The 230,686-nt window shown below is 47.3% G+C and carries 165 protein-coding genes, 2 tRNA genes, 1 pseudogene and 1 riboswitch (2 of these 169 running past the window's edge); of the genes and pseudogenes, 106 read left to right on the forward strand and 62 right to left on the reverse strand.

Annotation, left to right across the window (positions count from 1 at the left end; all coding sequences use genetic code 11):
- Nucleotides 1-749, reverse strand: the 5' portion of a protein-coding gene (locus tag ACZMIG_RS00735) for a DNA polymerase III subunit (protein ID WP_125105551.1). 391 nt of this gene lie to the left of the window's left edge; the window shows 749 of its 1,140 coding nt (coding positions 1-749); it begins with the start codon at nt 747-749; its stop codon lies beyond the left edge, outside the window.
- A 303-nt stretch (nt 750-1,052) separates the two neighbouring features.
- Here ACZMIG_RS00735 and xylE point away from each other — a divergent pair, with 303 nt between their 5' ends.
- Nucleotides 1,053-2,528 (forward strand): D-xylose transporter XylE, encoded by a 1,476-nt coding sequence (gene xylE / locus ACZMIG_RS00740; RefSeq protein ID WP_021855251.1) that lies wholly within the window; start codon nt 1,053-1,055, stop codon nt 2,526-2,528.
- Nucleotides 2,529-2,716: 188 nt separating this feature from the next.
- Here xylE and ACZMIG_RS00745 read toward each other — a convergent pair whose 3' ends face one another.
- From ACZMIG_RS00745 to ACZMIG_RS00760, 4 genes are all read right to left on the reverse strand, one after another.
- Complete coding sequence (locus ACZMIG_RS00745) at nt 2,717-3,868, reverse strand: AAA family ATPase (protein ID WP_487888832.1); 1,152 nt, start codon at nt 3,866-3,868, stop codon at nt 2,717-2,719.
- A 591-nt stretch (nt 3,869-4,459) separates the two neighbouring features.
- The gene (locus tag ACZMIG_RS00750; protein WP_487888833.1) at nt 4,460-5,797 is read right to left on the reverse strand and encodes an MATE family efflux transporter; all 1,338 of its coding nucleotides are present in this window, start codon (nt 5,795-5,797) and stop codon (nt 4,460-4,462) included.
- Nucleotides 5,798-6,183: 386 nt separating this feature from the next.
- Entirely contained in the window at nt 6,184-6,375 is a 192-nt protein-coding gene (locus tag ACZMIG_RS00755; protein ID WP_021855253.1) for a hypothetical protein, read from the reverse strand.
- A gap of 119 nt (nt 6,376-6,494) precedes the next feature.
- Nucleotides 6,495-7,676, reverse strand: coding sequence for a phosphoribosylaminoimidazolecarboxamide formyltransferase (locus ACZMIG_RS00760; protein ID WP_053397321.1), 1,182 nt, complete (start codon nt 7,674-7,676; stop codon nt 6,495-6,497).
- A gap of 505 nt (nt 7,677-8,181) precedes the next feature.
- Here ACZMIG_RS00760 and ACZMIG_RS00765 point away from each other — a divergent pair.
- Nucleotides 8,182-8,736, forward strand: a complete 555-nt coding sequence (locus ACZMIG_RS00765; protein ID WP_021855256.1) for a C40 family peptidase — start codon at nt 8,182-8,184, stop codon at nt 8,734-8,736.
- A 1-nt stretch (nt 8,737) separates the two neighbouring features.
- Complete coding sequence (locus tag ACZMIG_RS00770; protein WP_487888834.1) at nt 8,738-9,862, forward strand: CapA family protein; 1,125 nt, start codon at nt 8,738-8,740, stop codon at nt 9,860-9,862.
- 552 nt (nt 9,863-10,414) lie between these two features.
- On the opposite strand, the gene rplS is transcribed toward ACZMIG_RS00770, so the two are convergent.
- A complete protein-coding gene (rplS, locus tag ACZMIG_RS00775) occupies nt 10,415-10,780 on the reverse strand; it encodes a 50S ribosomal protein L19 (RefSeq protein ID WP_021855258.1) in 366 nt (121 codons plus the stop codon).
- A 202-nt stretch (nt 10,781-10,982) separates the two neighbouring features.
- On the opposite strand from rplS, the gene ACZMIG_RS00780 reads away from it, so the two are divergent.
- The 41 genes from ACZMIG_RS00780 to ACZMIG_RS00980 all read left to right on the forward strand — a co-directional run bounded on the left by ACZMIG_RS00780 (nt 10,983) and on the right by ACZMIG_RS00980 (nt 60,176).
- Nucleotides 10,983-11,753, forward strand: a complete 771-nt coding sequence (locus ACZMIG_RS00780; RefSeq protein ID WP_487888835.1) for a 5'-nucleotidase C-terminal domain-containing protein — start codon at nt 10,983-10,985, stop codon at nt 11,751-11,753.
- Entirely contained in the window at nt 11,750-12,592 is an 843-nt protein-coding gene (locus ACZMIG_RS00785) for a bifunctional metallophosphatase/5'-nucleotidase (protein ID WP_053397324.1), read from the forward strand. Before ACZMIG_RS00780 ends, ACZMIG_RS00785 begins: the two co-directional genes overlap by 4 nt.
- A 113-nt stretch (nt 12,593-12,705) precedes the next feature.
- Nucleotides 12,706-13,449, forward strand: coding sequence for a type IX secretion/gliding motility protein PorT/SprT (gene porT, locus ACZMIG_RS00790; RefSeq protein WP_021855261.1), 744 nt, complete (start codon nt 12,706-12,708; stop codon nt 13,447-13,449).
- A 129-nt stretch (nt 13,450-13,578) separates the two neighbouring features.
- Nucleotides 13,579-13,746, forward strand: coding sequence for a 4Fe-4S ferredoxin (gene fdxA, locus ACZMIG_RS00795; protein WP_021855262.1), 168 nt, complete (start codon nt 13,579-13,581; stop codon nt 13,744-13,746).
- A gap of 477 nt (nt 13,747-14,223) precedes the next feature.
- Complete coding sequence (locus ACZMIG_RS00800; RefSeq protein WP_487888836.1) at nt 14,224-15,876, forward strand: hypothetical protein; 1,653 nt, start codon at nt 14,224-14,226, stop codon at nt 15,874-15,876.
- 152 nt (nt 15,877-16,028) lie between these two features.
- The gene (locus tag ACZMIG_RS00805) at nt 16,029-16,817 is read left to right on the forward strand and encodes a hypothetical protein (RefSeq protein WP_487888837.1); all 789 of its coding nucleotides are present in this window, start codon (nt 16,029-16,031) and stop codon (nt 16,815-16,817) included.
- A gap of 18 nt (nt 16,818-16,835) precedes the next feature.
- The gene (locus ACZMIG_RS00810; RefSeq protein ID WP_487888838.1) at nt 16,836-18,923 is read left to right on the forward strand and encodes an outer membrane beta-barrel protein; all 2,088 of its coding nucleotides are present in this window, start codon (nt 16,836-16,838) and stop codon (nt 18,921-18,923) included.
- A gap of 412 nt (nt 18,924-19,335) precedes the next feature.
- A complete protein-coding gene (locus ACZMIG_RS00815) occupies nt 19,336-20,124 on the forward strand; it encodes a UDP-2,3-diacylglucosamine diphosphatase (protein ID WP_487888839.1) in 789 nt (262 codons plus the stop codon).
- A 370-nt stretch (nt 20,125-20,494) separates the two neighbouring features.
- Nucleotides 20,495-21,097, forward strand: a complete 603-nt coding sequence (locus ACZMIG_RS00820; protein ID WP_021855265.1) for a hypothetical protein — start codon at nt 20,495-20,497, stop codon at nt 21,095-21,097.
- 25 nt (nt 21,098-21,122) lie between these two features.
- The gene (locus ACZMIG_RS00825) at nt 21,123-21,689 is read left to right on the forward strand and encodes an RNA polymerase sigma-70 factor (protein ID WP_241210034.1); all 567 of its coding nucleotides are present in this window, start codon (nt 21,123-21,125) and stop codon (nt 21,687-21,689) included.
- A 2-nt stretch (nt 21,690-21,691) separates the two neighbouring features.
- Nucleotides 21,692-22,663 (forward strand): FecR family protein, encoded by a 972-nt coding sequence (locus ACZMIG_RS00830; RefSeq protein WP_487888840.1) that lies wholly within the window; start codon nt 21,692-21,694, stop codon nt 22,661-22,663.
- A complete protein-coding gene (locus ACZMIG_RS00835; RefSeq protein ID WP_487888841.1) occupies nt 22,660-25,089 on the forward strand; it encodes a TonB-dependent receptor in 2,430 nt (809 codons plus the stop codon). Before ACZMIG_RS00830 ends, ACZMIG_RS00835 begins: the two co-directional genes overlap by 4 nt.
- Before the next feature lie 183 nt (nt 25,090-25,272).
- Nucleotides 25,273-25,431 (forward strand): hypothetical protein, encoded by a 159-nt coding sequence (locus ACZMIG_RS00840; RefSeq protein WP_487888842.1) that lies wholly within the window; start codon nt 25,273-25,275, stop codon nt 25,429-25,431.
- A gap of 907 nt (nt 25,432-26,338) precedes the next feature.
- Nucleotides 26,339-27,820: an AmmeMemoRadiSam system protein B gene (amrB, locus tag ACZMIG_RS00845; protein WP_487888843.1), complete on the forward strand. Its 1,482-nt coding sequence runs from the start codon at nt 26,339-26,341 to the stop codon at nt 27,818-27,820.
- Nucleotides 27,821-27,831: 11 nt separating this feature from the next.
- Nucleotides 27,832-28,890 carry an AmmeMemoRadiSam system radical SAM enzyme gene (gene amrS / locus ACZMIG_RS00850; RefSeq protein WP_487888844.1) on the forward strand — a complete coding sequence of 353 codons (1,059 nt, stop codon included), beginning with the start codon at nt 27,832-27,834 and terminating at the stop codon, nt 28,888-28,890.
- A 130-nt stretch (nt 28,891-29,020) separates the two neighbouring features.
- Nucleotides 29,021-30,229: a tyrosine-type recombinase/integrase gene (locus ACZMIG_RS00855; RefSeq protein WP_487888845.1), complete on the forward strand. Its 1,209-nt coding sequence runs from the start codon at nt 29,021-29,023 to the stop codon at nt 30,227-30,229.
- 458 nt (nt 30,230-30,687) lie between these two features.
- Nucleotides 30,688-31,251: a UpxY family transcription antiterminator gene (locus tag ACZMIG_RS00860; protein ID WP_302352205.1), complete on the forward strand. Its 564-nt coding sequence runs from the start codon at nt 30,688-30,690 to the stop codon at nt 31,249-31,251.
- Nucleotides 31,252-31,585: 334 nt separating this feature from the next.
- Nucleotides 31,586-33,142 (forward strand): MATE family efflux transporter, encoded by a 1,557-nt coding sequence (locus ACZMIG_RS00865; RefSeq protein WP_487888846.1) that lies wholly within the window; start codon nt 31,586-31,588, stop codon nt 33,140-33,142.
- 57 nt (nt 33,143-33,199) lie between these two features.
- The gene (locus tag ACZMIG_RS00870) at nt 33,200-34,210 is read left to right on the forward strand and encodes a glycosyltransferase family 2 protein (RefSeq protein ID WP_487888847.1); all 1,011 of its coding nucleotides are present in this window, start codon (nt 33,200-33,202) and stop codon (nt 34,208-34,210) included.
- A gap of 12 nt (nt 34,211-34,222) precedes the next feature.
- Complete coding sequence (locus tag ACZMIG_RS00875) at nt 34,223-35,197, forward strand: glycosyltransferase family 2 protein (RefSeq protein ID WP_487888848.1); 975 nt, start codon at nt 34,223-34,225, stop codon at nt 35,195-35,197.
- Between the two features lie 133 nt (nt 35,198-35,330).
- Nucleotides 35,331-36,290, forward strand: a complete 960-nt coding sequence (locus tag ACZMIG_RS00880) for a polysaccharide pyruvyl transferase family protein (protein WP_487888849.1) — start codon at nt 35,331-35,333, stop codon at nt 36,288-36,290.
- A 208-nt stretch (nt 36,291-36,498) separates the two neighbouring features.
- Nucleotides 36,499-37,473 (forward strand): glycosyltransferase family A protein, encoded by a 975-nt coding sequence (locus ACZMIG_RS00885; protein ID WP_487888850.1) that lies wholly within the window; start codon nt 36,499-36,501, stop codon nt 37,471-37,473.
- A gap of 1 nt (nt 37,474) precedes the next feature.
- Complete coding sequence (locus tag ACZMIG_RS00890; protein ID WP_487888851.1) at nt 37,475-38,413, forward strand: glycosyltransferase family 8 protein; 939 nt, start codon at nt 37,475-37,477, stop codon at nt 38,411-38,413.
- Nucleotides 38,394-39,377, forward strand: coding sequence for an acyltransferase family protein (locus ACZMIG_RS00895; RefSeq protein WP_487888852.1), 984 nt, complete (start codon nt 38,394-38,396; stop codon nt 39,375-39,377). The genes ACZMIG_RS00890 and ACZMIG_RS00895 overlap by 20 nt, the downstream gene beginning before the upstream one ends.
- A gap of 6 nt (nt 39,378-39,383) precedes the next feature.
- Nucleotides 39,384-40,256 carry an alpha-1,2-fucosyltransferase gene (locus ACZMIG_RS00900; RefSeq protein WP_487888853.1) on the forward strand — a complete coding sequence of 291 codons (873 nt, stop codon included), beginning with the start codon at nt 39,384-39,386 and terminating at the stop codon, nt 40,254-40,256.
- Between the two features lie 12 nt (nt 40,257-40,268).
- Entirely contained in the window at nt 40,269-41,252 is a 984-nt protein-coding gene (locus ACZMIG_RS00905; protein WP_487888854.1) for a glycosyltransferase family 2 protein, read from the forward strand.
- 1 nt (nt 41,253) lies between these two features.
- On the forward strand, nt 41,254-42,546 hold the full coding sequence (locus ACZMIG_RS00910; RefSeq protein WP_487888855.1) for a hypothetical protein: 1,293 nt from the start codon (nt 41,254-41,256) through the stop codon (nt 42,544-42,546).
- Complete coding sequence (locus tag ACZMIG_RS00915) at nt 42,543-43,682, forward strand: glycosyltransferase family 4 protein (RefSeq protein WP_487888856.1); 1,140 nt, start codon at nt 42,543-42,545, stop codon at nt 43,680-43,682. The genes ACZMIG_RS00910 and ACZMIG_RS00915 overlap by 4 nt, the downstream gene beginning before the upstream one ends.
- Nucleotides 43,679-44,911 carry a glycosyltransferase gene (locus ACZMIG_RS00920; protein WP_487888857.1) on the forward strand — a complete coding sequence of 411 codons (1,233 nt, stop codon included), beginning with the start codon at nt 43,679-43,681 and terminating at the stop codon, nt 44,909-44,911. The genes ACZMIG_RS00915 and ACZMIG_RS00920 overlap by 4 nt, the downstream gene beginning before the upstream one ends.
- 199 nt (nt 44,912-45,110) lie before the next feature.
- Entirely contained in the window at nt 45,111-46,403 is a 1,293-nt protein-coding gene (locus tag ACZMIG_RS00925; RefSeq protein WP_287603912.1) for an RNA polymerase sigma factor sigma-70 region 4 domain-containing protein, read from the forward strand.
- A gap of 88 nt (nt 46,404-46,491) precedes the next feature.
- Nucleotides 46,492-47,631, forward strand: a complete 1,140-nt coding sequence (locus tag ACZMIG_RS00930; RefSeq protein WP_302352185.1) for a glycosyltransferase — start codon at nt 46,492-46,494, stop codon at nt 47,629-47,631.
- A 50-nt stretch (nt 47,632-47,681) separates the two neighbouring features.
- Nucleotides 47,682-48,275: a sugar transferase gene (locus ACZMIG_RS00935; RefSeq protein WP_125105579.1), complete on the forward strand. Its 594-nt coding sequence runs from the start codon at nt 47,682-47,684 to the stop codon at nt 48,273-48,275.
- 13 nt (nt 48,276-48,288) lie between these two features.
- Nucleotides 48,289-48,570: a PqqD family protein gene (locus ACZMIG_RS00940; protein WP_021855290.1), complete on the forward strand. Its 282-nt coding sequence runs from the start codon at nt 48,289-48,291 to the stop codon at nt 48,568-48,570.
- A gap of 13 nt (nt 48,571-48,583) precedes the next feature.
- Nucleotides 48,584-49,696, forward strand: a complete 1,113-nt coding sequence (locus ACZMIG_RS00945; protein ID WP_487888858.1) for a nucleotidyltransferase domain-containing protein — start codon at nt 48,584-48,586, stop codon at nt 49,694-49,696.
- A complete protein-coding gene (locus ACZMIG_RS00950) occupies nt 49,693-50,577 on the forward strand; it encodes a phosphoenolpyruvate carboxykinase (protein ID WP_487888859.1) in 885 nt (294 codons plus the stop codon). The genes ACZMIG_RS00945 and ACZMIG_RS00950 overlap by 4 nt, the downstream gene beginning before the upstream one ends.
- 23 nt (nt 50,578-50,600) lie before the next feature.
- Entirely contained in the window at nt 50,601-51,392 is a 792-nt protein-coding gene (locus ACZMIG_RS00955; protein WP_021855293.1) for a polysaccharide biosynthesis/export family protein, read from the forward strand.
- 24 nt (nt 51,393-51,416) lie between these two features.
- Nucleotides 51,417-53,735 (forward strand): GumC family protein, encoded by a 2,319-nt coding sequence (locus ACZMIG_RS00960; RefSeq protein WP_487888860.1) that lies wholly within the window; start codon nt 51,417-51,419, stop codon nt 53,733-53,735.
- A 41-nt stretch (nt 53,736-53,776) separates the two neighbouring features.
- On the forward strand, nt 53,777-53,974 hold the full coding sequence (locus ACZMIG_RS00965; protein WP_487888861.1) for a hypothetical protein: 198 nt from the start codon (nt 53,777-53,779) through the stop codon (nt 53,972-53,974).
- An 18-nt stretch (nt 53,975-53,992) separates the two neighbouring features.
- On the forward strand, nt 53,993-56,305 hold the full coding sequence (locus tag ACZMIG_RS00970) for a PI-PLC domain-containing protein (protein WP_487888862.1): 2,313 nt from the start codon (nt 53,993-53,995) through the stop codon (nt 56,303-56,305).
- A 75-nt stretch (nt 56,306-56,380) separates the two neighbouring features.
- A complete protein-coding gene (locus tag ACZMIG_RS00975) occupies nt 56,381-58,939 on the forward strand; it encodes a CotH kinase family protein (RefSeq protein WP_487888863.1) in 2,559 nt (852 codons plus the stop codon).
- Between the two features lie 31 nt (nt 58,940-58,970).
- Nucleotides 58,971-60,176: an OmpA family protein gene (locus ACZMIG_RS00980; protein ID WP_443732794.1), complete on the forward strand. Its 1,206-nt coding sequence runs from the start codon at nt 58,971-58,973 to the stop codon at nt 60,174-60,176.
- A 776-nt stretch (nt 60,177-60,952) separates the two neighbouring features.
- On the opposite strand, the gene ACZMIG_RS00985 is transcribed toward ACZMIG_RS00980, so the two are convergent.
- The 3 genes from ACZMIG_RS00985 to ACZMIG_RS00995 all read right to left on the reverse strand — a co-directional run bounded on the left by ACZMIG_RS00985 (nt 60,953) and on the right by ACZMIG_RS00995 (nt 62,811).
- Nucleotides 60,953-61,025 (reverse strand) — tRNA-Lys (locus tag ACZMIG_RS00985).
- Nucleotides 61,026-61,087: 62 nt separating this feature from the next.
- Nucleotides 61,088-62,200 (reverse strand): AI-2E family transporter, encoded by a 1,113-nt coding sequence (locus tag ACZMIG_RS00990; RefSeq protein ID WP_021855146.1) that lies wholly within the window; start codon nt 62,198-62,200, stop codon nt 61,088-61,090.
- A gap of 11 nt (nt 62,201-62,211) precedes the next feature.
- Nucleotides 62,212-62,811: a thymidine kinase gene (locus ACZMIG_RS00995; protein ID WP_021855145.1), complete on the reverse strand. Its 600-nt coding sequence runs from the start codon at nt 62,809-62,811 to the stop codon at nt 62,212-62,214.
- Nucleotides 62,812-62,906: 95 nt separating this feature from the next.
- Between ACZMIG_RS00995 and rsmI the strand changes: the two genes are divergently transcribed.
- The 3 genes from rsmI (at nt 62,907) to ACZMIG_RS01010 (ending at nt 67,879) form a co-directional block, all read left to right on the forward strand.
- Nucleotides 62,907-63,602, forward strand: a complete 696-nt coding sequence (gene rsmI, locus ACZMIG_RS01000; RefSeq protein ID WP_021855144.1) for a 16S rRNA (cytidine(1402)-2'-O)-methyltransferase — start codon at nt 62,907-62,909, stop codon at nt 63,600-63,602.
- Nucleotides 63,603-63,609: 7 nt separating this feature from the next.
- Nucleotides 63,610-64,458, forward strand: coding sequence for a Cbp1 family collagen-binding glycoprotein adhesin (locus tag ACZMIG_RS01005; protein ID WP_021855143.1), 849 nt, complete (start codon nt 63,610-63,612; stop codon nt 64,456-64,458).
- Between the two features lie 1,093 nt (nt 64,459-65,551).
- On the forward strand, nt 65,552-67,879 hold the full coding sequence (locus ACZMIG_RS01010; RefSeq protein WP_487888864.1) for an outer membrane beta-barrel protein: 2,328 nt from the start codon (nt 65,552-65,554) through the stop codon (nt 67,877-67,879).
- A 188-nt stretch (nt 67,880-68,067) separates the two neighbouring features.
- On the opposite strand, the gene ACZMIG_RS01015 is transcribed toward ACZMIG_RS01010, so the two are convergent.
- Nucleotides 68,068-68,553, reverse strand: a complete 486-nt coding sequence (locus tag ACZMIG_RS01015) for a nucleoside deaminase (protein ID WP_418874726.1) — start codon at nt 68,551-68,553, stop codon at nt 68,068-68,070.
- Between the two features lie 153 nt (nt 68,554-68,706).
- Here ACZMIG_RS01015 and ACZMIG_RS01020 point away from each other — a divergent pair, with 153 nt between their 5' ends.
- The 3 genes from ACZMIG_RS01020 (at nt 68,707) to pyrH (ending at nt 70,779) form a co-directional block, all read left to right on the forward strand.
- Complete coding sequence (locus tag ACZMIG_RS01020; RefSeq protein ID WP_418874734.1) at nt 68,707-69,075, forward strand: YraN family protein; 369 nt, start codon at nt 68,707-68,709, stop codon at nt 69,073-69,075.
- A gap of 3 nt (nt 69,076-69,078) precedes the next feature.
- A complete protein-coding gene (locus tag ACZMIG_RS01025) occupies nt 69,079-69,813 on the forward strand; it encodes a biotin--[acetyl-CoA-carboxylase] ligase (protein WP_487888865.1) in 735 nt (244 codons plus the stop codon).
- Nucleotides 69,814-70,068: 255 nt separating this feature from the next.
- Nucleotides 70,069-70,779, forward strand: coding sequence for a UMP kinase (gene pyrH / locus ACZMIG_RS01030; protein ID WP_021855137.1), 711 nt, complete (start codon nt 70,069-70,071; stop codon nt 70,777-70,779).
- Nucleotides 70,780-70,988: 209 nt separating this feature from the next.
- On the opposite strand, the gene ACZMIG_RS01035 is transcribed toward pyrH, so the two are convergent.
- From ACZMIG_RS01035 to ACZMIG_RS01050, 4 genes are all read right to left on the reverse strand, one after another.
- On the reverse strand, nt 70,989-72,563 hold the full coding sequence (locus ACZMIG_RS01035; RefSeq protein ID WP_053397375.1) for a glycoside hydrolase family 28 protein: 1,575 nt from the start codon (nt 72,561-72,563) through the stop codon (nt 70,989-70,991).
- A gap of 65 nt (nt 72,564-72,628) precedes the next feature.
- On the reverse strand, nt 72,629-72,931 hold the full coding sequence (locus tag ACZMIG_RS01040; protein WP_302352161.1) for a DUF4834 family protein: 303 nt from the start codon (nt 72,929-72,931) through the stop codon (nt 72,629-72,631).
- On the reverse strand, nt 72,931-73,641 hold the full coding sequence (gene pssA, locus ACZMIG_RS01045; protein ID WP_487888866.1) for a CDP-diacylglycerol--serine O-phosphatidyltransferase: 711 nt from the start codon (nt 73,639-73,641) through the stop codon (nt 72,931-72,933). Before pssA ends, ACZMIG_RS01040 begins: the two co-directional genes overlap by 1 nt.
- Nucleotides 73,642-73,698: 57 nt before the next feature.
- Nucleotides 73,699-74,388, reverse strand: coding sequence for a phosphatidylserine decarboxylase family protein (locus ACZMIG_RS01050; RefSeq protein ID WP_021855133.1), 690 nt, complete (start codon nt 74,386-74,388; stop codon nt 73,699-73,701).
- 905 nt (nt 74,389-75,293) lie between these two features.
- On the opposite strand from ACZMIG_RS01050, the gene dnaE reads away from it, so the two are divergent.
- The 4 genes from dnaE (at nt 75,294) to ACZMIG_RS01070 (ending at nt 83,018) form a co-directional block, all read left to right on the forward strand.
- Nucleotides 75,294-79,001, forward strand: a complete 3,708-nt coding sequence (dnaE, locus tag ACZMIG_RS01055) for a DNA polymerase III subunit alpha (protein ID WP_487888867.1) — start codon at nt 75,294-75,296, stop codon at nt 78,999-79,001.
- 134 nt (nt 79,002-79,135) lie between these two features.
- Nucleotides 79,136-79,447 (forward strand): thioredoxin, encoded by a 312-nt coding sequence (gene trxA / locus ACZMIG_RS01060; RefSeq protein WP_021855129.1) that lies wholly within the window; start codon nt 79,136-79,138, stop codon nt 79,445-79,447.
- A 221-nt stretch (nt 79,448-79,668) separates the two neighbouring features.
- Nucleotides 79,669-81,333, forward strand: coding sequence for a sigma-70 family RNA polymerase sigma factor (locus tag ACZMIG_RS01065; protein ID WP_487888868.1), 1,665 nt, complete (start codon nt 79,669-79,671; stop codon nt 81,331-81,333).
- A 908-nt stretch (nt 81,334-82,241) separates the two neighbouring features.
- Nucleotides 82,242-83,018 carry a class I SAM-dependent methyltransferase gene (locus ACZMIG_RS01070; protein ID WP_487888869.1) on the forward strand — a complete coding sequence of 259 codons (777 nt, stop codon included), beginning with the start codon at nt 82,242-82,244 and terminating at the stop codon, nt 83,016-83,018.
- Between the two features lie 26 nt (nt 83,019-83,044).
- Here the strand turns inward: ACZMIG_RS01070 and ACZMIG_RS01075 are convergent, their stop codons facing one another.
- On the reverse strand, nt 83,045-83,602 hold the full coding sequence (locus ACZMIG_RS01075; RefSeq protein ID WP_021855126.1) for a DUF4251 domain-containing protein: 558 nt from the start codon (nt 83,600-83,602) through the stop codon (nt 83,045-83,047).
- Nucleotides 83,603-83,913: 311 nt separating this feature from the next.
- On the opposite strand from ACZMIG_RS01075, the gene ACZMIG_RS01080 reads away from it, so the two are divergent.
- Both ACZMIG_RS01080 and ACZMIG_RS01085 read left to right on the forward strand, forming a co-directional pair.
- Nucleotides 83,914-84,393 carry an RNA polymerase sigma factor gene (locus ACZMIG_RS01080; protein WP_021855125.1) on the forward strand — a complete coding sequence of 160 codons (480 nt, stop codon included), beginning with the start codon at nt 83,914-83,916 and terminating at the stop codon, nt 84,391-84,393.
- A 15-nt stretch (nt 84,394-84,408) separates the two neighbouring features.
- On the forward strand, nt 84,409-85,002 hold the full coding sequence (locus ACZMIG_RS01085) for a hypothetical protein (protein ID WP_021855124.1): 594 nt from the start codon (nt 84,409-84,411) through the stop codon (nt 85,000-85,002).
- A 112-nt stretch (nt 85,003-85,114) separates the two neighbouring features.
- Here the strand turns inward: ACZMIG_RS01085 and tsaE are convergent, their stop codons facing one another.
- The 5 genes from tsaE to ACZMIG_RS01110 all read right to left on the reverse strand — a co-directional run bounded on the left by tsaE (nt 85,115) and on the right by ACZMIG_RS01110 (nt 92,595).
- On the reverse strand, nt 85,115-85,528 hold the full coding sequence (gene tsaE / locus ACZMIG_RS01090; RefSeq protein WP_021855123.1) for a tRNA (adenosine(37)-N6)-threonylcarbamoyltransferase complex ATPase subunit type 1 TsaE: 414 nt from the start codon (nt 85,526-85,528) through the stop codon (nt 85,115-85,117).
- Between the two features lie 78 nt (nt 85,529-85,606).
- On the reverse strand, nt 85,607-87,241 hold the full coding sequence (gene porX / locus ACZMIG_RS01095; RefSeq protein ID WP_487888870.1) for a T9SS response regulator signal transducer PorX: 1,635 nt from the start codon (nt 87,239-87,241) through the stop codon (nt 85,607-85,609).
- A gap of 103 nt (nt 87,242-87,344) precedes the next feature.
- Nucleotides 87,345-90,863: a type IX secretion system periplasmic lipoprotein PorW/SprE gene (gene porW / locus ACZMIG_RS01100; protein WP_302023427.1), complete on the reverse strand. Its 3,519-nt coding sequence runs from the start codon at nt 90,861-90,863 to the stop codon at nt 87,345-87,347.
- A gap of 78 nt (nt 90,864-90,941) precedes the next feature.
- Entirely contained in the window at nt 90,942-91,334 is a 393-nt protein-coding gene (locus ACZMIG_RS01105) for a hypothetical protein (RefSeq protein WP_487888871.1), read from the reverse strand.
- 1 nt (nt 91,335) lies between these two features.
- Complete coding sequence (locus ACZMIG_RS01110; protein ID WP_021855119.1) at nt 91,336-92,595, reverse strand: 3-phosphoshikimate 1-carboxyvinyltransferase; 1,260 nt, start codon at nt 92,593-92,595, stop codon at nt 91,336-91,338.
- A gap of 495 nt (nt 92,596-93,090) precedes the next feature.
- On the opposite strand from ACZMIG_RS01110, the gene ACZMIG_RS01115 reads away from it, so the two are divergent.
- Both ACZMIG_RS01115 and ACZMIG_RS01120 read left to right on the forward strand, forming a co-directional pair.
- On the forward strand, nt 93,091-93,285 hold the full coding sequence (locus ACZMIG_RS01115) for a hypothetical protein (RefSeq protein WP_487888872.1): 195 nt from the start codon (nt 93,091-93,093) through the stop codon (nt 93,283-93,285).
- Between the two features lie 236 nt (nt 93,286-93,521).
- Nucleotides 93,522-93,595: transfer RNA gene (locus ACZMIG_RS01120), tRNA-Pro, on the forward strand.
- 181 nt (nt 93,596-93,776) lie between these two features.
- Here the strand turns inward: ACZMIG_RS01120 and ACZMIG_RS01125 are convergent.
- From ACZMIG_RS01125 to ACZMIG_RS01170, 10 genes and pseudogenes are all read right to left on the reverse strand, one after another.
- Complete coding sequence (locus ACZMIG_RS01125) at nt 93,777-95,144, reverse strand: alpha/beta hydrolase family protein (RefSeq protein WP_487888873.1); 1,368 nt, start codon at nt 95,142-95,144, stop codon at nt 93,777-93,779.
- Between the two features lie 245 nt (nt 95,145-95,389).
- Entirely contained in the window at nt 95,390-96,061 is a 672-nt protein-coding gene (locus ACZMIG_RS01130; RefSeq protein WP_021855115.1) for a DUF4840 domain-containing protein, read from the reverse strand.
- 128 nt (nt 96,062-96,189) lie between these two features.
- Nucleotides 96,190-96,783 carry a GTP cyclohydrolase I FolE gene (gene folE, locus ACZMIG_RS01135; RefSeq protein ID WP_021855114.1) on the reverse strand — a complete coding sequence of 198 codons (594 nt, stop codon included), beginning with the start codon at nt 96,781-96,783 and terminating at the stop codon, nt 96,190-96,192.
- Between the two features lie 116 nt (nt 96,784-96,899).
- Nucleotides 96,900-97,532 carry an SPOR domain-containing protein gene (locus ACZMIG_RS01140; RefSeq protein WP_418874714.1) on the reverse strand — a complete coding sequence of 211 codons (633 nt, stop codon included), beginning with the start codon at nt 97,530-97,532 and terminating at the stop codon, nt 96,900-96,902.
- Nucleotides 97,533-97,637: 105 nt separating this feature from the next.
- Nucleotides 97,638-99,717, reverse strand: a pseudogene (locus ACZMIG_RS01145) (BT_3928 family protein).
- Between the two features lie 9 nt (nt 99,718-99,726).
- Nucleotides 99,727-100,272: a DUF1599 domain-containing protein gene (locus tag ACZMIG_RS01150; protein WP_298453698.1), complete on the reverse strand. Its 546-nt coding sequence runs from the start codon at nt 100,270-100,272 to the stop codon at nt 99,727-99,729.
- Nucleotides 100,273-100,364: 92 nt separating this feature from the next.
- The gene (locus tag ACZMIG_RS01155; RefSeq protein ID WP_302330648.1) at nt 100,365-100,832 is read right to left on the reverse strand and encodes a hypothetical protein; all 468 of its coding nucleotides are present in this window, start codon (nt 100,830-100,832) and stop codon (nt 100,365-100,367) included.
- 1,181 nt (nt 100,833-102,013) lie between these two features.
- Nucleotides 102,014-104,638 (reverse strand): hypothetical protein, encoded by a 2,625-nt coding sequence (locus ACZMIG_RS01160; protein ID WP_487888874.1) that lies wholly within the window; start codon nt 104,636-104,638, stop codon nt 102,014-102,016.
- A 37-nt stretch (nt 104,639-104,675) separates the two neighbouring features.
- Nucleotides 104,676-105,365 (reverse strand): GLPGLI family protein, encoded by a 690-nt coding sequence (locus tag ACZMIG_RS01165; RefSeq protein WP_487888875.1) that lies wholly within the window; start codon nt 105,363-105,365, stop codon nt 104,676-104,678.
- A 168-nt stretch (nt 105,366-105,533) separates the two neighbouring features.
- On the reverse strand, nt 105,534-106,223 hold the full coding sequence (locus tag ACZMIG_RS01170) for a GLPGLI family protein (protein WP_487888876.1): 690 nt from the start codon (nt 106,221-106,223) through the stop codon (nt 105,534-105,536).
- Between the two features lie 451 nt (nt 106,224-106,674).
- Between ACZMIG_RS01170 and ACZMIG_RS01175 the strand changes: the two genes are divergently transcribed.
- From ACZMIG_RS01175 to lpxA, 5 genes are all read left to right on the forward strand, one after another.
- Nucleotides 106,675-108,111, forward strand: a complete 1,437-nt coding sequence (locus tag ACZMIG_RS01175) for a CCA tRNA nucleotidyltransferase (RefSeq protein ID WP_487888877.1) — start codon at nt 106,675-106,677, stop codon at nt 108,109-108,111.
- An 835-nt stretch (nt 108,112-108,946) separates the two neighbouring features.
- The gene (locus ACZMIG_RS01180) at nt 108,947-110,143 is read left to right on the forward strand and encodes an efflux RND transporter periplasmic adaptor subunit (protein ID WP_288949071.1); all 1,197 of its coding nucleotides are present in this window, start codon (nt 108,947-108,949) and stop codon (nt 110,141-110,143) included.
- A gap of 107 nt (nt 110,144-110,250) precedes the next feature.
- Nucleotides 110,251-113,493: an efflux RND transporter permease subunit gene (locus ACZMIG_RS01185; protein ID WP_487888878.1), complete on the forward strand. Its 3,243-nt coding sequence runs from the start codon at nt 110,251-110,253 to the stop codon at nt 113,491-113,493.
- Nucleotides 113,480-114,865 (forward strand): efflux transporter outer membrane subunit, encoded by a 1,386-nt coding sequence (locus ACZMIG_RS01190; RefSeq protein ID WP_021855104.1) that lies wholly within the window; start codon nt 113,480-113,482, stop codon nt 114,863-114,865. Before ACZMIG_RS01185 ends, ACZMIG_RS01190 begins: the two co-directional genes overlap by 14 nt.
- 87 nt (nt 114,866-114,952) lie before the next feature.
- Nucleotides 114,953-115,735, forward strand: a complete 783-nt coding sequence (gene lpxA / locus ACZMIG_RS01195; RefSeq protein ID WP_125105524.1) for an acyl-ACP--UDP-N-acetylglucosamine O-acyltransferase — start codon at nt 114,953-114,955, stop codon at nt 115,733-115,735.
- 924 nt (nt 115,736-116,659) lie between these two features.
- Here the strand turns inward: lpxA and ACZMIG_RS01200 are convergent.
- On the reverse strand, nt 116,660-117,784 hold the full coding sequence (locus ACZMIG_RS01200; RefSeq protein WP_487888879.1) for a S1 family peptidase: 1,125 nt from the start codon (nt 117,782-117,784) through the stop codon (nt 116,660-116,662).
- 246 nt (nt 117,785-118,030) lie between these two features.
- Nucleotides 118,031-118,618: a hypothetical protein gene (locus tag ACZMIG_RS01205; RefSeq protein WP_021855101.1), complete on the reverse strand. Its 588-nt coding sequence runs from the start codon at nt 118,616-118,618 to the stop codon at nt 118,031-118,033.
- Nucleotides 118,619-118,756: 138 nt separating this feature from the next.
- Between ACZMIG_RS01205 and ftsZ the strand changes: the two genes are divergently transcribed.
- The gene (ftsZ, locus tag ACZMIG_RS01210) at nt 118,757-120,208 is read left to right on the forward strand and encodes a cell division protein FtsZ (RefSeq protein ID WP_418874706.1); all 1,452 of its coding nucleotides are present in this window, start codon (nt 118,757-118,759) and stop codon (nt 120,206-120,208) included.
- A 216-nt stretch (nt 120,209-120,424) separates the two neighbouring features.
- Here ftsZ and ACZMIG_RS01215 read toward each other — a convergent pair whose 3' ends face one another.
- The 4 genes from ACZMIG_RS01215 to ACZMIG_RS01230 form a co-directional block, all read right to left on the reverse strand.
- Nucleotides 120,425-121,774 carry an MATE family efflux transporter gene (locus tag ACZMIG_RS01215; protein ID WP_053397395.1) on the reverse strand — a complete coding sequence of 450 codons (1,350 nt, stop codon included), beginning with the start codon at nt 121,772-121,774 and terminating at the stop codon, nt 120,425-120,427.
- A 283-nt stretch (nt 121,775-122,057) separates the two neighbouring features.
- Nucleotides 122,058-122,342 (reverse strand): DUF2442 domain-containing protein, encoded by a 285-nt coding sequence (locus tag ACZMIG_RS01220; RefSeq protein ID WP_021855098.1) that lies wholly within the window; start codon nt 122,340-122,342, stop codon nt 122,058-122,060.
- Nucleotides 122,343-122,424: 82 nt separating this feature from the next.
- Nucleotides 122,425-122,535 carry a DUF4160 domain-containing protein gene (locus ACZMIG_RS01225; RefSeq protein WP_418874705.1) on the reverse strand — a complete coding sequence of 37 codons (111 nt, stop codon included), beginning with the start codon at nt 122,533-122,535 and terminating at the stop codon, nt 122,425-122,427.
- Nucleotides 122,536-122,683: 148 nt separating this feature from the next.
- A complete protein-coding gene (locus ACZMIG_RS01230) occupies nt 122,684-123,463 on the reverse strand; it encodes a radical SAM protein (RefSeq protein WP_418874704.1) in 780 nt (259 codons plus the stop codon).
- A gap of 833 nt (nt 123,464-124,296) precedes the next feature.
- Here ACZMIG_RS01230 and ACZMIG_RS01235 point away from each other — a divergent pair.
- The 6 genes from ACZMIG_RS01235 to folK all read left to right on the forward strand — a co-directional run bounded on the left by ACZMIG_RS01235 (nt 124,297) and on the right by folK (nt 128,755).
- The gene (locus ACZMIG_RS01235; protein WP_021855094.1) at nt 124,297-125,175 is read left to right on the forward strand and encodes a cell division protein FtsX; all 879 of its coding nucleotides are present in this window, start codon (nt 124,297-124,299) and stop codon (nt 125,173-125,175) included.
- A gap of 84 nt (nt 125,176-125,259) precedes the next feature.
- Nucleotides 125,260-125,532, forward strand: a complete 273-nt coding sequence (locus ACZMIG_RS01240; RefSeq protein WP_021855093.1) for a DUF3098 domain-containing protein — start codon at nt 125,260-125,262, stop codon at nt 125,530-125,532.
- Nucleotides 125,533-125,535: 3 nt separating this feature from the next.
- Nucleotides 125,536-126,375 carry an undecaprenyl-diphosphate phosphatase gene (locus ACZMIG_RS01245; protein ID WP_021855092.1) on the forward strand — a complete coding sequence of 280 codons (840 nt, stop codon included), beginning with the start codon at nt 125,536-125,538 and terminating at the stop codon, nt 126,373-126,375.
- 7 nt (nt 126,376-126,382) lie between these two features.
- Entirely contained in the window at nt 126,383-127,102 is a 720-nt protein-coding gene (gene truB / locus ACZMIG_RS01250) for a tRNA pseudouridine(55) synthase TruB (RefSeq protein ID WP_021855091.1), read from the forward strand.
- A gap of 3 nt (nt 127,103-127,105) precedes the next feature.
- Nucleotides 127,106-128,224, forward strand: coding sequence for a tRNA preQ1(34) S-adenosylmethionine ribosyltransferase-isomerase QueA (gene queA / locus ACZMIG_RS01255; RefSeq protein WP_021855090.1), 1,119 nt, complete (start codon nt 127,106-127,108; stop codon nt 128,222-128,224).
- 123 nt (nt 128,225-128,347) lie between these two features.
- Nucleotides 128,348-128,755, forward strand: a complete 408-nt coding sequence (gene folK / locus ACZMIG_RS01260) for a 2-amino-4-hydroxy-6-hydroxymethyldihydropteridine diphosphokinase (RefSeq protein ID WP_487888880.1) — start codon at nt 128,348-128,350, stop codon at nt 128,753-128,755.
- A gap of 284 nt (nt 128,756-129,039) precedes the next feature.
- Here folK and rpsO read toward each other — a convergent pair whose 3' ends face one another.
- Nucleotides 129,040-129,309 (reverse strand): 30S ribosomal protein S15, encoded by a 270-nt coding sequence (gene rpsO / locus ACZMIG_RS01265; protein ID WP_021855088.1) that lies wholly within the window; start codon nt 129,307-129,309, stop codon nt 129,040-129,042.
- 287 nt (nt 129,310-129,596) lie between these two features.
- Here rpsO and ACZMIG_RS01270 point away from each other — a divergent pair, with 287 nt between their 5' ends.
- The 5 genes from ACZMIG_RS01270 to ACZMIG_RS01290 all read left to right on the forward strand — a co-directional run bounded on the left by ACZMIG_RS01270 (nt 129,597) and on the right by ACZMIG_RS01290 (nt 136,356).
- On the forward strand, nt 129,597-130,469 hold the full coding sequence (locus ACZMIG_RS01270; RefSeq protein WP_418874703.1) for an FKBP-type peptidyl-prolyl cis-trans isomerase: 873 nt from the start codon (nt 129,597-129,599) through the stop codon (nt 130,467-130,469).
- Between the two features lie 191 nt (nt 130,470-130,660).
- On the forward strand, nt 130,661-132,463 hold the full coding sequence (typA, locus tag ACZMIG_RS01275; protein WP_021855086.1) for a translational GTPase TypA: 1,803 nt from the start codon (nt 130,661-130,663) through the stop codon (nt 132,461-132,463).
- Between the two features lie 116 nt (nt 132,464-132,579).
- Complete coding sequence (locus ACZMIG_RS01280) at nt 132,580-133,638, forward strand: hypothetical protein (RefSeq protein WP_418874702.1); 1,059 nt, start codon at nt 132,580-132,582, stop codon at nt 133,636-133,638.
- Between the two features lie 907 nt (nt 133,639-134,545).
- Nucleotides 134,546-135,031, forward strand: coding sequence for a T9SS type A sorting domain-containing protein (locus tag ACZMIG_RS01285; RefSeq protein WP_125105531.1), 486 nt, complete (start codon nt 134,546-134,548; stop codon nt 135,029-135,031).
- Nucleotides 135,028-136,356 (forward strand): hypothetical protein, encoded by a 1,329-nt coding sequence (locus tag ACZMIG_RS01290; protein ID WP_053397403.1) that lies wholly within the window; start codon nt 135,028-135,030, stop codon nt 136,354-136,356. The genes ACZMIG_RS01285 and ACZMIG_RS01290 overlap by 4 nt, the downstream gene beginning before the upstream one ends.
- A 355-nt stretch (nt 136,357-136,711) precedes the next feature.
- On the opposite strand, the gene ACZMIG_RS01295 is transcribed toward ACZMIG_RS01290, so the two are convergent.
- Nucleotides 136,712-139,237, reverse strand: coding sequence for a TonB-dependent receptor domain-containing protein (locus tag ACZMIG_RS01295; RefSeq protein ID WP_487888881.1), 2,526 nt, complete (start codon nt 139,235-139,237; stop codon nt 136,712-136,714).
- Between the two features lie 356 nt (nt 139,238-139,593).
- On the reverse strand, nt 139,594-139,791 hold the full coding sequence (locus tag ACZMIG_RS01300) for a hypothetical protein (protein ID WP_021855081.1): 198 nt from the start codon (nt 139,789-139,791) through the stop codon (nt 139,594-139,596).
- Nucleotides 139,792-139,913: 122 nt separating this feature from the next.
- Here ACZMIG_RS01300 and ACZMIG_RS01305 point away from each other — a divergent pair, with 122 nt between their 5' ends.
- Nucleotides 139,914-140,054 carry a hypothetical protein gene (locus tag ACZMIG_RS01305; RefSeq protein ID WP_487888882.1) on the forward strand — a complete coding sequence of 47 codons (141 nt, stop codon included), beginning with the start codon at nt 139,914-139,916 and terminating at the stop codon, nt 140,052-140,054.
- Nucleotides 140,055-140,131: 77 nt separating this feature from the next.
- Here the strand turns inward: ACZMIG_RS01305 and ACZMIG_RS01310 are convergent, their stop codons facing one another.
- Both ACZMIG_RS01310 and ACZMIG_RS01315 read right to left on the reverse strand, forming a co-directional pair.
- On the reverse strand, nt 140,132-142,108 hold the full coding sequence (locus ACZMIG_RS01310; protein ID WP_487888883.1) for an alpha-L-arabinofuranosidase C-terminal domain-containing protein: 1,977 nt from the start codon (nt 142,106-142,108) through the stop codon (nt 140,132-140,134).
- A gap of 186 nt (nt 142,109-142,294) precedes the next feature.
- Nucleotides 142,295-143,674 carry an MATE family efflux transporter gene (locus ACZMIG_RS01315; RefSeq protein ID WP_482682444.1) on the reverse strand — a complete coding sequence of 460 codons (1,380 nt, stop codon included), beginning with the start codon at nt 143,672-143,674 and terminating at the stop codon, nt 142,295-142,297.
- 708 nt (nt 143,675-144,382) lie between these two features.
- Between ACZMIG_RS01315 and ACZMIG_RS01320 the strand changes: the two genes are divergently transcribed.
- From ACZMIG_RS01320 to ACZMIG_RS01335, 4 genes are all read left to right on the forward strand, one after another.
- Complete coding sequence (locus tag ACZMIG_RS01320) at nt 144,383-146,968, forward strand: outer membrane beta-barrel family protein (protein WP_487888884.1); 2,586 nt, start codon at nt 144,383-144,385, stop codon at nt 146,966-146,968.
- A gap of 105 nt (nt 146,969-147,073) precedes the next feature.
- Entirely contained in the window at nt 147,074-147,586 is a 513-nt protein-coding gene (locus ACZMIG_RS01325; protein ID WP_487888885.1) for a sigma-70 family RNA polymerase sigma factor, read from the forward strand.
- Nucleotides 147,583-148,569: a FecR family protein gene (locus ACZMIG_RS01330; RefSeq protein ID WP_482682450.1), complete on the forward strand. Its 987-nt coding sequence runs from the start codon at nt 147,583-147,585 to the stop codon at nt 148,567-148,569. The genes ACZMIG_RS01325 and ACZMIG_RS01330 overlap by 4 nt, the downstream gene beginning before the upstream one ends.
- Before the next feature lie 142 nt (nt 148,570-148,711).
- A complete protein-coding gene (locus ACZMIG_RS01335; RefSeq protein ID WP_487888886.1) occupies nt 148,712-150,019 on the forward strand; it encodes an MATE family efflux transporter in 1,308 nt (435 codons plus the stop codon).
- Nucleotides 150,020-150,195: 176 nt separating this feature from the next.
- Here the strand turns inward: ACZMIG_RS01335 and ACZMIG_RS01340 are convergent, their stop codons facing one another.
- From ACZMIG_RS01340 to ACZMIG_RS01360, 5 genes are all read right to left on the reverse strand, one after another.
- On the reverse strand, nt 150,196-150,681 hold the full coding sequence (locus ACZMIG_RS01340; protein WP_487888887.1) for an immunity 51 family protein: 486 nt from the start codon (nt 150,679-150,681) through the stop codon (nt 150,196-150,198).
- Nucleotides 150,668-152,791 (reverse strand): TonB-dependent receptor, encoded by a 2,124-nt coding sequence (locus tag ACZMIG_RS01345; RefSeq protein ID WP_487888888.1) that lies wholly within the window; start codon nt 152,789-152,791, stop codon nt 150,668-150,670. The genes ACZMIG_RS01340 and ACZMIG_RS01345 overlap by 14 nt, the downstream gene beginning before the upstream one ends.
- A gap of 93 nt (nt 152,792-152,884) precedes the next feature.
- Entirely contained in the window at nt 152,885-153,364 is a 480-nt protein-coding gene (locus tag ACZMIG_RS01350; RefSeq protein WP_287603024.1) for an S-ribosylhomocysteine lyase, read from the reverse strand.
- A 129-nt stretch (nt 153,365-153,493) separates the two neighbouring features.
- Nucleotides 153,494-154,177, reverse strand: coding sequence for a 5'-methylthioadenosine/adenosylhomocysteine nucleosidase (locus ACZMIG_RS01355; RefSeq protein WP_021855071.1), 684 nt, complete (start codon nt 154,175-154,177; stop codon nt 153,494-153,496).
- Nucleotides 154,178-154,288: 111 nt separating this feature from the next.
- Nucleotides 154,289-155,356 (reverse strand): hypothetical protein, encoded by a 1,068-nt coding sequence (locus ACZMIG_RS01360; protein WP_443983458.1) that lies wholly within the window; start codon nt 155,354-155,356, stop codon nt 154,289-154,291.
- 256 nt (nt 155,357-155,612) lie between these two features.
- Between ACZMIG_RS01360 and ACZMIG_RS01365 the strand changes: the two genes are divergently transcribed.
- The 3 genes from ACZMIG_RS01365 to ACZMIG_RS01375 all read left to right on the forward strand — a co-directional run bounded on the left by ACZMIG_RS01365 (nt 155,613) and on the right by ACZMIG_RS01375 (nt 162,524).
- Nucleotides 155,613-157,058, forward strand: a complete 1,446-nt coding sequence (locus ACZMIG_RS01365; RefSeq protein ID WP_487888889.1) for a sialate O-acetylesterase — start codon at nt 155,613-155,615, stop codon at nt 157,056-157,058.
- Nucleotides 157,059-157,188: 130 nt separating this feature from the next.
- Entirely contained in the window at nt 157,189-159,687 is a 2,499-nt protein-coding gene (locus ACZMIG_RS01370) for a YfhO family protein (RefSeq protein WP_287603032.1), read from the forward strand.
- Nucleotides 159,684-162,524 carry a bifunctional fucokinase/fucose-1-phosphate guanylyltransferase gene (locus ACZMIG_RS01375; protein WP_487888890.1) on the forward strand — a complete coding sequence of 947 codons (2,841 nt, stop codon included), beginning with the start codon at nt 159,684-159,686 and terminating at the stop codon, nt 162,522-162,524. The genes ACZMIG_RS01370 and ACZMIG_RS01375 overlap by 4 nt, the downstream gene beginning before the upstream one ends.
- A gap of 222 nt (nt 162,525-162,746) precedes the next feature.
- Here the strand turns inward: ACZMIG_RS01375 and ACZMIG_RS01380 are convergent, their stop codons facing one another.
- Nucleotides 162,747-163,085: a hypothetical protein gene (locus tag ACZMIG_RS01380; RefSeq protein ID WP_487888891.1), complete on the reverse strand. Its 339-nt coding sequence runs from the start codon at nt 163,083-163,085 to the stop codon at nt 162,747-162,749.
- Between the two features lie 223 nt (nt 163,086-163,308).
- Here ACZMIG_RS01380 and ACZMIG_RS01385 point away from each other — a divergent pair, with 223 nt between their 5' ends.
- From ACZMIG_RS01385 to dnaA, 13 genes are all read left to right on the forward strand, one after another.
- Nucleotides 163,309-164,112 carry a GSCFA domain-containing protein gene (locus ACZMIG_RS01385; RefSeq protein ID WP_487888892.1) on the forward strand — a complete coding sequence of 268 codons (804 nt, stop codon included), beginning with the start codon at nt 163,309-163,311 and terminating at the stop codon, nt 164,110-164,112.
- 227 nt (nt 164,113-164,339) lie between these two features.
- The gene (locus tag ACZMIG_RS01390; RefSeq protein ID WP_487888893.1) at nt 164,340-166,814 is read left to right on the forward strand and encodes a bifunctional UDP-N-acetylmuramoyl-tripeptide:D-alanyl-D-alanine ligase/alanine racemase; all 2,475 of its coding nucleotides are present in this window, start codon (nt 164,340-164,342) and stop codon (nt 166,812-166,814) included.
- A 133-nt stretch (nt 166,815-166,947) separates the two neighbouring features.
- Nucleotides 166,948-168,396 (forward strand): MFS transporter, encoded by a 1,449-nt coding sequence (locus ACZMIG_RS01395; protein ID WP_021855063.1) that lies wholly within the window; start codon nt 166,948-166,950, stop codon nt 168,394-168,396.
- Between the two features lie 205 nt (nt 168,397-168,601).
- Nucleotides 168,602-169,264 carry a porin family protein gene (locus tag ACZMIG_RS01400; protein WP_487888894.1) on the forward strand — a complete coding sequence of 221 codons (663 nt, stop codon included), beginning with the start codon at nt 168,602-168,604 and terminating at the stop codon, nt 169,262-169,264.
- Nucleotides 169,265-169,680: 416 nt separating this feature from the next.
- A complete protein-coding gene (locus ACZMIG_RS01405; RefSeq protein WP_302697878.1) occupies nt 169,681-171,750 on the forward strand; it encodes a TonB-dependent receptor plug domain-containing protein in 2,070 nt (689 codons plus the stop codon).
- Between the two features lie 506 nt (nt 171,751-172,256).
- Nucleotides 172,257-173,939 carry a hypothetical protein gene (locus tag ACZMIG_RS01410; RefSeq protein ID WP_487888895.1) on the forward strand — a complete coding sequence of 561 codons (1,683 nt, stop codon included), beginning with the start codon at nt 172,257-172,259 and terminating at the stop codon, nt 173,937-173,939.
- 728 nt (nt 173,940-174,667) lie between these two features.
- Complete coding sequence (locus ACZMIG_RS01415; RefSeq protein WP_487888896.1) at nt 174,668-176,971, forward strand: TonB-dependent receptor; 2,304 nt, start codon at nt 174,668-174,670, stop codon at nt 176,969-176,971.
- Nucleotides 176,972-177,319: 348 nt separating this feature from the next.
- Nucleotides 177,320-178,516 carry a nucleoside hydrolase-like domain-containing protein gene (locus ACZMIG_RS01420; RefSeq protein ID WP_487888897.1) on the forward strand — a complete coding sequence of 399 codons (1,197 nt, stop codon included), beginning with the start codon at nt 177,320-177,322 and terminating at the stop codon, nt 178,514-178,516.
- A gap of 254 nt (nt 178,517-178,770) precedes the next feature.
- A complete protein-coding gene (locus tag ACZMIG_RS01425) occupies nt 178,771-181,332 on the forward strand; it encodes an adenosylcobalamin-dependent ribonucleoside-diphosphate reductase (protein ID WP_487888898.1) in 2,562 nt (853 codons plus the stop codon).
- A 14-nt stretch (nt 181,333-181,346) separates the two neighbouring features.
- Nucleotides 181,347-181,727, forward strand: coding sequence for a dihydroneopterin aldolase (folB, locus tag ACZMIG_RS01430; protein ID WP_021855056.1), 381 nt, complete (start codon nt 181,347-181,349; stop codon nt 181,725-181,727).
- 56 nt (nt 181,728-181,783) lie between these two features.
- Nucleotides 181,784-183,031, forward strand: a complete 1,248-nt coding sequence (locus tag ACZMIG_RS01435; RefSeq protein WP_302352093.1) for an N-acetylmuramoyl-L-alanine amidase family protein — start codon at nt 181,784-181,786, stop codon at nt 183,029-183,031.
- A gap of 15 nt (nt 183,032-183,046) precedes the next feature.
- On the forward strand, nt 183,047-183,949 hold the full coding sequence (locus ACZMIG_RS01440; protein ID WP_021855054.1) for an MlaD family protein: 903 nt from the start codon (nt 183,047-183,049) through the stop codon (nt 183,947-183,949).
- A 430-nt stretch (nt 183,950-184,379) separates the two neighbouring features.
- Nucleotides 184,380-185,792: a chromosomal replication initiator protein DnaA gene (gene dnaA / locus ACZMIG_RS01445; protein WP_021855053.1), complete on the forward strand. Its 1,413-nt coding sequence runs from the start codon at nt 184,380-184,382 to the stop codon at nt 185,790-185,792.
- A gap of 253 nt (nt 185,793-186,045) precedes the next feature.
- Here the strand turns inward: dnaA and ACZMIG_RS01450 are convergent, their stop codons facing one another.
- Genes ACZMIG_RS01450 through ACZMIG_RS01460 form a run of 3 tightly spaced genes read right to left on the reverse strand, consistent with a single transcriptional unit; the run spans nt 186,046 to nt 188,074 of the window.
- A complete protein-coding gene (locus ACZMIG_RS01450; protein WP_487888899.1) occupies nt 186,046-187,350 on the reverse strand; it encodes a gluzincin family metallopeptidase in 1,305 nt (434 codons plus the stop codon).
- Between the two features lie 60 nt (nt 187,351-187,410).
- Nucleotides 187,411-187,611, reverse strand: coding sequence for a helix-turn-helix transcriptional regulator (locus ACZMIG_RS01455; RefSeq protein ID WP_021855051.1), 201 nt, complete (start codon nt 187,609-187,611; stop codon nt 187,411-187,413).
- Nucleotides 187,612-187,624: 13 nt separating this feature from the next.
- Nucleotides 187,625-188,074: a hypothetical protein gene (locus tag ACZMIG_RS01460; RefSeq protein ID WP_487888900.1), complete on the reverse strand. Its 450-nt coding sequence runs from the start codon at nt 188,072-188,074 to the stop codon at nt 187,625-187,627.
- A gap of 356 nt (nt 188,075-188,430) precedes the next feature.
- Between ACZMIG_RS01460 and ACZMIG_RS01465 the strand changes: the two genes are divergently transcribed.
- The 4 genes from ACZMIG_RS01465 (at nt 188,431) to ACZMIG_RS01480 (ending at nt 195,918) form a co-directional block, all read left to right on the forward strand.
- The gene (locus tag ACZMIG_RS01465) at nt 188,431-189,171 is read left to right on the forward strand and encodes a nitroreductase family protein (RefSeq protein ID WP_487888901.1); all 741 of its coding nucleotides are present in this window, start codon (nt 188,431-188,433) and stop codon (nt 189,169-189,171) included.
- 1,019 nt (nt 189,172-190,190) lie between these two features.
- Nucleotides 190,191-191,387, forward strand: a complete 1,197-nt coding sequence (locus tag ACZMIG_RS01470) for an efflux RND transporter periplasmic adaptor subunit (protein ID WP_193391567.1) — start codon at nt 190,191-190,193, stop codon at nt 191,385-191,387.
- A 19-nt stretch (nt 191,388-191,406) separates the two neighbouring features.
- Nucleotides 191,407-194,547 carry an efflux RND transporter permease subunit gene (locus ACZMIG_RS01475; protein WP_053397428.1) on the forward strand — a complete coding sequence of 1,047 codons (3,141 nt, stop codon included), beginning with the start codon at nt 191,407-191,409 and terminating at the stop codon, nt 194,545-194,547.
- A gap of 3 nt (nt 194,548-194,550) precedes the next feature.
- Nucleotides 194,551-195,918, forward strand: coding sequence for an efflux transporter outer membrane subunit (locus ACZMIG_RS01480; protein ID WP_302330657.1), 1,368 nt, complete (start codon nt 194,551-194,553; stop codon nt 195,916-195,918).
- Nucleotides 195,919-196,078: 160 nt separating this feature from the next.
- Here the strand turns inward: ACZMIG_RS01480 and ACZMIG_RS01485 are convergent, their stop codons facing one another.
- The 3 genes from ACZMIG_RS01485 to ACZMIG_RS01495 all read right to left on the reverse strand — a co-directional run bounded on the left by ACZMIG_RS01485 (nt 196,079) and on the right by ACZMIG_RS01495 (nt 199,704).
- The gene (locus tag ACZMIG_RS01485) at nt 196,079-196,729 is read right to left on the reverse strand and encodes a thiamine diphosphokinase (RefSeq protein WP_418874680.1); all 651 of its coding nucleotides are present in this window, start codon (nt 196,727-196,729) and stop codon (nt 196,079-196,081) included.
- A 79-nt stretch (nt 196,730-196,808) separates the two neighbouring features.
- On the reverse strand, nt 196,809-197,417 hold the full coding sequence (gene pnuC / locus ACZMIG_RS01490; protein ID WP_418874679.1) for a nicotinamide riboside transporter PnuC: 609 nt from the start codon (nt 197,415-197,417) through the stop codon (nt 196,809-196,811).
- A gap of 16 nt (nt 197,418-197,433) precedes the next feature.
- Nucleotides 197,434-199,704, reverse strand: a complete 2,271-nt coding sequence (locus tag ACZMIG_RS01495) for a TonB-dependent receptor (protein ID WP_484449937.1) — start codon at nt 199,702-199,704, stop codon at nt 197,434-197,436.
- Between the two features lie 73 nt (nt 199,705-199,777).
- Nucleotides 199,778-199,874: riboswitch (TPP riboswitch) on the reverse strand.
- An 875-nt stretch (nt 199,875-200,749) separates the two neighbouring features.
- On the opposite strand from ACZMIG_RS01495, the gene ACZMIG_RS01500 reads away from it, so the two are divergent.
- The gene (locus tag ACZMIG_RS01500) at nt 200,750-202,525 is read left to right on the forward strand and encodes a hypothetical protein (protein ID WP_487888902.1); all 1,776 of its coding nucleotides are present in this window, start codon (nt 200,750-200,752) and stop codon (nt 202,523-202,525) included.
- A gap of 20 nt (nt 202,526-202,545) precedes the next feature.
- Nucleotides 202,546-203,955, forward strand: a complete 1,410-nt coding sequence (locus ACZMIG_RS01505; protein ID WP_487888903.1) for a DUF5723 family protein — start codon at nt 202,546-202,548, stop codon at nt 203,953-203,955.
- Nucleotides 203,956-204,385: 430 nt separating this feature from the next.
- Here the strand turns inward: ACZMIG_RS01505 and ACZMIG_RS01510 are convergent, their stop codons facing one another.
- Together ACZMIG_RS01510 and ACZMIG_RS01515 are read right to left on the reverse strand one after the other, a co-directional pair.
- Nucleotides 204,386-206,032, reverse strand: a complete 1,647-nt coding sequence (locus ACZMIG_RS01510; RefSeq protein WP_487888904.1) for a fumarate hydratase — start codon at nt 206,030-206,032, stop codon at nt 204,386-204,388.
- Between the two features lie 916 nt (nt 206,033-206,948).
- Nucleotides 206,949-208,274, reverse strand: a complete 1,326-nt coding sequence (locus tag ACZMIG_RS01515) for a retropepsin-like aspartic protease (protein WP_487888905.1) — start codon at nt 208,272-208,274, stop codon at nt 206,949-206,951.
- Nucleotides 208,275-208,684: 410 nt separating this feature from the next.
- On the opposite strand from ACZMIG_RS01515, the gene nhaA reads away from it, so the two are divergent.
- Complete coding sequence (gene nhaA, locus ACZMIG_RS01520) at nt 208,685-210,013, forward strand: Na+/H+ antiporter NhaA (RefSeq protein WP_487888906.1); 1,329 nt, start codon at nt 208,685-208,687, stop codon at nt 210,011-210,013.
- A 250-nt stretch (nt 210,014-210,263) separates the two neighbouring features.
- Here the strand turns inward: nhaA and ACZMIG_RS01525 are convergent, their stop codons facing one another.
- The 3 genes from ACZMIG_RS01525 to hflX form a co-directional block, all read right to left on the reverse strand.
- Complete coding sequence (locus ACZMIG_RS01525) at nt 210,264-213,170, reverse strand: M16 family metallopeptidase (protein ID WP_487888907.1); 2,907 nt, start codon at nt 213,168-213,170, stop codon at nt 210,264-210,266.
- 68 nt (nt 213,171-213,238) lie between these two features.
- A complete protein-coding gene (locus ACZMIG_RS01530; RefSeq protein ID WP_487888908.1) occupies nt 213,239-215,065 on the reverse strand; it encodes a DUF4954 family protein in 1,827 nt (608 codons plus the stop codon).
- A gap of 12 nt (nt 215,066-215,077) precedes the next feature.
- On the reverse strand, nt 215,078-216,322 hold the full coding sequence (hflX, locus tag ACZMIG_RS01535; protein WP_125103811.1) for a GTPase HflX: 1,245 nt from the start codon (nt 216,320-216,322) through the stop codon (nt 215,078-215,080).
- A 1,206-nt stretch (nt 216,323-217,528) separates the two neighbouring features.
- On the opposite strand from hflX, the gene ACZMIG_RS01540 reads away from it, so the two are divergent.
- From ACZMIG_RS01540 to fucO, 3 genes are all read left to right on the forward strand, one after another.
- On the forward strand, nt 217,529-219,493 hold the full coding sequence (locus ACZMIG_RS01540) for a glycoside hydrolase family 97 protein (protein ID WP_487888909.1): 1,965 nt from the start codon (nt 217,529-217,531) through the stop codon (nt 219,491-219,493).
- Nucleotides 219,494-219,719: 226 nt separating this feature from the next.
- On the forward strand, nt 219,720-220,538 hold the full coding sequence (locus ACZMIG_RS01545) for a KilA-N domain-containing protein (RefSeq protein WP_418874754.1): 819 nt from the start codon (nt 219,720-219,722) through the stop codon (nt 220,536-220,538).
- 345 nt (nt 220,539-220,883) lie between these two features.
- Complete coding sequence (fucO, locus tag ACZMIG_RS01550) at nt 220,884-222,038, forward strand: lactaldehyde reductase (RefSeq protein WP_287604438.1); 1,155 nt, start codon at nt 220,884-220,886, stop codon at nt 222,036-222,038.
- Between the two features lie 90 nt (nt 222,039-222,128).
- Here the strand turns inward: fucO and ACZMIG_RS01555 are convergent, their stop codons facing one another.
- The 4 genes from ACZMIG_RS01555 to ACZMIG_RS01570 all read right to left on the reverse strand — a co-directional run.
- Nucleotides 222,129-223,397 (reverse strand): aminoacetone oxidase family FAD-binding enzyme, encoded by a 1,269-nt coding sequence (locus ACZMIG_RS01555; RefSeq protein WP_487888910.1) that lies wholly within the window; start codon nt 223,395-223,397, stop codon nt 222,129-222,131.
- Nucleotides 223,398-223,411: 14 nt separating this feature from the next.
- A complete protein-coding gene (locus ACZMIG_RS01560; protein ID WP_487888911.1) occupies nt 223,412-224,983 on the reverse strand; it encodes a glycoside hydrolase family 43 protein in 1,572 nt (523 codons plus the stop codon).
- A gap of 452 nt (nt 224,984-225,435) precedes the next feature.
- Nucleotides 225,436-228,024: an ATP-dependent chaperone ClpB gene (gene clpB / locus ACZMIG_RS01565; RefSeq protein ID WP_484446552.1), complete on the reverse strand. Its 2,589-nt coding sequence runs from the start codon at nt 228,022-228,024 to the stop codon at nt 225,436-225,438.
- A gap of 772 nt (nt 228,025-228,796) precedes the next feature.
- Nucleotides 228,797-230,686: the 3' portion of a TonB-dependent receptor gene (locus tag ACZMIG_RS01570; protein ID WP_487888912.1), read on the reverse strand. It continues 510 nt past the right edge of the window; only the last 1,890 of its 2,400 coding nucleotides appear in the window; the start codon falls outside the window, past its right edge; it ends in the stop codon at nt 228,797-228,799.

A 230,686-nucleotide genomic window follows, 5' to 3' on the forward strand; every position in this document is an offset into this window, starting at 1 on the left:
AGAGCCTCAAGGGCGTTAAGCCAGCTTCCGTTTGCGGCTCGTGCTATGCGGCGTGCTGCGTCTGCATCTATGCCCCTGCGGTCAATGAGAGCAGTCTCGATGCTTTCTGTCTCAATGCGCTTAATGTCTATGCGCTGAGCGCGACTCCTTATGGTGTCCAGCAGCTTTTCGGGCTCTTCGCACACCATTATGAACACTGTCTTGTGTGGAGGTTCCTCTATAATTTTCAGCATCTTGTTGGCGCATTCGGCGTTCATGCGTTCAGGCAGCCATATTATGCACACCTTATATCCGCCCTGACTCGACTTCAGACTAAGCGCACGCATCACCACATCGCTCTCGCCCACACCCATCTGAGCCTGTTGGTTGGCCGCACCCATGGCCGCAAGCCATTGGTCCATTGTGAAGTATGGCCCCTGAGACAGCAGATGGCGCCACTCGCCCGTAAAGTCCTCACTCGACATCTTGTGTTCAGAGCCGGTGCCCGATGGGCGTATGACGGGGTAGGAGAAATGAAGGTCTGGATGAGCCAGCTTATCTGTCATGACGCACTGTCGGCAAGATCCGCAGCAGTCGTCGCCCGAATTGTTCTCGCACAACAGATATGAAGCAAAGGCAAGGGCCAGAGCCATCTTGCCGCAGCCTTGCGGGCCGCACAGCATAATGGCATGGGGCACACGGTTTTCTGCAACCATCTGCCGAAGACGCTCTTTGGCGTCGTCCTGTCCGATAACTTCGCTGAACTTCATGTCTACAAAATATGCAATTTGGTGCAAAAATACAGAAAACCGCCGTAATAAACGAAAAAAATAAATTAATAATGAATAATTATGACAACCGGTAGCGCTAAATTTATTACCTTTACAGGCAGAATAAACACAAGTGGTACGCCCTTCTCCTTGCAATACATCGTCTGCCGATAATCGGCAAGATGTTGTGTCAAATACAAAAATGCATCGAAACACACAATAAAATATAGGGATTAGGGTTTTATAAACGTAATAAAACGGAATAATATTTATCTTTAACTATAATTAAAATCTAATCAAACAATGAATCAAGACAAAGGCGGTAGCAAGGCCTACCTATTTTCAATTGTGCTTGTGGCTGTATTGGGAGGACTCCTCTTCGGATATGACACGGCTGTAATTTCAGGAGCCGAAAAAGGACTTCAGGCATTTTTCTTAGGAGCAACTGACTTCAGATATACAGATGCCATACATGGCTTTACATGTGCCAGCGCTCTTATTGGCTGTATCATCGGAAGTGGAATATCAGGCTATCTGGCATCAAACTGGGGACGAAAAAAGTCGCTCATCTTTGCCGGAATAATGTTTTTCATTTCTGCGTTAGGCTCAATGGAGCCCGAGTTTCTGATTTATGAGCATGGCGTACCGACATACTCACTTCTCGTTACATTCAACATCTATCGTGTCATCGGCGGCGTGGGCGTTGGTCTGGCTTCAGCCATCTGCCCTATGTATATAGCCGAGGTTGCTCCGTCTAACATCCGCGGAACGCTCGTTTCATGGAACCAGTTTGCCATTATTTTCGGCCAGCTGGTGGTATATATGGTCAACTTCTGCATCCTTGGCGACCATACCAACCCCGTAATTGAGTCTATCGGACAAGGTTTCAACGCCGTTGCTCCGGGAAGCGATCCCTGGACAATCTCTACAGGCTGGCGTTATATGTTCGGAAGCGAGGCTGTGCCGGCAGGACTTTTTGCCATATTGATATGCTTCGTACCCGAGACTCCGCGCTATCTCGTTATGGCAGGACGCGACAGCAAGGCTCTGTCTGTACTGCAGAAAATCAATGGTGTGGCTGAAGGACAGAAAATTCTCAATGAGATAAAGAATACTATTACAGAAAAGACCGAAAAGGTGTTCACCTATGGTGTGCTGGTTATCTTTGTCGGCATCATGCTCAGCGTGTTCCAGCAGGCTGTCGGCATCAACGCCGTGCTCTATTACGCACCGCGAATATTCGGCGACATGGGTATGGAGAATCCTATGGTGCAGACCGTCATCATGGGCGTTGTGAACATCCTGTTTACGCTTGTTGCCGTGTTCACTGTTGAGAAGTGGGGCCGCAAGCCGCTGCTTATCACCGGTTCAATAGGCATGGCCATTGGCGCTTTCGGTGTTGCCCTCACATTCGGCAACATGGACATGGCCGTCGTAACAATGGTCAGCATCATGATCTACAGCGCATCGTTCATGATGTCGTGGGGACCTATTTGCTGGGTGCTCATTGCTGAGATATTCCCCAACACCATCCGCGGCGCAGCCGTAGCCATAGCCGTTGCATTCCAGTGGATTTTCAACTGGATTGTCAGCGCTTCGTTTGTGCCCATGTTCAACATGCAGCTTGAGAGCGACGCCAACTTCGGCCACTGGTTTACTTATGGCCTTTACGGAACAATCTGCGTTCTCGCTGCTCTGTTCGTATGGCGACTTGTGCCTGAGACAAAAGGCAAGACGCTGGAAGATATGTCAAAACTCTGGAAGAAGGAAGACAAATAAGCCAGAATCAGTTGTTTGTATTTGAAGCTGATAGTTTAGATATATGGGTTGCTTAATCATTTTAAGCAACCCTATTTTTTTATTCAGCAGGACTATAGTGAACATCATGTCTAGTTGGATGCGTTATAGGCAAGTTTGACAATAATGAACGGCTTTGTTTCATGCCTTTCCGTCCATAACCAGCTTTATTACAGCATTGTCGTGTTGCCATATAATTTATTTATCCACATGGCAAAAAGTTTGTCATTTAAAGAATAAACTTTGTTTCTCTCTGTTATAATATCCTTTTCAAGCAATTTTTTTGTAGCCGACTGCACTGAGCTGGCTGACGTCAGTCTGTGGCGCTTTATGAATTCTGCCGATGTTATCTGTTCTGCCTTTCCGTCTTTCGCAATGGCATAGAGCAGTTCTTTCTGCTTTTCAGGGATATTCGACAATATCTCCCTGAAGATAGTGTCGTTTGACGCTATGATGTTATTAATGGCCGTGCGTATTGTGTCAAGTGTGCAAACTTCACCCTCACGGGTGTCTGCAAACGATTCGTTAAACGTTTTTTGGATGTAAAAGGTGTGCCCGTTAAACAAATCGTAAACTCTTTTTACATCAGATGCGTCGATGTGCCTGTTGGTTGCTTCAAAATGTCCGACAACAAATGGGACATACTTTTCTGCATCAATAGCATTCAGTTCAAGCACGTCGGCGCTGTGATAAAACGGCCGGGCAGCCGACATGAACATTTCCTGCATCATGTGGCGCTCACTTCCCGCAAATATGAAGTTGCTGTTATCGAGTTTCTGTATGTGTGTCCTGAGCAATGCCTCTATGTTATGCTCCGGATATTTTGCTATCTGTTGAAACTCGTCTATGGCCACAATGCAGGGCTTGTCAGCATGGCTCAGATAGCTGAAAATCTCGTCGAGCGTATATTCGGGCTGTTCGATGTCGCCCAGTTCGATGTTGAACGTAGGCAAGTTGTTTGCCGGGTCAAATCCAAATTTACCGCTTATCGACTTTATCGTCTGAATAAACAGCTTTATCATTTTACGGCCTCTTGGCAGCAGTGTTTCATAGATCTGTCTGCCGAGCAGATAGGTAAACTCCCGCAAGCTAGATGTGTGAAGTATGTCGATGAAGAATGTATAATATTCCTCACGTATTTCAGGCTTGTCGTAACAAAACTGTATCAGTCCGGTCTTTCCCATACGGCGTGGTGAAATAATCACGAGATTATTGCCGTTGGTAACCGATTTTATCAGCCGTGCCGATTCTTCTACGCGGTCGCAAAAATATTCTGGTGCAATCTTGCCTGTAACTACAAACGGGTTTCTTATTCTTGCCATATCTTGTTTTTATGCAAAAATAATTATTTAAATAGAATTATGCAAATAAAATAATCGTATATTTTCCTTGCATTAAGCCCTTCGTGATTGTTTGGGGTGTATGTGTTCTCTATGCTGAAGGCTGATGCCTGCTTTTATTCGTCTATATGTTTTCTGTTATCGTCTTGCCGTCTGATTTTTCTTGATATACCGGTAGAAGCCGTACAAAGTTTTTCGTTTATCGTCTTGTTTCATCCCGGCTTGCACGGCAAGCCTGCGTCAGACATAAAATAAACCTATGGTTTGCGTGTAGAAAACAAGCCACTTTCACATAAAAAGTGGCCGAGTTTTTGGTCGTAACTCGGCCACTAACAGTTTGAAAGTAAATGGGTGTGATTGCCTTGATAGATTGCTGTTAAATGCTGTGCAGACTTTCAGTATAAAACATATTAAGGCAGATAAGTTACGGTTTTCAGAGCCTTTTGGCATTCGTTGGTCATGATGCCATATGAAACAGGCTGATTTCGCCTTGTAGGGCAATGGATTATTATGGCCGGCTTTGCCGTGGGGATGGCTCTAGGTTATTTATATATTTGCGCCTTACCGCATTTCTCAGTCATCACGTAAAGCCTTAAATCCGCTCATGGCTATCGGCACTGCAAGGCCGAAAGACAATACGTCGGCCCATGCCTGGCACATCTCTACGCCAAGAAGACCGAAGAAATGGGGCAGGATGATTATCAGCGGAATGAAGAACAGGCCGCTGCGGGCAGATGCGAGCACATTGGCCTGCCATGGCTTGCGGATGGTCTGCATCATCATGTTGGTGTACATGACGATGGCACCCAACGGAAGCGTGGCCAGCTGCCAGCGCAAGGCAATAGTGCCGATAGAAACAACGTCGGGGTCGCGGCGGAACACGTCGATGCATTCCTCGCTGAAGAAGAAACCGAGCACAGCGCATACGGCCATAAACAGAAAGCCTACACGCACTATGAACCAATAGCCTTCGCGCACACGTGCGTATAATTTTGCGCCATAACAGAAGCCGCACATAGGCTGAAATCCCTGTCCGAGGCCAATCATGGCGGCAAATATCACGAAGGCTATGCGGTTGACGATAGACATGGCCGCTATGGCGGCATCACCGTAAGCTCCGGCAGCCACGTTGAGCAGTGCAACGCTGATGCTGGCCATTCCCTGACGTGTTAACGATGGGGTGCCTCCGGCAAATATCTCTTTCAGCATAGCCACGTTTGGCGTAAAGTTGCGGTGGCTGATATGTATGTTGCGCTTCATGCGGCTCATCCACAGCAGCACAAGCATGCTGCACGACTCACCAGTAAACGTGGATATGCCGGCACCGGTTATGCCCATGTCGAACACAAATATAAGGATAGGGGCCAGCACGACATTGATGCATGCTCCCGTAAGTATGCCGAACATTGAATAAGCTGCGTTGCCCTGAAAGCGCATCTGGTTGTTCAGGCATAAGGCGCCGCACATGAACGGTGCAGCCATAAGTACAAACGACAGATAGGTTTCGGCATAGGGCAATATTGTCGGCGTTGAGCCTAGGAGCAGCGCGAGCGGACGCAGAAATATCAGTCCGATAAGGGCAATGACAAATCCTGTCCCAACGGCAAGAAAGAAGCCCGTGGAGGCCATGCGGCATGCGTTGTCGTGTCGCTGCGCGCCAAGTTCGCGCGATATGTAGTTGCCCGAGCCCTGCCCGAAGGTGAAGCCTATGGCCTGTATGATGGCCATAACCGAGAAGGCTATGCCCACGGCGGCAGTGGCCTGTGTGCTGATGCGGCCAACGTAGAATGTGGTTACGATGTTGTAGATACTGGTAACGAGCATACTGATAATGGTCGGAACAGCCATTACTAGCACTACATGATGAACAGGTGCAGAAGTTAGAAACGTAAAATTATCCCTGTCTTTCATAAAACTTGCAGCATTCAAATAGACAAGAGCGCACGCAGCCCAAATAGAGAATATGTATCAAGGACATGCGCTTTGACACTGCAAAATTAAGAAAAACAAAGTTATCTGCAAAATTTTACTGACAATTACCTTCCCTGATGCAGGGTTAAGTTGAGTTAAAAAACCTTTGCAAGATATATGTCAAGCAGTTGTAATTGTCTGTAAAACAGTCAGTTATTTAAGTTATGCACAATAGGGACACAACAGTGGATAAACCACGTTACAGAAAAGAACATAACTCAAAAAACAAGAAAAATGGCGCATAGGAACAACCAGCATAAGCAATGCCGGTCTTATGCCACATAAACATAAACGGCAAACACAAACCGGCCGCGCCCAGGCAGCCGTTATTTGTGTTTGCGGTTGGCGCGTGCTTCGCGGTATTTGGCTTTCTGTCGTGCCGAGCCGCTGCCATGAGCGCCGGTGATATATTTCTTCTTCTTGGCCTTGGTCTTCACCTTGCCGTCATTGCCGTTGTCTGTCTTTGCCTTTCGGAACACTATTCCGCCACCGGCAATTATGTCGTCGATATCGCTCATAAAATGTAAAAACTAATTATGCTTAATGAGAAAAGAGCCGGGAGACAGACTCTTGATACGGGGCAAGCCTTGTGCCGCCCTTGAGAATGATGACTCCCGGCGCTGAAAAAAACAGTTTATCAATGATGGAACAGACGAACGCCGGTGAAGGCCATTGCTATTCCGTATTTGTCGCAGGTCTCGATGACATTGTCGTCGCGTACAGAGCCTCCGGCCTGAGCTATATACTCAACGCCGCTCTTGTGTGCACGCTCAATGTTGTCGCCGAACGGGAAGAATGCGTCGCTGCCCAGAGCCACCTTGGTGTTCTTGGCTATCCATTCTTTCTTCTCCTCCATGGTCAGCACTTCGGGTTTCTCCTTGAAGAGCCTCTGCCATGTTCCTTCAGCCAGCACGTCGTCGTGCTCGTCGCTGATATACACGTCGATGGTGTTGTCGCGGTCAGCGCGGCGTATGCCGTCAACGAAAGGCAGGTTCATCACTTTCGGATGCTGGCGCAGCCACCATATGTCGGCCTTGTTGCCTGCCAGGCGTGTGCAGTGTATGCGGCTCTGCTGTCCGGCGCCGATGCCTATGGCCTGTCCGTCCTTCACGTAGCATACAGAGTTGCTCTGAGTATATTTCAGCGTGATAAGACTTATTATAAGGTCGCGCTTAGCCTCTTCGGTGAATGTCTTGTTCTGTGTGGGTATATTCTCAAAGAGTGACGGGTCGTCGAGCTTAATCTCGTTGCGTCCCTGCTCGAATGTTATGCCGAACACCTGCTTGTGCTCAACCGGAGCCGGAACATATTCGGGATCAATCTTTATTACGTTGTATGTGCCCTTGCGCTTGTCTTTCAGTATCTCGAGGGCTTCGGGTGTGTAGCCCGGCGCAATCACGCCGTCGCTCACCTCACGCTTGATCAGCGTTGCGGTAGCCTCGTCGCATACGTCGCTCAGAGCCACAAAGTCGCCGTAGCTGCTCATGCGGTCGGCGCCGCGTGCGCGTGCATAGGCACATGCCAGGGGCGAAAGCTCAATCTTTACGTCGTCTACAAAATAAATCTTCTTCAAAGTGTCGCTGAGCGGCAGACCCACTGCGGCTCCTGCGGGCGAAACATGCTTGAAGCTGGCTGCTGCAGGCAGTCCTGTTGCGGCTTTAAGCTCCTTTACAAGTTGCCAACTGTTAAGTGCATCGAGGAAGTTGATGTAGCCCGGACGGCCATTCAGCACCTCAATAGGCAGTTCACCTTCTTCCATGTATATGCGCGAAGGTTTCTGATTCGGATTGCATCCGTACTTTAATGCTAATTCTTTCATGCTCGATAAAATTTCTTCTTCGACTGCAAAGATAGTGCAAATTGGGCGCAATACAAAATAAATGTTGATTAAACCCCTGCCGGTGGCCGGCTTTTTGCCGTTTCTAGCCTTGCCGGATGTGAATAAAAGAACATACGGCACATGTGCCCGGCGGCAGTCAGGCGTGCGGATATATCAATAAATCAGGCATATAGCATCTGTCTGCCAGGCATGGCAGATATGCGCCGAGGCGACAAAAAGAACAGAAAATGCGCCAAAGTAGTTAAATAATGAAAGACTTATTTCTTAAAGAATGTAAAGAAAAATGGTTGAACCTTTTTTGCAGTTATTTTGGTCTAAATTACACTATAACAACACTTAACGGCTTGCGGAGCTTTGCCGTGGCATGCTTTTTGCTTATCCCAAAAGATGTAAACAAACTTTGATTTCCGGCATTTTTTCGTTAACTTCGCAATCGTAAAATCAAGAAAACCCCTTCATTATACTATTACAGAAAACATCGAACATGAAGAACCTGAAAATATTTGCCGTTGCCATGATGCTGTTGACCGCAGGAACGCCTGTGATGGCCGACAACGAGAAGGACGGCGACAATAAGGAACAGCAATGCGAAGAAATAGATAACTACGATTTTCTTTATAACAACGAGAATTATGACGAGGACTTCGAGTTTGAGCCTATAAACGACGTGCTCGACGAGGCCTTCTCGCACATGGGCGCACGCTACCGCTCAGGTCAGGCCGGTCCTAACGCCTTCGACTGCTCAGGATTCACAAGCTATGTGTTCAAGAACATGGGCATAGACCTCAACCGCTCGTCGCGCGCGCAGTTTAATCAGGGCGACCCTGTTGACAAGGACAAGCTGCAGATAGGCGACCTGGTGTTCTTCACCAGTCCGCGTTCGGGCCGCTCAATAGGCCATGTAGGCATCGTGGTCGACGTTGATCCGATAAGCGGAAGCTTCAACTTCATACATGCAAGCACCAAGGGCGTAAAGGTAAGCAACTCTAACGAAAGATATTATTCACGCAGATACGTAGGAGCACGCCGCGTAATGTAACATGAAACCACATATTTTTATTATATCTTTGCTTATATGCGGGTCGGCTGTGGCCTGCACTACAACGGGTACCGGCAAAAAGCTGCCGGTGCCCGTTGTCGATATTGACAGCGCAGAGCAGAAAGCTGAGGACAGCATACTGAGCCATATTCAGGACACGTTCACGATAGCCATGGCCGGCGACATCATGATGGGCACCACTTACCCCAAGCCTGCGCTGCCGGCAGACGAGGGCAGGATGCTGTTCAGAGACGTAAGGCACATCCTGCACAGGGCCGACATCGCCGTGGGAAACCTTGAGGGAACGCTGTGCGACAGTGCCGAGAACAAGAAGGAGAAGTCGGTTTACAACTATTCGTTCCGCACGCCGCTGAGCTTTGCGCCACGCCTGAAGGAGGCCGGGTTCGACTTTCTGAGCATGGCCAACAACCATGCCTTCGACTTCGGCATAGAGGGAGTCAGGTCAACGGAGCGCGCCTTAAGGGATATAGGCATAAAATATGCCGGACTGAGGGGCAGGACAGACGCCGCCATAATAGAGCGCAACGGCATAAGATACGGCATGTGTGCGTTCGGCCACAACTCTTACACGCTGAAGCACAAGGAACTGTGGACGGTGAAGGGCATACTTGACAGCCTGCGGGCCAATGCCGACGTGGTGATAGTGTCGTTCCACGGCGGAGCCGAAGGCAAGCAGTACAGCCATCTGCCATACGGCAAGGAAGAGTATCTTGAGGAAGACCGCGGCTCGCTGCGCGACTTTGCCCACTTCTGCGTAGACAACGGCGCCGACATAGTTTATGGCCACGGCCCGCATGTGGTAAGATGTGTCGAGGTGTATAAGGGCAAGTTTATAGCCTACAGCCTGGGCAACTTCTGCACGCCTTACGGAATAAGCATAACAGGAATATCGGGCTATGCGCCGGTGATAGAGGCAAAGGTGAACCGCAGGGGCGACTTCATTGAAGGCAAGATCCACTCGTTCATACAGCGTCGCGGCCTCGGTCCGCGCAAGGACACGGCAAACGCCGTGGCCCAGCAGATAAAGCGGCTCACACAGAGCGACATAAAGGACAGCAAGATAACCATTAGTTCTGACGGAACGATAAGGCTGAAAAGAAATTGATAACTGAGAAATGAAGTTCGGCTCAGTCCGTTTGTGGCTTGCCTTGCCGTCAGGGCTTTGCTGTTGATTGAGCCAATGTACGGAAAAAGATTTTGTTAAAAAACTCGTCACTCGTCACATCGCATTATAATGTTTTGTAAATCAGATAGTTACGGTGTGACGAGTTGCCGTTTCAACTCGTCACACCGTAATGTGTTGTCTGTCATGTGCTTATGCCCGAATGTGACGAGTGATGAGTTTATAAGAAAAACTTTTTATGCTTATTGTCACCCTGTTTTCCTTATTTCGGTTGACTTCAAACATACATTTTCCTGGTTAAGGTTTACTCTGCTTAGGCTTATGCCTGCTGTAAGCCTGCTTTTATGTTCTTGCGATACATGCCCTTTCATGCTGCGAAAGGCCATCTTTCAGCGTGCAAAAGCATACCTTTCGCGATGTAATTAGCCATGTTTTACAAAAGCTCAATATTATGTATTGTTACAAATAACAAAGAAGCAGACCTGACGCAAGGACAAGTCTGCTTCTTTATTTCTTAAAGATAAGATTTCAGAATTAGTTTTTCTTCTCTGTGATAACCTTCTTCTCGGCGATACGAGCTTTCTTACCTGTAAGTTTACGGAGGTAATAAAGTTTAGCGCGTCTTACCTTACCGTGCTTGTTAACCTCAATGCTGTCGATGTTCGGAGACTCGATAGGGAAGATACGCTCTACACCTACTGTACCTGACATCTTGCGCACTGTGAAACGCTTCTTGTCACCATGACCAGAAATGCGGATTACTACACCACGATAGAGCTGGATACGCTCTTTTGAACCCTCAACGATTTTGTAAGCGACAGTGATAGTGTCACCTGACTTGAACTCAGGGAACTTCTTGCCGGTTGCAAATGCTTCTTCAGCAACTTTAATTAAATCCATTATTATTTGATAATTAAATTTGTTTATCGTTCCGGCGTAACATAACTAGGCTACTCTTCTTCCTGTCAGCGATTACGCGGAAAGCGGTGCAAAGTTACTACTTTTTCGTTTCTCTTCCAAATATGCGAGGTTTTTTTTATCTTTTTCTTTGACTTAATAGCGTTTTTAACTAACTTTGCATCACTTTTCTAAGATTATCCTTATGTATAAGAAGTTGATTTTATGCGAATTGGCATCACTTGCGATGCTTCTTGCATCATGCTCATCACACTATCAGCTCACTGGCGTGAGCCGTTCGAGAATACTCATTGACAGCACTTACGACAGCAGGCCCGACGACAGGGCATGGAGCTTCATCGCTCCTTACAAGCAGAAGGTGGACAGCATAATGAGCCCCGTGGTGGGCAGGGCTGCCTCATATCTGAATGCCGAAAGGCCCGAGAGCAAGCTCTCCAACCTGCTTGCCGACATACTCGTATGGTGCGGCGGCAGCTACGGCGAGAAGCCCGACTTTGCCGTCTACAACATCGGCGGCATGCGCTCGGCATTTGCCAAGGGCGACATAACATACGGCGATGTGCTCGACGTGGCGCCGTTTGAAAACAAGATATGCTTCGTAACGCTAAAGGGCAGCAAGGTGATTGAGCTGTTCGGCCAGATAGCATCAGTGGGCGGCGAGGCCGTGAGCCACGGCGTCAATTTGGTTATCAGCAAAGACGGCAGGCTGCTGTCGGCCAAGCTTAACGGAAAGGACATCGACCCCGAGGCCGACTATAGGGTGGCTACGATAGACTATGTTGCGCAGGGCAACGACAAGCTTGAGGCCTTTAAAAGCGCCACCGGGATGAAATCGCCCTCTGGTGCCGATGACAACGTGCGCCAGGTAATAGTGAAATACATGAAGGCTAAGATGGCTCAGGGCGAGGATATCGACTCAAAGATTGAAGGACGAATAATAATAGCAGACAAATGAAACGCATACTTACAATACTGACAATAGCCGTGGCCGTAACCCTTACGGCGGCTGCAAAGGGCAGACAGCTGCTCATTCTGCACACCAACGACACTCATAGCTGCGTGCTTCCGCTCAACCCCAACCTTGCCGACACCATGCTCGCCGGCCGTGGCGGCTTCTTGCGCCGTGCAGCCATGATTGACCAGATGCGCAAAGAGGACAAGGACCTGCTGCTGCTCGACAGCGGCGACTTCTCGCAGGGCTCGCCATATTACACCATGTTCAAAGGCGACGTTGAGACAGAGCTGATGAACATCATGGGATACGATGCGGCAACGATAGGCAACCACGAGTTCGACTTCGGTCTCGAAAACATGGCAAGAATATTCAGAAAGGCAAAGTTCCCCATCGTCTGCGCCAACTACGACTTTACGGGCACCGTGGTAGAAGGCCTTGTTAAGCCCTACGTCATAATAAAGCGCAAAGGAGTGAGGATAGGCATCTTCGGACTTTCGCCAAAGCTCGACGGTCTGGTCATGGCAAGCACATGCGCCGGAGTCAGATACAGCGACCCGATAAAGACGGCAAACGCAGTGGCCGACAAGCTGAAGAACGAGGAGAAGTGCGACGTGGTGATATGTCTGTCTCACCTCGGATGGGACGAGGCCGGACTCAACGACATGGAGATGATGGCAAAGACACGAAACATCGACCTCGTGCTGGGCGGCCACTCTCACTCTTATTTTAAGATGCTCAACCATGTGCGCAACCTCGACGGCAAGGACGTTCCTAACGACCAGAACGGCAAGCACGGCATATTTGTGGGCAAGATAACGCTCAGCCTCGAGAAGAGATAACCCCCGCCGGTGCACTTACGTCATGGCTTATGACATGTGCCGGGATGTCATTTTTATGCCTTTTTCACACAGCCGGATGTAATATCGGCGTCAATAAATCGTTATATTATCAAATGAAAAGACTGTTCACCATAATAACCGTCCTGACAGCTGCACTATGCGCCATGGCACAGGGCAAGACCGTTCAAAACAGACCTTACACCGACCTGAGGCCGTTTCACTTCGGAGTGGTGGTAGGCATGCACCTTCAGGACATCGAGTTTATGAACGTCGGTCCGCAGATTATTACAGGCGCCGACGGGACAACGGCCGAAAAAGTCATCACCTGCGACCAGGACAGATGGGACCCGGGATTCACCGTGGGCGTGCTTGGCGAGTTCCGCCTGAGCAATAATTTCGCGTTCCGCATAGCTCCCGCCATGTATTTCGGCAACAGACACATCACCCTGACAAACCTCACTGACAAGCTTGAGAACGGTGAATATGTCACGCAGAGACAGGATCTTAAGACGGTGTATATATCATCGGCGCTCAATCTGCTGTTCAGCGCCCCCAGACTCAACAACACGCGTCCGTATCTCATGGCCGGAATAAACCCCATGATAAACCTTTCGGGCAAGGACAACGACTACATAAAGCTGAAGCGTTACGACGTGTTCCTCGAATTTGGTCTGGGCTGCGACTTCTATCTGCCTTATTTCAAGCTGCGCCCCGAACTGAAGTTCTGCTATGGACTTATCAACAGTCTCGACACCAGCCATCCCGACAAGTTGAAAGACCAGAACATGATCATGTATGCCAAGTCGGTAAAGGAGGCACGCAGCAAGATGATAGTATTGTCGTTCTATTTTGAATAGACAGACTGCAATCGTTAAATAAATTAAAAACAGATACCTAAAATTAGGTATTTAAAATAAAAGCACTACCTTTGCAATGTACGAAAATAGGTACAAAAACATTATTAATTAAATAAAAACAAGATTATCATGGCTTACGTAATTGGTGACGATTGTATCGCTTGCGGTACATGTATCGACGAATGTCCGGCAGGAGCTATTTCTGAAGGCGAAAAATATTCTATCAATCCTGACATGTGCACAGAGTGTGGCACTTGCGCAGATGTTTGTCCTTCAGAGGCTATCAGCCTTCCTTAAGGAATTGCTCCAGGAAATTCTATTAAGGCGGTCCGTTTATTACGGCCGCCTTATTTTATTTAATGCAACATTTCGGCCGACACCATTTAAATTACGGACATAGAATTATTCGTCTTTTAGCACAAATCATCGTGACTGCATGCTGATTGTGCCGATACAAATATCTGACAATCAGCCACATATAATTTTGTAGACTTTTGTAGACAAACAATATTATAAAAGTTTCGCAACAAAGTCGAAACTTGTTATATTTGCACAATGGAATAAGAGACAGAGATGTTTAGCAAACAACACATTACATAATAAAAAAGGCACAAGCAAAAATACATTGGTATTTTTTACTTTACGTATTACTTTTTTGTTTAATAATTTATCCTTTTAAATTCTTACTTTTGTAACATGAAGAGTTTGTTTTACATCATTGCAACCTTATTCCTTCTCTTGTTTTCGTGTACCGACAACAACCGACAAACAGCCATGCTTGTACAGGCCGACAGCATTGCCGACAAGAACCCTGACTCTGCACTGATTATGCTAAAAAGCATAAAACCGCTGATAGATAACTCGCCTGCCCCTGTGCGCTATCGTTACTTAATGATTGAAGCAAAGGCAATGAACAAGGCATACGTGCCGTTCACGTCCGACAGCACAATGAAAAAAGTTGTAAGATATTACGACAAACATGGTTCTGACAACGAACGCATGCTTGCACATTATCTGCTGGGATGTGTATATCGCGACTTAGACAGCATTCCGCTAGCATTACAATGCTACGAAGACGCTGCCGAAATGGCCGATACCACAGATGAAGACTGCGACTATGCAACGTTAAGTCGTATTTACGGACAAAGTTCTGAACTATTTAGCAAAGAATGGATGTCGCAAAATATCCTAACGTCATCAAGAATGTGTTATAAATATGCTATGAAAGTAAAAGATACATTAACAGCATTGATAGCATATCATTCAAGCGCAGAAGCTTACAACTTACTTGAAGAATCCAATAAACAAATTGAGATATGCGAAACTGTATCAAAATTATATTTCATGTACGGCTATAAAAACTATGCAGCAATGGCTTTAGGAGCTCTCGTCCTGACTTACTCAAAAAATAAAGATTTTAAGAATGCATTAAGATGCATAAAACGCTACGAATGTGAATCAGGATATTTCGATGAAAAGGGAAATATAGAGAACGGTAGAGAGATTTATTATTACTATAAAAGTATATATTTCCTTGGTATTAATAGAACTGATTCTGCAATAATATATTTAAAGAAATTACAACATGCAGATAAGCAGACACTAAACACAAAGATTGCTATTGCTCATGGCTTATCACTATATTATAAAAAGTTAGGTAAATCAGACTCTACCGCAAAATATGCATTACTCAGCTATGAACTTGACGACAGCCTATGCACCCATCTCATGAGGTCAAGTTGTTCAACCATACAAGCACAATATGATCATAATAAACTTCAAAACGAAATAAATAAGAAAGAGATAAAAGCCCAAAGGGCTACCAATACAGCATTAGTAATCGCTATAATATTGATAATCGTTGTGTTTTCATCATTTCTGATTATCAGAAGAAAGCGTGAATTAGCCTTAAAACAAAAACAACAGTTAGAAAGAGACAACGAAACATTATTGCAGGCACAAATGTCACTACAGGCCATGCTCGCACAAACACAGGAAGAGCGAAACACAATAGCTGAAGAATATAAAAAGACTATCAGTGAACTGACCTTAAGACAGAAAAAAGTTGACACTGCCACTGTGGAAGAAAGACTGCACAATTCTGAGATAGCAAAAAAATTCAAACAAATTGCAGACACCCCAAATCTTTCACCAGATAAAAACGAATGGCATGAGTTGCGATCAATGTTTAACAGAGAAATTCCACAATTTTATTCTACTGTAAACAGTCGACATACATTAAGACCTGACGAATACGACCTGTGCATGCTAGTGAGACTTAACTTTAAGACTCTTGAAATGAGCAATCTTATGCATTGTTCAAAACAGAACATTTCTGCCATGAGACGGCGAATGCTGCAAAAGATGCTCGGACACGACGGCTCACCAAAAGAATTTGATGAATTTATTATGGGCATAATAGAATGAATCCTAGCATATAATAATTTGATAATCAATAAGATATAAATTTGTAGACTTTTGTAGACTGAGAAAAGTTAAATTGTTTAGCGGCAAAGCATAAAAATATTATCTTTGCATAAATCTTCAGTACAGATAAACACAAAAAGACAAGAAGTCGGATGAATACGTTGCGTACCATAATATTTTTATGGCTCCTGTGTGTAAACGGTACGGCTGTTCTTTTGGCACAAAATGACACGGATACGAAAAGAATAAGCATAAAGACGGAAAACACACTGCACGAGAGCCTTAGCAGAAGCATTACAGAGATGCCGAAGGCTAATCATGCCCTAAGCATTGACAGCTCTGTCATACGCGGCAAGGCCGACATACCAGCCATACAGATGCTAAACACGAATGAAAATAACGAGCTTCACGGAAACTATGATATTTATGGGTATATGCCTCTTTGGGCATGGAAGAACATAAACATCGACGTGAGTGGAGAACAGCAACACTATATAGGACTTGCAAACATCAGCAGCGGTACAATGGCCGTAGACCTTAGTTTACCCAATCTTTATATCCGGCTGTACAGCAAGGCAAACAAATTCTCTTACTATCACGGACTGCAAACCGTATGGGGTATGGGCGGAATAATAAACTATCAGATCAGCAGACGGCTGTCGCTTTGCGCCTTCGGCGAGTTTTATACAAGAAATCCGTACATAGGTCATGCAGCCATGCCGTATCTTCCTTATAACTGTTACGGAGGATATCTGAGGGTGGAAACATCAGGACCGGTAAATATGGACGTTGGCGTGCAAAGCCGCTACAACGCTTATGACAGATCATGGGAGACGTTGCCGATTGTCAGACCATACCTGAACACTAAATCGAAAGTTAAGTTGGGAATAGACTTCGGTTCACCAATTAAAAACATTCTTATGAGTATTTTTGGAAAATAACAATAACAGCAAACAGATATGAAAATAAAAGTATTGTGCGGCATATTCAGCCTTTCTGCACTTACATGTGCGGCACAGACTGCAACACCCGGCGATTCGCTGCGGATGGACAGCATCATACACAATCTGCCGGAAGTGATGGTGAGCGGCGAACGCCCCATGGTGAAGGTAAAAGGCAGCGCACTGGTGTATGACATAAAACGAATAACCGAAAAGAAGCCTGTAGACAACGCATACGATGCGCTGAAGGAACTGCCGGGCGTGGTGGAAATGAACGGACAACTGACGCTTGGCGGACAGGGCGCCACGGTGATATTAGACGGACAGGTGACAAACCTTACTCAGGAACAGCTCACGCAGGTGCTGAAGAGCGTGCCCAAAGACAGACTTGCAGATGTGGAGATAATGTATAACGCACCGGCTAAGTATAACGTAAGAGGTGCGTGCATAAACATAAACTTCCTGCATGAGACGGCGCAGGAACAGAAACTGACGGGTGAGGTGTTCGGCGTTTACGACCAAAGTCACGACGCTGCGTTTCAGGAACGTGCCAGTCTGGTGTACGCCGGCAAGAAGATGAGCATCGACTTCATGTACTCGCACGACCACGGAAATTCGTACAAGACAACTGAAACCGACTCGCACCATAGTCTTAACGACGGCAACGTGTATGACATCTCGACATTTCAACGCAGCCGTACACGAGGACACAACCACCAGATGCGCCTGTCGATGGGATATAACTTTGCCGAAAACCATAATCTAAACGTTACTTACTACGGCTCTTACGCCCCTGGACATACAAAACAGGAGACTACGGGATCAATAAATTCAAAATACGGCATCGACTCTGATCCGTGGACTCATGACATTGCCGCCGACTACAAGATGCCGTTCGGCACTAACATCGGCGCTGAATATACGTTCTATAAGGCTCCGCAGACGCAGACACAAAGCAGCGTATTGACTGACGGCTCGCTCGACTATGTGTCTGACAGCCGGCAGAAGCTGAACATCTGGAAGGTGTATGTAAAGCAAGACCATACGCTGAAGAACGGATGGGGACTGAACTACGGCGCGACTTATTCAACAAGTTCGGACAACAGTTATCAGAATTACCTTAGTACGGTAAACAGGCCTCAGGACCTGCCTGACAACATTAGCGCAAGCAAGCGCGAGAACATCGTGAACATATACGCCGGATTCAACAAAAACTTCAACAATAAGCTGATAATAGACGCGTCGCTGGCTGCCGAATATTATAACAATCCTTCATGGAACGAATGGAACTGGCTGCCTACCGTCAACGCAACATGGATTCCGTCGCAGGGACACATCCTTCAGTTCGGCTTCAGCAGCTACAGCACTTATCCCGAATATTGGGCAGTGCAGAACTTCACGAGCTACAACAACGGCGGATATGGCGTGATTGTGGGCAACCCGGACCTTAAGCCCATGCGCGAATATTCGGCACAGCTCACTTATGTGCAGAAAAACAAATATGTGTTCAGAGGATGGTTTACGCACACTGACGACCTGTTCATGCAGACTCTTTATCAGCAACCTGACGAACTGAGGGAAACATTCAAAGTTATGAACTTCGACTTCCAGCAGCAGGCAGGACTCATGGCGGCTGTTCCGCTGAAACTTGGCAAATGGTATAGTGCCAACCTTACAGCCTTAGGTGTATGGCTCAGACAGAAAGACTCCGACTTCTACGACATTCCGTTCGACCGCGACATCGTGTACGGAATGTTCACGTTGCGCAACGACTTCCACATTTCGTCGCAGCCAGAAATAACGCTTTCTGTAAACGGCATGGTGCGAACCAAGGCACTTCAGGCCGACTATGACCTGCCGGCATCGGGCAACGTGGACGCAGCCCTGCAGATAAAGTTCCTGAAGAACAAGCGTGCAACGCTGAAACTCTACTGTGCTGATATATTCGAGACGGCGCAGATTAATCCCTACATCAACTTCAAGGAGCAGCGTCTCGACATGGACATGTCGAGCTATCGCTATTTCGGCGTGTCGTTCAGCTATGCTTTCGGCAATTATAAAGAAAAAGAACACAAGAAAGTTGACACATCGAGATTCCTGAAATAGCATCTTTGCCAAGTCGCCCATGCTTCAGTTATGCTGACGGCACGCGCAGCTGATGCGGTCATATAGATAATATTTACAGAATCATCACGCAACAGGCATCCTGCTTCACCGTCAGTTGGATGCCTGTTTTTGTTTTACACAAACCATAATAAAGCATATGCCGTATTGCCGTTTTATCCAAAATCAGGCATCAGGATACAGTCTGTATTTTGCTTTATATCGAGCTTATTGCCGTTCGCTTTAACGTCCGTCGCAATATGTGCCAACACAATTTTACCTAAATGTAATTTGTTCAACATATCATTGACACATCTATTTTGCAACTTTGCGGCAGAAACATTTAGAACGTAACGAAGCGGCTGTTGCCGTCTGCGGCAGCCGGTATTCGCTCGGAAATATACTTTATGACATTATGCGTCTGCGTAAATTTTATTCAACGATAGTGCTGTCCGACATACATCTTGGCACGACACACTCAAAGACAACAGAAGTTACTGATTTTCTGAAGTCGGTCAACTGCCGCCGCCTCATTCTTGACGGCGACATAATAGACGGCTGGGCACTGCGCAAGGGCGGTACGCGCAAATGGCAGCCCAAACACACTGACTTCTTCAAGGTGATAATGAAGATGATGGAGAAACAGGGCACCGAAATAATATACGTCAGGGGCAACCACGACGACTTTATCGACAGCATGGTGCCGTTCACGTTCTACAATATACGCTTCGTCAAGGACTTTATACATGAGAGCCACGGTCGTCGCTATTATGTTACCCACGGCGACATCTTCGACACCGTCACCACCAACATGAAGTGGCTTGCCATGCTCGGCGACGTGGGCTATACGTTTCTGTTGTGGCTTAACAAGATATACAACAACTACCGCACCGCCCACGGCAAGCCTTACTATTCGCTGTCGCAGGCCATCAAGCAGAAGGTGAAGTCGGCTGTGTCTTACATATCCGACTTTGAGCAGGAGCTAGTAAGGCTCGCGAGGGCACGCCGCTGCGACGGAGTTATTTGCGGACACATACACCATCCGGCCGACACATATTATGGCGACATCCACTATCTCAACTCTGGCGACTGGGTTGAAACGATGTCGGCACTTGCCGAAGACGAAAACGGCAACTGGTCGGTGATAAGATACGGCGATATGCTTGCCGGCAACCGCATGTCTGAAAGGCAGATTGCATCGTGACGGCTGCGCGGCTGTCCGTGCGCAGAAGATGCTGCGCGATAAGCAATATTCAGAATCTTTTCCTCCCGGCTGTGACAGTCGGATTATCACTATACTGTTTTTTATTGGTACAAGACTTGTGGCTGATTGCATGTTCTTGTTATGACAGACGGCCGTGCTCCGCAGGATTTTTCCTCGGGGCACGCCTTTTTCTTGTTTTTCTGTAACGGCTTTTCCCTCTGTTTTTCCCTTTTATACAAGGCTTTCCACGGTCTGCAAACATTTTTCTGAAAAAAATGCGGAAACAGGATAGGGGTATTTTGCTGAGGCTGCGTTATAGGGGCAAAGAGAGACAAAAGTAAATAATATTAACAATAAAAAATCGAGCATTATGAAATTTAAAGTATTTGTATTATCTTTGTGCATTTTCGCAGGTGTCAACATGGCTAACGCCCAGGACAACAGACATGAGATACGTGTTTCGGTGAGTGACGGACTGACACAGAGCGCAGTCGATGTGCTTGGACTCGGACTTGCAGATGCCGTTACCGGCAGCAAGCGCACAGACGAGAAAGCCTCGATAGTTTACGGACTCGGCTACCGCTATGCCGTCGGACGCTTCCGCGTAGGTGCCGACCTCGGCTTCGCCCACACAACAAGCAAGCTGACGCTCTCGGGCGACAAGATGCCTTCGATAAAAGAACGCGAGCTCAACTTCATGATACTGCCCACGGCAGAGTTTGTTTATCTTAAAAGCAGACTTGTTGAGCTTTACGGAAATGCGTCGGCCGGAGTGAGCCTGAAGCGCCACACCGAGACCGGACTGACAGAAGCCGGAAAGGCTGCTGCCGCCAAAGCCGACCTTAACACGTCGTTTGCATATCAGGTTAATCCTATAGCGCTGCGTGTTGGCAACGAGACGATAGGTGCGTTCGTTGAGGCCGGACTCGGTCACAAAGGCTTCGTTACAGCCGGCTTGAGCTTCAGATTTTAGTTATTTGTAATTATATGCGTACGCAATGATGAAAGTCAGTAGAAAAGAGCTTTTTAAATCGAGATTTCTGAAACATTATCCGAGGCTATGCTGCATAGCCTACGGATATGTTTCCGACAGGGCCGACTCTGAAGACATTGTTCAGGAGCTGTTCGTAAGCGTGTGGGACAAGAATCTCGACGACATGCCTGAAAATGAGTTTGCCGCATACATAACCACAGCCGTGCGAAACCGCTGCATTTCGTTCTTGCGTAAGCGTACATGCGACATTGTGCCGATTGACGGCCGGCAGGTAAGCGCCGAGACAATGGCTGCCGACGAAGGCCATTGCAGCGATGAGCCTACTATGGAGGAGAGGCTCGAGGCGGCCTTGGCTACGCTGCCCACGCGGTGCAGGGACATCTTCATGATGGCCAAGCTGCACGGAATGAAGTACCGCGAGATAGCCTCGAGCCTTAACCTGTCGGAAAAGACTGTTGAAAACCAGATGACAAAGGCTCTGAAGCTGCTGCGTCAGTATGCCGCCGCCAACAGTTTTGTAGTGACGGTTCTTGTAACAATCATTTTATCAATTATTTTAAATCGGGAATAAAGATGAACAGCAATGAAGATATCAACGGGTTGCTTGCGAGGCATTTTGCCCATGAAGGGCTTACGCCGCGGCAGCAGAGCGTGCTCGACAGCTGGATAAAGGCTAATGAAGGAGAGTATGAAAAGCTGAAGAAGCTTATGGGTGCGCCTGTTGCCACGCCCGACCCGGCCACATTCGATGCCGGTGCTGCATGGCGCAAGGTTGAGCCGCGGCTCAGCGGCAGCCGTTTATGGCACGGTCTGCACCGCAGGGCTATGCTTATTGTGTCGGTGGCGGCTGCGCTGCTGCTCATGGTTGTCCTTGCGCTGCCGTATCTTTCGGGCAGCCGCGGCTCGGACGTTATGCAGTATGCCAACAACGGAACCGTGGAGCAGCACATCATCCTGCCCGACAGTTCGGAGGTGCTGCTCTATCCTGAAGCCACGCTGGCCTACAGCGACAAGGGTGTCGACAGGGTGCGCACAGCCCGCCTGAGCGGCAAGGCCTTCTTCAAGGTCAAGAAGCTGCACGGCGCAAGCTTTAAGGTAGAGACCGGCATGATGAACGTTACGGTGATGGGCACCTCGTTTCTTGTAGACGCCACTCATGGCGGCCACGCCGGAGTGTATGTCAAGACCGGAAAGGTGAAGGTTGCCACAGATCGCGCAAGCGTTGTCATAGAGGCAAACGAGAAGGCCGAACTCATAGACGGAGAGCTGCGCACCGGAGTGATAGGCTCGCCCGCCACGCGTTTCGGCAGCGACGATGCCGACGTGTCGATGGTGTTCAGCAACGAGCCTCTGCCAAAGGTGGTGAGCGAGATAGAGAGCAACACCGGCATACGCATTGACCTCGGTGCTGGCCTTGACGACAACTTCATAACAACCCGCATCGACGGTGCCGACGGCGACGAGATAGTGAAGGAACTGGCATTTGTCTGCGGATGCAAGTATAAGACGGTGGTGGCCGGTAAACATTACATGCTATATAAATGAACATACGAAGAATACTGTGGGTATTAGTCCCTATTCTGTTTCGGATAACTCTGGCGCACGCGCAGGCAACGGACAATGCGCGTGCGCTTACCGAAGAGACTTTGCGCGTTGAAGCCTCTTCTGCCACCGTGCAGCAGTGGCTGTCAAGGATAGAGACCGGCCTCGGTATTGTCATTTCATATAACCCCGCACAGATCGACGTCGATAAGGTCAGGCGCATCGACCGTCCGGGCGTCTACACCGTGGGGACTCTGCTCTCTAAGGTGCTCGACGGATATAAGGTGCGCACGGCCTTTGTGCCTCCGCGCAAGCTGCTGATTCAGGCAGAGAAGATAGAGAACGTATGCCTTGGCGGAACGGTGCTCGAGGAGGAGAGCGGCGAGCGCCTTTACGGTGCCGTCGTAAGTATCGACAACGGCGGGGGCAGGCGCACGGCTGCCATTACCGACGCCAACGGCGTTTACCGCCTTTACGTTCCGCCGGGCACTTATGTGCTCAATGTTTCTTATATGGGATATGCCCCTTCGAGCCGCCGCATAAGTGTGAGCGGCAATTGTCATATTGTTACGCATCTTGAGCCTTTGCCGTTTGAGATAGAAGAGATAACCGTAGAGACATCCAGGCGCGACGGCGAACTGGGCGAGACAACGCCCTCAAGCATGCTCTCGTTCAGCCGCAACGACCTCTTTTCGCAGATATGGATTCTGCCCGGAGTTATATCGTCGATGGCAGGTAGCAACCTGCAGGTGGACGGCGGCAGCAACGACGAAAACCTGTTTCTGCTCGACGGCGTGCCCGTGTTCCATCCGGGACATCTCAACTCGCTGCTGCCCATATTCAACGGCGACGCCGTAAAGAATGTGGTGTTCCATAAGGGCTTCTTTTCCACTCGCTTTGAAGGGAGGCTCTCGTCGGTTACTGAGGTTAATCTTAAAGACGGCAACAAAAACGAATTTGTCAACACCCTCTCGCTCGACATGCCCGCCGCATCGGTAACACTTGAAGGACCGATCGTGAAGGACAAACTTTCATATATGGTGGGCGCACGGAGAAGCTGGCTCGACTTCTTCGACAACATGCGGTCGGAAGACGACCGCCTTAACCATTCAGCTTACGACTACAATGCCAAGCTGTCTTATTCAATATCGCCGCAGACATCGCTCAGCGCCATGGCCTACGGCGCGCGCGACGACTATCACATGCCGCTGTACGACGGCGAGACCGGCACAGTGCTCAGATGGAGCAACGACATCTGCCAGCTTTCGTTCAACACGCAGGCGGGAAAGCTGGGCAACACCACGTCGCTCTTTTACTCCGGACACACCAACCGCGCGCGCATAGACATGCTCGGAGTCGACTCTACGGGCTACGTCAGAAGCGGCATACGCTCGTTTAACGCCTCTACAGAGTTCAGCTACACCCTCGACAACGTTTACAGTGCGCGCTGGGGCGCCAAGTATTCTTACGACACCTACCGCATTGCGGCTTTCGGCAGCGACGTCCGCACCCGGCGCGAGCTTATCAGTCAGGCGTCAGTGTTCTATGACAATCACATACGTGTGTCGCAGCGGCTCTCGGTTCAGGTGGGTGTCCACGGCGTAGGCTATTTTCCTCACGGCAGCAAAGACTATTACAGCATACAGCCACGTCTGTCTGTCAGATATTTCCCTACAGACAGCGACCTGCTCTATCTGCATTTCTCAAAGATGGAGCAGTTTTATCATTGCCTGCGGCTTTACAACTGGGACCTGCCTACCGACTTCCGCATGCCCAGCATAGACGGCTACAAGCCGCGTTCGTCTGAGCATTATGAGGTGGGGTGGAAGCATTTCCTTACCGGCGGTCTGTTTGAACTGTCGGCTTTCTATAAGACACGCCGCAACGTAGTGGCCATGCGCCCCGATGTTTTTGTTGACGATGGCGGCTGGGATCAGTATGTCATGGTGGGCAGCGGCGACAGCTATGGCCTCCGCCTTTATCTCAACAAGAGCTGGAGGCGCTGGATGCTTCAGTTCTCGTATGCCTTTTCGCGCAGCCGCGAGTGGTTTGACGACATGCCCGACCGCGGCCGCATGCCGTCGCTCTATGACGTTCCCCATCAGTTGGCTGCAGCCTTGTCGTATAAGCTCAATGCCCATTCGCTCGTTTCCGTCGGCGGCATGATGCGCTCCGGCAAGGTGCTTGAGTTTGGCGATGATTTCAACACACCGCCCGAGGAGCAGTTCCGCACCATGCGCGAGCCGCTGGTTTATCGTGTCGACGTGGGCTATTCGTTCGAGAAAGCCTTCGGCCGCAAGCTCCTTGCCCTGCGCTGCGGTCTGTATAATGTGGTGGGCCGTCCGTCCGACGAGGATGTCCTCAGCTTTTATTCTGCCACATGGCACGGCAACTGTCTGCCTTATGCGAGCATCAGCTTTAAGTTTTGAGCTTTGTTATGTACTTATTCCGTTATGTTAAAATGTAAAATAAACGGATTGTTTCCGACCGTTTGACGCTCTCAGAATGCCATTTTTCCTCACGATTCAGTCTTTTCATCTTAAAAATGTCATAATTTTCATGTTTTAGTTAAGCTGTTGATTTACAGCTGATTATGTCGTTTTAAGAAGAAAATGGCAACAGTTAAAAAATATTACTCTGCCGTTTACGGTGCAAAAGTGGCCCGTTTACGTTCTGAAACAGCCCCTTTTGTTAGTCAAAATCCATTGATTTGGCCAACAAAATCATACTTTTTATGGCAAAATAACGGCATAAACGTAAATGTATGTTAATGGAATGTCGCTATAAGTATGCACATATTAATATCCGTTATATATTTATTTTCTATTTCCCAAAAATCTTTTGTCCTGATTTTTCCGTTAAAATTTTTATTCAAAAGAGTAATGTTTTGTTTGATTTATATCGAACATTAATTATTTCAATCCGCTTATCTTCCTATGTAATATGCATTTCGGATCACAGATCCTTATACTTAATTCCGGCAGATTGCAAATCAGCCGGCACATTAGCCTTGTTGCGAAACAATTTCTTATAGCTGTAATTATCCAACATAGCATTTGACTTTAACTCCTTTAACTCCTAATAATAAAAGCATTTGTCTTAACTCCTAAATAATAAAAATTCCCTTTCTTTTCTCAATTATTTTTCTAGTAGCATGTAATATTAGGCTCTGTTGTTTAGAATCCGCAAAGCAAATGTTCTGCCGGATATGTTATCCGGCAACATAAAATATAAGGATTTTCAATCCGCTTAACTTCCTTTTTATAAATAAATTGTATTAATTTCGGATCACAGATTCTGATATTCAATTCCGGCAGATTAATTTTATTGATTGTCGGCTGCGCTCGGCATAACCAAATGAGATTTGCTTCTGCTCTCGCTTGCACGACAATTGCAAATCAGCCGGCACATTAAAGTGAAAAACTAAGAGTGAAAAGTGAAAAATCCAAATGCTGAACTGGTTTATAGCAACAAAACATTTGACTTTAACTCCTAGCCAACTTGTTGGCGATAACTACTCTAACTCCTTTAACTCCTAATAATAAAAGCATTTGTCTTAACTCCTAAATAATAAAAAAATTCCCTTTCCTTTCTCAGTTATTTTTCTTATTTTTGCGATATAAGAATAATTTATTCACAACACCCTTGAAAGCAAAACTGTTAATTATACTGATTATTATGGCAACACACATTTCTCAGTCATGCTCACGCAGTGCAGACGATATACGTAAGCCGGCCGTTGCCGGGCAGTTTTATTCAGCCTCGGCAGACACGCTTGCCAATGATGTCGACGGTTTTCTGAAGTCAGCCGGAGTAAGTCATGCCGACGACGTGCGCGCCGTCATCGTGCCCCATGCAGGCTATGTTTTTTCGGGAGCTATGGCGGCAAAGGCATATATGCGCATTAATCCGGCAAGAGAATATAAGCGGGTGTTCCTGTTGGGACCGAGCCATAAGGCAGCCTTCGACGGTGCTTCGGTCGACAACCTGTTCGGTGCTTACGCCACGCCGCTTGGCAACGTGGAGATAGACCTCGACGTGTGCAATGACCTGTTGCGTGCTGACAGCGTGTTCTGCTGTCTGCCCAAGGCACACGACGGCGAGCACTGCCTTGAGGTGCAGTTGCCTTTCCTGCAGCGCCATCTGGACAAGATGCCGCCCATAGTGCCCATAATAATAGGTACGCAGGATCTTGACAAACTGCAGCGCGTGGCCAAGGCCCTGCAGCCATACTTCACCGCCGACAATCTGTTTGTCATAAGCAGCGACTTCTCTCATTATCCACGTTATGACGACGCCGTTGAGGTGGACGGCATCACGGGGCGAGCCATAGAGAAGGCCTCGCTTACAGAGTTTGTAGGCGCGATTAACGACAACGCCTCGCGCCACATTTCCAACCTCTACACAAGCGCATGCGGACAGTCGCCCATAGCCGTGCTGCTCATGATGATGAGTGATGGCGGAGGCCTGACCATGGAGCATCTGGGATATTGCAACTCGGGCGACTCACCCTACGGCGACCACGACGGCGTGGTGGGCTATCATGCCTTTGCCGTTACGGGCGGAAAAGCCGAAGGCGGCGGAGCAGAAAAGGATGCGGCGTTCGGTCTTACGGCAGACGAGATGCGCACCCTGCTCGGCATTGCGCGCCGGACAATAGAGAATACGCTTAACGGAAACGGCGGACAGCCGTGCGACACAACCAAACTTAGCGAAACGCTGAAGGCACGCTGCGGAGCCTTCGTAACGCTGACGTCAGGCGGCCGTCTGCGCGGATGCATAGGCAATCTTGTAGGTTACAGGCCGCTGTATGCCACGGTTGAAGAGATGGCTAAGTCGGCAGCTTTTGAAGATCCGCGCTTTTATCCCGTGCGCAAGGATGAGCTTAATGACATTAAGATAGAGATATCAGTGCTTTCGCCGCTGCGCCGCATATCGTCGATAGACGAGTTTCAGCTCGGCCGCCACGGGCTGTATATTGTCAAGGGTGCCAGCTCGGGCACGTTCCTGCCGCAGGTGGCAGATGAGACTGACTGGACTAAGGAAGAGTTCTTCGGCCACTGCTCGCGCGACAAGGCCGGACTTGGCTGGGACGGATGGCGCGATGCCGAGCTGTATGTTTATGAGGCCGAAGTGTTCGGCGAGGCCGACGGCGAATAAATATTAAGGATATGGAGCACGAAGCAGAATTTTATGAAGCCGCTGAAGGCGGCAGGGTGGTGTGCCGCCTGTGCCCTCACGGTTGCCGTCTGGCAGAGGGCGAGCGCGGAAAGTGCCGCAGCAGGGTATGCCGCGGCGGGCGTCTCGTGGCAGAAAACTACGGTCGTGTGTGCGCATTGCAGATAGACCCGGTGGAGAAGAAGCCGTTGCTGCATTTTCATCCCGGCGACAGCTGTCTGTCTCTGGCTGCGGCGGGCTGCAACCTTTCGTGCCTTAACTGCCAGAACTGGGACATATCGCAGGCGTCGGCGGCCGACGTGCCTTACAGACAGCTTGGTGCTGCCGACGTGGCGCGGCTGGCTGAAACGAACGGATGCCGTATGGTGGCATATACTTACACCGAGCCGCTGACATGGCTGGAGTACACGCGCGACTGCGCCGTGGCGTGCCGTGAGCGCGGACTGAAGAACATACTGGTTACGGCAGGCTATGTCAACGCCCGTCCGCTGGCAGGTCTGCTGCCGTATATCGACGCCGCCAACGTAGACCTCAAGTCGTTCTCCGACGACATCTACCGCTCTGTCAGCGGTGTGCGGCTTGCCCCTGTCCTGCATACGCTCAAAAGTATGCTCGATGCCGGCGTGTGGATAGAGATAACCAACCTCTTGATACCCGGCGTAAACGACGACATGGACATGATAGCCCGCATGTGCCGCTGGCTTGTCGACAACGGCTTTGCCGACTGTCCGCTCCATTTCAGCCGTTTCTTCCCGCAGTATAAGATGCAGGGCCCCATGTCGGTGCTTGCCGTTACGCCCATGGGCGTTAAGGATGCCGGTGCTAGCTTTGTGCCGACGCCCCTGCCGCTACTCGTTGAGGCACGCCGTGTGGCCATAAGTCAGGGCATGCGCCATGTCTATCTCGGCAATGTCTCGCTTCCCGGAGCCGAAGACACCCTTTGCCCCCGTTGCGGCTCTGTCCTCATACGCCGCACAGGCTACGACGTGGACCTTGGCAACTTCAGCGGCGTCTGCCCTAAGTGCGGCAGCAAGATTGCCGGTGTGTGGTGATGCATCAGCATTAGTTTGCGTAAAGGGCGGAATAAGAGTTAAAAGAAATAAAACAAGATGCATAGGTGTATGAAAACAATATAGGAAAAAAGAAAAAATATGATATTTATATTGAATTAAAAATATAAATATGATATCTGTTAAACTTAAATTCAGACCTTCTGTAAACATTGACAAAGAAGGTTCATTGGTGTTTCAGCTTATTCACGGACGTTTAGTCCGCAGAATAACCAGCAAGTACAAGATTTTCAGCAGCGAATGGGACGAGCACAACGGTTGCATCATTCTCCCCATGAAGTCATCGCCGCGCTATGAGCAGCTAAGTCTTATCCGCTTTAATGTGGAATGGGAACTGCGGCGGATAAACAGCATTATCCGGGACATTGTCGTTGACGGCAGTCAGTTGTGCGTTGACGATGTCATCAGCCGGTTTTTGCTTTGTGACGATGTAAGGCAAAGCGTGTTTAACTTTATCCGTACTCAGATTATGCTTAAACAGAAGCTGGGCAAGATACGTTCAAGCGAGACCTATAAGTCGACGTTAAACAGCTTCATGCACTTCAGGAAAGGTGTCGACCTGCCTTTTAACATGATTGATTCAGAGCTGCTTGAACTTTATGAGGCGCAGATGAGATACCGCGGCTTGTCGCGCAACACGACATCGTTCTACATGAGAATTCTGCGCACCAACTATAAGATGGCGGTAGAGAAAGGCCTGACTAAAGACTGCCACCCGTTCAGGCATGTCTATTGCGGCATGGACAAGACCATAAAGCGGAGCATATCCTTTGTTGAGATTAAGAGAATAAAGGACCTCGATCTGTCGAGAAAACCCATTTGGGACTATGCCCGCGACATGTTCATCTTCAGCTTCTGCACCAGAGGCATGTCTTTTGTAGACATGGCATATCTGAAGAAGAAAGACCTGCGCAACGGTTACCTTACTTACCGTCGTAAGAAGACGGGACAGCTGCTCATAATAGAGTGGACACGCCAGATGCAGGATATCCTTGATAAGTATGAGCCTAACAAGACAAAATATCTGCTGCCGATAATAATGCGTGAAGACGGAAAAGAGCGGCAGCAATACCTTAATCAGATGATGAGAATAAACAGACATCTGAAGGAGATTGCCGGCTTGGCCAATTTGTCAGTGCCATTGTCTTTATATTACAGCCGTCACAGCTGGGCAACCATAGCACGCGGCAAGGACATCCCCCTGGCTGTGATAAGCGAAGGGCTGGGGCACGAGTCGGAAACTACCACCCAGATATATTTAGATTCGATTAAATCTTATGAGGTGGATGAGGCAAACAGGAAAATATTAAACGGTCTCTAAAACTTATTAAACATTGTGGAGGGACATTGGTGTATGTCCGTGCTGTTTGTGCTGAAGGCAAAAGCAGCATCGCCTAATAAGCATCATTGTCCGAAAATAAAGTTAATTCTTCGATTTATAAACCTCACCATATTTTACGCTTTTCAGTAAAGTAACAGACGCAAATACTATTCTTAAAGTCATTCGTTTTTTTGAATGATGTAATCCAAAAAAGACTTGATTCGTTTCACGAAAAAGACCATCTCTTATTAGGAGATAAGCAAAAATAACTAGGTGATAAATAAGCTTTACACTGATAAAGTCATTTAAAAAAGCGTTTTAATAATGCTTGACGAGAATGAGAGAAGTCTAGATACAAAAACTCGTAACTGCTTGTTATACTGCAATTTACGTTAACTCGCAGGACTAGAAGGTATGCCTTTAAGGTATTAATATTAGTAACCAACACATTGCTGACTATGACTAAAGAAGAGCAGATTATAGCTTTTTCTAGGAGTGACGCGCCCCAATGGTTCGTTATGCGCGACCTGAAGCGAAACAATGCCAAGCTTCCTGCGTATAAGATGTTGAGCGAGATGAAAATCGAGATATTCACTCCTATGAAGTGGAAAATTGTGACCAAAGAGAAAAAACGCATCCCCCAGAAAGTTCCTTTTATGCAAGACTTGCTGTTCGTGCATGTCACCAGAAAAGTTCTTGATCCTATCGTCGAGAGAACCAGTACACTGCAATACCGCTACTTGCGCGACGGATTTAGAACTCCCATGACGGTAAGGGACACGGATATGGAGCGTTTTATACATGCTGTTGAAGCTGCTGACAATCCGCAGTTTTATGCTCCAAAGGATATCCTTCCTAGTATGATAGGCAAAACTGTGCGCATCATCGGCGGTCCTCTGAACGACTATGTAGGAAAACTCCAGAAGATGCAAGGCTCAAAAGTGAAGCGCATCTTTATTGAATTGTCTAACCTCTTGACTGCATCTATTGAAGTGCAGCCTGAATATATACAGATATTATAAGAAATAACGAATCTTTATCTTATGCCATTTTGTTGTTTCTGCTGGCGCCAACAGGCAGAAATTGTTATGATGAAACTACTTTCGTAAATCCCATAAAACGAAAATATATAAATACAAAACCCGAGCCGGGCGTTATGGTTCAGCCGGTATCTTCGCTTTATATTGAACAGACTTTCGTTCGCTCTTTCGCAACATAGCGTGCTATGTCAAGAAGAAACATACGGAACTCAATAGTAAACAAAAAGACGGCTGAAAGCAGAAATACACAAAAGAGATAAAACGATATGCAGACCAACGGTCGGTTTGTGCTAAATTATTGATGTAAATAAATTAAATGACCACGCAACAGGAAAATACAAAACGGATTGCAAAGAATACATTGATGCTATATGTCCGCATGCTTTTTGGCATGTTGATATCATTATACACTTCGCGTGTGGTTTTGCAGGCCTTGGGCGTTGAAGACTATGGTATCTATAATGTCGTAGGCGGTGTGGTTGCGATGTTTTCGATGGTTTCCAGTTCTTTGTCTTCATCTGTCAGCAGATTCCTGACTTTTGAGTTGGGAAAAGGAGACATGGAAGGTCTCAAAAAAGTTTTTTCCACATCATTAAGTATTCAGCTTGTTTTGTCAGGCATAATAATAATCCTTGCAGAAACAATAGGCCTTTGGTTCCTGAATACTCACATGACAATTCCCGATAACAGGTTGTATGCTGCCAATTGGGTGTTTCATGCGTCAGTGCTTACATTTGTGATAAACCTTTTGAGTGTTCCGTTCAGTGCATCAATCGTATCTCACGAACGTATGAGTGCGTTTGCCTATATAGGTATACTTGACATCATCCTGCGTCTGCTGATTGTGTTGTTTATAGCTTATTCCGGGTTAACTTTCGATCGTCTGATTGTATATGCATTGCTTTTAGTGGGAGTGGTTTGCATCATGCAGGCAATTTATTGGAGTTATTGCACTCGTAATTTTGATGAATGTAAATTAAAATTGAGCTTTGATGTCAGCTATTGGAAAGAGATGAGCTCTTTTGCAGGCTGGAATTTCATTGGTAGTACAGCAGGATTGTTAAAAGATCAGGGTGTGAATATTTTATTGAATATATTTATGGGACCTGTTATTAATGCAGCTCGTGGAATAGCCAATACAGTTAATAATGTTTTGGTTTCATTTTCTAATAATTTCATGACAGCTCTTAATCCGCAAATTACGAAATCGTATGCGGCTGGTAACTATGATTATATGTTTTCATTGGTAGATAGAGGTTCAAGATTCTCTTATTATATATTATTGTTGTTTGCCTTGCCAATGTTATTTGAAGTTGATTTTGTATTGACTATGTGGTTAGGACATTATCCGAATCACACGGTTAATTTCGTGAGGCTTATTTTAATCGTGACTATGTGTGACATATTATCTAATACCTTGATTAAGGTTAAACAAGCAACGGGAAAGGTTCGCAATTATCAGTTGGCTGTTGGAGGGATGTTATTGATGAATTTTCCATTGTCGTATGTTTTTCTAAGATATGGCTTCCCACCTGAATATACATTGGTAGTGGCATTATTTGTTTCAATATTGTGCTTATTTCTAAGATTATTATTTATTCGTAAAATAACTGGTTTCTCAATGAAAGAATATTTGTATAAGGTTTGTGGTAATATATTGCTTGTTACTTGTATGTCCTTAATAATACCTTTCATCATATATATACAAATGGAAAATAATATTACTCGTTTTTTTGTAATATGTATATTAACAACATTTTGCTCTTTAATGTCAATTTATTTTGTTGGTTGTAGGAATATAGAAAAACAGTTTATTAGGGATAAACTTATTTATTTGGAGCAGATGTTTGTATCTAAGTTAAAACGAAAATAATTTATTAAAAAATTATTTTTGTTTGTATGTAGTTTGACCTTCAAAAAAATAAATAATATGACTTTGATTTCTGTAATTATTCCAGTTTATAACGTAGAAACATATTTAAGAAAATGTGTGGATAGTGTATTAAGTCAAAGCTATAATTGTTTTGAAATATTATTAATAGATGATGGAAGCACAGATTCGTCAGGTAAACTATGTGATGAATTGGTCAAAATGGATGGTAGAATAAAAGCTTTTCATAAATTAAATGGAGGTTTGTCTTCAGCACGTAACTATGGAGTTGAGAAAGCAAGGGGCGAGTATATTATTTTTTTAGATTCTGACGATTATTGGCTTGATATTAATATATTGTCTTTATTTATTGATAAAGCTAAGAATTTTGATTTGGATATAGTTCGAGCCGAATATATTAGTATTAATATGGCAAGGAATAAAGTGTATACACCTAATGTGGACGATAATAAAATGAAATTTAAAGATGTGATTTTTACTTCTTATGAAATGATGGAATTTGTTATTGCGGGGCAATATTTTTCATGGCTTTTTTTTATTAAAAAGACATCTTTAGGGGATTTACGCTTTGATGAAAATCGAAAATTTCAAGAAGATATTGATTTTGCAGCAAGGTTATTTACTCGCAAACTATTATGTGGCTATTTACCAATTCATTTTTATGCTTATTGTCATCGACAAAATTCAATTATCACGACTCCTAGATTGGTAAATATTTTAGATTCTTTTTCTTTGTGTGATGTCTTTTATAACTGTTCGATTGTAATAGAAAATGAAAAATTGAAACATTATTATATCAAGACAGCTGTTATGATGTATTATTGGACACTAAAAACAGTTGCGAGTGATGCTTTTATAAAAAGGAAAAAAGAAGTAAGAAAAGCCGTACATATAGAAAAAATAAGAAAAAAAGTTTATAGATGGTCAAAACAGACAAAAGAAATTAAATATCCTTTTATTTTATACATCCCGTCTTTATGGAGTATTTATGTATTTCGTATACGTTGGGCAATAGGAAAAATCCTTCGAAATTTATATTTGATAAAATAAAATGTTTTTATTATGCCATTGGTTTCTATAATTGTTCCCATATACAATGTCGCTAAATATATAGAAAAATGTACACGTTCTTTATTTGAGCAGACGTTTGACGATATTGAATATATATTTGTAAATGATTGCACTCCCGATGATAGTATGGATATACTTTTACAAATAATTAATGAATACCCTGATAAAAGAGATAAATGTAAAATCATAAATCATGATAAAAATAAAGGATTAACCTTTGCACGAAATTCTGGTTTGTCAGTTGCTAGTGGTAAGTACATTATTCATTGTGATAGTGATGATTGGATGGAAAAAGATATGATAAGTAGCATGTACGAATTAGCTGAAGCGGAAAATGCAGATATAGTTACATGTGATTTCCGTATGATATATCAAGATTCTACTGTCGATTCTTATTCTATTGACTGGGGAAAAAATAAGATTCTGTCGTTGCAAAAGTACATAGCAAATACTTGGACTGTATTATGGAACTTGTTGGTTAAACGTGATATTTATTTGAAGTATAATATACGTTCATTAGCTGTTGCAGCTAATTTTTGTGAGGATTTTAATTTATCTGTCAAATTATTACTTCATGCGAATAAGGTTGTACATCTTAAAAAGGTTTTATATAATTATAATCGATTAAATTTAAGTTCTATATTACATAATAACAAGAAAATAATGCATGATGAACAAATAATGTATTTAGATGTTCTTCGCTATATGAAAAAAATGGGTGAATACCAATATTATGAAAAACAAATATGTTGGAGAATTTTAAGAAGTAAACAAGAATGGGTGCTAAATAAATCTACGTATAAAGATTTTCTTAATTTATATCCTGAATCTCATAAATATATTTTATCATGCCCTTTTCTTAATATAAAACTGAAAATTATGATGTGGTGTTTGGTACATCATATATCTTTTATTTCTCAATTAATGTTATTCATAAGGTATTTAAAACATAAAGTAATTTTTTGATTTGTAATTATATGACTCTATTTGTTGTATAAATCTATATAACTAATTTGAGTAATAACAGAGAATTTAGTTAAATTCTGATGTGTCGATTATGAAATTAATATAATTATTTAGTGTTAGAAATAGAAAAAATATGAATATAATAGAGAAAAAACAACAATTAAAGAAGATAATCAAGCGGGAATTAATATCCTATATCAATAATGATTATGTCTATTTCGATTTGCCATATTATAATAATTTAGGTGATACTCTAATATGGGAAGGAACAAAATGTTTTTTAAAAACATTACCTTATAGATGTTTATATAGTACAGACATGCATTTTTATGTAAAACGTAAGTTGTCGACAGATACTATTATAATATTACAAGGGGGAGGAAATTTTGGTGATTTATATCGTGAACATACTGTTTTTAGAAAAAAAATAATTGAAACTTATCCAGAAAATAGAATAATAGTTCTTCCTCAAAGTGTATATTATGATAATAATGAATTAATACAAAAAGATGCAGCTTTTTATTCCTTACATAAAAATGTTATAATTTGTGCAAGAGATAAGTATTCTTATAATTTTTTGAAGGAGAATTTTAAAAATAAAATATTACTTGTGCCTGATATGGCTTTTTTTATTGATTTTAATAAATATAGAATACCTGAATCAGAAGGAAAAATATTATTTTTAAGAAGATTGGATAAAGAATTTTATAAAGAAAATAAATATAATGAAATACCTAAATCGGCAGAAATACATGATTGGCCTACTATAGAAAATAATATGTTTAGGTATAAATTAGTTGACCGAATTTTTTATCCTGTGAAGTTCTTTTTTAGAATGTTTGGATATCGATATAAAAAACAAGTAGAAGATTTTAAAAGAGATAAATTCTATCGTAAATCTTATGTTCAGATAGGAATAAACTTTATTGGCCGTTATTCAATAATATATACGACTAGACTACATGCTATGATTTTATCTATACTTTTAAATAAGACAGTTATTTTATTAGAAAATTCAACGGGAAAACTCGGTAACTTCTATTCAACTTGGTTGACAGACTTAGATAATATTCATAATGTAAATAATGATTAGGCATTACTAATACTGTTATGGAGGATGATTTTATTCCTGTAATAAATGAAATATTTTAGTAGCTTCATAGATTGATCTTTATTTTATTTGCTGTATTATTTTGTCTATAGTAATTGTGATGACTATTATTGAATATTTTAATAATATATAGAAATTATATTTCTATTTCTAGCAAAATACAACTTTCTAATATTCTAATAATCTAACGATGAAAGGAAAATTTATTTATACGGCCGTAATAAGGACATTAGGTAGAGCTGGACAGAAATACTTGGATTTATTAAATTCATTGCAAAAACAAACCATTCAACCCCAAAACATATTAATTTATATTGCTGAAGGTTATGCTATTCCGAAAGAAACTATAGGGGTAGAAAAATATATTTATGTAAAAAAAGGTATGATAGCACAGCGTGCATTACCTTATAATGAAGTAGATACAGAATTTATTCTATTTTTGGATGATGATGTATATTTGCCTGAAACTGCAGTAGAACAGCTGCATCGGTATTTAACCGATTGTAATGCTGATATTATTGCGCCAGATGTATTTCCTAATGCACAGCGTTCATTTTATGGCAAATGTATGATGATGTTATCTGGTAGAATGTTACCAAGAAAGGATGATGGAAAGTGGGGATATAAAGTGATGCGTAATTCTGGCTACTCATATAATAACTATCCGAAGCCTGGGATATATTGGTCGCAGACAAATGCCGGTCCTTGTTTTTTCTGTAAAAAGACAGATTTCCTCAAAATTCATTTTGAAGAAGAATTGTGGATGGATCGTTTGAAATATGCGCAAGGTGATGATCAGGTAATGTTTTATAAGATGTATTTGTTTGGCTTAAAACAATTGACATGGTTTGGAAGTGGAATCAAACATCTTGATGCTGGAACAGCAATGATGAATGAGGAAAAAGAAAAAAGGTTAATTTATTCTGATTTTCGTTTTAAAACAATATTTTGGCATCGTTTCATCTATGAACCGGACAAGAATTATTTTAGCAGGGTTTGGAGCACGATTTGCGTTGGATATACATTAGGTTTTACATTGTTAATTTCATTGCTAAAATTCAAATTTACTATTTTTTCACTTAAATGTAAGGCAATAAAAGATGCAATTGACTTTATCCGAAGTGAAGAATATCGAAATATACCTTTAATAAAGAAAATGATATAATATGAATACTGTACCCATTGCTTTTGCTTTTGACAATAATCTGATTTTGCCGGCATGTGTCTGTATATCTTCCTTAATGATGAACGCCAAGAAAGATACCTTTTATGATATCTTCATACTACATTCTGCCCATGTGTCATTAAAAAAAGAAGAACTGGATAAACTGCCTAAATATTATAAAAATTGTCGTATCCAATATCGTCAGGTTGACAATACATTTGATTCTGCATTTGAGATTCGGGGTATTACATCTGCTACATACTATCGATTGTTGATTCCAGAATTGATACCTGAATATGATAAAATCATTTATGCAGATGTAGATATTATATTTAGAATGGATTTATCATCTTTGTATAATTCCGATCTTGGAGATAATTATATTGCAGCAACTCTTGAATTAGGCATGAATCTTACTGAAGATGGGAAAAGGTATATTAACTCTATGAAAGAGTTAAGCTTGGGGAAATATATACAAGCTGGTTTTATAATATTAAATTCCAAGGTACTTAAAGATGAGAATATAGTTTCTGAATTAAAAAAATGGAGTAATAAAAAATTAAAATTTCAAGACCAAGATATACTAAATATTGTATGTAGTGGGCGAATTCATTATCTATCATTGGAATACAACATGACTGATTATTCTTATTATTTTGCAATAAGAAAACCTGAATTGATAAGTGACCAATTTTCTAATGATACCATAGATTTTGCGGTGAATCATGGAAATATACATTTTAATGGGCACAAGCCATGGAAAAAGTATAGTGTGAATTTTGATATATGGTGGGAATATTATCGTAAGTCTCCATTATTTAACCAGAAGTTCTATTTCGAATTCTTTTATAAAAGGTTAAACGAATTGGATCAGCTATCTTTGTGGAAAAGAATGAAAATACTGATTCGCTATTTTGTCTATGGGAAGAGAGAGATTTGATTATATCGATATTGTTAAGGGTATTGGTATTATTTTGGTCGTATGTAGTCATTCTATGTGTAGTGATTTGATGTATGTAGCAAGTAGCTGTTTTATTCCTTTATTTTATGTTGCTTCTGGATATGTAACGTTTAAAGTAAATTTAAAGAAAAAAGCAAGAAAATTGTTGAAACCATATATATATTTTAATATAGCTATATTGCTTTTAATGTTTTTGTCTGGTTTAAAGAATATTACATTTAATCATTTATTTGGTATCTTATATTCAAGATATGCATTATACAGACTTGATTATTCGGATAATCAAATATTTATGAATATAGGCAACTCACCCTTGTGGTTTTTGACTTCAATGTTTCTTGCTTTTATATGGTTTAGCCTATTATTAAGAATAAAGCGAAATAAATATCGACTAATTTTATTATTCGTATATATTGTTATCACAATTCTTTTAGGTAAACTCCCTATACTCCTTCCATGGAGTATAGATACATCTTTTTTGATGTCAATTTTTATTTATTGTGGGTATATTATTAGGAATAAAGGATATGAAGTCAATTGGTTGTCAAATAAAATGGTATGTGGTGCAGTCCTATTGTATTCTTTATGCCTGTGTATAAATGGATATACAAATTTGTCTATAGGAAATTTTGGCAAATCAGTATGGCTAACTATAATTGCTGGATTTACAGGTAGTTTGGCTTTGATAAAAATTGCTATATGGTTGGAAAAATTTTGGTGTAAAAGTCTTTTAGTTGAGATAGGAAAAAATTCCTTAATTATTTTTTGTATTCAAATGCCATTGTTGTTTTGCACGGAAAAAATATATCTTAAAATAGTGGGAGAAAATTTAAGTGGATGTGAATTAGTCATAGGGGCATTATTTCAAATATTTATTTCCATTATGCTGGGATATATTATATCTAAGATATTAGTAAAATTTATACCTTGGGTATTTAATTGAATCTGTATGAATGTTATTATTAATATGGCGTGTGGCCTAGCAAATCGGATGTTTCAGTATAGCTATTACCTTTTTCTGAAGCATAAAGGTTACAATGTAAAAGTTGATTTTTATAATTCAGCGAAATTGGCTCATGAAAAGGTTTCATGGAATGATATTTTTCCAAAAGCAAAAATCGAGCAGGCATCATTTTTAGATGTATTAAAGTCAGGGGGCGGGTCTGATTTGTTCTCAAAAGTTCGTAGGAAATATTTACCGATTCTTTCAAGTGTCGTTAATATGCCTACTGCATTTGACGCAAATTTGCCAGATGAGAATAAAAAGCTACAATATATAATAGGTGTATTTCAAAATGCCAATATGGTTGAGGCTGTGGAAGATGATGTGAAACGTTGTTTTGCATTTCAGCCTTTTACAGATGAGAGAAACATAAATTTGCAAAAAGAAATGCAATCGTGTGAGTCTGTTGCCATACACGTCCGTAAAGGAAAGGACTATGCACAGCGTATTTGGTATCAGAACACATGTCCGATAGAATATTATCAGAAGGCAATCCGACTGATTTCAGAAAAGGTGAATAACCCTAAGTTATATGTCTTTACGGATAATCCTGAATGGGTGAAAGAACATTTTAAGGATTTTCCTTACACATTGGTAGAAGGAAATCCTGCTAGCGGTTGGGGAAGTCATTTTGATATGCAGCTGATGAGCGTATGTAAACATAATGTTATATCAAACAGCACATACAGTTGGTGGAGCGCATTTCTGAATGAGCATAATGGAAAAATAGTTATAGGACCTAAGGTGTGGTTTAATCCTGACAGCTGTTCTGAATTTACATCTGAAAGAATCTTGTGTAAAGACTGGCTGTCTGTATAAAATTAAATTAGAATGGAGTATAGTGTTTCTGTGATAATACCTGTCTATAATGTCGGGAAGTTTATCGAGCGTTGTGTGCGGTCACTTATGGAGCAGACAATGGATAATGTAGAATATATCTTTGTTGATGATGCTTCACCTGATAACAGTATACAGATATTGCAAAAAGTTATTGCTGATTATCCTAAACGCCGTGACAATGTGAGGATACTGACTCATGCTGAGAATAAAGGCTTGCCGGCAGCTCGCAATACAGGTCTGGCTGTAGCAACGGGAGAATATATTTTCCATTGCGATAGTGATGACTTTGTGGAACCTGATATGCTTGAACAGCTTTATGGCAACGCTATAAAATGTGATGCGGATATTGTATGGTGTGATTGGTATTTAACTTTTGAGAATTCAGAACGTTATATGAAGCAACCTGCTTATGACACGCCTTTAGAAGCCTTGAAGGCGATGTTGAGTGGTGTGATGAAGTATAATGTGTGGAACAAACTGGTACGAAGATCTATTTATGTAGAAAATAAAATAGAGTTTCCTGCTGGGTATGGTATGGGGGAAGACATGACGATAATGCTATTGTTTGCTTATGCCGAAAGAATATCTTATCTGCCTAATGCTTTTTATCACTATGTAAAATTGAATACAAATGCATTTAGTCAAATCTACTCAAAGCGACATCTTCAGGAACTTCAGCATAATGTAGCAACAATAACAGATAAATTAGAAACTTTATTTGGAAATACGTTAGAGCAAGAAATATCGTTTTTGAAATTAGAAGCAAAATTTCCTTTTTTATTTTCCAATGATCGCAAGAAAAGAAAATTATGGCAAGAATGGTATCCTGAAGCCAATCGCTTCATATTACAAAATCATAATATATCTATGCGTAGCCGTCTTATACAATGGTGTGCTTGGAAAAATTTGAATTTTATTGTGAGTATATATAGATGGCTTTTGAATAGAATTGTTTACGGAATAATATATAATTAAGATGATTAAAATAATAGGAATATTATTAACTCTGATAGCTGCAGATTTCTATCTTTTCCCTTTTGAACCATCGGTGTTACCATCGGGTATAAATGTAAAGATGATTCTGGCAGGATTGGCATTGCCATGTATCGCTTTTCATTTAGCGTCTCAAAGGAAAGCTCTTGTCAGCAAAGATTTTATTATCATTTGTTTGTTTACGATTCCAATTTCACTGTTTAGTTTATTATCGAATGTCTATAATAATACAAGTGATTTTTCTTTTAATTTTTATTTCGTATCAGTATTTGTCTGGATGGCAGCAGGCTTTACTGTTACAAGTATGATTAGGTTCGTTCACAAAAAGTTAAGTGTTCAATTATTAGCTGATTATTTGATTGGAGTTTGTTGCCTTCAGTGTATTCTTGCATTAAGTATGGAATACATTCCGTCATTAAAAGTTTTTATTGATGGATTAATGGCAGGTTCTGATGCTTTTATGGGAGATGCCGGCGGTCGTATGCATGGATTGGGATGTGCATTAGATGTTGCAGGAGGACGTTTTGCTGCATTGTTGACAATTGTGGCTTTTCTTCTGACAAAAGCACAATCTAAAATAAAAATGTGGTTTTATATAATCTCATTTTTTATAATCCTTGTTATCGGCGATATGATTGGACGAACGACAATGGTTGGTGGTGCTTTGGCTATTCTTTATTGGATTTATGATATATTAAAAGGTAATGAGTCAAGAAATGGATTTCATAAATATCTATTAATGGCTTTATGTGTAACAATACCTTTAATTGTTGTTTTATATTTTACAAATCCAGTGTTTTATCAACAAATTCGTTTTGGATTTGAAGGCTTTTTTGCCTGGATAGAAACTGGTAGGTGGGAGACAAATTCAAATGATATATTATTGAAGCATATGTTGGTCTTTCCTGATAATATGAAGACGTGGTTTATTGGAGATGGATATGGAGCAAATCCGACAGAAAATGACCCTTATTATACAGGGAAGGCATATCATGGCTTTTATATGGGAACGGATATAGGCTATTTGCGTTTTATATTCTTTTTTGGAATATTTGGAATGGCTAGTATGGTTGCCTTATTTGTTTGCTTTTGGAGAATTTTCCGTAACCGTTTTAATAATTTAAAGCATTTGGTTACACTGCTTTTATTTATTAATCTGATAATTTGGTTTAAAGCAACATCTGATTTACTTCCGATTTTCGCGATACTTTTCTGTGTAAGTAAAGCTGATCAGGATTTATATGAGTCTCAGTTTCAAAAAGGAGAACTCCAATGAAAATCATATATTGCACCCATTCAACATACAACCCCGGCGGAATGGAGCGTGTGCTGCTGAACAAGGTAACGTATCTCTCACAGGTTTGCGGATGGGATGTTTCCATTGTTACTACAGACCAGCATCAGCGGCCGCCGTTCTATCCGTTTCCTGATAATGTTAGGATGACAGATCTGGACATAAATTATTCGGATGACAACGACAGGGGAGCATGGAGAAAGATAGTAGGATATCTGCGCAAAAGAAAGGAACATAAACGTAAGCTGGCGGAGCTGCTGAAAAGGGAGAAGGCAGACATCGTGGTGTCGCTATATCCGTCGGAATCGTCGTTTATCCCCGACATAAAGGACGGCAGCAAGAAGGTGCTTGAGCTGCATTACTGCAAGTTCTTCCGTCTGCAATACGGACGAAAGGGACTGTTGGGATGGATAGACAAATGGCGCACACGGCAGGATGAACGTATTGTAAGAAGGTTTGACAAGTTTGTTGTACTGACGAACGAAGACCGCGGTTATTGGGGTTGTCTGCCGAACATAGAGGTGATACCTAACGCGGCAATGCATGTGAGCGACCGCTATTCGGATGTAACAGCGAAGCGGATAATTGCCGTAGGCCGACTTGACTATCAGAAAGGCTTTGACAGACTGATACGTGCGTGGGAGATAGTTCGGCACAACTTTTATTTTGCTGACTGGCATCTCGACATCTTCGGTCAGGGAGAATGGCAGGAGATGCTGCAGCAGATGATAGACGAAAGAAATCTGCAGGACACAATTAGGATAAACCGTCCGACAAAACAGATTGGCGATGAATATGTGCGGAGCTCGATGCTTGTGATGAGCTCCAACTATGAGGGCTTTCCGATGGTGATGATAGAGGCTATGGCCTGTGGGCTTCCTGTAGTCTCATTTGATTATAAGTGTGGTCCAAAGGACATCATCAAGGATGGTGAAAACGGTTTGCTGGTCAGAAACGGAGACATTCAGGCACTGGCAGATGCCATGATGAAGGTTATGGTTGACCAGGATTATAGAAAGAGACTATCGAAAAACGCTCTAAATGTTGTTTCCACTTATTCAGAAGAAACGGTAATGAATAAATGGATAAGCATGTTTACTTCTTTGACTGAGAGATGAAAAAGCTACTTCAGATAAATCCTGTGTTACGTGTCTCTACCTCAACGGGACGCATAATGCAGGAAATAGGCGAACTGGCCCTGCAGAACGGGTGGGAGAGTTATATCGCTTACGGCAAGGGACGCGACGGAATAAAACCCTGCAAATCGGAGATTATTCCTGTTGGCGGTATATGCAGCACTCTATGGCATGGCGTTCAGACGCGTTTGTTTGACAGGCATGGTCTGGCTTCAACGCACGCAACTCATGAGTTTGTCAGACAGATAGACCAGATAAATCCAGACATAATACATATACACAACATTCATGGCTACTTCCTGAATTATCGTGTCTTGTTCGATTACCTGTCGCAGTGCGGCAAGCCTGTTGTGTGGACCGTTCACGACTGTTGGCTTTACACAGGGCATTGTTATTATTACTCTTATGCCGGATGCGACAAGTGGCAGACTGGATGCGGAAATTGTCCACAACGGAAGGATTTTCCTGCAAGTCTTGTATTTGACAGAAGTAAGCGAAACTTTGAGGATAAAAAGGCAGCTTTCACATCAATGCCCAGGGACAAGTTTGTCATAGTGCCTGTTTCCGACTGGATAAGGACAGAGATGTCAAAGTCGTTTTTGAGTGAATATCGTTTCCGTGTGATTCATAACGGCATAAATACCGATATCTTTAATGTCTGTCCCGACAAAGAGGTTATTGAGAAATATGGACTGAAAGGAAAACGCATATTCTTAGGTGTGGCAAGTATATGGAGCAGAGAGAAGGGGCTGGATGATTTTATGCAATTGAGCAAACTGCTGAATGATGATGAGGTTATTGTGCTCGTAGGAATGAAAGAAGAGGAAAAGAAGAAACTTCCACGGAACATAATCGGAATAAGCAGGACCGAAAATATTCATCAGCTTGCTCAGTTGTATTCGGTTGCCGATGCCTTTGTCAATCCCACGTGGCAGGATAATTATCCTACGGTGAACTTAGAGGCTATATCATGCGGCACGCCCGTGGTGACTTATCGTACTGGAGGCAGCGTTGAGGCCATAACAGACTCTACGGGACTTATAGTTGAACAGGGGGATGTGAAAGGACTGCTTGAGGCTGTGCGTACCATCTGTCAGCGTGGAAAAGACTTTTATCAAAAATCATGCAGGCAATATGCCCTTCAGAATTTCAAGAAGGAAGAACGCTATGCCGATTATTTTTGTTTATACGAGGAATTGATGAATACTTAAAAACCAGATCGGTTTAAAGAGTTTAAGTATACCGTTTTTTCAGATTATTCAGATATTTATTTTTTCCGTTTTATTTCCTTTTGGTGTCTGTATTGCATGTCTTGCTGCACCTTGGATAAAACGGACAGAAGTTTATTTTGCGTAAACTGATGAAACGACTGAACTCTTTTCTTGAGTGACCGGTGAAAAATAATTTACTATGAATACACTGAAAAACTGTCAAGAAGACCTGGTGTCATTGACAAAGAGAGAAAAGTCGGTTGTCCAACGCCGGCAGGCTTTACATAAGAAATATGAGGAGGCAGTGAAGCTATATGCCGAAACGGACAAACCTTTGAAAGAAATAGCAGAAATCTGTAATGTTTCTGTAGGTGGATTAGGCAGTTATCTGCGGCGTTACTGGCGTGAACTGGTCTTTAGACACCACGGAATATCTGTGAATAACAGCAGTTTGCAGAATGTGAAAATAATAGAGACGGGAAAGCAGAACATTAATGCCCACATGAAGTATAAGGATGCTGTAGCTGCATGTGATTCATTGACATTTATTGATCTGAACATTTCTCAAATTGCACGCAAATATGGTCTGGATGCAACAGCTATGGCCAATTTTATGCGTATACATTATCATGACACATTAGTGTGGCGCGAAAAAGTACGCAAGCAGCTTGGAATAAATGACAATACGGCTCATGGCGCCCGTAAGAAATGTATCAAGCAATACGCAGAGGCCGTGAGAATGTATAAAGAGACAGACATGACAATGTCGGAGATTGCCGAGGCGTGCAAGGTTTCGCTCAGCGGCTTCAGTCAGCATATGAGATTTTATCATAGCGACATCCTCAAGCAGAAACGGCAGCGGCGTAAAGTGGCAGAGGCAACCAAGACTTTTGGCAAACTGACAGGCAACGGAAGAATGTATAAGCCTGCTCCTGCAACGGAAAAGAAATATGCTGAGGCTTTAGACTTATATAAAAACACGACGATGACCATGAAAGACATTGCGAAGCATGCCGGCGTTTCGTCAGAAGGCTTCCGGTCTTATTTGCATAAATGGCATAAGAACTTGGTTCTTGAACGTTTGGGCGTTGCAGGCGATGTAGATGAAAATATCGATTTGCGTAAGGCGAAAAGACGTTTAAAGACCGTGGCTGTGAAATATGAAGGCGCAATAGAGAGCCTCAGGCAAAATCCTCGTCCGATAGCTAAGGTTGCCGTTGAATTTGGCTTCCGGCCGGATGTCTTCAGAGAATATTTGAATAAGCATGAGCCGGAGCTGGCAGCCAGACAGGGTATGACGTGTTCTGCATCAGGAAAGAAAATATCCCGAAGGAGTGAGGAAAAATATTTCGTCGCGATGAAGCTGTATGAAACAACGCCGGAGAGTCTGAAATCTATTTCCAGACGGCTGGGCTTGACATATAATAGTCTTGGAGGCTATATCCGGCGTAATTATCCGGAAGTGATTAGTCGTCATCGTGATTTACTTTGATGTATGTTTGTTACCAATCAAATTAACTGAACTTAAATTAAGCAGATGCTGATTCTGCTTTTCGGCAAATGTCGAAAGAGAAACTTATATGATTAACAATAATTTTAGAGTATTACAGTTGGGTAAGTTTTACCCGATATGTGGTGGTGTTGAAAAAGTCGCATACGACCTGATGTCTGGATTGTCGGAGCAGAATGTGTATTGTGATATGATGTGTGCCGCCACAAGTGGTGAAAGTAGAACTATTTCTGTGAATGAGCATGCAAAAGTCATCTGTTGCCATACGTTGGCGAAGGTTGCTGCCACGATGATTTCTCCTGCAATGATTTTTGCGTTAAAGAAAGTACAAGACCAATATGATATTATACATGTGCACCATCCAGACCCGATGGCCTGCCTGGCTTTGCTGTTGTCTGGATATAAAGGTAAGGTCGTGCTGCATTGGCACAGCGATATTCAGAAACAAAGGATATTGCTGAGATTATATTCTCCGTTACAAAAATGGCTGATAAGAAGGGCTGATAAGATTGTCGGCACGTCACCGGTATATTTGTCTGAATCTCCGTTCTTACGGAAAGTGCAGCACAAGACAGTGTGTCTGCCCATAGGCGTTGACCCTATGTGTCCGGATGCTGCCGGTGTAAGGAAGATAAAAGACAGATATAAAGGAAAGAAGATTATTTTTTCTTTAGGACGTCTGGTAACCTATAAGGGTTACGAATTCCTTATTGCGGCAACAAAATATCTTAAAGACAATTACATGATACTTATCGGCGGTACGGGTGCTTTACGCGAGAAGTTGCAGGAAGAGATAAACTCAATGCATTTGCGTGGAAAAGTCAAGCTGCTAGGACACGTAAGCGACGAGGAACTGCCTTCATATTATGGAGCCTGCGATGTGTTTTGCTTGAGCAGCGTGCAGAAGACAGAAGCTTTCGGCATAGTTCAGATTGAGGCGATGTCATGTGGAAAGCCTGTTGTTGCTACAAAAATTCCTCATTCGGGAGTGTCTTGGGTAAATGCACACGAAGAGTCTGGCATCAATGTCGTTCCCGGTGATGCCTATGCCTTGGCAAAGGCTATTGAGGCCATAGCCGAGAATGGTGCCGCTTATGACAGATACTCAGAAGGAGCCTTAAACAGATACCAAAAGCTATTTACTAAAGAGAAAATGATAGCTAAATGCAAAGAACTTTACGACGGATTAATGAAAGAAACTAAACAATAACTGAAAAACTAATAACCATGAATGATAAAAATAATTGTCAGCACAAGAAAATGTCACTTGGGGCATGTATGTTAAAACGTATTTTTGATGTAATATGCAGTCTTGGAGGCTTGATAGTTACATCGCCTGCTTTTTTGATAATATATTTCTTTATAAAACGTGAAGATGGCGGTCCGGCTATTTTTAAACAGGAGCGTGTCGGATATGGAGGTTTGCCGTTCACGTTGTATAAGTTTCGCTCAATGAACGTCATGTCTGAGGCAGACGGAAAGCCTGCCTTATGCCAGAAAAACGACATGAGACTTACGAAGGTCGGCAACTTCTTGCGTGTACATCATTTAGACGAACTCCCCCAGTTGTGGAATGTCCTAAAAGGAGACATGAGTTTTGTGGGGCCGCGTCCGGAGCGTAAATACTTTGTCGACCAGATAAGGGCTATCAACCCTGACTACGAACTGCTCTATCAGCTAAGGCCGGGACTTTTCTCTCCGGCTACATTATACAACGGATATACAGATACGATGGAAAAGATGCTTGAGCGTCTCAGAATGGATCTTAAGTATCTGCGTGAACGTTCATTATGGCTGGATTTAAAGATAATCATACTTACAGTGTCATCGATAATATCTGGAAAGAAATTCTAAATATATTAATGTAATGAATAAAATGGTATTGAACCCTAAAGCAGGGGTTAAACTTAGGAAAGTTGGCAATCAGTATATGATTGTTGAGGCTAATGAAGAAAATGCAAACATGAGCGATGTCTACAGCTTGAACCATACGGCTGCGCTTTTGTGGCAGCAAGTGGAGAAAGGCGGCACCACTCCGGATATGTTGGCTGATTATTTATGCGAGAATTTTGAGATAGACAAAGAAGTGGCAATTAATGACATAGAACGGCAGATGGCCGAGTGGAAGTCTTTTGGCCTGTTGCTTTGAATTTTATATTTGAATGGAGATAAAACATGACGGCGCCCGACAAGAAAAGCTGCGAAACGTGCTGCTCTTGCTTGTTAGACTGGGGCTGTGGGGTGACCGGGAGGAACACAATACAAGGTTAAATCTTACAGAAGAAGATTGGAACGATGTGTTTCGCCTTGCCATGCAGCACACTGTAACTGGACTTGCATTTCAGGGAGTTTCGCATTTGCCGGACAGTCAAATTCCGCCGCAGTCTCTTCTTGTGAGATGGATGGCAGAGACTGATGCCGTTGAGCGCCGAAATAGGAAAATGAATGGCGTACTTGGCCAGCTTTATAACATATTTCATGAGAAAGGCCTTAATCCTATATTGCAAAAAGGACAAGGCGTGGCCAATTATTACGAGAGTCCGCTGTTGAGGGTATGTGGTGATATCGACCTGTATTTTAATAATAAGAAGGCATGGGACGATGCCTTGGACTTCTTGCGAAAAAACAATATAACGTTTGTGAAACAGGCAGATGAGGGCATATCATACAGATGGCAAGGTGTTGACATAGAGCATCATAGCCGCTTGTTTGATTTATATAATCCTTTTCTGCAAGGTTTTGTTGGCAAGTTAGAAGGTCAAAAAGGATACCGGCATACTGCATTGTCAACATATCCGTCGGTCATAGTAACAACGCCGTCTCCATTTTTGGATATATTGTTGCAAAGCCTGCATATCTTGAAGCATTCTGTAAGCCGCGGTATCGGGCTCCGGCAGATGTGCGACATGGCTCGCTCATGCTATAAGCTGCATGGAGAAATAGATTCAGAAGAGATGAAGGCAGTATGCAAGAAAATAGGACTCCACAGATGGTGTCCGTTGTTGCATACTTTCCTTATAGATTATCTTGGCCTTCCTAAAGACTGTCTACCTTATAAAGACACAGCACCGTCGGCAGCTCCTCTTGCTGAGATCGTATGGCGTGGAGGTAATTTTGGCCAGTATGACAGTATGCTTGGTTCCGAATCTGTTGCTTACAGACGCAAATTAAATACAATACGTTCATTCATGCGTAATATGCATTTTGCTTCATACTATGCACCAAAGGAAACTTTTTGGTATTTCGTTCAACTGTTGAAGGGACAATTTAAATGACAGCTACTTATTATTTCCGGGTGGCAGACTTTCCTTTTTCCGTCTCCTTGCCAGGGGCGCGTGATATTGAAGAGCTGCTCCCGTCATTCCTTCCTTTTTATGAGACAAGTATTGGTGCTGAAGAGCCTTTGTTCCGGTTCTTTGCCGTGCCATTGAGCCAGCTGCCTTGTTCAGAGACAAAGGAGCTGATAGACGAGACCGACAATGACATGGGGCACCTTGTTTTATACGCCTTGTCAGACGGCTATTATATAGAAATCATCAATAACGGTCATTTGCACAGAATGTTTGCCAAGTCTGATTTTTCATCAGTAGAGGCACACATACAGTGGGATGACGTTAATGCCGGAAACGCTCTCTCGTCTCTTATCCGTGTGGCATACGCTCAGGCTATATTGCGCCACGATGCCGTTTCGATACATGCCTCGGCTGTTTCCTGTAACGGACAGGCATATTTGTTCTTGGGAAAAAGCGGAACAGGCAAGAGCACACATTCGGCTCTTTGGATTGAGAACATACCTGGCACGGAACTGTTGAACGACGACAATCCTACTATAAGGATTCTGAACGGTAAGGCGTATGCCTACGGCTCTCCGTGGAGCGGCAAGACGGCGTGCTATAAAAATGTTTCTTTCCCCGTGGGCGGCATGGTACGCTTGAATCAGGCATCAGAAAATTCGTTTCAGCTGCAGGAGGGAGCCGATGCCTTTGTCGCGCTTTATCCCGGCTGCTCTTTTATTGCCAGAGACGAGCACCTACGCAACAGCCTGTATGACACGTTGACCGTATTGGCCGGAAACGTAACGGTTGGTACTCTTGACTGTCTTCCTGACAAAGATGCAGCACTAATGTGTAATAGAGAACTTACAAGAAAACAATAAAAACAGATAAATCAAATAAAAAAATGAGCAAAAACTTTTTATGGGCAAGTTTGCTTGCCGTATTGATTCTTACGTCTTGTGCGTCACGAAAAAGTTTCGTTTACCTGCAAGACATGCAGATGGGTACAAAATATCCCATTGAGACAAAGTATGAAGCCGTTATCCATGATGATGACAGGCTTAGTATAACAGTCAGCAGTAAAAATCCTGAGTTGGCAATTCCTTTCAACATCAACGGCGGAGCTGTTCAGGTGGGAACAGACGGTAATGTTTCTGCCGCAGCTTCAGGCGGAGCCAAGCAGATGGGCTATCGTGTGGATGTCGACGGCAACATTGATTTCCCCATCCTTGGCAAGATACATGTATCCGGCATGACGGTCAATGCAGCCAAGCAGCTGATAAGAGACAAAATTATTGCCGGAAATTACATCAGTGATCCTATCGTGTCAATAGAGTTTCTCAATTTCAAGTACACGGTATTGGGTGCCGTAGGACACAACGGCACATTCACAGCCAACGGCGACCGTGTTACGCTTATTGAGGCCATAGCTAATGCCGGCGACCTTACCGCCAAGGCGCAGACCAATCGCGTGGCTGTCATCAGAGAAGTCAACGGCGACAGGCAGATGTTCATGCACGACCTTACAAGCAAGGACATCTTTGAGTCACCCTGTTTTTATCTTCAGCAGAATGATATCGTATATGTAGAGCCTAAGTACCGCAAGAAGGACACTGAAGACCGCGGCTGGCAGATCGGTACAACCATACTTTCTGCAATTACGGCAGTTTGTTCAATCTTATGGGCTATTAAGTAAAAAAACATCATCTAATTAAGTTTTATGCAAACTAATAATTCTCCCAAGAACGAGCAGAGCGTCAATTTGGTTGACCTGTTCGTTTACTTAGCCTCAAAATGGAAATGGTTCTTGGTTTCCATTGTTGTATGCGTCGGGATTGCATGGTATAAGTATGCCCGTGCGCCTTTTGTATATTTCCGTTCGGCTACAATTATTATCAAAGACCCTTCAAACAAGACAGCAACGTCAGGATTGGACCGCTTTGATAATATCATCAACAAGACCAACGTGGCCAATGAGATTCTTCAGTTCCGCTCCAAGCGGCTGATGCAGGAGGTGGTAAAGCGTGTGCATGCTGATGTCAGCTATCAGATTGACGACGGGCTCCGTACCAACGAGCTCTACACGCAGTCGCCTATGCTTGTGCGTTTCCTTGATGTCATGCCGGAGCATAGCATCAGTCTTGTGATGACGCCAAAGGACAGAAACACCGTCGTGCTGTCTGATATATCCGGATTTGACGCCAAGCCGAGCTACACCCTTCACATGAACGACACTGTGACGCTGGCAAAGGGCGTTCGCGTAGTGGCAACCCGCACCAACTATTATAATGCTTCGTGGATAGACCAGCCAATCCATGTGCACAAGCGTCCGCTCAACTCTGTCGTAAACTATTACAGGTCTGTGTTCGGCATTCAGCAGGAAGATGAAGAATCGTCTATACTCACACTCTCGCTGAAGGACAATTCGGCCACACGTGCAGAGGATGTGCTGAACATGCTTATCACGGTTTACAATGAAGAGGCAATCAAGGACAAAAACCAGGTGGCTGTAAACACCGCCAACGTTATCAGTGAGCGTCTGATCATCATCGAGAACGAACTCGGCAACGTTGAGTCAAGCCTCGAGTCGTACAAGCAGCGCAACCAGGTTGTTGACATCTCGTCTTCGGCAAATATGTATATGAACGAGTCGCAGAAATACAATGCCGATGCTCTGGAACTTGAAACGCAGTTGCGTCTTGCTCACTTTATCAAGGACTATCTGACCAATCCTACCAAGGAAACCGACCTTATCCCGGCTAACACCGGTATTGGAGACATGAATATCGAAAATCAGATAAGCTTATATAATAACACTAAACTTAAGCGCGACAGGCTTATAGACGACAGCAGCGAGAACAACCCGGTGGTGCAGGAGCTGAACAACTCGTTGCGTGCGATGAAGCAGAACATCATACGTGCCGTTGACAATATGATTGTAAGCTTGAACGTGAAACGCAACGATGCCCAAAACCGCGAGATGAGGGCACAGAACCGCGTAACGTCTATTCCGCGTAAGGAACGTCAGATTCTTTCTATCGAGCGTCAGCAGAAAATCAAGGAAGCCCTGTATCTGTTCTTGCTGAACAAGCGCGAGGAGAACGCTCTCTCTCAGGCTATGGCCGACAACAATGCGCGCGTCATCGACAGCGCCGACGGCAGCGGCGCGCCTATAGCTCCGCAGCGCAACCGCATCATCCTGCTTGGACTGCTCGTCGGTATAGCTCTTCCCGGCGTAGGCTGCCTGCTCGTGCTCTTTATGGACACACGCGTTCACGGACGTAAGGATGTTGAAAAGGTTATTAGCGTGCCTTTCCTCGGTGAAATACCGATGGACAAGGAGACAGACCGCAGTCAGCACGGCTATCAGCTGATAAAGCCCGATGACGACAGTGTCGTGTCAGAAGCTTTCCGCATTTTGCGTACCAACATGTCGTTCATGTCGAAGAAAGACCACCCTACTCAGGTCATCACCTTTACCTCGTTTAACGAAGGTGCCGGCAAGACGTTCATTTCTTGTAACCTTGCCATGAGTTTTGTCTTTGCAAAGAAAAAGGTGGTGATGGTCGACCTCGATATACGTAAGGCCACGCTGAGCTGCCATTTTGGCGACCATCGTAATGGCGTTACCAATTATCTGGCTGACCCGACAGTGGCGTTGGACGACATCATACGCCATCAAGACTCTTTCGACCTTATTCCTTCAGGCGAAATTGCTCCAAACCCTGCCGAGCTGCTTATGGACGAGCGTCTCGACCAGATGATGGCAGAGCTGCGTAAGCGTTATGACATAATCATTGCCGACAACGTGCCTATGGGCATCATTGCCGACGCAAGCATCGTCAACCGTATAGCCGACCTGACAATCTTTGTTGTGCGTGCCGGCAAACTCGACCGCAGACAGCTTCCTGACATCGAGGCTCTCTATGAGGACAAGAAGCTCAAGAACATGGCCTTGGTGCTCAACGGCGTAGATCCTGACCGTCGCGGTTATGGCTACGGTTATGGTTACGGCAAGCATGGAAAAAAGAAAAAATGAGATCTTAAAACTATAGTTTAATTATTAAAAATTTTATTGCAATGAAAAAAGAACAGAAAGAAAAGTATGAGTCTCCGTCAACCCGGAAGACTCAGGTAAACCTGGAAAACGGGTTTATGTCGGCTTCTGTGTTTGAAGATGGAACCGAAAACGCTAAGGGCGTTACCATTGAGGAACACGGATTTGCTAACCCGGATAGCCCATGGGAAGGTGATTATTCAGGAAGTACTTGGGATTAATAATTAAAAATTTAAATTATGAAGAAGAACATATTTTTAATAGCAGGCATAGCACTTACGGCTATGCTTAGCGGTTGTGCAGATGAAAATCTGGACAATACCGTTAAAAATCCCGTTAAGTCGGGTGAGGAGATTATGTTCGGGTCTAAATTATCTGGTGATGCAGATGTGATTGAGTCAAAGCCTGGAACCCGAACTGTTTATGGAGATCGTACTACTACCGGAGTCCCCGTATATTGGGAGGCTAATGGCACCGATGAGATTGCTATATTCTGTGATCAGGCATCGCAGCCAGCAAGTCATCTTGTACATTACAAGATAACGCCCGACGAAACAGACCATGCAACAGCTGCAACTGTTGCAAAAGTAAACACAAGTGAAGCCGGTCTGCAATGGGGAGATCTTGATACAGAGCACAGATTTTATGCTTTCTATCCGGCAAGTGCGGTAAAAGGTTCTGCTGAAGAGGATCAGACGGGAAAGATTACAGCCAATATTCCTGTTACGCAGCAAGTGCAGGAATGGAGAATTGTTGAGAAAGGAGCCAATGGTGCTATTGATGGCAAGAAAACTTATTTCGGACTTCCGAATATGGACTATGCCTATATGTATGCTTATAATGCCGTAACACCTTCGGATGTAAAGGAAGGTCAATTCATTGACTTGCAATTCCATAATTTGGTGACAGTGCTTGATATCACTGTACAGGGTCCATCGTCTGGTACTGCTACAATTACCAATATTAATGTGGACGCGATTGACGGTACAACGCCTATTCTTACGGGTGATTTTACATGTAATATCCGAAATGCAAGTACCGGAGAAGGTGCAGTAGCCACTTGTGAGCCGGTTGGTGACTTTAATGAGGAGCGCGGACGTATATCTATTCCTTGCTATGATAAGAAAAACGGCCAGTTCATTCAGCTTGGTCCAGATGAGCTTCTTAACGTAAAGGCTTATATCATTCCACAAGACTTGGAGAATACTGTAAAGCAGCGTACTCTTCGTGTTACTGTGTCTTTGTTGAATGGTGCTCCTTGCAGGAAGACTTTGCAGACAGCGGATGTTACTCCGCATAAAATCAACCGTGTTATTCTTCCTCCATTGACAATCGGAGGCACAAACTATTGGATGAGTTCACTTGACCCAGATATCTATGTGTCAGAGCTTTCTATACCTGGAAGTAAGTTCTCTGTTTTGACAAGTGATAATGGTGCAGATAGGGTTTATCAAAATAGTGATATTGATAAGCAGTTTGAGGATGGTGTTCGTGCGTTTATATTCCAGACTGCTGTTGATGGAACAAATTCTCATCCTATTAATTTGGCAAATAATGAATTTACATATGATATAAATGTTGTTGCAGAAGATCAGTCTCATCAGGTCATGAGTTTGTCTAATGCTGTTAAAAAGATTGCTTCATATCTAGACCAGTGTCAAAAAGCTGGAAAAGAAAATGAATTTGCTTTCTTGATGTTGACTTATACTACAGGAGACCAAGATCTTGGTAAAGGTCATTTGACTTGGGGTGGTATGGAATGGGATAGACCTGCGCTTTCTGCAGAGCAAACATGGATTCAAGGATTACGTGATAAAGTCAATGAGATTGCGGCAGACCCAAACAATCGTATTTATACTGGTGAAATTACTCCAAATACAACAATTGATGATGTCAAAGGTAAGATTATTTTAAAAGCTAATTATAATTCGGAAGACATGATTTCTGGATATACGGGATCTGCTCCAATTATGTTTACTTATTGGGAGTCTGCTACTGGTCCTGATGGCTATCAGGAGAAAAATGGCGGTATGCCTATGGATTGGGGAACTCCTATGTGGTACACAAATTCAACTGCTGATTTGAGATGGTATTATCAGGAGGTAACGAGTGTTGGAGATGGTCAGGAAGCTACAACTCAGGAGAAGAAAGATGGTATTCAGAATTTGTTCCGTAAGAGTGTTGATTTGTATCATAATGACACATCTCATAAGACATGGTTTATGAATGACCTCGGAGGATACTATTCTGACAATGTAGATATAAATGGCAGAGGTACTGGTATTCAGGCTTTGGCTATTGATATGAACCAGATGGGAGTTGATGAGTTGCAAAACCGTGAAGAAAATGCCGGACTTGGTCTTATCTTCATGAACTTTGCTGACAAGCAGGAAGGATCAGGTGTTGATTACAAGAGCGACTGGCTGATTCAGACAATTATCGACAACAACTTTAAGTTTGCGTTGCGTAAGAAAGGCTCAAGCACGACGCCTTCATCAAAATACAATGCCACTTATTCAAATGGCGGAAATGCCGTTGGTTGGGATAAGTAATCACTATTGACAATGAAACTTTCGCTGAGTTTTTCAGCGAAAGTTCATTGTTGAAGAATGTATCATATAAGATAAATGAGTTATCCTATACGAAAATACGCGGCATTAGTAATTGCGTTAGCCTGCTTTGCTTCATGCCAGGACGAGTCTTTGCTCGGCGGCGACGCTGCCGGCAACGTGAAGATTCTTGCACGCATGAGCGGCTCAACACCTACGCGTACTTGTGTTGACGGAGTTACGACAGACGGTTCGGTGGGCATATTGTGGTCGCCGGGCGACCGTATCGGTGTGTATGGAAGCGCCGGAACGGCAAACGCCTTGTTCGTATCTTCAAATACGAGTGCCGCGCCTGAAGCCGTCTTCGCAGGCAATCTGAAGCAGGGCGAATCTCCCTCTTACGCCTACTATCCCTATGACGAAGGCAACTCTTCGTCGGATGTATCGGCTATTAAAGGAAACCTGAAGCTTGTTCAGGCATACAACATGGCCGACGGAACGTTAGAGGCCGACTATAAAGTAGGCAAGCCAACGTTCTCATCAGCTGATGGCGGACAATATGAGTTCTCGTTCGAGCATCTGTTTTCCCTTATCAGGTTCAGCATCAACGCCACGGGTACTCTTCTCGAAGGCGATAATCTTGAAAGCATCATCCTGACTTTGCCCGACGGGCGCAGGCTCGGCGGCGAGTTTACGTTCGACGCAGCTTCGAAGGCTGTGACATGGACAGGTGCTGCCGACGGGGTGAACCAGCTGACCATGAAATGGAGCGATGCTCCGGCGCTTACGAGCGGACAGGAGCTGACGGGATATATGACCTGTGCCCCTGACATACATCAGAACGACGATATAAAAATCACCATTCTGACACATCAGTACAAGGCAGAGTTCACCCGCCGTTCGCTTGCAGACTTCGCTGCTAACACATGCTACACGTTCCCGCTGACGCTTGCCAACTATTCTGATATGGTTGTAACCAAGCGTCCTGTGTTCAAGAGTTTCTCATTCGATGTAAGTGCCAACGAAGGCAAAATTCTTGGCACCAAACTGGTGTATGAGAACGGAAAGACACAGCCTGTGGCTAATACGGCAGAGGTGATGACGGTAGGTACTGACAGCGTTACCGGCTGCATACCTTATCTGTTTGACTTCAAGCTGAAGCCCACGTTCACCATACCTGAAGGCATGACCGTAACAGTGGACGGAAAAGCACAGACGAGCGGAGCCGACGAGCAGGACTTCAGCAAGCCGGTGACATATGTCGTGTCTAACGGCGAGGAAGACCGCGCCTATGTTGTTGAGGTTACAAACACCGGGCTGCCGGTGGCAGTGCTTGAGCAGGAAGGCGGCAACGTCTATTGGGATGAGGCCGGCATAAATGTGCGCGGCAAGGAGGAAGACTGGGGCGGAAACGACCATTTTACGCTATACAATGCAGATGGAACGGTAGATGTGGAAACTGCTTTATGCGGTTCGCGCCTTCGCGGCAACTCCACGCAGAACTTCCCGAAACTTCCCTTTGCGCTTAAATTCGACAAGAAAGTAGGTATACAAGGACTGCCTACCGACAAGCGCTGGGAGCTGCTTGCCAACTGGATGGACCGCACTTCGCTGCGCAATGCAGTTGCTCTCGACATAGCTCATCGCACGGCCGGTGCACATACAGACGGCCTGGGATGGAGTCCTAATGGTGTGAATGTGGAACTGGTTATCAACGGACGTCATGTGGGAAACTATTTCCTGTGTGAGAAAGTGAAGATTGATGCCGACCGCGTGAACATCAAGGACTGCTATGAGGACGTTGTGGACGGTGGCAACCCCAATCCTTCTGTTGCCGACTGCGGTTATCTGCTTGAGTTCGACGACGCGATGGATGAGGTCAACTGTTTCCGTACAGACCGCGGACTGCCTGTCATGTTTAAGGATGAAGTGCCGGAAAACGGAACGCTGTTTAATGCCATAAAAGATAAGATTGAGACAATTGAGCAGAATCTGGAAAACGGCAACTACTCTGAAGCCTACAAGCAGCTGGACATCAACTCCGTCATTGACTATTTCTTTGTGCAGGAACTTACGTTCAACGATGAATACAAGCATCCTAAGAGCGTATATATGTACATCGACGGCGAGGATAAACTGACAGCGGGCCCGGTGTGGGACTTCGACTGGCAGACGTTTATCATTCCGGATCAGGTGCGTGCCTACGGCGGAACTTACGACTGCCGTAACACGGACGAGTGGCTGTATGGAGCTTCGGCGCTGGCCGAAAAACAGTGGCCATGGGGAAATCCTGATTATGTCAACGACAAGCCCTATATGTGGTATCCGCTTCTGTTTAAAAACCCGACGTTCAGAAGTAGCTTACAGGCGCGCTGGACGGCTGTTTATGCAGCCTTGCAGGCTGTAGTGGCAGAGATAGACCGGCTGGCACTTCAGAATCGTCTTTCAGATAAGTTCAACTCGGTAATGTGGCCTACCACACGCACTCTGAAAAACGAGTGTGGCGCTGCGTTCAACGGTGATGAGGATATGACCTTCGACCAGGCAATACAGTCGATGAAGAAGGCATATACAGACCGTCTGAACTGGATGAACGCGCAGATAATAAGTGGAAGTTTCGTGACAGACGCAGACTAATGAAAATATCTAACGAATAAAAATTCATAATATGATTAAAAGAACAATCGCGGCAGCCATTGTAGTATTGGCTGCAGGTTCAGCCTTTGCCCAGGCTGAACAAAAGACCAGTTCCACAGAATATGTGGAATACAGCTCAAGTAAATATAAAGTGGAGACAAACGGCTTCTGGAGCAACTGGTTTGTCAGTGTTGGCGCTGGTGGCCAGGTCTACTTTGGCGACCATGACCGTCAGGCTTCGTTTGGCGACAGAATTTCGCCGGCTCTCGATGTAGCCGTTGGCAAGTGGTTCTCGCCGAGCATAGGCGTAAGGCTTATGTATAGCGGCCTTTCGGTTAAGGGTGCCACACAGAAGGGATCTTTGGCTCACAGCACTGGTGAGGATGTGCCCGGAAAGGGAGGTAACGGCTATTGGCTGGAGAAGCAGAAGTTTAATTACTTCAACTTCCATGCTGATGTGCTGTTCAATCTCTCTAACATGATATGTGGCTACAATGAGAAACGCCTGTATAACCTCAGCGCTTACGGAGGTCTCGGCGTGATGCACGTGTCAGAAGAGCCGTCTGCCACAGACATATCAGCACACTTCGGTCTTCTTAACACCTTCCGTCTGTGTTCAGCTCTGGACCTCAATCTTGACCTGCGCGGAACGCTGGTTAACGATGAGTTCGACGGCGAGGGCGGAGGCCGCGGCGGCGAAGGTATGTTCACCGTTGCAGTTGGTCTTACCTATAAGTTTAAGCCGCGCGGCTGGGAGCGCAGCAAGGTCGTTACACGCACTGTGTATAACAACGACGAAATCAACGCCATGCGCGAGCAGCTCAACCGCATGAGCGAGGAGAACGCACGTCTGCAGGAAGCTCTCAACCAGAACGACAAGGAGAAGGCTGAGACCATAGTTAAGCAGATAACATCTGCCAACCTCATCGTGTTCCCGATAGGCAAGAGCACCTTGTCTAATCAGGCTCGCGTAAACCTCGGCATGCTTGCAGAGGTAATCAAGCAGGGCGATCCTTCAACGGTTTACACCATCACCGGATATGCTGATGCCGGAACCGGAACAAAGGCCGGCAACGAGCGTCTGAGCAAGAAGCGTGCTGAGGCTGTATATAACTGCCTGGTAAAAGAGTTTGGTGTTGACAAGTCACAGCTCCAGATTGACTATAAGGGCGGTGTGGACAATATGTTCTATGACGACCCGCGCATGAGCCGTGCCGTAATCACCAAGACAAAGTAAATATATCTGTCTGACTTGTTGCGATGCGTACCTGCGTCAGCAACGCAGTGGCGCGAGGGTGTGGCAAGGAGTCAGGGCTGGTTAGCTCATTTTATTGCAGTCGGATTTGCTCTGCTGTCTGAATGTGTTTTCGGGCATACAGCGTCAAGTCTGGTATGAGTTTGTCTGTTTCTATAGCCCCTCTTCGTACACATCCTCGTTTTCTAATTGAAAGTTTTGTGTTCAATCCCATTTGCTGTCTTTTTGGCAGTGAATGGGATTTTTTGTTTTCGGGAGTTTCATCTGTCCGCCATGATTCTGATGAGGCATGCCGAGAAAATGATCAAACGGCAATGTAAACAAGACGACGGGCTGAAAGCATGGACGCACAAAACATATAACGCTATCTGCTGGCTGATGGCAGATTCGCGTTTAAGGGCCTGCATAAGGCTTATGTTACAGATATGCCGTTGCCTGACGGAAAAGCCGTCAGAAGGCGCAGAAATGCTTCGTGTGGGCATGCAGCATGGGGGAGCCTGTGCCGGCCATGCGTGGTGAGGTTATGTCATTGGGACATATCCATGCCGCGTCAGAGCTGCTCATGCTGATAAAGTTGCCGGTTGAACGGCATTATGCTTAATGATTTTTGAGACGTGCCTTGAAGGTATGCCGGCGCCCTGTGTAAAAAAGTCAGTTGCTTTTCTGTTGTTTTGGCTTAGCTGCATCGTAGGTTTTTCTGCACGATTAGACGGTGGAGTATATGCAATAAAAAAGGAGTACCGTTTGGTACTCCTCTGTGATCCGTTTGGGGCTCGAACCCAAGACCCCAACATTAAAAGTGTTGTGCTCTACCAGCTGAGCTAACGGATCATCTTATCCATTCGTTTTGTAAAGCGAGTGCAAAGGTACGGCTTTTTTCTTAAACTACCAAATTATTTTTCAACTTTTTTTAGTTTTTCTTCGTTTTGCACCTTTTCATGGCCTTCTTTGGTGATGTATCGCTGATAATAGGCTATGAGGATGGTGGTGAGGGGCAGGGCGATGATGAGGCCGATGAAGCCCAGCAGGGTGCCCCATACGGAGAGCGACAGCAGCAGTATGGCAGGGTTGAGGCCCATGGCCTTGCCCATGATTTTTGGCGTTACCACCATGTCGCTTATTATCTGTACGATGCAGAACACTGCCACGGCTCCTGCCAGTATTATCCAGAAGTTCTGGCCTGTGTCGGCAGCCTTGAGCAGGGCAAGGAACACCGTGGGGATGAGCGCGAAGGTGTGCAGATAGGGCACAAGGTTCATTATGCCTATCATTATGCCGAGGCCTATGGCCATGGGAAAGTCTATTATGGTGAAGCCTATGCAGAACATGATGCCCATGCAGAGCGACACGAGCGACTGGCCGCGTATGTAGTTGTTGAGCTCGCGCTCCACGTCGCCCATCAGCTCCTGCCAGAACGGGCGCACCTTCTGCGGGAATATCTTTATCCATTTGGTGGTGAGCGCCTCATAGTCGAGCAGGATGAAGAACATGTACATGAGCGTTATGAGCGATGCCACCACGCTTATGATGATGTTGGCCGTCTGTCCGAGTACGCTGAATAGCTTTGGCATGGCGCTCCTGATGGCCTCTGTTACATCTTTCTGCTTGAAGAACTGGTGTATCTCGTGGCGGTTGTCCTCAATCCATTGACGTATGGTGCTGGGAAAGTTGTTTATGTGCGTAGTCTTGTGCAGATAGCGCGAGAGCACATCGCCCAGCTTGTCGAACTGTTCTATCATCGGCGGAACTATGAGATAGAATATCCCCCCTATGACGGCAATGACGAAAATCAGCGCGACGATGATGGACAGCGCCCTTGTGGGCACGTGCATCTTGTACTGGACAAACTTTACGATGGGGTAGAGCAGATAGGCCAGCAGCCATGCCACGAAGAACGGCAGCAGCACGTTGCTCAGATAGTTGGTTATGAACAGCACGGCGCCGACAAGCAGGGCTATGAGCATCCAGCGTATGAATTTGTCGAAAGTGATTTTCTCTTCAAGCATATTTTATCGTGTCAATGTGTTTTGTCCTTGTTTTTGTCTTCTTCAAGCGCCTTGCGGTAACATTCGCGACAGAGCGGTTCATATTCGGCCTGCTCGCCGAGCATCACGCGCTTCTCGTTGTTCACGAGACGGTGGCTGACGTAGGCCAGTGCGCCGCATCTTACGCAGATGGCATGCACCTTAGTCACTTCGTCGGCAATGGCGCACAGGGCCGGTATGGGGCCGAAGGGCACGCCCTTGAAGTCCATGTCGAGCCCCGCAACGATGACGCGTATGCCCTTGTTGGCAAGTTCGTTGCATACGGCCACGAGTCCGTCGTCGAAAAACTGCGCCTCGTCGATGCCCACCACGTCGATGTCTGACGACAGCAGCAATATCGACGACGACGAGTCGACCGGCGTGCTCATTATGGAGTTGCGGTCGTGGCTGACCACCTCAATCTCAGAATATCGCGTGTCGAGGGCGGGCTTGAAAATCTCCACTCTCTGCTTTGCAAACTCGGCGCGTTTAAGCCTTCTTATAAGTTCTTCGGTCTTGCCCGAGAACATCGATCCGCACACAACTTCTATTCTTCCAGGGCGGTGTGCCTCGCCTGCCAGATTGTTGTTCATTATGGCGCAAAATTACAAAGACGTTTTAAAAATTGCAAAGAAATATAGCGTTTTTTTGCACTCGTGAATTATTTAACTTATATTTGTGGCGAATTATGGGCTTGTTATATATAGTACCCACACCGGTGGGAAATATGGAAGATATGACGCTCAGGGCCATACGCATCTTGAAGGAGGCCGACCTGGTTTTGGCTGAGGACACCCGCACGTCGGGCATACTTCTCAAGCATTTTGAGATAAAGAACCAGCTCTATGCCCACCACAAGTTTAATGAGCACGGCACGTCGGCGTCGATAGTGGAGCGGCTTAAGGCCGGAGCCACGGTGGCTCTGATAAGCGATGCCGGCACTCCCGGCATAAGCGATCCAGGATTCTTCCTGGTGAGAGAGGCTGTCAGTGCAGGTGTAACGGTGCAGTGTCTTCCCGGCGCCACGGCTTTTGTGCCGGCTCTGGTGTCATCGGGACTGCCTTGCGACAGATTCTGTTTCGAAGGCTTCCTGCCTCAGAAGAAGGGGCGTGCAACCAGGCTTGACAGTCTGCGCGAAGAGACCCGCACGATGATATTCTATGAGTCGCCCTACAGAGTGCTGAAGACTCTCGAGCAGTTTGCCGAATATTTTGGCGAAGACCGCAGGGCAAGCGCCTGCCGCGAGATATCCAAGATACACGAAGAGAGCGTGCGCGGCACACTGGCTGAGCTTATAGCCCATTTCAAGGAAACCGAGCCGCGCGGCGAGTTTGTCATCGTGGTGGCCGGCAAGAACGTTAAAGAAAGGAAACCTAATAATTAATAGCATTATGAAAAAGGTATTATTTTTCGCGGCATGTTTTATGGCTTTGGTCGCATGTAACAACGAGAAAACAGGTTCTAATCTGCCTCAGGTAAGCCAAACAGACTCTTTACAGAAGATTATAGAGCAGAAGGACAATGAGATAAACGACATGATGGGAATCCTGAACGATATTGATGAGGGCTTCCGTCTGATTAACGAGGCTGAAAACAGGGTGAGCGTGGCCAAGGACGGCGAGGGTGCCGACAAGAAGCAGCGCATACGCGAGAACATCCAGTTCATACAGCAGCGCCTGGCACAGAACCGCGAGCTGATAGAGAAGCTGCGCAAGCAGGTCAGCGAGAGCTCTGTTAAGGGTGAGGAAATGAAGCGCACAATAGAGAATCTGGTTAAGCAACTTGAGGACAAAGACCACCAGCTGAAAGATCTCCGCGCACAGCTCGAGGCAAAGGACATACATATCGAGGAGCTCGACATGACTATCAACTCGCTCAACAAGGATGTAAGCAACCTGAAGGGTGAGAGCGAGCAGAAGTCGCAGACAATAAGCAATCAGGACAAGCAGCTCAACACGGCATGGTATGTGTTCGGAACAAAGAAGGAGCTGAAGGAACAGCAGATCCTGGTTAACGGCAAGGTGCTGCAGGGCAACTTCAACAAGAGCTACTTCACAAAGATAGACATCAGAAACTTCAAGGAGCTGAAGCTGTATTCTAAATCTGCAAAACTCCTTACGATGCACCCGTCAAGCAGTTACAAGCTTGAGCGCGACTCTAAAGACCAGTATGTGCTGCGCATAACAAATCCGCAGATATTCTGGAGCACAAGCAAGTATCTCGTGGTGCAGGTTAGATAAATATTGGCAGAATAATTCAGAGAACACATTTTTCTGACTTCTGCGTCAGCATTGTTGGCGGGCAGTATCCGGCACGGGTATTGCCCGCCAATTTTTTGTGCCATACGTTTTGGGTAATCCCAAATCTGGTTGTTAGTATTCGGTCTGGATTTTTGTAAGATTTTTCGCAGGCATAGCGGGCTATGTCAAGAAAAATCTTACAAAAAGACGCCAATAGAAACAAGAAGACATACTGAAAGCATGATGCACAAATTTGATAAAGTTATGTGCGGTCTAATGGCAGATTTTGGTTGAAGCTATGTGCTGAATTAGCAGCTCCGCATACCCGTTTCATGCCGCTCCGTGCATGGCTTTATTTCGGCACGGTAAGGCATGAAACGGGGCGAACGGCGTTTTAGCTGTTATAAGTCATTCGTTTGCGATAAAAAACTCGGCCACTTTTGCATCAAAAGTGGCCCATTTACGGGTCGTAAACGATAGGTTAATGATTTGAAACATATATGCATCGTTTTGCTTAACATCCGTGTTGAATTAATTGGAAATTGTGCAGGATGTTAAGCAAAATAGCCCATTCCCCTTTCAGATTTTTGCCTTTTTAAAAGTCAAAGCCTTTTTGACCTCCACGGATTCTGATTTTTATTTATATTATATTATGTTTATGCACCTCGTCATGGTGCCGCAGATAATGCCGTTGTTTATACTTTTGCGCGTGTTTTATATTTATTGTCAAAAAACGGGTTTCTGTATCAAAAATTAAAGTTTATCGTTGGCGGCTTTAGAAAAAATGCTTATCTTTGTAAAAAGCTACTTGGCTTAAATGTAATAAAATGAAAAACCGGCATATATGACAAAATGTGGCCAACACCGGATCAGCCTACCAGTGATGTTCATCGTTTTGTAGAGGTGATAACCATAAGCCTCTGTGCAGAAAGCACCACATTAAGCAGCATTGGCTTTGTTGCCTGATGCAGGTGCTGTGGAATACAAAAACTTAAAAAGATAGCAATATGGGATAAGAAAGTGTTTTTGAGTAATGCGAAACAGTAATTATGGCGTCGATGTATAAAAGTTTATCAGTTAAAACTTATCGACCATGAAAGGCAATATTTTTATCAGTAAGCTGCTGTTGGCGGTGCTTGTTTCCATGCAGGCTTTCGGCTGCATTTATGCACAGGACAGCGGATTTAAATTGAAAGGCCGTATATGCGAGAAAGACGGCAAATCGGGCATTGGATATGCCACAGTGAAAGTATATAATGACACCGACAGCGCGTCGGTGTATCGTGGAGTGGCCGACGAGGCCGGAGCGTTCAGCATAGGCAGCGTGGCCGCCGGCAGCTATCGTGTGGCTGTTACATGTGTAGGCTATGAGGGTTATGCCGCACGCGTAAATGTAGGTGCTGACACCGACATGGGCACGATAACGTTAAGCGAAGACAAGAACATGCTTGACGGAGTGACGGTTATGGCCGACTACTCGAAAGTGAAACCTACGGGCGACGTTGTCGTCAAGGTGAAAGGCAATCCTATGGCCAAGGGCAAGACCCTGATCAACTTTATGCGCTATCTGCGCGACCTGGACGTTACAAACAACAGCATAAGTGTGCGCGGCAGAGAAAACACCCTTATATATGTAGACGACCGTAAAGTGAGCTTCGAGCAGCTCAAGTCTATCCCACCGTCAATGATCGACCGCATAGAGATAATACCTCATGCCGACGCGTCTTACGGAGTGAATGCCACGGGAGGCGTAGTGAAGGTGTATCTGCGCAGCGAAGGCGGACTGCTCGGTTCGGTGTCGCTGTATGGCGAGGCCGATTATTATTCGCCGGTAAGGTTTTCTCCGGGATTTAATTTTCTTTACTCTAAAGGAAAGATAAGCATCGGAAACTTCTTTAACTCGCGCCCTTATGAGCGTTACAGGCCGGAATATTCAGAGACAAGCATATATGAAGGCGTGAAGGACGAAACACATATAAAGGGCGTCAACTACGGCAGGTCGCTTGATGAGAATCTTTCGTTCAGATACTCGTTCAACAAGTTCGACCGCATCGACGTTTACGGCGGAGTGGGCGTCGGCAGCGGCGACAGCCGTCAGACCAGCATCGGCAGCGATTCGGAAACGAAGATGAACACCGACAACAATCATAGAGACTATAACGCCGGACTGCAGTTTCAGAAAGGTCTGTCGGCCGACGGGCGAAGCTATTTCATGCTGAAGACCGAATATAACAAGAGTTTCGAAAATACAGACAACCGCTATGTGGTAGACATCACGTCTGACAAGGCACACAGCAAGTATAACCTCGACGGCGTTTCGGTTGAGCCTTATGTTTCGGTCGGTCTGACAAAGAGGTCGACGCTTTCGGCCGGATTTAATTATTATTATCTTATAGACCGGCATCAGAACAGGGGCACAGAGACTCTGGGCTATGTTTCAGACATGCACTTTGTCAATAAGGGACATGACTGCGCTGCGTGGGCAAGCTATGGCATCACTATAGGCAAGCTGTTCATGAGGGCTGCGCTGAACTATATATGGGGCGAGCAGATATATAAAGACTATCTTGCTCCTGAAAACAATGTCAGCAATATAGAGAGAGGCCTGTTTCCGACTTTTGTCCTGCAGTGGGACATAAATCGGGAGAAAAGGCGCTTCCTCAATATAGGCTATTTCCGCTATTACTCTTATCCCAACTATAATTACCGTTCGCCGGAGGTGGTATGGCAGAACAGCAAACTTTACAGCGTGGGTAATCCGTCGCTGAAGATGCAGACGTACAACCAGCTGCAGGTATATTTCTCGCTGAACAGGTCGTGGTCGGCAGATTATCTTATGAATTTCGGCAACGACTTGGTTAAGGTGCTGATGCAGCCTGACGGAAGCCGCCCGGGCGTATATTTTACGCGCCCTGAGAATGCTGGCGACAGGATGTATCACAAGCTAAGGCTTACATATTCGGGCCGTCTTTTCGGCTTCTGGTACAGCCGCAACACTCTCGGGGCAGTGTATATGCAGGAGAAGATGCCGGGACGGAAGGTGTGCAACGCCAACATCTCGTTCAGTACAGACAATGATTTCACTCTGTACAAGGGAATAGGCCTTACCATGGCAATGAGTGCTACGAGCAAGACCGAAACGCTGAGCTATGAGAACAACGCGACATATACGATAGACTTCGGTGCCTATGCTTCGCTGCTGAAAGACAAGCTGTCGCTTAACTTTGTATGGGGCAACGTGTTCTACAACAAGAATAAGATGAAAATGTATGGTGACGGATGGGAGGTTACGCGCCTGACGCTGCACTCGAGAACGCGCCTTATGCTTACGGCAACATGGAATTTCAGTCTTGGCGCTAAGATAAAGAAGACCAGTCTGCCTACTTCTGACGGCATGCACAGGCAGACGCCTACGTTGTGATTCCGCCGGGTTTAAGCCATACAAGGCTTATAATAAACAGCAACCTTACAGTCTTGATATAAACACAGAGAATGTGCCGGCATAAGTTTGCCGACACATTCTTTGCGTTTATTGTATGAGATGTTTTTATCTTATTTATGGCAAGGAAGGATGAGACTTGATATGGCCTGATGATGACGGACTTACGTTTATCTCTTTCCCTTGAAAAACTCCTGCATGAGGGTTCTGCATTCCTCCTCAAGCACACCGGTAGTAACTTCGGCTTTAGGGTGAAGAGCCTTTGGAGCGTAGATGTGAAATCCGCGCTTGTCGTCGCTTGCACCGTAAACCACTCGCTTTATCTGTGCCCAGCCGATGGCTCCGGCGCACATGGGGCACGGCTCAACGGTTACGTAGAGCGTGCAGTCGGTGAGATACTTGCCGCCCATGAAGTTCTCGGCAGCCGTTATGGCCTGCATTTCGGCGTGTGCAGTTACGTCGCACAGCGTTTCTGTAAGGTTGTGGGCACGCGAAACTATGCGGTCGTTACACACGATGACGGCTCCTATAGGTATTTCGCCGGCCTCTCCTGCCGCCTCGGCTTCGGCCAGAGCCTTGCGCATAAACTGTTCGTCCTTCTTCTGTTGTGTCTCCTGCTTGTTGTCTTCGTGGTTGTTAAAGCCGTTGTTTGTCATATCTTTGTTTTTGTGCAAAAATACAACATTTCGCAATAACAGCCTTTGATGTATAGCAGAAAAGTTGTATTTTTGCATTACAGCCGCGGCATTGCAGTTGCTGAAGACGTTGCTGCACGGCGGCTCAACATTTCAAAACAACATGAAAAACTCATGGCAGAGCATAACAATATAGGCCGTTGGGGCGAGCAGAAGGCAGCCGAGTATCTTGAGCAGCACGGCTTCAGGATAATATGGCGCGACTGGCGCGACGGCCACCGTGACATTGACATTGTGGCAATCGACGCTGACTGTCTGGTGGTTGTTGAGGTGAAGACCAGGCGCAATGCCGACTTTATGGTGCCCGAACAGGCTGTCGACGCCCGAAAGATACGCAACCTGAGTCTGGCTGCGGCAAAGTTTGTCAGGGCCAACAACATCGAGATGCCCGTGCGCTTCGACATCGTGTCGGTTACGGGCGTGCCCGGAGGGCCGTGCGAGATTAACCATATTGAGGATGCTTTCTTACCCCTGTCTTATTGAAAAATGGAAGATATAAAGATAATAAAGGTTGACGAAACCAGCTCGACAAATGTTCTTATGCGCGAATACTCCGGCGAAGAAGGCCGGCTTATGACCGTGGGCGTTGCCTCCTTTCAGTCGGCAGGGCGCGGTCAGGGCGAAAACAAGTGGGAGAGTGAGCGCGGCAAGAACCTTACGTTCAGCATAAAGGTTTATCCCGTGGCGTTGCCGGTTATGCGCCAGTATGTCATGCTCGAGACCGAGTCGTTGGCCATACGTGACGCTCTTGCCGGATATGTCGACGACATCACGATAAAATGGCCGAACGACATTTACTGGCGCGACAAGAAAATCAGCGGAACGCTCTCTGAATGTACTATCAGCGGAAGCCACGTAGGCAGCTGTATTCTCGGCACAGGCATCAATCTCAATCAGCGTGAGTTTGTGAGCGATGCGCCAAATCCGGTATCGTTGTCTCAGATATTGGGCCGCGACATTGACGCCGATGAGGTGCTCGGTGTGCTTCTCCGCCGTTTCGAGGTTTATCTCGGCATGGTCAATGAGGGCCGTTATGACGAGGTGGCGTCGCTTTATTCTGCCGCTCTCTATCGCCGCAGCGGCCGTCATGCCTATAAGGATGCCGGCGGCGACTTCATGGCGGAGCTTGAATGTATCGAGCCTGACGGTCATCTTGTTCTTCGGCGCGACGACGGCAGCCTGAGCAGATATGCGTTTAAGGAGGTGAAGTATGTTTTATAATGAAGTAGTTAAAGTAGTTAGAAGTAGTTAAAGGAGTTAAAGTCATATGCATTGTAGATAAAAACATTACTGGTAAGACAGTAAATATTATTTTTAACGCAGCATCAATTTTTAATTATACAAATATTGCTGACTGCACAGAATAAAGATATTGTCACAAAGCACATACAGCAACAAAGCATATGACTTTAACTCCTTTAACTACTTCTAACTCCTTTAACTCCTAAACGATAAATAATTAATGACTAAATAATTATGGCAAAGTACAAAAGAATTTTATTGAAACTTAGTGGCGAAAGCCTGATGGGAAAACAGAACTTCGGCATCGACCCGGAGCGTCTCGGCGACTATGCGCGCCAGATAAAGGAAGTGCACGAGATGGGCGTGCAGATTGGTATCGTTATCGGAGGCGGCAACATCTTCCGCGGACTCAGCGGTGCCGGCAAGGGCTTCGACCGCGTTAAGGGCGACCAGATGGGTATGTGCGCAACGGTTATCAACTCGCTCGCACTCAGCTCTGCTCTCGGTGCTGTAGGCGTAAAGACAAAGGTGATGACGGCTATACGCATGGAGCCGATAGGTGAGTTCTACAGCAAGTGGAAGGCCATTGAGGCTATGGAGGCAGGCTATGTGTGCATATTCTCTGCCGGAACAGGTTCTCCTTACTTTACAACAGACACAGGCTCGTCGCTCCGCGGTATTGAGATTGAGGCCGACGTTATGCTCAAGGGCACACGCGTTGACGGCATCTACACTGCTGACCCGGAGAAGGATCCTACTGCAGTGAAGTTTAAGGACATCACTTATGACGAGATTTATACACGCGGACTGAAGGTGATGGACCTTACAGCCACAACAATGTGCAAGGAAAACAACCTGCCTATCTATGTGTTCAACATGGACGTTGTGGGCAACCTGAAGAAGGTTATGGACGGCGAGGAGATTGGTACGCTGGTTCACAACTGATAGCATTATAAATGCACAAGCCGCTTACGCTGCTGTCTTATTTGCATCTTTTTTATGCTTGAACGGCAGGCAGCACTATCGTAGGCGGGCACATCCGTTGAAATCGAGGATGTATCTTCATTAATATAAAAAAGAAGCCGTTGCCTCTTTGCGCATAAATGTCTGTGCTTGAGGCAACGGCTTTTTCTTTTTTTTATGTCTTAAATGGCTTACATGTCGAGAGTAATGCCCTTGTTGTCAATCTTCTTATATTCTTTTCCGTTCACTGTTACGTTTGCAGAGTTACGTGCGCTGAAGGTCTTTCCCTTCGACTTGACGTTGATGTCCTGCAGCTTAACGCCGTCAGTGTTGTTGATTACGATACCCTCTTTGGCGTTGTTTACCTCGAGGTCGGTTATCGTTATGTTCTTCACCGGCATCTCGGGTAGTCCGTTGAAGTAGGCTGCACGGCGTGCTGTGCGGCATATTACATGGTTGATGTTGATGTCGCGGAAGCAAGGTGTTGTCTCGTCTACCTTTATCTTCTTCACGTTCTGCTGCTTTGCCTCGTCGCCGTCGGCAAGAGCCTCTACGGCCGACTTGCCTCCGTAGTAGAGGTCGAAGGTTATTGCGTCGGTCTGAATGTCGAACATTGAGATGTTGTTGATGTAGATGTTCTCAACCACGCCGCCGCGTCCGCGTGTGCTCTTGAAGCGCAGACCCACGTCAGTGCCGAGGAACTGGCAGTCGGAAACATAAATGTTCTTCACGCCGCCGCTCATCTCGCTGCCTACAACAAAGCCGCCATGGCCCTTGAACACGGTACATCCGTTAATCAGCACGTTCTCGCAGGGTATTCCGCGCTTGCGTCCGTCGGCGTCCTTACCGCTCTTGATGCAGATGCCGTCGTCGCCAACGTCAAATGTAGAGTTCACAACCAGCGCATTCTTGCACGATTCAAGGTCGAGTCCGTCGCCGTTCTGTGCAAATGCCGGGTTTCTTACCTGCACATCCTCTATCAGCACATTCTCACACATCAGCGGATGAATGTTCCATGAAGGAGAGTTCTGGAAGATTACGCCGTTGAGCCATACGTTCTTGCAACTTACGAGGTTTACCATCACGGGGCGCAGGAAGTGTCTGATGCTATGCCATTCGGCGTCGCTCAGATTACCCTTGGGCACGTTCATGTTGCTCATTGAGTCGCCTTTAAGCGCACCTTCAGAAGGGAACCAGAACTTAGGGTTCTTGAATGCTCCGCCGCGTGAAGTAAACTCTTTCCATTGCTTGTCGGTAACCTTCTCGCGTTTCACCGGGCGCCAGTATTCGCCGTTGCCGTCTATCACTCCGGCTCCGGTTATCGCCACGTTTACAAGGTTGTGGCCCGATATGGGCGACTGGCAGCGGCGTGTGTTCAGTCCTTCGAACGACGCATCTATAAGCGGATAGAGGTCGATGTCAGGCGAGAACAATATCACTGCACCCTTGTTGAGGTGAAGGTTGATGTTGCTCTTGAGAGTTATCGGACCGGTGAACCACACACCCTGCGGCACAACGAGCTTGCCGCCGCCCTTTTTCTCAAGTGCCTCAATGGCCTTGGCAAAAGCATCGGTACAGAGCGAAGATCCGTCGCCTTTAGCTCCGAAGTCTTTCAGGTTAACCTCGTTGTCGGGAAACACGGGGGCTGTAACCTGTTCCATCTTGAAGGGCAGATTCTCATACAGACAGCTGTATTTGTCTGTGCCGGTGGCGCTTGCACCAAGTGTAAGCAGGCATGCGCACACCAAAAAGAAGATTTTTCTCATTTATTTTTATTGGTTTAAGTTAGTAGATTCATGTAGTTTTATTATTTCCGGGACGGCCGCAGGAGCTATTTCTCCTCTTCATAGTCGACATATTCTCCTTCGTTTTTCGAGAATATCTTGCGGTTCATCTCGTCGGGCGTGCGCCGGTCGATAATTATTTCGTCGTCGCCTGATGTCTGTCGGTACTGCTGCCGGCCTTGTCCGTACTGCTGCCGGTCCTGTCCGTTGCCGTTGTCCTGGCCCCTGAAGCCCTTAAACTGTTTCTTCACACTGTGGAAAGTGCGGTATATCTTGTAGGCAACCACGCCTACGACGATGAATATTCCGAGCAGTATTATGAATAAGAAGTTTAATAAAGCAGCAATCATTATTTGTTCTTTGAATTAAGATAAACCGATAATATTACATACCATGCGATTATTATGGCGAAGGCCGAGATGCCGAAGATGATGAGCAGCGGCACGCAGGTTATAAGGAAAATGTATTTAACCTCATTGCCTTTCCATCCACATTGCTTAAACTTAAGGGCAAACATCGGTATCTCGCTCACCAGCACATAGCTGCAAAGGAAAATAAGCAATATTACGGCCGGCACCATCCACGGCGACGACTCGAGCACGTCGGCAGCTCCCACGATGAGCGAGCCCCAGAACAGGGCGTTGGCCGGCGTGGGCATGCCTATGAACGATGTGGTCTGACGCTCGTCAAGATTAAACTTGGCAAGGCGCAGCGCCGAGAACGCAGCCATGACGAAAGCCACGAAGGGCAGCACCGGGCGCAGCGGCTCGAGAAACGACGGATAGTCCATCACGCCGAGCTGATAGAACACCATCGTGGCCGGCGCCATGCCGAACGTGATGTCGTCGGCAAGCGAGTCGAGCTCCTTTCCGATGGGAGACGACACCTTTAGCAGGCGTGCGCTCATGCCGTCGAAGAAGTCGAACACGGCACCCAGGATGATGAACGTCAGCGCCATCTTGGGCTGTCCGCCGAAGGCGTAAGCCGTAGCTATGCAGCCCGAGATAAGGTTGCAGCACGTGATAGTGTTCGGAATATTTCTTACTATGATGTTTGCCATAACGTAGCGTAGTTATCGGCCGTGTACTTTCATTCGCAGAAAGGGCGGCTGTTATGTTTATTTAAGCCGTGCAATAATCGTGCGGTTGCCTGTTGTAGCCTGTCCCATCTTCACGCAAACCTCAGTTCCGAGTGGCAGATACACGTCAACGCGCGAACCGAACTTGATAAATCCGAGATGCTCGTCGATGTAGCAGTCTTCTTCAGGCTTGGCGTAGGTTACGATGCGTCGTGCCACCGCACCTGCTATCTGGCGGCACAGCACTTCGGTGCCTTCGGGAGTCTCGAGCATCACATCGGCGTGCTCGTTCTCCTCGCTGGCCTTTGGCAGCCATGCCTTGTGGTAGTTGCCGTTCTGATGATGAACGAATTTCACTTTGCCGTCAACCGGGAACCAGTTGGCGTGAACGTTGAACAAGCTCATAAAGATGCTTATCATGAGACGTTTGTCGTGAAAGTACTCATCTTCAAAAACCTCCTCGATAACCACCACTTTTCCGTCTGCCGGAGCCACTACCACCTTCTCGGTCTCGCCGTCGAAGTAGCGCTTGGGGCATCTGAAGAAGTTTACCACTATGGAATAGATTACGCCGAAGACGACGACAAAGCTCCAGAACGGAATTTTGTTGTCGACATAGAACCACAGAATCAAGGCTATGGCCACAAACGCAGTCAGTCCGTAGACCAGCGTGTCAGTGCCCTCTCGATGAAGTCTTACATTCTTAAGTTTCTTTATTCTTTTTCCCATAGTAAAGTTTGAAGTGGAAAATTATTTGCAAAGGTACGCCTTTTTTGTGTAATTGGCAAATTTTTTGCATTATTCTTTAATAAATACACATTGTCCGGCAGCTGCGGCTTAATCGGCTGATAGTTCGATTTTTATTGTTTGCTCCGCTGTCCTGTTGCGGTTTTCGTTCTCGTTTGCTCCTTCTTCGGGTGTCCGGCTGAAGCGGCCGGGGCATGTCCTTGTTTCAGCTTTCGTGTGTCATGCATTTTATGTTTGATGTCAGGTGTCGCCGGTGTGAAATGTGATGCTGTGCGGATTCACATTGTCGCGATATTAGCCATGTCGCCTTACATTCTGATTTTGCCTGACGCTCTCATTCTGAAGTATTTGAAAATAAAAATAATTCGGACGGAAATATGGGCTGAAATCGTGTGCAAACATAAATGTGTTGATGTCAGAGTGTTGCATGGCTATGGCGGTTTGTGTGCATAAAATTTAGCCTTAAAACGGCTGAAATGCCATGAAATTCGGGCAAAAACGGCTACAAACCATAATGCCGGACGAGGCTTTTCAACTTATAAAAGGTGCCCTTTCGCTGTGTAAGAGCATGCCTTTCGATGAATTGTCTGCCGCTTTACGGTCTTTCAGGCATGTTTTTACGCCACGGCGTTTCTATTTCGTCTGAAAATCCAGACATAATCATGATGACACAATGCAATGATAATGGCCGGTTTGCCTGTCAAAGTAACATCTCCGTCAACGCTCATGGCTGCTGCCGTGCGTGTGTCCGTGCGGTTGTCAGGGCGTGTGCGTGCATGTCGTATAAATATAAAAAACAATCTGCATAAGATAATTTTCACATTATTATTTTGGCTGTTTCAGTTTTTCAGAATAACTTTGACGCTCTAAAAGCGCAAATGTAGTTTATGCAAGATTTCATCCATTTACACGTACATACTTATTACTCCATTCTTGACGGACAGTCGAGCGTGCAGAAACTTGTAGACAAGGCTGTGGCCGACGGCATGAAGGGCATGGCCATAACCGACCACGGCAACATGTTCGGCATAAAGGAGTTTTACAACTACTGCAAGAAAGTCAACGGCAAGCTGAAGGCCGAGGGCAAGGAGCCTTTCAAGCCCATCTTCGGCTGCGAGATGTATGTGGCGCGCCGTACAAAGGACGACAAGGAGAAAGAGAAGGGCGACATGGGCGGATACCACCTCATTGTGCTTGCAAAAAACTACAACGGATACAAGAACCTTATTAAGTTGGTTTCGCGCGCGTGGGTAGACGGCTATTACATGCGTCCGCGTACCGACCGCGCCGATCTTGAGAAGTATCACGAAGACCTCATCGTCTGTTCGGCATGTATAGCCGGCGAGGTGCCTGCAAAGATTCTCAAGGGCGACATGGAGGGGGCACGCGAGGCCATAGAGTGGTATCACCGCGTGTTCGGCGACGACTATTATCTCGAGCTTCAGCGCCACAGAGTCACCAATCCGCATCAGCGCGCCAACCGCGAGACTTATCCGCTGCAGGTGCGCGCCAACAAGGCTCTGATGGAGCTGGCGGAGGAGTATGGCATAAAGACCGTATGCACAAACGACGCCCACTTCGTTGACGAAGAGAACGCCGAGGCTCACGACCATCTGCTCTGTCTGTCTACGGGCAAGGACCTCGACGACCCTAACCGTATGCTCTATTCAAAGCAGGAGTGGTTTAAGACGCGCGAGGAGATGAACGCCGTGTTCAGCGATGTGCCCGAGGCACTTAGCAACACGCTCGAGATACTCGACAAGGTTGAGACCTACAGCATTGACCATGCACCTATCATGCCGTTCTTCCCCATACCTGAAGAGTTTGGTACGGAGGAGGACGTGCGCCGAAAATATTCAGAGAAACAGCTCTACGATGAGTTCACTACCGACGAGAACGGCGAAAATCCGCTGCCGCCCGAAGAAGGCGAACAGAAGATAAAGCGCCTCGGCGGCTACGAAAAGCTGTACCGCATAAAGTTTGAGGCCGACTATCTGGCCAAGCTTGCCTACGACGGAGCAAAGCGCCTGTATGGCGACCCGCTGCCCGAGGAGGTGGCAGAGCGAGTGAAGTTTGAGCTGCACATCATGAAGACGATGGGTTTCCCCGGCTACTTCCTTATCGTGCAGGACTTCATCAACTCGGCGCGCGATGAACTCGGAGTGATGGTTGGCCCGGGACGTGGCTCGGCTGCCGGTTCGGTTGTGGCCTATTGTCTGGGTATTACGAAGATAGACCCTATTAAATACGACCTTCTGTTTGAGCGTTTCCTCAACCCCGACCGTATATCGTTGCCCGATATCGATACCGACTTCGATGACGACGGACGCGGAAAGGTGCTCGAATGGGTGGAAGACAAATACGGACACGACAAGGTGGCGCACATCATCACCTACGGCACCATGGCCACAAAGAACTCTATTAAGGACGTGGCGCGTGTGGAGAAGCTGCCGCTCGACGTGTCTAACCACTTGTGCAAGGCCATCCCCGACCGTCTGCCCGACGGCCTGAAGATGAACCTGCCCAACGCCATTAAGTGCGTGCCCGAGCTGCGCGAGGCTGAGGCAAGTCCCGACCCGCAGCTCAGCAATACGATAAAATATGCAAAGATGCTTGAGGGCACCGTGCGCGGAACGGGTATACACGCCTGCGGAACCATCATCTGCCGCGACGCCATCAGCGACTGGGTGCCCGTCAGCACGGCCGAAGACAAGTCGGACCCGGGCCACAAGCTCCTTGCCACACAATACGACGGACACGTCATCGAGGAGACCGGACTGATAAAGATGGACTTCCTCGGACTCAGCACATTGTCCATACTTAAGGAGGCTGTAGAGAACATACGCTTCACGCAGGGCATAGAGGTAGACCTCGACAACATACCTATCGACGACGAGCTTACCTATAAGCTCTATCAGGAAGGCCGCACCGTGGGCACATTCCAGTTTGAGTCGGCCGGCATGCAGAAGTATCTGCGCGAGCTTAAGCCTACCGTATTTGAGGACCTCATAGCCATGAACGCCCTCTATCGCCCCGGACCTATGGACTACATCCCCTCGTTCATTGCCCGAAAGAACGGCAAGGAGGAGATAAAGTATGATATTCCCTGCATGGAGAAATATCTGAAGGACACTTACGGCATCACGGTGTATCAGGAGCAGGTCATGCTTCTGTCGCGTCAGCTTGCCAATTTCACCCGAGGCGAGAGCGACGCCCTGCGTAAGGCCATGGGTAAGAAGAAGAAGGACATAGTCGACGCCATGAAGCCTAAGTTTATCGAGGGCGGAAAGAAAAACGGACACGACCCGAAGGTGCTCGAGAAGATATGGGCCGACTGGGAGAAGTTTGCTTCTTACGCCTTCAACAAGAGTCACGCCACGTGCTATTCGTGGGTGGCTTATCAGACGGCCTATCTCAAGGCCCACTATCCGGCAGAATTCATGGCAGGCAACATGAGCCGATGCCTTAACGACATAACGAAGATAACCAAACTGATGAACGAATGTCAGGCCATGGGCATAGCCTGCATGGGTCCTGACGTTAACGAGAGCCGCCAGAAATTCAGCGCCAACAAGAAAGGCGAGGTGCGCTTCGGCCTCGGAGCCATCAAGGGCATGGGCGACGCCGCTGCTCAGGCCATCATCGACGAGCGCGAGAAGAACGGACTGTATAAAGACATATTCGACTTTGTGCAGCGCGTCAATCTCTCGGCCGTTAACAGTAAGGCGCTCGAGAGCCTTGTGCTCAGCGGAGCGTTCGACGGCTTCAAGATTAAGCGCGAGAGCTTCTTTGCGCGCAATCCTGACGGCCGCACGTTCCTCGAAACCCTTATGCGCTACGGACAGGTGTATCAGCAGGAGAAAAACGAGTCGCGTCAGTCTCTGTTCGGAGCGATGGAAGAAGTGGAGATAGCCACGCCCGCCATACCTCAGGCTGAGTCGTGGAGCGCCATAGAGAAGCTTAACCGCGAGCGCGACCTCGTGGGCATATACCTCTCGGCACATCCGCTCGACGAGTTTGAGTTTATCCTCAAGAACCTTTGCAACACCCAGTGTCAGGAGCTCAACGACCGCATCGAGCTGTCAAAGAAGCAGGAGGTGGTGCTGGGCGGCATAGTCACGGCCGTTAGAAGCAAATACACCAAGACAGGCAAGCCCTGCGGCTTTGTCACCATTGAAGACTTCGACGGCTCGGGCGAACTTGCCCTGTTCGGCGAGGAGTGGGGCAAGTGGCGCGGAATGCTTATCGAAGGCTGCACGGTCATGGTCAAGGCACAGTTTGTGCAGCGCTTCCGCAACAGCGACATGATGGAGATGCGAATAACCGACATACAGTATCTGCAGACCGTAAAGGACACACAGATAGAGAAGATAACCATATCGCTCGAGGCTGACAAGCTGGACGACACCACCGTGTCTGACCTTGTTACGATAATAAAAGACGCGCCGGGCACCACGCAGCTGTTCTTCCAGGTGCGCGAGACGAGCAACAGCAAGCCCTTTGTGCTGCGCAGCCGCAAGGAGAAGATAGACATCAGCAAGGAACTGATATCCTTTATTAAAGGATGCGAGGCGCTCGACTATAAAATAAACTGACAAATATAATTGCCCGCCACGATGTGTGACAATTGGCCGCAAAGGCTCTGTCAGAGAAAATATGGCATAATGTTTGTTGGCAAAACAGTAGAAGACAAAACCTAATTATTAACATAATAAATTACAAAAGAAAGATGGAAAAAATTACAACAGAGAACTTTGAGAGTCTGAAGAATGGCGCACTGCCTTTAGTAGTTGATTTCTGGGCTACATGGTGTGGTCCTTGCCGTGCCATCGCACCTATCGTTGAGGAGCTGGCTAACGAGTACGAAGGCAAGATCGTTGTTGGTAAATGCGACGTAGAGGAGAACGACGACATCGCCATGGAGTTTGGCATCCGCAACATTCCTACAATACTGTTCATCAAGAACGGTGAGGTTGTAGACAAGTTTGTAGGTGCAACAACAAAGGCAAAATTGCAGGAGAAGTTTGAGTCTCTGCTGTAATAACACGCCTGAAGATATTTTTTAAGTGCGGAGCGGCTTTAATGTTATTAATGCCGTTCCGCATTTTTTGTATGTCATAGCATGGCTGCGTGCATGGCACGGGCAGGGGGCGGCGCTTTGTGATTTTGTGTTTTTCTGAAAAAAAAGCAACTGTGGCATGCAGTATTTTAGTCCTTTTTATATCATATATAAAGGGCACCTGCGGCGCCCGGCACGTAGATATGGAAACAGAAGAACTTGTCAGAAGATGTAAGGATGGTGACAGAGGCGCCTTGGCGCTTCTGTATCAGACCTATTCCGGCAGGTTGTTCAGGCTTTGTGCAGATATCGTTAAAGATAAAGACGCTGCCCAGGACCTGCTCCACGACGGCTTTATCATAATATTCTCGTCGATAGGCTCGCTGCGCAGTCCTGCCCGCCTTGAAGCATGGATGAGCAGGGTGATGACCAATCTTGCCGTGAAACATCTCAACGACAGAAAGAACCGGCCTGTGGCCGGAGCTGTGGCAGACGTGCCGGTTGAGACTGAAGAAGGGCAGGGCGGGTGCGACATTCCGTTTGATGAGCTTATGCACATGATCGACATGCTGCCCGAGGGCTACCGCAACGTGTTCCGCCTGTCGGTGCTCGAAGGCCTGTCGCACGACGAGATAGCCCGTATGCTAGGCGTCAGGCCGCGCACGTCGTCATCACAGTTGCTCAGGGCACGTGTCAGTTTGCAGAAGATGATAACGGCCTACAGAGCCCGCCTCGTTCTGCTTTTGGCCGCAGTGGCCGTTTCGGTAGTGACGTTATTGCTCCGGCAGCCGTTCAGACGGACAACCGGAGTTGACGTGGCGTCTGTCGGCACAACCCGTCATGCAGCCGGTGGCAGCTGCGCAGGCCCCGTGGCAGATATGCATGCCGCCCCGTCGGCAGACGGAAATGTCGTGCAGAGTCTCCATGCCGAAGACTCTCTTGGCGCAGGGCTTTGTCTGGCTTGTCCTGCCGACACCTTGCGTGCTGATGCCCTTGCCGAAAGTGTTGACGCCCTGTGCCGCATTGCCGGCAGCGGATCGGCCGTAGCCGTTGAGCCGTCGCCAGTCATGGCAGATGTGGCTCCAGCCGACACTTCATGTATTAATGTCACAACAGAGAGCAATGACGGCTGGCTGCTCGGATTCAGTTCGATGATGGAAAGGGCATCGGACGTGATAATGCCGCGCATAATCGAGGTTATAGAACATGCTGTAGGCTCGGGCACGAGGGTGGAGATTGAAACCTGGGAGCAGCTCGTACATTATCTCACTTATGATGTCGGCGAGAGTCTTGACCCGATAGAGCGCGACGTTCTTCTGCGCATAGCGCTTATGAACAGCGGCAAGATTGTTACGCACAAGAACTATGAAAAGCCGCTGCAGCTGGGGCTCAACTTCAACCGGCGTCTGTCTGACAGATGGAGCCTTGACATGGGACTGCGCGTTACACGGCACACCACCAACATGCTTACAGGCAGTTCTGACACTACAAACATCAGCGAGCGTCAGCGCATATTCTATGTCGGCATACCCGTAAATGCCACTTACACGTTTATGAGGCGCGGCCGTATGTCTGCCTATCTGACTGCCGGCATGGCTATTGACGTTCCGTTCAGTGCAAAGTCAGACAAGCTTTACAACATCGACGGAAAGACTGAGTTCTGCAGGTCTGTTAGCCTTGGCTTCACCGGACTGCAGTGGTCTGTGGGTGCTGGCGTCGGCATGGCTTATGAGATAGCGCCGCATCTCGAACTGTTCTTCAGTCCGCGTATAACGTGGTATATCCCTAGCGGCAGCAAGGCAGAAACCCAGTGGACCGGCAAGCCTCTGCAGATATCCCTGCCTTTCGGTATCCGCATCAGTTACTAAGCGCTGTCGGCTTTGAATAAAAAGTTTTTTTTAAAAAACTCGTCACTCATCACATTCCGGTATAACACGCTGACAAACAATGCATTATGGTGTGACGAGTTGAATTTTCAACTCGTCACATCCGTCACATATAGCCATATGAATATGTCGTTGTCCTGATTCCGGTTGACTTCAGACAGGCAATTTCCTGATTAAAGTTGCCTCTGATAAGACTTATTACTGCCGTCTGTTGATTTAAATACCCAAGTTTACATCATATACAGTCCTGTAGGGACACACCCCAGGTGTGTCCAACTCACGCATTACATAAAAATCCTCCGCACGACACAACAAAACATAATCATCTGTTATATAGATAGTTACATTAAAACTTAAATGAATCCTTGGGACAGCGATGAATCCACATTATTCATCAAAATGATATTGCCGGCTATAAAATTTACATGTAATCGGGCTGTGGACGCACCTGGGGTACGTCCCTACGTTTACAACCAACAAAGCTAATGACTTTAACTCCTAAAAAATACCCCCAAAAAGCCCCATGTGACGAGTTGAAATCTCAACTCGTCACACCGTAAAGCCTTGATTTTCATGGGTTTATGCGACATTGTGACGAGTGACGAGTTTTTATTAAAAACTTTTTCCGTTATGCGGTGGGCGATGTAGACGGTATATTCAGGTGTGCTCTTTTAATGTAAAAGCATACCTTTCGCATTGTCGTTTGCCGCATATTGGAGCCTGAAAGGTGCCCTTTTGCATTGCGAAAGGCCGTCTTTTGCAGTGCTTTTAAATCCAAACTTGTTATTATGATTCGGCCTGATTGCCGTTTGTCTTTATAAAATCGGGAAATGCGTGCAGTATTTTCTGCCGGCAGCACTCATTATGATTAGAACAAAAAGACAGAAAATATGCAGGCAAGACATTTGGACAGGCGCCGCTACTTCATGGAAGAGGCGGCAACGACAGAAAAATATTTTATACCATATCTCAGCCGTTTTATAGCTACGAGTGGGGTTAGAGTGCTTGAGGTGGGATGCGGCGAGGGAGGCAATCTGCTGCCGTTTGCGCGCAGGGCGTGCCGTGTTACGGGTGTGGATATGTCGGAACTGAGAATCAGACAGGCGCAGACTTACTTCAGGGAAGAAGGTGCCGCGGCTGAGCTGGTGTGCTGCGACATACTTGACTACGACTGCCGTGGCCGCAGCTTCGACCTTATCATAATGCACGACGTGGTGGAGCATGTGCCCGACAAGGCCGCACTGCTGTCAAAGCTCAGCTGCATGCTGGCTCCGCATGGTGTAGTGTTTGTAGCCTTTCCGCCGTGGCAGATGCCTTTTGGCGGCCATCAGCAGATAGCCCGCAGCCGGTTGCTGTCGCGCATGCCGTTTGTCCATCTCCTGCCTCGTGCCGTTTATGGGCAAGTGCTCAGGTTCTTTGGCGAAGACGACTTCACCGTAGGCGAACTGATGTCAATAAGGCAGACGCACTGCACGGTAGAGACTTTCAGCCGTATTGCGGCGCGGGCGGGGTATGCCGTGGCCGACATGCGGCTGTGGATGATAAATCCTCACTATGAAACCAAGTTTGGCCTCAGGCCGCTGGTGCTGCCCTCGCTGCTGCGCATGCTGCCGTATGTCAGAAACTTTCTTTCCTCGTCGTGCTTCTATGTGCTGCGCCGCAGCTGACGCCGCTTCCGGCGTTAGGGGCAGGTTCAGAACGTGGTGCCCTTAAAGATATTGCTCCGCTCAGGCTTCCACAACATTCCGCTCAGCGTCAGTTTGTTAGAGTTGAAGTTGGGCTGTATGCTGACGGTAGCCTTGTTGGCATCCTTCCATAGCGAAATGAACAGCTGCGCCGATATGCCTTTGCCCGATACGTTCAGCCTTACGTAGGTGTTGCCCTTCTTGTCGGAGCTTACCTTATAGCCCGTAACGATGCCCTCGAGCGTTATTCCGCCCAGGCCGTTGAAGCCCGACACCGGCACGTTGAACGCCACCTGCACGATGGCATTGCTGCCACTGACTGCCACAAAGTTGGTGCTTGCGGTTACGTGTGCCGTATATCCGCGCTTAAACTCCACTTTGTCGGCCTCTATCGTAAACGCTGTGTCGTTTATTGCCTGCACGGCTTCGGCGTTCAGGGCGCTGTCTATGCGTGCCTCCATCAGTTTTCTCTCCTTCTTGCTGAGCTTCCTGTCCTGTGTCCCGTTTTGTGCCATGGCTGCATACGCTGCTGCCACGAACATTATGAATGTTATTATTGTTCTCATGACGTATAAGTTTTTTTAGTTTGTCTTTTATTATAATAATCCGTAAAACCACGAAAACGTGCATTGCGGCAGGTGAAAAATAGCTAATAATGACGAACGGATATTATCCGGCTGTATGTTTGTCTGTTACCGTCGTTTCTTTGTGTCACAGTCAGTATTTCTTTCTGTTTCCATGCCGTAAATGCAGGCTGTAGCTTTTATTGTTTTCCAAATATACAGAATTATTTCAGAATAAAATGTTAGTTTTGTGTAGTTTTTTGGCCGTAGCTGCGTCTAACGGTTAAAAGTAACTTAATTATTCGGATAAGATAATGGAAACAACGGAGAAACAATTTGCGCAGATTGTGCGGGAAAACCGCAGCACGATATACACAGTGTGCTATATGTTCTCGAAGGATGCCGACGAGGTGAGCGACCTGTTTCAGGAGGTGCTCATCAACCTATGGAAGGGTTTTGCGGCTTTTGAGGGCAAGAGCGACATAAGGACATGGATCTATCGCGTGAGCCTTAACACGTGTATTTCGGTCGACCGTAAGAAGAAAAGGCACAAGACCGTGCCGCTGTCGATGAGCATCAACCTGTTTGAAGACAACGATGCCGACACGCGCCAGGTGCAGTTGCTGTATAAAAGAATCAACCGCCTCGGACCTTTCGACAAGGCTCTGGTGCTGCTTTGGCTCGAAAACCTGAGCTACGACGAGATTGGGGCGGTGATGGGTATATCGGCAAAGAATGTTTCGGTTAAGCTCGTAAGGATAAGAGAGTTGCTCAAAAAAATGTCAAACGATTAAAGAAAGGATTCTGTTATGGAGAATATTATAGACAACAACGGACTTGAGGAAATGAAGGCGCAGATGGCCATCCTGAAAAACAAGATAGAAGGGCAGACCATGCTTAACGAGCGCCTGATGAGGCGGGCGATGAACGACCGCATGTCGCTGGTAAGGCGTATGGTGGTTTTGGATGTGGTTATGGTGATAGTGTGCATTGCTGCTATGTATGCTTTCATGGAACTGTTTGGCTTGTCGCTGCTGTTCTTTGTGGTGAGCGTTGTGCTGTTTAGCTGGTGTCTGGTGTCCTCTGCCTATATCAACAGGATAAAGGAGAGCGAACTGCTTGAGGGCGACTTGCTGAAAACAGGCGAAAAGCTGGTAAGGATGAAGCGTCAGCGTGTGCGTCTGATGATGATTAACCTTCCGCTTGGTTTGGCATGGGCTGCATGGTACGGCTATGAGATGATTAGTTTAGAGACAGCAAGGGGCGGCAGTCCGCGGAGCATGATTGTAGGTCTGTGTGTAGGCTTTGTCGTAGGAATAATCCTCGGACTGATGATGCTCCGCAAGATGCAGCAGGCTAACGACATCGTGATACGGCAGATTAAGGAGATGAAGGATTTATAGAAAATATTTTTGTGTGGTTGATAATATAACAGAATCCGGTGAAAGGCATTAATGATGTTTGCCTTTCACCGGATTTCGTTATGTTGCGAAATGCTTTATTCTGGTTGTTTTTTCAGAACTTAACCACGCGGCTTCCGTCTTCCTGTTCCTCGATAGTTACCTTTGTGGCGTTTTCGGGCAGCAGATCTTCTATCAGTTCGGGCCATTCTATGAAGCAGATGCTGTTGTTGTAGAAGTATTCTTCATATCCCATGTCATACACCTCTTCAATTTTCTTTATTCGGTAGAAGTCGAAGTGATAGATTGTGTCGCCGGTTGTCTCTGACGTGTATTCGTTGACGATGGCGAAGGTGGGCGACGTTATGACGTCTTCAACCCCCATACACTCGCATACGGCCTTGATGAATGTTGTCTTGCCGGCGCCCATCTTGCCGTAGAAGGCAAAAACGTTGCTGCGTCCCATGTTGTCGACAAACTGTTTTGCCGCATGCTTGATGTTTTCAATGTTTTCAATTCTTATCTCCATATTGTTGGTGTTTTTACGTTTCGTTATATTGTCTTTTCACCTTGTTCCCTTGCTTGCCTTCCTGTCCGGTTGCCTGGTTTAGCGCTTGCGCGCCTTCAGGGTTATCAGTGGCACAATCATCTCTTCGAGGGAGATGCCGCCATGCTGGAACGTGTCTTTATAGTAAGACACGTAGTAGTTGTAGTTGTTGGGGTAGGCAAAGAACGAGTTGCCCGTGGCAAACACGTATGATGTGCTAAGGTTGGGGGCGGGCAGCTGTGCCTTGTGCGGCTCCTTTATCACGAACACTTCCTTTGCGTTGTAGTTGAGATTCTTGCCCAACTTGTATCTCAGGTTGGTGTTTGTGTTGCGGTCGCCTATGATTTTCACCGGCTTAGATGCCCTTATGCTGCCGTGGTCGGTGGTTATCACTACGGTATAGTTGCTCTGCGACAGCAACTTGAACAGGTCTGCCAATACCGAATGGCGAAACCAGCTTAGCGTTATGCTGCGGTAGGCCGACTCGTCGTTGGCAAGCTCGCGCACCATTTTCGACTCTGTGCGGGCATGGCTCAGCATGTCGATGAAGTTGATTACCACCACGTTGAGGTCGTTGGCCTCAAGCTGGTTGAACTTCTGTAGAAACTTGTCGGCGCCAGCCGAGTCGTTAATCTTATGGTAAGAGAACGTGTCGCGGCGGCGGAACCTTTCTATCTGTGTTCTTATCAGCGGCTCTTCGTTGAGGTTCTTGCCTTCTTCCTCGTCTTCGTCAACCCACAGCTCGGGAAACATCTGCGCTATCTGCACGGGCATCAGTCCGCTGAATATCGCGTTGCGGGCATATTGTGTCGCGGTTGGCAGAATGCTCATGTAGGTCTGTTCGTCTATGTCGAACATGTCGCCTATCTCCTGCGAGAGCATGCGCCACTGGTCGAGGCGGAAGTTGTCGATGACAATCATGAACACCTTCTCGCCGTTGTCGAGCATGGGGAATATCTTTTTCTTAAATATGTCCATGCTCATCAGCGGTCTGTCTTCGTTGTCGGCCTGAGTGTTCTTTGGCGCCTGCCTCATCTGGCTTAGCCTTAGCGTGCCGCGGCTTGCTGAAGATGCGCCTGTCTGTTGTGGCGCAACCCAGTCCATATAGTTTGCCTTTATATATTTTGCGAAGCCGTTGTTGGCCTCTTCCTTCTGCATGTTAAGCATTTCGGTCATGCTGCTGTCGGTGCTGCTGAGCTCCAGTTCCCAGTGGACAAGGCGCTTATAGACGTTCATCCAGTCGTTGTATGTCTTGCAGTCGCTTATCTGCAGGGCTATGTCCTGGAAGCTTTGCTGATAGCCGCTCTGTGTTATTTCGGTTACAATCTCCTTGCGGTGAATGTTCTTTTTGAGCGTAAGGAGTATCTGGCTCGGGTTGACCGGCTTTATCAGATAGTCGGCAATCTTTGAGCCTATGGCCTGGTCCATGATGTTTTCCTCCTCGCTCTTGGTTACCATAACCACCGGCGTGGCGGGCGATATTTCTTTGATGCTCTGCAGGGTCTCCAGTCCGCTCAGGCCGGGCATCATCTCGTCGAGCAGAATAAGGTCGAAGGTCTTCTGCCGGCACTGGTCTATGGCGTCGGTGCCGTTGGTGACTGTAACCACTTCGTAACCTTTCTTCTCGAGAAAAATGATATGCGCGCGTAGCAGTTCTATCTCGTCGTCAACCCAAAGTAATAATCCGTTGCTCATGTTACTCCTTTCTTTTTGTTATGCTGCCCTTGTCAGGCAGACGGTTGCAGTGTCCTTTTCATGACAGATGTCGCAGCAGTGTTGCGGCAGTTCGGGTATTGCATCAGAAGCCGTCGAGGTCGTAATATTCGTCCTCAAGGTCGTATCCGTTCTGCTTGTTGTTGCTGTCGTTGCCGTTATTGTTGTTAGTGCTGCTGTTAGCATTGCTGTTTCCGGTGCCGGTGTCGTCGCCAAAGTCGAATATCAGCTCGTCGGTATCGTTGGCTGCCGGCTCCTCTTTCTGCGGAACGGCAGGCACAGGCTGCTTAGTCTGTTGCGGCTGTTCGGGCTGCTTTTGCGGCTCGACGGCGTCTGTCATAACGTCTGTCTGTGCGTTGCCTTGCTGTGTCTGGCTTCCGGCAGCGTTGCCGTTGGCATTCGTGTCGTAGACATCTGTGCTTATTTCAAATCCCTGTGAGTCTTGCGTAGCGGGCTGATCAGTCTGCGGCTCAGGCTCAATCATGAAGCTGTTGTTGTCGGTCTGGGTAGTGCCCTGCTGCGCATTGCCGTTGTTTGTGGCATTGTTCTGCTGCATGTCTGGTATCACTATGCCGCCGTCGTCAGCGTTGCCGCCGGCTTTTTCTTCCTCAACAGGTATAGCTATCGTGTTGTCGTCCTGAGTGCCTGTTGCAGGCGTGTTCTCAGGTTCAACGGGGATGGATATTCCGCTGTCGGCCTCTCCTGTTGCAGGCTGATCATCGTTGATGTATAGACCTTCTTCTATTACGCCGCCGTTATACAGTCCGTCGGTCTCTCCGCCTTCGCCGTTGTCCGGCTTTTCAAACTCTATGGTAGAAGGCTCCGTGAGCAGTCTGACGGTGCTTATGCGCAGCGGAACGAAGTGCTGCTCGTAGAACTTGTCGTAGTCGTTGTAGCTGTATTGCGTTCCGAGCAGTTCGATGTTGCTGTCGCTGATGATTATGGCGCGCCCTTTCTGTGCAAGCTTCATCACCTGCTGGTTTTTGTAGAGCTGGCGTGCATACTGCAGAGCCTCGTCGTAGTTTCTGAATCCGCTCACCATCATGCGGTGCATGCCGTTGAGTTCGTCGATGACGATATCGAAGTTGCGCACGATGAAGTTGGAGAAGTTGAAGCGCGCAAGCTCGAAGAGCAGTTTGTTCTCGTTGAGCGAGTCGGGCGAATAGACCATCATGAACGTGAAGTCGGTGTTGCGCTCGGCTATAAACTTACGCGCGGCGATGGAGTCGCTGTCGCTCAGCACCACCGAGCGGTGTTCCCACACGTCGCCGATGTCGAACTTTCCGCCACGCAGCTGTCGTCCGGCCTTCACTCCGTTGATAATCATTCCGGCCATGGGGCTTACGTCGCTCTGCGGATACTTGCTAACCACCTCCTGCATGTCTGTGAGGCAGCCGTTGCTGTCGCCGCTGTTGAGCTTGCTCAGTCCGCCGATGAATATAAACTTATCGCGGTTGGCTCCGAGCGGGAATCGCTTTGCCGACAGCGACGTGTTGGCGCTTACTTCCTCGTATTTGCCAGCCTTGAAGGCGTTGTATGTGGCAGCATAGAGCGAGTCTTCTATATGTTCGCCGAACTTGGCGTTCTCTTCAAAATAGGGGTCAGACAGCAGAATGGTCCACTGGCTCTTGGGGTAGCTCCGCTTCAGCTTGTCGAGGAATATGTTTGCCTGCGTCTTGTCCTGCCGTCGCGAGTAGAGCAGATAGAGATGATAGAAAGCCTCGTCCATGTTCTCAAAGTCGGGATAACTGTCGGTAAGGCGCCGCAGGGTCTTCTCGCTCAGCGTCAGATTGTCTAGCTTGTCCTTGAATATTATGCCGGCATGGAATAGTCCGTCTTCAATGATCTTGTTGCTTTCGGCCACCTGCTCCTCCGTGAACGGTATCTGCTTGAGATAATATTCGCGCTTGTGCGGATTGTTCTGCGCGCTGTCCATCACGTTTTCGAGCGAGTCGGCAGCAGCCTCTGCCGCCGCGATGGAGTCTCTCATCTCGTCGGTCATTTCGGCAGGATTGTTGTCGAGCGACACGACAGTCTTGTTGACACGCTGCCAGTCGTCCACATTCTCACGCCGTCCCCACATCTTCTGGAACGTAGCCTTACCTTGGCTGACGGCCGTTGGGTTATAGAAGTACCATTTGCCTGACTTGTCAGTGGCGTTGTTGGTCATGTTGTTGGTGTTGTTCATGTTGCCCATTCCGCCCTGCTGCGCCATCTGCTGCTGCGCGTCAAGCTCAGCCTGTGCGTCGCGTTCTTCCTTCTCTTTCTTCTTCAGAGCCTCTATCACGCGGTCGATGGCCTCGTTTCTTTCTTTCTCAGGCATCTTTGCCAGAGCCTGGAGCGAGTCTTGCAGGTGTACGGCATCGGTGTATGGCACTAGTTCGTCCAGCACCTTAGAGCGTTCCGACAGCTGTTCGTAGTCGTCGCGCTCCTTGTCGAGCAGTCCTATTGCCTCGCCATAGCATCTGCCAGCGTTGCTGTAGTCCTCCTTGTCCCAGTAAATGTCGCCGAGAGTAAGCAGCAGCACGCCTTTCTCAATGCCGTTGCGTGTCGACTTGGTGTTGCCCTTCTCGTAGGCGGCAATGGCGTTGGCGGTGTCTTTCTGCAGCATGTATATGTTGCCGATGGCATAATAAACCTGATCGAGATAGTCTTTGTTGTTGTCTGATGCCGCCATGCGCTTCAGGCGCCGTATCATCTTTTTCGACTGTGTGCCGGCCATAACCTCGCTCATTGCGATGCGGGCGTTGAACTCAAGCTCGTAAGGCGGGTTGAGCCTTATCACGCGCTTAAAAGCCTTGTAGGCGTTTTCCTTATGCCCAAGCTCAGCCTCGAGCTGTCCCATCAGATACCACTGACGGGCGCGCTGCTTGCGCCTCATCTCGTGCTTTATCACCTTGCGCAGGTAGGGTATTGCCTCGGCATACCGTCCGGTGTGTATATAATAGTCGGCATAGGTGTAGTCCCATTCCTTCACGGCGCGCCAGTGGAGCGAGTCGCGCTTGATTTTTGTTATCACGTCTTCGGCATCATAAATCCAGCCTTCCTCGATATAGCATTTTGCGAGCCATGCCCTTGCTCGGCCGTAGATGGCGGGCTGGGTGGAGTAGAGGCGGCTCATGTAGGCAAATGTAGACGCAGCCTCGTCGAACGAGCCTTTCATAAACTGAGAGCGTCCCATCAGCATCCACGCCTTCCACAAGAAGGGGTTATACTCCTTGCGGTTAAGCCACTCGATGTCTTTCTCCGTCTTCTTGCGGCTTTTGGTCCATTGAGGCCTTTTCTTTATGCTGTGCAGCTTTATTGCCTTCTGGCTTTTCTCTATAGCACGGTCGAAGTTGCTCTTGCCCAGCTCGCGGCTGTCCTTGTTGCCGACGGTGTAGAGCGGTATCATCTCGGTGAAGTTGTCCTTGTTGCCGTTCTCTTTCTCGAGCGAGCCGTCGATATATGCCAGCGTGCCGTTGTAGTAGGTGTTGTAGCGCGCGTTGAACGAATGCCACCAGCGGCTCTGCGCAGTGTTCTTCTCCGTAGAGCATCCGGCCGTAATGAGCAGTGCTATCAAGGCGGCTAAGGGGATTATATGTCTTGTCTTAATTGTCTTCATAACGTGGCGGCACAAGTGAGCATGCCATGTTTATATAACTTATCGGGAGCGATTTTATTGTCTGCCGCGGCAAAAGAGTCAGCCCTCCATCAGCATTATTGCCTCATCTTTTATCTGGTCGGGCATGCTGATGCCTCTCAGGGTGAGACTTGCCGTCCAGTCTTTTACCTCGGAGGGGCGCATGGTGTAGAGCACTTCGGCAAACTGTGCCGCCTCTTCGTCGGTGTAGGAGTCTGACTTCCTGCCCTTGTAGGCGTCGAGTTCTTCGTCGTCGAAATATTCTATTTCCTTCACGGCCTGCTCCATCACGCAGTCGTGCATGCACGACGCACCTGCCTGTGCGCACGCTGACTCGTTTGCGCATGCAGTGCCGCCTTCAGGCTGTTCGGCTTTTGGCAGACAGCGGCGCACAGCCTTGAGCAGGATGAAGAGCAGCGCCATGGCTGCCAGGCAGATAACGAGCAGGCCCATATTAGGCTCCGGCCTCCTCGCCGATGGCGAATCCGGCCCTCGTAAGGTCGAGCCAGAAGTTAGGGTAAGACTTGCTGACCACCTGCGGGTCGTTTATTCTAAGTCCGGGGATTTTTATTGCGGCAGGCGCAAACGCCATTGCCATGCGGTGGTCTTCGTATGTATTGATGGCTGCGCCGGGTTCGGGCTCGCATCGCGTGCCGTCCCATCTCAGCTCGCCAGGACTGGTTTCCTCAATGACATATCCCAGCTTGCGCATCTCTGTCTTCAGCGCCTCTATGCGGTCGGTCTCCTTTATGCGGAGCGACGAAAGCCCCGTGAAGCAGAACGGCCTGTTCATCATGCAGCAGCACACAACGAACGTCTGCACCATGTCGGGCTGGTTGATGAAGTCGTAGTCGAGCCTGTCTGAAGCCATGCTTATGCGTTTCAGCGTAACCGTGGTGGGCACTCCGGGCTCGCGTGTCTCAAAAATAGTCTTTATGCCGAGCATGCTGAAGAGATATTTTACGGCAGAGTCGCCTTGGCGCGAGCCGTCTGTAAGTCCGGTGAGCTTAATCTCTGACTCCTCGTTGCCGTTGATGGCGAGCATCTCATACCAGTAAGACGCTGCGCTCCAGTCGTTTTCTATGAAGTAGGGGCGTGGGCTGTAGGGCTTCGGCTCCACCTTTATCGTGTCGCTGCCCAGCCATTCTGCCTCTGCGCCGAAGTCGATCATGGTGCACAGTGTAAGGTCTATGTACGGACGGGAGATAATGTCGCCGGTAAGCTTCAGCTCAAGTCCTTTTTCCATTACCGGTGCAACCATCAGCAGCGCCGATATATATTGAGAGCTTACGTCGCCCGGAATTTCTATGCTTCCGCCCTCAAGCTTTTTGCCATTGATGCGCAGCGGAGGATATCCCTCGTTGCCTTCGTAGCTGATGTCGGCACCGAGATATCTCAGCGCCTCCACCAGCACCTTTATCGGCCGCTGCTTCATGCGCTCCGTGCCGGTCAGCAGGTGTGTGCCCGGTGTTACGGCCAGATATGCCGTCATGAAGCGCATGGCTGTTCCGGCAGCCTTTATGTCTATGGTGTCGGGCATGTCGCGCAGTGCGTCTAATATAACTTCGGTGTCGTCACAGTCCGACAGGTTGTCGGGCATTATGCCGTTTCCGGCCAGCGCGTTTATTATGAGTGCGCGGTTGCTTATGCTCTTCGAGGCCGGCAGGTCTATTGTGGCGTTGATTGTTTCAGGTGCGTTAAGAATATATTGCATTGTCAGAAAAATCTGTAATTTGTTGTTTTCTTGTTGCGTCATGGCAGAATTGGCATAGCCATGTCCGCCCTTGCGTCCACACGGACGTAAGGATATCAATGCAAAGGTAATGTATGTTGCACACAATACAAAATAAAAAGGAATAAAAAATCTTATTTTATATGCCGTTTCGCAGCAGTATTTGTGCCGTTTATGTTAAGGGTTATTCAAAGTTGAATTTGTGTTAAATGTCGGGCTTTATTGTTAAATCTTTACTTCATGAAATGCCGGTTTTTCATTTCTGATTGCCATTTGACCGGATTTTATGTAAAAAGTATGTGTTTTATGCAAATGTCTGTAAATAAGATATTTATCTCTTTTGTGCGGCTATTGGCTGTCTGAACCACTGCGTTTTGTGGCCTTTCGTTGTGCAAAAGGCCATGTTTTGCAGGCTGAAAGACCGTGTTTTATACTGCAAAAGGGCGTGTTCTGCTGTGCGGATGATTGAGTTATGTCATGAAAATCAATGAAAAACGGCTGGTCGTTGCCGCAATATGGCATGTTTTCTTGCTGTTTTATGCCGTTTCGTGGCGTGTTTTCGGTTATGTATTTTGTAGAATGTCTGTTGAAGGTGTGTTAATGCAAGAGACTCAATCGTTAAACTTTGTTTCTTCTGAAGGCTTTCCGTCTCTGTTTTGGCATATTGCTTAGTGACTGATGCCTGACAGCGTCTGTTGCTTAAAAGCATCGGCTTTTATCATTGGCTGAGATTATTTCATTATGTTGCTTGTTAGTGTATGTTGCCAGTGCATTCAGCTGTCCGATGATGCCTTCGGGCGCTTCAAAATGTGTGTATTTAATAAATATTTGCGTTGAAGGTGCAAAAAAACGCCTAAAAGTTTGCAGATGTCATAATAAGTGTGTACTTTTGCACCCGCAAATAAGGACGGGATGTAGCGCAGTTGGTTAGCGCACGCGTCTGGGGGGCGTGAGGTCGCTGGTTCGAGTCCAGTCATCCCGACATAAATTGGGCTAATATGTTGTCAAGGCAGCATGTTAGCCCAAATTTGTTTTATGCGGCAATGCATGGCCGGAGCGGCATGCGGGCATGCGCCTTTGCCGTCCGGTACGCCGGAAGAAACGCAAAAGAGCGACATGCCGATAAGGCTGTCGCTCTTTTGAAACTTATTTATGATTCCGTGTTATTTCACCGAATTAATCCATGTCGCAATGTCATTGAGCACCTCGGGCGATATGGTTTCTTCTATGTTTGCATATTCGTTCACGCTTCCCGTCGTGCAGTGCTGAAACAGATGATTGAGTCCGTTGTATGTCTTCACCATGTTCTTCTTGTTCTTCGGCAGCAGTTTCTCTATGCTCCCGATGTTTGTCGATGCAATAACCTGCGTGTCGCTGTTGCCGTTGACGGCCATCACGGGGCATTTCGCCTTGGCTATCGACGGGCGAGGGTCGAAGGCTATGAAGTAGTTAAGCCACGGATTATTCATTTCTATAATCTTTGCCATGTTGTCTTTGGCAGGTTCGGGCATACTTATTCCTGCCTTGCCGACAATCTCGTCCACCGTAGCCTTGGCGTCGCCTGTTGTCTTTTTGCTGATGATGAAGTCGTATACGCCTCTCAGTGCCTTTGCATAGTCGCTGCACATTTTGTCGGTATATCCGCTCATCTTCAGCAGCACGAGATTCTGTTCCATCAGTATGCTGTCGCCCCTTACGCCCGTTCCGGCCATGCTCACTATGAAGTCGGCCTTGCCTTCGGCAGCTGCCATGAAGGCTATGCAGCCTCCTTCGCTGTGGCCGAGCACTCCCGTCTTGCCGAAATTCTTTGTTCCGCGTACATATTCGATGGCTGCCAGTGCGTCTTTCATGAAGTTTTCGGTTGTTGCGTTAGCCGCGTCGCCCTTCGACTTGCCCATGCCGCGGTCGTCATATCGCAGCGATGCTATGCCGTTGCGTGCCAGAAAGTCGGCTATGACGAGGAATGGCTTGTGCTCAAATATTTCCTCATTGCGGTCTTGCAGTCCGCTTCCGGTAACCATTACCACAACAGGCACCGTGCCTTTCTTCATCTTCTCGTAACCCGTGGGGTAGGTCAGCGTGCCGCTGAGCGTGGTGTTGTCTTCCGTGTTGCTGAATGTCACTTCCTCAGTCTTATACGGATAAGGCTCCTTTGGCGTCTGCGGCCTGTTGCGCTCCACCTTTCCTTGCTTCATTTCCAGCGGAAACGACATGCCGCTCTGGCTGAACGTGCCTTTCAGCATACCGTCTTTCTCTTCGCCTTCAAAGGCGGCCATTATTGCCGGTATGCTTATATTCACCTTTGCTCCTTCGCTTACGGCTATTTCGGCCGGTATGCCTTTCACGTTCTGGTCAGGACTGTCCATCGTGCACGACAGCTTGTTGTCCTTGTCTTTTTCTATGTTGAACACGATGTTCAGCGTGGCCTGTCCCACGTTCAGCTTGCCGGTCCAGCTGCCGTCAAGTTTCTGTGCTGCGGCGCTCAGCGTTGTCAGCAGCGCGACGATAAGGGTAAATATGGTCTTCATCATTTCTGTAATTTGTTGATTATAAGATTTTTCGTTATGTGTTTTTCCGTCCGTTCACGGTGCATGGATGCCTTCGTTGTGCAATGTCAGGCGCAACGGGCTTCGCAAAGTTAGCAAATTTTTGGTTAAAGTCAAAGTTTAGAAATATAAAATGCGTGCAGATAAAATAAAAATCCACGGCATTTTTTATCTCTGCCGTGGATTCCCTTAAATAGAAATTGAACCAAGTATTATGTCTTTTTGCTTTTTTATCGTGTTACGATAGCCTGAAGTATGGCCTTTCTCATTTGCTCCTCGTTGTTCGGGCTGTCGCAAATGGTGTAAGTCAGTTTGTCGTCTACGTAAACTCCCATCAGATAAAGGTCGATCATGTGCAGTTCTGATGCCTGGCTGTACTGATATCCTCCGAATGACGGACCGTAGAACTTGAGTGTTACCTTGTGAGTCTCACCGTTGTACTGGAGTGCCGGATATGTTATGTCATACGGATAAGTGAGATAATAAGCCACGTTGCCGCTTACGTTAGACAGGATGAACTTAGCCTTGAGAGACTGCATGTTAGCGTTTTCAATGGCCTGCTTCAGGGCGTCGTTTTCCTTAATCTCCTTAGCAAGTATTCTTCCGGGGATGCCGTTGATAACCAGAGTAGAGTCGCCTTTGTAGAAACTTGCGGTGATGCCGGTTATAGAGTCAACCTTGTTTTCGTTGTTCTTGTCTGTTATAGTATCGTTGAAGAAGTAGATTTTGTTCTGAGTCTGCCATGTCGAGCCGCCGTAATAGTTGCCGCTCATCTGTTGCAGCCATGTCTTGTATGTCTCGGGATCGATGCCTCCGTCGTCGTCAGTGCCAAGACATGATGTAAGTGAAACTGCCATTGTGCAGCACATAAGTAATGCGAACAATCTTGATAAATTTTTCATTTCAGTTAATTTTTGTTTTTTAATATTTATGATTTTTTACTTCATAAATAACACAGCGATGCAAACCTTGCATCGCCTGTTGTTAAAAAAGTTTAAGATAATGCTCTCTGCGATTATTTCTTGGCTATTTATATATGTTTTCCCTCGCTATGCAGGAGATTCATAAATTCCTCTCTTGTCTTGGCCTGGTTGAATGCGCCTGAGAAGTCGCTTGTGGTAGTTATGGCGTTCTGCTTCTCAACGCCTCTCATCTGCATGCACATGTGCTTAGCCTCTACAACCACCATCACGCCCAGCGGCTTCAGCGTTTCCTGTATGCAGTCTTTTATCTGCAGCGTCATTCTCTCCTGCACCTGCAGCCTGTGGCTGAATATGTCTACCACACGGGCTATCTTGCTCAGGCCGGTGATGTATCCGTTGGGGATGTATGCCACGTGCACTTTGCCGTAGAACGGCAGCATGTGGTGCTCACAGAGCGAGAAGAAGTCGATGTCTTTCACGATAACCATCTGGTTGTATTTCTCTTCAAACAGGGCGTCGAGCAGCACCTTGTGGGCATCTTGCGTATAGCCTCTGGTGAGTATCTGCATGGCCTTTGCCACGCGCATGGGTGTTTTCAGCAGACCTTCGCGCGAAGGATCTTCGCCAAGAAGCTCTAGAATACTTTTGTAATGTGATGCCAGGTCGTCGAGACCTTCACGGAATTCTGTTTCAGGATTCATTATCTTATATGTGTTTTTTTATAATAAATGGTTTGCCGGCATAATCTGTTTTCATGCCGTGCTGATTATGTTGCCTTTCAGTTATGCCGCATATCTGATGTCGGCGTGGCCCGGTGTCAATATCCTACAGTGATTTTTCCTTTCACTATGCATGCCTGTCTGTAGCCCATGCTTTTTATCTCTTTCAGCACGCTGTTTGCCTCGTCGTAGGTCCTGAAGTTGCCTACGCGGCATATCCATCGCGGAGAATAGAAGTGGACGTAAACCGGAAGGTCCGGAAATCTCATCTTTATTGCACTTCCGATGCTCTCAGCCTTCTGGCGGTCGGCCCTTGAGTTGCCTCCCGAATAAGCCTGAACGCGGTAGCCTGTGATTCTTCTGCTGTTGCGCATCACTTTCTTGGCCGTGTTCACTGCAGGTGCGTCTGTCGACGGGCTGGTGCTTCCTGATGCATAGTGCTGTTCCTTTAGTGGTTCTTCAACGGTATCTCTCTTTTCCTGAGCCTTATGTTGCGATTGTTTGTGCTCTGTAGCGGCTGTCGCGTTGTTGCTTTTTTCGTTGGTGGCCGTTGTCGGAGCCGACTTAATCAGCTTGGCGTTGTTTACCAATTCGTCGATGTCTTTGCTCTGACTCACGGTCACGGTTCCCTGTCCGGCCTTGTCTGTTCTTAGGTCATTGAGGAATGATTGCGCCTCAGAGTTGAGGCTGAAGCCCAATGTCAGTGATAATAAAACGGCGAATTGTTTCATTCTTTTTTCGGATTATGAGTTTTATAAGGTTAAATAAGTAAACGGGATTTGGCCGCGTCAGGTCGTTAATGCCTTGCCCTTGGCCATCCCGTTTAATGTTTCAGATTATTTCCATGCGTCGATGATACCCATGAAGTCAGCAGCCTTCAGTGAGGCGCCGCCGATGAGTCCGCCGTCGATGTCAGGTTTAGCGAACAGCTCAGGAGCGTTGCTTGCCTTGCAGCTTCCGCCGTAGAGGATAGATGTTTCTTCAGCAACTTCGTTACCATACTTCTCTGCTACGATGCTGCGGATGTAAGCGTGGATCTCTTCAGCCTGCTCAGCTGTGGCTGTCTTGCCTGTGCCGATAGCCCAGATTGGCTCGTATGCTATAACGATGTTCTTGAACTCTTCAGCTGTGAGGTTGAATACGCTGCCTTCGAGCTCAGCCTTAACAACTTCGTTCTGCTTGCCTGCTTCTCTCTCCTCGAGGCTCTCGCCGATGCAGAAGATTACTTTCAGGCCGTTCTTCAGTGCGAGCAGCACCTTCTCTTTCAGTATTTCAGGAGTTTCTCCGTAGTATCCGCGGCGCTCTGAGTGGCCGAGAATAACATACTGAGCACCGGTGCTCTTTACCATTTCAGCAGAAACTTCGCCTGTGTAAGCGCCCTTCTCTTTGTCTGCGCAGTTTTCAGCGCCGAGAGCTATCACGTCCTGATTGAGGAACTGTGCTATGCTTGCCAGGTGGATGAACGGTGTGCAGATGATTACGCCGCAGTTTGGCTTGTTGCTGTTAAGAGTCTCGTTAAGTTCTTTTGCCAGGGCGATACCGTCCTGCAAGTTCATGTTCATTTTCCAGTTACCTGCTACAATTTTCTTTCTCATTTTTCTTTCTTTTAAAAAGTTGATATATTCTGTTTGAATGTTCTTTCTCTTTTAGCCACTGCGTGAACTTCCATGTGCGGTCGGCAAAGGTAAGCAACAGCAGCGGAAGTATGTACCACAGCAATATTTTTGATATCTTGCCCGTCACGGAGTCTTCGGGCAGGTGTCCGTATTCTGTCGTCTCCAGCTTGCCCGTCTGATAGCTTAGCTGCGGCAGGTCGTTGTGGCTCCATTTGCCTATCACCACTCCGTCTTTCAGCAGCAGCAGTCCGGGGTTGCTTCTTATCACGGTCTTCAGCGTGGTCTCGTCGGTGAGATAGAACGGATATTCGGCTCCCGTGATGTCGCGCCAGTGCTGTATGCCCTCGTCGGTGCTTGCCGTCAGTCCGTAGAACGGATAGCCGTGGCTCTGGCAGTATTCGTATATCTGGTCGATCTCGCCGAAGTTAGAGTCGTCGGCATATTCGAGATGTGGCGATATCAGCAGGAATGTGTAGCCGCGGCGGCTGAGCACGCTGTCGGTAAGGTCTTCGCTTCCGTCGGTGGTCTGTATGAAGAAGTCGTGTATCGGCGGCACATATCCCTCGGATATCTGCACGGTCTTGCTGTCGATGAATGTCCATGTAGAGTCGGGATAGTTCTCGAGCGTAAACTCCTTGCGCTGTCCGTTCTTCTCAAGTATGAACGTTGTCTCAAACTCCGGACCCTTTGCCCCCTCGGGTATCTCCATGCCCTTCTTTATGTCGGCGCCTATGTGATAGGGGCGGAAGTCGAACTGCGGCAGGGTGTAGAGGCTCCTGGTGCTCGAGAACAGGATGAAGATAATGGTGTAGGTTATCACTATCCACTGGTTGGTGCGGCTGATGAAGCGGGGCATCATCAGCGGCTTTACGCACAGCACGATGGCTGCCGCCAGCAGAACAACGTTCTTATAGAAAGTCTCCCAGTTGGTAAGGATTATGGCGTCGCCGAAACATCCGCAGTCTTTTATCGGGTTGGCAACGGCGAGCCACAGCGTCAGCGGAGTCATTATGGCCATGAACAGCAGCAGCACGAGCCTCGACATGAGGCGGCGGTGTATGGCAAAAAGAATGAACACGCCAAGGCAGAACTCAAGTCCGCCAAGCAGCACCGATGCGCCAAGCGTGAGATAGTCGGGCACATACTGGCTCAGCTGCACCACGTTGAGATAGTCCTGCAGCTTGTATTGTGTGCCTAATGGGTCTATAGCCTTGACATATCCCGAAAAGATAAACGTCAGCGATATTACAAGGCGGCAGACGTTGACCAATATTCCCGTTATGGCTTTTCTTGCGTGCATCGTCAATGTTTAAGAAAGTTTTATCAGCCCGAACACGGCATAGTTGATTATGTCCATGTAGTTGGCGTCTATTCCTTCAGACACCAGGGTGGCCCCGTGTATGTCTTCTATTTCCTTTACGCGTTGTATCTTTGTAAGTATGAAGTCGGTATAGCTGCTCACTCTCATCGAGCGCCACGCCTCGTCGTAATCGTGATTTTTCCTTATCATCAGCTGCAGTGCCTCGTCGGCCTTCTTGTCGTATATGGCCAGTGCTTCGTCGGCAGATATGTCGGGCGTGTCGGCAAAGCCCATCTCAAGCTGTATCAGGCCCACAATGCCATAGTTGATGAGCGCTATGAATTCGGGGCGTATGCCTTCGCCCACGAGCGACTCTTTCTTTATCTCCAGGCTGCGTATGCGCTTGGCCTTGATAAACAGCTGGTCGGTGAGCGACGAGGGGCGCAGTATGCGCCACGACGGGCCGTAGTCGTGAAGTTTCTTGGCAAACAGTGCGCGGCATTCTGCCATGGCGCTCCTGAATTGTTCTTCTGTTTTCTGATTGTCTTTTGACATATTTTCTGAATAATCGGGTGCAAAGTTACTAATTTTACACGATATACGGCCAATATAAAATATTAATTAATAAAAAAGGTGAGCCGGCGGCGTCATTCTTTCATCCTTTTGTTTATGTATTTTATCTTGGCGCATTCCACGTCGAATACCGTTTTCAGCGAGTCGCGCTTAACCCTTGTCAGCGTCAGGTTTCTCAGCTGTTCTGCCGTGGCCATGCCCTTGCTCTTCAGGTCTTCCACGGTTTTCTTCATCTGCTCATACTCGCTTTCTATCTTCTGCAGCGCCCTGTCCGTGTTCTCCACGTTCAGCTGTGCGCGCTTAAGCTCTATCTCCTGATACAGGCGCAGTGCGGCTTTGCGCTCGTCTATCGCCTCGGGGCATTTCTTTCGCAGCGAGTCGATCGTGGCGAGAGCCTCCTTATACTGTCCCTTGCCGAATTGCTCGCGTGCGTTGTCAAGCAGCCCTTCGGCCTCTTTCTTCATGTCGTTGCCTGTGCATCCTGCCATTGCCGTCATCATGGCTATGGCTGCGCAGAGCGTTGTTATCTTGTTTGTTTTCATTTTCTGTTTTGTATTATCGGGTGCAAATATAGTGCAAGTCGGGCGAAATGCAAAATAAATGCCCGTTAAACGGCTTATTATTTGATGTTTACGTGCTATGGCCGGGGCATAGTGCTGTATGATATATTTATTTTCTTATGCCTGTTGCCTGCCGGACTTCTTGTGATGTTTGTGTATTGCTTTTTATAGTAGGAGATAAAAGTAAAAAAGTTTTTTATAAAAACTCGTCACTCGTCACAATGCCGTTTAATAGGCTGACTGACAGACGGTTAAAGTGTGACGAGTTGGAATTTCAACTCGTCACATGGGGCTTTTTGGTGTTTTTTTTAGGAGTTAAAGCAGATTCTTTTTGGGAGTTGGAGTAGTTAAAGTAGTTATCGCTCTCTGGGGTGAATAAGGAGTTAAAGTCATTAGTCTTGTTGATAGTAAACGTAGGGACGTACCCCAGGTGCGTCCGCAGCCCGATTACGTGTAAATTTTATAGTCTGTAACATCATCTTGATGAATAATGTGGATATGTTGCTGTCCCAAGGATTCGTAGGCATATTGATGTAATTGTTTGTATAACAGATATTTATTCTTGATTATATGTCGCGGAGGATTTTTTCGATAATGCGTGATTTGGACACACCTAGGGTGTGTCCCTACAGGGCTGTATATGATGAAAACATGCGTATTTACGTCAATCGACGACAGTAATAAGATGAGCCGAAGTCAATCTAAATCATGAAATTGGCTGTTTGAAGTCAACCAGAATCAGGAAACATCAACATTTTTTTGTTGCAGATGACGGATGTGATGAGTTGAAAATTCAACTCGTCACACCATAACATGTTGCCTGTCAGTAGGTTAAACCCAAATGTGATGAGTGACGAGTTTTTTTTAAAACTTTTTGCGTTGATGACAACAGACTGCGACTTTACAACAACCATATCCTTTTTATAATGTCAGATGATACATATTGTATTGTAAAAGCATACCTTTTACGTTGCGAAAGGCCACCTTTTGCGTCCTGATATGCCACCTTTCGTGTTGCAAAAAGGCATCTTTCGTGTTGCCGTATGCGGTCTTTTGCATGATGATATGCGTCTTTTTTGTTTGCCGGATGTCGTGCAGTGTATGCCTGGCAAGTCGTGTTGTTTGCTTTGGTCGGTATCTCCGGCCGTGAAGTCAGGGCGGCGTCAGTAGGTCCATTTCAGTCCGGCCATCAGGCAGCCGGGCATTCTGTTGTATCTTTCTATTGCCGAATAATATGGAGTAACAAGCGTGTTTATCCAGCTGTTGCTGTCGAGGTTCAGCACATTCTCTGCGCTCAGCTTCAGCGTAAGGCGCCTGATTTTGTATTCGGCGCTGAGTCCGAGGTCGTAAATGTCATATCTGTATGTGTCTGTCTTGCTGTGGCTGTAGGCCATGCTTGCCGTAAACTTCAGACGGCCTGTCTTTACATACAGCTTGCCTCCGGCCTCAATGCCGCTTATGTCAGTCTTTGTGCGTGATGATGCAATGTCGCTGATGCGGCGTGAGTAGCCCAGCGATACTTCGCCGTTGAACATCGAGCGGAAGTTTGACGCCACCACGGCTTTGGCCTTCAGCGACTTCAGCGTTGAGGTGTTGTCTATGCCGTTGAGCACCGACGGCGACTCCACGTAGTTTGCCGTCAGGTTGATCTTTATGCTGAGAGGTATTGCCGACAGTCTCTTCTCAAGGTTTGCCATTGCGTATATGTTGTCGGCATGGCTGCCGTAGGCATACGCCACGGTGCTTGTTGTGCCCTCCTGACTCACCACGGGCGTCAGCGCATGGTCTTGCCGCTGCATGTTGGCATACACGGTGAGGTAGGTCTGGCTTGCGGTGTTGTAGTTGTTATAGTTGAGCGACAGGCTTGTGCCGGTCTGAAACGGCGTGTCTATGGCCGATGCCGCCGTCATTTCGTTGTACGAGTCGATCAGCGTCAGCGCTGACATCTTGGCGGTTTCGGTGCGGTTTTTGGTTCTCGACAGACTGAGCGACAGGCTGTGGGCGTTGCTGAAGTCGTAGCTAAGGCTCAGCGACGGGTACACCTTTATCCTGTTTTCGCTTTGCCTGCCGGTTATGCTGCTGCGCTCCACAGTCACCGATGCGCCGGCGTTTACCTTCAGCGCGCCCTTGGTGTTGCGTGCAAATATGTTGGCCGAATATTCGTCGGTCTGTATCTTGTCCTCGCCTCCGGATGTCTGTTCCGATGTCAGCCTCAGTGTGTTCTGCTCATGCTGCTGCGACACCGATGCGTTGAGGCTGACACACTGCATCAGGTTGAGGCTGTAGCCCGCCTCAGAGCCTATGCTCAGCCGGCGTGTCGTGCGGTGCTGGCTTATGTAGAAGTCGTTGCCGCCGTTATTTGCCGTGCCGTAGTCAACGGGCAGAAGCCGTCGGTTGGTTGTCAGCATGCTGCGGCCTTTGTCGTCGTTCCATGCAAAGTTGCCGTTGACAAACAGCAGTCCTTTGCCTGCCGACACGTTGAGCGAGACATTGCTCTCTATGTCGCGCCCGTTGTTTTTTGCCGTATTGTCATACTTGGTTCCGCTTGTTCCGCTGTTGGTGGCTGCTGTGCCGAGGCTGATGTCGGTCATGCCGGCCTTTATGTTCCAGCGCAGTTGTGCCTTGTCCGTGGGGCGCCAGTCGGCCGCCAGTTTCGCCGTCAGAAAGTTTCCGCGGTTGTCGGTCGTAGATGCGCTCCTCACCAGCGTGTCGGCCGACAGGTAAGTTTCGTCTCTTTCCGTCCGGCTGTGGGTGTCAGAGTGGTTGAAGAGCAGACTGCCGTTTATCTCTAACCGGTCTGACGCCTTGTATTTCGCGTTGAGCGTGGCCATGTTGTTCATGTCCTTGCACAGGTTGTCGGGCCTGTACAGCAGCGATGTCTCCGCGCCGGATATCTTTATGCTGGTCTGTCCCGATGCCGTTACGTTGCCGCCGCTCATCATGTGGCTCAGGTAGTCGTTGAGCGAGAATACGGGTGTGCCGGTGTTGTTGCCCGACAGAATGGCCGTCAGCGAGAGCCTGTTGCCGGCGCCGAGCGTAAACGACTTTGCGTTGTATTTGTCCTTGTAGCCGCCGCTTGCGTCGGCATATCCCGACAGCCGGCCCAGACCCTTGGTCTTGATGTTCAGCGCGGTGTTGTCCCTGCTCCCGTAGTTGCTGCCCGGCGTGCCGTCTTTATAGTTCTTAATTATCTCCGCTCCGGCAACAACGTCGGCGGGCATGTTCTTTATCACGAGGCCGTCAGACTCGCGCGTAAACAGGTCGCGCCCGTCTATCAGCAGCTTGTCCACGGCCTTTCCGCCGTAAGACACGTTGCCGCCTTCGCTCACGCTCACGCCCGGCAGCTTTTCAAGTATGTCGCTTACGCTGTTCTCAAAGCCGTTGCTGAAGTGGCCTGTGTCAAACTTCACGGTGTCGCCGGCCATCTTTATTCCCGTGTAAGTGCCTTTTACGACAATCTCGCTAAGCGACCTTTCGTCGTGCTCCATCACAATGTCGGTGCTTTCGGGCTTCACTCTTGCCTTTACCTTGCGGTCTTTATATCCCAGACACTTTGCCTGCACCCACATGTCGCCGTCCGATTTTGGCGATATGCTGTACGATCCGTCCTTGCGGGTTATGGCGTAGCCCTTCATCGGCGGCGTCAGCAGGCTGTCGGAATACAGCAGCACCGTGGCACCGGCCACGGCCTCTCCCTGCAAGTCTTTGACGTGACCGTTGATTATGGCCTGGGCATGGGCCGACATGCATATATAAAATATGATAATAAGCAAAAGCTTTCTTTTCATCGCCACAAGGCTTGGTGTGATGCTCTTAAACAATAATTTATTTCATGTATGTCACCTTGTCCGCGCTGTCTAACAGCTTTTTGTAGTTATGGTCAACTTTTTCTGAATATTCTTCTTCAGTTATGGCCGTTCCTTCCGTAGGCTCTTTCAGTTCGATGTTGTCAACTTCCGTCATGCTTTCAAGGCTGAGAGTGTATGCAGGTGTGGTTATCCTTACCACAAGTCCGGGCAGTCCGTAATATCCGAGAGGGGCGCACGCAAAAGGAATTTCGGGCGTAAACCACGCCGTGATGCGCGGGTCTTGCCTGAGCGTTGCCTTATAGCAGGTCTTTCCGAGTACGTTTTCAGTTTTTTCCTCTACGTCCCAGTCGAGTCTGTTGGCATGTCCCTTTACAAGGTATAGCTTGTTGACGAATTCACTCTGGGTAACTTTTATGCTGTCGTCAAGGTCTATGTAAATATTCCTTTCATCAACCATAAGCGGCACTTTGTCAACACTTTCGGGCTCTTTCGTAAAAAGATATTTGTTGCCGACGGCTGTTAGCGAATATATCTTTTTGTCTTCCTGAATATCGCGTATAACCATCTTTTTTGCAATCTCATTTTCCATCTCATAAACACCCTTGTTGACCTCCATTGATGATGAATATATACATCTTATCCCTTTGGACTGTGAAAACAACGGTATGGAAATTATAGATAGTATTAGTGTGATTAATGTTTTCATATAATCAAGATTTTTATAATGTTATTTTTATGGTGTTGTGTCTTTGGCTTAATCAGAATATAAGTATTGAGGCGGTTATTTATGGCTAAAGTTTGCGTATGCCGTTTTATGGTTTATATCCGTTTATGGCTTGATGCATAACCTTTTACGGTAGCGTTGATAATCGCGTTATTCCATATACGTCACCTTGTCCGCGCTGTCTAACAGCTTTTTGTAGTTGTGGTCAACTTTTTCTGAATATTCTTCTTCGGTTATGGCCGTTCCTTCCGTAGGCTCTTTCAGCTCGATGTTGTCAACTTCCGTCATGCTTTCAAGATTAAGAGTATAGTTAATGGTAGTAAGTCTTACCACAAGTCCGGGCAGTCCGTAATATCCGAGAGGGCCGCATGCAAAAGGAATTTCGGGCGTAAACCACGCCGTGATGCGCGGGTCTTGCTTGAGCGTTGCCTTATAACAGATTTTTCCGAGAATAGTCTCTGTTTTGTCTTCTATGTCCCAGTCGAGTTTTGCTGCCCTGCTTTTAACAACATATAGCTTATTTACGTAAAATGTCTGTGTAACTTTTATGCTGTCGTTCAGGTCTACATAAATGTTTCTTGGGTCAACCATCAGAGGCATCTTGTCGACAGACGACGGTTCTTTCGTGCACAAATATATTCCGTTAACTGCTGTAAGCGAATAAATCTTTCTGTCGGCTTTGGCTCTTGCCAAGATTGTATCTCTTACGATTTTGTTTTCCAATTCATAAAATCCTTGTTTGATTGGATATGTTGTGGCGTAAATACATCTTATCCCTTTTGTCTGTGAAAAAGCTGAAATAGCGGTTACCGACAATAATAGTGTTGTGAAAAATCTCATATCCGTAAAACTTTTATGCTGTTTGGTTTGCATATAAAATTTAAAACATGGCATTTTCTTTAGCCAAAAATCGTTCAGTCGGTTGTTTGTTCCGTGGCGTAATGAAATTGCATAAGAAAATACTTCGGGCCGTAGAAACTTGTACTTCTTCTTCGGCTGCGGTTCGGCAAGGCATTACGGATGGCCGGTGTTGATTGTCGGATGTGTTGTTCTCATAATATATCTTTTTTAGTTTAAGGCAGGTGGAAACCTTAATGTTAGAGTATCAGCAAATTTATAAAAAATATTTCAATGCCGGTTGTCAGCTGTTTTTATTTAAGACGTTTTACGCTTTGTTTAATCATGTTTTGAGTTATGGCATCGTCAGGGCAAAGAATAATAAAGAGTAAGAAAACGGCTGTTGTGTCATTGTTTTTTTGTAATTTTGCAGCCGCTTAGAAATTTTTTGATTATGAAGTTACTGACAAACGCCGAATTGGCAAGCCTGCTTGATAAAGATATATTCCATAAGATTTCTTCTGCCGCCGATTCGCTTAACCTCGAATGTTATGTTGTCGGCGGATATGTCCGCGACCTGTTTCTTGAAAGACCGTCGAACGATATCGACGTGGTTGTGGTGGGCAGCGGCATACAGCTTGCCGACGCACTGAAAAAGGAACTTGGACGCAAGGCAAAGCTGTCGGTGTTCCGCAATTTCGGTACGGCACAGGTGAAATACCGCGACCTTGAGGTGGAGTTTGTCGGCGCAAGAAAGGAAAGCTATACGCACGACTCGCGCAAGCCGGTGGTTGAAGACGGCACGCTGGAGGACGACCAGAACAGGCGCGACTTTACGATAAACGCTCTTGCCGTGTGTCTTAACGGGCCGCGCTTCGGCGAGCTTGTAGACCCATTCGACGGCATTGCCGACATGGAAGACGGCATAATACGCACGCCGCTCGACCCTGACATAACTTTCTCTGACGACCCGCTGCGCATGTTGCGCTGCATAAGGTTTGCCACTCAGCTTAACTTCTTTATCGAAGAGGAAACGTTCGACGCCCTTGAGCGCAACGCCGACCGCATAGGCATAATCAGCGGAGAGCGCATTGCCGAGGAGCTCGACAAGATAATGATGACCAAGACGCCGAGCAAGGGCTTTGTTGACCTGCAGCGCTGCGGTCTGCTTCAGCGCATACTGCCCGAGCTGGCTGCCATGGATATGGTGGAGACAAGGCAGGGAAGGGCGCACAAAAACAACTTCTATCACACGCTTGAGGTGCTCGACAACGTGTGCAAGCACTCTGACAACCTGTGGCTGAGATGGGCTGCGCTGATGCACGACATAGGCAAACCGAAGACCAAGCGATGGGACCAGAAGATAGGATGGACCTTCCATAACCATAATTATATAGGCGCAAAGATGGTGCCCGAGATATTCAGACGACTGAAACTGCCGCTCGACAGCAAGATGAAGTATGTGCAGAAGCTCGTAAACCTGCACATGCGGCCTATCGTCATTGCCGACGACGTGGTTACGGACAGTGCCGTAAGGCGACTGCTTAACGATGCCGGCGATGACATAGACGACCTGATGATGCTGTGCGAGGCCGACATAACGAGCAAGAACGAGGTGCGCAAGCGCCATTTCCTCGAGAATTTCCGCATCGTGCGCTCTAAGCTCCACGACCTGAAGGAAAAGGACTATAAGCGCCTGCTGCAGCCCTGCATCGACGGAACAGAGATAATGGAGATGTTCAACCTTAAGCCTTCGCGCGAGGTTGGCGAGCTGAAGAAGGTGCTGAAAGACGCTGTGCTGGACAACAGAGTGCCCAACGAGCGCGAGCCGCTGATGCAGTTGCTCATGGAGAAGGCACGTGAGATGGGACTTTGTCAGGATAATGCTTGACAAAGGCGCTGCCGTTTCCGGTAGACCTGCCTTGCGCTTTGCCATGCAATGCCGGTGCTGAAGGTATCGGCTGAATGTAAATCTTTTTTATTTTTCGCAGACGTTTGACGCCTCTACATCGCCAACGCCCGCGACGCAAAGGCATTTCTGACAGAAAACAACCTAAAAACGATAGCTTAGTTAAGTGTCTGACGGGCAGCATTTTAATGTTTTATGTTGCATGGGTTTTCTTTTCCCAAAATGCAAAATGCGGCATCTTGCAGTGTAAAACCTATCCTTTTAGAGGTCAAAATGTCGCCTTTTGCGTTCTAATTTCACCCGTTTGTGTCTCCAAAACAGGCTGATTTTATATACGAAACCGCACTTGATGTGAATTAATCTTAAATTGTTGGTCCTGCAGAGTTGTATGTTTTAACATATTTTTGTTATCTGTTTTCTGTTTCGTCAAAAACAAATGTCCTGATTTTTTACCGCTTTCTGTGCCGCGTACCGGCAGCGTGTTTTGTCCGAATAGCGCGATAATTATGTGGAAAGCGTTGCCATGCGCTGCGTTGCATGTATGGTTCGTTTTGTAATTATTTTTCGTTTTCAGACCTTGCGCGCCGCATTGCGTGCATAGCTTTAAATTTTGACGCGCACACTGTTCAAAATGTTTTTGTTAATGCTACTTACAGTGAATTAGAGTTAAAACACAATAATTATCATTTAACCTTAATGTAATATTCAATAATAATATGTACATTTGCATCTCGAAAACTACCGGTGTGAAAATAGTTTTCAAAATATGATATAAGCAAATTAGAAATAATAGTATAAAAATTTTAGGAAAATAGGTATGAAAAGAAACAAATTTTTATTGCTTGCATTTGCTGTTGCCGCAATGTTAACATCGTGCGGGGGCAAGCAGGGAGGAAAAATGGGCGACAATGAGTTCGCTGTGAGGACAATAGAGACGCAGACCGCGAATCTCCAGTCTTCTTATCCTGCATCTATCAAGGGCGTCCAGGACGTGGAGATCCGCCCGAAAATTTCAGGATTCATAACAAAACTTTGCGTAAGAGAAGGACAGACCGTTAAGCGCGGTCAGCTGCTGTTCGTGATTGATAACGTAACTTACGCCGCAGCTGTGCGCCAGGCTAAGGCTGCCGTTAACTCAGCCAAGGCTCAGCTCAACACAGCAACTCTTACATACGAGAATAGCCAGAAGTTGTTCAAGAACAACGTAATCGGTTCTTATGAACTGCAGTCTGCCAAGAACAGCTACGAGTCTGCTAAGGCAGCTCTTGCACAGGCTCAGGCCAACTATGTATCTGCAAAGCAGAATCTCGACTTCTGCTATGTTACAAGTCCGGCAAATGGTGTAGTAGGCGATCTGCCTTATGAAGTCGGTGCGCTTGTAAGCTCTTCAAATGCAGAGCCGCTTACAACAGTGTCTGACATTAACTCAATGCAGGTTTACTTCTCAATGACAGAGAAGGACCTCCTCGACATGACAAAGACAGCCGGCGGACTCCACGCTGCAATAAAGGATTATCCTCCTGTTAAGCTGCAGCTTGCCGACGGTACAGTATACGGACATGACGGACGTGTGGCTGCTGTCAGCGGAGTAATCGACCAGAGCACAGGTTCTGTGTCTATTCGTGCCGACTTCCCCAACCCTGAGCATCTGCTCAAGAGCGGCGGTTCAGGAAGCATCGTTGTGCCTCATGCAAGCTCTTCTGCCATCGTTGTTCCGCAGGAAGCTGTTGTACAGGTTCAGGACAGATACTTCGTTTATATCGTAGGAAAAGACAACAAGGTTAAGTATAGCGCCGTTACCGTAAACCCCAACAACGACGGTAAGAACTATATTATCGAAAGTGGTCTGAAGGCCGGCGACAAGATCGTTGTTAAGGGTGTTACCACCTTGAAGGACGGTATGCAGATAACACCGATAACAGAGGCTCAATATCAGGAGAAACTGAAGAAGACAAGCGAGATGGGTTCGCATCAGAACGACCTGAACAAACTGAAAGAAGACCTTACAAAGTAAATCAGGTCGCCGGGCTCTGCGGCGTATGCAGGCGTCAGGGTGAATGCTTATGACGCCACTTGCCCTCAGCCTTACAACCTCATAAACAAAAGTAAAACAGAAAAAACATGAGATTAGATAACTTTATAAAACGCCCGGTGCTGTCTACGGTTATCTCAATATTGACAGTCATCCTGGGTCTTATCGGATTGGTGTCGTTGCCTATAGAGCAATACCCTGACGTTGCGCCGCCAACGGTGCAGGTAAGTGCCAACTATACGGGAGCCAATGCCCAGACCGTGCTCAACTCGGTTATCGTGCCGCTTGAAGAGCAGATCAACGGTGTGGAAGGCATGACATATATGACATCAACGGCTTCGAACGAAGGTTCGGCCAACATTACGGTGTTTTTCAATCAGGGTATGAACGCCGACATGTGTCAGGTAAACGTGCAGAACCGTGTGTCTCAGGCATCAGCCCTGCTGCCGGCCGAAGTAACAAAGGCTGGTGTGACGGTTGAAAAACGACAGACCTCAACCGTGCTCCTTATGGCCATCAAGGGAGACGCAGGCAGATACGACGAGAAGTTCTTGCAGAACTATGCCGACATCAACATCATTCCTGCCGTTAAGCGTGTAAGCGGTGTAGGTGGATGTGAAGTTATGGGTGCCAAGACTTATTCAATGCGTATTTGGCTTGACCCCGTAAAGATGAAGAACTACGGCCTTATGCCGACAGATATTTCTAATGTACTTGCCGAGCAGAATATTGAGGCTGCTCCCGGTAAGTTTGGTGAGCAAAGCGACAACCAGTATGAATATACAATACGTTATAAAGGACGTTTGCAGACTCCTACCGAATTTGAGAACATGGTTATCTCAAGCGACGCAAACGGCAACACTATCCGTGTTAAGGATGTTGCACGAGTAGAGCTCGGCGGACTTTACTATAACGTTACTTCAAAGGTTAACGGTCAGCCGGCCGTCATGATGATGGTTACACAGACCGCTGGTTCTAACGCTACTCAGATTGTAAACGATATCAAGAAGGTTATCGACGAACAGCGCACTATGTTGCCTCCGGGCGTTGAGATTGTATATATGCAGGACGTTACAGAGTTCCTTTATGCATCAATGGCCGACCTTGTTCATACTCTGTTCGAGGCATTCGTGCTTGTGTTCATCGTGGTTTACTTCTTCCTGCAGGACTTCCGCTCTACACTTATTCCGCTTATCGCGGTGCCGGTGTCATTGGTCGGTACGTTCTTCTTCCTTTATGTATTTGGCTTCTCGCTCAACCTGCTTACGCTGTCTGCGTTAGTGCTTGCCATCGCGATTGTGGTCGACGACGCCATAGTGGTCGTCGAGGCCGTCCATGCTAAGCTCGACCTTGGATACAAGTCGGCACGCCAGGCCTCTATCGACGCGATGAACGAAATCTCTGGAGCCATTATTTCTATTACGCTTGTGATGTCGGCCGTGTTTATTCCTGTGTCGTTCATCGGCGGAACTTCAGGTACGTTCTACAAGGAGTTCGGTATAACGATGGCTATCTCAATCGTAATCTCGGCTATCAACGCGCTTACGCTTTCACCGGCATTGTGTGCGATATTGCTGAAGCCGAAGAACGAAGACGGCACAGTGCGCAAGATGTCAATGATTGACCGCTTCCATACTGCATTCAATGGCGCATACGGTAAGGTGCAGGACAAGTATACCAAGTGTGTCCGCAAGATAGTGGAGAAACCGGTTATCGCAATAATTGCTGTGCTCATAGGTGTTGCAGCTTTGGTGGTTACTGCTATGAACACAAAGACTGGTCTTGTGCCTGACGAGGATACTGGTACTGTATTCTGTACAGTGTCAACGCCTCCTGGAACCAGTCTTGAGAAGACCAACCTCGTTATGGATCAGGTTGACTCCATGCTTACTACCAACCCGGCCATCGAGAATATCCTCCGTATCACCGGTTATAACTTCATTTCAGGACAAGGTTCAAACCAGGGTACGTTCATTGTCAAGCTGAAGTCATTTGAGGACCGTGACAAAGAAGAAGGATTCATGAAGTATTTCGATGTACACAGCATGGGTTCTAAGATGGTGCTCGGAATGATTTACAAGCAGACTGCTTCAATCAAGGGTGCACAGATCCTGGCCTTCCAGCCGCCTATGGTGCAGGGATTCTCTGCAACAAACGGTCTGACATTCTCTATGCTCGACCGTACCGGTGGTGACGTGAACGCATTCTTTAACATCACTCAGAAGTTCCTTGCAGAGCTTAATCAGCGTCCTGAGATAGCTACGGCTATGACGTCATACAACTCTCAGTATCCGCAGTATATGATTGATGTTAATGTTGCAAAATGTAAGCAGAGCGGCATCGACCCGAATACAGTGCTTACTGCAATGCAAGGATACTACGGAGGTATGTATTCTTCAAACTTCAACTCTTACGGTAAGCTTTATCGTGTAATGATCCAGGCAGATCCGAAGATGCGTGAGGACATCAAGAGTATGAACAATGTATATGTAAGAACTGCAAACGGCATGGCTCCTATCAACGAGTTTGTAACAATGACCAAGGTTTACGGACCTCAGGAGATTGCACGTTTCAACCTCTTCACATCTATTGACATCAACGCCACTGCAGCAGACGGCTACTCTTCAGGTGACGCTATCCGTGCCATCGACGAAGTGGCTAAGCAGACTCTGCCTACAGGATATGGTTACGAGTTCTCTGGTCTGACACGTTCAGAGCAGGAGTCTAGCAGCTCTACGATGATTATCTTCGCACTCTGTCTGACATTCGTTTACCTTATCTTGAGTGCACAGTATGAGAGCTATCTCGTTCCGCTGTCAGTAATTCTTTCTATTCCGTTCGGTATTGCCGGAGCGTTCGTATTCACAGACCTGTTCGGAAAGAACAACGACATCTACATGCAGATTGCGTTGATTATGCTTATCGGACTTTTGGCCAAGAACGCCATCCTTATCGTGCAGTTCGCCCTTGAGCGCCGCCGCACCGGTATGGCATTGTCGTGGGCGTCAGTTCTCGGTGCAAGCGCCCGTCTGCGTCCTATCTTGATGACCTCGTTGGCTATGATTATCGGTCTTGCTCCGTTGCTCATCCCGATTGGTGTAGGATACAACGGAAACATGACCCTTGGTGCAGCCGCTATCGGAGGTATGCTTATCGGTATGGTCTGCCAGCTTCTGGTTGTGCCTGCTCTGTTCTATATCTTCCAATATCTGCAGGAGAAGATCAGACCGCTCGAGTTTGAAGACGAGGTTACTTCTGTCGATACAGAGTTGTTACAGTACACACGTCCTGTTGAAATGCTGAAAAATGATGATAAAAATGAAAAAGAATAATATATTGATAATGATTTCTGCGGCTGCTCTTTTAAGCAGCTGCGGAATCTACAACAAGTATGAGCGCCCGGAAGTGAACACCACGGGACTTGTACGCGATGTAGCTTCTGCCACAGACACTCTGGCTGTAACAGACACCACAAGCTTCGGCAACCTGCCTTGGCGCAGCGTGTTCACTGATCCGCAGTTGCAGTCTATCATAGAGAAAGGTCTTGCCAACAACACCGACATGCTCAACGCCGCGTTGAACGTTAAGATGGTTGAGGCTCAGCTCACTGCTGCAAAGCTGGCTTTTGTGCCTTCGTTCACATTCTCTCCGCAGGGTACCATCAGTTCTTGGGACGGAAGCAAGGCCACGAAGACCTACTCGCTGCCCATCAACGCAAGCTGGAGCATCGACCTGTTCGGCAATCTGCTCAACCAGAAGCGTAGCGCACAGATGGCACTGCTCGCCACAAAAGACTATCAGCTCGTCGTTAAGACAAATCTCATTGCTAACATAGCCAACATGTATTACACGCTGATGATGCTCGACAAGCAGCTTGAGATTGTCGACAACATGACCGGCCTGACAAAGGATACATGGGACATGATGAAACTGCAGAAGGAGCTTGGCAACACAAAGGAGACAAGCGTGCAGAGTGCTGAGGCCAACTACTATTCAGTGCTTGCACAGGCTGCCGACCTGAAGCGCCAGATACGTGAGACCGAGAACTCGCTCTCGCTGCTGATAGGCCAGCAGGCACAGACCATCGGTCGCGGCAAGCTCGACAACCAGTCGCTTCCTTCTGAGTTCAGCACGGGCATAGGCATACAGATGCTCAACAACCGTCCTGACGTGCATTATGCCGAGATGACTCTCGCACAGTGCTTCTACGACGTGCAGACAGCCCGCTCTAAGTTTTATCCTAACATAACGATAAGCGCCTCAGGAGCATTCACCAACAGCTCAGGTGCCGGCATCGTCAATCCCGGCAAGTGGCTGCTCAGTGCAGTCGGCAGTCTTGTTCAGCCGATATTCATGAACGGTCAGCTCGTGGCAGGTCTGAAGGTTGCCAAGGCTCAGCAGGAGCAGGCATACAACACATGGCAGAATGCCGTTCTGTCTGCAGGCAGCGAGGTAAGCAACGCCCTGGTGCTGTATAATTCTTCAGATGAGAAGAGCAAGCTGGAGCAGAAGCAGATAGAGAGCCTTACCAAGAACGTTGAATACACCAAAGACCTCTTTGCTATGGGCAACAGCACATACCTCGAGGTTATCAGCGCCCAGCAGTCGCTGCTTAACGCAGAGCTGGCAAAGGTACAGGACGACTTCTATAAGATGCAGGCCGTTGTAAATCTTTATTACGCACTCGGCGGCGGCAGAGATTAAGTTTCTTAAGTCATTGCCGGCGCTGTGCCGATGCTGACAGCACGATGACATTGCGCCGGGATGATGACGGTTATAACATAAATTAGAATTGATAATATGATTAGTCCTAAAGCAGAAATAGATCCTAAAGCAAAAATCGGAAAGAATGTTACTATCTATCCGTTTGCTTATATAGAAGGCGATGTTGAGATCGGTGACGACTGCGTCATCTATCCTTACGTCAGCATAATGAACGGTACCCGCCTGGGACGCGGCAACAAGGTGTTCCAGAACACTGTGCTTGGAGCTGTTCCTCAAGACTTCAACTATAAGGGTGACCCTTCTCATCTTATTATCGGAAACGGCAACATCATACGCGAGAATGTCGTTATCAACCGTGCAACGTTCAGCGACGGCAAGACCGTGATAGGCAACAACAACTTCCTTATGGAAGGCGTTCACGTGTCTCACGACACAAAGATTGGCAACGGCTGCGTGTTCGGATATGGTACGAAGATTGCCGGCGACTGCGTCATAGAGGATGCTGTGATATTCTCTTCTGGCGTTATTGCCAATCCGGGAGCACGTGTGGGCAAGGCGTCTATGGTGCAGAGCGGATGCCGCTTCAGCAAGGATGTTCCTCCGTATATCGTGGCAAGCGATAATCCGGTGAAGTATGGTGGCGTCAATACCACTATCCTTAACAACCATGGCGTTTCAGAGAAGGTGCAGAGCCATATCGCCAATGCATACCGTCTGGTGTTCCATGGTCAGACCAGTGTGTTTGATGCTGTATTGCAGATTAAGGAACAGGTACCTGATGGCGAAGAGATACGCCACATTATTGAGTTCATTAACGGAACAAAATTGGGTATAATCAGTAAATTATAATGATTTCTAAGTTTATATCATTTTAGGTTTATCATTCGTGGGACTGACCGTGAGGTTCGTCCCACTTTCTTTTTATCCCGAATCCTAAAGACAGATTCGGGTTTAAGCAGAATATATGCGAGATGGATGATTTCTTTGTCCTGCTGCCGGTGGCGACAACATATTGGGCATATAGGAAAGGGCACATATTGCATTGCGAAAGACGGCAAAATGGAGACTAAAACACGGCCTATCGCACCATGAAAGGTATGCTTTTATGCAGGATGATGACATAAAAAGTTTTTCTTAAAAACTCGTCACTCGTCACAACATCACATAAGTTCCTGACAGACAGATGCTTATAGCGTGACGAGTTGCAGTTTCAACTCGTCACATCCAGGCTGAAGATGCCATTTTAGCCGAACTTAACAAGGAAAACACCTGCTTGAAGTCAACCAAAATCAGGAAAAAAATAATATTTTGTCCTTTATTGAGCATGATGTGATGAGTTGAAACTGCAACTCGTCACGCCGTAACATCTTGTTTGTCAGTGTGTTATGGCCGTATGTGACGAGTGATGAGTTTTTTTGAAAATATTTATATAGCAAATTCCTTTTATTTTTTCTGATTTCGGTTGACTTCAAACAGACCTTTCTCTGATTAAAGTTGACTCCGTTTAGATTTAAGGCTGTTATTGGCTTGCTTGTTTTCTGCCGGTATGGCAACAAGCCGCTATCGGCAGACATAGATGTTAAGTTCGGGGCATTTAGATGTATGCGTAGGGCGAGCAGGCAGATGCCGAAAGCCTGTATTATTTAATGCCGTAAGGCCTTTGTCTGAGACTTATGGCAGTGAAACAGGAGGCGGTGTATATAAAAGCACACTCCCTGTTGCTGTTATGGCAGGCAACAGGGAGTGCGTATTTTATGTTTCTTGTGCAAAAGATTATTTTCTCATAAATTCTTTTATGCTTTCCTCAGGAATACCGAAGCTAAAGTTGTCGGTAGTACCCAGCTTGGCGAAGTTTACGGCCACCAGATTGCCGTATTCGTCAATCACGGGGCTGCCGCTTGAGCCCTGCAGCGTAGGTATGCTGTAGAGCAGGCGCTGGCCGTCAGACAGCTGCGTAACCTTGCCGCTCGTCATCTGCACCTTTATGCCCTGCTTGGTGTTGGCAAGCACAAGTCCGGCGTTATATCCTATCATATACAGCTGCTGGTCTATCTTCAGCTTGTCGTCGTCGCTGCTTGAGAAGAGGGTTGCCAGCTTGTCGGTGAACGAACGCTCAGAGTCGTCGCCTTTCAGTTTAAATATATATGTATTTTCAGGCGTCTTCTTGTTCTTTAGCTGTATCAGCGCGAGGTCGATGTTCTCTTTGTCAGATGTACGTACCACCACGCACGGATTCTTTATTATGAAGTCGCTTTCGCTGGTTACGTATGTGTTGTTGTAGGCAATGCCCAGTTCCGATATAGTCCTTATCTTAATGCCCTCCGGGTCAATGTTGTCGTCGATGCCTTCGCACGACTGCTTCAGTGCCGTAAACTGCTCGCTCAGCTCAGCCTGTTGCGCGTTTATCTGTGCCAGCCTTTCCTGGTCGGTGTGTATAAATCCGTAGAAGTCGAAGTAAGAGCAGCTGCTCTTCTGGCTCTCCAGCTGGTCATACTGCTGCGACAGTTCCGCCATCTGCTCAGTGAAAAACTGCTTCAGCGTCTTCATGAATCTTATCATGCTGCGGCGTGCCGTCACGGCGTCGATGTCGGGCTGTGCCACGTGGCGGTTGGTCATCAGCGTGCCCTCCTTGTCGATGAAGAATGCCGTACCCGTTATCATGTTGCGGTCTTTCTTGGCTTCCTCAGCGTCGGCCGTCAGTCCGGTTATGTCGCCGTCTTCGTCAAGGCCCTTGAAGTAAAGCGAGTTGCCGTTAGGAAGCTGCACCTCATAGTAAAACTCGTTTAACACCACTACCACACCCGAAGATGTCTCCTTGAACAGCTCTTCGGCAGATTTCTTGTTGCTGCATCCTGCAAATAATATCAGGATAAGGCTTAGCGTGAATAATTTTTTCATAATAAAGGCGTTTTCTTTTACAACTTGTTTTGCCGCCTTTTGCAGCGGGCAGGAACGTATTTAAATGTTTTTTATGGTGAGCAAAGTTAACAAAAATGTCAGTATTTTAAAAATTATTATCAATAAAATTGTGCTACATGCCAAAACTTGTCCGGCTTAGCCATGTCAGTGTTTATCGTTGGTTTACACAAATGCTTTGTCTGCTTGGTTTTCCGCCAATATCATGCTTCCGCCAGAGCATCTGCCTTATTCATATTCCTTTATAACCAGATGCCTCGGCAGCGTTATCACCTTTAGCCGCTTGAACCACACTCTTGCCGAATTGTTGAAGTAGCGCGTCACGTGGCTGCTTATCATGTAGTATTTTAGTGCATATTCGTCCATGTGTTCGGCAAATGCAGCCTTTATTCTTGAGCATTTCTCATTTATGGCGTTGTCCGTGGGATTGACCAGCCGGCTCACGGTCTCGTTTATCTTTTCTATGTCCAGGCTGCCGTTGGTCGTGGCCTTATACAGGCGCGTTATTTCCTCGCTGTGGTCGACGAGGTCTTTAAACTCAACACCTTCGGGATGATTAAGGAAGAACAGATAGAGAGCCTTGTGCACGGGTGTCATTATAACCTCTTTGCCGTAGTCTGTCAGTATGAAGTGGTAGTCGCTTGTAATTCTCAGCCGGCTCAGGCTCGTTTTGGCTGCCTCTATGCGCAGTTCTTCCAGCACAGGCACCGATATGGCACGCAGAAGCAGGTCTGTGCGTCCCATGCGCTGCAGTTCCATTACCATTTTCTTCACCTCATTAGCAATAGCCTGCGCTTTGTCGTTGTTTGTTTCCATGTCATTCACACTGCAAAAATACTTTAATATTTTTATTGTGTAATAATTTTTTTCGGCATTTTTATCTCTGCAAGCCTTGCGCTCTGCTGCGCCTTATATAAAAGATGATTATCTTTGCTGTCGCAAAACACAAGGCATATGGAAGAAAGAAAGTTTGGTACGATAGATTTTGGCGAACCTGTAGACCTGTCGCAGAACATCATCAAGGTTGTCGGCGTGGGCGGCGGTGGCTGCAATGCCGTTCAGAACATGTATGAAGAAGGCATCGACGGCATAAGCTTTGCCGTGTGCAACACCGACAGTCAGCCGCTTGCAAGGTCGGCCGTTCCCGTTAAGCTGCTTCTCGGCAAGCGCGGTCTTGGCGTAGGCGGAGTGCCCGAAAAGGGACGCGAGGAGGCCGAGTCGAGCCTTGAACAGATAAAGAGCCTGTTTGCAGACGAGACAGAGATGGTGTTCGTAACGGCCGGAATGGGCGGCGGCACCGGCACGGGTGCAGCCCCGGTGGTGGCCGGCGTGGCGCGCTCCATGGGTCTTCTTACGATAGGCGTGGTTACCATTCCTTTCTTTTTCGAGAAAGAGAAAAAGATAATAAAGGCCCTTAAGGGCGTTGAGGAGATGCGCAAGAATGTTGATGCGCTGCTCATAGTGAACAACGAAAGCCTGTGCGACGTTTATGCCGACTCGAAGATTCCGGTGAAGGAGGCATTCAAGTATGCCGACAACGTGCTGTGCAATGCCGTTAAGAGCATAGCCGAACTGATAACCGTTGAAGGCAACATAAACCTCGACTTCTGCGATGTGGAGTCGACAATGAAGAACGGTGGCGAAGCCATCATGGCCATCGGGCGCGCCGGCGGCGAGCGCAGGGTGGAGAAAGCCATATTTAATGCGCTCGACTCACCTCTGCTTTACGGCAACGACGTGAGCAAGGCCAAGCGCATACTGCTGAATATATACACCAGCGAGGAGCATCCCCTGCTTGTCAATGAGCTTGAGGAGATTGATGCGTTTATGGACAAGCTTTGGCATAATCTTGACGTTATATGGGGTGTTTCAGACGACAATTCGCTGGGTGAAGATGCCAAGATAGCCATCCTTGCAACCGGCATGGACGACGAAAGCTGTGATTTCTGCCGCACGGAGACAGAGCGCCAGTATTCAGACGATGAGCATTATCATGAGCTAATAAAGAAACTGTATAAGCCTAAGAACAGCAAAATGCGCAGGCCGTATCATGTGCCGGTTGCTGATGTTGCTGAGGCTGATTCGCCGTCAGATGCCATTCTGCCTGATAATGGAGCAGGGCCGGATAGTGAGAATACGGATATGCCGGGCACGATACAGCTTGAAGTAAAGCCATGTGATGAAGAAGCCGTAAAGCCTGCTGCCGAGCCTGTTGTTGAGCAGGCAGAAGAAGTGGTGCATGTTGGCTGTGCAGAGCCGGTCGTAGAGCATAATGACAACGAACAGCAGATAACGGCAAGAGACTTAAAAGGTGTTGAGCCCGGTGTTGATACGCCACAGCGAAGGACCGTGAAGGGCATTGTTGACAAAATAGCAGGAATCATTAACAACATCCTGAAAGAGTAGTCTGTCCGCAAATAATATAATATTGATGCATTGCTAAATTGTAAATGTCGCCAGACAAGGCTTGAATTAAGGGCCTGTCTGGCGGCATTTATGCTATTTTTAAGCTGTATATGATTTTCCGTAAGAGCTGATCTGGCTGCATCCTTCTGCTTTCTGCCGTCATGCTTTTTTGCCGTTGGCTCTTCTTCATTCACACTTTTGCCTCACTGTCTGACGTCATGCCTTGGCCATTCGCTTTTTGAGCCTTTTATACACAATCACCACTGCCGGCACAAGGAACAGGTCGGCGGCTATCCATGCCGTAGGGTCGCCGTAGCATACGCCAAGAAACAGGAATGCCGGAACCAGCCACAGACTCACGCCGCAGCGGGCTATCATCTCCATTACGCCCGAAAGCATTGACAGATTAGAGAAGCCTAAACCTTGCAGACTGTAGCGGAATATGGTGAGAATGCCAAGAACGGGGAAGAAATAGCTTGATATTCGCATGTACATTGCTGCGTTTGATATAATTTCGCTTTCGGTAGATTTTACGAACATCAGCATCATCTCGTCGGCAAAAAGCCCGATGACAATGAGGGTAAACACAAAATAAACGAGCATGATCTTTACTGCCGAAGTCATTCCGAGTTTTATTCTCTCCAGCTTGCGTGCGCCTATGTTCTGTCCGCAATATGTGGCCATGGCCACCCCGATATTCTCAAACACACACGTGAACAGATACTTCACGCGCATTGCCGCCGTAAACGAAGCCACGTAGACCGTGCCGAGGGCATTATTGGCACTTTGCAGCATTATGGTGCCGATGGCTGTGATGGAGAACTGAAGCCCCATGGGTATGCCGTTGTTGAGCAACTTTCCCACCATCTTGTCGTTGTATGCGCGCTCGCGTCCCTGCGGAATGAGTATGCGCATGCGCTTCTTTATGTATAGCGCGCACAGTGCCGAGGCAAATATTTGCGACAGCATGGTGGCGATGCCTGCGCCCTCAACGCCCATGCCGAAGGCGATGATGAGCAGGAAGTCGAGCAGGATGTTGACCACTGAAGAGGCTATCAGAAAGTAGAATGGCTGCTTGGAGTCGCCAAGGGCACGGATGAATCCCGACAGGATGTTATACGCAATGGTGAATGGTATGGCCAGAAAGTTGAGCATAAGGAACAGCCATGCGTCGTGGAATATGTCGGCCGGCGTGTTGACTATCTTCAATATGCGCTCGCAGAATATGCATGTTATCACGGTTATCACAACGGCTATCACAGCCGCTATGCGCAGGGCATTGCTCACGTAGGCACGCATCTTTGAGTAGTCTTTGGCTCCGAACTCCTGCGCCACTGGTATGGCGAAGCCTGCGCACGAGCCGTTGCAGAAGCCCATAATCAGAAACATTATTGATGAAGACGCGCCTACGGCAGCCAGGGCGTTTACGCCTATAAACTGGCCTACGATGGCTGCGTCGATTATTAGATACATCTGTTGCAGTATGTAGCCGCAAATCAGCGGCACCGCAAAGTGTATGATGTCGCGCGTGGGCGAGCCCACGGTCATGTCGTTAATGTTAGCCATAATTCTGTTATCCTTTTTTCGGGGTGCAAAATTATGCAAAAATAAGGAACTGCCGATTACTTTTCGGGTTAAAGTAGTTAAAAGGCTTGTTCCATCATTATAAAAGGCAAGTGTATGGTTTTGCCTTAACGGTGTTTCAGATATATTTGTTTTAAATAATCAGGCGACATTCCGGCCTGAATGAAAGCAGCGGAATGTCGCCTGGTATAGGTGTTGTAGGTTTCTCGTTAATAAGACGTCGTACAGTTTATAGCTGTTTGATAAAACAAGTTAGGCGTATAATTTAAAGCACGTCGAGAGGAGACCTTTTCATCACGAGCGGATAGCGTTCAGGATGTTTCAGGCAGTCTATTTCGAGGTCGACATCCAGTTCCGGCCATTCTATTGCGTTTTTTCCTGCCATTCTGACGTTGAGCGCGCTGCTTATTCGTGCATTGCGAAGCCATGGAACGCGATTGTACGACACAAAGTAGTCGTTGCCCAAGACGGACAGCATCATCCCCTGAGAGTTAATCATCAAGACGCTTACCGATGTGTTCTTCAAATTGTCGTTTAAATTCGTTTCCATATTTCAATACAATTTTAGTGATATTTTTTATTTCTTTGTCGCTGAACCCATAGTTGTTTGCCAGCGTTATGTTGGGTTCCAGCTAAAATTTAGCTTCGTTTTCGGCTTTTATTACATGGACATGCTTCCGTTCTTCCTCGTTGGAATATATCTTGAAGACAAATCCATTTTCCTCTTTAAACTTTGGACTCATACGCCATTTCTTTGTTTACTAAGTAAAGAATATTTTGCGTAAATGCAAGATAATCAGAAACTTTTGCCCATAAACTTATCATGCTTTTCTGCATCATATCCTTTTATGTTATATGCGAGGCGTTGTATGCCTGTATCTTGTCCCTTCGTTAATAAGACGCCGTGCAGCTTATTCCTGCCTCAATAACCCTGTCGCGTATGGCGTCGAGAGTATCGTGAGATGCTTTCAGCAGGTCGTGGTCTGGTGTCTCTCGGTCGATGGTGTATATCATAACCTGCTGCGGCTTGATATCTTTCAATGCCTCGAGCCACGGACCAACATATTTTTCTCCCGTGTTGTCGACGTCTTCGCTGCCGGTCTTGCCGCGCATGAACATCGTCTGAACAATCACGTGGCCGTTGAACGACTTCATGGTCTCTATGATTTTCTTTACGTCATAGGTCTTGCTTACGGGACGGTCCACCTTATTAATATAGTCAGGGTCAACAGTGTCGAGCTTCAGGATGTTGTTGTCCACCTTCAGCAGTGCTGCGTGCACTTCAGGTCTGTCTGCCATTGTGGTGTTGCTCAGCACCGACACTTTGGCCTTGGGGCAATATTTGTCGCGCAGCTCTATGGTGTCGTCTATTATTCCGGCGAAGTGCGGATGCGCCGTAGGCTCGCCGTTGCCTGCAAACGTAAGCACGTCGGGCAGCTGTCCTTCGGCCTTCATCTCTTTGAGTTTTGCCTCAAGCTTCTCTGCAACCTCCTCGCGTGTGGGGCGGCGCAGCTTAGGACGATGGTCGGCATTAAAGCCGCATTCACAATAAATACAGTCAAATGTGCAGACCTTACCGTCTGCCGGCATAAGGTTTATGCCTAGCGAAATGCCGAGACGGCGGCTGTGAACCGGGCCGAATATCGGCGATGGATATATTACTGTGCTCATATATGCAAAGATAGTGTAACCTTTGGTAATAACAAAATAAAAAGCCGTTAAGTCAGCTTTTATTTTTCTTTTGTCAATATCCAGCCGCATTTGCCGTGCCTTTCTTGGCATCTGTTGCTGCTTAAAGTGGCTATGCCGCGTTGCTGAAGAAATAGTTATATTATCTTCTGATGCAGGGCGTCTGCCTGCATGCAGCCGTTGTTGCGGGCTGCGTGTTGCAGAAGCTGTATGCTGTGTATGCAGAAATAAATCTTGTATATGTCTCTTTGAAAGTATTCTTGCAGTTTTATATGTCAATATGATATTCTAAAAATGTACGTTTTGCGGCTCATTCTAGAATGGCAAATAGCCTCCTGCCATGCAGAAACAGGCATATTCAAGTCTGAAATCAAGTCTTTTACATTGCAAAACATGGCCTTTTGCATTTCAGAAAGCATTGTTTTGCAATACGAAATGCATAGGATTACATGCCGAAATACGGCCTTTTATGCTGCGAATGTAGTATATTTCTTCTTTTATAGGCGTGTGTTCGCTGCACACTTTGCCAAAATAAGCTCTTAACCAGCTGATTGTCAGACTACAGCCTTTGCACACTTCTGCCTGCGATATTTGCGTCCAGAGATAAATAATTTTATAATTCCGCAGTATGGAAGCCTTTGCGTAAATCAGAAAGAAAGTCTAATTAGGTAAATGCTTCTCAAAATGTCATGTCGTATAGCCCTGCATACGGCTATATAATAGCCCTAATGCTGTTAATAGTCGTTAAACTGTTGTGAGTGAGAATATTTTTTTGTTACTTTGCACCAAATTAGGTGTGTTATAGCCACAAAATAATGGGTAAAAAAAGAAACAAGACCCGCGTCCGCCACGGACTGCAGGGCATAACTTTATGTATAAGCACCGCGTTGGTGCTGATTTTGTTAGGAATGGTAGTGTTCTCCGTTTTCACGGCGCACAATCTTTCAGCGTATGTGAAAGAAAACCTCACAGTTACGATGATGCTTGGCGAGGATATAACTAATCCGGAGGCACGGCAGTTGTGCAACGACTTGAAGAAACGCCCTTACATAAGTCATCTGACATATATAAGCAAGGAGCAGGCCCTGAAGGAACAGACCGAGGCCATGGGCACGGACCCGAGCGAGTTCTTGGGCACCAATCCGTTTGTCGCTTCGATAGAGCTGCAGCTCAAGGCACAGTATGCCAACAGCGACTCGCTCAAATGGATATCGAAAGACTTGAAGCGCGACTCTAAGGTTACAGACATAACTTATCCGCAGGACCTCATGGACAGCGTGAACACCAACCTGCAGAAAATCAATCTGGTGTTGCTCGTGCTGGCCGTGTTGCTCACGTGCGTGTCGTTCTCGCTTATCAACAACACCGTAAAGCTTGGCGTATATGCGCGCCGCTTTACTATTCATACCATGAAGCTCGTCGGAGCCTCATGGGGATTCATCCGCAGACCTTTCCTCTGTAATGCCATCGGCATAGGACTTCTGGCAGCAGTCATAGCCAACCTCGTGCTTGGCGGAGGCATATATGCCCTGTATACATACGAGCCCGGAGTGCTCACTGTTATCACATGGCAGGTGATGGCCGTTACGGGAGGCTCGGTGTTCGTGTTCGGCATCGTCATCACGCTGCTGTGCGCATTCGTGTCGGTCAACAAATTCCTCAGGATGAAGGCCGGCGACCTGTATAAAATATAAAGTGAATGCTGTTTTTCAGAGGCTGCTTTACGTGGCCTAAGTGGACGGAAAGTTTGTTACACAACAAAAATATAAAACTATAAAATGGACAGAAAGAATTTAGCTTTTGACCGCATGAACTTCATTCTCCTTGCTGTGGGAATGGTAGTTGTCATCATCGGTTTTATCCTTATGAGCGGCGGTGGTACCGACGACAACACGTTTAATCCGGAAATATTCAGCGCAATGCGCATCAAGGTAGCCCCGGTGATATGCTTCATAGGCTTTGTGTCGATGGTATATGCCATAATGCGCAAGCCGAAGGATAACGGAACTGAAAACGAGATTGAATTGGACAACGAAGAGCAAAAACTATAATAAATGGATCTTTTACAGACTATAATTATTGCAATCGTCGAGGGACTCACTGAGTTTCTGCCTGTGTCTTCAACCGGACACATGATTATCGCTCAGGGACTTCTTGGAGTGGAGAGCACTCCTTTTGTAAAGGCGTTCACTGTTATCATACAGTTTGGAGCCATCTTGTCTGTGATATGTCTTTACTGGCGCCGCTTCTTCTATCCCGAGGCGGTTCAGACCGGAACGTCTTACTGGAAGGCCATGTATGACTTTTATGCCCGTCTTGTTGTCGGCGTGCTGCCGGCAGTGGTGCTGGGCTTGGCTTTCAACGACTTCATAGAGTCTAATCTTGGCAACGTTACGCTCGTAGCAGTCATGCTTATAGTTGGAGGTGTGTTCATGCTGTTCTGCGATAAGCTTTTCGGCAACGGCTCAGAGGACACCAAACTTACATATCGCCGTGCATTCATAATAGGCCTTATCCAGTGCATATCAATGATTCCGGGCGTGTCGCGTTCAATGTCGACTATAGTCGGCGGTATGTCGCAGAAGCTGACTCGCAAGGCTGCGGCTGAGTTTTCGTTCTTCCTCGCCGTTCCGACAATGTTCGGAGCAACATGTCTCGAAACCTACAAGCTGATAAGCCATGGCGATGGTTCGCTCCTTGCAACCGGAAATAATCTTGAGATGCTTATCGTAGGTTCTGTGGTGGCGTTCATCGTAGCCATTCTTGCGATAAAGTTCTTTATTAATTATGTAACAAAATATGGTTTCGCAGCTTTCGGCTGGTATCGTATAGTAGTAGGAATCATAATATTAATCTGCATGCTTTGTGGCGTTGACATGAAGATGGCAGACTGAGAAGTGTATGAATTTTACCGAAGGAGAGATAGTATGCATCAACAAGCCCTATCGCATGTCGAGCTTCGGCGCGCTTGCGAGGGTTCGTTATCTTATATCACAGCGTCTTGGAGTAAAGCGCGTAAAGACCGGTCATGCCGGTACGCTCGACCCTCTGGCCACAGGAGTCCTGATACTCTGCACGGGCCGTGCCACCAAGCGCATTGACGAATTGCAGGCCCATACCAAGGAATATACGGCCACGCTGCAGCTGGGTGCAACCACGGCAAGCTATGACATGGAGCATCCCGTAGACGCAACTTATCCCACTGAGCACATCACGCGCGAGCTGATAGAGGCCACGCTGCCCAAGTTTGTGGGCGAGATACAGCAGGTGCCGCCTGCTTATTCTGCCTGCAAGGTCAACGGCGACCGCGCATACAAGCTTATGCGCAAGGGCCGCGACGTGGAACTTAAGCCGAAGACTCTGCGCATCGACGAGATAGAACTGCTCTGGTTCGACCCCGAAAAGATGCAGATGAGCATCAGGGTGGTGTGCGGCAAGGGCACATACATAAGGGCGCTGGCGCGCGACATAGGCGAGGCACTTAATAGCGGAGCCTATCTTACGGCACTATGCCGTACGCGTGTAGGCGACATACGCATAGAAGACTGCATAAAGCTCGACGACGTTCCGGCGTGGCTTGAGCAGCAAACAATAGAAGATAAATTAACCGAGAATATTTAAGATATGAAACTGTCACAATTTAAGTTTAAGCTCCCTGAAGAGCTGATAGCCCTTAATCCGCCATATCACCGTGACGAGTGCAGGCTTATGGTGGTGCACCGGGTGTCTCAGAAAATAGAGATGTACAAGAAAGACGAGAATGGTGAGCCGTTGAAAGACAAGGACGGCAACCCCGAGTATCTCGACTTCCGCAATGTTCTTGACTATTTTGATGAGGGCGACGCGTTCATATTCAACGATACAAAAGTTTTTCCTGCACGTCTGTACGGCACAAAAGAGAAGACCGACGCTAAGATAGAGGTGTTCCTTCTGCGTGAACTTAACGAGGAGATGCGCTTGTGGGACGTTCTGGTTGAGCCGGCCCGCAAGATACGTATCGGCAACAAACTGTTCTTTGACGAGAGCGGAAGCATGGTGGCCGAGGTTATCGACAACACTACAAGCCGCGGACGCACGCTGCGTTTCCTTTACGACTGTCCTCACGATGAGTTCAAGCACGACCTCTACGCACTCGGAGAGGCTCCGCTGCCGCATTATATCGTAGACCGCCGTCCGGCAACACCTGAAGACATAGACGACTTCCAGTGTATCTTTGCCAAGAACGAAGGCGCTGTTACGGCTCCTGCCTCTGGTCTGCATTTCAGCCGTGAGATGATGAAGCGTATGGAGATTAAAGGTATCGACTTCGCATTTATCACTCTCCACTGCGCTTTGGGCAACTTCCACGACATCGAGGTTGAAGACCTCACCAAGCATAAGATGGACTCAGAGCAGATGTTTATTAGTGCGGAGGCATGCAAGACGGTTAACAATGCCAAGCTTGCAGGACATCATGTTTGTGCCGTAGGCACAAGCGTGATCAAGGCCACTGAGACGGCTGTGGGTACAGACAAGATGCTGAAAGAATATGAAGGATGGACTAACAAGTTTATCTTCCCGCCTTATGAGTTTGGCGTAGCCGACTCTATGATAGCCAACTTCTATCATCCGATGTCAACGCTGCTTATGTCAACTGCTGCTTTCGGCGGTTATGACGTCGTGATGGAGGCCTACAACCTGGCTGTGAAGAACGGATATAAGTTCGGATGCTACGGTGACGCAATGCTCATCGTAAACGACTGATAAATAAGAAGTAAGGATTAAGAAGTAAGAGGGCTTGCCGCAAAGGCATCTTTTCTTGTTTCTTAATTCTTACTTTCCAATTCTAAACTTTTTATTTCTTAATCCTTAATTCTTGCTTCCTAATTGCATACGGTTTATTTTTCTCTTGGTACAAATTTAGGCGACCGCAAACATAACGTAAGGCGTGCCGTTGATCTTATCGGTGAACACATTGGTAGGGTAGAGCGTGTTTCGTCTCATTACGAAACCGAGCCGTGGGGCTTTTCTTCAGACAATATGTTTGTCAATGCAGCTGTATGCGTGTCTACTCAGCTGAGTCCGCGTGCCGTATTGGAAGCTACGCAGGCCATAGAGCGTGACATGGGGCGCACGGTAAAGTCGGTAAACGGTCAGTATCACGACCGCATAATAGACATCGACATTCTGCTGTATGATGATATAAAGGTGGATGAGCCTGATTTAAAGATACCGCATCCGCTTATGCATGAGCGCGACTTTGTTATGAAGCCGCTGCGCGAGATTCTCGGATGAGCAGGCAGAGCCGGGTCATCATACAAACACACATTATTATAATAACCGCATTCAGGCAGCCATAATTTGGTTGTCTGTGTTTTTATGTGCAGGTACGCGCCTGAATGGGCACCGGCATGTAACTTGCAGCCTTATAGCACAGAAATGCTATTAACAGCTATGTCAATGCCGTGGCTGTATGTATATGGGAGGTTGGCACGTTATAAAAAGCTAAGTCCCGAAACCGTTTAGTAACAGTTTCGGGACTTCGTGTTTCTTTTAAGCTTTGTTTGCGCTTTCTTAAATTAGCGGCGCAGACCAAGAGCTTTAACTATTGCACGGTAGCGGTTGATGTCGCGGTCGTACAGATAGTCGAGCAATGCACGGCGCTTACCTACCAAGATAGTCAGTGATCTTGCAGTAGCGTGATCCTTGTGGTTCTTCTTCAGGTGCTCTGTCAGGTGTGAAATACGATAAGAGAACAGAGCTATCTGGCTCTCTGCAGAACCTGTGTCAGCGTTAGACTTTCCGTACTTGCCGAAGATCTCTTGTTTTTTAGCTTGATCTAAATACATTGAATTTTTTTGTTTTAAATGTTTTGTGATTACATCTTTCTGATGCAGCGCGCCGCTGTGAGGGCGTGAACATCATCAAATGCATCGGATTCTCCGAAATCGGGTGCAAAATTACAAATAAAAAGTTATATATAAAATTTTTTCAATGCTATTTTTGTTAAAGATGCACGGGTTTGATGTTTTTTATAATTTTAGATGCGCATATTGGCCTAAATGATAAATATTTTTTACCTTTGCATATGTTTGTTATGACGGCTAATTGATATTTCTTATATAAAATTTAAGCTATGATTAAGGATATATTGATAATGGTTTTATTGTTTTCGTTCAGCTTGCTCTCTAATGCTCAAAATAAAGCTATTGATGAACTTGCCAGCCAAAAGAGCCTGATGAGCTATAATTTAGGATTGTGTAATGCTGACGGATTCTCCAAATATATAGCTGATACTTATAAAATAGATACAATTGCAGACATTGATATAGTCTTGATGGGTATTGAGGATGAACAGGACAATTATAATCTTGTTGATAATCGCGCATATAAAATTGGGCGTAGTCTGAAACCTATGATAAAGGAAAAGATGAAACAGGCAAGAAATATGTTTGACTTTTTTAGTCCTCTTATACCGGAAAATATTATAGATGAAGAGTCGTATATAATGGGTTTCTGTGACGGCGTAATATCTGGAAACAAAGGAAATGTGCCATTTGAGAAAGCATGTAATAAATATCTTGGATGGGTTGAAAAGATAAAGACCTTATACTATGAAGCGCTTTATAGAAAGAATAAGGACTATAGTGATGCTTTTATGGAGAACAACAAATATAGTTCAGACGTAATAGTCTTGCCCTGCGGCGTTCAGTATAAAGTGTTAGAAGTGGGGCATGGAGACAAGCCAACCATGAATTCTACTGTAAACGTTGAATACAAAATGTGGGATGTGGTTAAAGATATACTACATGACAAAGGAGTGCACGAGTTTAAATGTTCCAGCGTAATAATTGGTCTGGGGCAGGCCCTTGTCAATATGCCGGAAGGCTCTGTCTGGGAGGTATACATACCTTATAATTTGGCTTATGGAGCTTATCGTGGTGGAAAACTTGAGCCTTTTATGGCATTAGTTTTTCAAATTAAGCTGAATAAAATAGTAGAAAAATAAAGATCGTTTCATGTCATTAGTCTTGCAGCTGTATTTTAGCTGTCTAATATTCTTTGTATAAATGTGTGTTTTGCCCATGTTATGCATATTATTTGGATATTAATGTTTTACATTCATGTAAAAAACAATTGCTAATAAAATATGTTACGAAAAAAATGTGTAACTTTGCACCTGACTTTTAAGGTATTAGTATGCAAGATATCAGAAACATAGCTATTATTGCCCACGTAGACCATGGTAAGACCACACTTGTGGACAAAATGATGTTGGCCGGTAACTTGTTCCGTGACGGACAAGACTTGAGCGGCCAGGTGCTCGACAGCAACGACTTGGAGCGTGAGCGAGGTATAACCATTCTTTCTAAGAACGTTTCGATAAACTGGAAAGGAACCAAGATAAACATTATAGACACTCCGGGACACTCTGACTTCGGAGGTGAGGTGGAGCGTGTGCTCAACATGGCAGACGGATGTCTGCTGCTCGTTGACGCTTTCGAAGGCCCTATGCCTCAGACGCGCTTCGTGCTGCAGAAGGCTCTTCAGATAGGACTGAAGCCTATCGTTGTTGTCAACAAGGTTGACAAGCCCAACTGCCGCCCTGAAGAGGTTTATGAAATGGTGTTCGACCTTATGTTCTCTCTTAACGCCACCGAAGACCAGCTCGACTTCCCCGTTGTTTACGGAAGTGCGAAGAACGGCTGGATGGGTGAGGACTATAAGAATCCTACAACAGACATCACATATCTTCTTGATAAAATCGTAGAGGTTATCCCTGCGCCTAAGGCTCTTGAGGGCACGCCGCAGCTGCTTATAACCAGTCTCGACTATTCAAGCTATACAGGCCGTATTGCCGTGGGACGTGTTCACCGCGGAACTCTCACTGAGGGAATGAACGTGACGATAGCTCATCGCGACGGCTCTCAGGAGAAGACCAAGATTAAGGAGCTTCACACCTTTGAGGGTATGGGCCACGTGCGCACCGACAAGGTGAGCAGCGGTGACATCTGTGCCATCATAGGATTGGAGAAGTTTGAAATCGGCGATACAATATGCGACTTTGAAAATCCGGAGCCGCTGCCGCCTATAGCCATCGACGAGCCTACAATGAGCATGCTCTTCACCATCAACGATTCGCCGTTCTTCGGCAAGGAGGGCAAGTTTGTTACCAGCCGCCACATCAACGACCGTCTGCAGAAGGAACTCGAGAAGAACCTTGCGCTGCGTGTAGCTCCTTTCGAGGACTCAACGGATAAGTGGATTGTAAGCGGACGTGGTGTGCTGCATCTGTCAGTGCTTATCGAGACCATGCGCCGCGAGGGCTACGAGCTCCAGGTTGGTCAGCCGCAGGTAATTTATAAGGAAATCGACGGCGTTAAATGTGAGCCTATCGAGGAACTTACTATCAACGTGCCTGAAGAATTCTCAAGCAAGATGATAGATATGGTTACACGCCGCAAGGGCGAGATGACATCAATGGAGAGTCAGGCCGACCGCGTGAACATTGAGTTCGACATACCGTCGAGAGGCATCATCGGTCTGCGCACCAACGTGCTCACCGCAAGCCAGGGCGAGGCCATCATGGCACACCGCTTCAAGGAGTATCAGCCTTACAAGGGCGACATCTCACGCCGTATTAACGGTTCGATGATAGCCATGGAGACAGGCACTGCCTATGCCTATTCTATCGACAAGCTGCAAGACCGCGGCAAGTTCTTCATCGATCCGGGTGAGGAAGTGTATGCCGGCGAGGTTGTGGGCGAGCATGTTCACGACAACGACCTTGTGGTAAACGTGACAAAGGCAAAGCAGCTTACCAACACACGTGCCAGCGGATCAGACGACAAGGCACGCATCATCCCGCGCACAGTGCTTTCACTTGAGGAAGCTTTGGAGTACATCAAGGAAGATGAGTTTATAGAGGTTACGCCTAAGAGCATGCGTATGCGCAAGATTATTCTTGACCACAACGACCGCAAGCGTGCCAACAAGCAGTAAATAAGCTTTACTATATCAACATAAAGAGTCAGGAATTAAGGAAAGCGTGTCCTTCTCTGTATTACGGGCAGGTTTCCTTTATTCTTGACTTTTAATTTTTAAATTAGACGTTTACTATGAAAAAAACTTTATTCAGTTTCTTTTTGCTGATGTCAGCATTATGTGTCAGCGCGCAGATTAAGATTGTCGACATGACCGACTCCAGTACGGTGCATGCCGCAAGTGTGTTTATTTCGGGCAACCGCTGCGTGGGCGTTAGCGGAGCCGACGGCCTTTTGCCTCTGCCAAAGGGATATAAGGGCAAGGTGACGGTTAATCATATCAACTATTATGAAAAGGAGTTTCTTGCAGATACTGTCAGCAACGGCGTCGTGATGCTGAAGCCACGTGCATACGCAATACCTGAAGTCGAGGCCATGGTTGGCGAGCCTGATTATCTTGTGATATCTGCCTATTGCAGAGCATATATATATACCGATTCTGTGCCGACTTCTTTTCGTGAGGGACTTTATGACTATTATTTGCCTATCGGCAGTGTCGGTTCCGAGGAACATCCGAGCCTGTCATCTCTCCTTGAGAGACTTATCGGCAAAGGAAGGGTGAGATGCAAGACGCGTTCGGAGAAAAATGTACGCAAAGAGGGTGAGAGTTACTATTCTTCATTGCCGCTTTTAAGCTGGTATTACATGCTGCTTGATCGTTTGCCAAAATCAGACATTGTTACAGACAAGGCTTCTGACAAGGTCGTATCCCGCGGATGGAAGGGTAGTGTCTTAGGACTGAAAAATGATACAGTGAATAAGACGTTTACTGCATATTGCGACAGTGCGTATACCGGAGCGGACAGTCTTACAGTGAAATTCTTTGGATATAAGGTTCGCTTTATAGGCTGTAAAGAAGGCGAGGTGTACAGCACAAAGTATGGTCAGCCCAAGCTCAGCAGTCTTTTGAGGCGTTATTATTATTTGAACGCAAAAGGCAAAGCACCGGGAAAAAATCCAATGACACCTATTGATATGTATGAGGAGCTTTATGTCACCGGCGTGAGATATGCCACCAAGGCAGAAAGGAAGGCTGCCATGAAGGACAAAACTGCCGAGCCGCTTGTTGTTCCGGCTGATGTTCCGCCGCTCAGCAAGCCGCTTGAAGAGGCCGTAAGTCAGATGAAACCGTAAAAAGTTTTCTTAAAAACTCGTCACTCGTCACAACACTGTATAACTTTCTGTATTGCAGTATGTTACGGTGTGACGAGTTGCAACTGCAACTCGTCACACCATGCTTAATTAAGGACAAAATATTATTTTTCCTGATTGAGGTAAACTTCAGGCAAGTGTTTTTACTGGTTAAGTTCGGCTAAAATGGCATCTTCTGCCAGACTGTGACGAGTTGAAACTCCAACTCGTCACGCTATAAATAATTGCCTGTCAGGGTTTTATGCTGGAATGTGACGAGTGATGAGTTTTTTGCGAAAACTTTTTATTCTATCACTCTTTGCAAAACATGCCTTTTCGGCCTGCAATATGCCGTGTTTTGCTTTCCAATATACCATATATTATAAGGTGAAAGGATACAAGTTTTATTTTATGCAAGATTTTGCATAAACCTGAATATTTATGTAAAATGTAATGATATGAATCATCATGTTTTAACTCTTTTGCCGGATTCTCTTGCCGCTTATTTTGGTGTTCTGAAAGTAATGGTATGTGTTCCGTATGTTTTTTAGCAAAAATAAACATATTAAGAAGTTTTGACTGTAAAGGTCAAAGTGTGCTTAAATCATTTAGTAATATTTATGGCCGAAAATGTGTCTAAAGTTGTTGCCGATGTATTTATTTGAGAGAAAATAATGCAGACGCTTTAGTTTTTGTAATATAATGTAATGCAGGATATGTGTGATTATATAGACTGTGCATTGAAAAACATTTACAAAAGATGTAGTATGTATGAATTTAACATTGAAATTTGGGGAAATTTCTTTGATTTTTGCATTGCCCGTAGGAAATAATTCATACATTTGTATTTGGAAGCTCTGTAAGAGCCGCCACAGGTTCTTACATTTTTATTAATTAAATATTCATTTCTATGAAAAAAACGTTTATTCCGATGTTTCTTGCGTTAGCCTACGGAGGGCTCACAGCAGATGCGCAGACCACCAGTCTTGTGGTCAATCCCGCATCGCAGGCCTCTGAGAGCAAGTCATACTTGCTGACGGATATCGCAAAGATAACATTTGGCGACCATGGCATGGAGATTAATGGTACGTCAGGAACGAAAGAGACAATCTCCTTTAGCGACATTATGAGCTTGAAATTCACTTCTGAAGGCACCGGCATTGAAGGTCTGCCTGCCGCAGAAGATTCTTCTCTTGTGCCTTATTACCGTGGAGGAATGCTCGGTGCCGACGGATTGCAGGGCGGTCAGGCTGCCCGCGTAAGAGTATGCGATCTGAGCGGCAGGGTTATCATAGCAAAGGAGAACTGGGACGGAACTCCTATCAGTACAAGCGCCCTTACAAAAGGTGTATATCTGTTCAGCGTAAATAAAAAAACAATTAAATTCATGAAATGATGAAAAAACTTTTTACTACAATCATATTGGCCATCGTGGCTGTAATGGGCTATGCCCAGACAAATCCTAACCGTATGTTAGTGACCGACAAGACAGGCAACACTAAAGGTTATCTCGTAGAGCGTATCGACAGCGTTTCGTTTGTTTCGCTTGAGGGCCGCGTTGCAGCCGATGTAGAGTATAAGGGCTTTTACAGCGGAGCCACCGGCGACACCGTTGCTTTGTCTGTTACACGCACGCCTCAGTGTGTAGGTTTCAAGATTGCGTGTCTGTCTAAGATTCGTGCGGACAGGCTTACGTCTGAAGCTGCTATTGCAAATTATCTTGACAATAGTGATAACGAATTCTTGTTCCAGGACTTTGTAGACGGCAGACTGCACGGATTCGACTTTGCTTTCAAGCCAAATGCTGAGTATGCAATCATTACTGTCGGATACGACCAGTATCAGATTCCTTGCGGAGCAACAAGAACAAACTTCACCACACCGAAGAAAGACCTTGTTGGCGACTGCTCTATCAATTATACCATTGACGAGGTTACCACAAGCGACATAACAGTAACATTCAAGCCAGGATCAGGCGTTGCCGGTTATGCTGCACTGATGTTCCCTGCAGGCACTGCTGAGGAGAACTTCGAGATGATTGGCGCGATGTTCGGATTTGAAACTTTAGGCGACTATGTTAAAGGAATGGGCTTGAACAACACAGGTGAGGCTACTAACACATGGGGCAAAAACAGTCCGGGAACAGACTATGAAATCTACGTTCAGGCATGGGACGTAAACGGCACTTTTGCTGATATGGTAATAATACCGGTTTCTACTAAGAAACTTGGAGGTGAAGGTGTTGCACAGATGGAAATCACTATCGGCGAATTCGGCGGTAACGCTCAGACTGGTTATTATCAGGTGGTTACATATACTCCTAATGATCAGACCTCTATGCACCGTGACATGTTGATTGAGAAGGATGCTTATGATAAAGAATGGAATGAGGATATGATCTTAGAGTATCTTAAGGCCGATAATCCTATGGATCCTTATTGGAACCAGTTTGGTGTAGACGAGGCTTCGTGGACGGCTGACCCGAACACTTCTTACATTGCCTTCTCTATCGCCCAGAATATCAATGAAGAATGGGGACCTCTTGCAAAGAAAGAGTTTACAACTCCTGAGGCACCTGCATCACAGAAGAAGCAGTCGGCTCCTGTAATGAAGCGCAAGATGGTCAAGAACGTTATTTCTGGCAGCAACTCTGTTCCTATGGTGAATCTTACAAAGGCTTTGAAGGCTTCTAAGGGTAAGGTTACAATGACCGGAAAATAATTAGGCAACAAGAGCAATGCCTGTAAGTAAGCCTGTTTGCCGGGCTATGTCATGCAGGCAGTGCCAATAATAAATCTGCAAGATATGGTGTCTGTTGTGATGCCTTATCTTGCAGATTTGTTTTGTATGTATGCAGTTTATGTCGAGTCTGATGCCGTTGGCGTATGACACATTTTCGATTACAGCGGAGCGCCGGAGGTGTTGCGGTCAATAGCCGGCTATGATGTTTGCTCGTCATATAGAGCCATGCGTGACATAAGACTTTGCCGGGCATGTTGTTCCCGAAATATTTTCACGCTTTTGCATTATATCATTTCCTGCACAACATCACGTCTGCGTTTATCCCGTGGCGGAATTATTGTCCGCCGGAAGCGTTGCCTCCTCCGCCGCCTTTCACGTCGTCGTTGCTTATCGAGCGGGCAGCCTTCTTCACGCTTGCTTTCAGTTCGCCTATGCGGTAGCTCAGGCTTATGCCGAAGCGCTGGTTGTCGTATTTTGAAACAGACTTCTGTATAAAGTCGGTGCTCGATGTTGTGTTCTTATACTCCATATATTTTTTCAGGAAGTTGCTGGCAAAGGCAGATATCGTGAGCCGCTTGTTCAGGAACGACTTGTTGATGTTTATGCCGTAGTTTGTATAGCTCGTGCCGCGTCCCTGCAGCGTGATGCCCGGTGTCATCGTGAACACGTTGAGGCTTATGCGCCATTCTTTTGGCAGCGACTGCTGTATGCCTCCTGACAGATACATGTTCCAGCCTCTGTTGCTGAGGTCTTTGCCGTCGGAGAAGTATTGCCACTGGCCGTTCATGTTGGCATATATCCTGGTGCTCTTTGTCGCGTTCCAGTTTACGTATGCACTCAAGGCTGCCGACCGTGTCTTGCCGATGTTCTCGTAAGTGGAGTAGAGCACGTCCTTGCCTGTTGGGTTCTGTAGTCCGGCTATGTTGTTGTCGTTCACCATTGTCGTCAGCCTTTCTATGCTGTTGTTGGTGAACGAGTAGCGCATGGAGAGGTTAAGGCTCAGCTTTGACGTAAAGTTGCTGTAGCCTATATTGAACGAGTGGCTCTTCTCACTTTCCAGGTTAGGGTTGCCCTGGCTGAGGTTTGACGGGTCGGTGTTGTTCAGGTATGGGTTCAGATACCATATTCCGGGGCGGTAGATGCGCATGCTGTAGCCCAGTTTTAGATTAGACATATCCGTAAGCCTGTATCCTATCGTGGCCGAAGGCACAAGGTCGTTGAAGTGCTTTCTGAAGTCATCGCCCTGTCCGAGCAGATATTTCACGTCCTGTATGGTGTGTTCATATCTTGCTCCGAGCCGTCCCGACCATTTCTTCACCTTTATCTTGTATCCCAGATAAGCCGCTATGATGTCGTTCTCATGTTTATAGTGAGAGCTTTGCTCCGTGTCGTAGACATATTCGCCGCCGTCTTCGGCAGGCTTTATGTAGCGGTCGTTTTCCGAGCTGTTGTTTCTTATTATGTATTTCATTCCGCCTTCCACGGTGTGCATCTTGCCTATAGGTGTGGTGTAGTCGACCTGAAACGTGTGTTCGGTCGACCGCTCACTGTTGTCGCTGTATTGGTTTTCGAGCCTGCTGATATAGTCTTCCCATCCGTTGTCGGCACTTATTTCGTCGTAGTCAGTATAGTAGTCGCTCGCATCAGGGTTGGTGTTTATTTTGTATGACAGCGTCAACATGCGGTCTTTCACCTTGAAGAGTCTCTGATAGTCGATGCCGCCGTCTATTGATTTCCATGAAGAGTTGCTCCTTCCCATGGCTGAGTAGCCGTATAGTGGGTGGCCGTCCAGCGGACTTGTTCCTGTCATTTCCGACATGCTGTTGCCCTTGTTGCCTCCGCCCCATAGGCCCAGTGACATGGTGACAAGCCTAAGCGAGTCTATTTCGTAGCTTGCCTCGATGCTTCCCGACTGAAAGTTGCCGTGGCTCTTGTTTTCCGAGCTCGATGCCATGTTCGACGCGTCGGCGCTTATGTTATCTTCTGTAACCGTGCGCGAGCTTTCGCTGTAGCCAGTCCTGTTGCCGTCGTAGTTGTAGTTATAGCGTGCGCTCACCGTCAGCTTGCCCGACTTTATCGTGCCGAACAGGCCTCCGCCGGCTCCGCGGTTGCTCACGTTGCCGTTCAGGGTGAGCGTGTATCCCTCTATGCCTCCGCCTATGGTTACGATGTTTAGTATGCCGCCCACGCCTTCGGCGTCATATTTAGGTCCCGGGTCGGTTATCACCTCTATCTTCTTTATGCTGTTGGCCGGCATGCTCTTCAGTACCTCTTTCGGATTCTTGGTCATCATGTTGTTGGGCCGTCCGTTCACATATACCTTGAACGAGCTGCTGCCGTTTACGGTTATGTTGTCTTCGCCGTCTACTGTCACCAGCGGCACCTTGCGCAGCATTTCTATTATCGAGTTTGACTTTGAGTCGGGATCTGATTCTATGTCGTATTCAATTTTGTCAATGTCGGCCTTCACAAGCGGCTTCTGCATCACAATCTCAACGCCCTCCAGTTCGTTCTTGGCGTCAGTGATGTAGAGTGTGCCCAGGTCTATAGCCTTTTTGCCTTCTGTCACGCTGAAGTTTCTTGTTATGGCTTTGCGCCCTATGGAGCTTATGGTTATGACGAAGCTGCCCTTTCCGCTCATCGTCTCGCTGAAGCGGCCGTCTTTGTCGGTTACGGCCATCTTTACGGCCTTGCCGGGCTTTTCTTTTCTGGTTATGCTTATCGTGGCGTATGGTTCGCCCTCGCGGCTTATCGAGTCAACCACCGTTCCGCTGACCGTGAACTTTTGGTCTGCAACTTGTCCCATTGCTGCCGGCATGGCTGCAACGAGAGATAATAAAAGGAGCAAAAGTGTTTTCATAACAGGTGTTCATTTTTTCTTTCTGCAAAGAAACTAATAAATTTAGTTACACACAAACGCTACGTGTTAATAAAACCAAATATGGGGCATTTAAGCCGTAAATCTCTCGTCTTGACAGCTAAATGCCGGCAAATCGTTGTTTAGTGCCTTATGCCTTTATTGATGTGTGCTTTTCCCTGCATCCGTGCTCTCCGCATCGGTTTGCGGAAGGCGCTGATTGGCTATATGCATCAAGCCCCCGGCCTATGTAAAGGTCAGGGGCTTGTTGTATGCGGTGTGGCTTGCTGCCGTATGCTTTGCTGCATAATGCGCCTTGCTGCGCAGTGACGGTCAGGTCGTGGAGTCTTCGACTGCTGTCAGTGCCAGTATCCGTGTGGCGGTTCGTCCTTTTTAGGCGGTTTCGGGTGCTTATGCTTTTTCTTCTTTGGCGGTTTCGGCGGCTTGTGATTGACGTGCTTGGGATGCGGCCCGTGCGGAGGGCGTGTCGTTACGCACGATGTCGTGCCTAAGCCGATGAACAGTGCGATTGTAGCGATTATTATTGTCTTTCTCATGGTAAAAGTTTTTGTTTCTTAATAATAAGACGTTGCAGCATGGCTGTTGGTTTAATGCCGGAGACAGAAAAACTGTCAAATATTTGTGCTTTGTAGTCTTGTAGCCATTACTTTATGGCATCATGGATATAAACAAAACTCCGGCAGACAGCGGTGGAGCAGAGCCATGTGCTGCTCTCTGCCAGTTGTCTGCCGGAGTCAGGCGTTATACAGCCATGCATGTCAGGTATAATGTTGCTGTGAGCATTGTCCTGCCTGCGTAGCCTGCTGCTCTATGTCCTTTTTATGCGCCCGGCTGCGGCCTTTGTTAGCCATGAGCCTGAGCCGGGCGTCGCTTCTGTCATTTCTTTATCCTGTATACTCTGAAGGTCATCGGGGCAATCTCGTCCTCAATCACAGTGCATTTTTTGCCTGCCTTACATGTAAGCGTGCCCGTCTTAGGTACAATCTTTTCGGGCTCATCTAAAGTGTTTTCGGCATCCATGTCGGTGCAGGTCAGTGTGGTTGTCTGTGCCGTCCTTTCGCCCTTCATGCCTTTAAGGTTGACGCTCACGGGCTGTGTGGTCTTGCCTGTGTTCACAACTTTCACAATCACCGAGCCGTCACCGTTGTCTGCTGCTGCGCTGGCATACAGTCCGGCCTGTCCCTGCTGTCCTGCCACAGGCTTACCGTTCATGGTCAGCTTTAGCACGTTGGTGCCTTTGTTGCAGGCATACATCTGCTGTACGTAGTAGCTTACCGACTTGAACATGCGTGCGTTGTCGAACCATATCAGGTCGGGGCGCCACTGCCATGCGTCAACACGTGCAAAGAGCGGAGCGTAGGTGGCCATGAGCACCACGTCGGCGTTGCGTTCCAGTCCGGTCATGAAGGCAGCCTCATATAGTGATGTCTCATAATGGTTCCATTTCTTTCCGTCGCCGTGGCAGGCATATTCGCCGGCAAACACCTTCGGGCCTTTGCGGCTGTAGCTGTCGTATCTCATGCTGCTGTTGCGGAACCACTCTTCCGATTTGTAGTAGTGTTCGTCTACGAGGTCGACACCAATCTCTCTCATGGCCTTCCATCCGTGTTCAAACATCTCGCCCTCGGGCGCCGGTCCGCATGTACCTATAATCTTTATGTCGGGATATTTCTCGCGTATAGCCTTGACGAACGGCGGCAGACGCTTGAAGTAAGGCTCTTCCCACTGCTCGTTGCCCACGGCTATATATTTAAGGTTGAAGGGTGCGGGATGCCCCATCTCGGCGCGCTTGCGTCCCCATGTAGTGGTGGTGTCGCCGTTGGCAAACTCAATGAGGTCGAGGCAGTCCTGTATGTATGGCTGTAGCTCGCTCATAGGCACGTTGGCGCTGTCGTCCTTGTTCTGAAACTGGCATGCCATGCCCACGTTGAGCACAGGCAGCGGCTCGGCACCAATGTCTTCAGACAGTTGGAAATATTCGAAGAAGCCCAGTCCGTAGCTCTGATAGTAGTCGGGACTGATGCGGCTCTTCATGGCATACTGCCAGCGGTTTTCGTTCACGGGGCGGTTCTCTACGGGGCCTATCGTGTTCTTCCACTGATAGCGTGTCTGCAGGTCGGCGCCCTCAACGATGCATCCGCCCGGAAAGCGGAACACGCCCGGGTGCATGTCGGCCAATGCCTGAGCCAGGTCGGCCCTCATGCCGTTCTTGCGGTTTTTGAATGTTTTTACGGGGAAGAGGCTTACGTGCTCGAGACACACCGGAGCCTTGCCGCTGAGCAGGATGCGCAGGCTTGCTTCTGTGTCGTTCTTGGGCGACTTCATTATCAGTTCATATTTTTTCCATTCTCCAGATGTTATCTTCAGTTCCTGTGTTACGAAGGCCTGAGGTTCGCTGTCGGTCAGCTGGTCTATAAGTTCCACCTTTATGCCGCCTTCGCCCTCGGCTGCCTTTGCCCACAGCGTCAGTCTGTAGTCTTCGCCCTGCTTTAGGCTTATTCCGCCGTAGCCGCTGTTCTGCATTCCGGTCAGACGGTCTGCGTGTCCCGGCCATGCCAGCTCAACGTAGTGAGGGCAGCGCTCAAAGGGGCCGTCGTCTTTCACGTTGACGTTGCCAAAGGTTGTCCATCCTGTCAGGCTCTGTTTGAACTCGAACGAGCGGTTTACCAGCATTTCGCCGTAAAGGCCGCCGTCGGCACCATAGTTGATGTCCTCAAAGAAAATGCCATACATTGTCTTCTGTATGGGGGCGCCGTTTTTGCCCGTGTCGACGTCCATCACGCGCGGCTGGGCAAACGATGAGGTCAGCGCCGCAGCAAGTGCCGCAGCACCCGCAATCAGTCTTAAGTTCATGTTGTAAAGATAATGTTATATTGTTTAAGTTTAAAGTGCTGCAAATGTAGTCAAAAATATTTATATGTAGCAAAAAACAAAGTAAAAAGTGCATAAATTACACTTTTTCTTGTCCGTTCCTCTGTTCTTGCGCAGTATGCGGCAGTGGCATACCCCTGCTTCGGCCGGCATTAAGGGCTGAAGGCTTTAAGTCCTGACAGTCATGGCGTGAGCGGCATTGCCCCTGCGGGCATAGATGCGCCTGAGCGTCTTGCCGTAGTAGAGCATGCCTACGGCATCTGCCACTGCCCATCCTATAGGTATCGACCACCATATGCCGTCTACTCCTATGCCCGGAACGGCTGACAAGGCATAGGCGAGCGCCACGCGCAGACCAAGCGACAGCACCGTCAGCACCACAGACATGCCCGGCATCCTAATGGCGCGGTAGTAGCCGTAGAGCAGAAACAGCACGCCAATGCCTACATAAAAGGCTCCCTCTATGCGCAGATATCTCACGCCGATGGATATTATGTCATGCTGCGAACCGTCCACGAATATCATCATCAGTGGTTTGGCAAGCACAAAGACTGCCGCTGACACCACCAGCGAGAATACTGTCGTCATCAGCAGAGCCTGCTTCACTCCGCGGCGTATGCGTCCCCGTTTGGATGCGCCGAAGTTCTGCGCCACGAAGGTCGAGAAAGCGTTGCCCAGCTCCTGTACAGGCATATACGCAAACGAGTCTATCTTTACGGCAGCCGCAAATGCCGCCATCACAGCCATGCCGAAGCTGTTTACAAGGCCCTGCACCATAAGTATGCCGAAGTTCATCACCGACTGCTGTACGCAAGTCAGCGACGAGAATGTAGCTATCTCGCCGAGCGTTGCCCGGCTTACAGCCATGTCCTTGCGGCGCGGAATCAGTTCTGGGCGCGTCTTCAGTATATATGCCGTTATGCCTATTGCTGCCGCAGCCTGAGATATGAGCGTTGCCCACGCAGCGCCCTCAATGCCGAGCCCGAAAAGGAGCACGAGAACGAGGTCGAGCACAACGTTGAGCACAACCGACGCAGCCAGCACCCACAGCGGAGTGCGGCTGTTGCCCACAGAACGCAGCAGCGACGCGCAGAAGTTGTAGACGAACGACAGCGCTATGCCGGCGTATATTATCATAAGGTAGCTGCGCATCAGCGGATAAACATCAGCCGGAACGCTCAGCAGGCGCAGCGTGCCGTCAATCCAGATATATGCCGCGGCATTCAGCACAACGGTTATTCCGCCCGTAAGCAGCAGGCTTGCCGCCACGCTCTGCCTCAGACCTGCCATGTTGCCCTCGCCGAACTTTAGCGAGAACACCGTGCCGCTGCCCATCGACAGGCCGAGCATCACGGACGTGATAAACACCATAAGCGTGTAGGCCGAGCCGACGGCCGCCAGCGCCTCAGCACCGATGAAGCGCCCCACAATGAGCGTATCGGCAATGTTGTAGCACTGCTGCATCATCGCCCCTGCCATCATCGGCAGTGTGAAGCGCAGCAGAGTAGGTGTTATTTTGCCCCGTGTAAGGTCTTCGCCGTTGTTCATTTTTAGCTGTTGATTTAAAACATTCATACAAAGGTAATCAATAAAATTTAAAGTATGACATGATTGGATAAAAGAATAAATGGCATTTTCATGGCATTTAAAGACATGGTAAAATATCAGGACAAAAGTTTTTTCTGAAATAGAAAACCGATGTGCAAAGGATGTTAATTTGCGCCGCTTAAAACTGTTACTTTATTAACTTTCATTTACGTTTAGTCCTCTTTTTGGTCCTAAAAAGCATGGTTTTGCCTTTAAAGTTGAGGCTTTTTGCATTACAAATAGCCCACTTTTGCATCGTAAATGCACCACTTTTGACCGGTAAACGGCCGAGTAATGTTTTTTAACTTTTGACTTTTTGTTGAGAGAACCCCATAAATGCCTATCATTCAATGATTTAACTAAAATACCTGAAAATGCGCAATTTTTCGGTCTGAAGACCAATCCTTGTCCGGCACCGCTGTTCTGAGAGCGTTAAGTGAACGGAATTAATCCGTTTTATTTACAAAATCCAGCTGCGTATGCAGTCTTGTCGGCAGATTAGATTATGGTTACTTCATGTCTTTTATGTGTCATAAAAGTGGAAGAAGGGTAGATATGGCATTTTTGAAAATGCACTAAACACCCTAAAATGTTAAATACTGATAAAAAGACATGCATACTATACCCATTTCGGTGCTTGGGTTGTATTAGAAGTAAAGACAAAGAATTATGGCTATTTATAAAACTATTGTAAACATAAGACTCCCGTTGCTGCTGTGCCTCATGGCTTTTTGCTTAAACATAAGCTATGCCGGAGAAAATAACAAGAGGCTTATTACGCTGAAGTTTGCCGACGAACCACTGCCGTCAGCATTAAAGCGGCTCGAGAAAGCAGGCCGAAAGAGCATTCTGTTTACATATAAGGAGACGGAGCGTTTCAGAGTTACGGCCACGGTGGTAAACAAGACACAAGCGGAGGCCCTGTGCATCCTGCTCAGCGGCAAGCCCTTTGCGTTTGTTGAGCGCAATGCTTACTTCGTTGTGCAGTACAGCGAGTCGCGCCAGCGCAGCGTCAGTGTGCGCGGCCGTGTGACCGACCAAAATGGTAAGCCCATGGCTTATGCCAATGTTGTCATGCTGGCTTCCGGCGATAAGTCGTATATCTCTGGATGTGTTACGGAAGCCGACGGCACTTTTGCCATGCCTTCAATGCCGCAGAAAGACTGTCTGCTCCGCGTGTCTTTTGTAGGTTACACCACTGTCATCGTGCCATGCCGTCAGGAAAACAGCATAACCCTTAAGGAAGACGCCATGATGCTTAAAGGTGTAGAAGTAAAGGCGTCACGCCCGATGGTGGAGCGCAGGGGCAGCACCATTGTGGCCAACGTTGCGGGCACGCCGCTTTCCATGATGGGTTCGGCAGCCGACATGATTGGCTGTCTGCCTTTCGTTACAGGCGACGGCGACAATTTCAGCGTGATAGGCCGTGGCGGGGCAGAGATTTACATCAACGGGCGCAAGGTGCGCGACATGAACGAACTCGGACAGCTGCGCGCCACGGAGATTCAGCAGGCCGAAATAATAATGAATCCCGGTGCTCGCTATTCGTCGGATGTAGGGGCGGTGATACGGTTAAAGACAATACGCCTGCGCGGACAGGGACTTAGCGGACTGGCTTATGCCGAATGGTCGCAGGGACATGAAGGTGAAGGGCGCGAAGGTCTTTCGCTAAACTACCGCACCGGCGGGCTTGACGTCTTTGTGAAGGGAAACTTTAAGGAAAACAGTTTTTATATAAAGAAACAGACTCTAAGCCTGATGAACACGTCGTCAGTATGGACGATGATGTCTGACAATATTGAGACCGGCAACGATTCTAACTTTAATGGTGAGGTGGGCTTCAACTATGAACCCGACAGCCGCCAGTCGTTCGGCGTGCGTTATGTGGCTGACAAATCTCTTGCCAACAGCAGCTCACATATAACGGGCAACACCATATTGTTGCGAGACGGAGACGAGTATGACAATATTGAGACAGAGTCGGAGACGGCTGAGAACAACGGCTGGAATCATTCGGTCAACGGATACTATACGGGCACGTTCGGCAAGTGGAGCATAGACTTCAACGCCGACTATCTGGGCGGATGCTCGCGCAGCTGGCAGGTGGCTGCCAACAACGACGAAGTGGACGCTACCTCATATAATAACGTGCGTAATTCTCTCTATGCCGCTAAGCTGGTGGTAACAGCCCCGTTGCTTGGCGGAGAGGTGGCGTTTGGCACGGAAGATACATTCACCGACCGCAAGGACAGCTTTACTCAGAGCGGCTTCTCGGCAGATGCCGACGACCATCTGCAACAGCAGTTTTATTCGGCATTTGTCGACTATACTCTCGGTCTGGGGCGTTTTACGGCACGTGCCGGATTGCGCTACGAGCATCAGCGGACCAAGTATTATGAAGCAGGCGTGCTGAAGGCAGAGCAAAGCCCTACGTACAACGACCTGATTCCGTCGGCATCGGTCGACTACAGCCATGGCGACTGGAATTTTTCGCTGGCTTACCGTCTGTTTAAACTTAGTCCTCTTTACCGCATGCTCTCGAGCGCGACAAGCTATGTCAGCAAATATATGTACCGTAACGGCGATCCGCTCCTCGTGCCACAGAAACATAACTACTTTACAATCGACGGCGGATGGAGATGGATTAATTTCTCGATATGGTACGACTATGCACTCAATATGTATACTTCGTTCTTCAAGCCATATGATGAAGACGGCCATCCGGGCGTAATGCTGCAGACAATGGCAAGCATACCTTATACTAATATGTACGGAATGTCTGTTGAACTGACACCGAAAATCGGAATATGGCAGCCCCGCCTGTCGGCTTCGATAGACTGGTATGACTCTGACGCGCGCTCTCTTGGCATACCTTACTTGTGGAACCGTCCCGTCTTTGACTTCGTTTTCTACAACAGTCTGACCTTTAGCCACGGCTGGCTTCTGAATCTGAAAGCACGCCTGGGCCTGAGGGGCAAACAGAGCTACACCATAAAACAGCAGTATGGAACGGTGAGTCTGCGTGTGGTAAAGACATTTTTCAAGGACAAATCGCTGCGCGTGGCCCTTTCTGCCGACGACATATTCAATACGGGGCGCGGCCGTTTCACCGGTTATGGTGACCGTACATACTACGACAGCCGTACATGGTCAGACACGCAGCGCATAGGCATAAGCGTAAATTATACGTTCAACGCCACCAAGACAAAATATAAAGGCAAGGGAGCCGGCGAGAGCGAGAAACAGCGACTGTAGCGGCTGTCTGTTGAAAATAATGCTTACCTTTGCGGCCGTTAAATGTCTCCGTGCTTCCTGGCACAATGGTGCAAGGCGATGAACGGCGGTCAACTGATTTTTAAAATGTTGTTGAAAGATAAGAAGAAAGACGACTTCAGACGTATGTTCTGCGAATATTATCCTAAGCTGGTCAGGTTTGCCGTCCAGCTTACGGGCGATGCCGACGAGGGGCGCGATGTGGTGGCCGATGTCATGGAGAAGGCTTGGGAGCGCTTCGACTTGCTGCGTCCTGCTGACCGCGGCTCATGGCTCTATATGTGTGTGCGCAACGCCTGTATTAACAGACTGAAGCACATAAAGACCGAGAATTGTGCGGCGGCAGAGCTGGCTGAGGCAACAAAGGCAGATGCCGAAAGCGAATATCGCGACCACGAGCGGCTGCTTTTGCGTGTTGAGGCTGTGGCTGAAGGGTTAGGCGAGCCAGCACGCTCAATAGTGCGCCTATGTTATTATGAGCATCTTACACGCCGTCAGGCTGCCGAACGTCTTGGAATAAGTTATGATACCATGAAAAAACATATTGCAAAGGCCTTGAAACTTTTGCGTGAGGCTGTAGGGAAAGGAGATGGATTATGAAAGAGAATGATGTCAGAAACATGGATTTGACAAGCCGCAAGGCAGGCGAGGGCAGCGGTGAAGACGAACGTTTGCTGATGATGCTCGGCGAGGCTTTGGGAGATATGCCCGGCGATGAGGAGACGCAGAAGGCATGGCGGCAGTTTGAAGCGCGTCATGGCGATGCTGGCGGCTCACGTTTGAGGCTGCGTCGCATATTCATTTCAGCAGCGGCAGCTGCTGCCGTAGTGGCTTTGGTCGTGGCGTTTGCGTGGAATGATATTGGTGGCTCAGCCGGAGTGATTGAGACATTTGCCATGGCCGAACTGCCGTCGCATACATCGCGTGTGGCTGACGGAGACAATGTTGTTGTGCAGACGCCGTCGGCCACTACGTCTGATGTCCTTCTGCCTGACGGTTCCCGCGTAATGCTTGGTTCAGGCTCTCGTCTTGAATATCCGTCAGATTTTGGACAGAATGGCGTCAGGGAGGTTGAACTTACAGGACAGGCACGCTTCAGCGTCAGGCATGATGCCGGCAGACCGTTTGTCGTGAAGAGCGGAAATATGAGTACGAAGGTGCTCGGTACGGTGTTCTATGTCCGTTCTTATCATGGCAGTGCAAGTTCGGTGGTGTTGCTTAAAGGCTGTGTCAGTGTAAGTAGTGAAGACGGCGGCAAGGGCAGGATGCTTAGTCCCGGACATCAGGCCGTTGTCGACGATAAGGGTGACATTAAGGTGGAAAAGGCTGACATTGCAGCTGCCGGAGGATGGACTCACGGTGAGTTCTGTTTCGACGATTCGCGGCTCGAGGATGTTATGAACGACATAGGATCATGGTATAACGTAGGCATTGCGTTCCATTCGCGCAGTCTGCTTTCTGTCCGAATTCACTTCAACTTCCCCCGGTCGGTTTCTTTGGCAGACGTCCTTCAGGCGCTTAACGACCTTGGCGTGGCACAGTTCAGATACGCCGACGGCCGCGTAAGCATAGAGCAGAAATAGCATTATGCCCGGTTCGTTGCGCATTAATGTTTTTTTGAGTAACTTTGCAGCCCGAAAGCTGTAAATATCAATATAAAACATTATTCTCCGGCACATACGGCAGCATTGGCTGTATTGTGCGTGAAGCAGAAAACAGACAACGATGGATAACAGAAACAGACAGATACTCAACATAGCCCTGCCGGCAATAGTGAGCAACATCACCGTGCCGCTGCTGGGACTGGTTGACGTGGCCATAGTGGGGCACCTCGGTGCAGCATCGTATATAGGTGCAATAGCCGTGGGCGGCATGACGTTCAACGTGATTTACTGGATATTCGGATTCCTGCGCATGGGTACTAGCGGACTGACTGGGCAGGCTCTCGGCAGGCGCGACCTTACCGAAACGGTGCGTATGCTCTGCCGTTCTTTGGGTATAGCCATGGCGGTTGCCTTGGCGCTCATCGTGCTGCAGGTGCCGCTGCGCGAGGCATCAATGCTCGTGATGCAGCCGCCTGCCGAGGTAAGAAGGCTTGCTTCGATATATTTCAACATACTTATATGGGGCGCTCCTGCCATGCTCGGCCTGTTCAGTCTGTCGGGATGGTACATAGGCATGCAGAATTCGCGCGTGCCAATGTTTATAGCCATAACGCAGAATATAATAAACATAGGGGCGAGCACGCTGCTTGTGTTCGGCCTCGGACTTAAGGTTGAAGGCGTTGCCCTGGGCACGCTCATTGCCCAATGGGGCGGTTTCATGATGGCACTGCTGCTCTGCTTCGTAAATTATCGCCGTCTGAGGCGTTATTTCTCATGGCAAGGCGTATGGCGGCGCGACGCAATGGCGCATTTCTTCAAGGTAAACCGCGACATCTTTTTGCGCACGCTGTGCATGGTTGCCGTAATGCTGTTTTTCACTTCCGCCGGTTCGTGGCAGGGTGAGGTAGTGTTGGCGGTTAACACTCTGCTCATGCAGTTCTATATGCTGTTCTCTTACGTTATGGACGGCTTTGCCTATGCAGGCGAGGCTTTGAGCGGCAAGTTTTACGGAGCGCGCAATCAGGAGGCTCTTGGCTCTACGGTGCGCCGCCTGTTCTGGTGGGGTGCCGGTATGGCAGTAGGCTTCACCTTTGTTTATGGCATAGGCGGCGACGCCTTTCTCTCGTTACTTACAGATGAGCCTTCTGTGGTGACGGCCTCGCATGAGTATTATTATTGGGCGTTGGCAATACCTGTTGCCGGCATGGCGGCGTTTGTATGGGACGGTGTGTTCATAGGCTGCACCATGACGCGTGGCATGCTTCAGTCTATGTTTCTTGCAGCCGTAACGTTTTTTGCCCTTTATTATTCTCTTCGCTTCACGATGGCCAACCATGGCCTGTGGCTTGCGTTCATAGCGTTTGTGGCTGTAAGAGGACTGGCGCAGACCGTGATATGGCGCAGGCGGCGCACGGGATGCACAACCTGACCGGGAAGCGCGCTGTCGACTTTGCTAATGATATGATGTATAGCCGCAAATCATAACGCGGTTTGGAATAAAAACAAAGAATGCAGACAGAAGACACACTGAATGTGCGACCTGTCTGCATTCTTTGTATTTGTATGAACCCTTTGCCGCGGGGGAGCTAATTGTAGAGAAAATAATTATCCCCAGTTTATCTTGTCGCCTTCTTCCCTCACTATCCTGCAAAGCTCCTGTTCGTTGTCAATCAGCGAGGTCAGCATGTCGGCAAGTCGCTTGGCCTTGTCGCGGTTGGCGTCGCTCTCCTTGAAGTATGCATCATAGAGGCCTGCCTCAGGATCGGTGTCCATTGCCTCGAGTATGTCGGGTGCGTTGTTCTTGAGATAATGCCTTATCAGGGCGTCCCAGTTATATCCGTTCATGTAGGCTGCTTCATTTATTTCGCCCAATCTATCGCCAAGCTCAAGCACCTTGTCGTGTTCCACTTCGAGCAGCACGTTTATCACACCGTCGCCATCATCGATTATTCTTACATAGTTGCCGTCGCCGCTGTTGCTCATTGCATTGTGGCTGTCTGTATGGCCGCTTTCCTCCTGTTGCGGCCTTTCTTCCGTCTTGCCTTTAAAGGCGTGAAGAATTTTGCTGAAGAAATTTTTACCTGATACCATTATCGTTGTCTGAATTATTGAGTTTCTTACGTTCTGTCTGATATTTGCGTCCGTGGCTGAAGTTGTACGACAGCGTTAAGTAAATCATGTTACCGTTGTCCTTGATATATGTATGCGTAGTGCTCTGCAGATACTTGCTGTCTGTCTTGCCCACATAGTCGAAACCTTGTGCATAGCCGAGCAACAAAACTCCAAGTCCCACTTTGAGGTCTTTATATTTATAGCTGACGCTGAAGTTCGACTGGTTTTCGCCCGTGCTCATAGATTCGGCAAAATAGCTTTTCGGTGCGGTGTAGAAACTTGCAGAAACGTTCCATCTGCCCAGCATAAGGTTGGCATATCCACCCCAGCGCCATGAGCGGTAATTGTGAGAGTAGTCAAGTCCGCGGCTGTTGTAGTTGGAATAGTCGCCATAGAGTGAAATGTTGAGAATGTCCTTAATGGCGTGCAGAGTGAAGTAGGCAGTGAGAGACTTCTGACTGAAGCTCTTCTGGTTTTCCGGCTTGCTGATGAGCAGATATGTGCCGTCGTCCTGCAGCTCAGGAATATAAGATGTCATGATGATGTCGGGCGCATAATACCAGCTTCCGTACAACTGGAAGTTAAAAAGCGGACGGTTCCAGCTTAGCATAAGACTGTTGCTGTATCCAGTGTAAGGCTTCAGTCCTGTGTTTCCGTCGCTTGCGTTAAGTTCGTCGCTCTGGTTTCTTACGTCGCTCAGTTGCGAGAGCGAAGGCGAACGCTGGCTTATTCGTCCTGAGTATCTTACAAACAGATTATCGGTTATTTTGGTCGAAAGACTTAACTGCGGGCGCAGTGTCCACTTGTTGAATCCTATGTCGCCCTGATGAATGGCAAGATAGTTTGCACCGAGGCCCACCTGATAGTTGAATATGCCGAGTTTTCCCTGTAGCTGTGCAAAGAGATAAAGATTGTCTGAGTTGAGTATGGCGTCCGTGTTCACCGTTCCTGTATAGTCGTTGTCAGTGTGGCTTACGGTGTATTCGCCTCCGGCCGAGAACACTTTGTTCTTGAATTCCTTCGTATATATAGCCTCGCTGATAAGCGAATATTTGCGGCCCGTGGTAGAATAGCTGTAGTCATTCACCGGGTCAGCCTGCATCGACTGCTCTGGCGACTGGTTGAAGAGATAGTTGCGCGACATATATTTGTAGTCGGTGCCGATGTAAGTTCCTACTACATTGGCCGTTATGTTCTGTTTTTTAGGCAGGTTCAGCGACCAGTAGATGTCGAGCGACGGGGTGTACATTTTGTTCTTACTCTTGTTATACAGATACAAGTCTGGCATTGATGTCTCTTTTGCCAGCTGATTTGAGCCTGAGTTCGGGTTGTTGTATTGATTATAGTTGAGGCTGATGTTCAGGGTATATTTGTCAGGTTCGGCAAGGTTGTAGCCCAGCTGGACCGTATTAAAGGTGTACATGAAGTTGGTGTTGTAGCCTAAATATTGGCGTTGGCGCTGCGTTCCGTCAGGAAAGAAATATGTGTTTTCGCTGTCCACCTTGCGCTCGTCGTAGCCGCGGTAGCTGAAGTTGTAGTATATGCTGAACTCCGATTTCTTGTAGTTATACTTAAAGTAAGCATTACTGTTGTTGAAGCCGGTAGTGAAGGCCTGCATCGTTCCTAACCCGCCGACATATCCCGCATATCTTCTCTTTACGACAAAGTTAATTACAGCGTCCATGCTGCCGTCTGAATATCTCACTCCGGGATTGTCGATATATTCAACCCTTACAACCTCGTCAGGTCTCAGTGCTGTTATGTCCTGTTGATTGGCTTTAACGTCATTTATGCGTACCTGCACGCTTCCGCCTTTCAGTGATTTAATTTCCTGCTTAATCGGGTCGGTCATTATACCGTTGAGCGTCATCTTGCTCAGCAGATCGTATCCGTTCGATGAGTGCTTCTTCATTGTTGATGTCGGCAGAAGTATTTGGCGGTCTACCTTGCTTATCACTCGCATACCATTAACCGTAACTTCGCCAAGGTTGTATGTGGTGTCAACTTTCAGCGTGTCGGTCTGAGCATGCGCTGCGGCAACTGTCATGGCTGCCGCAAGCGCAGTCGTTATTATTTTGTGTCTTTTCATACGCAATGCTGTTTTGTGTCTTATTCTGATTTTAGTACGCAATCGCATTGCTGATGTGACATGATTTAACTTATTTTAAATAACAGAGGCATATCAGCCGGGATAATTCATGTTTTCGTCTTTGATTACCTCAAGCACTTCTGTCAGGAACTTGCGTGCCTCCCATCGTGCCATGGGCAGGTCGTGCAGCAGCCAGTTGCCGCAGTCCTTCGGAGCAGCTCCCGGTATTTCGCCTTCAAAGTCAGCAACAAATTTGAATGTCTTTTTCATCAGCTCCACGATGTCCTTCGGTTCAAGGTCGCCGCGCATGAGCAGATAGTTGCCTGTGAGACATCCCATCGGGCCCCAGTAAATTATGCGGTCTTTCCATTCCGGGTCGTTGCGCAGATAGGTTGCAGCCAGATGTTCAATGGTGTGGAGTGCGCCGGCGTGAACAACAGGTTCGCGGTTAGGCTCCTTCATGCGTATGTCAAATGTGGTGACGGTCTCTCCGCCTACGCTGTCCTTACGTGATACGTATATTCCGCGCAGCAGGCGGTTGTGGTCGATTGTAAAACTTGGAATCTTTTTCATCTTTTTAGAAGTTAGGGAGTTAGGGTGTTAAGGAGTTAATACAAATGTTTTGTTGTATTTCTTTGTTGTCCGACTTTTGAGGATATTCTGACAAATGCGTCGCCCCTTGACATCTCAGTAACTCATTGCTTATATTACTTTAAGAAATTCTTTGGTAACGTTGAACGACTTTTCGGCAAGTCTTGCCCAGAAGTCGAAGTATTGCGACGCCTTGTTGTCCTTAAGCGGTATGTCGCTGATTATGCGGAAACTTACGAACGGCACTCCGTATATGTGGCAGGTCTGCGCTATAGAGCAGCTCTCCATGTCGACGGCCTTGGCCTTGGGAAAGTTGTCGAGTATGCCCTGCATCTTCTCTCGTGAGTCGACAAACCATTCTCCGCTGACAATCAGACCGGCATGAATCTTTGTCTCGCCGCTCAGGGATACAGCTTTTTCTACGAGGTCTTTTGGTGCCGTAAATGCAGGCGGCATGCCGATGATTTGCCCGAAGCTGCACTCGCTGCCGCAGTAGGCGTCGTGATAGCAATATGACGTGCCCACGATGACGTCCGTTACGTTCATCTCTACGTCGGCTCCGCCAGCCACGCCGGTAGATATCACCAGGTCGGGGGCATAGTTGTTTATCATTTCCACGGCACCTATGGCAGAGTTTACCTTGCCTATGCCGCATTTCTGTATAACGATGTCCTTGTCGCCGATGTTACCCACGGCGAAGTCTTTCTTGTGGTGTTGCTCCATTGTGGCGTTCTCGAGCAGTGCCTTAAGCTGCACAAACTCCTTGTCCATTGCCACTATTATTCCTATTTTCATCTTTATGCTGTTGTTTTATGTGGCAAAGATATAAAGAATTTGCGACATATCAGCGTGCCGCCGGCTTATAGGAGGCAAAAAATCTCTTAGAATGTGTGGCTGGCAGGCGCATCATGGATAGGTGTAGTTGAAGTAGGTCCATTGGCTACTGCCTATGCTGCGGTTGTTGTTGTCGAATATTTCAACCTTAGCCTTCAGGTGCGACTTGCCGCTTCCGAGATGAAGTTCGCTGTAGGGTATGAAAATCTTTAGGTCGGTGTATGTCGTGTTGTCCCACCCCGGCGTATATTTTGTTGAAGACGACACCTTGCCGTCGGTAGTGTAATAATGTTTGTTGTAGTCGTTCAGAGCCGTTCCGTTTTCGAAGTAGAAGTAGGCTACGCAGATGCCCGTCTTGCCCTTCATGCCGCTTACGTCGAAGCTCACTTTGACATTCATTCCTTTCTGCCCGTTCTGGTAGAGGTTATGCTCTGTGGTGATAGACTTCACCGTTGCGCTCACATTGGTGTAGGTGTTGTACGACGGTGCTTTAAGGTAGTTGAGGCCGAATCTTTTGTCGAGTGCCTTGAACATTGCCAGATATGTAGGGGCTGATTTTGTCGACACGTCGAGTGTTATGCCGGATATTACGATTTTTTTTATGTTGAAGGTCGTAAGCTGCTGTATCACGTGGCTTATACGGTTGCTTGATGACATGGAGGAAAAGTCGCTGCGGCTGCTCGAAAGATCAGATACCGACGCTTGTATTCCTAGATTAGCCATCTCTGCGTCTTCAAATTCTTTTTTCAGGACATCAGACACTCCTGCCTCGTATGTACTTATCACTTCGCCGTTTGTAAGCGTTAGCGTCAGTGTTTGGTTTATCATAGCCTTGTCTTCGTATCTGCGTGTTTTTTTTCCAAGGTCTATCAGACTCTGTTCAAAGCCTGCAATCCTTATTGAGATTACCGGATATATTCCTTTCTTATACAGAAGCTGAAGACCTCCAAGTACAATTTCTTCAGTGTTGGATGCCTTAAACTCAAGATCTTTTGTCCTGTAATAATAAGTACCTCCATCACTAAGGCCCTCTTCAAACTCATACGGCTCGTCTCCTGAATTAATTCCGGCATAAACATTTAATGCGGCAAATGCGAATATCAATGCCATTGATATCCTGTGTAATAATGACGTTCTCATAAATATTAGTTTTAAAATAATGTAACCTATAATAACGCGTTACTGTATGCCAGAACAACGCTCTTGGCAAAGATAATACTTATATAGGAAAAAACAGCCTGACGGGGTCCGAATATGTGCAAAATATATGAATTTTGTTTCTTTCAGAGTGCCGGTAAGGCCGGACTGCGCTAAAAAGTTATTAAGAATGATGTGGAGTAGTTGAAAAAATATTACTTTTGCGTACTTGAAAACAAATCATATTTTACATCCTCTTATGGTTAAAGTCTATAAATTATTGATAATAGCGCTGTCGCTATTGCCGTTGTTTGTTTTTGCCGATATTACCGTGGCACCGGTATTTACTGATAATATGGTGATACAGCAGGAAAAGCCAGTATATGTATGGGGAAAGGCTCCTGCCGGCGAGAATATAAAAATAAGTTTTATGTCTCAGAGATCCTGTACGGTAGCCGATGCCAACGGTGAATGGATTGCCGTGCTTAAAGCAGTGAGTGCTACTAAGAAACCGCAAAAACTTGTGGTAAGTTCAAAGTCAGGAAAAATTGTGCTAAGCAATATTCTTGTTGGCGAAGTGTGGCTCGCCTCGGGACAGTCGAACATGGAATATTCCATGAACAACCACCCGCACCATGCCCGCCCAAAGAAAGGCGACCCGGAGGTGCTGTATAAGGAATTTAAGGCGGCAGACAGTCCGATAATACGCACAATGTATGTAGAGTGTTCAAATAATGGCGAGATACTGCCTACTGCCGGATGGAAGATGTTGTCTGAAGAAAGTCTTGCCCCTGTTTCTGCCGCAGGATATTTCTTTGCAAAGAATCTGTCTGACAGTCTTGACGTACCAGTCGGACTGATATCCTCGTCGTGGGGAGGATCGATGATTGAGTCGTGGATGCCAGAAGAGGCGTTCAAGGGCTCGTCGCAGTTGAATGATGGATACGCCAACGGCAGCTATTATGGTCTGCCTGTGGCCGATCATTACCGCACGATGATAGCTCCGCTGGCTCCATTCTCTATGCGCGGATTTCTGTGGTATCAGGGCGAGGCAAATGTTCTGGACCAAAGAGGCGTAGGGTATGATGTCAAGCAGCGTGCGCTGATTGACGGCTGGCGAAAGGCTTGGCATGATGACGCCATGCCGTTTTATTTCGTCCAGCTGGCACCTTATCTCTATTCAGACCGCAAGGGCGATGAGAACGGATTGCCGTGGGATGCCCTTCCTAAATTTTGGGAGGAGCAGGCGTCTTGTCTTGATGTTCCTCATACGGGTATGATTGTTATTAATGACCTGGTGGATAATCTTAAAGATATACATCCGCCATATAAATGGATTGTCGGAAAGCGCCTGGCCCTGCTTGCCTTAAATAAGACCTATGGGCGAGATGTCGTAAGTTCGGGACCTACATTTAAAAGCATGGAAGTTGAAGGCGATAAGGTCATATTGACATTTGAAAACGCTGACGGTCTGAAGACACGTGACGGAAAGATGCCCGACAACTTTAAACTGAAAAACACAAAGAACCGCTACAACACGGCCAAAGCCCAGATTGTAGACAACAAGGTTGTGCTAAGTTCAAAAACGGATATGGCAAGACCTGTGACGGTGCGTTATTGCTGGAGCGACAGCTCTCAGCCTAATCTGTGCAATGGTTCAGGTTTGCCTGCCGCGCCGTTTAGGGCGACGGAAAAAATAAAGTGACATTAATGCTGATGCGGCGCCATGCCGGCAGCAAGCAACGAATACATCTTAATTTTACGCAAAGAGTTGACTGATGTCATGAATTTTGTGTATTTTTGCACTCAGATTTAATTTAAAAACGTAAGTATCAATGAAAACATGGAAACAATACCTGCCCGACGTGCTGGTCATATTGCTGTTCGCGGCTATTTCTTTCGCATACTTCTTTCCTGCCGATATTGAAGGAAAGATTCTTTTCCGCCACGACTCGGCTGCAAGCAAGGGCCTCGGGCGAGAACTGTCAGAACACAGGGAGAAAACCGGAGAGCAGACTCGCTGGATGAACTCCGTGTTCAGCGGCATGCCGACATATCAGACGGCGCCTTCGTACAGCAGCACCGACGGACTGGGCCAGGTCGTAAAGGCTTATCATCTTTTCCTTCCTGAGAACGTGTGGTATGTCTTTGCTTATCTGCTGGGATTCTATATCCTTCTTCGTGCGTTCGATTTCCGCCAGTCGCTGGCGGCTTTGGGCTCCATAATATGGGCTTTCTCGAGCTATTTCTTCATAATCATAGCCGCAGGACATATCTGGAAGGTTATGGCTCTGGCATATCTCCCGCCTATGATAGCCGGAGTGGTGCTTGCCTACAGGGGCAAATACCTGTGGGGACTCATTGTCACGGCGCTGTTTACGGCCTTTGAGGTCAACGCCAACCACGTGCAGATGACGTATTATTTCCTGTTTGTCATCCTGTTTATGGTCATTGCCTATCTCGTTGATGCCATCCGTAACCACAAACTGGCTCATTTCGGCAAGGCCACGGCTGTGTGTGCTGCCGGTGCCATAATAGGTATATGCATCAACCTGAGCAACCTTTATCACACATGGGAGTACAGCCAGGAATCGATGCGCGGCAAGAGCGAACTGGTCAAAAAGAACACGGCAAACCAGACAAGCAGCGGACTCGACCGCGACTATATAACGCAGTGGAGCTACGGCATAGGCGAGACATGGACTCTGCTCGTGCCCAACACCAAGGGCGGCGCATCAATGCCTTTGGCACAGAACAAGACTGCCATGGAACATGCCGACAACAACTTTATAGATATATATCAGCAGCTCGGACAGTACTGGGGTGAACAGCCCGGAACTAGCGGCCCCGTTTACGTCGGGGCATTCGTGCTCATGCTGTTCGTCTTAGGCCTGTTTATCGTTAAGGGACCTATGAAGTGGGCCCTGCTTGCCGCAACGGTGCTTTCTATACTGCTGTCATGGGGTAAGAACTTCATGCCGTTCACCGACTTCTTTATCGACTATATCCCGATGTACTCAAAGTTCCGCACGGTGGCGTCGATACTTGTCATTGCCGAGTTTACTATACCTCTGTTGGCAATGCTTGCATTGAAGAAGATTGTCGACGAGCCTGAAATCCTTACTCAAAAGATAAAATACGTTTATGCAAGCTTTGCCCTCACCGGCGGCATTGCCCTGTTGTTTGCCGTTATGCCTACAATGTTCTTCTCAGACTTCATTTCGTCTGAAGAGATGAGGGCATTGCAGCAGATACCGGCCGACTATCTTAACCCGCTGCTCGCCAATCTGCGCGAGATGCGTATCGCCATGTTCACTGCCGACTGCTGGCGCTCGTTCTTCATCATCGTCATCGGCACTCTCTGCCTGCTGCTCTATAAGGCAAAGAAACTGAAGACAGAATACATGGTGGGAGCGCTGATAGTTCTCTGTCTTGTTGACATGTGGCAGGTCAACAAGCGCTACCTCAACAACGACATGTTTGTCAACAAGAGTGAGCGCGAGGCACCGATAGAGATGACCGAGACCGACAAGATTATCCTTCAGGACAAGACCGACTTCGGCAGTTACCGTGTGCTCAACCTTGCCTCTAACACGTTCAACGAGAACGAAACTTCTTACTATCACAACAGCATAGGCGGATACCACGCCGCCAAGTTACGCCGTTATCAGGACATGATAGACGCCTACATAGCTCCTGAGATGCAGAAGCTTGTGCCCGCAGTGGCTGAGGCCGGCGGCGACATGACCAAGATCAACGGCGACAGCATCTATCCGGTGCTCAACATGCTCAACGCAAGATATTTCATATTCCCGCTTCAGAGCGGACAGACCGTGCCTTTGAAGAATCCGTATGCTTACGGCAATGCATGGTTTGTAGACCGTATAACCTATGTAAACAGCGCCAACGACGAAATAGACAGAGTTGGAAAGATTGACCTTCGCCATGAGGCAGTGGCCGACGCCAAGTTTAAGAGTCAGCTGAAGGACGCCAAGAAGCAGGGTGGTGTGTCGGTTGTCAAGCTCACATCATATTCTTCTAACCACCTGAAGTATAGCGTAAGCTCTGATGCCGGCGGTGTGATAGTGTTCTCCGAGGTGTATTATCCCGGCTGGACAGCCACAGTCGACGGCAACCCCGTTGAGCTCGGACGTGTCAACTATCTGTTGCGTGCCATCAATGTCGCACCGGGCAAGCACAACGTAGAACTGATGTTCTATCCTAAGTCTGTCAGCACAACCGAGACCATAGCATATATAGCTTATGCCGTACTTATTCTGGCGCTTCTGTTTGTTGTATATATTGAAATGAAAAAGAAAGGGAAGGTTAAATGAAAAAGCTTTTGTCATTGCCGCCAAATCTGGTAAACTGTTTTCATGATGTTACCGGACACGACCGCAGCGAATGGTTCTGCACCAACGACCCCATAGGGCATAAGCTCGGTTCGGGCGGCGGTTCAACATGGCTGCTGGAGGCCTGTTATGCCGAAAGTTCAGACGGCAAGAGCTTCGACGAGTGGCTTGCCTCAGACAGACGCCTGCTGCTGCATGCCGGCGGACAGAGCCGCCGGTTGCCGGCCTACGCCCCGTCGGGCAAGGTGCTGACGCCCGTGCCGGTGTTCCGCTGGGAGCGCGGACAGAGGCTCTCGCAGAATCTTCTGTCGCTGCAGATACCCCTTTACGACAAGATAATGAGCTGCGCGCCCGACAACATGCACACCATGATTGTCAGTGGCGATGTGTATATACGTGCCACTCAGCCGCTTCAGCCTATACCAGAGGCCGACGTGGTGTGCTACGGCCTGTGGCTCGGCCCTGAGATAGCCAAAGACCACGGTGTGTTTGTGTCAAGACGCGAAACCCCGTCGGTGCTTGAGTGCATGATGCAGAAGCCTTCGGTGAAGACTCTCGGCGAACTGCTAAAGGATCATTTCTATCTTACTGACATAGGCGTGTGGCTGTTGAGCGACCGCGCCGTCAAGCTGCTCATGCAGCGCTCAAAGCGCAACGGCGAGCGCATCAACTACGACCTCTATTCTGAGTTCGGCTGCTCGCTCGGCACAGATCCTTCGGTTAAGGACGACGAGCTCAACAGTCTGAGCGTGGCAGTGTTGCCTTTGCCTGGCGGCGAGTTTTATCATTTCGGCACAAGTCATGAGATTCTGTCGTCGACACTTGCTATACAGAATCTTGTCAACGACCAGCGCGAGATAATGCATCACTCGCTGAAGCCTCACCCCGCCATGTTCGTTCAGAATGCATGCGTGGGTACGGCTATCACTGAGCGCAACCAGAATCTTTGGATAGAAAACAGCTATGTGCCTTCGTCGTGGACGCTGGCGCATGAGAACATCATAACGGGCGTGCCCGAAAACAACTGGACAATAAGTCTTCAGCCGGGACAGTGTGTTGACATTGTGCCTGCCGGCGAAGACGAATATGTAGTAAGGCCTTACGGATACGACGATAAGTTCCGCGGCGACCTTCATGACCTCAGCGTTACGTTCCTCGGACGTCCGTTTGCCGAATGGGCTGCCGAGCGCAACATCGACATTGACACGATAGACGGAAATGCCGACCTGCAGTCGGCACGCATATTCCCGGCATGTGCTGACGTGAATGATGCCGGACTCGTATTACGCTGGATGCTCTCTGAACCGGAACTCAAAGAGGGTGCCGGGATATGGAGCGGAAGCCGCAGGCTCAGCGCCGACGACATCTCGGCTGAGGCAGACCTGATGAGGCTTCAGCAGCAGCGCGACCTGCTGCGTGCTGCCAACTGGCAGGCTCTGGCACGCAACTATGAGCATAGCGTGTTCTATCAGGTCGACCTTGACGATGCCGCACGCGACTTTGCCAAGTTCAACATTTCCCAGCCGGATGCGATAAGCGACAATGCGCCGCTGCTGACACGCATACACGACTCAATGTTCCGCTCTGAGCTGGCACGAATCAGTGGCAACGAATATCAGAAGAATGAAGACAAGGCATTTGCCCTGTTGCGCGACGGACTGACACAGCAGGTGCTCACCGAGAAACAGAGTCCGCGCATGTCGGTATACGGCGACCAGATAGTGTGGGGCCGCAGTCCCGTGCGCATAGACATAGCCGGAGGATGGACCGACACGCCGCCTTACTGCCTCATGGAGGGCGGCAGCGTTGTCAACCTTGCCATCGAGCTTAACGGTCAGCCGCCGCTGCAGACGTATGTCCGTCCGTGTAAGGAGCCGCACATCGTGCTGCGCAGCATCGACCTCGGAGCCATTGAGGAGGTTACCACATACGAGCAGCTTGCCGACTATCATCATGTAGGCAGCCCGTTCTCTATACCCAAGGCCGCGCTGGCCCTTGCAGGCTTTGTGCCCGCCTACTGTGCCGAGAAGTTCGGCTCGCTCGAAAGTCAGCTGAAGGCTTTCGGCTGCGGCATAGAGCTGACACTGCTCTCTGCCATTCCAGCAGGCAGCGGACTGGGCACGAGCAGCATGCTTGCGTCTACCGTTCTCGGTGCGCTCAACGACTTCTGCGGCCTTGCATGGGACAAGAACGAGATTGGCCACCGCACGCTTGTGCTTGAGCAGCTGCTCACAACCGGAGGCGGATGGCAAGACCAGTTTGGCGGAATACTGCAGGGCGTAAAGCTGTTGCAGACAGGCCGCGGCTTCGACCAGTGTCCTACGGTGCGCTGGCTTCCGTCCGACTTGTTCACACAGCCTGAGTACACGCCTTGCCACCTGCTCTATTATACGGGCATAACACGCACGGCAAAGAACATCCTGGCAGAGATAGTGCGCCGCATGTTCCTCAATCAGAGCGACGAGCTGACACGTCTGCGCGAGATGAAGCAGCACTCGCTCGACATGTATGAGACCATACAGCGTGCCGACTTCAATAAGATGGGTATGCTTGTGCGCAAGACATGGCTTCAGAATCAGGCCATCGACAGCGGCACCAATCCCGAAAGCGTTCGCCGCATAACAGAACTTATAGACGACCTGTGTCTTGGCTATAAGCTTGCAGGTGCAGGCGGAGGCGGCTATCTGTATATGGTGGCCAAGGATCCTGACGCGGCAGCCCGTATCAAACAGATACTCAACAGCAACAGGCCAAATGCCAATGCACGCTTTGTCGACATGTCGCTCAGCACCAAGGGCTTGCAGGTGAGCCGAAGCTAAGAATTGAGAATTGACAATTGAGAGTTGAAAATTATGATTTGCTTTGCCTGATTATGCGGTCATGGCATTTGTAGTTTTTGTTCTTGGTTTTCATTTATAATTATCCGTATTAACAAATTTGCGGATATAAACCGAAAAAGTTTTTTATAAAAACTCGTCACTCGTCACATTACAGCATAATATCCTGATTGTCAGGATGTTGTAGTGTGACGAGTTGCTTGTTCAACTCATCACACAAGGATATTTGGGGGCGTTGATAGTGCTTTCCCGATATTGGTTGACTTTAAGCGTGATGAGTTGGAAATACAACTCATCACACAATAACGCGCTGTATTTCAGGGCGTTATGTGCCGTTGTGATGAGTGACGAGTTTTTGTGAAACACTTTTTTCGTTTCTTTTCCTTTATCAGACCTTTTTCTAAAAGCATATCTATTACGTTGCAAAAGGTCGTGTTTCATCATGCAAAAGCATACCTTTTGCAGGCTAATTTGCCGTGTTTTGCTTAATGTCTGTTTGTTGTACCTGTATATTTCCAAGCGTTTCAGCTTCACCTCGGCCATAAAAACAAATGCGATTTGTTTTGTATTGCTCTCGGTTTGCATTAACTTTGAATAAGTTAAGCTTCACTTCGGCCATAAAAACAAATGTGATTTGTTTTGTATTGCTCTCGGTTTGCATTAACTTTGAATAAGTTAAGCTTCACCTCGGCCATAAAAACAAATGCGATTTGTTTTGTATTGCTCTCAGTTTGCATTAACTTTGCAGGGGAAAAGAGGAAATGATATGGAGTTCAGGACAAAAGTTAAGATAGACAAGCCCGACTTTGAGATTGAGCCTTTTGAAGACATGCTCTTTGTTGGTTCTTGCTTTGCCGACAACATAGGCAAGCGGTTTGTCGAAGAGAAGTTTAATGCCGTGGTTAATCCTTACGGCGTGATGTATAATCCGGCAAGCATCCTGCATACCGTGGCACGGAGCGAGGCTGCGCCGCGCGTGGCACTGATGACACTCGGAACAAATCATGTATATATACTGAACGAAACAGGCGAGATAGTGGACAACTGCGCAAAACGTCCGCAGAGACTGTTCACGGAACGCGAACTCACGATAGACGAGTGTGTAGGCTATCTTTCTGAAGCAGTGGAACTGTTGACCGGAAGAAATGCCGACGTGAAGGTGATAATTACCGTCAGTCCGATACGTTACGCCAAGTATGGCTATCACGGCAGCCAGCTGTCTAAAGCCACGCTGCTGCTCGCCGCCGACCTCATGGTAAGGAAATATCCCGGCAGGGTTACATATTTTCCTGCCTACGAGATTGTAAACGACGAACTTCGCGACTATCGCTTCTATGCCTCCGACATGCTCCATCCTTCACAGCAGACCGTAGACTATATATGGGAACTGTTCTCAGAGGCTTATTTCTCGCCGGCAGCAAAGCGCTTTATCGAAGAGTGGCGCCCCATAAAGGAGGCGTTGGGCCACAAGCCGTTCAGGCCCGACTCTGACGAATATAAGGAGTTTATGAATAAAACAATGTTAAAAGTTAAGGCTCTTTCAAAAAAATATCCGAAATTTGTACCTTAATTATGCACCCATGGCCGGCTTGAGTGTCTTGTTCAGGCTGTTTGGCCGGCTGTTAGGGTGCAGTGATGGATGCTTTGCCCGTGCGCGGGCATGTCCAGACGGCATGCAGCCCGGTGGTGCTGCAGTGTGGCCCGGCCGTGTCTTTATGTGGCTCTGAATATCTGTTACGTGTCTTTATTCTTTTCAATGACAAAGATTAAATAAGAAACAAAATAATATCAATTGAGATGGTTTACACAATTGAAAAAGTTACAACTCTTATAGGCGCGCGCCGTTATGGCGAGAGCGACGGCAACGTAAGATGGATTCTTACCGACAGCCGCAGCCTTTGTTTTCCGGAGGAGACATTGTTCTTTGCAATACGTTCCGAACGCAACGATGGTCATAAGTACATAGCCGACCTTTACAGGCGCGGCGTGCGCAGCTTTGTGGTAGAGGTGCTTCCGGCTGACTGGCAGAAAGACTATCCTGACGCCAACTTCCTGAAAGTGCCTTTTGCGCTTGAGGCCCTTCAGCGCCTTGCCGAACGCCACAGAGACGAGTTTGACATTCCGGTGGTGGGCATCACCGGAAGCAACGGCAAGACCGTTGTAAAGGAGTGGCTCTATCAGCTGCTCTCGCCCTCAATGACGGTTACGCGCAGTCCGCGCAGCTACAACTCGCAGATAGGTGTGCCCCTCTCGGTATGGCTGCTGAGCGAGCAGAGCCAGGTGGGAGTGTTCGAGGCAGGCATAAGCCAGCCCGGCGAGATGGAGTCGCTGCGCGACATCATACAGCCCACTGTTGGCGTTATCACCAATCTTGGTGCCGCCCATCAGGAAAACTTTAAGTCGATGGCAGACAAGTGTCATGAGAAGCTACGTCTGTTTTACGACTCAAAGGCCATTGTTTATCCTTACGACGACGAGGTGATAAGACAATGTGTTGAAAGCTACGACTATAAAGGCGAACAGATTGCATGGTCGGTGAAGGATCCGTCTGTAAGACTGTTCGTAAAGTCGGTTGACAAGAAAAACACACAGACCACCGTAACCTATGTGTTCAATGGCGTTGAGTCTGCCTACACACTGCCGTTTATCGACGAGGCTTCGGTTGCCAACTCAATAACATGTGCTGCCGTTGCGCTTCATCTTGGACTTACAGCTGATGAAATAGCACAGCGCATGCCGGCCATAGAGCCTGTGGCCATGCGCCTCGAGGTGAAGGAAGGACAGCACGGGTGCACACTGATTAACGACTCATACAACTCAGACGTCAACTCGCTCGACATAGCCCTCGACTTCATGAACCGCCGCCCCGACCATGAGGGACGCCGCCGCACGCTCATATTGAGCGACATATATCAGAGCGGTGAAGACGGCGACACATTATATAAAAAGGTGTCAGAGCTTGCCGTAAAGCGCGGCGTGCAGAAGTTTATCGGCATCGGTCCGGAGATAAGCCGTTGCGCCGATGAGATAATGATAGAAGAGAAGTACTTCTTTGACGACTGCAACTCGTTTATCGGAAGCATCGTGTTCAGATCGCTGCGCGACGAGGTGATACTGCTCAAAGGCTCGCGCAAGTTCTCGTTCGACAGACTTACAGAGCTGCTTGAGCAGAAAGTGCATGAAACGATACTGGAGGTGAACCTCAATTCTGTTGTAAAGAACCTGAATTACTACCGTTCATACATGAAGCCTACCACCAAGCTGGTGTGCATGGTTAAGGCTGATGCTTACGGTGCAGGATCAGTTGAGGTGGCAAAGACCCTGCAGGACCATCGCGTTGACTATCTTGCCGTTGCCGTTGCCGACGAAGGCGTAACGTTGAGAAAGAACGGCATAACGTGCAACATAATGATAATGAACCCGGAGATGACGGCCTTCAAGACAATGTTCGACTATAAGCTCGAGCCCGAGGTCTACAGCTTCCGCCTTCTCGATGCCCTCGTAAAGGCTGCACAGAAAGAGGGAATAACCGGATATCCGGTACACATAAAGCTCGACACAGGTATGCACCGCCTTGGCTTTGACCCGCGCTGCGACATGGACGAGCTTATCAGTCGCCTGAAGCATCAGAACGCAATAATACCGCGCTCGGTGTTCTCACACTTTGTTGGTTCAGACAGTGACGACTTCGACAACTTTTCTGCCATGCAGTTTAAGCTGTTCGATGAAGGCAGCAAGAAACTTCAGTCGGCATTCAGCCACAAGATATTGCGCCACATGGACAACTCAGCCGGCATAGAGCACTTCCCGGAGCGGCAGATGGACATGTGCCGCCTGGGTCTAGGTCTGTACGGCATCGACAGTCGCGACAATTCTGTATTGAATACGGTCAGCACGCTGAAGACCACCATACTGCAGATACACCACGTGCCGAAGGAAGACACAGTGGGCTACAGCCGTAAGGGTGTGCTCACCCGCGACAGCGTTATCGGTGCCATACCTATCGGATATGCCGACGGACTTAACCGCCGTCTGGGCTGCGGCCACTGCTACTGCCTTGTCAACGGCCAGAAAGCGCCTTATGTGGGCAACATCTGTATGGACGTGGCCATGATAGACCTTACAGGAATAGACTGTAAGGAAGGCGACACCGTGGAGATATTCGGCGAGCATCTGCCTGTAACGGTGCTGTCGGACGTGCTTGGGACAATACCTTACGAGGTGCTTACAAGCATAAGCAACCGCGTAAAGAGAGTTTATTTTCAAGATTAGGCTTTATTTTAAAGCCTTTTCTTGTTTATGGTGTTTATACTATTTTAACAAATACGGCTGTATCGGTTAAGAAAAAAAGTGTTACCTTTGCACAAACTATTGCTTGAAACAAAATACTATTAATCAAATAAAAATGAATCCTATTCAAACTACTAAAATGACCAACTTCCGTTGGGTAATTTGTGCTTTGCTTTTCTGCGCTACGACAGTCAATTATCTTGACCGTCAGGTGCTGTCGCTTACGTGGAAAGACTTTATAGCACCCGAGTTCCACTGGAATGATGCTCATTATGGCATGATTACCGGTTTCTTCTCTGTCTTTTATGCTGTGGCTTGTCTGTTCGCAGGTAAGTTTGTCGACTGGATGGGCATAAAGAAAGGATATCTTTGGGCTATCTTTATATGGTCGCTCGGTGCATGTATGCACGCAGGATGCGGCTGGGTTACTATGGAGGTTGAGGGCCTCGACTCAATAGAAGCTCTCCGTGCCGTTGAGGCTGGAAGCACAATGGCCGTTGCCATTGCAACGCTCAGCGTATGGCTCTTCCTCGTTTGCCGTGCCATCCTTGCTCTCGGTGAAGCAGGTAACTTCCCCGCAGCCATCAAGGTTACGGCAGAATACTTCCCTAAGAAAGACCGCGCCTTTGCAACTTCAATCTTTAATTCAGGTGCGTCTGTCGGCGCTTTGGCAGCTCCGCTTACCATCCCTGTCCTTGCCAAGCATTTCGGTTGGGAGATGGCATTCATCATCATCGGTGCGATTGGTTTCGTGTGGATGTTCTTCTGGGCACATCTTTATGAGAAACCTGAAAACTCTAAGAGAGTAAACAAGGCAGAGCTTATATATATCAATCAGGACGAAAAAGAGGAGCCTGCTTCAGCTGAGGCTAAAGAGGAAAAGACTATTCCGTTCATGCAGTGCTTCAAGTATAAGCAGACATGGTCGTTCGTTGTAGGTAAGTTCTTCACCGACGGTGTTTGGTGGTTCTATCTGTTCTGGGCTCCGGCTTATTTCTCAGACCAGTTCGGTTATGAGTCTTCTTCAACAATGGGTATGGCTCTTATCTTTGTGCTTTATCTCATTGTTACCGTATTGTCAATCTACGGCGGTTACCTGCCTAAGCTGTTTGTTGAGAAGAAGGGCATGGGTCCTTATGCAGGCCGTATGCGCGCTATGCTTATCTTTGCATTCTTCCCGCTGTTCGCGCTGTTCGCTCAGCCGCTTGGTGCAAATTCTGCATGGTTCCCCGCAATCATCATCGGTCTTGCCGGTGCAGGTCATCAGGCTTGGTCTGCCAACCTGTTCTCTACAATCGGTGATATGTTCCCCAAATCAACTATCGCAACCATTACAGGTATAGGCGCAATGGCCGGTGGTATCGGTTCACTGCTTATCAACCTCGGTGCAGGTGAGCTGTTCACTTATGCTGAGGGCATGGGTTCAGCCTTCTCGTTCCTTGGTATGGAAGGCAAACCGGGTGCATATATGATTGTATTCTGCATCTGCGCCGTTGCTTATCTGCTGGCTTGGGTTATAATGAAGGCCCTGGTTCCGAAGTATAAGCCAATCGTTGTTGAATAATAATCTTATTTAAGATAAATCCAAAGAGGAGAATGCGTAGGCGTTCTCCTCTTTTTTCGTATGTATATATATCCTTATTCTTTAGTTCCTGAAAAGCAGAAAACAGGTTAACGGCAAACTAATGATATTTTAACATTACAGAATAGGGGTATTTCCTGCCTTGCGTGTTAAATGATAAATTAATTATCTTAATACATATTTTAGTATGAAGAAGATTTTATTCACATCGCTTTTATTTTTGTCATTCTGTATGGTGGCAAAAGCGCAAGATTTCAGAGTGGGAGCAACGGCAGGTTATAATCTCAGTTCTCCGAGTGGTTATAATGCTCAGTCAGGTTTTCATGCCGGCCTAAAGGGTGAACTTGGCCTTCCGCAGTTTACAAAAGGACTTTATTTAGACTTTGGACTGATGCTGTCTTCTTATGGATGGAAGTCACCCAGTTATTATTACAGCGGATATAACATTTCCAGGTTAGATGAAACAACTAATAATAACACTTTTGATTATAAGTTCAGTCCTTATTATTTGAATATTCCGGTTCATATGGGATATAAGTTTTCCGTTGGGCGTAATGTAAGCCTGTTTGTTAATGCCGGACCATATTTTAACATCGGTCTGTTTGGCAAATCTACAATGACTGTTACAGATGGCAAGGGCACTTCCACGACGAAAAATGCATCAGACAATTTGTTCAGTGACAAAGTCTTAGAACGTTTCGACTGGGGACTGGGCTTCCGTGCCGGAGCAGAAATAGCCCGCCATGTTCAGCTTTCCGTTGGATATGATTGGGGAATGAAGAATGTTAATAAGACAGGCACAGACTGCAAAAACAGAACATTCACGGCGTCTTTTGCTTATTTATTCTGAAAAGTATATAAGTTCACTTAACGGGTGAACTTATTTTTTGCTGTTTTATCAAAGGGCAGTTTGCGGCTTGGCAATAAAAATAAAGCAAGTTTTTATTTTGTATCGCACTCGCCTTTCTTTATCTTTAGATAAGACAGGATGCGGTTCGGAAATAAAAATAAAACTTATTTTATTTTGTATTGCTCTCACCTTTCGCTGTCTTTAGACAAGACAGGATGCGGTTCGGAAAAGTCAAAAATAAAAACTACGTTTTATATTTGCCTTTTCACTCACCTTTCACTATCTTTAGATAAGATAGGATGCGGCTCGGTAATAAAAATAAAACAAGTTTTATTTTGTATTACTCTCGCCTTTCACTATCTTTGCGGACGTTTCGCGTAGGCGAAACGTTAATTTTTTTAATTATATCAAATTTTATGTACAAAACAATTTTCAACAAGCGTGAAAGCTTTAAGTTCTCTCGTTTCGGCAACAAGGGCTATTCGCTCTTTTCTTGCCTGGGCAGAGAGGTGCTTATCGGCACGCTTAGTGTTGCCACTCTTACCTATGCCAAGGCCGACGGCATAAGCACCAGGGTAGAGAAGGTGGACAGCACTATGCAGACGACCGGTGAGACCGTGATGCTCGACGAGGTGGACGTTACGGCTTCGCGCGCGCCGCTGACAGGAGGCCATGCGGCGAGAATTGTAAACGTACTCGGGCGCGACGAGATTGCCGCTGCCCCTGTGCAAAGTGTTAACGACTTGCTCAAGTATGCCGCAGGCGTGGATGTCAGGCAGCGAGGCCCTATCGGGGCACAGACCGACATCAGCATACGCGGAGGCACCAGCGAGCACATCGCCGTCTTGCTTAACGGCATAAACATCTGCGACCCGCAGACGGGGCACAACGCCTTAGACTTGCCCGTGGATATAAGCGAGATTGAGCGGATTGAAGTGCTTGAGGGACCTGCCGGAAGAGCCTACGGAACATCGTCGCTTGTGGGCGTAATCAACATTGTTACAAAGCTCGGAGCAAAAAGCAGTGCCGATGTTCATGCCGAAGGTGGCTCGTTTGGCTATCTGGCTGCCGGAGGACGTGTTAATCTGAAGCAAGACAAGTGGAACAATCAGCTGAGCGCGGGCTATACGCGTAGCGACGGTTGGCTGCGAAGCAAGAGCGGACGTCTAAACGCCGACTATGAAGGCGCGAGGGCATTCTATCAGGGACGTTATGATGACGACCACCTCACGATAGGATGGCACGCCGGAGTTAGCGACAAGGGATGGGGCAGCAATACGTTCTACAGTCTTCTGTCCGACGAGCAGTATGAGCATACCACAAAATATTTCACGGCCGTTCAGGCCGAGACGAAAGGAGGCAAGTTCCACTTCCGGCCGTCTATTTACTGGAACCGTTTTCAAGACCGTTATGAGTTTTACAGAGGAGCGCCCGACAAGTCGCCCTTCAACTATAACCGCACCGATGTGTTCGGACTTAACCTCAACAGCTGGTTCGACTGGATTTTGGGGCGCACAGCCTTCGGAGCCGAATTCCGCAACGAAGACCTTGTGAGCGGAAACCTCGGCGAGCCGCTCGACAATCCGATACACATCCACGGCACCGACCGCAACTATGCCTATGGCCTTAACCGAAGCAACCTCAGTTTTTATCTTGAACACAACGTCATACTTAAACGTTTCACCCTTTCCGCCGGCTTTACGGCCGTTAAGAACACATGGAACGAGATGCCGTTCAAGATTTATCCCGGCGTTGACGTCAGCTACAGGATAGGGCAGAACTGGAAGGTGTTTGCATCTTACAACATGTCGTTGCGCATGCCGTCGTTCACCGAACTTTATTATTCGGTAGACGGACACAAGGCCGACAAATATCTGAAGCCCGAGGAGATGAGTGCCGTTGAGGGAGGCGTCAGGTATGTTTCAGAAGGAATAACCGGTACACTGTCGGTTTATCATCATCACGGAACAAACATGATAGACTGGATAATGGATACTTCGCTCGGAGAGAATGCCGTGTGGACATCGGTTAATCACGCCGAGATAAATTCCACCGGCTTTGAGGCTTCGCTGAAGTTCCGCTTCGCCAGTCTGCTGCCACGTCAGGATGTGCTGCGCACGTTAAATGTGTCCTACAGCTACATCGACCAGAATCAGGACAAGGAGCCGGGCGTGCAGTCGCTTTATGCCCTCGAGTATCTAAGGCATAAGCTCGTGGCAGGTCTCGGCCTGCACATCGTGAGCGCCCTTAACCTAAATGTCAACTATCGCTATCAGTATCGCGTAGGGTCATACACCGATCCGCAGGGCGTGTCTGTCACTTATAAGCCCTATTCGCTTGTAGACGCACGTCTGTCGTGGGACAAGTCGCGCTACAGCGTCTATGTAGAGGCCAACAACCTGTTAGACGCCACCTATGTCGACTATGGCAACGTGCCTCAGCCCGGTTTGTGGGTTATGGCAGGAGTAAGATGGAACGTTTGGTGACATCAATAGACCTTTCAGCGTGTCTGTCTCCGTCTGCGTCAATAATGCATTGCTGTTGACAGCATGCTGAAAGACATAAAATAAGTGGGCTGTTTGCGTATCGTAAACGGCCCACTTTCGTATCAAAACTCGGCCACTTTTGCATCGTAACTCTATCGGTTTCAGTCCGAAAGCAAACGGCTTATTTTTGCTTAATGTATTTCTTTTTTTGTGATGTCGGCGTTTCGTAAGTGTAATTATTTTCTGATGTTTTGCTTACAATTTTCGGAGATGTTTTTGTCTGTCATTTGTTTTTAATAAATAAATCCCCTTTAATTGTTTGCCTATTTATTAATTTTTGTATATTTTTGCAAAAACTCCAAGCTAAACAGACATTTAGCAGAGATATTTGCCTGGAGTGTAGAACTGGAGGATAAAATTCGTAAATTTGGTGTTGAGAATGATGTCAGCTGTTTCAGACAGCATAAGTGTATAATGAGAATGAAAACTGTGACAAAACAAAAACTATGAAGAAAATCTATTACATTCTGCCAATCGTACTATTGGTTATGAACGTTCTGTCAGGCTGTACTGACAGCGAAGAGGAACAAGGTCCTGTGGTTGTTGAAGTTGATGACGAAGAGATGCTTCGTCAAGGTTGGAAATGGGCTGTAGCCTTGGACAATGACTTGCGGATGCAGTGCTCTCCAGATATTGTCAACGGAGGGTATGTCATGCAGATGACCGACATGGACAGTTATGATGCCGTATTTGTTTTCGACGACAAATGCCGTGTCAGAGAAGCGTGCATCAACTCAGTGTGGTATTATTTCTTTGTTCGTGATAACACTCTGAACGTCTCTTATTTAGGAGATTCTTGGATGCATGAGTCTTTCGACTTCAATGTGCAAGAACCAACTTCGGGAAATCCTTTTGAGAAAATGACCGAAAACCTTAAAGCCGTTTATAAGACAGTGTCTTTGCTGCCCATGCCTGTAAAGACGAACATCAACGACTTGTTTGCAGCCGTTGATAGAGGCGAATATAACACATCTTCTGCGCCTGACGATGACGCGGACATCAAAAACTTCTGTGAAGTTGTATATTATTACGAAGCGTGGAACCAAGACTTGCGTGACGACCTTTTCGGCAAAGGGCTGTTGCTGCATTATAAACATGAGCGTACAACATACAGCAATAAAATAGGAATAGCATTAGATCCTGTAAACAATAAAACGTTCAACCGCGGCTATGGCTCAGGCCGTTATGGAGAGGAGATGGATAACAAAGTATACTGCGGTCTGGTTTTCGGCAGCTCGCCTGATGTGGCGTTGGGTAACTACGAATATAAGACTAACCTGGTGCCGGCGGAGCCAGAGGACGGTTATGTTTGGGTGGATGTTCCGGAGAATATGGAGAGCAAAGCCTATTATGTCCGTGCTTTCATGGTGTCAGAGCAGGAAAAGGATAAGGTGGAGCGCGGCGAATACATACCGCCTCATCTTGTGCGCTTTGAAAAAGACGGTCCTGACAATTTGAAGATTTTTTATGGAGGCGAGATCGTGATGGATAATTTTGTGGTTGTCAACGAGCCTGTCGTAGATGGCGCGCTTAAAGTCAATCTGTCTGGCAATCTCTCTGTTCCTGACTATCTTTCGGAATCTGGATTTGAGCTGAATTTTAGATTGGTGGGAGACCATAGCGGTGAATATGTAAATATAGTCTCACCGGGCAAGATAGACGAACATATCAGTATATGGAAAAATTATTTCAAAGAGTTTGACACAGAGAACTTCATAGCCCGTGGCTACTTTGAACTTTCAGTAAATGTAGGCTGGGTGTGCCTTGGCGTTGTTCCTTTTACAGTAGTATATGACAAGAAACCGTATATCCGTTATACAAGTCTTACGCATGACGGCATGTCTGTAAAGATAAAAAGAAAAATAGACGGGGCATTATGGTTTGACGATGATGTGAATATAATGTGGGAAACCCCTAAAGGTCCTGTAGAATGTTCGTCTTATTTTGCCAGCGAAGGTGAGAGCGAATATAGCGAAGATATAGACGACACAAACCTTATCTCATATCAGAGGAAGGCTTCCGGCGAGTATATGGAAGTCACCATAGACGGTAAGACGTTAAGAAGCAACCGCCTGATTTTTGAGAGGGATGCTGACGGCATACGTACAAATATATATTTAGAGGAATAGACAAGGGATGCAAATTGTCGGCCGTATGGTTATTCTAAGTCCGTATAATGCGGATACGTCGATAGTATGTATTGTTGTCTGTTTGTAAAATTCTCTTTAAATACGCAGAGTAAAATAAGGAAGATGCACAAACCTTTATATTCAGGGCATCTTCCTTAATAATATACGTGGTGCAAGAATCCTTCTGTTTTTTTAGCCATTCCCGGATTTTATGCAAAGCTCAACAGCCGTAGTATTCTTCGTACAGAAGAATATGATTTGTGCATGCTTGTGCGCCTGCATTTTAAACCTTCAGAAATGAGCAATATGACCGGAATTCCGCTAAAGAGTGTTTCGGCTATGCATCGCCGTATGACTCAGAAGATTCTTGGACAAGATGGCTCACCAAAGGACTTGGATGAATTTCTCCTAAGCATAAAAGAATAGCATAAAGACTTGTAAGTTGTTGAATATTAAATATTTCAGGTGCTTGTAGATTTTTTGTAGATTAATTGTTGTAATAAATCTCTTATGCTTTATTGTTAAATTATTACTTTTGCTGAAAACAAAAGTGATGAAAAAAATTACGCAATTATTAGTTTCTTATGTCACAAAAAGTATTGGCGTGCGTACAATAAGCAGATGACATCTGTGGTTTGTTGAAGTATTGCCGTCAGGCGATTTCAATAAAATGACCTGTTGAAATCTGAAAATTTTGAATGGAAGACACTTTAAAAAACAATAGCACAATGAACAGAACTGTTTATTTTCTTATCGTCACATTGTTGACATTTATGTCTAATGCAGCGTCGGGGCAGGACAAAAGCATGAATGCATTTACCGGAACACTCATTGAAGCCGGCACCGACAAGCCCGTTGAAGATGGATATGTGGGCATTATGCAGGGCGACTCGCTTGTGTGGTTCGGCGCTACAGACAAAAACGGGCATTTCAGTGTCGACGGACTTGCAAAAGGAGAATACACGGTAAGTATCAGCGCGTTGTTCTTTAAAGATATGTCGGCAAGGTTAGTTGTGGGCGACACACTGAGAAACGTTGTATATGAACTTACACGTGAAGAAAAGAACATACAGCTCGACAACGTAACTGTTACTGCCGACCGCAGTCAGATTGTTACGCGCACAGCCAACGGACAGAAGTTCTTTCTGTCAGACAAGGCCCGTCGTCTGAGTAATCCTTTTGAGGCCTTGCAGGAAATACCATTGTTGATTTCCGACCCGGCGATGTCTAAAGTGACGATGCTCAACGGCAAGAGTCCGCTGGTGCTCATCGACGGCAACCGTATTAACTCGGGCATAAGTCCGATAAACCCTTCAGACATAGAGTCGGTTGAAGTTATCAACGTGGTGCCTGCACGCTATCTTCAGGAAGGCATCAGCGGCATAGTGAACATAAAGCTGAAAAAGAAGAAGGCACCTTATGTATGGCTCGAGGCTGCCACCCGTCACGACGTGCCTCTCGACAAAGGCATGGGCGTGTTCTATTTTGAAGTGGGCAATCCTAAATACAGCCTTTACGGCCGTGCCGCATATAATTATACATACCACGACGACATAGAGTCGGACATATCCAGACAGAACACCACATATGCCCAAAACTTCAGCGAGAAGACTCGCAGCAACGGCAATAGCGTGCTGGGCGAACTGCTGTTTAAATGGAGTCCTACACCGAAAGACTATTTTGCAGCTAACGCTTATGTCAACACTTCAGACACTAAGACCGACGGGAGCGGCGAGGGCAGCTTCAGTTCGGGCGAAGACATGGCTTATGCCTTCACGTCGCGCGACAGAAACGAGAACGTTATAGCCACCACGAGTCTTTATTATAAACATTCGTTTGCCGAAAGCAACAATCTTGAGGTGCGCATGGCATATAATTTCAACCGCAACGATTACAGTACAGAGCGCACCGACGTGTATGGACAAGACGTGTCGGCGTCTGATCTGATATACAACAGCCGGCGTAACTCGGGCATGCTCATGATTGACTATGCCCGCGACTACGACAACGGCAACTCGCTTACGCTTGGCAGCCGTACCTCACTGCTTTATGACAATATAGAGAACAACCATTATCCTGTGTTTCTGCACAACGAGTTAAACCAGTATCTTTACGGAGGATTCGGCGGAAAAATAAGGAGCGTTTACTATATGCTGTCTGCCGGAGTGGAAGGAATATGGCTGAAGGCTGCCGGCAAGACCAATCACTACTTCAAGCCGCGCGGCTCGGTTAGCGCAACATGGATGATAAACCGCAACAACTCGCTGCAGCTGAGCTACACGCTGAGCAACACGGCGCCATCGGTGTCGAACCTTAATCCATATAACATTTCTGCCGACTCGCTTGTCGTGGAGTGCGGCAACCCTTACCTGAAGCCGCAGACCATGAATTATATAGGTCTAAGCTATACCTACAATTGCGGCAACCTGTATCTGACGCCGGGAACTTATTACAAGAGGATAACCGACATGATTGAGCAATACGGATTTACCGACAACGGCATTTATACAAATACCTATGAAAACATGGGACATTTTTCGCAGGCACAGGCCGGACTCGACGTCAGTTACCGTCTGCCGTGGGGCCGTGTGTATGGTGGAGGCGGATGGTATGCCAACTATTTTACGGGACAGTCGCCTCGTCATATGGCCTACGCAAGTTTCGGATTTAATCTGCGGTTTAACAAAGTTTCGTTCTATGGCAATCTGAACTATAATAACCGCGACTTCAGCGTTAATTCTTACACGCAGTATTATCGTCCGAGTTATGCCCAGGTGCAGGTCAACTATAATTTCACTCCCGACTTTTATATTGCGCTCGCCCTTCAGCATTTTACGGGCGAATTGCGCACAAAGACCGTGATGGACGACGGCAGTTACCATTCAGTTACCAACACCCGCTATAAGGAGTGCTGTCTGCGGCCGTGGATACTCATAAGATACACGTTCCGAAAAAATCAGAAACGCAAGATTAAACTTGAAAAAGTGTTGAACAGCTATGAAAAGGGCATATCCATAGAGCGTGAGAAATAATTATATGGGTAATTAAGACACGCAGTTTTTTAATTTTGTTATTGCTCCCGTCTTTCTCACTTTTCTGATAAAACAGACTACGACATTGCAATACAAAATTAAAAAACTGCGTTTATTATTTTGTACCGCTCTCGCCTTTCACTATCTCTTAATAAGATAGGATGCGGCTCAGCAATAAAAAATAAGCAAGCTTCTTTTTGTATTTCTCTCACCTTTCACTATCTTTGCAGATGATTATTAGCCAAGGAAATGAAGAAACATAATATAACAGTCTTACTATTACTATTGTCGATGTTTTCTCTTTTTGCGCATGCTCAAAAGCCGAGACCGGAGAGGCCGAGGATTATCGTGAGCAGCGATATTGGAGGCACCGACCCTGACGACAACCAGTCGATGATTCACCTGCTTATGTATAACGACATGTTCGACATAGAAGGACTTGTCTCGTCGCCTTCGTTTGGCAACGGCTCGGCAGACGAAATAAGGCGCATGATCGGCATATATGAGAAAGACTATGACGGGCTGAAGAAACATGTGGCCGGACTTATGCCGCCCGACTCGCTGCGCCGTATCTGCAAGCAGGGAAGGCGCGGGCTGGCGCCTTTCAAAGGCTACGATGAGCCTACGGAAGGTTCAAAATGGATAGTGAGACAGGCGCGCCGGCAGAGCGACCGCCCGCTGTGGATACTTGTGTGGGGCACGCTCGAGGATGTGGCACAGGCCTTGCACGATGCGCCCGACATAAAGGACAAAATAAGGATATATTATATAGGCGGACCAAACAAAAAGTGGGGCGTAAACAGCTATGCCTATATAGCAGAAAATTTTCCGGATGTGTGGATGATAGAAAATAATGCCACATACCGCGGACTGATAGCCGACGGCAAAAGGGACGGAGAGGCCGACAGCCGTTATTATGAACGCGTGATGAGCGGGGCAGGACACATGGGTGCAGACTTTATAAACTATTATAAAGGTAGGGTAAAGATGGGCGACACGCCTTCGCTGTTGTATATGATGGACGGCAATCCTGACGATCCGGAAAAGGAAAGCTGCTGGGGAGGAAGTTTCAGACGCACGGCATATACGTCGCGCAGGGTGTTTGAGCGTGCAACAACGCTTAACGACACCGTGCCGGTTTATTCTGTGATTGAGCTGCATATGAAGGGGCCTGAACAACTCGACATTGATCAGGATTCTGTATGCTTCACCGCAACTATCGACCGCCAGGCATGGCCCGGGTATTATTTGGGCAACGGGCTTTATGCCGTGAGATATTCGCCAAAGGCTCCTGCAGTGCTTAGTTACACTGTGAGTTCTGGTATAAAAGAACTTGACGGACAACATGGCACATTCGTTGTTGACAGAATGTGGCCGGGCAAGCGTTGTAAGGATGACTATGCCGTTGGCGGCAACTGGTTCACAGACCGTGACGATAAAGAGTATTTTGAAGGTCCGTGGCAAGGAGCCGGACTGATAAGAAAGCAGCGCCATGAAATACTTGAAGATTGGGCAGAGAGATGGAACTGGCTGAAAGACAGATGATTACATTCTGCTTGCTGAAAAAGACCCTTCTTGTAAGACGTGAAAATCAGCCAGTTAAACATTCTGTGGTAAAGAATAAGTTTCATCAACGTGCTGAATCTCTCTATTATTCAACTAGTTGCGAAAAATAAGATTCTGAGTTGACTTTTTTGGTGAACTTTTTAGAGCTTTAAACGGGAAAAATATTCCGAAAAGTATTTCTTTTTATGAAAAAATGTTCGTAGATTTGCACCACTCAAATTACTTCTGCCATCATGGAAAATAATAAAATTTACTCTTTTGAAGAGGCCTATCAGGCTTCTTTGGCCTATTTTGGCGGTGATGAACTCGCTGCCAGAGTGTGGGTAAACAAGTATGCACTGAAAGACAGTTTTGGCAACATCTTTGAAAAGTCGCCCGCCGACATGCACTGGCGTATAGCCAACGAAGTGGCCAGAATTGAAAATAAATATAAAAATCCGATTAGTGCCGAGGAAGTGTTCGAACTGCTCGACCATTTTAAGTATATCGTTCCGGCAGGAAGCCCCATGACGGGTATAGGCAACCATCATCAGGTGGCATCTTTGTCAAACTGCTTTGTTATCGGTCTTGACGGCGATGCTGACTCTTATGGAGCCATACTGCGTGTTGACGAGGAGCAGGTGCAGCTGATGAAACGCCGCGGAGGCGTTGGCCACGACCTGTCTCACCTGCGTCCGAAAGGTTCGCCTGTGAACAATTCGGCACTGACATCTACCGGACTTGTGCCTTTCATGGAGCGCTACAGCAACTCTACACGCGAGGTGGCACAAGACGGACGCCGCGGAGCTCTCATGCTCTCAGTGAGCATAAAGCATCCCGACAGCGAGGCTTTCATCGACGCCAAGATGACCGAAGGCAAGATAACAGGTGCTAACGTGTCGGTAAAGATTGACGACGAGTTTATGCGCTGTGCCACGGAAGACAGAGAGTATGTTCAGCAGTTCCCCATCGACAGCGCCACACCGCAGGTGACAAAAGACATCAGCGCGCGAAAGCTGTGGGAGAAGATTGTACATAACGCATGGAAGAGCGCCGAGCCCGGCGTGCTGTTCTGGGATACGATAATACGCGAGAGCATACCTGACTGCTACGCCGACCTGGGCTTCCGCACCGTGTCTACCAATCCGTGCGGCGAGATACCTCTCTGTCCTTACGACTCATGCCGTCTGCTGTCTATCAACCTTTATTCTTATGTGGTTAATCCTTTCACAGACAAGGCATACTTCAATTATGAACTGTTCCGCAAGCATGTTGCCCTGGCTCAGCGCATAATGGACGACATTGTGGACATGGAGCTTGAGAAGATAGACCAGATAATGGCTAAGATAAAGACCGACCCGCAGAGCGACGAGGTGAAGAGCGCAGAGTATCACCTGTGGGAGAAGATAAAGAGAAAGAGCGGAATGGGCCGCCGTACAGGCGTGGGCATCACGGCCGAGGGCGACATGATAGCTGCCATGGGGCTGCGCTACGGTACGCAGGAGGCAACCGATTTCTCTGTTGAGGTGCACAAGACATTGGCGCTTGCTGCTTACCGCTCGTCAGTGGAAATGGCCAAGGAGCGCGGTGCTTTTGAAATTTATGATACTAAGCGCGAGGAGAACAATCCGTTCATCAACCGTATAAAGGAGGCCGACCCGCAGCTGTATGAGGATATGGCTAAATATGGCCGCCGCAACATAGCCTGTCTGACCATTGCGCCTACGGGCACAACCAGTCTGATGACGCAGACAACAAGCGGTATCGAGCCTGTATTCATGCCTGTTTATAAGCGTCGCCGCAAGGTTAACCCGAATGATGCCGATGTGCATGTTGACTTTGTCGACGAGGTAGGCGACTCGTTTGAAGAGTATATCGTTTATCACCGCAAGTTTATCGAGTGGATGAAGATAAACGGCATTGACACTGAGAAGAAATATACTCAGGAAGAACTTGACGAACTGGTGGCCAAGTCACCTTATTATAAAGCAACAGCCAACGATGTCGACTGGCTGATGAAGGTGCGCATGCAGGGTGCAATACAGAAATGGGTAGACCACAGCATCAGCGTAACCATAAACCTGCCCAATAATGTAGATGAGGCTTTGGTAAACCGTCTTTACGTTGAGGCCTGGAAGTCAGGATGCAAGGGCTGCACCGTATATCGCGACGGTTCGCGTTCAGGCGTGATGATAGCCGTAGAAAAGAAGAAAAAGAACAACGACGACAATCAGAAGAAGCAAGCTCCGCTGTGCCGTCATCCCGAAGTTACCGAGGTAAGGCCTGCCGTGCTCGAGTGTGATGTCGTGCGTTTCCAGAATAACAAGGAGAAATGGGTTGCGTTCGTAGGCCTTCTCAACGGATATCCATACGAGATATTCACAGGTCTGCAGGACGACGAGGAAGGCATCGTTCTGCCGAAGACTGTAACAAAGGGTAAGATTATCAAGCATAAGGACGAAACCGGCAAGAGCCGCTACGACTTCCAGTTTGAGAACAAGCGCGGATATAAGACCACTGTTGAAGGTCTGAGCGAGAAGTTCAACCCAGAATACTGGAACTATGCAAAGCTTATTTCAGGCGTATTGCGCTATCGTATGCCTATAGAGCATGTTATCAAGCTCGTTGGTTCGCTGCAGCTTAAGAGCGAGAGCATCAACACATGGAAGAACGGTGTTGAGCGTGCCCTGAAGAAGTATATTGTTGACGGCACAGAGGCCAAGGGACAGAAATGTCCGGTGTGCGGTCAGGAAACTCTCGTTTATCAGGAGGGATGTCTTATATGTAAAAACTGCGGCGCATCACGCTGTGGATAAATCATAAGATGATTATGAAACTGGTCTCAGGTTTTATATGTCTTAACGACTTGCGCTTTTTTGCCCGTCACGGCGTGCTCCCGCAAGAGCGCGAGACGGGCGGCGAGTATGTCGTCAATCTTCGCGCAAAGTATCCGCTCGACAATTCGCTTGAGAGCGACGACGTAGCCGACACGCTTAATTATGCTGAGATTTTTGAAATCATAAATAAGGAGATGCAAAAGCCTTCCTGCCTGCTCGAACATGTGGCGGGCAGGATAGGCAGGCGCATATTCAGTCAGCTACCTCTTGTTGAGGCCATAGACATATCTGTGGCAAAGATAAATCCGCCGATGGGGGCTGATATTGGCAGCGCATCGGTTGAATTACACTTAATAAATGATAAAACTATTTGACTTATTGCAGTTTTTCTGCAATTTATAACTACCTTTGTATCTGTAATAAAGCACTCATGATAAAAAAGATAATATTCTTTCTGTTGGTGTTAGTGTCTTTCTCCGCAGCTGTATTCGGCGCGGACAAACCTTTCACGCTTGTTATCGACGCAGGGCACGGAGGACATGACTCGGGTGCAAAGGGTTCTTTCTCTTACGAAAAAGACATTAATCTTAATGTGGCTTTGGCCTTTGGCCGATACGTAGAGCGCAACTGTCCCGACGTAAAGGTTATTTACACGCGCAAGACCGACGTGTTTGTTCCGTTGCACAAGCGTGCCGACATAGCAAACAAGAACAAGGCCGACGTGTTTATCTCTATACACACAAATGCGCTGCCGGCAGGACATATAGCACGCGGACTTGAAACGTACACGATGGGTATGAGGCGTTCGGACGAAAAGCTGAGTGCGGCAAAGCGTGAGAACTCTGTCATCATGATAGAGAAGGACTATAAGGAACGCTATGAAGGCTACGATCCTAATTCTCCCGAAAGCACAATCATGTTTGAGTTCATACACGACCGTAATATGTCGAAGAGCGTAGAGCTGGCCAAGTATGTGCAGAGCAGCGTTTGCTCAACTGCCGGACGACAGAACAAGGGCGTTAAGCAGGACGTGTTCCTGGTGTTGCGAGAGACTTCCATGCCGGCGTGTCTTATTGAACTTGGCTTCATAACAACGCCCGACGAGGAGCGCTTCCTCAATGACAAAAACAACATAGACAAAATGGCAAAGGGCATATATCAGGCCTTTGTTAAATATAAGGACAAATACAATAAAGGCTTTACTGTTCCTTACAGCTCACCTAAAGATAATAGTATAAATATCCCGTCCATTGTGCCTGATGACGGCAATGATGAAAAGGAAAAGCCCCAAACACGCAAACAGACAAGGCGCAGGACAGAAACGCCGCGTCCTCGTGTAGAGGAGCAGCCGAAGGAAAAGGCGGACAGTGACAGTAAGGAAAAAACACAAGAGGTTGCCGACGAACCTGTGGATAAGCCAGTGTTTAAGGTGCAGATATTGGCAAGCAGCCGTATGCTGCGTCCCGGCAGCAGCCAGTTTAAAGGGCTTGAGAATGTAGAATCTTATAAGGAGAACGACCTTGTGAAATACACCTATGGTTCGTCGACCGACTACAATGAGATTTATCGTCTGCGCAAAACGATTCTCGACAAGTTTCCCGAAGCGTTTATCATAGCATTCAAAAACGGAAAGAAAATGAACGTCAATCAAGCAATACGTGAGTTTAAGTCTAAATAGAAAGGAGATTAAATTATGAAGTTTTTAACAAAAGAAATAAAGATTGCCTTAGTAGCCGTGTGCGGACTAGTGATACTTTTTTTCGGAATGAATTTTCTTAAAGGACTGAATCTGTTTTCATCAGCCAACAAATATTATATCTCGTTCAAGAATATCAGCGGACTATCTTCTTCAAGTCCGATTTATGCCGACGGATATAAGGTGGGCGTGGTGAAAAACATAAAATATGATTATAATAAGTCGGGCGAGATAATGGTCGAGGCTGACATTGATCAGGAACTGCGCATACCTAAAGGCAGTAGTGCTGAGATCGTTAGCGATATGCTCGGCAACGTAAAAGTAAACTTGCTGTTGGCTACAAATCCGAGAGAACGCGTGATGCCAGGTGAGACAATTATGGGCGGAATTAACGATGGCGCATTGGGAAAAATGAAGGATATGGTGCCGGTGGTTATGGGTATGTTGCCAAAGCTCGACTCTATCGTTACCACTCTCAACATCTTGCTGGCTGATCCTGCCATAGCACAGTCGCTGCATAATGTGAATACCATAACGGGTAATCTTACTGTAACCACTACACGCATAAACACTCTCCTTGCCGGACTCAACCGAAGTGTTCCCGGTGTGGTTAGCCGTGCAGACAGTACACTATACAATGCCAACCTTCTTGCAAAGAAACTCAACAATATCGATGTTGAAGGCACTATGGCTAAAGTTGACGCAACACTGGCTAATGTGGAAGAACTTACAGCCAAGCTTAACAGTAATGAGGGTACGATAGGACTGCTGATGCGTGATCCGTCATTATATAACAATCTTAACAGCACTATGCGCTCGGCTGACTCTTTGCTTATTGACCTCAAGGCTCATCCCAAACGCTATGTTCACTTCTCACTTTTTGGAAGAAAGGACAATTAATAAGGATGTAAAAGCCTGTCTATAGCCATTGCAGAGACAACGTTTGCAGGCATTTGCTGTTAAATTATCATCTTGCTTTGAGCTAATTTAAAATTTGTCTAAATAATAAAATATGTTCCGAAACGATTGACAAATCTTTCGGAACATATTAGTATATACCACTTTCTGACTTTTCCCGCCTTATACACATCGATATTGCCCGTACCTTTTCTGTAGTGTGCAAGTCGCTATCTTTCAGGTACTTATAAATATGCAAGTGGCAATATTACATTAATGTTTCAAAACACGCCATAAAATGCCTTATTCCCGACATTTACAATAAATCATTTAAAATGAATTAAATCGGCATATTTGTGTATTTCAATAAAAATTACGAAATTTGCAGACGCTTAAAAAGGCGTCGAAAGACATAATAATCTGATCTTAATATATGAGTAATAATCCCCGTGCGCTCTGGGATAACTGCCTTTTGCTGATAAAGGAAAATGTCTCGGAACAGCAGTTTAACACATGGTTCAAGCCTATTGTTTTCGAATCGTTCAACGAGTCGAACAGAACGCTTTTGCTTCAAGTGTCGAGCCAGTTTGTCGCCGAATACATTGAAGAAAACTATGCAGGACTGCTGAACAAGGTGCTTGTACGGATTTATGGAAAAGGCATACGTCTTAACTACCGCGTGATGGTGGATAAGACTAACAATATATCACAGCAGATTCAGGCCGACCCGGTGGTGAACATCGAACAGACAGTTACACGCAGAACACGTGTAAACCAGTCGCCTACTACGCTTGATGCGGCACAGCCCCAGCAGATAGACTCACAGCTGAATCCCCGACATACTTTTGCAAACTATATTGAAGGTGACAGTAACAAGTTGCCGAGAGCTGTCGGACTGTCTATTGCGGAACATCCTAACACCACTCAGTTTAACCCGATGTTTATTTACGGTCCGTCCGGATGCGGTAAGACACACCTTATCAATGCCATCGGTGTGCGCACCAAGGAGATTTATCCGCAGAAAAGGGTGCTGTATATCAGCGCAAGACTGTTTCAGGTGCAGTATACCAATGCCGTATTGAACAACAGAACTAACGATTTCATCAACTTCTATCAGACGATAGACATGCTTATTGTTGATGATATTCAGGAGTGGGTGTCGGCTGCAAAGACACAGGAAACATTCTTCCATATATTTAATCACTTGTTCCGTAACGGCAAGAGAATAATTCTTGCGTGCGACCGTCCTCCTGTTGATCTTCAGGGCATGAGCGACCGCCTGCTGACACGTTTCAGCTGCGGACTTATAGCAGAGCTTGAGAAACCTAACATTCAGCTTTGTGTGGACATTCTTAACAGCAAGATCAAGCGCGACGGACTGACCATCCCCGAAGATGTGGTTTATTTCATTGCGCAGACAGCTAACTACAGCGTGCGCGGACTTGAGGGTGTCATCAACTCTCTGTTGGCTTTCTCTGTGGTTTACAACTGCAAGATTGACATGCGCCTTGCAGAGAGAGTGATAAAGAGGGCGGTTAAGATAGATAATGAGCCGTTGACGATAGACGACATTCTTGATACGGTTTGCAACCATTTCAACGTTACCACCGCAGCAGTGGCCAGCCGCAGCCGTAAGCGTGATTATGTAACTGCACGTCAGGTGTCGATGTATCTTGCACAGAAGTACACCAAGATGCCGGCATCACGTATTGGCAAGCTTATTGGAGGTCGCGACCATTCTACAGTAATACACAGCTGCACACAGATAGAGCAGCGCATAAAGACAGACAAGCTGTTCAGCGATGAGATTGCAAGCATTGAAAATTCATTTAAACTTAAGAAATAATTAAAAAGGGGATATTTGTTTATCCCCTTTTTTCGTTTTGTTTCTGTACTTCAATAAAGCGAAATGTTTCCTTTTGCATGTTATTAGCCGGCATTTGACTATTTCTGCTGCTATGCTGTTGCTATTGTTGGTCATTTCCCTTCTTCTCGTCTTGCCTTCTGTTTCTCATTGCATAGTCTGTCGTGTGTGCAGAAGTGATAATCAGTTCAACGTTTGTCAGGATTTCTGCAGAGTGATAACAGTTAAGTTGAACTTAATTCTCTATCCAGCTTTTAAGCTTGTTTGCGGCATTTGGCCAAGTGCTGTTGACTAAGTTGATGAAGTCAGAATATTTCAGATTCGGCTTTCCTGCATACTTTTGATAAAATGAAGATATTAGGCTTATGCAGTTTTCGTATCCAATTTCTTTTGCGAAACGGTCTAATATCAGCGGCCCTTTTCTGTAAACAACAGTATTGTTGTTATTTTCTACGAGATTGACAACCGGTTCGTCCTGTGGCGTATTTATGATTTTCTGATATTCAGCGTTATATTTTTCAATCAGCGACAGATACAAACCGTTGCCAAAATGATGTCTTAGGAACATCAGCGTCATAAACTCATTCAGCGACTCTTTAATAAAATACGCTCCGGGCTGTCCGTCTCGAATGAGCAGTGTCCATTCGCCAAGCCATCTGTGGCCTATCTCGTGCACAAGCGGATAGATGTCGGGGTATGTTGAGAATTTCTCCTGTGAGGCCGAGATAAATCCTATGTTGTATCTGTTGCTGAAGCCTTTTCCGTTATGAAACACGAAAGCGGGATATTGTGTTATGCCCCTTTGCTGGCATAAATATTCATCGCCATATATTTTGCCGAAATATGATATGCTTGCACGGGCAAGTTCGAGCAGCTCGTCGTATCGCCTTTTGCTGCATTGCATGCCTGCAATCTGATATATGTCCATGTCGTAAGGTTCGCCGGCCGTTGTGCGGATGTATGCATCTTTCTGTAATAACGCGAGCGATAACGACTGTTGCAGCATGCCATTAATCCGGCAGCAGTACTTGCCGCTGCAGGTATGTTTAAGGGGATAAGAGCATAATGGAAAGATAGAGTCAGGCAACTCCAGATTTAATGTGATGTCTGCATAGCAGTCTGGCAGGTAAGGATAATAATACTCGTTGAAGCTTGTCTCCCACAATTCTGCCGTTCCGCCTCCATAGATAAAGAAAGCCGAGAGGTTTGTGTAGTTGTAGTTCATCTTTACACCAATGCTTCGGCCTTGAATCTTTTTGAACACAAGTTTCCTTGCATCAGGCTGATAGCAGTATTTCAGTGAGGATGTGTCTGTCTGAATGGTAAGGTTTTCAACAGAAAGCATGCCGTCGCCGCCGAAATTCATTACAACACTGTCTGATTTCTGAAAATCTATAACGAACGAACAGCTGACGTGCATGTTGGCCTCGTCCTGATTTATTTTGCTTATGTTCAAGACATAATCGCCAATATGCTGTGCCCGGCACGCCAAAACAGAAAGGAAAAAGCAGACTGAAAGCAATAAAACCTTATTGTTCATATCCCTATTCTTGTTTATTTCCATTCAATATCGCTTTTCAAAACAGAATAATAAAGCTGTTCAGTCGCCGTCTTCAAGCTGAAAAATGTCGTTCACCGTTTTGCCGAAATATGCAGCAATCTTCAGTGCCAGCAATGTTGAAGGCACATATCTGCCCGATTCTATAGAGTTTATAGTCTGACGGCTGACTCCTATCGCCACGGCCAAATCCTGTTGGGTTATATCTTTTATGGCGCGTTCTACCTTTATTGTATTTTTCATTTTTGTTTTTAAGCTATTTAAGTTGATGAATTTCGTAACGGAACTTTATGATAAAGACAATCAGCAATACATAAAGAGTGGCCCAAAGACTGTAGGCATAGGCAATGTTGAAAAAGAACAAAGTTTCTACGATAAACAAGACAGACGTAAACCAAAGTGAGAAAAACACCGATTTGAGTCTTATCTGCATTATCATTTCGTCTTCGGTCTTTTCCTTGCTCATGGCGATAAACAGCAGCGAAATGAAAATGCCGAGCATCCATATCTCCATATACATATCCTCGGAAGGTAGTATTCCGAACCATGCGTTTTCACCAATGATTTCATTAACAATATATGGCATGGGTACCTTAATTTTAGGTGCAGCTCCCGCTAAGTCTATGCCAAACATTATTAAAAACAATACCATAAGACAAAGGCCAGTCTTAGCATAGCAATGAGGCAACAAAAAATACTTCTTCATAATCGTAAAATTTTAAGGTTATTCATTCAGATGCTTCAAATATATGAGTATTATTCTCATCGCAAAGATAGCCAAACTTTCCATAAAGACAAGTATACTTTACATTAAATCATGTTAATTTTACATTTTTGCTTACTCAAAGCATACGCCCGACAAGATTCAACAGTTGAACTGAACATCATAAGATATGTTGACCTGGCTGTTTTAAAATAATATAATTGAAAAGGCAAGACAGCATAATACGGGAAATTTGATTAACTTTGCACATGGCAGACGCCGCACCTTAAGGCAAAGCCACATCACACAGACTGTCGACAAAAGGCGCAGCAACATAAGACATTAAATATTAAGAATATATGAAGACAATAAACACAAGGCGTAGCATACGCAAATATTCAGACAAGGAAGTAAGTGAAGAACTGCTCAGCCGCCTGCTGACAGAGGCTGCACGCACGCAGACTATGGGCAACATGCAGCTCTACAGCGTGGTGGTTACACGCTCTGACGAGATGAAGGCCAAGCTTGCCCCGGCTCATTTCAACCAGCCCATGGTTACTCAGGCTCCCGTGGTGCTCACGATATGTGCCGACTTCAACCGCGCAAGCACATGGTGCCGCTGCCGCAAGGCCGAGCCGGGATACGACAATTTTCTGTCGTTCATCAACGCAGCATCAGACGCACTGCTCTACACACAGACCTTCTGCAACCTTGCAGAGGAAGAAGGACTCGGCCTGTGCTATCTTGGCACAACCGTATATATGCCGCAGATGATTATCGACGTGCTCGGTCTGCCAAAGCTCGTCATGCCTGTGGCTACGATAACACTGGGCTGGCCCGACGAAAATCCGCCGCTCACCGACCGTCTGCCGCTCAACTCGTTTGTACACAGCGAGACATACCACGACTATACTCCTGCCGACATCGACAAGTATTATGCCGAAAAAGAGGCGCTCGAGGAGAATCGCGAGTTCGTAAAGATAAACAACAAGGAAACTCTCGCACAGATATTCACCGACATACGCTACACCAAGAAAGACAACGAGGCCATGTCGGCTGGTATGATGGAGGCTCTTAAACGTCAGGGCTTCATCGGATAAGACATTTTTTGCCGGCCTTGCAGGTCGGAGCAGAGTGAGGTATGGCACGTCTGTAACGTCAGATGCCGTCTCTCTGCGTTTAGCAAAATACATTATACTGCCCATGATACGCCTGGCAATTCCATGTGTGTCATGGGCTTTTATGATAATCTTGAGAGATATTGCCGCAAAACCGCGCGGCCTTTGCAGCCGCCCCAAACAGGTATAATTTAGCAGTATGAAGGTAGGGTCGGCAGCCAAAATATTAAATTCATGCTGTTGAAATATCTTGAAACTTCGGATTAGCAGTTATAACTCATTTGTTTTCGATAAAAAACTCGGCCACTTTTGCATCAAAAGTGGCCGAGTTTTGACCCGTAAACGATAGGTTAATGATTTGAAACCAATGCGTCTTGTTTTGCTTACAGTCAGCGCGGAAATTGCACTTGTTTTGAACGTTTGTTAATGTTAGGTGCCTGTTTCTCTTATGATTTTTTGCCCCTTTAAAATTATCCGCCTTTTGATGCCTTTAAACCGAGCCCTGTCATTAGGCACATTGGGCTGACCATTACAAGAATATTGATGCGTTCGGTCGTGATTTTGTTTTATATTGAATGGATTTTCGTTAGCCTTTTTTGCAGGCATGGGAGCAATGTCAATAAAAAAACAGCGACAGCAGAAAACGGCTATCCTGCCTGACGGAAATGACCAATTTGGATAAAGACCCGCTTAACTTTTGCCAATTTAATGCTAAACAGTCAGTACGTCATGCCTTTGTTTGGCTGTATGAAACTAAAAGACTATATTTGCAGATGATAAAGACACGAAATATACAATAATGACAGGAAGCCATCGAGACAATGCAAGCAAAGGAACTGCATGGCCCTGTCTTTGAATGAATGCTGAACGTTGCAAAAACAGCTCATAGCAAGATGCTGCCTGCGGGCATTAAACCATAAATGAGCGAACAATATTGAGACAAGAAATTATTAGTTACAAATAATCCTAAAGTATCAACATACTGACAATCCATGATGAAAATAAAACAATTTTTCGCCAAGAAAGAATTAAAGTTGCGCAAAAAACGCCTGATTCTGATGTCCTGTTGCATCGTAGCCGTAATAGCAGGATACGTTATCCTAACATGGCCTAAGAAAAAGGCACCTGAGATACCCGTCGTTTCTGTAGAGAAAGTCGGCGTGGAAGACGTCAAGATTTACGGCGACTATGTGGGCCGCATACGTGCACATCAGTTTGTAGAGGTGCGCGCCAGGGTGGAAGGCTTTCTTGAACGAATGGCTTTCGCAGAAGGAACATACGTGAAAAAAGACCAGATACTCTTCGTGATCGACCAGCGCCAGTATAAGGCAAAGGTAGACAAGGCACGCGCACAGCTGCGCAAGGACTCGGCCCTGGTGCTGAAGACCAGACGCGACCTTGAGCGCATACGCCCCTTGTTTGAGCAGAACGCTGCCAGCCGCCTTGACCTTGACAACGCCACGGCAGCGTATGAGACGGCCGTTGCAAGCATGGGCATGAGCCGTGCCGACCTTGTTCAGGCTGAGCAGGAGCTGAGCTACACCTACGTGCGCTCGCCGATATCAGGATATATCAGCGAGAGACTTGTAGACCTTGGCACACTTGTCGGCACGGGCGGCAAGTCGCTGCTTGCCACCGTTGTGAAGAGCGACACCGTGTTGATAGACTTCAGCATGACCGCGCTCGACTATCTTAAGAGCAAGGAGAGAAACATTAACCTCGGACAGCGCGACTCGTCGCGCTCATGGCAGCCGTATGTAACAATAACGCTGCCCGACAACAGCACATATCCATATAAGGGACTCGTCGACTTTGCCGAACCGCAGGTAAGTCCGAAGACTGGAACCTTCTCTGTACGTGCAGAGATGCCCAACCCTGATCACGTGCTGCTTCCGGGACAGTTTACGAAAGTGCACGCATTGCTCGATGTCCGCGAAAACGCAACTGTTGTGCCGCAGAAGGCACTCATCATAGAGAAGGGTGGAGCCTATGTCTTCGTAATGAGGCGCGACTCTACGGCCGAGCGCCGCTTTATCGAGCTTGGCCCTGAGTTCGGCAACAAGGTTGTGGTGGAGAGAGGACTCGCCCCCGGCGAAACCATAATCAGCGAGGGATACCACAAGCTTACCCCAGGAATGAAAGTACGCGTAGCCAACAGAAAGAAGACTGCGGTCCGTCCGCAAGCGAAAACCAATTAAAATAAAAGCTTCCGAATAGATGAAAGTAAACTTCTTCATAGACAGACCGGTCTTTTCGATAGTAATATCAGTCCTCATAGTCATTGTTGGACTTATCGGACTTACAATGCTGCCCATAGACCAGTATCCGCAAATAACGCCTCCGGTGGTAAAGATCAGCGCCTCCTATCCGGGAGCCAGCGCGCTCACGGTGTCGCAGGCTGTGGCCACGCCTATAGAGCAGGAGCTGAACGGAACTCCGGGCATGATTTACATGGAGTCAAACAGCTCCAATTCAGGCTCGTTCTCGGCGACAGTTACGTTTGACATTTCTGCCGACCCCGACCTGTCGGCTGTGGAAATACAGAACCGCATAAAACTGGCAGAGTCGCGTCTGCCGGCAGAGGTGGTGCAGAACGGCATCGAGATAGAAAAGCAGGCAGCAAGCCAGCTGATGACTATCTGTCTGACATCAAACGATGAAAAGTTTGACGAAATATATCTCAGCAACTTTGCCACACTCAACGTGGTCGACCTGTTGAGGCGCATACCGGGAGTGGGGCGCGTGTCTAACGTGGGCAGCCGCTACTATGCCATGCAGATATGGCTTGACCCCGCGCGACTGGCAAGCTTCGGCCTTACGGTGCAGGACGTGCAGAACGCCCTGAAAGACCAGAACCGCGAGTCGGCGGCCGGCGTATTGGGCCAGCAGCCCGTAAAGGGACTCGACTTCACGATACCAATCACGGCACAAGGACGTCTGTCTTCTGTTGGCCAGTTTGAGGAAATCGTACTGAGGGCCAATGCCGACGGTTCGTTCATACGCCTGAGAGACGTAGCCCGCGTTTCTCTCGAAGCGCAGTCGTACAATACCGAAAGTGGAATAAACGGCGGCAATGCTGCCGTGCTCGGCATATACATGCTCCCCGGTGCAAACGCGATGGAAGTGGCAGAGAACGTGAAGAAGGCAATGGAGGAGATAAGCCACAACTTCCCGGAGGGCGTAAAATACGAGATACCGTTCGATATGACGACATACATATCGGAGTCGATCCACGAGGTGTACAAGACTCTGTTTGAAGCACTTGTACTCGTTATCGTCGTCGTGTTCCTCTTTCTTCAGAGCTGGCGTGCCACACTCATCCCGCTTGTGGCCGTGCCGATCTCACTGATAGGAACGTTCGGCTTCATGTTGATTTTGGGCTTCTCGCTCAACATGCTCACCCTGCTTGGTCTTGTGCTTGCCATAGGCCTTGTGGTAGACGATGCCATTGTCGTCGTGGAGAACGTGGAGCGCATAATGGAAGAGGAGCATCTCAGTCCGTATGAAGCCACCAAGAAGGCCATGAACGGACTGACGGGAGCGCTTGTTGCCACGTCGCTTGTCCTGGCAGCCGTGTTCGTGCCTGTTAGTTTCCTGTCGGGCATAACAGGACAGCTGTACCGCCAGTTCAGCGTAACGATCGTAATCTCTGTGCTGCTTTCTACGGTAGTGGCGCTCACGCTCAGCCCTGTGATGTGTTCTCTGATACTCAAGCCCACGGACAAAAACAAGCCTAAGAACAAGGTGTTCACGGCTATCAACAGGTGGCTCGACCTTGGCAACAACAAATATTTAGCCGGAATATCAAGAATAATCAAGAATCCCCGTCGCGTTGGCATAGGGTTCTGCATGATTCTGATTGCCATATTCATATTCAACAAGCTTACGCCTACCAGCTTCCTGCCGTCGGAAGACCAGGGATACTTCACCGTGGAACTGGAAATGCCTGAAGGAACAACCCTCGAACGCACACGTGCCGTAACCGAAAGGGCGGTTAGCTTCCTGATGAAGAATCCTGCTGTGGAGTATGTGCAGAACGTAACAGGATCGAGCCCGCGCGTGGGAACAAGCCAGACAAGGGCACAGCTCACCGTTATATTGAAAGAATGGAAAGAGCGTGACGATAATACAATAGAAGACATTATGGCCGGCGTGGGCCGTGAACTGTCGGAATATCCCGAGTGTAAGTTTTATCTGTCTACTCCTCCTGTAATTCCCGGTCTTGGTACGTCGGGAGGATTCGAGATGCAGCTCGAAGCTCACGGCGACGCAACTTATGACGACCTGGTGAACGCTGCCGACACGCTGATGCACTATGCCTCAATGCGTAAGGAACTGTCTGGTCTGTCGTCATCGCTGCAGGCAGAAATTCCGCAACTTTACTTTGACGTCGACAGAGACAAGGTGAAGATGCTCGGTGTGCCTATGGCCGACGTGTTCTCAACAATGAAAGCTTACACGGGATCGGTGTATGTCAACGACTTCAACATGTTCAACCGCATTTACCGAGTGTACATACAGGCTGAAGCCCCATACAGAGAGCACCGCGACAACATAAGCCTCTACTTCGTCCGCGGCTCAAACGGCGACATGATTCCGCTGACTGCGCTGGGCAACACCGAATATACCACTGGCCCCGGCAGCATAAAGCGCTTTAACATGTTCAACACGGCAATAATACGAGGCACGGCCGCACAGGGCTACAGTTCAGGACAGGCCATGGAGATAATGGAAGAACTTGTCAAGGAGCATCTGCCCGACAATATCGGACTGGAGTGGAGCGGACTGTCATATCAGGAGAAACAGGCCGGAGGACAGACAGGAATAATACTCTCGCTGGTATTCATTTTCGTCTTCTTGTTCCTCGCCGCACTGTATGAAAGCTGGAGCATACCTATTGCGGTGCTGCTCTCGCTGCCTGTAGCAGCATTGGGAGCCTACATCGGAATTGCAGTCTGCGGACTTGAAAACGACACATACTTCCAGATCGGACTTGTGATGCTTATGGGACTTGCGGCTAAGAATGCCATACTTATTGTGGAGTTTGCCAAGGATGAAACCGACGCGGGCGTCAATGTTCTCAAAGCCACGCTGCACGCAGCTAGACTGCGCTTCCGCCCGATACTTATGACCTCGTTCGCATTCATATTGGGCATACTCCCTATGGTGCTTGCCTCAGGACCGGGATCTGCCAGCCGAAAGGCTATCGGTACGGGTGTGTTCTTCGGAATGCTGGCTGCCGTCTTCATAGGAATACAGCTCATTCCATTCTTCTTCATTACAATATATAAAGCCAAAAACAGATTGCAGGCTAAGAAAGGGAACAAGGAACAAAAAGCGATAGCACAGCAACAATAAATTATGAGACACGGATTAAAATACATAATACATGCGCTGATATTAACGGCCGCAATAAGTCTGTCTGCCTGTCAGATAGGCAGAAAATACACACGTCCGAATATAGAACTGCCGGCAGCACTGTCTGATGAAGATAACACAGACTCGACATCCATGGCCGACATCTCGTGGAAAGAGGTTTACACGGATACAATCCTGCAAAGCCTCATATCCAAGTCTCTTGTCTACAACAAGGACATGCAGATGGCGGCAGCTAGGATAAAAGAGCTGGCAGAGATGAAGCGTATAAACTATGCTAATATGTTTCCTGCGTTCGGAGCTAAGATCTACGCCGAGAAGGAAAGAGAACATCACGGCAACAGTAACCAGTTTGACCTGAAGGCTGCAATGTCATGGGAACTCGACTTCTGGGGAAAACTGCGCTGGGCACATGATGAAAGCATAGCCGAACTCATGGCCTCTGTAGAAAACCGGCGCGCACTGCAGATAAGCCTCATTGCGCAGGTGGCACAGACATATTATGAACTTGTGGCACTCGACAACGAACTGTCAATCGTACATCAGACCGTAACGGCACGTCGGGAAAGCGAACATCTTGCGCGCATACGATATGAAGGCGGACTGACGTCTGAGGTTACATACCGACAGGCTCAGGTGGAATTGTCAAGGACGGAGACACTCGTGCCCGACCTTGAACTGCAGATAACTACAAAGGAAAACGAACTGGCATTGCTGACGGGCGAATATCCGCATCGCATAGAGCGCTCGACGCTGCCACAGGAGGTTATCTTTCCTGACAGCCTGCCTGTTGGATTGCCTTCATCGCTGCTGGAACGGCGCCCTGATGTGCGCGAAGCCGAGCAGCAGCTTATTGCAGCAAATGCAAAGGTTGGCGTTGCATACACAAGCATGTTCCCGAACATAACGCTGACAGGATATCTCGGAACTGAAAGCGACGACCTGAAAGGAGTGTTAAGCTCGCCTTACCACTTCTTGAGCGCCAACCTGCTTCAGCCGATTTTTGCCATGGGCAAGAACAAGGCTCGCCACAGAGCAGCAAAAGCTGCATATGAGCGTGCTACTTATGCATACGAAAAAGCTGTTCTGACGGCTTTCAAGGATGCATATAATGCCATAGCCAACTTTAATAAGGTGAAGGAAATATACAAGACACGCTACGACCTGGAGAACTCGTCGAAGACGGCATTGTCGCTTGCTCTTGTCCAATATGTAAACGGAGCCATCGGCTATATGGACTTGCTTGATGCCCAGCGTACTTACCTCGATGCTCAGATCGGACTCAGCAATGCCCTGTTGGACAGTCAGCTGGCAAAGGTGAACCTGTATAAGGCTTTGGGCGGCGGATGGTAAGGATATGTGTCTGAACACATGGCAGGCACAGACAGGAATGTCTTGGTTGCCGACTCTATAAAAAATACAGCGGGCGGACAGTCATTATCGACTGTCCGCCCGCTGTATTCATATCCACATAAATGAAACAGAAGTTCCGTTCTTATCCGTTAAGCCTATGTTAAATCTTTCCCTTGTAAGTGCGGAACACCAGATAGCGGCCGTCGGCACAGAACTTTACGCTGTTGCCTGTGGCCTCGTTGAGAGTGCCCTGCCACCAGCTGCCGTATGCGTATGAGTTCCATTTCAGTCCGCTGCTTTCTATCCTGCTGCAAGAAAAGTTGAATATGCTGACTTGTTGACCGGCGAAAGTCTCAAACTCAGCATCGCCTTCGGCAGCGACAAAGTAGCCGTGGTCGGTTAGCATAACCGCGTCTATGCCCATTTCGTTCCTGTAGCGTTCTATCAGACTGATGTTGCCCAATGTGTGGTCTTCTCGCTTTCCCGTTGCTCCCACGTATGCAATACTTCTGAAACCCATGCTTAGGCAGTGGCGTGTGGCTTTGGTCTGGTCGTTGTCGTCCTGTTCATCTATGATGTGAAGTATGTCGCGGTATTTCTCCTTGAACACTTCGTCCAGTGAGTCGCCGTCGCCTACGATCGCGTCTGGCACGAAGCCGCATGAGATATAGCTGGCAGCCGCACCGTCGCAGCAGCATACATAACGTGCATTACTTATGGCCGCAAGCGGAATTTCGGCAGTGGGAAAGTCGCCGTTGCCGATAATCACGGCATCAGGGGCGAAGGATGTTGTTATCAGAAGGTTCTGCATCGTTGTTTCTTTTGAATGGGAGTTATGGGAGAAATGGGATGGATGAGACAAATGTAGGGTAGGGTGATGCTGCCTGAACTTATGCCGGCTGTGACTGCTGCTGCATCATCCGCTTCCACTTAAAGTAGCCCATTACGGCTATTACCACATAGAGAGCGTAGAGTGAAGCCTTGAAGGGTATGCCCTTGCCGATGTAGAGATATGCGCATACGGCATCAACGGCAATCCAGAAGAGCCATTGCTCGATGTATTTTCTTGACAAAGCCCACAGACCTACAAAGCTCAGGGCGTTGGTAAAGGCGTCGGTAACGGGCACGGTGCTGTTGGTATAGGTTACTAACACCCACCACGTTAATGCCCATGCCACGAAGAAAAACAGCGTTACAGGCAGGATTAATGAGCGCCTAAAATGAGTGATGGGCATATTTTCTCCTTCTTTCTGCCCCTTCTTGCGTCCGAATTTCCATACCGCATAGCCGTAGATTGCTGCAACGGTGTAGTAGACAGCCATGCCTGCGTCGCCATACAGTCCGTGAGTCCAGTAGAGCCATACGTCGAGAGCCGGCATGACTATGCCTACAATCCAAAGGGCTATGCTGGCCTTGTATTCGAGCCAGATGTATATAAGGCCCAACACCGTTGTTACGATGTCGAGCCAATATTGTGACATAAACTGATTGAAGTCCATCTTGCAGCTGCTGTTGTTAGAACGTCAGGCTGAGATGAGCCATAAAGTTTATCGGGGCCTGTGCGGCATATCCCGTTTCATATTCGTCGTCTTCAGTGTAGGCTATTACCTTGCCGTCTGCATTCTTCTTGTAGCCCGGGGCAGACCATCCGTTGTTCATGTATTTCTCGCTGAACAGATTGTATACAGTGCAGCCGAGGGTTATGCTCTTCAGACCTTTCAGCTTGAATGTATATGAAAGGTCAAGATTGGTTACAAAGTAGCTGTCAATCATCATGCTGACCTCGTTGCCTCCGTTCTCGTTCTCGCTGATGTAGCTCTTTATGCCGGTGTTGGTGAGATACTGTTCGCCGATATACTGACTCTGGAGCGATGCGCTAAGTCCTTTCCAGTTGAACGTAAAGATGTTGTTGAAGATGAAGTCGGGCGAGAATGACAGTGGTGTGTCGCCGAGCGTTACGCTTTCGCCCGTGTCGCTCAGTGTTATGTGCCAGTCTTTAGCGCGGTTGCGGCTCCATGTTGCGTTGGCGTCCCAGCGCAGCCAGTCGACAGGTTGCCATGCTGCCTGCAGCTCAACGCCCATACGGTAGCTCTCGCCCACGTTGCGTGCTATCATTTCGCCTATGTTGTTAAGTTCTCCGGTCAGCACAAATTGGTCGTTGTAAGTCATGTAGTAGAAGTTGACTCCGGCAGAGAATCTGTTCGTGGTGAACTTATAGCCAAGTTCCCAGTCGTAGAGCCTTTCTGCCTTGAGGTCTTCGCCAAGGTTGTCCTCGTAGTCGTTACGTGTCGGCTCGCGGTGAGATATGGCAAACGAGGCGTAGGCCTGGTGGTTGTTGTTCATCTGCCAGAATATTCCGGCTTTCGGGTTGAAGAAGTCGAACGAGTTGTCTTCGTTGAACACAATCTGCTTGTATGTGTCGTAGTCGAATGCGTCGCACGGCCCGCTCATCTTGTAGTTTACATGGCGGTACTGCAGGTCAACGTATGCACTGAGTCCCTTTATGAACTCGTAGTTTACCTTTCCGTAAATATTGCCGTCGGTCTTTTTGGCGTTGTTGTCATAATATTTGTGGTTAGGCTCTATGTCTTCGTCGAAGTTTTTCACCCACAGCACGTTGCCGTAGTGGTCGCCGTCATATTTGTTCCAGCCTCCGCCGATTGTTGCCTTCAGACCCTTACGGTTGTTGTAGTTGAGCGATGCTATGGCTCCGTAGAAGTCGTTGTCCATCTGCTTGCGGCGCACCAGGTCGCTCGTCTTGCTCCAGTCGTTGGTCAAAGTATATTCGGCCAGTGTTCTTCCGTCCTTGTATTCTTCGTAGTAGCCGAATCCCTTTGTGTAATGCAGGGCCACGTTGAGGCTCAGTTCACGTGACAGAATCTGGTTCCAGAGCAACTGGTAGTGCTGCTGATGATAATAGTCAATCTGGTTGTCGTAGAAGTGCATGTTGCCGTCTTCGTCGGTATACATATATCCGCAAGAGTTGTATCTGCGGCCGTAGAGGTTCATCTCGTAGAGCGAAGCATAGTTCCATGCATGATATGTCTCTTCCTTTCCGTTGAAGGTGATAAACTTCACCACGGTGTTGTCTGAGAAATATCCGCCCTGCAGGAAATAAGAGTCGAGCTTCGACGAGGCGCGGTCGATGTAGCCGTCGCTGCCAACGTTGGAAAGGCGTCCCTGGAAGCCCCAGTGGCCGTTGATAAGTCCTGTGCCGAAGCGGAACGTTTCCTTGTGTGAGCCGTAGCTTCCGGCAGAGAGGTCTATTCCGCCGAAAGGCTTTACGCCGATGTTCTCGGTCTGCATGTTTATCGTGGCACCGAATGCACCCGCACCGTTGGTTGATGTGCCCACACCGCGCTGAATCTGCATGCTCTCAACGCTCGATGCAAAATCGGGCATGTTGGTCCAGTATACGTTGCTGCTCTCTGCGTCGTTGATTGGAATGCCGTTGGCTGTTATGTTTATTCGTGTAGGGTCGGTGCCGCGCACTCTTATGCTGGTGTATCCGATGCCGTTTCCTGCGTCAGACGTTGTTGTTACCGATGGTGTCAGTGATAGGATAAACGGTACGTCCTTGCCGTAGTTCATCGACTTTATCTGTGACTTGCTGATGTCGGTGTGCGTGATAGGCGTTGTCTCGCCTGCACGTGTAGACAATACCTGAACTTCCTGCAGTGCAACGGTCTTTACCGAGTCTGCCTTTGTCTTTCCTGTTTCGTTAGCTGCTGTTGCGTTGGTTAATGCCAATGACAATGTTGCCGCAACAAAAAAATGACGTTTCATTAAAAAACTAATAATTAAATACACAAAAAGGGGCATACTTTCTTATGCTTAAATCCTTTAGACCAAAAAACAAATTAGTTCGGCCGTTTATCCCTACGCCGGAATTACCCGTATCAGGTTCCAGGGTTTAATCTCAGCCTGCAATTTATCAGGCACCCCTTAATCTACCGTTTGTAAACCGGCGGCAAAGTTAAGGCTTTTTTAACTAACATGCAACACTATTGTAATGTTTTTGTTTCAAAAATGTAAATAATCATGATATTTTGACGGCTGAATGGATAAAAAATAAAAAAATAGCAATTTTTTAAGCGTAAAATTTTGTGATATGAAATTTTATTCGTATATTTATGGCAGAAAAAGAACAGATACAAATAGTTATCTGGCGGTCTCAAAAATATGCAACAATCAGAGCAATCTGATAAAGTAAGAAAAAAGATGATTTGTGATAATTGCCCTTAAAGTGATGAGGAGTCTGTTGAAGATGTAAGCACTTGATTTGAGATTGATGTTTTTTATTTAAGATGAAAGGGGAAAGAAAGTAAATGCAGTTTGTTGATACGGATGTTTTTTTATAATTACTCCTTATCGCTTTTGCTAAAGGGAATGGCGGCTAACATTTAGCCGCCATTTTTTGTGGCTAAAAAGCGTGTCCCTGTTTGGTCTTATTTTCGTTATTCTGTCGCTTTTGTGGCTCAGAATTCATGTTTTCTTTGGTGCGCCAATGTGTCTTTGACTTTTATCATACTTAGTGTTTCTTGCTGTTTGTGCATATTGCGTGTTATATTATTACGGATAAAGTGAAAATGTATTCAGTCTGTTGTAGGATGTTCTTTTGGTAAAATAAAGTGGTTTAAAAGTTGCATTGTTTTAAAAAGTTTTTATTAAATTTGCACATCTTTTATAATAAACGCTGTTTATAGGTATTAAAAAATAGGTATAAAATAATTTTATCGGTAAAAAGCAGGCATAATCTGTATTAATATTGAGAATGTTAATTGTTTCCTAAATAAATTGATAAGAAGAAATAAACCAATAAAAAGAACTAATGAGAAAAAGAACTTTTTCATCTAAGCTGTTCCTTCTTTTAGGAACGGCCGCAATCTTAGGATTTTCCGCATGTACGGACAATGACTATGATTTTAATGAGATTGACTCAATAATAGGTATAGGAGGCGATGGTCTCGAGATACCTTCGATGTCAACAGAGATTATCCCGTTGAAGGATGTTTTGGAACTGGAAGAGAATGGTAGTGTTATTGAAGACGAACTGACCGGCGACTATGTATTCCGTCAGGATGGTGCCGATGTAGCCCCGGTTCATCCTTTTATTGATAAGATTACTGTTGCTGAGCAGACGTCGACTTCTAATGATGTTGAACTTGTGTTCTCTACGCCTTCTGGTTCGCGCCGTCGCAGCCGTGCAACCCGTGCCGGAGGCGAAAGTCTTGTGGCTGACGGATGGCTTCAGGCATTTACTTATGAAGGCAAGCAGCCAGAAGAGGTGGTGGATTTGTCTGACGCTGAGGTAAGTTCTTCGGTAAATCTTCAGATAAACTTCAGCGACGTAAGGTCTGTTGTAAGCCAGTTTGACCAGATTGTCATTGCCCTTCCGGCGTTTATGACATTGTCTGACGTTAATTGCGGCGGTCATGCATATACGATGTCTGGATCAGAGTTGACGCTTAAGAATGTTTCAACTTCGTCGAACCTTACTATAACAGCAAACGTAACTTCTCTTGACTTTAAGGAGAAAGACACCACATACGGCTCGCTTAAACTTTCTGGCGGCAAGATTATGATGGACGGAAAAGTCTATATCAAGGCCGTGGCCACAAGTATCAATGCAGGTGCAGGCAGCACTACAGGCAAGAAGATAAGCAGCACAATGACTATGAGCAGCTTTGTTGTTAATGCAGCTACGGGTAAGTTTAACCCTGAGATTGCGCTTAAAGACCTCGGCAGCGTAACCGTTAGCGGCATTCCAGACTTCCTGCTTGGCGGCAATGTGGTTGTCGACCTGTATAATCCGCAGATAAAGCTCACCATGACAAGCGACATGAGCGTGCCCGGTATGCTTGACGGCGTGATTAAGTCGTTTAAGGACGGTCAGCTCCTGGCTACGGTGAACGTAAATGATATTCCGATTGATGCCAACAGAACCTCAACCGTATGCATATGCCGCAGGGCTGAAGGCGTTACCGGCTTCGACCATGTCATTGTAAACGAGAGTCTGTCTAAACTTATCGAGACTATACCTGACAACATCACTTTCTCTGCCAATGCAACAGCAGACAGCAAGAACGACTATCGCTTTGAACTCGGACGCAACTACACGGTGCAGCCGGTTTACAAGGTAGACGCTCCTATCGCCTTTGGCGAGAATGCCAATATAGAATATCGCGACACGCTTGACGGATGGAATGACGACATTGAGGACTTTGAACTTGCTGAAGGTTCGTATATCAATCTTGATGCAAGCATAAAGAGCTGCGTGCCTGCTTATATGTCTATCACAGCAGTGCCTGTTGACGCCGACGGCAATGCCATCAGCTCAGACGAGCTTTCTGTTGAAGTAGAGGGTACAGTAGAGGCATCTAAAGACGGAGTGACTGAAACAGTTTCGCCTGTTAATATAAAGATTAGCCAGAGCAAGAGAGGCGCAATGAAGAAGCTCGACGGCATCGTGTTTGTCGTGTCGGGCAAGGCCAACGGCGCCAGCGGAGCCGTTACGGGCATTACGCTCAACGCACAGAAGCACTCGCTCAAGGTTGACGAGATTAAAATCAAACTTGTGGGAAAACTGATAGGCAACTTTAATTAATAAAAAAACAACAGGCAAAAATGAAATCAATATATAATAAGGCTATCGTTGCAGCCTCAATGCTTATGGCATGCAGCGGCGCCATGGCTCAGGAACTTAACTCGGCCTACTATACAGAAGACTATAATTTCCGTCATGAAATGAACCCTGCTTACGGCAACGAGCAGAACTATGTGTCTATCCCTGCACTCGGAAACATCAACGTCGGACTGCACGGAAACTTCGGCTATCAGGATGTTGTGCTGCATAATCCTATGTATGGCATTGAGGGCGGAAAGAAGATGACAACATTCATGAACCCTTATATCTCTGCTTCAGAAGCTCTCGACGGCTTCAGCACAGGCAACAACCGCATTGTCGGCGATGTAGGCGTAACGCTGCTTTCTGCCGGATTCAAGGCTTTCGGCGGATATAACACCATCACGCTGTCGTCTAAGACATCGTTTGGCGTGTCGCTGCCTTACGAACTGTTCGAGTTTGCAAAGAACACAGGAAACAAGACTTATAACATCGGCGACATCAACGTAGGCGCCAATTCGTATGTCGAGCTCGGCCTTGGCCACTCTCGTCAGATTAACGACAAGCTGCGTGTGGGCGCCAAGCTGAAGTTCCTGTTGGGCGTAGCCAGTGCCGACTTCCTGTTCAAGGATGTTAAGGCCGACCTGGCTTCAAACGACAAGTGGATAATATCAGGAACGGCTACTGCAGATGTATCGATGAAAGGATTCACTTATGAGTCGGAGACAGCAGAGTATAACGACCCCTCGAAGGGTGAATATGAGAAGATAAACAGTGCTAATGTTGACGGCGCAGGCATCGGAGGCTTCGGTATGGCCATCGATCTCGGAGGTGTCTACAAGATAAACGACGACTGGACAGTCAATGCTGCTGTGCTCGATCTCGGTTTTATCAACTGGAGCAACGACATGCAGGCCGTTAACAGAGCCGACAAGTTTGAGTTCAGCGGTTTCCGCGATTTGTCTGTTTCGAGCGACCACGGGTCAACTATCGACGACCAGCTCGACAGCTATGGCGACCAGATTACAGACTTTGTAAACCTCAGAGACAACGGCGACCAGGGCGGACGTACAACCGGAATAGGTGCAACCGTAAACGTAGGTGCTGAATATAACTTGCCTGTTTACCGCAAAATAACATTCGGAGCACTGAGCAGCACGCGCATCAACGGTGCCTACACATGGACAGAAGGACGCATCAGCGCCAACTGGACTCCGCTGAGCTGGCTCGACGGCGGCGTAAACTTTGCTGTCAACAGCTTCACAACAAGCATGGGCTGGGTGCTCAACATTCATCCCAAAGGTTATAACTTCTTTATCGGAATGGACCATGTCCTCGGCAAGACCAGCAAGGAGGGCATTCCGCTCAGCTCTAATGCAAGCCTTGCGCTTGGCATGAGCATTGCGTGGTAAACTTTTTTTACTTACAATAAAATAATAGAGGCTGCTTCGGATTCGTTCCGGGCAGCCTCTTGTTTTTTGCATTCTCATCATCTTAAGCTGTTCTTTTGCCTATTGTGCTTATGCGTGTGGCGCTGTTTTCTTGTCTTAATCCTATATCTGTTATTGGCATTCTGCTGTATTGTCGTTGCCTATTTTCCGGCATATCAGGCTATATTCTGAAACAACAGCCGGTAGGAAGAAAATAGAAAAACTGCAGCCTACTGAATGTATCTGCATTCTTGTGGAATTAAGCTATATGCGGACTAATCGCCGTTTTGGCTTACAATATAGCTGCGTGTTGCTCCGTTGCAGCCATGCATGCCATGAACACGCAAAAAAAGGCAGACCGGACATCACGTCCAATCTGCCTGGAAAATGAAAAATATATTAGAAAAAATTATTATTTACATGAAGGAGTCCACGGCTTCAGCTGCTTGAAGAAGTCGTTGCCCTTGTCGTCAACGAGGATGAAAGCAGGGAAGTCTTCAACCTGAATCTTCCATATGGCCTCCATGCCGAGTTCTGGATACTCAACACACTCGATGCTCTTGATGCTGTTCATAGACAGAACTGCTGCAGGACCGCCGATGCTTCCCAGATAGAAACCGCCGTGCTTCTTGCAGGCGTCGGTAACAACCTGTGTGCGGTTGCCCTTTGCTATCATCACCATAGAGCCTCCGTGATCCTGGAACTCGTCTACATACGGGTCCATACGGTTGGCTGTTGTCGGGCCCATTGAGCCGCAAGGCATTCCTTCCGGAGTCTTTGCCGGACCGGCATAGAGTACGGGGTGATCCTTGAAATACTGCGGCAGATCCTCGCCTGCGTCAAGACGTGCCTTCAGTTTGGCATGTGCTATGTCTCGTGCAACGATTATTGTTCCGTTGAGGCTGAGGCGTGTAGATACAGGATACTGTGACAGAATCTTGCAAACCTCGCTCATAGGCTGGTTGAGGTCTATCTTAACGGCGTTGCCTTCGCCTGCCTTGCGCAGTTCTTCAAGTATCAGCTCGCCGGGGTTATCGTCAAGTTTCTCAATCCATATACCGTCTTTGTTGATCTTAGCCTTGATGTTACGGTCGGCAGAGCAGCTTACACCCAGACCGATGGGGCATGATGCGCCGTGGCGCGGCAGACGGATGACGCGGATGTCGTGAGCAAAGTATTTGCCGCCGAACTGAGCTCCGAGTCCAATCTTGTGAGCCTCCTCGAGCAGCTCTTTCTCCAGTTCTACGTCGCGGAATGCACGTCCTGTCTCGTCGCCTGTTGTAGGCAGGTTGTCATAATAGTGAGTAGAAGCCAGCTTAACTGTCAGCAGGTTCTTCTCAGCCGATGTACCGCCGATAACGAAAGCTATGTGATAAGGAGGACAAGCAGCTGTGCCGAGAGTCTTCATCTTCTCAACCAGGAACGGAACCAGCGTGCCCGGGTTCTGTATTCTTGCCTTTGTCTCCTGATAGAAATATGTCTTGTTGGCAGAGCCTCCGCCCTTAACCACGCACAGGAACTTATACTCGCAGCCCTCTGTAGCTTCGATGTCAATCTGTGCAGGTAGGTTGCAGCGTGTGTTAACCTCCTCATACATGCTTAGCGGAGCATTCTGAGAGTAGCGCAGGTTCTCTTCTGTATATGTCTTGTATACGCCTTTCGACAGAGCCTCCTCGTCGCAGAAGCCAGTCCATACCTGCTGTCCCTTCTCGCCGTGGATGATGGCAGTACCTGTGTCCTGGCAGAAAGGCAGCTTGCCCTTGCATGCCACTTCGGCGTTGCGCAGGAAAGTCAGAGCCACATACTTGTCGTTGTCGCTTGCTTCGGGGTCGTTAAGTATCTTGGCCACCTGCTCGTTGTGAGAGCGGCGCAGCAGGAAGTTAACGTCGCGGAAGGCAGCGTTTGTGAGCATGGTCAGTGCTTCGGGGCTTACCTTCAGTATAGGCTTGCCTTCAAACTCGCCTAATGACACTCCCTCTTTCGTGAGGAGATAGTACTCTGTGTCGTCCTTGCCCATCTGGAACATCGGGGCGTACTTGAATTCTGGTGTTGTTGCCATAATGTTTTTATTTTATATAACAGTTGTTCGTAAGTCGCTTTTGTGGCCGTCTTGCGGTCTTTCCGGCTAAGGCTGCCGTATGTGTTTTCATGCCGTGTCAGCAGCGACGGTGTCGCGGCATGGTGTTTGACTGCAAAGTTATATAATTTTTTTGAAACCCCATTCTTTATTTCTGCTTTATTAAGTCCAAAACGTTCATTCCGGCGCAATGTTCACATTATTAAATCTTTTTACCCTTTTTTCAGTTTTATCCCTTTCCGGCGTGCCGTAGCATCGTCTTTCTAAAGGAGTCTCTTGCGCAGGAGTATGCCTGCGTATGTTCGCATGAGCACACTTGCCAAGCGTAGCGTAATGACATATTTAGGCTATATGAGAATCTTTAAAATAAGACAGTTAAATTGTAAGGGCGAAAAATTGAAAGCAAAATATATTCTTATGCTTAATGTCTGCGTAAAAGAGATGTCTTGTCGACGCTGATTGTAAGCAAAAGATGCTATGCAAGTTTCAAACTGTTAACCTGTCGTTTTTGAGTCGTAACTCGGTCACTTTTGCATCAAAAGTGACCGAGTTTTTAGTCGTAAATAAGTGAGTTTTTGAAGGCGGTACGTTGTCGATTTACAAGAATGCGGTAATCATTTCTTGTTTCGTGCTGATTTTCCAATGTCTTTCCGTAACTTTTGCAATAAAAGGTCTTGCTTAGAATAATCGATAGGTAGGATTGTTTGAATTTATGATAACGAAAGATCTACTGTTCCTATTTCTGAGTTCTTAATTATTATGCTTCAATGGATAACTTTTGATGCTACAAAGGTAAAAAAGAAATGCAGACGAAAAGAAGATGATAATAATATTCTTTCGTCTGCATAATATATTGTTTCTATATTTTGAAATCTTTTCTTGTTTGCAAAATTTGCTCTTATTCAAATGTTGTTAATACAAAATCAACCAAATTGAATCGTACTTTTCTAAAAAGCATCAATGATTTTAGTCCCAAATTACATTGATAAGAATATAATACACCACCTGTATTATTTTCCAATAAAACAACCATTTCAGGTACAGATAATTTACTATTTCCTAATTCGAGTTCTATGTTTTGTATTCGGTAACACTTCGATATGTGTACACCTCCAATTCCTGCACCTCTGATAGTATCTAATTTACAATGAGTAGTGATGTATTCTTTGTTATTCTCAAAGAATCTTTTGTCTAACGAACCATATGAAGCATCACCGGTATCAATATTCATTAACATTTTATTACTTTGTACGATACCCTTGCTCAACAAATTCATATTGGATGAAAAACACATGTTTGGAGACGCTTGGCTTCGTTTTGGAGCAACTGATGGAACTGTAATTTTATTATTCGCAAAATCAATGGTTAGGTCTTTGAGTTGTAACATCAGTTCGCTGCCCACAACAATATTGAAACAGTCAATATATTTGTCTGCCTCTTCGTTGTTGGTTGTTATATCTATGACGTAAAAAGGAACATCAGTAACAATCATATCCCCAATTTTTAATTCCTTTGCTATTGCGTATTTCCCATTTTGTATGCCTACTCCGCCAACTGTGCTTGATGCTTCAAGTGGAATTAAATTATATTTAAGGGCTAATGATTCTGAAATAATATTTACTCCTGCTCCTGTGTCAAAAGTAATATCTGCTTCAGCTCCATTAATATAACTGTCCTTTAGATGTATTAATACTGAATTATTCTTTTCCGGGCCAACAGGAACAATCTTAAATGGAATAGTTCCTGACGAATTTTTAAATGTGATTTTATATGGATTGTATTTAGATAAAGCTTTGTATTGATTGATAAATTGCTGAACACCAGCAATGGTTGTGCTGTCAAGATGAGTGCGTATTGAGTCAAGAGTTGAAGATAACATTTTTGCGGCAGTCTTATTATCTCCAATCCTGCTTAAATCCATTGCAAACATCATGGACGAATTGAGCATATTGCCAAAATCAAGACTTTCTGACTGAGTGTTGAATAATTCCGTAAACGCAGGAATTGAAACATCTGGACGATTTAGCCTATTTCCTATAAGGCAACGGGAAAATATTTCAAAGAAATCGCTGATTGAATCTTTGGGTTCTGTTTGATATAAAGAATCCAATGCAAACCAGTCTGAATTATTCATTGCATCAGCTATTTTTTCATCTGAACTTTGACTATATCCATATGAAAATGAACCTAAACATATCCATAATGTAAGAATGAGTTTTTTCATAATCTGTCGTATTGTTGTTTAACATTAATCATTATTACCGTAATCTAATTTATAAAGAAGCGTGGAACTGCACAGCTACGTCTTTATTCGGAGGTCGTAGGAAACCTTGCATACAGATGTAGTGATAACAGCCCACGCTATAGCGTGAGAACCACTATGCCATCTGAGTATGCAATTTGAAAATTTCCTACGTTTCCAAATACTTGATGCGCATAACGCTTCTTCTTTCTAACATGTCTTGGATAGAGTTTTCTCAATCCGATGCAAATTTACAAAAAAATAATAATCATTCTATTATTATGGAAATTTTTTCAATGTTTTTCCGTAACTTTGCCCGCATGGATAACAGCCTCTTTTGCGTTCTGCAGCGTATAGCCGCGGCAGCGTGAAGAGATAAACATTTTTTAGTTATGATGAGACAATATCAAGACACAATCAACCACAGACTGATAATGCCTTTACAGCATTTCATCAATCAGGAAAAGTCGGGCGGAATAGTGCTCGGCATCAGTATTGTTATTGCCCTTGTGCTGGCAAACTCTCCTTGGAGCGACAGCTATTTTCATTTCTTTGAACATAAGCTCGGCTTTGTGTTCAACGGCGACAACTATCTTTATTACAGTCTTCACCACTGGATTAACGACGGACTGATGTCCATGTTCTTCTTTGTGGTAGGTCTGGAACTTAAGCGCGAGTTTATTGGCGGCGAACTTGCCGACGTGCGCAACACCATATTGCCAATCGGTGCGGCCGTGTTCGGCATGATAGTGCCGGCCCTTATATATTTCTCTCTTAATGCCGGAGGCGACACGGCGAGCGGGTGGGGCATACCGATGGCTACGGACATAGCCTTCTCGCTGGCCATTCTTTATGTGCTTGGCAGCAGGGTGCCGCTGTCTATCAAGGTTTTCCTTACTACACTGGCTATTGTCGACGATCTCGGGGCGGTGCTTGTCATAGCGCTGTTTTATACTTCTGAGATTTCGTTCGCGAGCATAGCCGTCGGCGTGGCGTTCCTTCTCGCCATGTTCATTGCCAACAAGCTGGGCGTTAAGAACGTTACATTCTATGGCGTGCTGGGCATCGGCGGCGTGTGGATAGCCTTCCTCATGTCGGGCATACATGCCACTATCGCTGCCGTGCTGGCGGCATTTATGATACCGGCCGACGCACGCATATCAGAGCCTGTGTATCTGGCGCGCGCCTCAAAGCTTATCAACCGGTTCAGAGAGGCAAAGCCTAACGATGTGTCAACGCTCGAGCATGAGCAGGTGGAGATAATAGACCGCATGATGAGCGACTCGCGCGACGCCATTCCGCCGCTTCAGCGTCTAGAGCATTCTATGCATCCGCTCGTGTCGTTTGTCATAATGCCGATATTCGCGCTTGCCAACGCCGGCATATCTTTCGAGGGCATAAGCTTCGACGCCGTTATGGCCAACAACGTTGCGCTGGGCGTAATGCTCGGTCTGCTGATAGGCAAGCCCGTGGGCATTGTGCTGTCAACGGTGCTGCTTACTCGCCTTAAGATAGCAAAGGCGTCAGACTCGATGACCATGCGCCGCCTTGTGGGCGTGGGCTTCCTTGCCTCGATAGGCTTCACGATGTCTATGTTCATATCTACTCTCGCCTTTGTAGACGAAACTTTCCTCATTCAGGCAAAGCTCGGAATATTTGCCGCCTCGATACTTGGCGGAGTGCTGGGCTACATACTGCTCAGAGGCGGGGAGCAGAAGTGATGTTTATATTACGGATAAAACGATGGGGCGCGCTGCATAGATACAGTGCGCCCCATCGTTTTTTGTTAATCCTAAGTTTGTTTGTCATGTATATAATTTTGCTGTCTTGGGCGTAACGTTATGAGCCCTTTTGTCGGTTTATGAGCCGCCTGTTGACGGTTGCTCTTGATTTATGCAAATAAGTAATCTTACTGTCAGTCTGGTTATGATACAAAACCGCCCGGAACGTGTGTCCCGGGCGCGTTGTGTATTAATATCCGAAGATTTCTTCAGTTGTAAGTCTCTTAACAGGACCAATCTTCTCAAGAGCCTTCATGTCGAGCTGTTTCTCATCGCCGAGAATCATGTAGCGGTAAGGCTTGTTTGCCATGTTCTCTTTTTCAAACTTAGCAACATCCTCAAGTGTCAGTGAGGGCACAGCCTCATAAATCTTCTTGTTGATGTCGTAGTCGATGCCGAGGTTTTCTGCGTTGATGTATGCGTTGAGAATGCCGGTCTTGGTTGTGCGTGATGTGGCAAGACGCTTCATCAGTGCCTGCTTTGACAGCTCAAATGCCTTTTCAGACTGCGGCATGGTGTCCAAAATGCTGTTGAACGTGTTGATGCAGTCCATCATCTTGTCGTTCTGTGAGATGATGTATGTATAGGCAAATTCAGTGTCGTCCTTGTAACTTGGGGTGCCGTACATTGCGAAAGCGCTGTAGGCAAGGCCTCGTGCCTCACGCAGCTCCTGGAATACAACGGTGTTCATGCCTCCTCCGTAATATTCGTTGAACAGTGCTGCTATCGGCTCCTGCTCTGCGTTCCATGTATTGCCCTCATTGTGATACTGAATCATGTATATGTTCTTTGCGTCATAAGGAGCGATGAGCACTTCGTTCTGAGCAGTCTGCTGCAGCTTATAAGGCTTGTTCTGCGGCACGTCGGCAAGCTTCTTGGCTGTCTTGTGCTTCTTGTTGATTGTGGCTTTAAGAGTCTTCATGTCCATCGGGCCATAGTACAGAATGCTGTGCTTGTAGTTCTTCAGGTCTTTTATCATGTCTACAAGTTTCTGCGGATCCATCTCCTTCAGTTCTGTTGACGACGGCATGTTGCGTGCACCATTGTAAGGACCGTACATTCCGTACTGCTGCAGTCTGTTGAAGTTCACTCTCTGGTCGAGTTTATTGTCGGCGCGCGACTTTTCAACAATGCCTACATATTTGTCATAAGCCTCTTTGTCAACCTTCGCGTTGGCAATGAAGTCTTCCATGAGTGTCATGGCTTCGGTCATATTCTCTGCCAGACCGCTGATGCTTACCTGCAGGGTTCTTGAGCCTACGTTGATGCTGTAAGAGCAAGCCAGCTCGTAGAACTTCTGTTTCAGCTGCTCGGCAGTCATCTTGTCTGTGCCGAGATAGTTGAAGTATTCGGTAGCATAGGGCAGCCACTTGTTGCTTGTCTCGCCGAATTTGTAGTAATAGTTCAGCATGAAGCGGCCATTCTCGGTGTTCTTTACGTAGAGCACTGGCAGGCCTTTCTTAGTCTCGCCCTTTGTAAGATCCTTGTTGAAGTCAACAAATTTAGGCTGTATGGGCTCTGTCTTAGAGTTTACGATTTCTGTAACAAATGCACTCTGCAGGTCGCGGTTGGTAGGTATCGCGGTGATATGCGGCTTGTCGATCTTCTTGATAGATGTGTCTTCGCCTATACGTTTGTAAACGGCGATGTAATTATCTTTGAAGTATTTGTTTGCAAAGTTTACAATCTGCTGCTTTGTTATTTTTGAAATTCTGTCGAGTCTGCCTACCACGTCGCTCCATTTCTGGCGGTTGATGAAGGCGTCTACATACATATTGGCACGTCCCTCGTTGCTTTCAAGAGTGTTGTAGAACTGCAGTTTCTTGTTGTTGATGACGGCCTTCAGCAGGTTCTCGCTGAACTCGCCCTTCTTTATCTTCTCAATCTCACCCAGGAGCAGCCCCTTGACGTCGTCGAGAGACTGACCCTCCTTGGGGAATCCTGCCATTACGAATCCTGAATATTCAGCCAGCGGATAAGTGAAAGCACCGCCGCCGAGCCATTTCATCTGCTGGTCGAGGTCGAGGTCCATCAGTCCGGCTTTGCCGTTAGACATCATGTCGCAGATAACGTCGAGAGTGTCGTTCTGGAAAGATGCAGCCTTGTCGAATCTCCATGCCATATATATGCGCTCAGACTCCTGGCCTACAACGGTTGTGTCGGCCGGTGCAGTGCGTTCTGGTATAGGCGCATATTCGGGCTGTGAGAGGTTGGGGTTGGGCTTCCATGTACCGAAATATTTGTCGATTACGGCTATTGCCTTGTCCGGATCGAAGTCGCCGGCCATGCAGATTGCCGTGTTGTTTGGCACATAATAGCGGCTGAAGTAATTCTTGATGTTTACTATCGACGGATTCTTCAGGTGCTCCTGTGTACCGATAGTGGTCTGTGTGCCGTAGGGATGTCCGGGGAAGAGCATGGCGTTTAAGGCTGCAAACAGCTTGCGGTTGTCGTTTCCGAGGCTGATGTTGTATTCCTCGTATACGGCTTCAAGCTCGGTGTGGAATCCGCGTATTACCATGTTCTGGAAACGGTCAGACTCTATCTTTGCCCAGTTTTCAAGCTCGTTGGCAGGTATGTCCTCAACGTAGCATGTAACGTCGTTGCTCGTATAGGCGTTGGTTCCCTCAGCACCGATAGACGACATCAGCTTGTCATACTCGTTGGGGATGAAGTATTTGGCTGCAAGCTGCGACAGACTGTCAATCTGCTGATAGTAGGCGCGGCGCTGAAGAGAGTCTTTCAGAGTGCGGTAAACCTCAAAGCGGTTCTGTATAGAGTCGAGCAGCACGGCCTCTTTAGCAGCGTCGATGGTACCGAAGTTGCGTGTACCCTTGAACATGATGTGCTCAAGATAATGGGCCAGACCAGTCGTCTCAGGCGGGTCGTTGCGGCTTCCGGTACGCACGGCGATATACGTCTGTATACGCGGCTTCTCGTTGTTTACTGACAGATACACCGTCAGACCATTGTCGAGGGTGTAAATCCTTGTGTTCATCAAATCGCCCTTGACGGTTTGATACTTGTATTCCTTGGCTGCGGCCGATAGTCCGCACATGAGAAGAAATACATAAATGAATACCTTAAAATTTTTCATTGCTGTTGTTATAATTCAGTTTTTCCTTTATTAGATTTTTTCTTCCGTTATTGTCTGCGCCTTCTCCGTTATTCTTCCTCAAGCTGTGTGATAAACTTTTCGAGCACGGCATGCTCCACGTCGCCCATGCTGTATTCCTTTTCGGCGTCTTTGCGTATCTCGCTTATCCATGCCTCCTTGGCAGCCCTTCCTTGCTGTATAATCTGCTCTATGCCGCTTTCGGTCAGGTCGTCAGTGCCGAGTTGTGATGCAATGATGTTGCGTGTGAATGTTATGAGATATTCGCCGTAGCGCTCGTTTACGTTTTTCATGAACATGTCTATGTCGGCAGTGCTGCGCAGATAGCCGTTGCTTATGGCGTTCACTATGTTGCGCTCTTCCTGTTCGGGCAGCAGCATGCCTGCCAGGTCGCCCCATTCGCCCGTGCCGCAGTCGCGTCCTTCAGCCGTAAGGTCGTATCCCGCTGCGACGTCGCCGGCAAACAGCTTTATTGCCATGTCGTAGAGCCGGATGCCGCGTTCGAGCGAGTTGCGGCTTATCTTGCATCCTCCGCAGGTATAGAAGGCCGTGTCTTCACCCTGAGACTCACGCATCTGTTCAAGAGTCTTCTTGCCCGCGATAATCTCGTTTATGGTCAGCGGACTCAGCCAGTCGTGGTTTATCAGGCTCTTGCGGCTGCTCTGTATTCTCACGTCGCGTCGCGGCCACTTGCGTATGTCGCGGTATAGGCCTACGGTGGTGATGTTTATTCCGGGCACGACGAAGGTCTCCTTTCCGTCTGATATGATATACGAGAACGGCAGGTTCCTCGTGTCGGGATGGTTGGTTATCTTGCCCAGGCACACCGAGAAGGCGCCAATGTTGGCCGGCAGCAGCAGATGAGAGCCGCTTGCCGTCTTTGTTCCGCGTTCAAGGCATCCGTAGTGTATAGGCCCCATCTTGTAGGCATGGTTGCTGAAGTTGGTGGCAGAGCCTGCGTTATAGAACGAGAGCATGCATCCTATGAGCAGCGTGCTCTTGTGATGGCTTGCCGAGAACGGGCCGCAGAAGGCGGCGCACGCCTCGCCGTTGCTCATGTAGCAGTTGGCGAAAAACAGGCTGCTTTCGGCCGTAAATCCGTTTGTTATCTGGCATGCCTCGCCCACAAAGCAGTTGGTTATGTTGGCGCCGTTGAGTACGGCAGAGCCGTCGGTGACGATAGAGTTTTCGCATATAACGCCCGATCCAATGAACACGTTGTCCTCGAGACCCGATGCCAGGGTGCAGTCGCTTATGCGGCTTGCCCCGTTAATCTCGCAGTTGTCGCTGATGTGCGTGTTGGTTATCTCGGCCGTGTTCACTATTTTCACGTTGTTGCCCACAGTGCTTTTCTCTCTCGCCCTGCGCTCAATGTCGTCTTTCACGATGCCCCTTATTGCCGCCGTAAACTCCTTGTCGGCTGCGTTGCGTATCATCAGCGCCGCCAGGTTGCTCGTCAGTCCGCTGAACAGTATGACGTTGCCGTTTCCGGCCTCGTTAAGCACGGATATGGTGTTGCCTTCGCCGTAGGTGGCTTCGGCCGTTGTCTCCATGGTGCACACGTTGCAGATGCAGCATTCTTCGCCTATGGCATAGTTGTTTATATAGTTGCCGATATTCTCTATCAGGCAGTTGTCGCCAATGCTCACGTTGCGCAGCGTGGCGTTTCTTATGCCCGAGTGTCTGATAAAGCCGTTGGACACCTCTATGTTCTTCTCGAACACACCCAGAAACACGTCGCCATAGAAGTTGACATTCTTTATGTAAGTAGGCTTGAAGTCGGCCGCAACATTTATGCTTGTCCAGTCTTCAGCCATGCATCCGTTGTCTTCGAGGATACTTATCTCCTCGTTGGTCAGCAGTCTGTATTCGTCCATAGCATTAAGTTTTTATTCTGTCGGATAAAGGAAGTCGTTGTAAGGATACTTCTGCACGTGCAGTTCGCGCACCTTATTATATAGTGTCTCTCTCAGCTCGTCAATGTTAGTCTTGTTCTTTGCCGAGATAAACAGACAGCTGTCGTTAAGTTTTGCCATCCACGTCTTCTTCAGTTCGTCGAGCGTAACGTTCTCCTTCGTTGCCGGAGTGAGGTCGTCAGGGTCTTTCTCCACCCATGTGTATGAGTCTATCTTGTTGAAGATTATCATCGACGGCTTGTCGGCGCATCCGAGATCCTTCAGCGTGTTGTCGACAACCTTTATCTGCTCCTCAAAGTCGGGGTGTGATATGTCTACCACATGCAGCAGCAGGTCGGCCTCGCGCACCTCGTCGAGCGTGCTCTTGAACGAGTCTACAAGGTCGGTGGGCAGCTTGCGTATGAATCCCACTGTGTCGGCGAGCAGGAACGGCAGATTCTCAATGACCACCTTGCGCACCGTGGTGTCGAGCGTTGCGAACAGCTTGTTCTCGGCAAACACGTCGCTCTTGGCCAGAAGGTTCATCGTGGTCGACTTGCCCACGTTGGTATATCCCACAAGAGCCACGCGTATAAGCCTGCCCCTGTTCTTGCGCTGTGTGGTCTTCTGCTTGTCTATTTCGGCCAGCCTCTGCTTCAGCAGCGACATGCGCTGAAGGATTATTCGGCGGTCCATCTCGAGCTGAGTCTCACCCGGTCCGCGCAGTCCCACAGAACCTTTTCCGCCGCCCGAGCCGCTTCCGCCTCCCTGGCGCTCAAGGTGAGTCCACAGTCGCTGCAGTCGCGGCAGCATGTATCTGTATTGTGCCAGCTCCACCTGCGTCTTGGCGTTGGCTGTCTGTGCGCGCATGGCAAATATGTCGAGAATGAGCGAAGTGCGGTCAAGAATCTTCACCTTAAGTTCGTTTTCGATGTTGCGTATCTGCTTGGCCGACAGCTCATCGTCGAATATCACCATTCCGATTTCGCGTTCGGCGTCTTCCTCATCCTTTATATATTGTTTTATTTCTTCAAGTTTTCCTTTGCCTACATACGTGGTCTGGTTAGGGCCGCCCACTTTCTGCGTAAACCGCTTTACGGTTACGGCGCCTGCTGTATCTGCCAGAAACTCCAGTTCGTCGAGATACTCTTTTGTCTTGGCTTCGTTCTGTTCCTGGGTTATCAGTCCTACCAGTATGGCCGTTTCGGCTTTTACTTCAGAGATTACAAATTCTTTCATCAGTTGATTTCAATCTTTGATACATAATAAATACAAAGTTACATTTTTTATGTTGAAATACAAAATAAAACGAAACTCTTAACTCTTGCTTAACGTTACGGGCTGTTTAGCGGTGCTGACAAATTGTTTTTATTTTCGTCTAAAAAGTTATAAAATATAATCATATTCCGTAAACGTTTACGTAGTTTTTTTGACTAAACTACATATATTTTTGATTTGTGTCAATTTTTTTGCCTACCTTTGCTCACGATAATAAAGATTTTCAGAATTACATGCTACATTAATACTAAAGACTAAGACATTCAAACAGAAAGAATTTGCTCCGATGTGGTATCGGGGCATTTTTTCGTTTATGCCCCTTTGTGATTTTTTCCGTTTCAGTATAGCCGTGCGACATTCATTGCGGTCTGTCTTGACGCTATGGCGATAAAAGTTTTTTTGTAAAAACTCATCACTCGTCACAAGTGATGTTAATATCCTGACTGTCAGCTTTTTATAGTGTGATGAGTTGCATTTTCAACTCATCACGGCTCATCATGCAACATGTTTTTCGGCCGGTTTTTCATATAATTCAAGTATAATTTACGCCAAAATCAGCCCGTAATGGCAGGCTGTGACGAGTTGAAAATGCAACTCGTCACATCATAAGGTGTTGACATACAGTGTCTTATATGCCGATGTGATGAGTGATGAGTCTGTTGCGAAATCTTTTTATCCAAAATAGTTATTAATATTTTTCCTCATTGTTGTTTCCTGTTGCCGGTTGACAGCGTCTGCGTGCAGAATTAAGACGCATGCGGTTTGATAGTCATATTCTGACTATGTTTTTATGCCTCTGCAAAAGCATGCCTTTTACGTTGCGATATGTGGCCTTTTGGCATGCAAAAGGTATGCTTTCAGACGCTGATTTGCCACCTTTTGCAGACAGGGAGATGGCGGGTGCTGCATGGGGAAGACACAGCCGGGGTTTCCGGCAGCGAGGCAATGTTTTTTATCTGTATAAATTATGTCGATTACGTGTTGTCGCGTTTGCAAATATTTTTGTAATTTTGTGGTGTCTTGTCTGCCGTTCCGCTTCTGTAGTGCAGCGTGGCAGCAGACCCTCTGGCCTTGTGTTATAGGCTTGCTGCTGAGGACATAGGGGCAGGTGTGAAGCTGAATGTGGCTTAATATGATTGAAACTGAGAATAAATAATATTGAGAAAAATGAAAAACCTGTTTATTTTATCATTCGTCTTATTGGCTTCCTTAGGCGCAGATGCAGCCAAAGTGGATGTGAAGTCGCCCGACGGCAAACTCGTTGTCAGCATATCTGATGACGGCGGAAAGCCTGAGTATGAGGTGAATTACGACGGTACGGCCATGCTCGGCAGGTCGGCCCTCGGACTGAAAACTGATGTTGCCGACTTCACTTCGGGGCTGACAATCGTAGATTCTGAAGAAAGCAAGATAGACAAGAAGTATGATATAACGAGGACAAAGACATCGTCTGTGCATTATGTGGCCAACAGGCTCGACGTGGTTTTCAGAAAAGAAGACGGCAAGAAGATAAAGGTTACGTTCTGTGTGTCGGACAACGACCTTGCATATCGCTACACCCTGCTGCCTATAGAGGGCAGCGACTGCCGCTGCGCCGTGGTATACAGTGAGGCGAGCAGCTTCAACTTCCCCGAAAACACCACCACGTTTCTGTGTCCGCAGATAGGTCCCATGACCGGATGGATGCGCACAAAGCCGAGCTATGAGGAAGACTATACGGCAGACGCGCCCATGAACGTGAAGTCGGCTTTTGGCCGTGGATACACCTTTCCGTGCCTGTTCCGCATCGGCAACGACGGATGGGCGCTGGTGAGCGAGACCGGTGTTGACGCCGGCTACTGCGGCTCACATCTCAGCGACTATGCCGAGGGCCGTGGCTACACGGTGGCTTTTCCCGACAAGGGCGAGAACAACGGATTCGGGAGCGAGTTTGCCGCCATTCCCGTGCCTGGCTCAACGCCGTGGCGCACCGTTACCGTTGGCAGGACGCTGAAGCCTATTGTTGAGACAACGGTGTCCTTTGATGTGGTTGAACCGAAGTATGAGGCTTCAACCGACTATAAGCCCGGCCGCTACACTTGGAGCTGGCTGCTGTGGCAGGACAACTCGATTAACTACGACGACCAGGTGGCTTTCATCGATCTCGCTGCAGAGATGGGCTACGAGTATACGCTTGTTGATGCCGCATGGGACGTAAACATAGGGCGCGACCGCATGGCTGAGCTGAGCCGCTACGCGCAGTCAAAGGGCGTTAGTCTGCTGCTTTGGTATAACTCCAACGGCTTTGCCAACGACGCTCCGCAGTCGCCGCGCCACTGTATGAATACGGCCGTGGCACGCGAGCGCGAGATGAAATGGCTGAAGAGCATTGGCGTGAAAGGCATAAAGGTAGACTTTTTCGGCGGCGACAAGCAGGAGACGATGCGCCTTTATGAAGACATACTGAGCGATGCCAACCGCTACGGGCTGCAGGTGATATTCCACGGATGCACCATTCCGCGCGGCTGGGAGCGCATGTATCCCAATTATGTGGGCAGCGAGGCCGTGCTCGCATCAGAGAATGTATATTTCTCGCAGAGACACTGCGACCTCGAAGGCTTCGAGCTCACCATGCACCCCTTCTCACGCAACGCCATTGGAAGCATGGACTGGGGCGGAGTGATAATGAAGCACCGCATGGGGCGCGGCACCGACAGCGGCAACTATCGCCGCACGACCGACGTGTTTGAAATGGCTACGGCCATAACCAATCAGGCAAGCGTGCAGTGTATAGCCGTTCAGCCCGACAATATCAGCAGTCTGCCGCAGTTTGAGAAAGACTTTCTGAAGACCGTGCCTGCTGCATGGGACGAGACACGTTTTATCGACGGATATCCGACAAAATATGTTGTTATGGCCCGCCGCCACGGCAACGACTGGTATGTAGGCGGACTCAACGGCACCGGCAAGCCGATGACCTTAACCGTCTGTCTGCCCATGTTTGCCGGGCAGAAGGTGAAACTTTATGTCGACAACAAGAAGAAAAAGGGCGAGGCCATAGCTTCGTCTGCGCTTAAAACCGTGAAGGTTGACTCTAAAGGCATGCTCAAAGTTACCATGCAGCCTTTAGGAGGCATCATCGTAACTAAATAAGAGTTATTAAATCCGCCGCCGTGCGGCTCTCTGTGCCTGCCCAGACATTGTCCGAGGCAGGCATTTTTTTATGTTTTTAGGCGGTTAATTACAGCTTATAAGGTAGAAACATGTTCACAGAATACAATCATAGTAATCAAAGAATGATATTGAAAAATTGTTCCGGCTGCTATGTTTTCATAAATTATCGTTATCTTTGTGAGGAAACTCAAAAACATTGATTATAATGGTAAAAATAACGGTTCAAAACACACAAATAAATGTTTTTCACAGGAAAGACCAAGATTATATATCCCTTACAGACATGGCTTCAGCAAAAGAAGGCGACAGCAGGTCGGCTGATGTCATTAAGAATTGGATAAGAAATCGTTATACAATAGAATTTCTTGGAACGTGGGAAATTATCCATAACCCAAATTTTAAAGTGGTCGAATTTGACCACTTTAGGAGAAATGCAGGTCTGCCGTCTTTTGTTCTTAGTGCTTCTGAATGGATAGAACGTACCGATGCCATCGGTATTTTTGTTAAAAAGGGACGTTATGGTGGTACATATGCGCATAAAGATATTGCTTTTGAGTTTGGCTCTGCTATAAGTGTTACATTCAAGTTATATTTGATTGAAGAGTTTCAGCGTCTGAAGACCGACGAACTTCGTCAGTTGGGCTGGTCGGCTAAACGTGAACTGTCAAAAATCAATTACCGTATACATACAGATGCTATCAAGCATAATCTTATTCCAAATGAAGTTACTCAGAAACAAGCAAATGTTATTTACGCAAATGAGGCAGACGTATTGAATGTGGCTATGTTTGGAATTACAGCAAAACAATGGAGAGAAGCCAATCCTGATTTGAATGGTAATATTCGTGATTATGCTACCGTCAATGAGCTTATCTGCCTGTCTAATATGGAGAACCTGAATGCAGTGTTTATAGAACAAGGCATTTCTCAAAGCGAACGGCTTATAAAACTTAACCAAATAGCCATTCATCAGATGAGTATATTGGAAAGTGGTGATAATGGCGAGAGAAAATTATTGAAATAATTGAATGATTGGGTGTCATTGTATTTGTAGACGTTTATGGCTTTCTGATAGTATTTGTTTTCTTTTCATATCCAGAGGCGTAATGGCGCCGTCTGGATAATACGTTGTGATTGTTGTCTTAAAAAAATATCAAAGTCTAAGGAAGTTATGTTCTTAGACTGTTTTGACATTCGGCAACCTTAATAATAAGTGGCAAGAAATTTTATAATCTTAGTCTTGTGAAAGGTTGTGAAAATTACCCATGTAAAGTTATAAATGTATTATCACACGCAATAATAAAATAAATTTCGTAACTTTGCAAATGAGATTATTAATTACTAACCAATATTCTTTTTATTAAAAAACATGATTAACAGATTTATTCTCAACGAAGTTTCTTACTTCGGAGCCGGTGCACGTAAGCAGTTGCCGGAAGTATTGGCGCGTCTTAATCTTCACAAGGCATTAGTTGCAACAGATAAAGGACTGTTGAAAGTTGGTACAGCAAAGATGGTTACCGACGTTCTTGATGAGGCCGGATTTGCATACGACATATACAGCGAGATAAAGCCCAACCCTACGGTTACTAACGTTAAGCAGGGCGTTGACGCATTCAAGGCGTCTGGTGCCGACTGCATCATCGCTATCGGCGGAGGCTCGTCTATGGACACTGCCAAGGGTATAGGCATCGTTGTTGCCAATCCTGAGTTTGCCGATGTTGTTTCGCTCGAGGGATGTGCACCTACAAAGAACAAGTCGGTGCCAATCATCGCGCTGCCTACAACAGCAGGTACAGGTGCCGAGGTTACCATCAACTATGTTATTATTGACGAAGAAAATCAGAAAAAGATGGTCTGTGTAGACCCTAACGACATTCCTGCCGTTGCCATTGTTGACCCCGAACTGATGTATTCTCTGCCGAAGGGACTCACTGCCGCAACGGGTATGGATGCTCTGACACATGCCATTGAGGGATATATCACAAAGGGCGCATGGGTTATGTCTGACATGTATGAGCTGCAGGCCATAAAGATGATAGCCGAGAATCTGCCTGTTGCCGTTGAGGAACCGCAGAATCCTGTAGGACGTGAGGGCATGGCTCTGGCTCAGTATATCGCCGCTCAGGCATTCTCTAACGTAGGTCTTGGCCTTGTTCACGGCATGGCTCACCCGATGGGCTCGCTCTTTGATGTTCCCCACGGAGTTGCCAACGCGCTGCTTCTGCCCACAATTATGGAGTTCAACATGCCTTGCTGCATAGAAAAATATGGTGTCATTGCACGTACAATGGGTGTTGACACTACGGGCATGACTGCCGAGGAGGCAGCACAGGCTGCATGCGATGCTGTCAAGGCATTGGCCATCCGTGTGGGCATACCTCAGCATCTGTCTGACCTTGGCATTAAGGAGAGCGACATTCCCGCTCTCGCCGCTCAGGCTATTGCCGACGTATGTACTCCGGGTAACCCGCGTGACGTTACGGAGGAGCAGATCGTTGAACTGTACAAAAAGGTGCTTTAATTAGAAAAGTATCATAATAATAAAGGAACACCAGGCGCCTGGTGTTCCTTTATTTTGTTTTTTATCCAGCCTGCATTTGTCTGACTGAAACTATAGTGTCCCGTATTTTTCTGCAACAGACTTTGCCGCAACATATCCCATTGTCCATGCCGCCTGAAGGTTGAAACCTCCTGTTACGGCGTCAACGTCGAGCACTTCGCCTGCAAAATACAGTCCTTCGTGGCTTTTGCATTCAAGAGTCTTTGCGCTGATGTTGCCCAGGGCAACGCCGCCACAGGTAACAAACTCTTCCTTAAACTTGTTCTTGCCGTCTATTCTGTATCTGTCGTTTGTCAGTGTGGCCACAAGGCGGTTGCGGCCCTTGCTGCCAAGTTCGGCCCATCTCATTTCAGGTTTCAGTCCGCTCTGTGTCAGCAGATGCTCCCAAAGGCGGCTGTTTAGGTTGGCAGGATATATGTTCGAAATCTGTTTCTGCTTGTTTTGGGCAGCCATCTCGCTTATCATGTCGGCCACCTCCGGCTCATTCATGTCGCCAAACCAGTTTATCCACAGCTCCGCCTTGTATTCGGCATCATGCAGAATGCGTGCAGCGTATGAAGAAAGGCGCAGAATGGCAGGTCCGCTCATGCCCCAATGGGTAATCAGCAGCGGTCCGGTAGCTCTCAGCTTGGTGCCGGTGAGGCCTGCGGTAACGTCGTTTACGACGGTGCCCATCAGTTTGGTGACATTGTCTTTCGGCAGACATACGCTGAACAGCGACGGTACAGGCTGTACGATGTCGAGGTTGAGGCCCCGCAGAAAATCAAGTCCGCTTGTCTTTGGGCTTCCTCCTGTTGTTACCAACACGATGTCGGCATGTTCTTCCGGCGCGTCGCTTCCGCTGAAACTTATGCTGAAATGGCAGCTGTCATTGTTGTTTATTTCATTCTCGGAGATGTGTTCAATCTTGCTTACCCTGTGCCGTGTCTTTATCTTTACGCCTCTATGGTGCATCAGCCGTGTTAGTGTGCCGACAATTTCCATGGCGTCCTGTGATACAGGAAACACGCACTGGTCGTCTTGCGTTACGAGTCTTACCCCATTGCTCTCAAACCATCTGAAGGCGTCAACATTACTAAACTCGCGCAGCAGGCGCTTCACCAGTCGTGAGCCGCGCGGATAAACAGCCTCGATGCTCCTCACATCCCTGAACGAGTTGGTCAGGTTGCAGCGTCCGCCGCCCGTTACGGCCACCTTTGCCAGCAGCTTGTTTCCGCTCTCATATACGGTTACGCATGCTTCGGGCATGCGCTCTTTCAGGCATATTGCGGCAAAGCATCCCGCCGCACCGCCGCCTATTATGGCAATCCTTGTTGTCATTATGGGCTTATGTCTTATTTTTCTTCTTTCTTATATACAAATTTTTCTATGTTTACGTGTCCGCCCGGCTGTTTCGTGGCATAGTTAAACAGGGCATATCTTGTGCCCATGAACAGGCGGCGGTAGTCGAATTTCATCTTAAACTCTCCGCCTATAGCCGTCCATTTCTTACCGTCGGTGCTGTAATAGAATGTGGCTATGTCGCGTCCGAGGTTGAAGTCGCCGTCGATGCGCAGGAAAATTCTGTTGCCTGTTATGCTTATGCGTGCCTTCTCCTGCGTGTCAACACTGCTCACGAGATGTTCCTTCTCTGTAAGGTTCACTTGCGTTTGCGTTACGGTCAGCCATGTCTTGCTGTTGTCCTTCTCTATTGCCATTATGCCCGAGTGGCCGTTGAATGCGGCAAGTCCGGCGCGGTCGCCGTCTCTCATGCCGCTGAAGTCAATCTCTATATATGCGCTGCATTTAGGCCCTTCCATGCGCTGTGTCAGCGTGTTGGGCGCCATATACAGATTGTCGACCACTCTACAGGTGGTCAAACGCAGGCGTCCGTCGGATAACTTCCAAAAATCATTGGCAGGATTATGGTTCCATTGCCAGTGCTTCAGGTCGAGCGTGTCGCCGTTGAAGTTGTCGCTCACCACCATGTCTATGTCTTTACAGCCCTGCACAGGCTTGTTCATCACGAAAGGCACCTTGCCGTTCACGTTGCCGAGCATAGGCCATCCGTCGGTCCAGCGGCACGGCATGAGCAGCGGCACACGGCCTACGGCTCCGCGGTCCTGGAAGATGAAGCCATACCAGTTGCCGTGTCCGTCGTCAACGATGGTGCCCTGTCCGGCATAGGGGAAACCGGCAAAGTTGTCTTCAAGTATCACCTTCTTCTCATAAGGTCCGGTTATTTTGTCGGCGCGGTAGCACAGCTGTCGGCGCGGCTTGTCCTTCGGCCATGAAATCATGAGCAGATAATAGCGTCCGTCGTGCTTTATCACGCGACTGCCTTCGAGCAGATTGTTCTCCTCTTCGTCGCGCACGTTGAGCGTGATGTCCACGCCGCCCTCCTTCTTGGCCGTAAGGTCGGCGTTGAGTTCGGTCAGTTTGCCTGTTCCGCTGAACACATACACGCGCCCGTCATCGTCGAAGAACAGCGATGCGTCGTGAAAGTGGGGCAGGCGAGAGTGCAGCGTCCATCCCTTGCGCGGGTCTTTCGTTGTGTAGACAAATGAGCGGAACGGCTCGTCGTTGGGCGAGAACAGGGCATAGAATGTGCCGTTGTGGTATCTTATCGACGTGGCCCATTGTCCGCGTCCGTACACTGTGCCGCCCTGCATATTATATTTTGGCGTTTCGTCGAGCCTGTCGAAGAGATAGCTCACCGTCTCCCAGTTTACCAAATCCTTAGAGTGCATTATCGGTGCGCCCGGCATAAGGTGCATTGTGGTTGTTACGAGCCAGAAGTCGTCGCCGGTGCGTATCACGTCAGGGTCGGGCATATCCGCCCACACCACGGGATTCTTGAACGTCTCTTGTGCATAGGCCAGTGTGGCGGCAAGCATTATGGTCAGCGATATAAATAGTTTTTTCATGGTATTTGTCTTTTTCCGTTTTGTTTCCCTATATCTTGTCAGGCATATTATTTAATTGTATTTCTCATCAGAGTGGCTTAAATGTTATGTAAGGCACTGCTGATGTTACGTTTCTGCAAAGTTACAAATTTAATTTTACATTATTGCCGTTAATGTCTTTATTCTGTTTCAAAGTGTTGCATTGCATGCAGCTAATGTTTCTGTTTTTTGCTTTTTGGCGCAAAAATAGATGCCTTTAATCTTGTGTAACATTGATAAAAATGTAGGAACCTACCCCAGGTACGTCCACATAAAGGTATTGCCGCTTTCATAATAATTTGAATGCTTGTCGCACCTGGGGTGCCTCCCTGCGTTATTGATAGTTATGTTGATAATTAATAAAAGAAAAGGGGCGGATAAAAATACTTATCCGTCCCTTCTTTTAAGAAATGTTCGATTATGCATATTTATCCTTAGTTTCTGAACACCAGTCCTGCGCCGTTGGCGTCGATTATTATCGGCTTCTCGCGGCTAACCTCCTCAGCAAGAAGTTTCTTTGAGAGGTCGTTGAGCACATATTCCTGTATGGCTCTCTTTACAGGACGGGCACCGAACTCAGGGTCGAAGCCTGCGTCGGCAAGCCAGTTGATGGCTGCGTCGGTGTATTCGAGAGTGAAGCCCTGCGGTTCAAGCATCTTCCTGATGGCGTTCATCTGTAATTTAACCACTCCGGCAATCTGCTCCTTAGTCAGCGGCAGGAACATTATTATGTCGTCGATACGGTTGAGGAACTCAGGACGTATGGTCTTCTTCAGCAGCGTCATCAGCTGGTTGTTGAGCATCGACTGCTCATGGCTGTCGAGTTTTCCACCGTGTTTCTCCAAGTCTTCACGTATCAGCTGGCTTCCAAGGTTAGAAGTCATGATGATGATAGTGTTCTTGAAGTTTACGGTACGTCCCTTGTTGTCGGTCAGACGGCCGTCGTCGAGCACCTGAAGCAGGATGTTGAACACATCCGGGTGGGCCTTCTCAATCTCGTCGAAGAGCACAACCGAATAAGGTTTGCGCCTTACTGCCTCGGTGAGCTGTCCGCCCTCGTCGTAGCCAACGTATCCCGGAGGCGCTCCGATAAGACGGCTGACGCTGAACTTTTCCTGATATTCGCTCATGTCTATTCGCGTCATCATGGTCTCATCGTTGAACAGATATTCGGCTAACGCCTTTGCAAGCTCTGTCTTACCTACACCGGTAGTGCCGAGGAAGATGAACGAAGCTATCGGGCGCTTCGGGTCTTGCAGTCCGGCACGGCTGCGGCGAACGGCGTCGCTCACTGCCGTTATGGCCTCTTCCTGACCTATAACACGTTTGTGCAGTTCCTCCTCAAGGTGCAGCAGCTTCTCGCGCTCGCTCTGCATCATTCGCGTTACGGGTATTCCTGTCCAGCGGCTTACCACCTCAGCTATATCGTCGGCAGTAACTTCCTCGCGCACCATTGCCTCGCCGCCCTGCGTGTTGCGCAGCTGATCCTGAATGTTCTTGATGTCGTCTTCAAGCTGTTTCAGGCTGCTGTAGCGTATCTCGGCCACACGCTCATAGTTGCCTTCACGCTCGGCGCGCTCAGCCTCAAACTTCAGCTGCTCTATCTGCTGCTTGTCCTGCTGAATCTTGTTGACGAGAGCCTTCTCGCCTTCCCATTTGGCACGGAACACCTTTTCCTGATCTTTCAGTTCGGCAATCTCTTTGTCGAGCTGTTCAATCTTCGGCTGGTCGTTCTCACGCTTGATGGCCTCGCGCTCAATCTCGAGCTGTTTCAGCTTACGCGTAATCTCGTCGAGTTCCTCAGGTACAGAGTCGCGCTCCATTCTCAGCTTAGCTGCAGCCTCGTCCATAAGGTCGATGGCCTTATCAGGCAAGAAACGGTCGCTGATGTAACGCTCCGACAGTTTGACGGCTGCTATGCAGGCATCATCCTGAATACGCACCTTGTGGTGGTTTTCGTAGCGCTCCTTCAGACCACGCAGTATGCTTATTGCGCTAAGCTCGTCAGGCTCGTCAACCATGACGGTCTGGAATCTCCTTTCAAGAGCCTTGTCCTTCTCAAAATACTTCTGATATTCGTTAAGTGTCGTTGCACCTATGCTGCGCAGCTCGCCACGCGCAAGCGCAGGCTTCAGAATGTTGGCGGCATCCATTGCGCCTTCGCCTCCTCCGGCACCAACCAGCGTGTGGATCTCATCTATGAATAGGATGATACGGCCGTTGCTGTTGGTAACCTCTTTGACGACGCTCTTCAGACGCTCCTCAAACTCTCCTTTATATTTAGCTCCGGCAACCAGCGCACCCATGTCGAGCGAGTAGAGCTGCTTGTCTTTCAGGTTCTCCGGCACATCGCCGCGGACTATACGCTCAGCCAGTCCTTCAACGATGGCTGTCTTACCGGTTCCCGGCTCACCTATCAGTATAGGGTTGTTCTTTGTACGGCGTGACAGAATCTGAAGTACACGACGAATTTCATCGTCACGGCCAATCACAGGGTCGAGTTTGCCCTGACGTGCCTCCTCAACCAGGTTCTTGGCATATTTCTCCAGGCTCTGATAGTTTTCGTCAGCCGACTGCGACTGCACCTTCTGTCCCTGTCTCAGCTCGTTTATGGCTGCGCGCATCTCCTTTTCGGTGCATCCAGCATCTTTCATTATGCGGCTTGCCGTAGAGTTTACATCAAGCAATGCCAGCATTACAGGTTCAACGCTGACGAACTCGTCGCCCATTTTCTGCGATATGTCTACGGCTTTCTGAAGCACGCTGTTGCTCTCGTTGCTGAGATAAGGCTGTCCGCCCTGAACCCGTGGCAAGCGGCTAATCTCACGGTCAACCACTGTCTCAACCTGCATGGCGTTTACACCGAGCTTCTGAAACAGAAAGTTGGTGACGTCTTTAGCCTTGTTCATAAGGCCCTTGAGCAGGTGGACCGGCTCAATCGACTGCTGTCCTGAGCGTTGTGCGGTGTTAACTGCCTCCTGAACAGCCTCTTGCGCTTTGATTGTGAATTTGTCGAATGTCATATAATAGTCTCCTTTCTTTTCTTTTTCTTATTTGTTATTCCTGAATACAATCTTTTTACGATTGTCTGCTATCAGAGAATCAAAATACATGCCCGTAGCCGGGTTGTGACATTTTGTCTTGTTTGTATGACAAATTTTCAGTCTAATTAATCCTCTGTTGCTGTATACATAATCAATATATAATGCCGACTTTGTTCTGTTTTGCATATTGTCGTCCTTTGATGCTATGGCCTTACACTTTGATTTCTTTTGAGGCTCTCATACTGCAATATTTGAAAATTATAATCATTTGGCCGTGAAAATGCCCTGAAAACGTGTGCAAACGTAAGTAGGTGTGTTACATGTTGTTATGCAGGTAGCGCCGTATATGTGCAATGTTTTTTGTCCTAAATGGGACAAAAAAGCCTTTATTTCAATAAAAAAAACAGGTTGGTTTTCATGCTGAAAGCTGCCCGTTTCCGGGTAAAAAGTTGCCGAGTTGTTTTATAAAAGCTTACCTTTTATGTCCGGATGTAAATATTCTTTATCATAATAAGGCGCATGGCCTGTCTGATTTTTCTATTTCATCAGAAAATCATGACAAAACTAAAGTGACATAATGATGCGGCTTTTTGTGAATATACTTTCATATTGGTTGATATTGCATGTGCACTTTCTGCTTGTTCGGGCGTACAGATGTGATTGGTTTTGGATAAATAAAAACGCAGAAGTTATCAACAGACAATGTCGAAGCTGTTGATAACTTCTGCGTGAATGTATGTTTCTGTATATGTCAGAAGCGCACTGTTACGCCGATGCTGGGCAGCAGAGTGCCGCTGTCCTGACTGATATACTTCATCTTGTAGCGCTGTTCGGCTGCCGGAGCGTCAGGATTTTCAATGACGCCAGTGCTCATCAGCACGTCGGGCTGGCTCAGAACGCTCTTTGTTATGTTCTGTATGTCGAGATAAAAGCCGAGCATCCAGCCTTTGAAATAATAGTTTTTGTCTACGCGGATGTCAAGTTGGGCAAAGGCGTCAAGACGTTCGGTGTTAAACTTCGAATAGTCGTAATATGGTCGTCCCTGTGCGTCCCATGCCTCCACGAGCGACGACTTGTCAACGTCATACGGCGTATACGGACTGCCGCCTATCGCACTCAGCTTGGCTCCTATGCTCCAGTTGCGCGGCAGCTCGTAGGTGGCGCTCACGTTGGCAATGAAGCGGTTGTCCCATGCCGAATTGATATATCCGGCGTCAGAGTTGTTCTTGTATTGACTCTTGAATAATGTGAACGACGCCATAGACACCAGTTTGCCCGGTATCTGCCAGCGCATGGTGGCTTCGAGGCCGTAAGCCCTGCCCTTGGCCGACGAAACGAGCAGCTCGTTGCCCACAACGCCATAGTCGTTGCCCTTGCATGAGAGCGGAATGTTGTCGGCAACGGAGAGCGGAATGTCAGTGTAATGTTTGTAGAAACCTTCCAGACTCACTGTTATCTGCTTGCCCGGTGTCCATTCAACGCCCAGCGCCGCGTTCTTTACGCGCATATATTCGAGCGACTTGTTGGCCAGTTGGCCGTTTTCGTCCTTATATCCCAGGGCTGTGTATGGCGGCAGCTGATGATACATTCCGGCGCCGATGTTGACGGCCCACGACGGCAGAAACTTGTAAGACAATGATACGGTGGGCGAGATGTGCTCCCAGAAGCGCGCTGTCAGGTCAGAATAAGAGCATCCGTCGAGGCGCAGGCCCATGTTGGCCGTAAGTCTTCCGTCTTCACTCGTATAGCGCGCCGAGCCGTAGGCTGCCCATCCTGCAAAGCTGATGTCGGTTGAGTATTGCGATATTGAGCTTTCGTTGTGATAAACTCTTTGGTATGTGTGGTCGTTGTAGAAGGCATACCATGCTTCAACGCCCTCGCGCCATGTCCAGCGGTCGTTATATGTGCGGTTTTCAGCTCTCAGCGATAGCTTCTGTTCGCGCGAACTGAGGTCGAGCGTAAGGTTTTCGGGAGCCGAATCGTCGTTGTTGCGGTACTTAAGATTCTGGTTGCCCAGATAGTTATAGCCGAGCGAAACCGTTGTTACGTTCTTTCCGGCATAATGTTTATAAGATGCGCCGAGCGTAAACGTCTGCTGCGTTATGCGGGGCAGGTAGCTCAGCATGTATTCGGCGTCCTCTCCTTCTTGGTCAGTATTAAGCTTCATGTTGTCGATGCCCGTAAGCCCGAGGAAAGTTATTTCGTCTTTCTTTCCCAATTTGGTCTTTATCTTAAACTGTCCGTCTATGTAGTTTGGCAGGAAGGGCAGGCCGATCATCTTGAATAGCAGTTGCAGATACGACTGGCGCACAGAGAACAGATATGTAGTGTTGCTGCCGAAGTGGCCCATGCCGCTGAGCGACACTTCTGATGCTCCGAGAGTGGCCTTGAAAGAGTTTTCGTCGGTGTTGCCGTCGAGAAGACTGATGTCCATTACCGAACTTAATGCGCCGCCGCGGTCAGACGGGAATGCGCCTGTATAGAACTGCACTTCGCGTATAAGGTCGGCGTTGAGTATGCTCACCGGGCCGCCCGACGCACCCTGAGTGGCAAAGTGGTTGATGTTAGGTATCTCTATGCCGTCCATGAAGAAGCGGTTTTCCGACGGCGAGCCGCCCCTTACGATGAGGTCGTTGCGATA

The sequence above is a fragment of the Xylanibacter sp. genome, from assembly GCF_057607445.1.

Bases quoted from the DNA above. Each gene is read 5' to 3' on its own strand.
- xylE (WP_021855251.1), top strand. From the start codon at position 1,053: ATGAATCAAGACAAAGGCGGTAGCAAGGCCTACCTATTTTCAATTGTG.
- ACZMIG_RS00745 (WP_487888832.1), bottom strand. From the start codon at position 3,868: ATGGCAAGAATAAGAAACCCGTTTGTAGTTACAGGCAAGATTGCACCA.
- ACZMIG_RS00750 (WP_487888833.1), bottom strand. From the start codon at position 5,797: ATGAAAGACAGGGATAATTTTACGTTTCTAACTTCTGCACCTGTTCAT.
- ACZMIG_RS00755 (WP_021855253.1), bottom strand. From the start codon at position 6,375: ATGAGCGATATCGACGACATAATTGCCGGTGGCGGAATAGTGTTCCGA.
- ACZMIG_RS00760 (WP_053397321.1), bottom strand. From the start codon at position 7,676: ATGAAAGAATTAGCATTAAAGTACGGATGCAATCCGAATCAGAAACCT.
- ACZMIG_RS00765 (WP_021855256.1), top strand. From the start codon at position 8,182: ATGAAGAACCTGAAAATATTTGCCGTTGCCATGATGCTGTTGACCGCA.
- ACZMIG_RS00770 (WP_487888834.1), top strand. From the start codon at position 8,738: ATGAAACCACATATTTTTATTATATCTTTGCTTATATGCGGGTCGGCT.
- rplS (WP_021855258.1), bottom strand. From the start codon at position 10,780: ATGGATTTAATTAAAGTTGCTGAAGAAGCATTTGCAACCGGCAAGAAG.
- ACZMIG_RS00780 (WP_487888835.1), top strand. From the start codon at position 10,983: ATGTATAAGAAGTTGATTTTATGCGAATTGGCATCACTTGCGATGCTT.
- ACZMIG_RS00785 (WP_053397324.1), top strand. From the start codon at position 11,750: ATGAAACGCATACTTACAATACTGACAATAGCCGTGGCCGTAACCCTT.
- porT (WP_021855261.1), top strand. From the start codon at position 12,706: ATGAAAAGACTGTTCACCATAATAACCGTCCTGACAGCTGCACTATGC.
- fdxA (WP_021855262.1), top strand. From the start codon at position 13,579: ATGGCTTACGTAATTGGTGACGATTGTATCGCTTGCGGTACATGTATC.
- ACZMIG_RS00800 (WP_487888836.1), top strand. From the start codon at position 14,224: ATGCTTGTACAGGCCGACAGCATTGCCGACAAGAACCCTGACTCTGCA.
- ACZMIG_RS00805 (WP_487888837.1), top strand. From the start codon at position 16,029: ATGAATACGTTGCGTACCATAATATTTTTATGGCTCCTGTGTGTAAAC.
- ACZMIG_RS00810 (WP_487888838.1), top strand. From the start codon at position 16,836: ATGAAAATAAAAGTATTGTGCGGCATATTCAGCCTTTCTGCACTTACA.
- ACZMIG_RS00815 (WP_487888839.1), top strand. From the start codon at position 19,336: ATGCGTCTGCGTAAATTTTATTCAACGATAGTGCTGTCCGACATACAT.
- ACZMIG_RS00820 (WP_021855265.1), top strand. From the start codon at position 20,495: ATGAAATTTAAAGTATTTGTATTATCTTTGTGCATTTTCGCAGGTGTC.
- ACZMIG_RS00825 (WP_241210034.1), top strand. From the start codon at position 21,123: ATGATGAAAGTCAGTAGAAAAGAGCTTTTTAAATCGAGATTTCTGAAA.
- ACZMIG_RS00830 (WP_487888840.1), top strand. From the start codon at position 21,692: ATGAACAGCAATGAAGATATCAACGGGTTGCTTGCGAGGCATTTTGCC.
- ACZMIG_RS00835 (WP_487888841.1), top strand. From the start codon at position 22,660: ATGAACATACGAAGAATACTGTGGGTATTAGTCCCTATTCTGTTTCGG.
- ACZMIG_RS00840 (WP_487888842.1), top strand. From the start codon at position 25,273: ATGGCAACAGTTAAAAAATATTACTCTGCCGTTTACGGTGCAAAAGTG.
- amrB (WP_487888843.1), top strand. From the start codon at position 26,339: ATGGCAACACACATTTCTCAGTCATGCTCACGCAGTGCAGACGATATA.
- amrS (WP_487888844.1), top strand. From the start codon at position 27,832: ATGGAGCACGAAGCAGAATTTTATGAAGCCGCTGAAGGCGGCAGGGTG.
- ACZMIG_RS00855 (WP_487888845.1), top strand. From the start codon at position 29,021: ATGATATCTGTTAAACTTAAATTCAGACCTTCTGTAAACATTGACAAA.
- ACZMIG_RS00860 (WP_302352205.1), top strand. From the start codon at position 30,688: ATGACTAAAGAAGAGCAGATTATAGCTTTTTCTAGGAGTGACGCGCCC.
- ACZMIG_RS00865 (WP_487888846.1), top strand. From the start codon at position 31,586: ATGACCACGCAACAGGAAAATACAAAACGGATTGCAAAGAATACATTG.
- ACZMIG_RS00870 (WP_487888847.1), top strand. From the start codon at position 33,200: ATGACTTTGATTTCTGTAATTATTCCAGTTTATAACGTAGAAACATAT.
- ACZMIG_RS00875 (WP_487888848.1), top strand. From the start codon at position 34,223: ATGCCATTGGTTTCTATAATTGTTCCCATATACAATGTCGCTAAATAT.
- ACZMIG_RS00880 (WP_487888849.1), top strand. From the start codon at position 35,331: ATGAATATAATAGAGAAAAAACAACAATTAAAGAAGATAATCAAGCGG.
- ACZMIG_RS00885 (WP_487888850.1), top strand. From the start codon at position 36,499: ATGAAAGGAAAATTTATTTATACGGCCGTAATAAGGACATTAGGTAGA.
- ACZMIG_RS00890 (WP_487888851.1), top strand. From the start codon at position 37,475: ATGAATACTGTACCCATTGCTTTTGCTTTTGACAATAATCTGATTTTG.
- ACZMIG_RS00895 (WP_487888852.1), top strand. From the start codon at position 38,394: ATGGGAAGAGAGAGATTTGATTATATCGATATTGTTAAGGGTATTGGT.
- ACZMIG_RS00900 (WP_487888853.1), top strand. From the start codon at position 39,384: ATGAATGTTATTATTAATATGGCGTGTGGCCTAGCAAATCGGATGTTT.
- ACZMIG_RS00905 (WP_487888854.1), top strand. From the start codon at position 40,269: ATGGAGTATAGTGTTTCTGTGATAATACCTGTCTATAATGTCGGGAAG.
- ACZMIG_RS00910 (WP_487888855.1), top strand. From the start codon at position 41,254: ATGATTAAAATAATAGGAATATTATTAACTCTGATAGCTGCAGATTTC.
- ACZMIG_RS00915 (WP_487888856.1), top strand. From the start codon at position 42,543: ATGAAAATCATATATTGCACCCATTCAACATACAACCCCGGCGGAATG.
- ACZMIG_RS00920 (WP_487888857.1), top strand. From the start codon at position 43,679: ATGAAAAAGCTACTTCAGATAAATCCTGTGTTACGTGTCTCTACCTCA.
- ACZMIG_RS00925 (WP_287603912.1), top strand. From the start codon at position 45,111: ATGAATACACTGAAAAACTGTCAAGAAGACCTGGTGTCATTGACAAAG.
- ACZMIG_RS00930 (WP_302352185.1), top strand. From the start codon at position 46,492: ATGATTAACAATAATTTTAGAGTATTACAGTTGGGTAAGTTTTACCCG.
- ACZMIG_RS00935 (WP_125105579.1), top strand. From the start codon at position 47,682: ATGTCACTTGGGGCATGTATGTTAAAACGTATTTTTGATGTAATATGC.
- ACZMIG_RS00940 (WP_021855290.1), top strand. From the start codon at position 48,289: ATGAATAAAATGGTATTGAACCCTAAAGCAGGGGTTAAACTTAGGAAA.
- ACZMIG_RS00945 (WP_487888858.1), top strand. From the start codon at position 48,584: ATGGAGATAAAACATGACGGCGCCCGACAAGAAAAGCTGCGAAACGTG.
- ACZMIG_RS00950 (WP_487888859.1), top strand. From the start codon at position 49,693: ATGACAGCTACTTATTATTTCCGGGTGGCAGACTTTCCTTTTTCCGTC.
- ACZMIG_RS00955 (WP_021855293.1), top strand. From the start codon at position 50,601: ATGAGCAAAAACTTTTTATGGGCAAGTTTGCTTGCCGTATTGATTCTT.
- ACZMIG_RS00960 (WP_487888860.1), top strand. From the start codon at position 51,417: ATGCAAACTAATAATTCTCCCAAGAACGAGCAGAGCGTCAATTTGGTT.
- ACZMIG_RS00965 (WP_487888861.1), top strand. From the start codon at position 53,777: ATGAAAAAAGAACAGAAAGAAAAGTATGAGTCTCCGTCAACCCGGAAG.
- ACZMIG_RS00970 (WP_487888862.1), top strand. From the start codon at position 53,993: ATGAAGAAGAACATATTTTTAATAGCAGGCATAGCACTTACGGCTATG.
- ACZMIG_RS00975 (WP_487888863.1), top strand. From the start codon at position 56,381: ATGAGTTATCCTATACGAAAATACGCGGCATTAGTAATTGCGTTAGCC.
- ACZMIG_RS00980 (WP_443732794.1), top strand. From the start codon at position 58,971: ATGATTAAAAGAACAATCGCGGCAGCCATTGTAGTATTGGCTGCAGGT.
- ACZMIG_RS00990 (WP_021855146.1), bottom strand. From the start codon at position 62,200: ATGCTTGAAGAGAAAATCACTTTCGACAAATTCATACGCTGGATGCTC.
- ACZMIG_RS00995 (WP_021855145.1), bottom strand. From the start codon at position 62,811: ATGAACAACAATCTGGCAGGCGAGGCACACCGCCCTGGAAGAATAGAA.
- rsmI (WP_021855144.1), top strand. From the start codon at position 62,907: ATGGGCTTGTTATATATAGTACCCACACCGGTGGGAAATATGGAAGAT.
- ACZMIG_RS01005 (WP_021855143.1), top strand. From the start codon at position 63,610: ATGAAAAAGGTATTATTTTTCGCGGCATGTTTTATGGCTTTGGTCGCA.
- ACZMIG_RS01010 (WP_487888864.1), top strand. From the start codon at position 65,552: ATGAAAGGCAATATTTTTATCAGTAAGCTGCTGTTGGCGGTGCTTGTT.
- ACZMIG_RS01015 (WP_418874726.1), bottom strand. From the start codon at position 68,553: ATGACAAACAACGGCTTTAACAACCACGAAGACAACAAGCAGGAGACA.
- ACZMIG_RS01020 (WP_418874734.1), top strand. From the start codon at position 68,707: ATGGCAGAGCATAACAATATAGGCCGTTGGGGCGAGCAGAAGGCAGCC.
- ACZMIG_RS01025 (WP_487888865.1), top strand. From the start codon at position 69,079: ATGGAAGATATAAAGATAATAAAGGTTGACGAAACCAGCTCGACAAAT.
- pyrH (WP_021855137.1), top strand. From the start codon at position 70,069: ATGGCAAAGTACAAAAGAATTTTATTGAAACTTAGTGGCGAAAGCCTG.
- ACZMIG_RS01035 (WP_053397375.1), bottom strand. From the start codon at position 72,563: ATGAGAAAAATCTTCTTTTTGGTGTGCGCATGCCTGCTTACACTTGGT.
- ACZMIG_RS01040 (WP_302352161.1), bottom strand. From the start codon at position 72,931: ATGATTGCTGCTTTATTAAACTTCTTATTCATAATACTGCTCGGAATA.
- pssA (WP_487888866.1), bottom strand. From the start codon at position 73,641: ATGGCAAACATCATAGTAAGAAATATTCCGAACACTATCACGTGCTGC.
- ACZMIG_RS01050 (WP_021855133.1), bottom strand. From the start codon at position 74,388: ATGGGAAAAAGAATAAAGAAACTTAAGAATGTAAGACTTCATCGAGAG.
- dnaE (WP_487888867.1), top strand. From the start codon at position 75,294: ATGCAAGATTTCATCCATTTACACGTACATACTTATTACTCCATTCTT.
- trxA (WP_021855129.1), top strand. From the start codon at position 79,136: ATGGAAAAAATTACAACAGAGAACTTTGAGAGTCTGAAGAATGGCGCA.
- ACZMIG_RS01065 (WP_487888868.1), top strand. From the start codon at position 79,669: ATGGAAACAGAAGAACTTGTCAGAAGATGTAAGGATGGTGACAGAGGC.
- ACZMIG_RS01070 (WP_487888869.1), top strand. From the start codon at position 82,242: ATGCAGGCAAGACATTTGGACAGGCGCCGCTACTTCATGGAAGAGGCG.
- ACZMIG_RS01075 (WP_021855126.1), bottom strand. From the start codon at position 83,602: ATGAGAACAATAATAACATTCATAATGTTCGTGGCAGCAGCGTATGCA.
- ACZMIG_RS01080 (WP_021855125.1), top strand. From the start codon at position 83,914: ATGGAAACAACGGAGAAACAATTTGCGCAGATTGTGCGGGAAAACCGC.
- ACZMIG_RS01085 (WP_021855124.1), top strand. From the start codon at position 84,409: ATGGAGAATATTATAGACAACAACGGACTTGAGGAAATGAAGGCGCAG.
- tsaE (WP_021855123.1), bottom strand. From the start codon at position 85,528: ATGGAGATAAGAATTGAAAACATTGAAAACATCAAGCATGCGGCAAAA.
- porX (WP_487888870.1), bottom strand. From the start codon at position 87,241: ATGAGCAACGGATTATTACTTTGGGTTGACGACGAGATAGAACTGCTA.
- porW (WP_302023427.1), bottom strand. From the start codon at position 90,863: ATGAAGACAATTAAGACAAGACATATAATCCCCTTAGCCGCCTTGATA.
- ACZMIG_RS01105 (WP_487888871.1), bottom strand. From the start codon at position 91,334: ATGGGCCTGCTCGTTATCTGCCTGGCAGCCATGGCGCTGCTCTTCATC.
- ACZMIG_RS01110 (WP_021855119.1), bottom strand. From the start codon at position 92,595: ATGCAATATATTCTTAACGCACCTGAAACAATCAACGCCACAATAGAC.
- ACZMIG_RS01115 (WP_487888872.1), top strand. From the start codon at position 93,091: ATGAAAATCAATGAAAAACGGCTGGTCGTTGCCGCAATATGGCATGTT.
- ACZMIG_RS01125 (WP_487888873.1), bottom strand. From the start codon at position 95,144: ATGATGAAGACCATATTTACCCTTATCGTCGCGCTGCTGACAACGCTG.
- ACZMIG_RS01130 (WP_021855115.1), bottom strand. From the start codon at position 96,061: ATGAAAAATTTATCAAGATTGTTCGCATTACTTATGTGCTGCACAATG.
- folE (WP_021855114.1), bottom strand. From the start codon at position 96,783: ATGAATCCTGAAACAGAATTCCGTGAAGGTCTCGACGACCTGGCATCA.
- ACZMIG_RS01140 (WP_418874714.1), bottom strand. From the start codon at position 97,532: ATGAAACAATTCGCCGTTTTATTATCACTGACATTGGGCTTCAGCCTC.
- ACZMIG_RS01150 (WP_298453698.1), bottom strand. From the start codon at position 100,272: ATGTCAAAAGACAATCAGAAAACAGAAGAACAATTCAGGAGCGCCATG.
- ACZMIG_RS01155 (WP_302330648.1), bottom strand. From the start codon at position 100,832: ATGAAAACAAACAAGATAACAACGCTCTGCGCAGCCATAGCCATGATG.
- ACZMIG_RS01160 (WP_487888874.1), bottom strand. From the start codon at position 104,638: ATGAAAAGAAAGCTTTTGCTTATTATCATATTTTATATATGCATGTCG.
- ACZMIG_RS01165 (WP_487888875.1), bottom strand. From the start codon at position 105,365: ATGAAAACATTAATCACACTAATACTATCTATAATTTCCATACCGTTG.
- ACZMIG_RS01170 (WP_487888876.1), bottom strand. From the start codon at position 106,223: ATGAGATTTTTCACAACACTATTATTGTCGGTAACCGCTATTTCAGCT.
- ACZMIG_RS01175 (WP_487888877.1), top strand. From the start codon at position 106,675: ATGAAGTTACTGACAAACGCCGAATTGGCAAGCCTGCTTGATAAAGAT.
- ACZMIG_RS01180 (WP_288949071.1), top strand. From the start codon at position 108,947: ATGAAAAGAAACAAATTTTTATTGCTTGCATTTGCTGTTGCCGCAATG.
- ACZMIG_RS01185 (WP_487888878.1), top strand. From the start codon at position 110,251: ATGAGATTAGATAACTTTATAAAACGCCCGGTGCTGTCTACGGTTATC.
- ACZMIG_RS01190 (WP_021855104.1), top strand. From the start codon at position 113,480: ATGAAAAAGAATAATATATTGATAATGATTTCTGCGGCTGCTCTTTTA.
- ACZMIG_RS01200 (WP_487888879.1), bottom strand. From the start codon at position 117,784: ATGAAAAAATTATTCACGCTAAGCCTTATCCTGATATTATTTGCAGGA.
- ACZMIG_RS01205 (WP_021855101.1), bottom strand. From the start codon at position 118,618: ATGGAAACAAACAACGACAAAGCGCAGGCTATTGCTAATGAGGTGAAG.
- ftsZ (WP_418874706.1), top strand. From the start codon at position 118,757: ATGGAAGAAAGAAAGTTTGGTACGATAGATTTTGGCGAACCTGTAGAC.
- ACZMIG_RS01215 (WP_053397395.1), bottom strand. From the start codon at position 121,774: ATGGCTAACATTAACGACATGACCGTGGGCTCGCCCACGCGCGACATC.
- ACZMIG_RS01220 (WP_021855098.1), bottom strand. From the start codon at position 122,342: ATGGAAACGAATTTAAACGACAATTTGAAGAACACATCGGTAAGCGTC.
- ACZMIG_RS01225 (WP_418874705.1), bottom strand. From the start codon at position 122,535: ATGAGTCCAAAGTTTAAAGAGGAAAATGGATTTGTCTTCAAGATATAT.
- ACZMIG_RS01230 (WP_418874704.1), bottom strand. From the start codon at position 123,463: ATGAGCACAGTAATATATCCATCGCCGATATTCGGCCCGGTTCACAGC.
- ACZMIG_RS01235 (WP_021855094.1), top strand. From the start codon at position 124,297: ATGGGTAAAAAAAGAAACAAGACCCGCGTCCGCCACGGACTGCAGGGC.
- ACZMIG_RS01240 (WP_021855093.1), top strand. From the start codon at position 125,260: ATGGACAGAAAGAATTTAGCTTTTGACCGCATGAACTTCATTCTCCTT.
- ACZMIG_RS01245 (WP_021855092.1), top strand. From the start codon at position 125,536: ATGGATCTTTTACAGACTATAATTATTGCAATCGTCGAGGGACTCACT.
- truB (WP_021855091.1), top strand. From the start codon at position 126,383: ATGAATTTTACCGAAGGAGAGATAGTATGCATCAACAAGCCCTATCGC.
- queA (WP_021855090.1), top strand. From the start codon at position 127,106: ATGAAACTGTCACAATTTAAGTTTAAGCTCCCTGAAGAGCTGATAGCC.
- rpsO (WP_021855088.1), bottom strand. From the start codon at position 129,309: ATGTATTTAGATCAAGCTAAAAAACAAGAGATCTTCGGCAAGTACGGA.
- ACZMIG_RS01270 (WP_418874703.1), top strand. From the start codon at position 129,597: ATGATTAAGGATATATTGATAATGGTTTTATTGTTTTCGTTCAGCTTG.
- typA (WP_021855086.1), top strand. From the start codon at position 130,661: ATGCAAGATATCAGAAACATAGCTATTATTGCCCACGTAGACCATGGT.
- ACZMIG_RS01280 (WP_418874702.1), top strand. From the start codon at position 132,580: ATGAAAAAAACTTTATTCAGTTTCTTTTTGCTGATGTCAGCATTATGT.
- ACZMIG_RS01285 (WP_125105531.1), top strand. From the start codon at position 134,546: ATGAAAAAAACGTTTATTCCGATGTTTCTTGCGTTAGCCTACGGAGGG.
- ACZMIG_RS01290 (WP_053397403.1), top strand. From the start codon at position 135,028: ATGATGAAAAAACTTTTTACTACAATCATATTGGCCATCGTGGCTGTA.
- ACZMIG_RS01295 (WP_487888881.1), bottom strand. From the start codon at position 139,237: ATGAAAACACTTTTGCTCCTTTTATTATCTCTCGTTGCAGCCATGCCG.
- ACZMIG_RS01300 (WP_021855081.1), bottom strand. From the start codon at position 139,791: ATGAGAAAGACAATAATAATCGCTACAATCGCACTGTTCATCGGCTTA.
- ACZMIG_RS01305 (WP_487888882.1), top strand. From the start codon at position 139,914: ATGGATATAAACAAAACTCCGGCAGACAGCGGTGGAGCAGAGCCATGT.
- ACZMIG_RS01310 (WP_487888883.1), bottom strand. From the start codon at position 142,108: ATGAACTTAAGACTGATTGCGGGTGCTGCGGCACTTGCTGCGGCGCTG.
- ACZMIG_RS01315 (WP_482682444.1), bottom strand. From the start codon at position 143,674: ATGAACAACGGCGAAGACCTTACACGGGGCAAAATAACACCTACTCTG.
- ACZMIG_RS01320 (WP_487888884.1), top strand. From the start codon at position 144,383: ATGGCTATTTATAAAACTATTGTAAACATAAGACTCCCGTTGCTGCTG.
- ACZMIG_RS01325 (WP_487888885.1), top strand. From the start codon at position 147,074: ATGTTGTTGAAAGATAAGAAGAAAGACGACTTCAGACGTATGTTCTGC.
- ACZMIG_RS01330 (WP_482682450.1), top strand. From the start codon at position 147,583: ATGAAAGAGAATGATGTCAGAAACATGGATTTGACAAGCCGCAAGGCA.
- ACZMIG_RS01335 (WP_487888886.1), top strand. From the start codon at position 148,712: ATGGATAACAGAAACAGACAGATACTCAACATAGCCCTGCCGGCAATA.
- ACZMIG_RS01340 (WP_487888887.1), bottom strand. From the start codon at position 150,681: ATGGTATCAGGTAAAAATTTCTTCAGCAAAATTCTTCACGCCTTTAAA.
- ACZMIG_RS01345 (WP_487888888.1), bottom strand. From the start codon at position 152,791: ATGAAAAGACACAAAATAATAACGACTGCGCTTGCGGCAGCCATGACA.
- ACZMIG_RS01350 (WP_287603024.1), bottom strand. From the start codon at position 153,364: ATGAAAAAGATTCCAAGTTTTACAATCGACCACAACCGCCTGCTGCGC.
- ACZMIG_RS01355 (WP_021855071.1), bottom strand. From the start codon at position 154,177: ATGAAAATAGGAATAATAGTGGCAATGGACAAGGAGTTTGTGCAGCTT.
- ACZMIG_RS01360 (WP_443983458.1), bottom strand. From the start codon at position 155,356: ATGAGAACGTCATTATTACACAGGATATCAATGGCATTGATATTCGCA.
- ACZMIG_RS01365 (WP_487888889.1), top strand. From the start codon at position 155,613: ATGGTTAAAGTCTATAAATTATTGATAATAGCGCTGTCGCTATTGCCG.
- ACZMIG_RS01370 (WP_287603032.1), top strand. From the start codon at position 157,189: ATGAAAACATGGAAACAATACCTGCCCGACGTGCTGGTCATATTGCTG.
- ACZMIG_RS01375 (WP_487888890.1), top strand. From the start codon at position 159,684: ATGAAAAAGCTTTTGTCATTGCCGCCAAATCTGGTAAACTGTTTTCAT.
- ACZMIG_RS01380 (WP_487888891.1), bottom strand. From the start codon at position 163,085: ATGGCCGAGGTGAAGCTGAAACGCTTGGAAATATACAGGTACAACAAA.
- ACZMIG_RS01385 (WP_487888892.1), top strand. From the start codon at position 163,309: ATGGAGTTCAGGACAAAAGTTAAGATAGACAAGCCCGACTTTGAGATT.
- ACZMIG_RS01390 (WP_487888893.1), top strand. From the start codon at position 164,340: ATGGTTTACACAATTGAAAAAGTTACAACTCTTATAGGCGCGCGCCGT.
- ACZMIG_RS01395 (WP_021855063.1), top strand. From the start codon at position 166,948: ATGAATCCTATTCAAACTACTAAAATGACCAACTTCCGTTGGGTAATT.
- ACZMIG_RS01400 (WP_487888894.1), top strand. From the start codon at position 168,602: ATGAAGAAGATTTTATTCACATCGCTTTTATTTTTGTCATTCTGTATG.
- ACZMIG_RS01405 (WP_302697878.1), top strand. From the start codon at position 169,681: ATGTACAAAACAATTTTCAACAAGCGTGAAAGCTTTAAGTTCTCTCGT.
- ACZMIG_RS01410 (WP_487888895.1), top strand. From the start codon at position 172,257: ATGAAGAAAATCTATTACATTCTGCCAATCGTACTATTGGTTATGAAC.
- ACZMIG_RS01415 (WP_487888896.1), top strand. From the start codon at position 174,668: ATGAACAGAACTGTTTATTTTCTTATCGTCACATTGTTGACATTTATG.
- ACZMIG_RS01425 (WP_487888898.1), top strand. From the start codon at position 178,771: ATGGAAAATAATAAAATTTACTCTTTTGAAGAGGCCTATCAGGCTTCT.
- folB (WP_021855056.1), top strand. From the start codon at position 181,347: ATGAAACTGGTCTCAGGTTTTATATGTCTTAACGACTTGCGCTTTTTT.
- ACZMIG_RS01435 (WP_302352093.1), top strand. From the start codon at position 181,784: ATGATAAAAAAGATAATATTCTTTCTGTTGGTGTTAGTGTCTTTCTCC.
- ACZMIG_RS01440 (WP_021855054.1), top strand. From the start codon at position 183,047: ATGAAGTTTTTAACAAAAGAAATAAAGATTGCCTTAGTAGCCGTGTGC.
- dnaA (WP_021855053.1), top strand. From the start codon at position 184,380: ATGAGTAATAATCCCCGTGCGCTCTGGGATAACTGCCTTTTGCTGATA.
- ACZMIG_RS01450 (WP_487888899.1), bottom strand. From the start codon at position 187,350: ATGAACAATAAGGTTTTATTGCTTTCAGTCTGCTTTTTCCTTTCTGTT.
- ACZMIG_RS01455 (WP_021855051.1), bottom strand. From the start codon at position 187,611: ATGAAAAATACAATAAAGGTAGAACGCGCCATAAAAGATATAACCCAA.
- ACZMIG_RS01460 (WP_487888900.1), bottom strand. From the start codon at position 188,074: ATGAAGAAGTATTTTTTGTTGCCTCATTGCTATGCTAAGACTGGCCTT.
- ACZMIG_RS01465 (WP_487888901.1), top strand. From the start codon at position 188,431: ATGAAGACAATAAACACAAGGCGTAGCATACGCAAATATTCAGACAAG.
- ACZMIG_RS01475 (WP_053397428.1), top strand. From the start codon at position 191,407: ATGAAAGTAAACTTCTTCATAGACAGACCGGTCTTTTCGATAGTAATA.
- ACZMIG_RS01480 (WP_302330657.1), top strand. From the start codon at position 194,551: ATGAGACACGGATTAAAATACATAATACATGCGCTGATATTAACGGCC.
- ACZMIG_RS01485 (WP_418874680.1), bottom strand. From the start codon at position 196,729: ATGCAGAACCTTCTGATAACAACATCCTTCGCCCCTGATGCCGTGATT.
- pnuC (WP_418874679.1), bottom strand. From the start codon at position 197,417: ATGGACTTCAATCAGTTTATGTCACAATATTGGCTCGACATCGTAACA.
- ACZMIG_RS01495 (WP_484449937.1), bottom strand. From the start codon at position 199,704: ATGAAACGTCATTTTTTTGTTGCGGCAACATTGTCATTGGCATTAACC.
- ACZMIG_RS01500 (WP_487888902.1), top strand. From the start codon at position 200,750: ATGAGAAAAAGAACTTTTTCATCTAAGCTGTTCCTTCTTTTAGGAACG.
- ACZMIG_RS01505 (WP_487888903.1), top strand. From the start codon at position 202,546: ATGAAATCAATATATAATAAGGCTATCGTTGCAGCCTCAATGCTTATG.
- ACZMIG_RS01510 (WP_487888904.1), bottom strand. From the start codon at position 206,032: ATGGCAACAACACCAGAATTCAAGTACGCCCCGATGTTCCAGATGGGC.
- ACZMIG_RS01515 (WP_487888905.1), bottom strand. From the start codon at position 208,274: ATGAAAAAACTCATTCTTACATTATGGATATGTTTAGGTTCATTTTCA.
- nhaA (WP_487888906.1), top strand. From the start codon at position 208,685: ATGATGAGACAATATCAAGACACAATCAACCACAGACTGATAATGCCT.
- ACZMIG_RS01525 (WP_487888907.1), bottom strand. From the start codon at position 213,170: ATGAAAAATTTTAAGGTATTCATTTATGTATTTCTTCTCATGTGCGGA.
- ACZMIG_RS01530 (WP_487888908.1), bottom strand. From the start codon at position 215,065: ATGGACGAATACAGACTGCTGACCAACGAGGAGATAAGTATCCTCGAA.
- hflX (WP_125103811.1), bottom strand. From the start codon at position 216,322: ATGAAAGAATTTGTAATCTCTGAAGTAAAAGCCGAAACGGCCATACTG.
- ACZMIG_RS01540 (WP_487888909.1), top strand. From the start codon at position 217,529: ATGAAAAACCTGTTTATTTTATCATTCGTCTTATTGGCTTCCTTAGGC.
- ACZMIG_RS01545 (WP_418874754.1), top strand. From the start codon at position 219,720: ATGGTAAAAATAACGGTTCAAAACACACAAATAAATGTTTTTCACAGG.
- fucO (WP_287604438.1), top strand. From the start codon at position 220,884: ATGATTAACAGATTTATTCTCAACGAAGTTTCTTACTTCGGAGCCGGT.
- ACZMIG_RS01555 (WP_487888910.1), bottom strand. From the start codon at position 223,397: ATGACAACAAGGATTGCCATAATAGGCGGCGGTGCGGCGGGATGCTTT.
- ACZMIG_RS01560 (WP_487888911.1), bottom strand. From the start codon at position 224,983: ATGAAAAAACTATTTATATCGCTGACCATAATGCTTGCCGCCACACTG.
- clpB (WP_484446552.1), bottom strand. From the start codon at position 228,024: ATGACATTCGACAAATTCACAATCAAAGCGCAAGAGGCTGTTCAGGAG.